Source organism: Pseudomonas sp. 7-41 (assembly GCF_021233075.1).
GTDB lineage: Bacteria > Pseudomonadota > Gammaproteobacteria > Pseudomonadales > Pseudomonadaceae > Aquipseudomonas > Aquipseudomonas veronii.
In genome coordinates this window covers 1438931-1669616 of sequence record NZ_CP089551.1, presented here as the reverse complement: position 1 = coordinate 1669616, position 230686 = coordinate 1438931, and the positions used below count along the sequence as shown (strand labels likewise).

Here is a 230686-nt window from a genome sequence, read left to right as displayed (position 1 = left end):
TAGGCGTTTCGTGCTTTACCGCCGGGCCCGCAGCCGCTGACCAGTGCGATGGATTTTGATGTTTTTGAGGCGTTATCCAATGGAGTTGAAGACGATGAAGACCAGCACTGCCAAATCCACGTTTAACCACCTGCGCGGGCTCAAACTGGCCGCGTTGGCCATCGGCACTAGCTTCGTCCTGGCGGGCTGCGCTGGCAACCCACCGACCGAGCAATACGCGGTGACTCAGTCTGCGGTCAACAGCGCAGTCAGCGCCGGCGGCACCGAGTTCGCCGCCGTGGAAATGAAGTCGGCCCAGGACAAGCTCAAGCAAGCCGAAATTGCCATGCACGACAAAAACTATGACGAAGCCCGTCGCCTGGCCGAGCAAGCCGAATGGGACGCCCGCGTCGCTGAGCGTAAAGCCCAGGCCGCCAAGGCCGAGCAGGCGGTGAAGGACTCGCAGAAAGCGGTTGATGAACTGCGCAAGGAAGGCATGCGCCCGGCTGCTATCCAACAGAAATAAGCCGCCGCCCCTTGGCTGCATCGCACCTGATATCGAATTGAAAGGACGACACGACTATGCGCAAACAATTGATGATCCCTGCCCTGCTGGCGATGAGCGTTGCTCTGGCAGCATGCTCCACTCCGCCGAACGCGAACCTGGAAAATGCACGGACCAACTTCTCGGCCCTGCAGTCCAACCCGCAAGCCACCAAAGTGGCGGCCCTGGAAACCAAGGACGCCAGCGAATGGCTGGACAAGGCTGACAAGGCTTACCGCGACAAGGAAGACCAGAAGAAAGTCGACCAATTGGCCTACCTGACCAACCAGCGCGTTGAAGTGGCCAAAGACACCATCGCGCTGCGCGAATCCGAAGCCAAACTGAAAAACGCCGGTGACGAGCGCGCCCGCGCCTTGCTCGATGCCCGCGATGCGCAGATCAAGCAACTGCAAGACAGCCTGAACGCCAAGCAGACCGAGCGTGGCACCCTGGTGACCTTTGGTGACGTGCTGTTTGCCACCAACAAGTCCGACCTGAAGTCCAACGGCCTGGTCAACATCACCAAACTGGCGCAGTTCCTGCGCGATAACCCGGACCGTAAAGTGATCGTCGAAGGCTACACCGACAGCACCGGTTCCGACTCGTACAACCAGAGCCTGTCCGAGCGCCGTGCGGCCTCCGTACAGCGCGCACTGGCCCAGCAAGGCGTGGACATTTCGCGCATCGTGACCCAGGGCTATGGCAAGGAATACCCGGTGGCCGATAACGGCAGCGTTTCCGGGCGCGCCATGAACCGCCGCGTTGAAGTGACCATCTCCAACGACAACCAGCCGGTCAAGCCACGTTCGTCCGTCGCTTACTGATCGATGCTGGAAAAAAACCCACCTGAACGGTGGGTTTTTTTTGCCTGTCAGGCGCCGATCTTACGACCGTTGTCGCTGTCCGGCATCATCGCTTCCATGCCTTGGCGCCCGGCCATCATCTTCTTCAGTTTCTCCATATCCAGTTGATCGCCGGAACCGCCAGAGCCCGAGGAATCGCCACCGCCCTGAGCACCGCCACTGCCCTGAGCACCGCCACCGCCTTGAGCACCGCCACCGCCCTGAGCACCGTTGCTGCCTTCCAGTTTCTCCAGAAGCTTCTTGATCAGCTCGGCCCCCATCTTACCCGGCTGCTGCCCAACCTCTTGCAAGCCCCCCTGATCAAGGCTGTTCTGCCCATTGACCATGCCCATTGCTCTATCGAGTGCACTGATAGCCATACCGCTCTCCCGGATTTTTTCGTAAGGATTGTTATCAGCAACGCTGACAAGCCAATCAGTGGCGTCTTACGCAAAACGGTTCCAGAAATTTCAGGCCGGGCGGTACTGCGCGCAACGGTTTATTGCTGCAACTGTGGGGTTTCCTGACCGACGCAACGCACGGCCTGCTTTTTGTTGTTCACCAGCACACCGCTGAGGCCTTTTTGCTCGGTATCGAACATCACCAGCACGCCATCGACGCATTGCGCCACTTGCGCCGCCGGGGTCAGGGAGATCTTGTAGTCCTCGCCGGGCACGGTCTTGAGCATGGTGAAGTCGCTGAGCAGCAACGCGTCTTCCGGTTTGGCGAAATGCAGGTAGCCATAAAACCACAGGCAGCCGACGGTGCCGATGATGGTGCCGATACCGGTGAGGATCAGCGGGATCATGTTGCGTTCTTCGCTCATTGCGGGCTCTCTGATGAGTCAACTTTAGGAATAGGGTAATTCGGAATCTCGCCCAGGCGACGCAGGCCGTTGAAGTGTTGCGGGTCGTCCAGATAACGCAGCATCACAGTTTGCCAGGTCTTGTCGGCAAAGGTCTGCACATGGCCGCCGCGGGTCAGTTGCAACACCCTGGGTGCAGGCGCGGCCTGATACAAGCGGATGCCATTGGACAGCGGCACGATCGGGTCATCGAGGCTGTGGAACAGCAGTTTCGGGACTCCGCTCAACTGGGGCATGCCATTGATCGCACTGTCGGCGTCGGGCACCAGCCAAGACAAGGGCACCTGAAACGGCCATGTTAACCAGGAGGTGCTCAGGGCGAATTGTCCTACATCACGATAACTGGCGGGCACGCCGTCCAGCACCAGGGCCTTGAGGTGGGTCTGCCGCTCGGGGTGGGCCGCCAGGTAATGCACGGCCAGCGCGCCGCCCAGGCTTTGGCCGAGGACGATCAACGGCTGGCCCTGGGTTTCGGGCGCCTTGTCGATCCAGCTGAAAGCCGCGTCGACGTCCTGATAGATCGCCGGCAGCGACGGCTTGCCTTGCGACAGCCCATAGCCGCGATAGTCCAGCAACAGCACTTGATAGCCCTGCTCCGGCAACCACCAACTGCCGCCCAGGTGCCAGGCCAGGTTGCCGCCGTTGCCGTGCAGGTGCAGCACCGTGCCCTTGAGCGGCACTCCCGGCTTGGCCGGCAGCCACCAGGCATGCAGCTTGACGCCATCGGCGGTGGTGAGCGTGACGTCGCGATACGCCAGGTGTGCCTTTTGCGGCGTGAACGGCAAGCCGGGCTCCGGGTAGAACAGCAGGGAGCTGCAGCCGTTCAGTGTGAGTAACAGGCAAAGAATGCCGAGGATTCTCATCCGTTGAAGCCTCGCTGATAGTCGAAATGTTCAGGCGTGTGCAGGTCCAACAAGGTGGGAGCACGCCCCCTCCCACCTTGTTGGACCGGTTGGGTCAGTTCAGCCTTTACAGGATGTTGGAGTAATCCGCCTCGATCCGATCCAGGCTCAAATGGTTGAGGAAGTTGGAGAAACACATCCACGCCGCCAGGGCGTTCATGTCGCGGAACTGCTCCGGCAGGTATTTGGGCGGCACCACCAGGCCTTCGTCGATCAGTTGGCGCAGGGTACGCATGTCTTCCAGGGTGGTCTTGCCGCAGAACAGCAACGGCACTTGTTCCAGCTTGCCTTTGCGCACGGCCAGCTGGATGTAGTTGTAGACCATGATAAAGCCCTTGAGGTAGGACAAATCCTTGGTAAACGGCAGACCGTTCGGCACCGAACCGCGAAACACCCGGCTGGCGTTGCCGTAGCTCTCGGCCATTTCAAAACCTTGCTCGCGGAAGAACTCGAACACCTGCAGGAAATCGGCGCCCTCTTCCACCATGTGGATGGCACGGGTGCGGTTGGTCAGCTTGCGCAAGCGACTCGGGTAGGAGGCGAAGGTGATGATTTCCATCAGGATCGCCAGGCCTTCCTGGGTCACGGTCGACGATGGCGGGCCCTTGGACAGGAAGGTGCAGATCGGCTGGTTCAGGCCGTTGAGGGTGGTGCCCACATGCACCAGGCCTTCATGCACTTCGAGGGCGCGCACGTCGCGCTCGTTGAACATCGCATCGGCGCGGATCTTGATGTAGTCGGCCCCCGCCGCTGCGTCGGCGACGATGCCGTCGGACTCGAACACGCGGATGGTTTCCTCGGCCTCGCCAAACACCTTGTTCAGACGGGTTTGCAGCAGGCTGACCGCGTCCTTGGCGGTGAGGGTCTTGGCCTCGTCCTTCAGGTCGCCACGCACGTCGATATTGTTCAGGTAGTCGGAGAGCATCAGGCCGAGGTCGGCCAGGGTCGGGTCGCCGGCATGGAAGGCATCGGAGGCGGCGCCGTAGAGTTCCTGGGAAATCAGGCCGAAATCCTCGGTGCCGCGCGCTTCGAGCATACGCACCACCATGCGGTACTCCCGGCACATGCGGCGCATGATCTGCCCTACGGGGCTGAACTGGCCGAGGCGGCGGGTGATGTCGCGCTCGATGTTCTGAAACTCCAGCTTCACCGCGCTCGAATCGAACGACAGCGGCCGGTTCAGGTAGTAATCGCGGTCTACCGCGGGCATTGCCTTGCCCTTGGCCTTGAGGAAGCCTTGGCGAATGTTGTCGTCCCATTTCACTGCGTCGAGGACGCGGATCGGTGTTTGCGCCAGCACAATGCGATCGGACAAACTGCGTATCGTCTGCTGGTAATCGTCCACCCGGTACTTCCTCTTTAAACGTTATTTATCCGCACGCCGGTAGCGCGCAGCTTCAACGAACACATCGGCATTGGCCGGGTCATCCAGGTAGGCAAACACCTGGTCCATCGGGCTGTCGACCAGTACGCCGGGGCCTTCCACGGTGTCCACCGTGCTGCCGTGCAACGACCGCTGCCCGATGGCCTGGTGAATTTGCTCGAGGTCGAGGTTATAAACCACCAATTCGTGCGTTTCGTCGAGTTCGAACCCCGCCAGGACGTAATGCCCACCGAGTTTGCCCGGCAACGGCGCCGACAGATACCAGCGATTGCCATGGCGCGAGACGCTGAACACGTACTCATCACGCTGGCCGGGCTTGGCCTGAGGGTAGCTCACGGCTTTGTAGCGGTGTTTGCCGGCGCGGCTGATCTGCAGGTTGAGCGGCTCGCCCCAGGCATTCTTGCTCGTCCATTGGCCCACCAGCGCAGCGGGCGCCGCCTCGCTGGCCGGCAGCGGTTCCTTGAAGGTCACCAGGCAACCGCTGAGGAAGAGGAACGACAAGGCGACGACCGCGACACGCCAGGCTTTCATTGGACACTCCCGGTGTCAGACCGAGGCCAACACCAAATGCATGTAACGCTTGAGGATCTCAAGCATGTCGTCAGCGCTCAGCGGTTCCGCGCCGTCCAGCAGGCCCTGATATTCCATCCGACCGATAATCGCCGTCAACACTTTGGCATCCTGTTGCGGCTCGCGCGAGCCCAATACCTGGAAAAACTGCCCGGTGCCCTGCAACAGGATCTGCTGGTGAGAACGCACCAGCTCGGCCAGGCGCGGGTTGAGCAAGGCTTCCTGGCGAAAGGCCTGTTCGGCCATCAAGTACTCGCGACGATTGCTCAATTGGCGCTGCACGTAATCGGCGGTCAACCGCGCAATGTCATCGGCCAGTTGCGAACGCGACTCCGGGCTGCCATCGCCATACGCGACCATCTCGCGCAACAAGCCTTCGTTACGCACCCACAGCTTGCCCATGAATGCGGCGCTGCGCTCGACGTATTGGGCGAAGGTATCGGTGAGCAGGTCATCGATGTCCTTGAAGTAATAGGTGGTCGCCGACAGGGGCACCCCAGCTTCCGCCGCCACGGCACGGTGACGCACGGCTCGCACGCCATCACGCACCACGATACGCATGGCGGCATCGAGAATATCTTGCCTGCGTTGCTCGCTGCCCCGACGACTGGCCTTGCGGCCCTGGTACTGGACACTTTCAGCCACGGCAGCGGCAATGCCAGCGGCTCCTTCCTGAGCGATTACGCGGTTCACGACACACATCCTTGAAAAGATCAAAACCTGGCGCTGTTTGCTTGACGCTTATTTACGCCACATAAAAAAGCCGCCTTATAAAAGGCGGCTTCGGATTTCGCTACGGTTACGCTTGTGGCCGCATATGCGGGAACAAGATCACGTCGCGGATCGACGGCGAGTTGGTCAGCAACATCACCAGGCGGTCGATGCCGATGCCTTCGCCCGCGGTCGGCGGCATGCCGTACTCCAGGGCGCGCACGAAGTCGGCGTCGTAGTGCATGGCTTCGTCGTCGCCGGCGTCCTTGTCGGCCACCTGGGCCATGAAGCGCTCGGCCTGGTCTTCCGCGTCGTTGAGCTCGGAGTAGGCGTTGGCGATTTCGCGGCCGCCGATGAACAGTTCGAAACGGTCGGTGACGTTCGGGTTGTCATCGTTGCGACGGGCCAGCGGCGACACTTCGAACGGGTACTGGGTAATGAAGTGCGGCTGTTCCAGCTTGTGCTCCACCAGCTCTTCGAAAATCATCACCTGCAGCTTGCCCAGGCCTTCGAAGCCCAGCACCTTGGCGCCGGCTTTCTTGGCGATGGCGCGGGCCTTGTCGATGTCGGTCAGGTCGTCGGCAGTCAACTCAGGGTTGTACTTGAGGATCGAGTCGAACACCGACAGCCGCACGAACGGCTCGCCGAAGTGGAACACCTTGTCGCCATACGGCACGTCGGTGCTGCCCAGGACCAGTTGCGCCAGTTCGCGGAACAGTTCTTCGGTCAGGTCCATGTTGTCTTCGTAGTCGGCGTAGGCCTGGTAGAACTCCAACATGGTGAACTCAGGGTTGTGCCGGGTCGAGACGCCTTCGTTGCGGAAGTTGCGGTTGATCTCGAAGACTTTTTCGAAGCCGCCGACCACGAGGCGCTTGAGGTAAAGCTCCGGCGCGATCCGCAGGTACATGCCCATGTCCAGCGCGTTGTGGTGGGTTTCGAACGGCTTGGCTGCGGCACCACCGGGGATGGTCTGCAGCATCGGCGTTTCCACTTCCAGGAAGTCACGCTTCATCAGGAAGGCGCGGGTGTGGGCAATCACTTGCGAACGCACGCGGAAGGTGTGGCGCACGTCTTCGTTGACGATCAGGTCAACGTAGCGCTGGCGATAACGCTGCTCGGTGTCGGACAGGCCGTGGTGCTTGTCCGGCAGCGGGCGCAGGGATTTGGTCAGCAGGCGCACGCTGGTCATTTCAACGTACAGGTCGCCCTTGCCGGAACGGGCCAGGGTGCCTTCGGCGGCGATGATGTCGCCCAGGTCCCAGGTCTTCACGGCGGCCAGGGTTTCTTCCGGCAGGGTCTTGCGGTTGACGTAGACCTGGATGCGCCCGGACATGTCCTGGATCACCATGAACGAGCCACGGTTGAGCATGATGCGACCTGCCACCTTGACCGGGATCGCAGCCTCTGCCAGCTCTTCCTTGGTCTTGTCCGCGTACTGTTTCTGCAAGTCTTCGCAGTAGGCATCGCGGCGGAAGTCGTTGGGGAAGGCATTGCCCTTGGCGCGCTCGGCAGCAAGCTTTTCCTTGCGCAGGGCGATCAGGGAGTTTTCTTCCTGTTGCAGGGCTTGCGGGTCGAGTTGTTGGTCGCTCATGTCTTTAAATTTTCCATCACAGGTTCGTTGCCCCCGCCACTGACGGGGGACTTGAGGTCGGGCTGGCGGTTTACAGCCCCGATTTCAGGCTGGCTTCCAGGTATTCGTCGATGTCGCCGTCGAGCACCTTGTCGCAGTCGCTGCGTTCGATGTTAGTGCGCAGATCCTTGATCCGCGACGCGTCCAGAACATAGGAACGGATCTGGTGACCCCAGCCGATATCCGACTTGGTGTCTTCCAACGCCTGGGAAGCGGCGTTGCGCTTCTGCATTTCCTGCTCGTACAACTTGGCCCGCAGCATTTTCATGGCGGTGTCCTTGTTCGCGTGCTGGGAACGTTCGTTCTGGCAACTGACCACGGTGTTGGTCGGCACGTGGGTGATACGTACCGCCGAGTCGGTGGTGTTTACGTGCTGGCCACCGGCACCGGAGGAGCGATAGGTGTCGATCCGCAGGTCGGCCGGGTTGATCTCGATTTCCACCTTGTCGTCGATCTCGGGCGAGACGAACACCGCGCAGAACGAGGTGTGGCGGCGATTGCCGGAGTCGAACGGGCTCTTGCGCACCAGGCGATGCACACCGATCTCGGTACGCAGCCAGCCGAAGGCGTATTCACCCTTGATGTGAACGGTGGCGCCTTTGATGCCGGCGACTTCACCGGCCGACAGCTCCATGATGGTCGCGTCGAAACCGCGTTTGTCGGCCCAGCGCAGGTACATGCGCAGCAGGATGTTGGCCCAGTCCTGGGCTTCGGTGCCGCCGGAACCGGCCTGGATGTCCAGGTAGGCGTTGTTCGGGTCCATTTCGTGGCTGAACATGCGGCGGAATTCAAGCTTGGCGAGGTTTTCCTCGAGACGGGCCAGCTCGGCGACGACATCGCCTACCGCGCCTTCGTCGTTTTCTTCGACAGCCATGTCCAGCAGGTCGCGGCAATCGGCCAGACCGGTGTTCAGTTCGTCGAGAGTGTCGACGATCTGCGCCAGCGCTGCGCGCTCGCGGCCCAGTTCCTGGGCGTATTCGGGTTTGTTCCAGACACTCGGATCTTCAAGCTCGCGATTGACTTCGGTCAGACGCTCATGCTTTTGATCGTAGTCAAAGATACCCCCGAATAGTTTCGGAGCGCTCGGACAGGTCCTTGATGGTGTTAAGGATCGGGTTGATTTCCATGGCGGGCAGCACTCGTTGGCGAACTTTTGAAAGCCGACGAGTATAACGACAAACGTGCGCAAACGGCAGTCCGCTTGGCGAAAAGGCAGGTTCAAGAACAGTGAATATCCACTGTGAGAGGGGGCTTGCCCCCGATGGCGGTGTGTCAGCCCTACACCCGGTGACTGTCACACCGCCATCAAGGGGCAAGCCGAGTCGTCGCGCCGCCCCTCGCACATGTGGACCGACACTGGCCTCGGATCACTCGATACCGACTTGATTGCGCCCGTTGTTCTTGGCCGTATACAGCCCCTTGTCCGCCGCCATGATCAACTGGCGGCAATCGGTGCCTTGCACCGGCGTCATGGTCGACAGGCCGATGCTGATGGTCAGGCTCGCACCCTCGGCCGGGGCGATGTGCGGGATTTTCAGGGCGGCGACGGCCATGCGCAGTTTTTCGGCGACCAGCCGTGCGCCACCCGGCGAAGTGTTCGGCAGCACCAGGGCGAACTCTTCGCCGCCGTAGCGCGCCGGCAGGTCCGAAGGCCGGCTGCTAGCTTCGCGGATGCTGGCGGCAACCTTGCGCAGGGCTTCGTCGCCTTCAACGTGGCCGAAGCTGTCGTTGTAGGTCTTGAAGAAGTCCACGTCGATCATCAGCAGCGACAATTGGGTCTGGTCCCGCATGGCGCGGCGCCATTCCAGTTCCAGGTATTCGTCGAAATGCCGGCGGTTGGACAGCCCGGTGAGGCCGTCGGAGTTCATCAGCCGTTGCAGTACCAGATTGGTGTCCAACAGTTGCTGCTGGCTGACGCGCAGCGCGCGATAGGCCGCATCACGCTGCAACAGGGTCATATAGGAGCGCGAGTGATAGCGGATACGCGCCACCAGCTCGATGTTGTCCGGCAGCTTGACCAGATAATCATTGGCGCCGGCCGAAAACGCCGCGCTTTTGATCAGAGGGTCTTCCTTGGTGGAGAGCACGATGATCGGGATGTTCTGCGTGGCCGGGTGGTTGCGGTATTCGCGCACCAGCGTCAGGCCATCCAGGCCGGGCATCACCAGGTCCTGCAGAATCACCGTGGGTTTGATGCGGATCGCCTGGGCGATGGCCTGGTGCGGATCGGCGCAAAAGTGGAAGTCGATGTTTTCTTCATGGGCCAGGCCACGCCGCACGGCTTCGCCGATCATGGCCTGGTCGTCGACCAGCAACACCATGGCGGCATTTTCGTCGGTCTTGATGCCGTCGATCTGTAAATCATTCATCTGCAATCACCTGAATTACTGCCCGCAAACCAGCACCACCGGGGATATTGATCATTTTGCAAATACCTCCAGCAGTCGGGGCGCAATTCTGTCCAGTGGGCGAATTTCAACAGCAGCGTCAATCGCCGCCGCCGCTTTGGGCATGCCATACACCGCCGAACTCTGCTGGTCCTGGGCGATGGTCAGATATCCTTGTTCCCGCATTAATTTGAGCCCCTGGGCTCCGTCGCGACCCATGCCGGTCAGCAGCACGCCGACGGCATCACCATTCCAGTGGCTGGCCACACTTTCGAAAAACACATCGATGGACGGCCGGTAAATCTCGTTCACCGGCTCGGCTGTATAGGCTAGCGTGCCATTTTTCAACAGACGAATGTGGTGATTGGTGCCGGCCAGCAGCACGACCCCGCTTTGTGGCGGCTCCCCCTCGCGGGCCAGGCGCACCGGCAGGCCGGAGGCGCTGCTCAGCCACTCGGCCATGCCGGCGGCGAACACCTGGTCCACATGCTGCACCAGCACGATGGCGGCGGGAAAGTCCCGGGGCAGGCCCTTGAGCAGGACTTCCAGGGCCGCCGGGCCGCCGGCCGAAGAACCGATCGCCACCAGGCTCTGGCGTTTGCCGGTGCTGCGCGGCGGCGCGGTTTCGGCGCGCACACGGCTGCCGCGCTGGCCGATCAGCCAGCCAATATTGAGGATCTTGCGCAACAACGGCGCGGCGGCATCCTTGGGATTGCCGACGCCCAGGGCCGGTGTATCCACCACATCCAGGGCGCCATGGCCCATGGCTTCGAACACCCGGCTGACATTAGCCTGGCGGTCGACGGTGACGATCACAATCGCGCACGGGCTCTCGGCCATGATCCGCCGGGTGGCTTCCACGCCGTCCATCACCGGCATAATCAGGTCCATCAGGATCAGGTCCGGGGTCAATTCGGCGCAACGCTGCACCGCTTCCAGGCCATTACTGGCTACCCACACCACCTGGTGCGCGGGCTCGAAGCTCACGGCGCGGCGTAACGCCTCCACGGCCATGGGCATGTCATTGACGATTGCAATCCTCATGCCCGCGCGCCTCCGATCAGTTCCACTACGGCATCAAGGAGGGCGTCATCGTGGAAACTGGCTTTGGCCAGATAGTAATCGGCGCCGGCGTCGAGTCCACGGCGTCGGTCTTCTTCGCGGTCCTTGTAGGACACCACCATCACCGGCAACGATTGCAGGCGAGCATCCCGGCGCAAGAGTGTGACCAATTCGATCCCGTCCATACGAGGCATATCAATGTCAGTGATGAGCAGGTCGAAGTCCTCGGAACGCAAGGCGTTCCAGCCGTCCATGCCATCGACGGCGACGGCCACTTCATAACCGCGGTTAAGCAGCAATTTACGCTGCAATTCACGCACGGTGAGCGAATCGTCCACCACCAGCACGCGTTTGCGCGGGGCTTCGGCGGCCTGCTGGCTGCGCCGGGCGATACGCTCCAGGCGGCCGGTATTGAGCAGCTTGTCCACCGAGCGCAGCATATCTTCGACGTCGACGATCAACACCACCGAGCCATCGTCCAGCAACGCCCCGGCGGAAATATCCTGGACCTTGCCCAACCGATCATCCAGCGGCAGCACCACCAACGTGCGTTCGCCGATAAAACGCTCCACGGCAATGCCATACACCGCATCGCGCTCGCGGATCACCACCACCTTCAACGTCTCGTCATTACCTTGCCCCGGCGGGCGCTGCAACAGCTGGCTGGCGGCGACCAGGCCGACATGCCGGCCTTCGTGCCAGAAATGCTGGCGGCCTTCGAGCTGCACAATGTCGTCGGGCGCCAGGTCGCACATGCGCTCGATATGCGCCAGCGGGAAGGCATAGGCTTCTTCGCCGACTTCCACCACCAGGCTGCGCACCACCGACAGGGTCAACGGCACTTCCAGATGGAAACGGCTGCCCTGCCCCGCCGCTTGCTCCAGCACCACCGCGCCGCGCAGTTGGCGGACCATATGCTGCACCGCATCCAGGCCGACGCCGCGCCCGGAGACTTCGGTGACCTTGTCGCGCAGGCTGAAGCCCGGCAGGAACAGGAACGTCAGCAACTCTTCCTCGCTGAGGTTCAAGGCGGTTTCCACCGTCGACAGATGCCGATCAACGATCGTGCCACGCAGGCGTTCGAGGTCGACGCCATTTCCGTCGTCGCTCAGTTCCAGCACCAGCAAACCGGCCTGGTGGGAGGCCCGCAAGCGGATCAAGCCTTCGGCCGGCTTGCCCGCCAGCAGGCGTTGTTCCGGCGTTTCGATGCCGTGGTCGACGGCATTGCGCAATAAGTGGGTGAGCGGCGCTTCGAGCTTCTCCAGCACATCGCGGTCGACCTGGGTCTTTTCGCCCTCGATCTCCAGGCGCACCTGCTTGCCCAGGCTGCGGCCGAGGTCGCGCACCATGCGGACCTGGCCGGCGAGCACATCGGCAAACGGGCGCATGCGACAGGCCAGCGCGGTGTCGTAAAGCACCTGGGCGCGTTGCCCGGCCTGCCAGCCGAACTCATCGAGTTCAGCGGTTTTTTCCGCCAGCAGGGCTTGGGCTTCGCTCAGCAAGCGGCGGGCATCGGCCAGGGACTCCTGGGCTTCCAGGCTCAAGTCGAGGCTCTTGAGGTGACCATCGAGGTGGTCCAGCGCACGCACACCGTTACCCTGCACACGCTTGAGGCGTTGCAGGCTGGCCAGGTATGGCTTGAGTCGCTGGGTTTCGACCAGGGATTTGCTCGACAGGTCCAGCAGGCTGTTCAAACGCTCGGCGGTCACACGCAGTACGCGCTCGCCGCCTTCGGTCATGCGCTTGTTCTGACGCAGCGGTTCGTTGCCGAGGGACAGCGCAGGCTCGGGTTCGGCGGGCAGCGCTTCAATCAGCGGGGCGGGCGCTGGGGCAGGCGCGGGCGGCGGCGGCGCCACCTTGGCGGTGGGCGGCGACGGGTCGAGCAGGCGCTCCATCAAGGCCACATACGCCTCGACATCCGCCGGCCCCACGGTATTGCCCGGCGTGGCGATACGCATCAGCAGGTCGGTGCCTTGCAACAGCGCGTCGATGTGTTCCGGCTGCAGATACAGGCGACTTTCCTGGGCGCTGACCAGGCAATCCTCCATGACATGGGACACGCTGACCCCGGCGTCCACCCCGACAATCCGCGCCGCGCCTTTGAGCGAGTGCGCGGCGCGCATGCAGGCTTCGAGCTGGTCGGCCTGGGTCGGGTTGCGCTCCAGGGCCAGCAGGCCCGCGCTCAGTATCTGGGTCTGGGCATCGGCTTCCAGACTGAACAATTCCAGCAGCGAGGCATCGCGCATCTGGTCGGGGGTCATGTGAGGCTCCGGGTCACGGCAGACAGCAACTGAGCCTCGTCCAGCCAACGCAGGCTACGGCCCTTCCACTGCAACACGCCCTGAGTGAAGCGGCCGCTGGCCTGGGTGCCGGAGGCTGATGCCGCCGTCAAAGTACGCTCATCGATGGCATGGATACCGTCGACTTCATCCACCGGCACCACCACCGGGCCATCCTGCGCGGCGATGATCAACATGCGCGGCATGATGCGCCCGCCCGGCGTGCCGTGGTTGATGGCGTCCAGGCCCAACAGCTCGACCAGCGACAGGCACGCCACCAGCGCGCCGCGCACGTTCGCCACGCCAAGCAACGCGCGGGAACGTTGGTGCGGCAGGGAATGGATCGGGTGCAGGGTTGCCACTTCCACCAGGCATCGGGTGGCGATCCCCAGCCATTCTTCGCCGAGGCGGAATATCAGCAGGGAACGGGTGACGATGTCTTCGTTCGCCTGGGTATCGGCGACCGGACGATGATCGTCCTGCTGCAACGCATAGCGATCCAGCAAGCGGGTAGCGGCGGCGGAGTACACCGAGCAGTTGCGGCAGTGGATATGGTCCGCCAGCAACGGGCAGGACTTGTCGCCGTGAATGCCGATCCGGTTCCAGCAATCGTCGATGGCCTGGGTGTCGTCCATCGTCAGGGCCAGGCCCGCAGTGTCGAGCGCGTTGGGGCTACTCATGGTTTTTGCTCACTGTCAGCTCGCTACGCGCGGCCCGCGCCTGCAACCGACGCGCCGCCGCAATGTCGCCCTGGGCTTCGAGCAACGCGGCCAGCTGCATCAGGGCCTGCGGATGCTGCGGTTCCAGGTACAAGGCTTTTCGATAAAACCCCTGGGCGTCCAGGGCGTTGCCGGCCACATCGCTGAGCAGCCCCAACCAGTAAAACACCTGGGCGGCCGGCGGGTGTTGACTTAAATAACGCTCGCAGGCGGCACGGGCCTCGGCGCTTTTGCCTTCGTTGGCCAGGGTCGCGATCTGGCTGAGCAGGTCGCCGGCCTCCGACGCTGGCGCCTTGATCGGCACCACCTGGGCATTGAGCGTGCTGAACGGTCGCGGCTTGGGCGGGACCGCTGCGATGCTGCGCCGAGGCGCGGGCGCGGGTATCGGCACGAATATCGGCTCAGGCTTGACCGGCTCGGTGTGCCGGCTGAATGCAAACGACTGCGGCACGCCGATCGAACGCATGCCATGACGCCCCAACAGGCTGCCTTCGGCCGGGCCGATAAACAGCACGCCGTCCACGTGGGTCAGGTTCTTGAGCACGTCGAACACTTGTTTTTGCGTGGGTTGGTCGAAATAGATCAGCAGGTTGCGGCAAAATACAAAGTCGTAGCTCGGCTCATTGGCGAGCAACCCCGGGTCGAGCAGGTTGCCGACTTGCAGGCGCACCTGTTCGCGCACGCGGTCGTCGATGCGATAACCATCGGCCTGCTCGGTGAAGTGGCGGTCGCGAAACTCAAGGTCGCCGCCGCGAAACGAGTTGCGGCCATACACGCCGCGCTGGGCACGCTCCACCGACAGCGGGCTGACGTCCATGCCCTGCACCTTGAACTGGTGCGGCGCCAGGCCGGCATCGAGCAAGGCCATGGCGATCGAATAGGGTTCTTCGCCGGTGGAACAGGGCAGGCTGAGGATGCGCAGCGCGCGCAACTGGTTGATCTCGGCCAGGCGCGCCTTGGCCAGACGGGCCAGGGTCGCAAAGGATTCGGGGTAACGGAAAAACCAGGTCTCGGGCACGATCACCGCTTCGATCAGCGCTTGCTGTTCGTCGTGGGAGTGCTGCAGGTGCTGCCAGTACTCATCCGCCGTGTGGGCCGCGACGGCCTGGCTGCGCTGGCGCACGGCGCGTTCGATGATGGCTTCGCCCACCGAGGCCACGTCCAGGCCAATGCGTTCCTTCAAGAAGGCAAAGAAGCGCGGGTCGTTGCTCATAGGCTCGGCTCGGCAGAAAACAGCAAGGCGCGCACTTCATCGGTGAGCATATCCGCGACGCCGATCCATTGCATCAAGCCCAAGGCATCTTCGCGCACCGGCCCCAGGTAGGGCGCCAGGGGATTGTCCAGGCCGTAGGGTTTGAACTCCGCCGGGTCGCAACGCAGGGTTTCGGTGGCCTGCTCCAGAATCAGTCCCAGCCAACGCGCCTCGAGCCAGGGCTCAGGTTTATAGTTGACCAGCACCAGCCGCGTGCTGGTCCGCGCCTGGGCCGGCTCGCCGAAGGTCAAGGCACTGAGGTCGATGACCGGCACCATCGCGCCACGATGGGCAAAGATACCCGCCACCCACAGCGGTGCATGGGCGATGGGTTTGAGCGGCAGGCGCGGCAGCACTTCGGCCACTTCGGTGGCCTTGAGGGCATACCGTTCGTGACCGATGTGGAACACCAGGAACAACGCCTTTTTCGCTGCCGGGACGACGCCGAGTTTAGCCGCGAGGTCGCTCATCAGACTTTGAAACGCGACACGCCGCTGCGCAGACCGACCGCAACCTGGCTCAGTTCATCAATGGCAAAGCTGGCCTGGCGCAAGGACTCCACCGTCTGGCTGCTGGCATCGCCCAATTGCACCAGCGCGTGGTTGATCTGCTCGGCCCCGGTGGCCTGGGCCTGCATGCCTTCGTTGACCATCAACACCCGCGGCGCCAGGGCCTGGACCTGGTGGATGATCTGCGACAGTTGCTCGCCCACTTGCTGCACCTCGAACATGCCCCGGCGCACTTCTTCGGAGAACTTGTCCATGCCCATCACCCCGGCGGACACCGCCGACTGGATCTCGCGCACCATCTGCTCGATGTCGTAGGTGGCCACGGCGGTCTGGTCGGCCAGGCGGCGCACTTCAGTGGCCACCACGGCAAAACCGCGGCCGTACTCACCGGCCTTCTCGGCCTCGATGGCGGCGTTGAGGGACAACAGGTTGGTCTGGTCGGCAACTTTGACGATGGTCACCACCACCTGGTTGATGTTGCCGGCCTTCTCGTTAAGGATCGCCAGCTTGGCGTTGACCAGCTCAGCCGCGCCCATCACCGAGTGCATGGTTTCTTCCATGCGCGCCAGGCCTTGCTGGCCGGAACCGGCGGCGACCGAGGCCTGGTCGGCGGCAGTGGAGACTTCGGTCATGGTACGGACCAAGTCCTTGGAAGTGGCGGCGATCTCCCGCGAAGTAGCGCCGATCTCAGTGGTAGTTGCCGCGGTTTCCGTGGCCGTGGCCTGTTGTTGCTTGGAGGTGGCGGCAATCTCGGTGACCGAGGTAGTCACCTGCACCGACGAACGCTGGGCCTGGGACACCAGGGCGGTCAGTTCGGTCATCATGTCGTTGAAGCCGGTTTCGACCGCGCCGAATTCGTCCTTGCGCTCCAGGTTCAAGCGCTTGCTCAGGTCACCGGTACGCATGACGTCGAGGATCTCGACGATACGCTGCATCGGCGCCATGATTGCGCGCATCAACAGCAGACCGCACAGGCCAGCGGCGAAGATGGCGATGATCAGCGAAACCGCCATGCTGAGCTTGGCCGACATCACCGACTCGTCGATGGCCGATGTGGCGCGGTCAGACACGCTCTTGTTTTCGGTGATGATGTCATTGAGCTTCATGCGCCCTTCGGTCCAGATCGGCGTCAATTGCTCTTCGACCAGCACGCTCGCACCCGGCAAATCATTGGCTTCAATGCGCGCCAGCACCTCGGCGAGGGCCTTGTTGTAGTTGATATGCGCCGCCTTGAAGTTATCGAACTCCATGCGATCAGCCTGGCTGTTGACGGTTTTTTCGTAATTGGCCATCTGCTGTTCAATACGCGCTTCGAAAGACTTGAAGTCCGTCTTATCGGCACTGGTGAGGGTTTTATCTGCGCGCAGGCCGATGATATCGATGGTCAGCAGATAGCTGTCGACCCATGCGCTGCGGATCATCGAACTGAGGTAAACCCCCGGTACCGCATCGTCCCGGACCGATTCCTGGCTGGCTTCGATCTTCAGCAACCGCGAGTAGGACACCACAACCATCAGCAGCATGATCGCGACAATGACCGCAAAGCTCGCCAAAATCCGCTGGCGCAAGGTCCAATTCTTCACAGTGTTTCCTCGAAGAGCCATTCAAATGGGGGGGAGTATAGCTGAGCACAAGCCTTCATTTATCAATGGGTTTCGACGTGGTGCCCACAGAATGCAAAAACATCCCCGAGGGTAATTACAGAACCAACCTACAAAAACCCGCGAAGCGTCCGACTACCGGGCTTTTCTCGCCGAGCCTAGCGTGCTGGTCCCTGCGAACAAAAGGACATCGCTGGCATGCGCCGCTATTTGATTACCCGAGGAGCCAAGACCACCGCTGGCGGGACCGTCGTCGGCGGTTTGACGGGCTTTCGCATCACCCAAGTGGACATCGCCCTTGAAGGTCATGAGGTGCTTTGCCCGGTGTGCAAAACCACCGGGGTCATAGTTTGTGTTGGCCCGCGCTTGGAGCAGTGGGCACGAGGGCGACGGGTGGCGCTCTCGGACGATCTCTGCCGCTGTAAATGCGACCCGCCCCCTCGCTTGCTGGCCGACCAGTTCGAGCGGTTTCAGACCCTTATCGCCGAAGACTCCGCGGTACACCGCCGAAGCGCGACTGCATCGGAAGCGCCAGCACCAACACCCGCGAAAAAACCCACCCCGAGCTCAACGCCTTCCGCTTTCAGCGAAATACTCGAGTCAGCCTGCGAGCGCAATTGGCGCTTCTACCAGAAGCAGGCAGAAGACGTGATCGCCCCCGGCGGCAAGCTGATCGCCGACCCCAGGTTGCGCAACCGGCTCATCAACTCGGCGTATGCCCAGCTCTGGCGCCTCGATAACCGTTTTCAGTGGGCTGGCCTTGCGGCGTTTGCCTCCAAGCAAGTGGGGTGCGGTTTGCTGCACGCGGCAGAATCCATCGAGAAAATTCAGGCGGAATTTGAAGCGGCGGAGCAATTGCGAAAGAGTGCCCGGAAAGGGGTTTGGGGGTTGTTCAGCGCCGAGGAGCGTGAACGGCAGGCAAAGCTGCGGGAGTACGAGCGGCGCCTGCGGGAGTATGAACAGGCCAGCCGTAATAACCCGGTGCCTGATGTTGATTGGCGGCGCGAGGGTGAACCGCTATCGAGCGTGCAACAGCTTTATCAACATGTGTACGAGATGATGGCGATGGGCAATACCACGCTGTTTTTGGATGTGTTTCCGTTGCATGCGTTTTATAAGGAGCGGGGGTTGGGGTTGTTGGAGAGATGTTTACCGCTACGCAGAAAGATTCATGGCAATGGTCAGTCTCCGGTGCTGTGGCCGGTGGGGCACGAGAGGCTTGAGTTCGGTACCAACCATAGGGAAATCCTACGTTCTTTCAGGGCTATTGACGCTGGCAACATTGCGGAGGGTGTTGAGCATCTGGCTCGTCACGAACAGAAAAACATTCTTCAACCGACAATGTACAACGATCTGAAATTGATAACTCTGTTGCGTGCCAACCATCTTTCCTACGTCACAGATATACCGTCCGGGGCCGCGCAAGCCATCGAACTGACACTTGCCAGCCAATGCCACCCTGCAGATGAAAGACGCACGATCGCCTTTAGTAACAATCCATTCGCCAACTTGGCCGATATCAATCAGCGTATGGCGTTCGTCCTCAAGGTCGCCGCGCAGTTTGACGACCTGCTACATAGCACCGAGCGAAATCGCATAGAACAGGCGATTGAAGCCATCGCCGAAGGCCGGGATGTTCGATGAGTAGGCTCACGGAGGTGAGCTGGCAGGGCATCGCACCCGTGCTGTTCGCTGCCGCGTTACTGGCGGGAATAACAATGCGTTTTTTCGCCGACGAGCCAGAAGTCGCATTGATGCTTGGAGAACCTTGGGAGGACATGCGCAAGCGCTCCAGCGCCGCCATTGACCCCGCAATTCCTGGGCATCATTGGTTCAGGCTTCCCAAAACCGATGCTCGCCTTCAATTCATCGACCCTGAATATGCGTTCACGACCCCGTTGTCCCGCTTCTTCACCGTGGACTTCGACAGCGATCAGCGGGTTAGCGGCATTCGTATGTCCCCTCAAATCGAACCACTGCTACTCAATGATGCCCTCAAGGTTGTATTGGATCTACAAGAGCAATGGCGCAAAGGCGGCTGGGTCTCCATCCGAGCCAAATATGATCCCCCCTTTGCTGACACACCAGAATGGCGCGCCCAATTGCAGGACCCGTACCAGGGAGGGACCTCATACTGGCAGGCTGGAAATAAATACCAAGTGATGCTGGTCGCCCATCGATTCAAGGATGACCGGCACCCCAATGAGGAGCGTTATCTGATCACGCTGAACCTGGGCGAGCCGTGGGTGCGCCCATGAATCTACATTCAGGCTGTCGGGGTATCGGATGTGGACTGATCATTGTTGCGCTATTACTGGGGAGGCTAAGTTTTTTCAGCATAGAGCCATAAATTGCGTTGATGCTCAGCGAGCGCAGGGAGGACAGGTTTCGATGCGCTGCCCACAGAATGCAAAAACATCCCGAAGGGTAATTACAGAACCAACCTACAAAAACCCGCGAAGCGTCCGACTACCGGGCTTTTCTCGCCGAGCCTAGCGTGCTGGTCCCTGCGAACAAAAGGACATCGCTGGCATGCGGCGCTATTTGATTACCCGAGGAGCCAAGACCACCGCTGGCGGGACCGTCGTCGGCGGTTTGACGGGCTTTCGCATCACCCAAGTGGACATCGCCCTTGAAGGTCATGAGGTGCTTTGCCCGGTGTGCAAAACCACCGGAATCATAGTCTGTGTTGGCCCGCGCCTGGAGCAGTGGGCACGAGGGCGACGGGTGGCGCTCTCGGACGATCTCTGCCGCTGTAAATGCGACCCGCCCCCTCGCTTGCTGGCCGACCAGTTCGAGCGGTTTCAGACCCTTATCGCCGAAGACTCCGCGGTACACCGCCGAAGCGCGACTGCATCGGAAGCGCCAGCACCAACACCCGCGAAAAAACCCACCCCGAGCTCAACGCCTTCCGCTTTCAGCGAAATACTCGAGTCAGCCTGCGAGCGCAATTGGCGCTTCTACCAGAAGCAGGCAGAAGACGTGATCGCCCCCGGCGGCAAGCTGATCGCCGACCCCAGGTTGCGCAACCGGCTCATCAACTCGGCGTATGCCCAGCTCTGGCGCCTCGATAACCGTTTTCAGTGGGCGGGCCTTGCGGCGTTTGCCTCCAAGCAAGTGGGGTGCGGCTTGCTGCACGCGGCAGAATCCATCGAGAAAATTCAGGCGGAATTTGAAGCGGCGGAGCAATTGCGAAAGAGTGCCCGGAAAGGGGTTTGGGGGTTGTTCAGCACAGAGGAGCGTGAACGGCAGGCAAAGCTGCGGGAGTACGAGCGGCGCCTGCGGGAGTATGAACAGGCCAGCCGTAATAACCCGGTGCCTGATGTTGATTGGCGGCGCGAGGGTGAACCGTTATCGAGCGTGCAACAGCTTTATCAACATGTGTACGAGATGATGGCGATGGGCAATACCACGCTGTTTTTGGATGTGTTTCCGTTGCATGCGTTTTATAAGGAGCGGGGGTTGGGGTTGCTTGAGACCTGCCTGTCCTCGCGCCAGAACATTTTTGAGGATGGGCTGCAGCGGGTGTTGTGGCCGGTGGGGCAGGAAAATTTAAGGTTTGGGCTTGACCACGACTACATTCTGCAAGCCTTTCAGGCCATTGACGAAGGAAATATCGCCGAAAGTGTTAAGTATCTGGCTTGGCATGAACAGCAAAATATCCTTCAGCCAACCATGTATACCGACCAAAAATTAGTGGCTCTGCTACGTAGCAACCATCTTTCATACGTCACGGGCATACCGTCCGGAGTCGCGCAAGCCATTGAGCTAACGCTGGCAAGCCAATGCCGCTCTGTTGATGACGGCAGGACCATTGAGTTCAGCAACAACCCCATCGCCAACTTGGCCGATATCGATCAACGCATGACCTTCGTGCTCAAGGCCGCCGCGCAATTTGACAAGCTGTTAAATAGCGGTGAGCGGCATCGAATCGAACAAGCGCTGGATGATGTCGCTGCAGGTCGGGGCATGCGATGAACCGGCTCTCACAAGTAAACTGGCGACATGCCGCACTTGTATTGTTCGCTGCCGTACTACTGGTGGGGATGATACGTTTCTTCACCAGTACGCCAGAAATCGCACTGATGCTTGGGGAGCCTTGGGAAGACATGCGTCAGCGCTCCAGTGCAGCAATCGCCCCTGCTATTCCCGGAGAAATATGGGGGAGGCTACCAAAGTCCGATGCGCGCCTACGCTTTATAGACCCTCAATATGGATTCGTTACCCCGCCTGCCCGCTTCCTCGCGGTAAGTTTCGACAAGGAGCGCGTTGGTAGTATCCGCATGTCCCCCCAAATCGAACCGCTATTGCTCGATGACACCCTCAACGTCGTGCTGTATTTGCAAAAACAATGGAGCAATGCCGGCTGGCTGCCCATCCGAGTCGCCTCCAACCCTCCATTCGCCGACACACCTGAATGGCGTGCTCGATTGCGAAATGTGAACCGGGGTGGCAAGTCTTACTGGCGGGCAGAAAACAAATACCAAGTCATGTTGGTAGTTGGGCGCTTCAAGGACTATCGGCATCCCACAGAAGAGCGGTACCTCATTACACTGGAATTATCCAGGCCGTGGGGGCTGCCATAAATAGATTTGTTAAATCGTTTCCACAGAACGTGAGAACGATCTTCATCGTGCGCAGGCATGCCTAGAGGGTGGCCTGAGGCACCCTTTTCACAGAACCAACCTACAAAAACCCGCGAAGCGTCCGACTACCAGGCTTTTCTCGCCGAGCCTAGCGTGCTAGTCCCTGCGAACAAAAGGACATCGCTGGCATGCGCCGCTATTTCATTACCCGAGGAGCCAAGACCACCGCTGGCGGGACCGTCGGCGGCGGTTTGAGGGGCTTTCGCATCACCAAAGTAGCCATCGCCCTTGAAGGTGAGGACCGGGGGTTGGGCTTGCTTGAGACCTGCTTGCGGTCGCGCCAGAACATTTATGAGGATGGACAGGATCGGGTGTTGTGGTCGGTGGGGCAGGAAAAGCTAAGGTTTGGGGGGGATTACCCGGAAATATTGCAGGCCTTCAAGGCGATTGACGATGGAGACATTGCCAAAAGTATTGAGCATCTGGCTGACCACGAACAACGAAACATTCTTCAACCGACCATGTACGGCGATCCAAAACTCGTGACCCTGCTACGTAGCAACCATCTTTCATACGTCACGGGCATACCGTCCGGGATCGCTCAGGCCATTGAACTGACACTGGCAAACCAATGCAGTCCCGCTGATGAAGGTCGGACCATTGATTTCAACAACAACCCCTTCGCCAATCTAGCCAATATCGATCAGCGTATGGCATTCGTGCTCAAGGCTGCAGCGCGGTTTCACACACTGCTGCGCAGTACTGAGCGGCATCGAATCGAACAGGCGCTAGACGATATCGCTGAAAACCGGGGTGTTCAATGAGCCGGCTCGCGAAGATAGGTTGGCGACGTGGCGGACCGGGACTGGTCGTTGCCGCATCACTCGTATGGATAGCGCTACGCCTGGGCGCGGAAGATCCGGAAATTGCGCTGATGCTAGGCGAGCCCTGGGAAGACATGCGTCAGCGTTCCAGCGCAAGCATTGGCCCAGCCGTTTCGGGAAATTATTGGGGAACAGTACCGAAATCTGATGCTCGCCTGCGTTTCATAGACCCTCAATATGGGTTTATGAGCCCGCCTGCGCGTTTCTTCATGATTAGATATAAGGATATGCGAGTCGCAGATCTCAGCTTGTCTCCCCAAGTAGAGCCACTACTGCTCGACGACACCCTCAAGGTCGTACTGGACTTGCAGGAGCAATGGCGCAAGGCAGGCTGGGAACCCATTCGAGTTGCGTCCAACCCTCCGTTCGCCGATACCCCGGAATGGCGTGCCCGGCTGCGCAATGTGAACCGAGGCGGCACATCCTATTGGCGAGCGAGCGACAAGTATCAAGTGATGCTGGTGGTTGGGCGATTCAAGGACGATAGACGTCCCACAGAGGAGCGTTACCTCATGACGCTGCAACTGGCCGCGCCATGGGGCCCTCCTTAGCCGCCCCCGATAGACCTGTCACTCCTGATCGCGCCCATCCATGGGAACGATCCCTAAAGCGTCGCCTGGCGCACCTGTTTCTCCAATTCAACCTTCAAACCGGGCTCCAACTTGAGCTGCCGCGCCAGCTCATCCAGGTACGCCTTCTCCATAAAGTTCTCCTCATCCACCAGCATCACACTGGCGATGTACATCTCGGCGGCCATTTCCGGGGTGCCGGCGGCCCGCGCCACGTCGGCCGGGTCGAGGGGTTTGTTCAGCTCGCCGTGCAGCCAGCTTTGCAATTCACGGTCGTTATCCAGCTTGTTGAATTCACCTTCGATCAGCGCGCGCTCGCGCTCATCCACATGCCCGTCGGCCTTGGCCGCCGCCACCAACGCCTTGAGGATGCCCTGGCTGTGTTGCTCGACCTGGGCTGGCGGCAGGCGGTCGATGGTCTGCGGTTCGCCTTGGGGCGCGCTGGCCTGTTGCGCCTGCCAGTTGCCATAGGCTTTGTAGGCGATCACGCCCAATGCCGCCAACCCGCCATAGGTCAGGGCCTTGCCGCCGAATTTGCGCGCTTTTTTATTGCCCAGCAGCAGGCCCATGGCCCCAGCGGCCAGGGCCCCGCCGCCAGCGCCGCCGAGCAAACTGCCAAGCCCGCCACTGCCGAGCAGGCCGCCGAGGGCGCCTTTGTCGTCGGATTTGCGCTGGCCGCCGGCCTTGTTCTGCAACATGTCCTGACCAGACTTGAGCAGTTGTTCGAGTAATCCACGGGTATTCATGCGTAGCCTCCAGACACCAGGGTTCATAAGACCAATAGACTCCCAGCGTAAAACTTAGCGCCAAAAAACCCCGATCTAGAGTGCTTCCAGATGTAACGCGGCTATCCTTCGGTTAAATCGATATACACTCGAGCAAATCGATAAAAACACCCCACTGGTAATTCCAGCATGATGACCTTGCGTCAGATCCGCCACTTCATCGCCGTGGCCGAGACCGGTTCGATCTCCGCCGCTGCGCAAACCGCGTTTATTTCGCAGTCGACCCTGACCCTGGCGATCCAGCAACTGGAGCAGGAAATCGGCGTCAACCTGTTCAACCGCCACGCCAAGGGCATGACCCTGACCCACCAGGGCCATCAGTTCCTGCGCCAGGCGCACTTGATCCTGGCCACCGTCGACAACGCCAAGCGCAGCCTGCAGCAGAGCACCGACCAGGTGGCCGGGCAATTGATCGTCGGCGTGACCAGCCTGGTGGCCGGTTATTACCTGGCCGACCTGCTCACCCGCTTCCAACGCGCCTACCCCAATGTGGAAATCCGCGTGATGGAGGATGAGCGCCCGTACATCGAGCATTTGCTGGTCAGCGGCGAGATCGATGTGGGCGTGTTGATCCTCTCCAACCTCGAAGACCGCCACGCCCTGCAGACCGAAGTACTCACCCACTCGCCCCACCGCCTATGGCTGCCGGCGCAACATCCGCTGCTGGAGCACGACAGCATCAACCTGGCCGATGTGGCGCGTGAGCCGTTGATTCAGCTGAACGTCGACGAAATGGGCCACAACGCTCAACGCATGTGGGCCTCTGCCTGCCTGCAACCACACGTCACTTTGCGCACCGCCTCCACCGAAGCCGTGCGCAGCCTGGTGGCCGCCGGCCTGGGCGTGTCGATCCAGCCGGACATGACCTACCGCCCCTGGTCCCTGGAGGGCGACATTATCGAAGCGCGCCCCATCGCCGACCTCAGCCAGACCCTCGACGTCGGCCTCGCCTGGCGCCGTGGCACTGCGCGCCCGGCGCTGGTCGACCCGTTCCTGACCGTGGCGCGGGAACAGCCGCACCCGCGTAAGCCATCTATTTAATCGAATGCTGCATTCAGTATTTAGTATTTGTTGACCTCGCGCCTGACCTCTAGTCTCTGTGCATCCATAAGAGAAAGTCGGGCGCCTTGTAAGAGAACGCCCATGGCCACACAAGAAAAGAGATCGCGAAAAATGTCCGCTGCGCCCACCCCGCTGCTCACTGCGTTGCTGATCGACGGCGAACTGGTCCAGGGCCAGGGCTTTGTCGAACCGATTCTCAACCCAGCCACGGGCGAAGTGCTGACTCAGATCGCCGAAGCCAGCATCGAACAGGTCGAAACCGCGATCCTTGCCGCCCACCGCGCATTTGCCGGCTGGTCCCGCACCACGCCGCAGCAACGTTCGAACATTCTGCTGGGCATCGCCGATGCCATCGAGCACCAAGCCGACTACCTGGCCCGCCTCGAATCCCTGAACTGCGGCAAACCGTTGCACCTGGCCCGCCAGGATGACTTGAGTGCCACCGTCGATGTGTTCCGCTTCTTTGCCGGCGCCGTGCGCTGCCAGACCGGCCAGCTCAGCGGCGAATACCTGCCGGGCTACACCAGCATGGTGCGGCGTGACCCGATTGGCGTGGTGGCCTCGATTGCGCCGTGGAATTACCCGCTGATGATGGCCGCGTGGAAGATCGCTCCCGCCCTGGCCGCCGGTAATACCCTGGTGTTCAAGCCGTCGGAACACACGCCGCTGTCGATCCTCGCCCTCGCTCCAGCGCTCAACCAGTTGTTGCCGCGCGGGGTGATCAACATTGTGTGCGGCGGCGGCGAAGGCGTCGGCAGCCATCTGGTCAGCCACCCGAAGGTGCGGATGGTGTCGTTGACCGGCGATATCGTCACCGGACAAAAGATCCTGCAAGCCGCGTCGAAAACCCTTAAACGCACGCACCTGGAACTGGGCGGCAAGGCGCCAGTGATTGTGTGCAACGACGCCGACCTGCAAGCCGTGGTCGAAGGCGTGCGCGCCTACGGTTACTACAACGCCGGCCAGGACTGCACCGCCGCGTGCCGTATCTACGCCCAGGCGGGGATTCACGACAAATTGGTCGCCGACCTGGGCGCGGCGGTCAGCAGCCTGCGCTTTGCCGGCAAGCGCGATGCCGACAACGAACTCGGCCCGCTGATCAGCACGCGCCAGCGCGACCGCGTCGCCAGCTTTGTCGAACGCGCCCTCGGCCAGCCGCATATCGAACGCGTCACCGGCGCCGCCGTGCATTCCGGCGCGGGCTTCTTTTATCAGCCGACGTTGCTCGCCGGCTGTAAACAAAGTGATGAAATCGTCCAGCGCGAAGTGTTCGGCCCGGTGGTCACCGTGACCCGCTTCGACGAACTGGAACAAGCGGTGGACTGGGCCAACGACTCCGAATACGGCCTGGCCTCGTCGGTGTGGACGCAGAACCTGGACAAGGCCATGCAGGTCGCGGCGCGCCTGCAATACGGCTGCACCTGGATCAACAGTCATTTCATGCTGGTCAGCGAAATGCCCCACGGCGGCTTGAAGCGCTCCGGGTATGGCAAAGATCTGTCCAGCGATTCGCTACAGGACTACAGCGTGGTGCGGCACATCATGGCTCGCCACGGCCAGCACCTTTAAAACAACAACTAAGCTCAAGCGTCACCGGCTGCAAAAAACTGCCCCGACCATAATTAAAGAAGAGGGATTCCCCATGTCCGCGCATAAGACCGCACTGCTCAGTGCCCTGACCACCGCGCTGCTGGCCAGCGCCAGCCTGCAGGCCGCCGAACCGCTCAAAGCGGTAGGCGCCGGCGAAGGCCAGCTGGATATCGTCGCCTGGCCCGGCTATATCGAACGGGGCGAAAGCGACAAGGCTTACGACTGGGTCACAGGTTTCGAGAAGGAAACCGGCTGCAAGGTCAATGTGAAAACCGCCGCCACCTCTGACGAAATGGTCAGCTTGATGGCCAAGGGCGGTTACGACCTGGTCACCGCGTCAGGCGATGCGTCGCTGCGGTTGATCGTCGGCAAGCGGGTGCAGCCGATCAATACCGCGTTGATTCCCAACTGGAAGACTATCGACCAGCGCCTGAAAGACGCGCCGTGGTACGTGGTCGGCCAGCAAACCTACGGTACTCCGTACCAGTGGGGGCCGAACGTGCTGATGTACAACACCAACGTGTTCAAGACCGCGCCCACCAGCTGGAATGTGCTGTTCGAGGCGCAGAACCTGCCGGACGGCAAGCCGAACAAAGGCCGCGTGCAAGCCTACGACGGCCCGATCTACATCGCCGATGCGGCGCTGTACCTCAAGTCGACCAAGCCGGAGCTGGGCATCCAGAGTCCCTATGAACTGACCGAAACCCAGTACAAAGCCGTGCTTGACCTGTTGCGCGCACAGCAACCGTTGATCCACCGCTACTGGCACGACACCACCGTGCAAATGAGTGACTTCAAGAACGAAGGCGTGGTCGCCTCCAGCGCCTGGCCGTATCAGGTCAACGGCCTGATCAACGAGAAGCAGCCGATTGCCTCGACCATTCCCAAGGAAGGCGCCACCGGCTGGGCCGACACCACCATGCTGCACAGCGAGGCCAAGCACCCGAACTGCGCCTACAAATGGATGGACTGGTCGCTGCAGCCGAAGGTCCAGGGCGATGTCGCCGCCTGGTTCGGCTCCCTGCCGGCGGTGCCGGCGGCCTGCACCGGCAGCGAATTGCTCGGCGCCGAGGGCTGCAAGACCAACGGCTTCGACCAGTTCGACAAGATCGCCTTCTGGAAAACCCCGCAGGCTGAGGGCGGCAAGTTCGTGCCGTACAGTCGCTGGACCCAGGATTACATTGCGATCATGGGCGGGCGCTAATCCCCCCTGTGGGAGGGGGCTTGCTCCCTCCCACATTGAGCACATTCACCGATGTTCTGTTTTTTCAGAAGTCCAGGCCGGGCCGCTGCGACGACCCGCGCCTTTTGGGAGCACCGCACCATGACGCTTGCAGTCCAATTCACCCACGTTTCCCGTCAGTTCGGCGAAGTGAAAGCCGTTGACCGGGTTTCCATCGATATCCAGGACGGCGAGTTCTTTTCCATGCTCGGCCCTTCCGGCTCGGGCAAGACCACCTGCCTGCGCCTGATCGCCGGGTTCGAGCAACCGAGCGCAGGCTCGATCCGGATTCATGGCGAGGAAGCCGCCGGCTTGCCGCCGTATCAGCGTGACGTCAACACGGTATTCCAGGATTACGCGCTGTTCCCCCACATGAATGTGCGCGACAACGTGGCCTACGGCCTGAAAGTCAAAGGCGTGGGCAAGACCGAGCGCCTCGACCGCGCCGAAGAAGCCCTGACCATGGTCGCCCTCGGCGGCTACGGCGAGCGCAAGCCGGTGCAGCTCTCCGGCGGCCAGCGCCAACGGGTCGCCCTGGCCCGCGCGCTGGTCAATCGCCCGCGCGTGTTGCTGCTGGATGAACCGCTGGGCGCCCTCGACCTCAAGCTGCGCGAACAGATGCAAAGCGAGCTGAAAAAGCTACAACGTCAGTTGGGCATCACGTTTATCTTCGTGACCCACGACCAGACCGAAGCGCTGTCGATGTCCGACCGCGTGGCCGTGTTCAACAAGGGCCGCATCGAACAGGTCGACACCCCGCGCAACCTCTATATGAAACCGGCCACCGCGTTCGTCGCCGAATTCGTCGGCACCTCCAATGTGATTCGCGGCGAGTTGGCCCAGCGCCTCAGCGGCAGCCCGCAGCCGTTCTCGATCCGCCCGGAGCACGTGCGCTTTGCCGAAGGCCCGCTGGCGGCCGACGAAGTGGAAATCAGCGGCCTGTTGCATGACATCCAGTACCAGGGCAGCGCCACCCGCTACGAACTGAAACTGGCGAACGGCCAGGCGTTGAACATCAGCCAGGCGAATAACCAGTGGCTGGACATCAGCAACGGCTATCAGGTCGGCCAGCCCATCACTGCACGCTGGGCGCGGGCCGCCATGACCACCCTGACCGACCACGCAGGCGAGGTGTGACATGAGCCTGACCCAAGCGCCGATGCGCAGGTTTTCCAACCTGCTGTATCGCAGACCCAACCTCTACCTGGCAATGCTGCTGATACCGCCGCTGATCTGGTTCGGCGCGATCTACCTGGGCTCGTTGCTGACCTTGCTGTGGCAGGGCTTCTACACGTTCGACGACTTCACCATGGCGGTCACGCCGGACCTGACCCTGGCCAACTTCGCCGCATTGTTCCAGCCATCGAACTTCGACATCATCCTGCGCACCCTGAGCATGGCGATTGTGGTGTCGCTCGCCAGCGCCATCGTCGCCTTCCCCATCGCCTATTACATGGCGCGCTACACCACGGGCAAGACCAAGGCGTTCTTCTATATCGCGGTGATGATGCCGATGTGGGCCAGCTACATCGTCAAGGCATATGCCTGGACCCTGCTGCTGGCCAAGGGCGGCGTAGCGCAATGGTTTGTGCAGCACCTGGGCCTGGAGCCGCTGTTGCAGTTCGTGCTGGGAATCCCCGGCGTGGGCGGCAGCACCTTGAGCACCTCGCACCTGGGGCGGTTCATGGTGTTCGTCTACATCTGGCTGCCGTTCATGATCCTGCCGATCCAGGCGTCGCTGGAACGTTTGCCGCCGTCGTTGCTGCAAGCCTCGGCGGACCTGGGCGCCAAGCCGCGCCAGACCTTCATGCAGGTGATCCTGCCGCTGTCGGTGCCGGGGATTGCCGCCGGTTCGATCTTTACGTTTTCGCTGACCCTGGGCGACTTCATCGTGCCGCAGCTGGTCGGGCCGCCGGGTTACTTCGTCGGCGGCATGGTGTACGCCCAGCAAGGTGCCATCGGCAACATGCCCATGGCCGCGGCGTTCACCCTGGTGCCGATCGTACTGATCGCGGTTTACCTGTCCATCGTCAAACGTCTGGGGGCCTTCGATGCACTCTGAGAAATCATCCATCGGCTTGAAGATTGCGGCCTGGGGCGGCTTGGTGTTTCTGCACTTCCCGATCCTGATCATCTTCCTGTACGCCTTCAACACCGAAGAGGCAGCGTTCAGCTTTCCACCCCAGGGCTTCACCCTGAGGTGGTTCAGCGTGGCGTTCGCCCGCCCGGACGTGCTCGAAGCGATCAAGCTGTCGCTGCAGATCGCGGCGATCGCTACCCTGATCGCCATGGTCCTCGGTACCCTCGCTTCAGCCGCGCTGTATCGCCGCGAGTTCTTCGGCAAGCAAGGCGTGTCGCTGATGCTGATCCTGCCGATCGCGCTGCCGGGGATCATCACCGGTATCGCCCTGCTGGCGACGTTCAAGACGTTGGGCATCGAGCCGGGGATGTTCACCATCATCGTCGGCCACGCGACCTTCTGCGTGGTGATCGTCTACAACAACGTCATCGCCCGCTTGCGCCGCACCTCCCACAGCCTGATCGAAGCCTCGATGGACCTGGGCGCCGACGGCTGGCAGACCTTCCGCTACATCATCATGCCCAACCTCGGCTCGGCGCTGCTGGCCGGCGGCATGCTGGCGTTTGCGCTGTCGTTCGACGAAATCATCGTCACCACCTTCACCGCCGGGCATGAGCGCACCTTGCCGCTGTGGCTGCTCAACCAGTTGAGTCGCCCACGGGATGTGCCGGTGACCAACGTGGTGGCGATGCTGGTGATGATCGTGACGATGTTCCCGATTCTGGGTGCCTATTACCTGACCCGCGGCGGTGAAAGCGTGGCAGGCAGTGGCGGTAAATAATGTGGGTATTGGAGAAGTGCCCCCCCACACTCAGAGCCGGTTTCTTCAGGGCAATAACAACAGTTTTTTGGAGGAGTGAACCATGCAAACCAAACTCTTGATCAACGGCCAACTGGTCAAAGGCGAAGGCCCGGCGCAGGCCGTATTCAACCCGGCGTTGGGCCGTGTGCTGGTGGAAATCAACGAAGCCAGCGAAGCCCAGGTCGACGCCGCCGTGCGGGCCGCCGATGCAGCGTTTGAAAGCTGGTCACAGACCACGCCCAAGGATCGCTCGCTGTTGCTGCTGAAACTGGCGGACGTGATCGAAGCCCACGGCGAAGAACTGGCCAAGCTGGAATCGGACAACTGCGGCAAACCCTACAGCGCCGCACTGAACGACGAGATCCCGGCGATTGCCGACGTGTTCCGCTTTTTTGCCGGTGCCAGCCGCTGCATGAGCGGCTCGGCCGGCGGTGAATACCTGCCGGGCCACACCTCGATGATCCGCCGCGATCCGGTGGGCGTGATCGCATCCATCGCCCCGTGGAACTACCCGCTGATGATGGTCGCCTGGAAAATCGCCCCAGCCCTGGCCGCCGGTAATACCGTGGTGCTCAAGCCGTCGGAACAAACCCCGCTGACCGCATTGCGCATGGTCGAACTGGCGTCGGAGATCTTCCCGGCCGGCGTGCTCAACCTGGTCTTCGGCCGTGGGCCCACCGTGGGCAGCCCGTTGGTGAACCACCCGAAAGTACGCATGGTGTCGCTGACCGGCTCCATCGCCACGGGCGCCAACATCATTTCCAACACCGCCGACCGCGTGAAGCGCATGCACATGGAACTGGGCGGCAAGGCGCCGGTGATCATCTTCAACGACGCGGACATCGACGCGGCGGTGGAAGGCATCCGCACCTTCGGTTTCTACAACGCCGGCCAGGATTGCACCGCGGCGTGCCGTATCTACGCCCAAGCGGAAATCTATGACGCGTTCGTCGAGAAGCTCGGCGCGGCAGTCGCCAGTATCAAGTACGGCTTGCAGGATGACCCGACCACCGAGCTGGGCCCGCTGATCACCGCGCAACACCGCGACCGCGTGGCCGGTTTCGTCGAACGTGCCGTGGCGCAGCCGCATATCCGCCTGGTCACCGGCGGCAAGGCGGTGGAAGGCAACGGCTTCTTCTTTGAGCCGACGGTTTTGGCCGATGCGCAGCAGGACGACGAAATCGTGCGCCGCGAGGTGTTCGGGCCGGTGGTGTCGGTGACCAAGTTCGCCGATGAGGCACAGGTGCTGGGCTGGGCCAACGATTCGGACTACGGTCTGGCGTCATCCGTATGGACCGCCGACGTGGGACGCGCCCATCGCTTGGCTGCGCGCTTGCAGTATGGCTGCACCTGGGTGAACACTCACTTCATGCTCGTCAGCGAAATGCCTCACGGCGGTCAGAAACTGTCGGGGTATGGCAAGGACATGTCCATGTACGGGCTGGAGGACTACACCACCGTGCGCCATGTGATGTTCAAGCACTGAACCTCGCCCTGATACCTTGACTGTAGGAGCAAGCTTGCTCGCGAAGAACGCCAACGATAATGCGGGGCATCCGATTAAACGCGGTGTCCAGGCGCCTGTCGCGAGCAAGCCCCCGCCTACATTGGATCTTCATAATTCCTGGGTAATGTGCTCACTCAAAGCCCGGAAATGTCTTGTCGCATTTGCCAAGCCATCATCCCGCCATCAATCATTTTTCCTACGCCATCGAACCGCTTAAGCTATGCGGCGTCTGTTTAATGTCCGTTGCGTTTGGCCGAAGGCATGTCCGAACCGTTATCTTTGATCCAGCACGCGCCAGGGCCGGCGCGGGATTTGCTCACGACAGGTTGTCTCTATGCACCGCAGGAATTTGCTTAAAGCGTCCATGGCCATTGCGGCTTACACCGGTTTATCGGCCAGCGGCCTGTTGGCTGCGCAAGCCTGGGCCGGGAACCGCGCCGCCGACGGCAAGGCCGTGGCGTTCGACTTCGAAACGCTGAAGACCCAGGCCAGGCAACTCGCCGGGACCGCGTATAAAGACACCAAACAGGTGCTGCCGCCCACCCTGGCGACCATGACCCCGCAAAATTTCAACGCCATCGGCTACGACGGCAAACACTCGCTGTGGAAGGAAGTGAACGGCCAGTTGGACGTGCAGTTTTTCCACGTCGGCATGGGCTTCAAGACGCCCGTTCGCATGCACGCCGTCGACCCCACGACCCGCGAGGCCCGCGAAGTGCATTTCCGCCCTTCGCTGTTCAACTATGAAAAAACCACGGTCGACACCCAACAACTGACCGGCGACCTGGGTTTCTCCGGCTTCAAGCTGTTCAAGGCGCCGGAACTGGATCGCCATGACGTGCTGTCGTTTCTCGGCGCCAGTTACTTCCGCGCGGTGGATTCCACGGGGCAATATGGCCTTTCCGCACGCGGCCTGGCGATCGATACCTACGCGAAAAAGCGCGAGGAATTCCCCGACTTCACGCAGTTCTGGTTCGAAACCCCGGATAAAAATGCCACGCGCTTTGTGGTCTACGCCCTGCTCGACTCGCCGAGCGCCACCGGCGCCTACCGTTTCGATATCGACTGCCAGGCCAACCAGGTGGTCATGGCAATCGACGCCCATATCAATGCGCGCACCGCCATCGAACAACTGGGCATCGCACCGATGACCAGCATGTTCAGTTGCGGCACCCACGAGCGGCGCATGTGCGACACCATCCACCCGCAGATCCACGACTCGGACCGCCTGGCAATGTGGCGCGGCAACGGCGAGTGGATCTGCCGCCCGCTGAACAACCCGGCCAAGCTGCAATTCAATGCGTTCGCCGACACCGACCCGAAAGGCTTCGGCCTGGTGCAGACCGACCATGAATTCGCCAGCTACCAGGACACCGTCGACTGGTACAGCAAGCGCCCAAGCCTGTGGGTCGAACCGACCACCGCGTGGGGCGAAGGCTCGATCGACCTGCTGGAGATCCCGACCACCGGCGAGACTCTGGACAATATCGTGGCCTTCTGGACCCCGAAAAAACCGGTGGCCGCCGGTGATTCACTCAACTATGGCTACAAGTTGTACTGGAGCGCCCTGCCACCAGTGAGCACGCCGTTGGCGCAAGTCGACGCCACGCGTTCAGGCATGGGCGGCTTCACCGAAGGCTGGGCACCGGGCGAACATTACCCGCCAGTCTGGGCGCGGCGGTTTGCCGTGGACTTCAAGGGCGGCGGCCTGGATCGCCTGGCAGCCGGCACCGGGATCGAGCCGGTGGTGACCTGTTCCCACGGCGAGGTGAAAGACTTCAGCGTGCTGGTGCTCGACAGCATCAAGGGCTATCGCATCCTCTTCGACTGGTACCCGACCAGCGACAGCGTGGAGCCAGTGGAACTGCGCCTGTTTATCCGCACGCAGGACCGCACCTTGAGTGAAACCTGGTTGTATCAGTACTTCCCGCCGGCACCGGAGCAGCGTAAATACACCTGACACCGTGACCGACCATGTGAGCGCGGGCTTGCCCGCCCCCACATGGGGTCACAGCCCGCTCAGAACCGCGACACACTCTTCATCGCCCCAATCAAATAGCGCATCGCCACCTGATCGTTCTCGGTCAGGGCGCGATACTGTGCGAGCAATTCAGCTTCATCGGAACTCAACCTTCGGGCACGCAAGGACACCCTGCGGGTCAGAAAAGACGCCACCACACCCGCTACACCATAGGACTTGGCCATGGACTGTTTCTCCTGATATCGATCAAAAACTCCGTGTGCCCATTACCCGCCTGCCGTGAAGCGCAATGCCTCGGTAGACAAACCGACTGGCTCCCTGGGCCAGAAATCAGGCGTACTCTAAGCGTAGAAACAATCTCATGACGTGTGGGATTTTTTTAGAGTATTCACTTAAATAATTGGGTCAGGAATAAATACCTACAGCCCTATCCCACAGCTCCTGGCAAAAAAAACCCACCGGATAAGGGTGGGTTTTGTTGGAACCTAAGAAGGCTCAATCCCTGAGATCAGACTCATGAATCGGCTGCTCCCGATGGGTCGCCCGCTGGTACTGGGCCGGCCAGGTCGCCTTGCGCCCGCCCAGGTCATCGTCGGCATGCAATGGCCAATACGGGTCACGCAGCAGCTCGCGGGCGAGGAAGATGATGTCGGCCTGGCAGGTGCGCAGGATGTGTTCGGCCTGGGCCGGCTCGGTAATCATGCCCACGGTGCCGGTAGCGATGCCCGACTCTTTGCGCACACGCTCGGCAAACCGCGTCTGGTAGCCGGGGCCGATGGGGATCTCGGCGTTGGCGGCGGTGCCGCCGGAGGACACGTCGATCAGGTCGACTCCCAACGCTTTCAGGCGACGTGCCAGTTCCACGGTTTCATCGGGGTTCCAGCCGTCCTCCACCCAATCGGTGGCTGACACCCGCACAAACAGCGGCAGGTCTTGCGGCCAGACTTCGCGCACCGCTTCGGTGACTTGCAGCACCAGGCGGATACGGTTTTCAAAGGTGCCGCCGTACTGGTCCTGACGCTGATTGCTGATGGGCGAGAGGAATTGATGCAGCAGGTAACCGTGAGCGGCGTGGATCTCCACCACTTTGAAACCGGCGGTCAACGCGCGCTTGGCGGCGGCGACGAAGTCGGCGATCACTTGCTCGATCTGCGCCTCGTCCAGCGACCTGGGCTGCGTATGGTTCGGGTCAAAGGCAATCGGCGAGGGCCCCACCGGCACCCAGCCGCCGTCTTGCGGCTTGAGGCTGCCGTGTTTGCCGATCCACGGCCGATGGGTGCTGGCCTTGCGCCCGGCATGAGCCAGTTGAATCCCGGCCACGGCGCCCTGGGCAGTGATAAAGCGCGTGATGCGTTGCAGCGGGGCGATCTGTGCGTCGTTCCACAGGCCCAGGTCTTCGGCGGTGATACGGCCCTCGGCGGTCACGGCGGTGGCTTCGGTGAAAATCAGCCCCGCCCCGCCGACAGCGCGGCTGCCGAGGTGGACCAGGTGCCAGTCGTTGGCCAGGCCATCGACGCTGGAGTACTGGCACATCGGCGACACGGCAATGCGATTGAGCAGGGTCAATTGGCGCAGGGTATACGGTTCGAGCAACTGACTCATGGCGCACCTCTTCTTGGCTTTTTGGGCACTTCTGTAGGAGCGCGCTTGCTCGCGAAAGCCTCATGGGCGCCGCGTTTATCCAGGATCGACGCGGTACCGTTAAGGTTTTTCGCGGGCAAGCCCGCTCCTACACAACAGTGCTTAGAGCCTAGTCGACAACGGGGGATTGCACAGGGTTCAGAAGACAAAGCGGGAGCCGATTGCCGGCTCCCGTCCAACAACCGCTTACATTTCGACCTGGGTGCCCAGCTCGATCACCCGGTTGACCGGGAGTTTGAAGAACCGCAGGTTGCCGTTGGCATTCTTCAACATGAACGCGAACAAGCCTTCGCGCCAACGGGCCATGCCTTTGATGCGCGAGGCGATGACCGTTTCGCGGCTGAGGAAGTACGTGGTACGCATCGGGCTGAAATCCAGATCATCGAGGTGGCACAGCTTCAGCGCTTCGGGCACGTCCGGCTCATCGGTGAAACCGAAGTGCAGGATCACGCGGAAGAACCCTTCGCCGTAGGCATCCACCTCGAAGCGCCGTGCGGCGGGAACGCGGGGAATGTCTTCGTAGACCACCGTCAGCAACACCACTTGCTCGTGCAACACTTGGTTATGCAGCAGGTTATGCAACAGCGCATGGGGCACCGCGTCGGGCCGCGCGGTGAGGAACACCGCGGTGCCCTGCACGCGATGGGGCGGCTGCACGCGGATACTGCTGATAAAGATCGGCAGCGGCAGGCCGCCCTCGTCGAGGCGGTCCATCAGCAGTTCCTTGCCGCGTTTCCACGTCGTCATCAGGATAAACAGCACAATCCCCGCCAATACCGGGAATGCACCGCCCTGGACGATTTTCGGCACGTTGGCGGCGAAGAACAGCCCGTCGACCAACAGGAAACCGATCAGCACCGGAATCGCCAACACCGGTGGCCATTTCCACAGCAACAGCATCACTGCCGACACCAGGATGCTGGTGATCAGCATGGTGCCGGTCACCGCCACGCCGTAGGCCGAAGCCAGCGCGTTGGACGACTCGAAGCCCAGCACCAGCAGGATCACGCCGACCATCAGCGACCAATTCACCGCGCCGATATAGATCTGGCCCTGTTCGGCGCTGGACGTATGCTGAATGTGCATGCGCGGGATGTAACCCAGTTGGATCGCCTGACGGGTCAGGGAGAACGCGCCGGAAATCACCGCCTGGGACGCAATCACTGTGGCCAGGGTAGACAACACCACCAACGGAATCAGCGCCCAGCTCGGTGCGAGCAGGTAGAACGGGTTACGCGCCGCTTCGGGGTTTTCCAGCAGCAACGCACCTTGGCCGAAATAGTTGAGCACCAGCGCCGGCAGCACCAGGGCGAACCAGGCACGCGCAATGGGTTTACGCCCGAAGTGGCCCATGTCGGCGTACAGCGCTTCGGCACCGGTCAATGCCAGCACCACGGCGCCGAGAATCGCCACACCCATGCCAGGGTGGACCATGAAGAAACGCACACCCCACACCGGGTTCAATGCGTTGAGCACTTCCGGATGCTGGCTAATGCCATGCACGCCCAGGCCCGCCAGCACCAGGAACCACAACACCATGACCGGCCCGAACAGCTTGCCGATACGGTCGGTGCCATGTTTCTGGATCAGGAACAGCCCCACCAGCACCACCAGCGACAGCGGTACGACCCAGCGTTCAAGCCCTTCGAAGGCCAGTTCCAGGCCTTCTACCGCCGAGAGCACCGAGATTGCCGGGGTGATCATGCTGTCGCCGTAAAACAGCGCAGCGCCGATCAACCCGAGAATCACCAGCACCGAACGCAGCTTCGGATACGGCGACGCCGCTCGCCGCGCCAACGCAGTGAGGGCCATGATCCCGCCCTCGCCCTGGTTATCGGCGCGCAGGATGAACAACACGTACTTGATCGAAACGACCCAGATCAGCGACCAGAAGATCAGCGCCAGTATCCCCAACACACCATCATGGTTGACCTGAACCCCATACCCTCCACCGAACACCTCTTTAAGGGTATAGAGCGGGCTGGTCCCGATATCGCCATAAACCACCCCGACCGCTGCCACCAGCATGCCAATCGGCTTGGCATTGGAATGCTCGGCACCCGCTGCCTGACTACTTGCCTGACCCATCAACCACTCCTGCCCTATGACCTGAGGTCTCTTATAAACAACGCATCTAAGCTGACCTTAGCATGCGCTGTTTTACTTCTCGTAACAGACGTTTTGTTGACCCAAGGATTTCACCCGTTCGCAACGGCGCGAAGCATAGCGCAGCACTCGTCGTATTTCCCTGCATAAAGCTGGTCAAGTGCGTTGCCCGTCGCTAGAATTGCGCACTTTTTGATCAGAGGCACAAAAGCATGCTCTTTTACGAGCGCGCTAAGTGCCCGTCTACCGCCTTGTCGTGCCCGACTGGCGGCGTCATTCAATACCGAGGTTAGACATGTCCACCACCATCGCAAAAGCCAACCCCAAGGTCGGCTTTGTTTCCCTGGGCTGCCCGAAGGCTCTGGTCGACTCCGAACGCATCCTGACGCAACTGCGCATGGAAGGTTATGACGTCGTGTCCACTTACCAGGACGCGGACGTGGTGGTGGTCAACACCTGCGGCTTCATCGACTCGGCCAAGGCGGAATCCCTGGAAGTGATCGGCGAGGCCATCAAGGAAAACGGCAAGGTCATCGTCACCGGCTGCATGGGCGTGGAAGAAGGCAATATCCGCAACGTACACCCGAGCGTGCTGGCCGTGACCGGTCCGCAGCAGTACGAGCAGGTGGTCAACGCCGTGCATCAAGTGGTGCCGCCGCGCCAGGACCACAACCCGCTGATCGACCTGGTGCCGCCGCAAGGCATCAAGCTGACCCCGCGCCACTACGCGTACCTGAAGATTTCCGAAGGCTGCAACCACAGTTGCAGCTTCTGCATCATCCCGTCGATGCGCGGCAAGCTGGTCAGCCGCCCGGTGGGCGATGTGCTGGACGAAGCCCAGCGCCTGGTCAAATCCGGCGTTAAAGAACTGCTGGTGATCTCCCAGGACACCAGCGCCTACGGCGTCGACGTGAAATACCGCACCGGCTTCTGGAACGGTGCGCCGGTGAAAACCCGCATGACCGAGCTGTGCGAAGCCCTCAGCAGCCTGGGCGTGTGGGTGCGCCTGCATTACGTGTACCCGTACCCGCATGTGGACGAGCTGATCCCGTTGATGGCCGCCGGCAAGATCCTGCCGTACCTGGACATCCCGTTCCAGCACGCCAGCCCGAAAGTGCTCAAGGCCATGAAACGCCCGGCCTTCGAAGACAAGACCCTGGCGCGCATCAAGAACTGGCGCGAGATCTGCCCGGAACTGATCATCCGTTCGACCTTCATCGTCGGCTTCCCGGGCGAAACCGAAGAAGACTTCCAGTACCTGCTCGACTGGCTGACCGAAGCCCAGCTGGACCGCGTCGGCTGCTTCCAGTACTCGCCGGTCGAAGGCGCCCCGGCCAACCTGCTGGACCTGGCCGTAGTACCGGATGACGTCAAGCAAGACCGTTGGGAGCGCTTCATGGCGCACCAGCAGGCGATCAGCTCGGCGCGCCTGCAACTGCGCATCGGCAAGGAAATCGAAGTGCTGATCGACGAAGTCGACGAGCAAGGCGCCGTAGGCCGCTGCTTCTTCGACGCCCCGGAAATCGACGGTAACGTATTTATCGACGATGCCAGCGGTTTGAAACCCGGCGACAAGGTCTGGTGTACGGTGACCGATGCCGACGAATACGACCTGTGGGCCGAAAAGCGCGACTGATCGCATCAGGCGCGGATAAAAAAGTGAAAAAGCCCTGCTTCTGGACAAGATGCGGGGCTTTTTTAGGTCTATCGTTTTGCCCATCGACACCGAACATCCACAAAGGGCAGCGGGCATGCGTCAGCATTCGGTTATCCACACCCCAAAAACCAGCGACTACGCCGAGTTGGCGCGGATCTGGGAGGCGTCGGTGCGCGCCACCCATGACTTTCTGCCGGACAGCTACATCACGCTGCTGAAAAACCTGGTGCTGACCCGCTACCTCGATGCGGTGATGCTGATCTGCACCAAGGACACGCGCCAGCGCATCACCGGGTTCGCCGGGGTGGCCGCGGGCAAGGTCGAGATGCTGTTCATCGACCCGCAGCACCGTGGCCAGGGCCTCGGCCGGCAATTGCTGCGTTACGCGATCGAGCGCATGAACGCCGATGAGCTGGACGTCAACGAACAGAACCCGCAGGCGCTGGGCTTTTACTTCAAGCAAGGCTTCGAAGTCATCGGCCGCACGGAGCATGATGGCCTGGGGCAGCCTTATCCGCTGCTGCACATGCGTTTGCGCCAGGTGCAGCAAGAGGCGCGTCGGGGCTAAATGAAATGGGGCCGGGATTAACCGCGCCCACACAGGTACAATAGCGGCCCCCTTTTGCTACGGCCCTTGTCATGACTGACCCCATACGCCTCTCCAAACGCCTTATCGAACTGGTCGGTTGCTCCCGTCGGGAGGCTGAGCTGTTTATCGAAGGCGGCTGGGTCTCGGTGGACGGTGAAGTGATCGACGAGCCACAGTTCAAGGTCACCACCCAGAAGGTCGAACTGGACCCCGAGGCCAAGGCCACCGCGCCAGAGCCGGTGACCATCCTGCTGCACGCGCCGGTGGGCGTGGATGCCGAGACGGCAATGGCGTCGATCAGCGCCGAAACGCTGTCGGAAGAACACCGCTTCAGCAAGCGCCCGCTCAAGGGTCACTTCCTGCGCCTGACCGCCAGCGCTGATCTGCAAGCCAAGGCCAGCGGCCTGCTGGTGTTCACCCAGGATTGGAAGATTCTGCGCAAACTGACCGCCGATGCCGCCAAGATCGAGCAGGAATACGTGGTGGAGGTCGAAGGTGACATGGTTGCTCACGGCCTGAACCGCCTCAACCATGGCCTGACCTACAAAGGCAAAGAGCTGCCGCCGGTGAAAGCCAGCTGGCAGAACGAAAACCGCCTGCGCTTTGCGATGAAAAACCCGCAACCGGGGGTAATCGCCTTGTTCTGCGAAGCTGTCGGCTTGAAAGTCATCGCCATCCGTCGTATCCGCATCGGCGGCGTGTCCATCGGCAAGGTGCCGGTCGGCCAATGGCGTTACCTGTCCGGCAAAGAGAAGTTCTGAGCCACTCCCCCTTTTTCGACACCGCCTGCGTGGGCGGTGTCCACCGTTGAAAACCAGGATTGCCCACCATGATTCACAACGACGTACTGCGCAGCGTGCGCTACATGCTCGACATCAGCGACAACAAGATGGTCGAGCTGATCAAACTCGGCGGCATGGACGTGACCAAGGAAGACCTGCTGACTTACCTCAAGAAAGACGAGGAAGAAGGCTTTGTGTTCTGCCCGGACGAGGTCATGGCGCACTTCCTTGACGGCCTGGTGATTTTCAAGCGCGGCAAGGACGACAGCCGTCCGCCGCAACCGATCGAAACCCCGGTGACCAACAACATCATCCTCAAGAAGCTGCGCGTGGCCTTCGAACTGAAGGAAGACGACATGCACGCCATCCTCAAGGCTGCCGAGTTCCCGGTGTCCAAGCCTGAGCTGAGCGCGCTGTTCCGCAAGTTCGGCCACACCAATTACCGCACCTGCGGCGACCAGTTGCTGCGCAACTTCCTCAAGGGCCTGACCCTGCGGGTTCGCGCGTAAGCCATGAGTTACCAGGTCTCTCCCGTCGGCTTCGTGCGCTCCTGCTTCAAGGAGAAGTTCGCCATCCCGCGCCAACCGCAACTGGCGCCTGCCGCCCGCGGCGTGCTGGAGCTGGTCGCGCCGTTCGACCACGGCGAGGCGGTGCAGGGCCTGGAGCAGGTCAGCCATGTGTGGCTGCTGTTTCTGTTCCACCAGGCCCTGGAAGACAAACCCCGTCTGAAAGTGCGCCCGCCCCGTCTGGGCGGCAATAAGTCCATGGGCGTGTTTGCCACCCGTGCGACCCATCGGCCCAACGGGATTGGCCAGTCGGTGGTGAAGCTGGACAAGGTCGAACCGGGCCGGTTGTGGATCTCCGGGATCGATCTGCTCGATGGCACGCCGGTGTTGGATATCAAGCCGTATGTGCCGTATGCCGACATTGTCGACAACGCCACCAACGGCATCGCCAATGGCACGCCGCCACTGATTCCCGTGCAGTGGCTGAAGACGGCTCTGCACCAGGCGCAAGACCACGCTCAGCGCCTTGCTGAACCGCTGGTGGCGTTGATCGAACAGTGTTTGGCGCAAGACCCGCGGCCGGCCTATCAAACGCCCGGGCCCGAGCGGGAATATGGCGCGCAGTTCTGGGACGTGGATGTGCGCTGGCACTATCCCGAGGCGGGCGTCATCTGTGTGCTGGAAGTGATTGCAGCTAAATAAACCAAAAACCAATGTGGGAGGGAGCTTGCTCCCGATAGCGGCGGGTCAGTCACCGGATGCATTGACTGACACTCAGCAATCGGGAGCAAGCCCCCTCCCACATTTTTTTGACCGCGTTTACTTCTCGACGAAGGCGCGTTCGATCAGGTAGTCACCCGGCTCACGCATGCGTGGCGAAACTTTCAGGCCGAAGCTGTTCAACACTTCGCTGGTCTCGTCCAACATGCTTGGGCTGCCGCACAGCATGGCGCGGTCGTCCTGGGGGTTGATCGGTGGCAGGCCGATATCGCGGAACAGCTTGCCACTGCGCATCAGGTCGGTCAGACGGCCTTGGTTTTCGAACGGTTCGCGGGTCACGGTGGGGTAGTAGATCAACTTTTCACGCAGGGCTTCGCCGAAGAACTCATTCTGCGGCAGGTGCTTGGTGATGAATTCGCGGTAGGCGACTTCGTTGACGTAACGCACGCCGTGGCACAGGATCACTTTTTCGAAACGCTCGTAGGTTTCCGGGTCCTGGATCACGCTCATAAATGGCGCAAGGCCGGTACCGGTGCTGAGCAGGTACAGGTGTTTACCCGGCTTCAAATCGTCAAGCACCAGGGTGCCTGTCGGTTTTTTGCTGATGATGATCTCGTCGCCTTCCTTCAGATGCTGCAACTGGGAAGTCAGCGGGCCATCAGGCACCTTGATGCTGAAGAACTCCAGATGCTCTTCCCAGTTCGGGCTGGCAATCGAATAAGCGCGCATGAGCGGGCGGCCGTTGGGTTGTTGCAGGCCGATCATCACGAACTGACCGTTCTCGAAGCGCAAGCCCGGATCGCGGGTGCACTTGAAGCTGAACAGAGTGTCGTTCCAGTGATGAACACTGAGGACACGCTCGTGGTTCATGTTGCTCATGTACGGGGGACTCCTGGAGATGGGTCTGCGCCAAAATGATAAGTGCGCAATTGCACAGCATTCTAATGGCGGCGACAATATCTGTTAACTGGATTATTAAGATAAGGGTTATCGGTTATATCGATATGCGATTTACTCTCCGTCAGCTGCAAGTCTTCGTCGCCGTCGCTCAGCAGGAAAGCGTCTCACGCGCTGCTGGCCTTCTGGCCTTATCTCAATCCGCCGCCAGCACCTCAATCACCGAGCTGGAGCGTCAATCCAGCTGCCAGTTATTCGACCGGGCGGGTAAACGCCTGAGCCTCAACGCCCTCGGCCGTCAGTTGTTGCCCCAGGCGGTAGCCCTGCTGGACCAGGCCAAGGAGATCGAAGACCTGCTCAACGGCAAGTCTGGCTTCGGTTCACTGGCCGTCGGCGCCACGCTGACCATCGGCAATTACCTGGCCACGCTGCTGATCGGCAGCTTCATGCAGCAGCACCCCGAGAGCCAGGTGAAGCTGCACGTGCAGAACACTGCACATATCGTGCACCAGGTTGCGCATTATGAAATTGACTTGGGTCTAATCGAAGGCGACTGCAGCCACCCGGATATCGAAGTGCAGACCTGGGTGGAAGATGAGCTGGTGGTATTTTGCGCGCCTCAGCATCACCTGGCCCAGCGCGGTGTCGCCAGCATGGAAGAATTGACCCACGAAGCGTGGATCCTGCGCGAACAGGGCTCGGGCACGCGCCTGACCTTTGATCAGGCCATGCGCCATCATCGCAGCGCGCTGAACATTCGCCTCGAGCTGGAACACACCGAGGCGATCAAGCGTGCGGTGGAGTCGGGGCTGGGGATTGGCTGCATTTCCCGGCTGGCGCTGCGCGATGCTTTCCGCCGCGGCAGCCTGGTGCCGGTAGAAACCCCGGACCTGGACCTGGCCCGGCAGTTCTACTTCATCTGGCACAAGCAGAAGTACCAGACCTCGGCGATGCGCGAGTTTCTCGAGCTGTGCCGCGCCTTCACCGCCGGGGTTCAGCGCAGCGACGAAATCGTGCTGCCGAACATTGCCTGAGGCTTAGATCAGGATCACGGCCCACACCAGGGTGATCATGGTCAGTGCCACGAATTGCGCGGCGCTGCCCATGTCCTTGGCGTTTTTCGACAGTGGGTGACGGTCCAGGGAAATGCGGTCGATGGCCGCTTCCACGGCCGAGTTGAGCAACTCGACGATCAACGCAAGCAGGCACACCGCGATCAACAGCGCCCGTTCGACGCGGCTGACATGCAGGAAAAAACTCAGCGGGATCAGGATGACGTTCAGCAACACCAACTGACGGAAGGCCGCCTCACCGGTGAAGGCTGCGCGCAGGCCATCCAGGGAATAGCCCCCTGCGTTAAAGATACGTTTGATACCGGTTTGACCCTTGAAAGGCGACATAGATGTAGGCAACTGAACCAAAGAAGTGGGAAAACTAGATCACGCAAAGTCAAAAAAGCGTGAATCGACAATAGCTTAATGCTGCGAAATTGACTCAAGTTGTTGCAAGAGCAACGCCGCCTGGGTTCGCGTTCGCACCCCCAGCTTGCGAAAGATCGCGGTGACGTGGGCCTTGATGGTCGCTTCCGACACGCTCAACTCGTAAGCGATCTGCTTGTTCAACAAGCCTTCGCAGACCATGGTGAGCACCCGGAACTGCTGGGGCGTCAAGCTGGCCAGGCCATCGCGGGCAGCCTTGGCTTCGTCGGACACGTTGATCTCTTCAAACGCTTGCGGCGGCCAGGACACATCGCCCTCCAGCACCGCGCGCACGGCTTTCTGGATCTTTTCCATGGAGCTCGATTTGGGAATGAAACCGCTGGCGCCAAACTCCTTGGAGCGCACCACCACATCGGCTTCTTCCTGAGCCGAGACCATCACCACGGGAATCTGCGGGTATTGCCCGCGCAACAGCACCAGCCCCGAAAACCCATAGGCGCCAGGCATGTTCAGGTCGAGCAGCACCAGGTCCCAGTCGGATTTTTCGGTGAGGCGGGTTTCCAGCTCGGCAATGCTGGCCACTTCAACCAGACGGACATCGGGGCCCAAGCCCAGCGTTACTGCCTGATGCAGCGCACTGCGAAACAGCGGGTGGTCATCAGCTATCAGGATTTCGTATGTGGCCATTGATTAAATGATCCTGTTTTTTATGGCAGCCCTGATGGGTTCAGGGTTCGCCAATACACAAGGTAACGGCCAGGCAGCCATCACCACAGGGCATGCTCAACGTCAAAAGCACCTGAAACGACGTTGGAAATTCACGGTTGCGCCCTGATCGGCGCCCAGCATGCCCAGCGTAGCCTGGGTGGTCAAGCACTACGCCAATGGGCAGTTTAGCGGTTGTCGGATTTACGGTGCCATCATGCAAACGTCGTCTGGTTATACCGCCGGGATGTAGGGCGCTAGACGAGTATGGACGATATCCGTCGAGTCCAGCGGCAACTGGAACTTGGCGGCCAGATAATGGGTGCTGAACACGTCGAGGTAAGCGTCCAGTACTTCGCTGGCCGCGCCGTCGTCGGCCAGCTCCAGGCACAGCGCGGCGACTTCGGCGGTGCAGAAATGATCATCCCGCTTGGAACGACGCAGTTTGTAGCGCGACAGCTGCTCGGGGGCCAGGCTGAGGACCGGCAAATGCTCCAAATAGGGACTTTTACGGAACATCTTGCGCGCTTCGCTCCACGTGCCGTCCAGCAGGATAAACAGCGGGCGCTTGCCCTCCCCCACCTTGACCTCACTGACAACCCGTTCCGGCGCGACGAATTCGCCGGGGAACACGATGTAGGGTTGCCACTGCGGATCAGCCAGCAAAGTGAGCAGTCCGGGGTCGACCTCGGTGCGTGACCAGGCGAACGCGCTGGTGTCGTCAATCACATCGGCGATCAGCCAGCCGGTGTTGCTGGGCTTCATCGGTTCGACGTCGTGCATCAACAGGCACATCGCAGACCGGGCCTGGACCTTGGGCCGCCAGGCACACAAGCAATACGCGGGGATCACCCGGCAGCCGGGGCAGCGCTCGGCACGCGAACCCCGATTGACGAAAGGCCTGATGGCGCGCGCCAGGCGCTGGGTACGCAGACGAGAGACGGCGTGGCTCATCGGATGCGCCGCACGGAAAGGAAAATCGACACTGGGGGAACTCGAGGAAGGCTTAAGTGGCCGCAGTTTACCAGAGCCACACGCACTTCCCAGCAATACGCCTGGCTGTACCGGCCAGGGCTCACCTATAATTGCGCGCCACTGAACGCACAGCCCAGTGGCTGGTCTATGCACCAGTAACCGAATCAGGAGAGTTTCATGCTGCGTTCCATGCTGCGTCTTGTCGCCCCATCCGTCGCCCTCGCGCTGGTCTTGCCTGTTGGCGCCCAGGCGGCCTCGCTGCTGGAGGCCCAAATGAACAAGAAGCTGCAAAGCGTCGCGGCTGAAAGCAACAAAGACCTGCCCCGGGAAATCGATGAAAAAACCCTGGAAGTCGCCTACACCGTTGAAGGCATGCAGTTGATCGATCACCTCAGCGTGCTGCCCGATCGTGCCGAACAGATGCGTGCCAACCCCAAGGCGGTGTATTTCCAGCTCGGACAAAGCGTGTGCCTGAACCACGGCTACCGCGAGCTGATGGCCAAGGGCGCGGTGATGCGCTACGAAATCACCGAAAACAAGACCAACCGCCCGGTGGCTTCGGTGAAATTCGTCGAAGCAGACTGCCCGGCACCAACTGCGGCGAAGAAGAAAAAGTAACTCGCGCATGTCCCGCCGCGCGCTGCTGTCCAGTGGCGCGCAATTCCCTCGTTTGTGTTTGCCGCCGAACGCTGCACGCGGTGACGTGAGACCAATAAGCGGTTGCCAGCCAAGGGTTTTTCGGCCCATGATCGTCTCATTCCCACAACCCGCTCAGCCCAGTTCCCATGCTGTTCTGTAACATTTTCAGGGCAAAACAGAGTTGTCCTCCTGCCATGTGCAGTGCAAAGGTTTTTAAATCACAAGGAACATACAGAGTCGCGCTTTGCCGCTTGGCGAACACTGTGCAATGCCATGGGCATGCAGCGACACATGCAGTGTCGTGGCCACGGACGAACATTTCGCCGCCCGCCCAGGCTCTGTGAAGAAGGAGAAGTTGAATGCCTTACGAACCGAATGACCGCCTGCTCCAGCATTTTGAAGCAAACGGGGTCGACCTCACGCAGCAGGTCGAAGCTCAACTCCAGTTGATCGCACCCAACAGCCCGAATATCCCCCTTTATCGCGACATGATCCTCACCGCGCTACGCATGGCACAGGACGACCGCAGCCGCTGGAACGCCAAAATCACCTTGCAAGCCATCCGCGAACTGGACCACGCCTTCCGCGTGCTGGAACAGTTCAAGGGGCGGCGCAAAGTGACGGTGTTCGGCTCGGCGCGCACGCCGGTGGAAAGCCCGCTCTATGCCCTGGCCCGGGAAGTGGGCGCGGCACTGGCGCGCTCCGATCTGATGGTGATCACCGGCGGCGGCGGCGGGATCATGGCCGCCGCCCACGAAGGTGCCGGCCTGGAGCACAGCCTGGGCTTCAACATTACCCTGCCGTTCGAACAGCATGCCAACCCGACCATCGACGGCACCGAGAACCTGCTGTCGTTCCACTTCTTCTTTACGCGCAAGCTGTTCTTCGTCAAGGAGGCCGATGCGCTGGTGTTGTGCCCCGGCGGTTTCGGCACCCTGGATGAAGCGCTTGAAGTACTGACGCTGATCCAGACCGGCAAGAGCCCACTGGTGCCGGTGGTGTTACTCGATGCGCCAGGTGGCGGTTTCTGGCAAGGCGCCCTGGACTTTATCCGCAGCCAGCTGGAAGCCAATCGCTATGTGCTGCCCACCGACCTGAAGCTGATGCGCCTGGTGTACAGCGCTGAAGCTGCGGTAGACGAGATCAACCAGTTTTATGCCAACTTCCACTCTACCCGCTGGCTGAAGCGTGAGTTTGTGATACGCATGAATCATCCGCTCAGTGAGCGGGCGCTGGCTCAGGTGCAAAAAGAGTTCGCCAGCCTGCGACTGAGTGGAGACTTTCAGCAGCTCGCCTACACCGGAGAAGAGCACGATGAGCCGCAGTTCAGTCATCTGACGCGACTGGTGTTCAACTTCAACGGGCGTGATCAGGGCCGGTTGCGGGAGTTGGTGGATTACATCAACTTGCCGGAGAACTGGGCGCAGGCTCAGGGCAAGACACAACAACGGGTGGCGCCGGAGCCGGCGTGATTTTTGAGCAAAAAAAAAGGCCCGCTATTTTCATAGCGGGCCTTTTATTTTTTGCGTTGTTCAGTCGTCCATGTCCCGACCGCTGAACAACCGATTGATCATTTCCATCGAAAACCCGCGATAACTCAGGAAGCGCCCTTGTTTCGCGCGTTCCCTGGCATCAATCGGAAGATGCCCAGAAAACTTGCGACGCCAGGTATCTTCCAGCTGTGACTGCCAGCTGATACCGCACTCGCGCAGGGCGAGGTCGATGTCGGCGCGTTGCAGGCCGCGCTGGCTCAGCTCTTCACGAATTCGCGCCGGGCCGTAGCCGGAGCGCGCTCGGTAGGACACAAAACTTTCGAGGTAACGGGCTTCCGACAACAGCCCTTCTTCCGTCAACCGGTCGAGGGCAGTGTCGATCATCTCGGCGGACGCACCGCGCTGACGCAGTTTACGCGTCAGTTCGACTCGACCATGCTCGCGACGCGCGAGCAGGTCCATCGCAGTGCGCCGAACGGCGACGAGTGTATCCAGCACAACGGTCATCGTTTGCTTCAGACGTCAGTGTCGACTTCTTCCATTTCGTCAACCGGCGCACGGTTGGCTGCAGCTTTCACGTCCGGCGCGGGGGTCAGCAGCTTGTCGCGGATCTGCTTCTCAAGCGCGGCGGCGACATCCGGGTTGTCCGCCAGGAACTTAGCCGAGTTGGCCTTGCCCTGACCGATCTTGCTGCCGTTGTAGGCATACCAGGCACCGGATTTCTCGACGAAACCGTGCAGCACGCCCAGGTCGATCATCTCGCCGTTCAGGTAGATACCCTTGCCGTAGAGGATCTGGAACTCAGCCTGACGGAATGGCGGGGCCACTTTGTTCTTAACGACTTTGACGCGGGTTTCGCTACCGACAACCTCGTCACCTTCCTTCACCGCGCCGGTACGGCGGATGTCCAGACGGACCGACGCGTAGAACTTCAGCGCGTTACCACCGGTGGTGGTTTCCGGGCTGCCGAACATGACGCCGATCTTCATCCGGATCTGGTTGATGAAGATCACCAGGCAGTTGGCGTTCTTGATGTTACCGGTGATTTTACGCAGCGCCTGGGACATCAGACGGGCCTGCAGGCCGACGTGCATGTCGCCCATTTCGCCTTCGATTTCAGCTTTTGGCACCAGGGCCGCCACGGAGTCGACCACGATCACGTCGATAGCGTTGGAGCGCACCAGCATGTCGGTGATTTCCAGGGCTTGCTCACCGGTGTCCGGCTGGGAAACCAGCAGGTCGTCAACATTCACGCCCAGCTTGCCGGCGTATTCAGGGTCCAGGGCGTGCTCAGCGTCGACGAACGCGCAGGTCGCGCCCATCTTTTGCGCCTGGGCAATCACCGACAGCGTCAGGGTGGTTTTACCGGAAGATTCAGGACCGTAGATTTCAACGATACGGCCTTTTGGCAGGCCGCCAATGCCGAGCGCGATGTCCAGACCCAGAGAGCCAGTGGAAATAGCCGGGATCGCCTGACGGTCGTGATCGCCCATACGCATTACGGCACCCTTGCCGAATTGACGTTCGATCTGACCCAGGGCCGCAGCCAAGGCTTTCTTCTTGTTCTCGTCCATTAAAGTCCTCACGTAATCAATAAGGCCTGACGGCCAACACCTGTATAAGTAGACAGTATTGTTCCACAAAGATCGGAGATCGCCTACCCCTGATTTTCTATTTCTGCTGCAGCTCGTCGCAACAAGCCCTCTAGCGCGGCCTTTACCGTTTGTCGGCGGACCTCATCGCGGTTGCCGGGGAAGTGCTGGCGCTCGGCCGTGACCTCGTCACCCACGCCGAACGCCAGCCATACCGTGCCCACCGGTTTTTCCGGCGAGCCGCCATCGGGCCCGGCCACGCCGCTGACCGCCACGGCAAAGCGCGCCAGGCTTTTTTCCTGGGCGCCCCTGACCATGGCCTCCACCACCTCACGGCTGACCGCCCCCACTTTGCCGAACAGTGCCTCCGGCACATCCAGCTGCCGAGTTTTCTGCCGGTTGGAATAGGTGACATATCCCGCCTCGAACCACGCCGAACTCCCCGGTATGCGCGTGATGGCTTCGGCGATGCCGCCGCCGGTACAGGACTCGGCGGTGGTGACGTGGGCATTGAGCACCTGTAGACGTCGACCCAGTTCAGCGGCCAGTTGGGTGATTTCTTTCACGGAGGTCTCCTGGAATGAGCGGGCATTGGCCTACCCTACATGAGCCCATCGGCCATGCAAGTTGCAGCGTGCATCAAGACACTAACGCACGATGGCCCGCACATACGCCTGACAGGCGCGCAAGGCGATCACGGCGTTATCCGCGTCGTCGGTGATGGCGATAATTCGCTGAGCATGCGCCGGGTCAAGTCGGGCTCGCGTGGCTGCATGAACCACGCCGCCGGCGGCGGTGGCGGCAGGCATTGCGCAACCACTGGCGCTGTCGCTGGCGTCGAGAAGGACTGACAACCGCACATCAGCAGTGGCCAGGCGATCACGCAGAGCGGCCTGATGACGTTGTGCATCGCTCAACTCCCGAGCATGTTGTTGGTCAATGGCGCTGAGTTGTTGCTCAAGCGCCAGCCGTTTGTCGTATTCGGCCTGTTGTTGACGCAAGGCCGCCTGATTTTGCTGACTGAGCGCCTGGGCATGGGCAGTTGATTGCCGCTCCATCTGCGCACCCAATCGCCAGGCCTGCACCTGCCAAGTCAGCGCCACCAACAGGCACACACCGATCAGGCGCCAAGCCCCTAGGAAACGCATAACACCGCCTTCGCCCGTGCCCACAACTGCAGGCGGTTTTCCAAACCATTGAGCCCGCCGTTGATACGCCGGGTGATGGTGGTGAACTGGTCGTTGTCCGCCAGTTCGTTCAGGCCGTTGCTTTGCCAGAACCAGGCAGCCGACTCCGCGGCCCATTGGGGCTGCTCCAACAATTCCGGTTGCAGCAATAAACGATCGTCGCCAAACAGCGCCTGGCTGCATGCCAGGTAATTTCGACGCCCGGTAATCTGGATCAGCCCCCTGCCCCGGTACTTCTGACCGTCGCCGTCGGCTTCGGGGGTGTTGCCCAGGCGAACGGCCAGGCTGCCGGTGTCGTATTTGCTCAGGTATTGATCGCTGCCCAGTTCGCGGATGTAGCGCAATTCGCCGGATTCGTGGCCGATCTGGGCGAGGCAGGCGGCGAGGCGTTTCGGATTGTCGATCGCGTGGCGAGCGAATGCCGCATTTAACGGGGATAGAAAAATGCCCGCGCTGAGGCGGGCGCCCGGCATGATGTAAAGAAGCTGGGGCAGTGTTATCAGCATGGTGCCTACTCCGTAAAAGATACTACGCCGACAACCCGCCGGCCGTGACCGAACTGCGATAGCCCGTCACCGGGTCACCGACATGCGTCACCTTGGTGATCGACCAGCGCCCCTGCATGTAGGAAGGCCAGGTGTCATCCAGCAGCAACAGCCCTTCGGCCGATAACAGCGGGTTCCCCGGACAATCGATCTGCAGCTTGAGGTCTTCACGGCCCACGCGGCGCGATTCACCCTCAGCCACCGCCCGCGCCTCGGCTTCGTTCTGGCAGCGCTGACGCAAGGTCTTGAAGGGCGCAACCCCGACCTGAACCACCCGCTGCTTGCCCGCGGCGGCATCCCACCAGGTGACGCGGCTGCCCTGGTATTTGGCGCGCGAGGTTTCGTCGAGCTTGGCGGTGATGAATGCTTGATCGCCGGGGCGATTGTCCTCGGTGACCGACAGTGTCACGTCCGGCAGTTGCTGGCCGGAGAGTGACTTGACCTGCCCGGCCTCGGCGAGCACGTACAGTTCGTTGATCGGTTTGGTGACGGCGCCATAACGTTTGGCAAGGCGGGTGATGAACGCCATGTCGCTTTCATTGGATTGGTCGATGTGGGCAATCGCAATGCCCTCCAGCGCCGGTGCCACCCGCGGCGAATAGCCGTGGCGGCTGACCATCTGGCGAAACAGCGCGCCCAGGGTGATCGGTCCATAACTGGCGGATCGACGCTGGCGGTAACCACTGGCATCGCTCGCGCTGAATGGCGCCGCGGTGGCGACGATCAGCAAGCGCATGGGAAACAGCACCGGCGTGCGCTGGGTAATGACAAATTCGCCTTTTTCCACCAAGCCGGACTCTTGATAACCGACGCGCAAACCGATCTTGCCACTCAGGCTGGGCAGGCCCTCCAGGCCCTCGATGTTGAGCGTCAGTTCAAGGCGGTCGGACTCAAGGCCCGCCGCGTCGGTATGGCTCCAGTGCATCAGACGTTGATTGAGCAGCGCCGCGTTGGCGCCATAGAACTCCACAATTGGCGTAAATCCCTGAGCCATGTAGCCTCCTTCTTAATCCCACGCCGAAACGAGGCGCAACGCCGCCGGCCGCGAAGCCATTTCGGGCACGATCACCCACACGCCAGCCGGCAGCAACGGGCCGTATTCGGCAAGCGTGGGGTTCAAGCGCCAGAGGGTTTCTTCCGCGGCATCATCGCAACGCCCCAGCTCGCGGTAGAGCAGCAGGTTGACCGAATCACCGGCAATACTTCGCACTCTACGCATTGATGAATTCCTCCAATTCAAGGCTCCAGGTCATGAGCATGGCGGTACCGTCATCGATCACGTTGCTTTGGGTTTCCATCACCGAATTGATCCGCCACAGGCCCCAGTTGCGGCCAATGCCATCCACCAGTGGCAGCGGCACGCGTAGATTTTGCAGGGCGCGCAACTCGTCCAGGCGTTGCATGCCCACGCCGTACATCGCCGTGCCGCTGAAGGTGAGTTTTTCCAGCTTCTGGCCGTTCTGCCGCGACTGCGGTTTGCTCGCGATAATCGTCAGGTCAGCCCAGCCGCCGTCGCTGTTACGGGTCAGCGAGGAATAGGCAAACCCACGGGCGAGCCCAAAAATGAAATCGCCCAGCACCATCTGTTGTCGCATCAATCACCTCCTGGATCGGCCAGTGCCGCATTGCGCCGAACCCCGAGGGTGTCGGAGAGCATCGGTAGGCATTGGAATTGCAGAGCCTGGATCACCTGATTGACCACCTGCTGGGCATCGGCGGGGTTGACGCCGGTGATCTGGATGCTGGGGGCCAGGGTGACTTGCACATTGTCCGTGCATGCGCTGTTGAGTTCCTTGCTGACGGCATTGGGTGCGGGCAGGCGGTCAGCGGGGCTGAACAGTTTGTCCCCAAGCCAAGCGCCCGCTTCGCTGCCGAGCAAGCCGCCGATTGCGCCGCCTACAGCCGTGCCGATGCCAGGCAAAACCAGGGTGCCGATGGCCGCGCCGGCAGAGGCGCCGGCCCAGGCACCACCGGCCGTAGACAGGCCGGTGGTGACTGCTTTTGCGTCGCCATCGCGTATGCCCTGGATCACATTGATGGCGGTGTCGGCATACTTCAACGGGCCGAGGCCACGGGGGACGGGCAACTCCCGCCACCGCGTCGACTTGGCGGTTTTTTTCGCGGAAGTCTTTTTCCCGCCAGAACGCTCATAGCCAGGCGGCAAGATGATGCTCGGGGTAACGGCGCCACGAAGAGACTCGCCGCCGCAGCAGCAGCAGTCCTTGTCCTTGTCTTTGTCTTTGTCGTCTTTAAGCCACTTGCCGGCTTTGGGAAACTTTTGCGCCAGTGCATCGATGGCCTTGCCCGAGACCCTGCTCTTGGCCGTATCCCACAAACTCGAGCCCACATCCTTGGCAATGGTCTTCGCCGCATCGGCCCCGAACTGCAGGCTTTTGTCGACCCAGGAGTCGGCGGCCGGCGGCGGCTCCTTGGGTTGACTGTTCTGCGCCTGCGAGGCGCTATCGACCGTCCTGAGCGCCAGTGAATCACTGGTAATGAATAATGTGCTGTTGAGCGTTTCCAACGTCTCGCGCAACCGCACTTGCTCAAGGGTCAAGGCGTTGATATCCAGGCTCACCGTGACCAGCGCCAGGCCGAGTTCCGACGATGGCTGCGGTTCGGCATCCAGGCTGGAAGGCCCGACAAAACTATCAGGAAGGGGGGTCAGCACACTGTTGAGTGTCGCCTCGTTGGACAGGGCCGCAAAGGTCATCCAGCGCTTGTCTTCTTCGGCGAGCCTGATCTCGTATTGAGTCTCTTGCATCCCGCTCTACTCCTGTTTGACGCCAAGGCGAGTGATCGCGATGTCGTAGCGGCGCAGTGCTTTTCCGGCGTCCCAGTCGAGGATTTCCGCTTCATTGACCGAGTAAATCAGCGGCACCACGTCGAGGATCACTTCGATGTCGCGCTCCGAAAGAAGTCCGCCGGTTTGTTTAAAAAATCATCGATGCGCTCCTGCAATTCCGTCCAGTCAGGCACGGTCAGGCCGGCCAGGTCGGGGATCATCAGGCCGGTGCAGTGGGCGGTGATGAACTCGGCGCGCTCTTTGTTGGTGGCGAGTTTTTTCATCACTTTGGTCGCGCGCAGGGCGGGCATTTCCAGGGGCAGCTCGGTCCAGGTGCGGCCGGCCGCGTCGAGGGGCAACAGCAGGTGGACGGGCTGGTCGTGGGCCGCAACTTCGGGCGCTTGCAGGAAGAATGACGCCGGGCGCGTCGACATCTCATGTACGTATTGGGCGATGCTTACGTAGTCCGGGCGCTTGAGTTGGTCGAGCTCTTTTTCCGACAGGCCGGTGGCGAGTTTCGCCAGTTCGAAGAACTGGTCGTCCTCGTCATCACCGGCCCGGGCCAGCGCGTCTTTTTGCGCGGCGTAGTACAGCGGTTTGAGTTGCACCTGCTCGATCGTCGCGCCGGTGTCGGCGGTGATCGGGGCCAGCAGGAGGTGCAGCGGTGGCATCCAGGCCATGGGGCAATTCCTTGGTCAAGTATGGGGGCGAGCGAGCCCGCCCCCGAGGGGTTACGGCATCAACACCGCGCGGCGGGCGTCGCCCAGAATATCGACGCCGTTGAGGACGAACTTCTGGGTACGCACGTCGATGTCGATCACCGAAATGCCGTTTTCCAGGCGGTTATAGGTGCGGCAGGACAGCTCCAGCGTGGTGGTGGCCTTCTCGCCCATCTTCAGCTTTGCCTCCTCCAGGGATTTGAGCTTGCCGCCCACGGTGTGGTAGGTGAAGTAGGTCTTGCCGTCCTGATCCTGGCCGGCTTCACGCACGTTCAGCAGAATGTCGTCCCCCATCCGCACGCCCAGGGCCAGCATGATTTCCGGGCCGGCGCCTTGCAGGATCAGCTTGGCGTTGAGCACTTTGCCGCTCTTGGCCATTTCCTCGGCAATGAAGCGCCCGCCGGACATGGACTCCATGTCGAACTCGATCTTCGGCGGGGTGAACTCTTCCACGGTCGCGGACAGCGGCAGGCCTTGGAGGGTGGCCGCAATGGCCTGTCTGACTCGGTTGGTAAACATTAGAGAACGTCCTCCAGGAACTGCTCGATGATTTCATCGCGGGCGTTGAGTTGATAAATCATGTGTTCATTGGGCGCATAACGGCCGTAGTCGATAACGATGAACCAGGTGCCGTTCTTGTACTTCTCGACACTGTTCAACTCCGGGTGCAGGTACACACTGCCGCCGGGGATGGTTTCGTCGGCGACCAGGGTTTGCAGCCAATCGTTGATGCGCTTGACCTCCTGGTCCATGAAGGACTTGGTGAGGTTCTTGGCCATGGCCTTCTGGCCGGCCTTGACCAGCTTGCGGCTGATGGCGTCTTCCAGGCCGACGTAGCTGATGAACTTGCCGGTGATGGAGCGGTTACCCAGCAGCGAAAAACCGCCGAGGATGGTGCGGGCGTAGTAGCTCACGCCGTAGCGGTTGAGCAGGTCGCCTTCGGTGGACGTGTCGAGAATGTTGTACTCGACCACGCGGGAAACGTCCTCGGCGAAGGTCACCTGATTACCCGGGCTTTCCCACTGCTTGACCTTGGCCAGTGCAGCGATGGCCAGGGACGACGGCGAAAGAAACACGTTCTTCTTCGCGGCCTTGGAGTACACCGACGGCATGTTGTGTACCAGCAGGCAGCGGTCGAAACCGAGATCGGCACCGCCCAGTTCGCCGCTGTAGGTCACCTGATCGGCAACAGAGGCGTCCTTGCCATCCAGCACCACACGGGCCTTGATGCGCTTGCCGAAGGCGGCGAACTCGCTCGCCACGGCCTTGGTGCCGGTGAAGCCTGGGGCGCCGATGATGGTCAGGTCTTCCGGCACACTGCTCAGGGCCGCCAGGCCAAGTTTGCGCCCGGTGACCGGTTCGTTACCGCCGATCACATGGTTGATCGTGTCAGCCGGGGTGGCGCCCTCCTCCACGATCACCACGTAGACCGGTACCTTGACCACTTTGAGGATCTGGTACACCGCCTGAAACAGCGTGCCCGCCTCACTGCCGGTAGGGTCCAGCAGCGCCTGGGTGGTGAAGCTGTTGATGCGGAACGGGGCATTTTTCGGGATCGACGCGTGGGCATTCGGCGCGGTGCCGACCAGGCCGATCACGTTATCCCCCAGGCCACCCATGGCCTCGGGGGACTCAGTTGCGTTCACAGTGATGCCGTTGTGCTCGAAGTTCAAAACCTCAGCCATGATTATTCAGCCTTCTTGGGGGTGGTATTGAGGACGCTGGTCAGTTCCAAGCGGCCAGCGGTGCGCAGGGCGGATGCTTCGACGTCCAGCAGTTCCAGTTCCTGGCCGGCGGTGGACCAATGGCCGGCGCCGATGGGGAATGGGATGAGGACGGTGTAGGTTTGGCGAGTGGGCATGTGTTGAATTCTCCGGGTGGAAAACACCAAAGCCCCTGCGGGAGGGGCTTTGGGGAGACGAAAAAAAACCGCTTTCGCGGTGGGCTTATTTGAGGAACTCAGGCTTAGGCGGCCATATAACGGCGTCAGGATCGGCCCCCTGATTAGGAATATCTCTCAGGCCCTGCCGGTACGCCAAGAAGGCCGATTTATTTTTATCCTGCATTGGATAATCGGACATAGCCGCGTAGTCACTGGCGGACAAATCCTGATCACGAGCACTACGAATGATCTGCCATTTAATAAGTGGATGCAGCTCTGAAGGTACAAAAATGGGCTTCATAAAATATCCTTAACTCAACGCCAACATAGTTCCCCAATCACCTGGGTTGGTTACCACACCTGTGCATGCTCCCGCCAACATCACCTCGACGACACCCGAGGATGAAGTTCGCATAGGATGAAGATGATAATAAGCACCAAATAGTTCTGTTGGAGCAACGACCGTAGAACACCAACGCCACTTACCTTTTTCAGCACCAACACTCCAAGCGCCGGTAACACTGCCTTCCAACACCCGAACGAAAGCCCCCATGGTTATATAAGAGTTCAAAGGGATCGCACGCGTCCCATTGGAAAGTGCGGTATCAACAGTATAAGGAAATGCTAGCCACGGACCAACCCCAGAAGTTGCCCATTTCATTTGCCAGACATTCACAACGGTCCGCCAATATTCATTCGCCCTAATATCAAACCCCGGAAACTGCTCGCGAATATCAGCTTGAACTTTCAACATAAAATCCACATCCGCTTGCGGACGCCCGGTAGCTTGAGATTCAGTTGTGATTGAGCGCAGCTTAGTGCAGACAACCTCTCCATGAATCCCCCAGCCATCAATCAAGGTAGCATCAGCATTAGGGTACAAGTTAAAATTTTTCGTAACGGCCAACCGTGGTAGTTTACTCTTGAGATCTAAAAGCTGCGAGTCGTATGCCAAGCGAGCATTGGCGACTGCCTTATCTATCTCGTCAACTTTCCCAGTAACCACACCGGCCAGATTATTAGCCGCACTGACGACGGCAGCAAGCTGTTGTTCCATGCTCAAAATTATAACTCCTTAAGTTTCGTATCTAGACCAAAAAAGTCTCAACACTTAATCAAAATAACCGCCAAGACCAATGACACCTTATACTTTTTGCTCACTTTCAATTACGCGAAACAACAAACCAACACCTCGCGCCATATTATCGATACTCGCTGCCGATAGCGCCGCCATTTCCTCAGCCAGCAACACATTCAGGTTTTCACTCCCCACCACAATCGTCACGCTCTCCGCCGGCAACGGCGAAACATCCAACGTGAACTTCTGCAGCACCCGAGCCGCCGCCGCTTTATACGTCAGCAACTTCCCAGCTACCGAATACACCGCCAACAACGTCCCACTGGCGAGGTAAAAACCGAACTCACCAATCTCATACTCGCCATCGCCATCGAACAGCGCGGCCATCCTGAGTTGGCGCTCGCCCAAGTCCTCGTAATCCACAATCGCCACCCGCTGGCGCTCGTCACGCAAGGCCACTTCCGTGCCGTCTGGGTTGTAGCGGCCGGTGCCGGCGCCGATGTGGGTGATTTCGCCTTTCAAGCCCTGGTTCTTTGCCTGCAGCACTTCATCCAAACCCTTGGAGGTGAAGCGCACCAGGCGCGTAATGTCATCTGTCATGGCTGCGCCCTGAGGTCGTAGTCGTTAATGGTGTAGTGCCGGGCAACGCCGGCACTGTTAAGTCGAGCGCCCAAGGCAAGTTCGGGTAACGCGCCTTGCAGGCTTAACTCGCTGTCGTTAAACGGGGCGTGGACAATCGCGGTCAGGCCAAGGCGTGCTTGTGTCTGGTGAACCACGGTAATCGTCGCCTGGTCGCGCTCGCTCTTCGCGGCGTTGATACGGCGGATCAATCGGTTATGGTCACCGCTGGACCAACTGCGCCCGATGATCGCCTGCACATCGAAGGTGTAAGGCACGCCCTGCGGCCGCTGTTGATACCAGGCGCTGATGTTGGGGCTGAAACCCAGCGACTCCACCGCATAGCTCAAAGCCTTGGGCGTGCCGGCCTGGCGCTGGATCTGCCAGGACAAGCCCACGGTGAGGCGCTTTTCCGTTTCGCTGGCATCCGCGTCCCATTCGCTGACGCCTCGGTCGGCGGCCAGGTAAGGAAGGAATTCGGAGGGTGTTTGCAGCGGGTTCATCAAGGCCGGAAACGGCGGCATGATCCGCTCGAGCAACCTGCCAAACCCCAGGTCCAACGCTTTTTCCAGCGGTGAGCTATTGGCGGGCAACAGACTCGGTTTGGGCTCACTCATAGCGTGCGTACCTCCACCTCGACACCCGTGCAATACGGCGCCTGGAACGCCGAGCAGACAATCGGTGCCAGCGGTTCGAGGATTTGCAGCTGCGCCGCTCCGGCGCTGTGGATGGCGTAGTCGATCCAGCTCGGGTCGACGCGCCCTTCCAGGCGGTGACAGGATTCGGCGTAGGTTTGCAGCAAGCGTTGCGCGGCCACTTGGGTCAGGCCCGAGTCCGGCCCGGCGTTGATCTTGGCCACCACGCGAATCTTGTAGCGTTGGATCTGCGCACTTTGGACAGTGACGAGATCAGTTTCCGGCCGTACATCGGGGCGTGCGAAATGTCTGCGCACGCCGTCAAGTAAATCGGCGGAAGCGCTTCCATCGCCGTCCCTGGACAGCACCGTCACCATCACCTCACCGGGGGCGGTGCGTCGGCCGCTGCCATCCTTGACCTGAGCTGCGTAGCCATCCGGGTCGAAGGTATAGGTGACCGTGACCACACCCGGTGTCGCGCTTTCTACATTGACCGCAGGTCGTTCGCCGAGGGTGAACACCTCGCGGCGATACTGCATGCGAGAACCCGCCGCCGGCGCGTGGGGCGCCAAGTAATAGCGCAAGCGTGCGTCGTCGTCGCTTTCCAATGTCGGCGGCACCGGCGGGAAGGCCGCCGGGTCGCCGGGGTCCAGCACCTGGCGCTCCAGGCCCATATCGGCCAGGCGTGCGTCGAGGTTACTGCCGGTGGCCCACCACGCCAGCATCTGCTTGATGCGTGCGTTGTACTGGCGTTCGTGGGTTTGCAGACGCACGCAAAACGCTTCCAGGGCCAGACTCAGCAGTTCGCTTTCGTTATCGAGGCTGACCTTGAGTTTGGCGGCACTTTGTGGCGCGCGGGCGGCGACGTAGTCGATGACGAACGCCTTGAATTGCGCCAGCAACGGCTCGAACGCGTCGACGGCAATGATGGCCGGCTCCGCCAGTTGGTTCTGGCCAGGGATCAGCATGCTCATGTCATGACCTCGAAGGATTGTTGGCGGTTTTTCCACGTGCCGGCAAACCGCAGCAACAGACCGGCGCCCTGGCGACTGGCGACGATGACCTGGGGTTGAAAGTCGGCGATGCCGTTCTCGACGTTGTAGAACGCTTTGGCGGCGTGGCTCTGGGCGAGGATCAAGAGGTCGTCGCCGAGGTTCTGCCCGAGCAGTTGGGGGATCAGCGAGCCGTACAACGGGCGCTTCTGGCGAGTGCCCACGGGGGTGGTCAGCGCTCGGGTGGCACGCTGTACGAATTGCAGCCAGTCATCGACCGCTGCCCCGGTATTCCTATCGATTCCGATCATGGCAAATCCTTATGCGGTGCTGATCACGCGGCCTTGGTGATCCACCAGCGGGCCGCTCAAATGCACGCCGCCGGCATCCAGCAGCACACCGACGGCGCCGAGTTGCAAGGTGATGTGCTTGGCGCTCATCTGCAACGTGGCAGCGCCGACCTTCGCCTCGACCTGTTCGCGGGAACCGCTGAACACGGTGGGCCCGTTGGTCCAGTTGAATGTGTGGCTGGCGTCGTCATAGTCACTTTGCGTTCCGTCCTGGTGGCGGCGCCGGGTCAACGATGCAACGCTGGAGACCGGCGGAAACAGGCTACTGTTGAGGCCGAAAAGCGCTACTGACTGCGCAGCGCCTTCCCCACCGCCATAGTTGAGCAACAAACATTGCTCGCCCACTGACGGGATGCGCGTTTCGGTCTGCGCCCCCGCGCTGGGGTTGAAAAAACCAATCGCCGGGGTCAGCAAGTCGCCGTGGCTGACGATGCAGGTATTGCTGGCGGCGTCGACCTGCTGGCATATGCCGATCCGACAAAAGCTTTCAGCGCGTCGGTACAGGTCTTCGAGCTGGGCCTCCATTTCCGCCAGGCGCTCGACGATCGGTCCCAGTTGCATGCGTAACAAAGCATCGAACATGGACTACTCCTGCAAGGGTCGGTATTGGTCAGGATCGTCGATATTCGAGACTTCCCACGTGCAGGCAAACAGCGGTTTTCCGGTGGGGTCTTCGAGTATCGGCGAGCCGAGGTAGATGTTTTGGGTGAAGGACACTGTCCAACTGTCGTAGTCGGTTTCGGCACTGCCCTGTAGGGTCGGCGCCGCGACGATGGCGCTTGGCAGGTCACACTGGTCCGACGGCAGGCCCCAGCGATTATCGAGGGCCAAATCCATCAATTGACTGGCCAGGTCGCAGGCGTCGTAAGGCGCCGAACCACTGACAACCCTGGCCATGAGTGACACCGACAGTGCATGGGCCTTACGTCCTTCAAGGGATCGAACGCCGGGGCCGTTGCGTTCCACGGTAATCAGCACGCCGGTTTTATCCCCGGTGCCCTGGAAGTCCTGGTGGTTGCCCACACGCAATTGTGGGAAGGCGCCCTTGAGCGCTTCGCCAATTGCGATGGGCAGTTGGGAAGGTTTTTCGATAGATGTCATCAGTCGCGTCCTTGCAGCGGTTACTGCTGATCCGGGCGGGAGGGCGGGGCCTCGTCGACGCCAATGCGCTTGGCCGCCCAACGTTCATAAAGGCCAATGGCGACGTCTGCACCGGCCATCGCTGTCAGGCAGCCGAGGGCGCCGGCGGTCCAGATCGACATGCCGGCGGCGTACAACAGCATCAACGCCGAGACCCCGCAGACCATGCACGCCCCAGACCGCAACGCGAGGCGCCGGATCAGCGACCAACCACGGGCGCCCTCCTTGTCGGCGCGCCACATTTCGCCAGAAACTCCGCCGATCAGCGCCAGTACGATCACCAGCCAGATAGGCATTTCCGCTAACGCTTGCTGCTCGTTTGTCATGTCACGCCTCCTGGCTGAGCAATGCCGGCAAAATGCCGGCGTTTGGGTAAATCCATTTATAGGTAGGCATTCCAAAAAGCCCGGTTGCCCGGGCTTTTCAGTAATGCGGTCCTGTGCCCAGCCTCACCCATACGATCCTCTTGTGAGGAGTGGCTGTTGTTGAGCGGCAACGCCGCATGGCGACAAAAGACGCCTTCAAAAGGAACAGTATGGGTGAGGCTGGGTACTCGATCTTTCGGCGCTACTGGCGCGGTACGGATCTTTCCTCAATGTTTTTCCGACCACGATCCCTGTCTGCCGGATAACTGCTTCTGGTGCTTTACGCTGCACACCCGGGTCAGTTGCCAACCCTCTGAACCGTCAAGGCCGGTTCATCGCTGCCTGTTCTTGTAAAACGGTGAAACTAAAGAGCGTCGGCATCCTTGCCGGTGTTACCTGGCATCCCTGCCATCGCTTCGATGGCGTCCGTGCCGATGTTGCGTGCCTTCCTTGTCGTTCCTGGCAGCATCCTTGCCGCCTCCACCGAGCCTTGTTGGCCGGCTTGAGACAAAGAATATGCATGTATGCATATACAGTCAATGCACAAATGCATTTATTTTTGTCGAACAAATGCATTGGCGCATTGGAAGCCTTACTGGCAAAGGGTTTGATGCCTTTCTACAGACGAAAAAAAGCCCGCTGATTGGCGGGCTTCGTCTTACACAAAAAGGTTAACGGGCGTACATGCCCCACCAGAAGACATGACCGAGGATGCTGATCTGTTCATCCTGGATGTCCTGGAAGCTGTAGTCTTCGTCCGGGTGTTCATCGCGGTTGAAACTGCGCAGGCGAATCCCGGAAGGCAGGCGATAGAGCTGTTTGACCCGCAACTGACCATTGTGATTGATGGCGTACAAGTCGCCATCGACGATGTCGCCAATCGCACTCTTGCCCGCATTCACCCCCACCGTCGCGCCATCACGCAGCACCGGTAACATGCTGTTGCCGCGCACCGTCACACACTTGGCCTGGTCGAACTGCACACCGTTATGCCGCAGGCTGCGCTTGCCGAACCGCAGGCTGGCCTTCTCGCTTTCCTCGATGACGAATCTTCCTGATCCAGCAGCCAATTCAACCTCACGCAGAAAGGGGATCGACACCTCGTCGTCATTCACGGGGGTGTCGTCATCCCACAGGCTTATGTCCTTGAGTTCCGAATGCATCGGGTCGCGCCCTTCATCCCGCGAAACGCCCACCGCCGCGCGCCCGCGCAGTTGGTCGGTGCTGACGCGGAAGTACTCGGCAATGCGCGAAATATGCTTGTCCGAGGGGTCAACGATCTTGCCGCTGAGGATCCGGGACAGCGTGGATTGAGGCACACCGGTACGCCGGTGAAGCTCCGTGGGGGAGATCCGGTCGCGGTCCAGCAATTCTCTTAAGACGATAGAAACGTTGCGTTTTTGCATAAAGCGGATAGTGACGACAGATTTGAAGCTTGGCAAATGCTAATTTGCATTGACCATGCATTTTTTATGCACTCACCGTGTCTTTTGAGCAGGCCTGCGAAGGGTCGACCTCGCGTGTTAACCTTGCCGCCATCGCAAAATCAGCCGGGCCAAGTGCCCCCTTTGCCACTCCTTTTAACGAATTCGCTAATTATCTGATGAGTAAAACCACTTCCGATCTGTCCTCCCACACCCCAATGATGCAGCAGTACTGGCGCCTGAAAAACCAGCACCCTGATCAGTTGATGTTCTATCGCATGGGCGATTTCTACGAGATCTTCTACGAAGACGCGAAGAAAGCCGCCAAGTTGCTGGACATCACCCTGACCGCGCGTGGGCAGTCGGCGGGGCAGTCGATTCCGATGTGTGGGATTCCTTACCATTCGTTGGAAGGCTACCTCGTCAAGCTGGTGAAGCTGGGCGAGTCGGTGGTGATCTGCGAGCAGATCGGCGACCCGGCCACCAGCAAAGGGCCGGTTGAGCGTCAGGTGGTGCGTATTATTACGCCGGGGACGGTGAGTGATGAGGCGCTGCTTGATGAGCGTCGCGATAACCTGATCGCTGCGGTGCTCGGCGACGAGCGCTTGTTCGGTCTGGCGGTGCTGGATATCACCAGCGGCAACTTCAGCGTGATGGAGACCAAAGGCTGGGAGAACCTGCTGGCGGAGCTGGAGCGCATCAATCCGGTGGAGCTGATGATCCCGGATGATTGGCCAAAGGACCTGCCGGCGGAACGTCGTCGTGGGACCAAGCGTCGCGCGCCGTGGGATTTCGAGCGTGATTCGGCGCTGAAAAGTCTGTGCCAGCAGTTCGCCGTGCAGGACCTCAAGGGCTTCGGTTGCGAAACCCTGACCCTGGCCATCGGCGCCGCCGGTTGCCTGCTCAGCTACGCCAAGGAAACCCAGCGCACCGCCCTGCCGCACTTGCGCAGCCTGCGCCATGAGCGCCTGGACGATACCGTGGTGCTCGACGGCGCCAGCCGTCGCAACCTGGAGCTGGACACCAACCTGGCGGGCGGGCGCGACAACACCCTGCAATCGGTGGTCGACCGTTGCCAGACCGCCATGGGCAGCCGCTTGCTGACGCGCTGGCTGAACCGTCCGTTGCGCGACCTGACGGTGCTGCAAGCGCGGCAGACGTCGATTACCTGCCTGCTCGACGGCTATCGCTTCGAAAAGCTGCAGCCACAGTTGAAAGAAATCGGCGATATCGAGCGCATCCTCGCGCGGATCGGCCTGCGCAACGCACGCCCGCGCGACCTGGCGCGCCTGCGCGATGCCCTCGGCGCCCTGCCGCAGTTGCAAGCGGCGATGACCGAACTGGACACGCCGCACCTGCAACAGCTGGCCGTCACCACTGGCACCTACCCGGACCTCGCGGCCCTGCTGGAAAAAGCCATTATCGACAACCCGCCGGCGATCATCCGCGACGGCGGCGTACTCAAGACCGGTTACGACAGCGAACTGGATGAACTGCAGTCCCTGAGCGAAAACGCCGGGCAGTTCCTGATCGACCTGGAAGCCCGCGAAAAAGCCCGCACCGGCCTGGCCAACCTGAAGGTCGGCTACAACCGTGTGCATGGCTACTTCATCGAGTTGCCGAGCAAGCAGGCCGAGCAGGCGCCCATCGACTATCAACGTCGTCAAACCCTTAAAGGTGCCGAACGCTTCATCACCCCCGAGCTGAAAGCGTTCGAAGATAAAGCGCTGTCGGCCAAGAGCCGGGCCTTGGCGCGGGAAAAGATGCTGTATGAAGCGTTGCTCGAAGACTTGATCAGCCGCCTCGCGCCACTGCAAGACACCGCCGCCGCCCTGGCCGAGCTGGATGTGCTGAGCAACCTGGCCGAGCGTGCGCTGAACCTTGACTTGAACTGCCCGCGGTTTGTCAGCGAACCCTGCATGCGTATCGTGCAGGGGCGCCACCCGGTGGTGGAGCAGGTATTGACCACGCCGTTTGTCGCTAACGATCTGTCGCTGGATGACGAAACCCGCATGCTGGTGATCACCGGTCCGAATATGGGCGGTAAATCCACCTACATGCGCCAGACCGCATTGATCGTGTTGCTCGCGCATATCGGCAGCTTTGTGCCAGCGGCCAGTTGCGAGCTGTCCCTGGTGGACCGCATCTTCACGCGGATCGGTTCCAGCGATGACCTCGCCGGCGGCCGCTCGACCTTTATGGTGGAGATGAGCGAAACCGCGAACATCCTGCACAACGCCACCGAGCGCAGCCTGGTGCTGATGGACGAAGTCGGTCGCGGCACCAGCACGTTCGACGGCCTGTCCCTGGCCTGGGCGGCGGCCGAGCGCCTGGCGCATCTGCGCGCCTATACGCTGTTCGCCACCCACTACTTCGAGCTGACCGTGCTGCCGGAAAGCGAGCCGCTGGTGGCCAACGTGCATCTCAATGCCACCGAGCACAACGAACGTATCGTGTTCCTGCACCATGTGCTGCCAGGGCCGGCCAGCCAGAGTTACGGCCTGGCCGTGGCGCAGTTGGCCGGTGTGCCGAACGACGTGATCAGCCGCGCCCGCGAGCACCTCAGCCGCCTGGAAGCCACCGCCCTGCCCCACGACACCGTGGTCGCCAGCCCGAAGAAGAGCAACAGCAAATCCAACGCGCCACACCAGAGCGATATGTTCGCCAGCCTGCCCCATCCGGTGCTGGATGAATTGGCAAAACTTGACCTGGACGACTTGACACCGCGAAAAGCGCTGGAAATGCTCTATACACTGAAGACACAGATCTAACGCAGACGCTTGCAAGCTGATATTATCTCGCGCGGTTTGGGATGCTGCGGGCTTTTAGCCTGGCTCGCAGATTATCGCTCTCAAACCTCGCGGGCCCCACCATAAGGGGTTTCGCTGCCGCCGCCTGAGGAGAAAATTAGAAATGACCTTCGTCGTCACCGACAACTGCATCAAGTGCAAATACACCGACTGCGTAGAAGTCTGTCCGGTGGACTGCTTCTACGAAGGCCCGAATTTCCTGGTGATCCACCCGGATGAGTGCATTGACTGCGCCCTGTGTGAACCTGAATGCCCGGCCGTCGCTATTTTCTCCGAGGACGAGGTCCCGGAAGATATGCAGGAATTTATCCAGTTGAACGTCGAACTGGCGGAAATCTGGCCGAACATCACGGAGAAGAAAGAGTCGCTGCCGGATGCCGAAGAGTGGGATGGCGTAAAAGGCAAGATCAAAGATCTCGAGCGCTGACAGCGCCGCAGCCCAACAAAAAAGGCCCCTTGCGGGCCTTTTTTGCGTTCAGGGGCAGGCATTTCACTTTTCTGCAGGCGAAAAAAGGGGCGGTATGACCCGCCCACATTTTTTCCCTAGTCCCTGTATTCCTTTTTCATCATCCTGATGAATCGCATCCTGCGACGTTCCTTCAAACCATCGTTCCTTGATGGCTGTGTCAATCCGTGGACACAGGACTGATAGTAACCAGTTCCCAGGGAAGTACAACGCAACCCAACCCGTCGCCTGCCGAGCTTTCGCTCTCGCGAGCCAATAAATAATTGTTATATTTCAATTGATTAGAAATATGACCAGACAATTTGAGACGTCCGGAAGCGCAAAAAAAACCAAACACTTACGCGAGAGTAAGCAAATGCTTACACGAGCAACTGCGTAAGAGCCTGACAAGCGATACCTGGCCGTTCGGCGGACAAGAAAAAGCCCCGACAATAGCGGGGCTTGTTTCCTGCGAATGACTCAGTCGTCGCTGACTGTAATCGTCGGCATGGCCGGTGAAGCCGCTTCTTGCAGGACAATCCGCGCGCCCACGTGACGCGCCAGTTCCTGATAAACCATGGCGATCTGGCCATCAGGCTCGGCCGCCACTGTCGGTTTGCCACCATCGGCCTGTTCGCGAATCACCATCGCCAGCGGCAGCGAGGCCAGCAGTTCGACGCCGTACTGGGTCGCCAACTTCTCGCCGCCCCCCTCACCGAACAGGTGCTCGGCATGGCCACAGTTGGAGCAGATGTGAACCGCCATGTTTTCCACGACGCCCAGCACCGGGATGTTGACCTTGCGGAACATTTCCACGCCTTTCTTCGCGTCCAGCAACGCCAGGTCCTGCGGCGTGGTCACGATCACCGCACCGGCCACCGGGACTTTTTGCGCCAGGGTCAGCTGGATGTCACCGGTGCCTGGCGGCATGTCGATCACCAGGTAGTCCAAATCGCCCCAGGCGGTCTGGGTCACCAGTTGCAGCAAAGCGCCGGAAACCATCGGCCCGCGCCACACCATCGGCGTGTTGTCGTCGGTCAGGAACGCCATGGACATCACTTCCACACCCAGCGACTCGATGGGCACGAACCACTTCTGGTCCTTGATTTTCGGGCGGGTGCCCTCGGCAATGCCGAACATCACGCCCTGGCTCGGGCCGTAGATATCCGCGTCGAGAATCCCCACGCGGGCGCCTTCGCGCGCCAGCGCCAGCGCCAGGTTGGCCGCCGTGGTGGATTTGCCCACGCCGCCCTTGCCGGAGGCCACGGCCACCACATTCTTCACGTTGGCCAGGCCGGGGATCTGCGCCTGGGCCTTGTGCGGCGCGATCACGCACTGAATGTCGACCTTGGCGGAACGCACGCCGTCGAGGCCTTCGATGGCCATTTGCAGCATCTGCGCCCAGCCGCTCTTGAACAGACCGGCGGCATAGCCCAGCTCCATCCGGACCGACACCTGGTCGCCCTGGATCTCGATGGCGCGGACACAACCGGCACTGACCGGATCCTGGTTCAAATAGGGGTCGGTGTACTGGCGAAGAACGGCTTCCACCGCTGCGCGATTAACGGCGCTCATGGGCTACTCCCGAAAAAGACTGACTGAAACAGGCGGCTATCCTAACCGTTCCAGCGGCTTAACGGCATGCTTTCGCAGGTTGGGAAGATGCTGAAACAGCGCCACGGGGTGAAATATATTTGCCGGCGCTTTATAGTGGCCGACCTCCGTTTCATCGAGTAGCCGAGCCCCATGTCCGAGCCACGCAAGATCCTCGTCACCAGCGCCCTGCCCTATGCCAATGGTTCCATCCATCTTGGCCATATGCTTGAGTACATCCAGACCGACATGTGGGTGCGCTTCCAGAAGCATCGCGGCAATCAATGCATCTATGTCTGCGCGGACGACGCCCACGGTTCGGCCATCATGTTGCGCGCCGAAAAGGAAGGCATCACCCCGGAACAACTGATCGCCAATGTGCAGGCTGAACACAGCGCCGACTTTGCCGAGTTCCTGGTCGACTTCGACAACTTCCATTCGACCCACGCCGACGAAAACCGCGAGCTGTCGAGCCAGATCTACCTGCGGTTGAAGGACGCCGGGCACATTGCCACGCGCTCGATCACGCAGTATTTCGACCCGGAAAAGAAAATGTTCCTGGCCGACCGCTTCATCAAGGGCACCTGCCCGAAATGCGGCACCGAGGACCAGTACGGCGACAACTGCGAAAAATGCGGTGCCACCTACGCCCCCACCGACCTGAAGAACCCCAAGTCAGCGATCTCCGGCGCCACACCGGTGCTCAAGGATTCCCAGCACTTCTTCTTCAAGCTCCCGGATTTCCAGCAGATGCTGCAAACCTGGACGCGCAGCGGCACCCTGCAGGACGCCGTCGCCAACAAGATCGCCGAATGGCTGGATGCCGGGCTGCAACAGTGGGACATTTCCCGCGATGCGCCGTACTTCGGCTTTGAGATCCCAGGCGAGCCGGGCAAGTATTTCTACGTGTGGCTGGACGCCCCGATCGGCTACATGGCCAGCTTCAAGAACCTGTGCAAGCGCACGCCGGAGCTGGACTTCGATGCGTTCTGGGGCAAGGACTCCACCGCCGAGCTGTACCATTTCATCGGCAAGGACATCGTCAACTTCCACGCCCTGTTCTGGCCGGCGATGCTCGAAGGTGCGGGCTACCGCAAGCCGACCGGCATCAACGTACACGGCTACCTGACCGTCAACGGCCAGAAGATGTCCAAGTCCCGTGGCACCTTTATCAAGGCGCGCACCTACCTGGATCACCTGTCGCCGGAATACCTGCGCTACTACTATGCGTCCAAGCTGGGCCGTGGTGTCGACGACCTTGACCTGAACCTGGAAGACTTCGTACAGAAGGTCAACTCGGACCTCGTCGGCAAAGTCGTCAACATCGCCAGCCGTTGCGCCGGTTTCATCCACAAGGGCAATGCCGGTGTGCTGGTGGCCGAGAATGCCGCACCGGAACTGACCGACGCGTTCCTGGCCGCCGCGCCAAGCATCGCCGATGCCTATGAAGCCCGCGACTTTGCCCGCGCCATGCGCGAGATCATGGGCCTGGCCGACCGCGCCAACGCGTGGATCGCCGACAAGGCACCGTGGTCGCTGAACAAGCAGGAAGGCAAGCAGGCGGAAGTCCAGGCCATCTGCGCCACCGGCATCAACCTGTTCCGCCAGTTGGTGATCTTCCTCAAGCCGGTGCTGCCGTTGCTGGCCGCGGATGCCGAGGCGTTCCTCAACGTCGCGCCGCTGACCTGGAACGACCACGCCAGCTTGCTCAGCAACCATCAATTGAACGAGTTCAAGCCATTGATGACCCGTATCGACCCGGTAAAAGTCCAGGCCATGAGCGACGCGTCGAAAGAAGACCTGGTCGCCAGCCCGACCGACACCGGCGAATCGAACCCGGCTGGCAACGGTGAACTGGTCAAGGACCCGCTGTCCCCGGAGATCGAGTTCGACGCCTTTGCCGCCGTCGACCTGCGGGTTGCGCTGATTCTCAAGGCCGAAGCCGTGGAAGGTGCCGACAAGCTGCTGCGCCTGACCCTCGATATCGGCGACGAGCAACGCAACGTGTTCTCCGGGATCAAGAGCGCTTATCCGGACCCGTCCAAGCTCAATGGTCGCCTGACCATGATGATCGCCAACCTCAAGCCGCGGAAAATGAAGTTCGGTATTTCCGAAGGCATGGTGATGGCGGCCGGCCCCGGCGGCGAAGAAATCTACCTGCTGAGCCCTGACAGCGGCGCCAAGCCGGGTCAACGCATCAAGTAAGCCCTGCAAAACAGCCCTGTCGTCGCGGCGACAGGGCTTTTCAGCTAGTACCCCCTTCTCGCTTGCCGGATAATCAGGCCCTGTTCGCTTAACCGGCATGCCCATGACCGATATGCTCCTCACCCTTGTCAGCGCCGCCCTGATCAACAACCTCGTGTTGCAGATGCCGTTGGCCGTCGACCCGATATTGGCCGCGCATTCACGCTCGCGGGTGCATGCATTGGGGATTGCCACCACCGTGTTGATGGCAGTGAGCGGCGTGCTGGCCTATTTGCTGGATCACTACGTGCTGCAACCGTTGGGGTTGACTGCCCTGCGACTGTGGGTGTTTTTACCGCTGACCGCGCTGCTGATCCGCCCCGTGCTCGGCGCGCTCACGCGCCTGCGCCCTACGCTGCCGACGGAAGGGTTATGGCCGCTGCTGCTGGGCAACGCCGGGGTACTGGGCGTGGTGTTGCTGGGCATTGAAGATGATGAGGGGCTGGCGCACATGGCGGCACTGAGCGTGGGCGCCGGGCTCGGCTTCTGGCTGGTGCTGAGCCTGTTCAGCGACTTGCGCCAGCGCATCGCCGACAACGACATCCCGCTGCCCTTCCGCGGCCTGCCGGTCGAACTGATCAGCGCCGGGCTGATGGCGGTGGCTTTTCTGGGTTTCAACGCAATGATCAAAGCATGAGCCTGATTCAACGTATCGACGCGCTGCTCCCGCAAACCCAATGCGGCAAGTGCGGGCACCCGGGCTGCAAGCCCTACGCCGAAGGGATCGCCCAAGGCGAAGCCATCAATAAGTGCCCGCCGGGCGGGCAGGAAACGATCGGCGCGCTCGCGCAGTTGCTGAACGTGCCGGTACTGGCACTGGATACCAGCCGCGGCGAAGCGCCACCACAGATTGCCTACATCCGTGAGGCCGAATGCATCGGCTGTACCAAATGCATCCAGGCCTGCCCGGTGGATGCAATTGTCGGCGCGGCCAAATGGATGCACACCGTGATCATCGACGAATGCACCGGTTGCGACCTGTGCGTCGCGCCCTGCCCGGTCGATTGCATCGAGATGCGCCCGCTAGTGGCGGTGCTGCCGATTGTCGGCGGCCTGGCGACCAACGACCACCAGCGCCGCGCGCGCGGCTTGAAGCGAGACCGCGCACGGCGACGCTTTGAGCAACGCAACGCGCGCCTGCAACGGGAAGAAGAACACAAACAGGCCGAACGCCTGGCCCGCGCCAAGCGAGCCGCGCCGTTGGCCGCCGTGCCGATCGATGCGGCGCAGGCAGCCCAGGACGCCGCGATCAAGAAAGCCAAGATCAACGTGGCGATGAGCCGTGCGCAGTTGCATAAATCCTTGAAGGCATTCGGGCATCCGCCCACCTTTGAACAGCAGTCGCAACTGATCGTGCTGCAACAACAGTTCGAAGCCGCGGAGCAGGCATTGGCCGCTCTGGAGGTGAAGCCCGCGCCTGCAACGCCGGCCCCCGCTAACACCGCCGATCTCAAGCGCGCCAAGATCCAACTGGCAATGCGGCGCGCCGAATTGAAGAAAGCCCAGGATCGGAACGCCGACCCACAGCAACTGGCCGAGGCACACGCCAATCTCGACGCAGCACAGCGCCAGGTGGATGCCCATGGCCACGCTTGAGCCTCAACAGGCCCTGCAACGGGTGTTGCTGGCGACACTGCCGGGTGGGTTGGCAATGTTCTGGCTGTTCGGTTGGGGCGTGTTGATCAATCTGTTGCTGGCGACGGGCTGCGCACTGCTGGTCGATGCGGGCGTGCAACGCCTGCGGGGGGCGCGTGGCGGCGATCTGAGCAGCCTGGTCAGCGCGACCCTGCTCGCCCTGGCACTGCCGCCCTATTGCCCCTGGTGGCTGTGCGTGGCGGCCGTGGCCAGTGGACTGCTGCTGGGCAAGCACCTGTACGGCGGCCAGCGCAACCCCTTCAACCCGGCGATGGTCGGGTATGCGTCGATGCTGGTGGCCTTTCCGCAACTCATGACGCACTGGCCGACCACCCACGGCATGGACCTGCTGGCCGGCGCACAACAGGTATTCGGCCTGCACCGCGACGCGCCCGATGCCTGGGCCCAGGCCACGGCACTGGACGCCCTGCGACTGAACAAAAGCCTGACCATCGATGAACTGTTCGCGCGCAACCCGGCATTTGGGCATGTCGGCGGCAAGGGCAGCGAGTGGGTGAACCTGGCGTTTCTGGCCGGCGGGCTGTGGCTGTTGCGCCAGCGGGTATTCAGTTGGCACGCGCCCTTGGGCATGTTGGGTAGCCTGTTTGTGATCAGCCTGCTGTGCTGGAATGGCTCGGGCTCTGACTCTCACGGCTCGCCGCTGTTTCATCTGCTGACGGGCGCCACGCTTCTCGGCGCATTTTTTATCGTCACCGAGCCGGTCTCCGGCCCAAAAAGCCCCAGGGCCCGGCTGCTGTTCGGGGTGGGCGTGGGCCTGCTGACGTATCTGATTCGCACGTGGGGCGGTTACCCGGACGGTGTAGCCTTTGCGGTGCTGCTGATGAACCTGGCCGTGCCGGCGCTGGAACGCCTGGTGGCCGCGAAACAGCCGGCGGTCAGCCTATGAAGTCGCACAGAGGCGTACTGCTGGCGTTGCTGATCGCTATCGGCGGCGGCACGCTGATCCTGACCCTTCAGCACCTGACTGCCGATCACGCCGCGCGCCAGGCCCTGGCCCTGAAGCGCCAGGCATTGCTCGACCTGCTACCCGCCGACCGTTATGACAATCAGCCGCTGGAGCAACCGCTGCCGATCGCTGCGCAGCCGCTGGAGGAGAGCCAACTGCTGGGTGGCTATCGGGTCAGCCTGTCGGGCCAACCCAGCGCGGTGCTGCTGCGGTTGAGCACCAGCGGCTATGCCGGCCCGATCGAACTGCTGATCGCCATTGACCGCGACGGCAAGCTGCTGGGCATCAAGACCCTGGCGCAATCGGAAACCCCAACCCTGGGCGGGCTTATCAGCCAGCCCGGCAACCCTTGGCTGGCCTCATTCAAGGGGCGTTCGCGCACGGACATGCAAGACTCGACCGTCGATCAAATAGCCGGTGCCACCCTCACCTCTCGAGCGGTGATCAGCGCCACCCATGACGCTTTGCGCTATTTCGACGAGCACCGCTCATCCCTGCTGGAGCCCGACGCCCATGACTAGAGCCGTTGGCCTGGCCAATGCAGCGATGCTGGCACCGTTGCTCGGGGTGACTGACACCCTGCCCAAAGCCCTGAGCTTCCTGGCGTTGTCGGCGTTGACCGTGACGCTCTACGGCCTGGTCATGCGCGCGGTGCGCTCGCGCCTGAGCGCGTCCCTGCGGCTGGGTGCCAGCTTGATGGTCGCCGCGACACTGGTCAGTTGTGTGCAGCTACTGTTGCAGGCATTTGCGCTGCCGCTGTATCAGCAGTTGGGCATCTACCTCGCGCTGATCAGCGTGCAATGCGTTGTCCTGGAACACCATGGTTTCTTTGAGGCGGGCCAGCGCAAGGCGCAGCTACGGTTGGTCGGCCTGTTCGCCGCGCTCATGCTCGTCATGGGGTTGTTACGCGCCAGTGCCGCCACCACATTGATGCCGGCCGGGTTTATCCTGCTCGGGTTATTGCTCGCTGGGTTGCAAGCCTGGGCCCATTTTTCACAATCACGCTGACCGCCAGCAAGGAATCGCCTGCCCCATGAACGCCGCAAAACGCCTGGAAATTTTCCGCAGGCTCCACGAAGACAATCCGGAACCCAAAACCGAACTGGCCTACTCCACGCCGTTTGAGTTGCTGATTGCGGTGATTCTCTCGGCCCAATCCACAGACGTCGGCGTCAACAAGGCCACGGCCAAACTGTATCCCGTGGCGAACACGCCGGCAGCGATCCATGCCTTGGGCGTGGAAGGTTTATCCGAATACATCAAGACCATCGGCTTGTACAACAGCAAGGCGAAAAATGTCATCGAGACCTGCCGCCTACTGGTGGAGCGGCATGGCGGCGAAGTGCCGCAAACCCGCGAAGCGCTAGAGGCTTTGCCAGGCGTGGGCCGCAAAACGGCAAACGTTGTGCTCAATACGGCGTTCCGGCAACTGACCATGGCCGTGGACACTCACATTTTCCGGGTGAGCAACCGCACCGGCATTGCCCGCGGCAAGAATGTGGTGGAAGTGGAAAAACAACTGATGAAGTTTGTCCCCAAGCCGTATCTGCTCGATTCGCACCACTGGCTGATCCTTCACGGGCGCTACGTTTGCCAGGCCCGCAAGCCGCGCTGCGGCAGCTGTCGCATCGAAGACCTGTGCGAATACAAGGACAAGACGTCGGACGATTGAGGGATCATAGGTTTTTTCGATCTATCGATTGAAAAAATCTTTTTTACCCGCTCATGGAATATCGTTATAAGGAGCGCCAACGGCAGTCTTAGCCCGGAGTTAACGTTATGAGCACTGGCAAAGAACAACTGGAAGTGGACGATGACCTTGTCGAGTCGGATGACGATGGGCAGGAAGCACCTGTAGAGGTGGCCAAGACCAATCTAAGCAAACGCCGCACCATCGACAACCTTCTGGAAGAGCGACGCTTGCAAAAACAGCTGGCCGATTACGATTTCGACCTCTGATCAGCCGAGAACGGCCGGAAGCCTCCCTCACGGAGGCTTTTTTCTGCCGATTCGCCTGGCTATCCAGCCATGGGGTGGCGCCCTCCTCTAGACCAGGCCATTGCGTTGAGCCAACTCGATCAGATCGACCAGTGAGCGGGCATTGAGCTTGAGCAGCAAGCGTGTCTTATAGGTGCTGACGGTTTTGTTGCTGAGGAACATACCGTCAGCGATCTCCTTGTTGGTTTTGCCGCGCGCCAGTTGCTGCAACACCATCATCTCGCGTCCCGAAAGGCGCTCGACCATGTCGGCCTCGCTGGCGTTGCCCATGGTAGAACGCACCGAATTCAGCGCCTGGTTGGGAAAGTAGCTGTAACCGGACAGCACCGCCTTGATGGCACTCAGCAATTCCGTCAGGTCCTGCTGCTTGCACACGTACCCGGCCGCCCCCGCCTGCATGCAGCGCATGGAGAAATGGCCCGGCGCCTGGGAAGTCAGGACCAGCACCTTGAACGGTGTGGCCTGTTTGGTGGACGACAGCCGGCAGATAACTTCCAGGCCATCGAGTTTGGGAATTCCAATATCCAGTATGACAATGTCCGGCATATGTTCCCGTGCAAGTTGCAACGCATCGACACCGTTATCGGTCTCGGCAACGACCTCATAACCATGACGCTCCATTAGCATGCGCACAGCAAGACGAATGACGGGATGATCATCCACGATCAGCACTTTATTCATGAGAAAGTCCAATTTCGCTGTTCGAATTATTCAGAGCAAGCACAATAGCCTAGTCGTTTCCTAGTTGGCATAGCGTTCCACCCCAAGCAACAGCAAGCAGAGACCCAACCCACAACGAGATAGGAATTAACCTACAAAAAAACACCAACTCAGATGTTTCGAGTTTTATGGAGCCTTTCAGACCTTTCCGGGCTCGCACATATTTTGAGAGAAATATCCGGTGAATAGGGGGGCAACCGTAAACGCAGCGCACACCCGTTTCAGGAAATGCCCCTTGCATGTCGCGACCGCATGGGCCGACAGGTAAAAAAAGCCTGATGATTTCAGTTCCATTCAACATATTTATTTACACCATAAATTTCCTACAGAACTTTCCGCGACTTACATCTACGCCGCACTTTTGTGAGTGAATTTTCTGTAAGACATAGTTCCTACTCAGGTGTAAATAATTCATTCCTCGGCGGGCCAGGCATCAAACTTTCTGAAACGACGAACCTCGATAGACTTTAAACAAACCTAAACAACTTTAAACATCAGGATCGCCGCGCCTTTTTTACAGGCAAAAAAAATGGCCCCTGAACAAGGGGCCACTTTTCATTTCGACGGGAACACTCAGAACAACTTGCGACCCTTGTTGGCCGCAATACGCATGCGCAGTGCATTCAACTTGATGAAGCCTGCTGCGTCCGCCTGGTTGTAGGCGCCGCCATCTTCTTCGAAGGTGGCGATGTTGGCGTCGAACAGCGACTCATCGGACTTGCGACCGGTGACGATCACGTTGCCCTTGTACAGCTTCAGGCGCACAACGCCGTTCACGTGAGCCTGGGAAGCGTCGATCATCTGTTGCAGCATCAGACGCTCAGGGCTCCACCAGTAGCCGGTGTAGATCAGGCTGGCGTACTTGGGCATCAGCTCGTCTTTGAGGTGAGCCACTTCGCGGTCCAGGGTGATCGACTCGATCGCGCGGTGGGCGCGCAGCATGATGGTGCCGCCTGGGGTTTCGTAGCAGCCACGGGACTTCATGCCCACGTAACGGTTCTCGACGATGTCGAGACGGCCGATACCGTGTTCGCCGCCGATACGGTTCAGGGTCGCCAGTACGGTGGCCGGGGTCATCTCGACGCCGTCCAGCGCGACGATGTCGCCGTTGCGGTAGGTCAGTTCCAGGTACTGCGGCTTGTCGGGAGCGTTCTCCGGGGAGACGGTCCAACGCCACATGTCTTCTTCGTGCTCGGTCCAGGTGTCTTCCAGCACGCCGCCTTCATAGGAGATGTGCAGCAGGTTGGCGTCCATCGAGTACGGGGACTTCTTCTTGCCGTGACGCTCGATCGGAATGCCATGCTTTTCAGCGTAATCCATCAGTTTTTCACGGGACAGCAAGTCCCATTCACGCCAAGGGGCAATCACTTTCACGCCCGGCTTGAGGGCATAGGCGCCCAGTTCGAAACGCACCTGGTCGTTGCCTTTGCCGGTGGCGCCATGGGAAATGGCGTCAGCGCCGGTTTCGTTGGCGATTTCGATCAGGCGCTTGGCGATCAGCGGACGTGCGATGGAGGTACCCAGCAGGTACTCGCCTTCGTAGACGGTGTTGGCGCGAAACATCGGGAAAACGAAATCGCGGACGAACTCTTCGCGCAGGTCGTCAATGTAGATCTCTTTGACGCCCATGGCTTGCGCCTTGGCGCGTGCAGGTTCGACCTCTTCGCCCTGACCCAGGTCAGCGGTGAAGGTCACCACTTCACAGTTATAAGTATCCTGCAGCCACTTGAGGATCACCGAAGTGTCCAGGCCGCCGGAATACGCGAGAACGACCTTGTTTACGTCGGCCATGCCATCACTCCACGGGGTTTTACGGAAAGGCAACGATTCTACCGATCAAAACCGCGAAATTACAGGGGCGCGACAGCAAATGAAGATAAAGCGACAGATTATGTCGAGCGGGCGACCAATGGTCGCACCTTATGACGTAGCGGCGGGGTTGCTCGGGCCCTTGGCTTGCACCGCCGGTTTCTCGGGGGCAGCCACGCGTTCGAGCTGGATATTGACGCGCCGATTGCGCGCGCGGTTGGCGGCATTGGTATTGGGCGCCAAGGGGTAGCTTTCGCCGTGGAAACGCATGGTGATCTGCGATTCCGGCACGCCGTTGGCCTTGAAGTAGTCCATCACCGCCAATGCGCGACGGCGCGAGACATCGCGATTGGTCAGGCGATTGCCGCTGTTGTCGGAGTGACCGTTCAATTCGATATGGTTGACCGTCGGATCGGCCTTCATGAATTCGACGATCACCGCCAGCTTGCGCTTGGCCGCTGCGTCCAGCTCGATACCGCCACCGGGGAAGCCAACTTCGGTCTGCTTGACCTGATCGTAATTCATCGGCAGCAGCTTGGCGGTACACAGTTGATAGTCGTTGTAGGCTTTGTTGAATTTCACCGGCAACAGACGAATTTCCGAATAGCCGCCTTCACGCCCGTAATGCCGCACGGTCGGGCTGCGCCCCTCGAGCAGGCCATTGAACAGGCGCCCGGCCTGGGCCTGGGAACTGTTGAACAAGACATCGCCACTGCCGGCACGCACGGCGCCGAGGTTGATATCGCCGCGGCCCGGTTGCCATGGCGCAGCCGCCGCCAGCAGGGTCGCCGATCCTGCGCCGAGCAAGCCGTTAAAGGCTTTCAGACGGAATGTCGCCTGCTCGCCGGCCCGGCGCACGAACTCACCCGAGCCGAAATCGGTGATCGGCTGGGTCAAGCGGCACTCGAATTTGTCGCCCTCCACCTTCCACTCAATATTCTCCAGACGTGTCTGGAACGTGAGGGCCATCGCAGGCAGGCTGGCGAACACACTGAGCAGGGCTAGATAATGCTGGCGCACGGGAGGCTCCACTGGTTTCTACAACACTTCAAAGCGTCATACATCGTTAAGGCATACCAAAGGCTATCGGATGCATCCTGCAAAACTTGATAGCGAGTGCCTGCAAGAGTCTTTTCCGGTAGCATTCCCACCAGATTGACCCGCCTGGAATCCCCAATGTCCGACCGCCTGACCCTGCTGCGTCCCGACGACTGGCATATTCATCTTCGCGATGGTGCTGCGTTGCCCCACACCGTGGCCGATGTTGCGCGCACGTTTGGCCGCGCCATCATCATGCCTAACCTGGTACCTCCGGTGCGTAATGCCGCGCAGGCCGACGCCTATCGCCAGCGCATCCTCGCTGTACGGCCGGCCGGCAGCCGCTTCGAACCGTTGATGGTGCTCTACCTGACCGACCGCACCCAGCCCGACGAAATCCGCGAGGCCAAGGCCAGCGGTTTCGTACACGCCGCCAAGCTGTATCCGGCGGGCGCAACCACCAACTCCGACTCCGGCGTGACCAGCATCGACAAGATCCTGCCGGCGATCGAAGCGATGGCCGAAGTCGGCATGCCGCTGTTGATCCACGGTGAAGTCACCCGCGGCGATGTCGACGTGTTCGATCGCGAGAAGATCTTCATCGACGAGCATATGCGCCGGGTGGTCGAGCTGTTTCCGACCCTCAAGGTGGTGTTCGAACACATCACCACGGCCGATGCGGTGCAGTTCGTCACCGAGGCCTCGGCCAACGTTGGCGCGACCATCACCGCCCATCACCTGCTCTACAACCGCAACCACATGCTGGTGGGCGGGATTCGGCCGCACTTCTATTGCCTGCCGATTCTCAAGCGCAACACCCATCAGGTGGCCCTGCTGGACGCTGCGACCAGCGGCAACCCGAAGTTCTTCCTCGGCACCGACTCGGCGCCCCACGCCCAGCATGCCAAGGAAGCGGCCTGCGGTTGTGCCGGTTGCTACACCGCCTATGCGGCGATCGAGCTGTACGCCGAAGCGTTCGACCAACGCAACGCCCTGGACAAACTCGAAGGCTTCGCCAGCCTCAACGGCCCGCGTTTCTACGGGCTGCCGGCGAATACCGACCGCATCACCCTGGTCCGTGAAGACTGGACTGCCCCCGTCAGCCTGCCGTTTGGCGAGCTGACTGTTATCCCGCTGCGCGCCGGTGAAACACTGCGCTGGCGCCTGCTGGAGGAAAGCAAGTGAGTGAAGACCATTACGATGACGAACACGAGCACAGCGGTGGCGGTTCCCGTCACCCGATGGCCGAGCGGTTTCGCGGCTATCTGCCGGTCGTCATCGACGTAGAAACCGGTGGTTTCAACTGCGCCACCGACGCGCTGCTGGAAATCGCCGCGACCACCATCGGCATGGACGAACAGGGTTTTGTGTTCGCGGAACACACCCACTTCTTCCGCGTCGAGCCGTTCGAAGGCGCCAATATCGAAGCCGCGGCCCTGGAATTCACCGGGATCAAGCTCGATCACCCACTGCGCATGGCGGTGAGTGAAGAAGCAGCACTGACCGATATCTTCCGTGGCGTGCGCAAGGCGTTGAAGGCCAATGGCTGCAAACGCGCGATCCTGGTGGGGCACAACAGCAGCTTCGACCTGGGCTTCCTGAATGCCGCCGTGGCGCGGCTGGACATGAAGCGCAACCCGTTCCACCCGTTCTCCAGCTTCGACACCGCTACGCTCGCCGGCCTGGCTTATGGCCAGACCGTATTGGCCAAAGCCTGCCAGGCCGCCGGTATCGACTTTGACGGTCGCGAAGCCCACTCGGCGCGCTATGACACCGAAAAGACCGCCGAGCTGTTCTGCGGCATCGTCAACCGTTGGAAACAGATGGGCGGCTGGGAAGACTTCAACGACTGAAGTGGAATCCCGCACATAAAAAAACCGGCCTTCTCAGGCCGGTTTTTTTTACCGCAAACGAGGCTTACAGCTTGCCGGCGTTCTCGGTCAGGTAGGCTGCAACGCCTTCTGGCGAAGCGTTCATGCCTTTGTCGCCTTTTTTCCAGTTGGCAGGGCAGACTTCGCCGTGCTCTTCGTGGAATTGCAGCGCGTCGACCAGACGGATCAGCTCTTCCATGTTACGGCCCAGCGGCAGGTCGTTGATGATCTGCGAGCGCACAACGCCCTTGTCATCGATCAGGAACGCGCCACGGAACGCCACGCCGCCTTCGGACTCAACGTCGTAGGCCTTGGCGATGTCGTGCTTCATGTCGGCAGCCATGGTGTATTTGACTTTGCCGATGCCGCCATCGTTGATGGCAGTGTTGCGCCAGGCGTTGTGGGTGAAATGGGAGTCGATGGAAACCGCGACCACTTCAACGTTACGCGCCTTGAAATCGTCCATGCGGTGGTCCAGAGCGATCAGCTCCGAAGGGCAGACGAAAGTGAAGTCCAGCGGGTAGAAGAACACCAGGCCGTATTTGCCTTTGATGGCTTCAGACAGCTTGAAGCTGTCAACGATTTCGCCAGTGCCGAGAACGGCAGGTACGTCGAAATCCGGGGCTTGTTTGCCGACGAGTACGCTCATTGGATATCTCCTGATGCAGGGGTGACGATTGAAGTAAAAGGACCGGCCTCGAGTCTGCCGCGCATAAGCGACAAGCCTGTGACGCAGTCACGCTTCGTGAAGACCGACCATCATACACTGAAAAAACCGTTCGTCAGCGCACAGGCAAAGTCGCGGCCCAGCACGGCAAAACTACTTTGACAATCATTCTCGTTAACATTAAGATCCATCGCACTTAAGCCTTAAACCCGCGATGGTTCTCCCTTATGTATGTCTGCCTCTGCACTGGCGTCACCGACGGACAAATCCGCGAAGCAATCTACGAAGGTTGCTGCAGCTACAAGGAAGTGCGTGAAACGACCGGCGTTGCCAGCCAATGTGGCAAATGTGCTTGCCTCGCCAAGCAAGTGGTACGGGAAACCCTGACGCAGCTGCAAACAGCTCAGGTCGCGCTGCCCTATTCAGCAGAATTTACACACGCCTGAATCAACGTATTTTAAAGAGCCGGACTTAGTGTCCGGCTTTTTTATGCCCGAAATTCAATTAGTTAGGGCCAAGACGCGGAACATAAACATTCTTATTCAGATTAATTTTCATTTATTATTCAATAACTTAGGTTTGACACTCAGGGGCTCGCCACGCAGACTCCTGCTTATATACCGCGAATAAAGGGCAGGACCCCAATCATGAAAGGCGACATCTCAGTCATCCAGCAACTCAACAAAATCCTTGGCAATGAACTGGTCGCGATCAATCAGTACTTTCTGCATGCGCGCATGTATGACGATTGGGGCCTGGAAAAGCTGGGCAAGCGTGAGTACAAGGAATCGATCAAAGCCATGAAGGACGCCGATGCCCTGATCAAGCGCATCCTGTTCCTGGAAGGCCTGCCGAACGTACAGGACCTGGGCAAGCTGAACATCGGCGAGCACACCCACGAAATGATCAGCAGCGACCTGGGCTTCGAACGCAAGAGCCACAGCGAGCTCAAGGCCGCCATCGCTCACTGCGAAGTGACCAAGGACTTCGGCAGCCGCGAACTGCTGGAAGATATCCTGGAAGACCAGGAAGAACATATCGACTGGCTGGAAACCCAACTGGGCCTGATCGACAAGGTCAGCCTGGAGAACTACCTGCAATCGCAGATGGGTGAATAACCCTTATTCACGGTAGGCGCGAGTTTGCTCGCGAAAAACTCAAGGGCCCCGCATTCCATCAGGGGGCCCGCGTTATCGTTGACGTTCTTCGCGAGCAAGCTCGCTCCTACAGATGAAGCACAAAAAAGCCCCGCTCTCGTATGAGAAGCGGGGCTTTTTGTTGCAGGCCAATCAAGCTTCAGTCTGGGCTGCCGCTTTTGCCGCTGCGTCTTTGACCAACGTCTGCAACTCACCGTTCTCGAACATTTCACTGATGATGTCGCTGCCGCCGACCAGCTCACCGGCTACCCACAGTTGCGGGAAAGTCGGCCAGTTAGCGTACTTGGGCAGGTTCGCGCGAATTTCCGGGTTTTGCAGGATATCCACATAAGCGAATTTCTCGCCACATTTCATGATGGCTTGGGACGCTTTCGCGGAGAAGCCGCACTGCGGGGCATTGGGAGAGCCCTTCATGTAAAGCAGAATGGTGTTGTTGGCAATCTGCTCTTTGATCGTTTCGATGATATCCATGGAACACCTCGGCTGGAACTTTGCGACTCACAGGTCGGCACGGTGGCGCATTGTAACGCAAAATCCCAGCGTGGTGCTCGGAGACCTTATGCCGCAGCTACGTGGACCGGCACGCCGTTCAGCGCGGCATTGCCCGACAACTCATCCAACTGCCGCTCGTCGGTCAGGTCGTTCGCGCTGGCACCCGGTTGACGGCTGGCGATCGTCATCTGCACGCCCGGACGCCCGTGGCCCCAACCATGCGGCAGGCTGACCACGCCAGGCATCATGTCCAGGCTGGCCGCGACCTCGACCTCGATCATGCCGATGCGCGAACTGACCTTCACCCGCTGCCCGTCGCTCAATTGGCGGCGGGCCAGATCCTCCGGATGCATGAGCAGTTGGTGCCGGGGCTTGCCCTTCACCAGGCGGTGATAGTTATGCATCCAGGAATTGTTGCTGCGCACATGGCGGCGGCCGATCAACAGCAATTCGTCGGCCGGTGGCAGCGGTTGCGCCGCGAAGCGCGCGAGGTCCGCCAGAATCACGGCCGGCGCGGCCTGTACCCGGCCATTCGCGGTTTTCAGGCGCGCGGCGAGATTGGGCGTCAGGGGCCCCAGGTCCACGCCGTGGGGGTGTTCGGCGAGCATTGCCACCGACAATTGGTGGCTGGAAGCATCGCCATACACGCCGGCGCGCAGGCCGAAATCAATCATCTGCGCCGGTGGCAGGGTCGGCTTGAGCGCAACCCCGGTGTGCGCGGCAAACGCCTTGGCCAGGCCGACGAAGATCTCCCAGTCGTGCAGCGCGCCGTCAGGCTTGGGCAGGATCGCACGATTGAAACGGCTGACATTGCGCACCGCGAACATATTGAAGGTGGTGTCGTAGTGATCGTTTTCCAGCGCCGAGGTGGACGGCAGGATCAGGTCGGCATAACGCGTCGTCTCGTTGATGTAGAGATCGACGCTGACCATGAATTCCAGCCCATCCAGGGCCTGCTCCAACTGGCGACCATTCGGCGTCGATAGCACCGGATTGCCGGCCACGGTGACCAGGGCGCGGATCTGTCCTTCACCTTCGGTGAGCATTTCTTCCGCCAACGCCGACACCGGCAACTCGCCACCGTACTCCGGACGCCCCGACACACGGCTCTGCCAACGATTGAAATGCCCGCCGGAGGTGGAGGCCACCAGGTCCACCGCTGGCGTGGTACACAAGGCGCCGCCTGGACGATCCAGGTTACCGGTGACCAGATTGATCAATTGCACCAGCCAATGGCACAGCGTGCCGAATGCCTGGGTCGAAACGCCCATGCGCCCGTAACACACGGCCCTGTCCGCCGCGGCAAAATCCCGCGCCAACTGGCGGATCTGCTCGGCAGGCAGCGCGCACTGGCGGCTCATGGCCTCAGCGGTAAACCCGGCGATTGCGCGGCGCACGTCGTCCAGGCCGTCGACTGGCAAGTGACTGGCACGGGTCAGGTTTTCGGCAAACAACGTGTTGAGCAGTCCGAACAGCAACGCGGCGTCGCCACCGGGCCGTACAAACAGGTGCTGATCGGCAATCGCCGCCGTCTCGCTGCGCCGCGGGTCGACCACCACCACTTTGCCGCCCCGGGCCTGGATGGCCTTGAGGCGCTTCTCCACGTCGGGCACGGTCATGATGCTGCCGTTGGACGCCAGCGGGTTGCCGCCGAGGATCAGCATGAAGTCGGTGTGGTCAATATCCGGAATCGGCAACAACAGGCCATGGCCGTACATCAGGTGGCTGCTGAGGTGATGAGGCAACTGGTCGACCGAGGTCGCGGAAAACCGGTTGCGTGTCTTGAGCAGGCCAAGGAAGTAATTGCTGTGGGTCATCAGCCCGTAGTTATGCACGCTGGGATTGCCCTGGTACACCGCCACTGAATTCTGTCCGTAGCGAGCCTGGATGCCCGCCAGTTTTTCGGCCACCAGCGCGAAGGCGTCTTCCCACGCAATCGGTTGCCATTCGCTACCCACCCGCAACATGGGTTGGTGCAGGCGGTCCGGGTCATTCTGGATATCCTGCAACGCCACTGCCTTGGGGCAGATATGCCCGCGACTGAAGGTGTCCAGTGGGTCGCCCTTGATCGACGTGATCGCCAGGCTGCCGTCTTCGGCTTGGGTGGTTTCCAGGGTCAGGCCACAGATGGCTTCGCACAGATGGCAGGCACGGTGGTGGAGAGTCTTGGTCATGGCCAGTCTCTTTATTAGGGCTTTGGCCTGACTATGGGCCGCGACTGCGGCGGGCACCAGCAACGTTCGTCGCGTGAATCGAAGGGCATCAGGCCAGGCCATGGGCAAGCGTGAGAAAATGTTTCAAAACCTGCCGAAGTGCCCCTGAAACCGACGCAGCCAGGCCTGGCCCCGCCCTCGCGGATTGCAAAAGGTCGCAGGGCCAGTGTACAAATGACCCGCTGCTGTCAGGAAATCGTCTTCAAAAGCGCTCTCGCGCCTGTCTGAACACCCCTAAACACCGTAGCCCTATTGGTAAGACGCGACATTTAATTATGACTGCGTTCCGGGGCTTTATGGGGTTTTCTTCCTTTACATGGGGGCTTGCATCCTTGCCAATTCCCCATGCTGCCCCGCCCCTACCCGCATCACTGGCCCAGAAATTGGCCCAGCCCTCTCTGGCGTCCTGCCGACCAAATACCAAGCCAAATTAAGACATGCCAGGCATTCGCTTGTAGAATCCGCCGCCATGATCCTGGGCGCGCAGTCGCGCGGGATGCCTTTGGGGGACGACGCACGACCAACCTTGCCCATTTTCACAAGGCAAGGCCGAGTGCGATGAAGCATGAATGACCGATTGAGAGACTATGCAGTGCTAAGAAGTGCGCGTTATTGCTTTAAGTTTTTTACTCTGGCTTTTTCTATCGCCAGTTTTCAGTGGGCCTTTGCTGACGAAGCGACGAACAATTCGTCGGACCAAACAGAGAAGCGCTTTATATCTTCGCCGGTTGATCACTGGCAAACATATTCCCAAAGTGCGCCTGGCGGCACCCATAAATTTATTGAAAACAACAAAAGCTTTTCAATAAAAAAATTGAAAAAACCATCAAAAGATTTTCATACCGGATATGCCTTTGTAAGCGGCGGGAATCTTTATTTTGAGGACAGAGGGAACAGCATCAGCTATAAGAGAAACTGGTTGGGGATATACAACACTTCAAAAATAGCCTCTGACAACGCATACAAAACCGACAGCTATATATTCGACTACGACTCTTATGCCGGAACTATTTCAGCCTGTCCGCTGCTGGGTGATGGCGCGTGCCCAACGATTGATTTTCTAAAGGGCACTTACCCATATGTTTACGCAAAAAAGAAAGACTCCTTATTATCCATAACAAACTATGGAGAGGCCTTACTTTTCAAAGATGGCAAGTGGTGCAGAATGTCAATGCATGACGACATTTATTCATGCGCCAGTTCCGAGCTACCAGTATTGTCCGCCCCTAGGGGAATACAGTTTTACAGTTCAATAAACTATCAAGGGCGGGTTCTTCTGGGAGAGTGGCCGACGGGCCGTCTGTATGAGTTTGATGGCGCTGAGCTAAAACCATCCGACATGACGCCACCGAAAATTGCAGAGCTTTCAGACAAGCGTATGGGTTATGAGGCGCAGACGATGGCCTCTTACTGCGGAGACTTGTTTGTTGGTTATTGGCCGAAGGGTGAAGTGTGGCGATACGACCATGCCGCCGGGAAGTGGGAATTCTTCAACCGGTTTTTCAGCGTAGAAGAAGACGAGCCCTTCATCCCGCATTCGTACCGACCGGACGACGATCTGAACCCGGCATTCTTCGGCCAGCGCATTACCGCTATGGTTCCGTTTAAAGGCTCACTATATGTGACCACGTCAAATCTGAGGTCCTGGACGGCAGCCGATACAGCGCTATCAAAAATATCCCCAGCTAAGGCGGATGAATACGGGGCAATCTACAAAGTGACCAAGCCAGGCTGCTCAACAAGCTACGCGAGCAACCTGCAATAATTAAGGCTCGCGCTACCTACGGAACACCAAGGAGCAATGGACATGCTGACGACTATAACGCCAACCAGAATTGAAAAGTTTGCAGTGCTTGCTTTCGTGCTGCTATTCCCCGGTGCTTTTTTTTACCATGTTGGCACCGGCATCGGTTACATACCGCACGTCCTGGGCGGTTACATCAGCTTTGTCGGCGCGGTGCTCCTCTCTGTTTTTTTGGTGAATTCCGTAATAACAACAACAAAAGAAATGACCATAAAAAAACATGACCTGCTATTTTATGCATTCATATTTTTGTTTGGATTAGTTTCCGCCATAAGCTATATCAACGAGTACCACACAGAGAACGCGCAATCAAACTTCCTACTATTCATAAATATGCTTGTATGCTTCCATATATTCAAAAACATAAACATTACAGATGAAACATTTAAGAAGACGATAACTGCATCCACGCTACTAATGAGTGCAACGATACTTTACCTGTCTTCTGGCGGGCGTTTCTCAATTGAGCTTTTGTCAGAAACTCCAGAAAGTGTTGCAAGCTATCAGACATTTGCAATTGCGTACATCTGCCCTCTTGCTTTGACAATTGGAAAGGCCAAGTCAAGGCTTTGCAGAAATGCAATATTTGCGCTTGGCATGATCTGCCTTTATTTGAACAGCGCAAGAAGCGAGTTTGTAGGGTTCGTTATACTATTCCTTGTCTTCGAGGCCTCCGCTTCAAAGTACAGAATCATAACTCCCGTTGCGGCAATTGCGTTGGCGGCGATAGCGCTCGTAGCCCTGGTGTCGATTGATCCAGAAATTGCAGACAACAGAATCACCCAGCTTATGGACCTGTCTAAAGACGAGTCATCAAACGTAAGAGACGAAATATCTAGAGAGGGATTTGAGAAGATACTTGCTAGCCCAATTATTGGGGACTATGGGAATTACGAGCCCGGCTACTACATCCACAACATCCTGTCGGCCTGGCAGGAATTAGGCATTTTTGGTTTCCTCTACTTCCTTTTTCTGCTCTATTCGCCTACAAAACGATTCGCGGTAAGCGCATTGGTATATGGCGATAGGTCTCATGGGACAGCGCTCTGCCTGGGCATGCTCGCGGCCACGATCGTGCTGCTGATATTCGGCAAGTACTTTGCCTACCCACTGGTAGCGGTGGCGTTGGGAATGGCATCCAGCGAATTTAAGGCAGATACAGCCATCGATAAGCAAGAAAGCTGAAGAAGCGGCCGGGCGTCCGGCCGCCTGTTACTCAAAACTCAGACAATCCAATCTTACAATTCAACTTGACCGGAACGGCAGCGGTGAAATTGCTGGCGTTCGGTGTTCTGATGGATGGCGTGAACCCCGTTTCGGTATCTGGATCAGCGCCCGCAATTGGCGTGATAGAGCCGATAAACGTAATTTTCGATGTGCTCACCACTACTGCCGGCACCTTGGGGTAGGTGTAACGGTAGGCAATGGGCGTGCCTGTCACGAAGCTTGCCCCCGTGGACGTCGTAACGGTTTGCGTGTAGGTAAGCCCTGGCAACCTGTGCGGCAGTGTTGGGTAGGTGCCGGTAGAGGCGCCATGCAAGGCAACACCCTGCGGTAAGTTTCCTGACAGATTCTGTATCGAGAACCCATCCGAGGACGCAGTACCGGAATCAAGCGCGCTTCGAATTACAAAGCCCATATTGTTCACGTTGAAATTCATGCCGTTAATATCGACACTGATTTTGTTCACCGACCCCGCATTTCGAAACAGCAGGAAGAACGTTATGTTGGTGAGGTTTTTACCATTCAGCGTGCAGTTTTTAACGAGAAGGTTTACAGGTCCGTCAGTGTTGGCCGTCAGGGCATTGTTCTGACCGCCGACATCAATGATCCCGCGACCAGTGCCTTGCGGATTGGTAAACGTGGAAAGCGCGACACCGTCCAACGTGAAGTTCCCGCCGAGCATTTCCGACGAATAGATCACACAGCCGAGATCCATGGCGCTGATACTGCCACCAATATAGCCATTGTTCTTTCCTTGCCATGTCCCGCCGCCACGGATATGACTGTTTACAAACCAGCAGTTTTCGGAGTTGCCGTGCATATCCGCCGCATGCACGCCCGACGTGGCATCGTTCGTAATTGTCGCCTCACTGATAATCACGTTTCGGCAGGGCACGCAGCCAGCGCCTGCGTAGCCGCCCATAGCCACGCCATGGCGGCGTGCATGGTACTGGCCACCAGATACCAGGATGTTTTGTGAGTTCGCTGTGATGATCCCGTAATCGTCTCCAGTGGTGCCCGGATTGAAAGCTGATCCGTCCAGTAGCACGCCGTCAGGTGTTTTCGATATCACGATTCCAGCTTCGCCCAGGGCGTTGGCGCGGAGGCCGCGAGTTCTCAGCCTGGTGATCGACTCAAGGAAAATTGTGTTGGTAACCGTGGTGCTGCTGCGAACGTACACATCAATGAGCGTCACGTCGTTTTTGGCGAGCTTGTAGATTTGCACGCCGGCGGCCAGGTAGTCGGCATAGAGATTGCCCGCCAGATTCACGCTGGTCGAAGTAAGCACCTTGTCCACGCGCACCCATTCTCCCGCGTGGTAATAGCTTCTGAACGCAGAGAAGCTGGTGCCTACAGGATTCCAGATGCAAATCCAGTCTCCAGAAACAAGGCCGTGCGCCGTCGCGAAGGGCAGAACGTGAGAGCCGGCGGTGACGTTGGACGCCAGGGATGCAATCTGCGTGATTGACCCAGTGCAGCTGAGGGCGTTCGTTCCTACAAAGTCGCTTGCCGTGGCGTCGATGAACGCCCCGGGTTCGGCAGCAATGCTTACGTTGCCAGGAACTGCTTTCAACTCCTTGTTGATAAACGGAATGCGGCTGTAGCGAACAGGCAGCCCGGTATTGAGTGCGGCCTGAAACGCCGCCCAGTCTATGGTGTTGGTGAGTGACGTAGCGTGCGGGTAAACCGCCTGGGCCGCCGCTAGAGTTGCGAATCGATCGGAAAGAGGATGCCGCGTACCATCGTTAATTGCGCCAAAGCTCGCCGGATTGGCCACGAAGGCAACGCCCTGGGTAACTCGCTGAAGGTCGTCCAGTGCGGCGGCAACCGTGGTTGTGATTCCACTGAGCGATGGCGCATACAGCACGTTTGCGGCGTTGTTAACAGGGCCCTGACCGGTCGCCAGAATAGAGGAAAGGTAGGTCTCGACAGATTGCTTTGTCGCCGCATCCTGCTGTCCGATGGGATTTGCAACGCTGGTGATCCGGCGGTTCTCTGCGAAGAAGTAATCGAGACCAAGCGGCCGAATAAGCGCTCGCTTGAACAGTGAGAACCCTTGCTGAATCAGCATGGTCAGCCGATCAAACACGTCCTCATGGATTTCTGCCAGGAACTTCCCCTGGTTACGCAAGGACGTCAACTGCAGCACGTCCATTTCCCGCGCTACCACCAACTGGCCAGGGCCTGCCAAGGCGGTGCTGGTCACGACGCTCCCGCCCGATTCGCTCCCTGCCCCGTTGGCGGTGTACTGCGTGCCGAAGAGCAGTTGAGTGCTTACCCCTTGCGGATCGATGTAAGTGACAATCAGGTCCTCATTTGCCAGGAACTTGAAGTAGAAAGGGAAATTGGTCGTTACCCCGTTGGTTGCAAATAGCGCGCTACTCTCTGTTGTGTTGACGGTCACGGTTGTGACTCCTTTTCTCTGGACGAAAAAAAGCCCGCTCAGTGGCGGGCTTCAGTGGCGGGCTTTTCTGTTATCGAGTGATGCCTAATGGGTCGAGGTAGCTTTGCGATGGCTTGACCAGGAACTTCTGGCCGTTTTCCTGCTGGATGCGTTGTTCGGTCCGACGTAGCGATCCGGGGTTCATGGCTTCTTGCACAGACCAAAGGAACAGGTGGTCCATGGCGATGCGGGTGTAGAACAGGTTGAGGAATGGTGTGTTGTTCTGGGCCAGGCGCAGCGCAGACGATGCGGCGTCGTCGCCGGATCTGATCTTCGCCCACAGGTCCAGCGCGTTGGCAGCGGTGCCCAAGGTTGGGCCGGCGAGCGTTTCCAGCGGCTTGTTGCCGAAGCGGCTGACCTCACCGAACATGAAGTCGCCCATGATCCCGAACCCACCGCCTTGGGTCATTGCAGCAATCCACGTCTTGGGATCATCCGCCGGCCGGGGCTGGCGGCCCTTGACCGCATCCTTGGCCGACATGGACAAATACCCGAACGCCGTGGTCCACAGCAGCAACTGGGCCATGGCCAAGCGCTCACCGTTTCCGTTGCGTAGGGCGGCAATAAGATCCTTGCTGCCCCGGTATCCCTCACCCAGTGGCGTCGGCGCATAGCCTCGGCCATACAGCTCCCGGCCCAACGTCTTCTGCATATAAGCAGCAGGGAAGCTCTTGAATTGGGTCATGAACCGGTTGAGGTCGCCCATGATCGTGCCCGGCCTGGTGCCTTGGTTCATGATCGAACGTGTGCGGGCATCCGGCTCCAGCACCGCATAGCTGACCCGGTCGTTCACGTAGGCGCGCAGGCTGCGTTCCAGGCCTTCGCGTGTTTCACGGATAGCCGACGCGGAGACCTTGCGCCCTTGCTCAGCGAGGTATGCGCTGATGCGCTCGTCGGGGATGCCTGGGATGCCATCGGTGGTCATGTAGTCGCGGCCGTCAGCCATGCGGGTATCCATACCGCGCAACAGATCCCACTTGCCCGCGTCGAGGTCGTACAGTCCCAGCGTGCGGCGCAGGCCCGCGTCCATCGTGCCCCAGGCCCTGCCTTTATTCTGGGCCAGGTTGTGCGCCATCATCAGCCCAGCGCTTGCCTTGTTGGCGTCAGTCCACCAGGACAGGCCGTTCAGCTTGAAGAACAGCGACATTCCCCGCGACATCTTCCCGCCCACAGAGTCATCGGCAGAAAACCGCCGCATGATCTCCCCTCGCATCGAATCCCCATAAACCCCGAAGCTCGACAGGATTTCACGCTGCTCCAGGCTTCCGCGCCCCTTGGCAAGGCCGGCGGTCATTTCGCCCAGCGAACCCAGGAAGCTCTTGCCCTGGTACCGCATTTCACTGGCGGCCACCGGCAGATCGGCGAAGCTCGAAAGCAGCGCGCCGCCCAACTTTGACAGCGACTGCCAGGCCCGGACGTTGGCAGATATCCTGGCCGCCCATGCATTTCCAGGTATCCGTGTTGCGCCGCTGACCTCGGCAAAGCGGTTAGCGATCATGTTGCCGCGCGCGGTATTGAAGTTGGTCAGCGCCTTCGGGTCTCCCGACTTGCGCACGTCCTCGGCCAGGATATCCATGGCCATGTTGAGGTTGGCCTCTGGGTTGGTGCCCAGGCGGCGCATGATCCCGGTGTTCTGCCCGGCCATATCCAGACCACGCAACACTGCCTCGCGCAGGTTTCCGGTACCGAACAGCGTGTTGTACTCATGCCAGGCCACGCCGTCCTTGAAGTGCAGAACTCGCTCTTGGCTGATTTTCTTGGCGATGTTGGCCGGCCCCTTGAAGCCGTTTGCTGGTTTATCACCCGGCGCCTTGAGGTGGTCGCCAGAGACAAGGCCGTCGTACACGCCGCGCAGGAACTGGGTGGGGTTGGCTACATCGTCGAACGTGCGGGCGTCCAGCCGCGGCTGAATTTCCTCAAGCCATTTATCAAAGCCTGCAGAACCGATCTTCTCGCCGTCGTGGCTTTGGCGGGCGATGTACCCGGGTAAGTTGCCGATGTTGGCACCTGCGCGGTTCGCATCAATGCGCGCCGCCTCTTGGTACTTCTGAATGGTTCGGGCAATGCTGACCACCTGGTCGTTGAGCTTTGAGGTGTCCTGCTTGGTCCCGATCTTCCAGAGCGCATCGGCGATATCAACATCCGAATCACCTTTGGCCAGGATTGCCACCAGGTCCTGGCGCTCCAAATCATGGATGAACCCACCGATATAGGCATCGCCCAGCGCCTTCTGCTCGGCGGCGACCGACATGCGCGAGCCCTGGCGCGCCAGGTTTGTACCCACCAGCAGCGATTCAATGCCCAGGTCTGGCCGGTCGGCAAAGCTGCCGCGGACGAACGAAACAATCTCTCCGCGCCGACGCAGGTTGAGCAAGGCATTGCGCTTCTCGATCAGTGCCGCGTGCTGGGCCTGCTTGCCCAGCTCATCAGCCGCGCGCAACGTTGCCTGCTCCATGCCCAAGGCGCCCTCCCTGGCTATCAGCTCCTTGGCTCTCCCCCGCAACAGTTCGAAGATCTCGGCAATTTCTCTGTCTTCCAGATTGCCAGCGGCAGCCCGTACAGCGTCGATGCAAGGGGTCATTGTCCGTTCCTTATGTCGCATACAGCGGCAGCGCGGTATGCCTTCGAGTATTGTTCTGCGCGGTCGGCCTGGGCCTGGGCGGCGTCAGCTTCGTCACGGCTGGCGGCCAGAACATCGGCCCGGTCTTTCTCCGGAAGCTGATCCAGCATTTCCTTGACCAGGGCTTCGTCCTCGTCGAACTGCTGGCGAGTGGCTTCGAAGTCGTCCTGGGGTTGAGACTTTGGAGAGGTATCGGCGCGAAGGCTTTCGGCCTGGCCCTCTGGATCAACCCGGCGCGCCAGTGGACGCTTGACGTACTCCATGGCGCCAGCGGCCTTGCCTGGTGCCTCCAGATCGAACAGCGCTTGCACGTCGATATCACGACCGCTGACGGCCTGGGCCACCGCGGTGCGCAAGGCGCTGTCGCGCACGGTCCAGTCGGCATCCTGAGCAGTTTCACGCGCGGTGCGGATGGCAGAGCCCAGCGGCCGTTGCTGATAACCCTGCATGATTTGCTTGGCGCGAGCCTCTATCTGCGGGCGCAAACGCTCCGGCACCTCCCCCCGCTCAATCAAACCGAGGTCACGCCGATCAAACTCACCGGCGCGGTTTCGCTCCAGGGTGGTGTTGATTTCAGCCTGGCGGGCGCCGATCTGCTCGCGCTGGGCGGCGATGGTGTCGCGGGCTGCGCGTTCTGCCTGCTTGCGGGTCATGCGCTGGCCCTGGAATTCTTTAGCAAGGTCCTTAAATGTCGCATCCAGGCCCATCGCGCGCTGAGTCAGCGCAACACGTTCGACGCGTAGGTCTGCCACGTTGCCCACACGCTCATCCGTCAAAGTCGGGCGTATCTCGTCGATAGCCTGGCGCTCGGCATTGCGGTACAGCGTTGCGCCGTCGGCCTCAAGATCGCGGGCAAGCGCACCGCGCAAAGCGGTTTCGGGATCCTGGTCAAAGATGCGCTCAAAGTCGGCGGCGCGCAGAGGCTGCGAGGGCTGGCGGTCAGCGGAGTTCAACACGCTCTCGACCTGTGGCGTCGGCTCTGTGGCAATCCGCCGGCGTAACGCATCAGAAACAGCACCGCCGACGGTATGCAGGCCGCCACCCAAAAGGCCACCCATGGCGATGTTGGCCAGAGAGTCGGATAGGCCGTATTCGGTCTGATCCTGCTGAGCAGCCAGCAGAGGTAGTGGCTCAAGGATTGCTGCACCAACAGCGCCCTCTACCGCGCCAACGCCAGCGCGGACACCGGCACGGCCCAGCGGAGACACGGCACGCCCAAGCATGGCGGCGTAGCGAGCCTCGCCATAGACAGGTACGAAAGCTGACGCAATGTTGAGCGGGTCAAGAAGGGATGCAGCGAGACCTGCGGCCAGCTGCGTGCCGAACGATCCACCGTTCGCCCGCGTCATGACCTGCTGGCGGGCGGCCTGCTCGCGGTGCCGATCGATAAGGATGTCTAAGGCGCCTTCGCGAATACCCTGCTCAGGGATTTTGATATCCAGGCCCATTCCCGAAACCTTGTCCCGCGCGGCCTGGGCGTCCAGCAGCGGCGTGTCTGGAGCGAGTCGCTGCGATGGAAGGCGGCCAAGGCCTGCGCCGACCTGGGGCTTGCCAATTTCCTCTTCCTCGATCGCACGCATACGCAAGTTCGAAGACGTGGCGTTGTTGGAATAGTTATCTCCGAACGACGCGTCCCACACCTCGCCCGAATCTGCCGGGATATCGAGCATCGTCCGCCGGTCAAGGACCGGGGCGTCACCTGCATAGATGGTCAATTGTAAATCCCCAGGGCTGGGCCTTTACGGCGTTCTGGTGTTGACAAGCCTTTCTGTTGAAGGTCAGTCCAGCTGCGAGTAATCGGCTTGCCGTCAGCGCCGCGCACGCGGTAGCCGTTCAGGGTCAACGAAAGACCGGTCTCGTCCTCGTTCGGCACCCACTGGCCGCTTGATTGCAGGGCGTCGTGCAACTGCTTGCGGTTCTGTTCCTCGGTAACCCCCGCAAACCCAGGCAGCGGCATCAGCTCCTCCGGCTTGATCTGCCGCATGGCCTGCTCTGCGCCACGGCTGACAGCCTCGGTGTCCTGGGTTTTAGGTACGCGGTACGTGCCGAAGAAGTCGTACTTATCGTTGACCATCCCGCCCACTACGCGCTTGGCGGCGTCCTTTGGGCTTTCGCCCTGGAGAACGTATGACGTGGCCGTGCGCAACGCCGCCTTGTACATCGTGCTGTAGGTGTTTATGCCGCCTGACTGGCCCTGCAGAGACTCTGCAAAAGGCACCAGTGCTTGCTGAACTGACTGGACAATGTCGTCCTTCTGGCCTTTCTGTAGCCCTGCGTTCAGGTCGCTGTCTTTGATTGCAGCCACCGAGGCCATGCGCTCAGCTACATCCTTTGGCAAGCCGGTGGCAATAACCTGCGCCTCGGCCGGGAGTTTGTTGCCCATCTGCTGCAGTACCGTCGGGAAGTCCTTGCCCCATAACTCTTGCTGCTGCTCGATCATCGTGGCGGCATTCTCGCCACCGTTAACCTTGGTGTTGAAGTTGGCAGCCATCTGGTCGGCGGCGGCGTCCGGCAACAGCTTGGGCTGCTTGACGCCCAAGCGCTGCTGCTCGGCCAGCGTGGTGCGCGCGTAAGCCTGATAGGCCTCTGGTGTTCCGTCCTGCTGCGCAGCGGCGAACGCCTGCTGCACGGTCGGGCTGTACTTGGCCACGTATGCAGCAGGATCGTCCTGCTGCTGTTTCATCAGGCGCACGCCCACGTTGGTCAGGTGCTGATAAAGCTGGCTGTCTTCCTTGAAGCCTTCGCCGGCGGTGCCGTCCTGAGCTGGCTGGAACTTGCCCAGGATTGCTTGTCGCTCCTGCGGGTCGGCGGTGGCGAATTCCCGGATAGCGGGGGCTAGCGCCTGGACCTTTGAAAACCGATCGTATTCCTTGGCACCCTTCTCGGGCCCGTAGGCTGCGGCAAAGTCTACCTTCGATGGCGGATTTTCGAAGTCAAGGCCTTGGGAATAGGCTGCACTGGCATCCTGCACGCGGCTGCTCAGTTCCATGCGGTTGATGGCCTGCATCTGGCGTGCTTCCACCTGGCGCTGGCGGGCCTCTGCCTCAAGACGACGAAAGCCCTGGTCAATGCCGTTGCTCGTGCGGATTTGATCCTCGGCCGTCATTGTGTCCTTGTAGGACTCGTAGTAACTCTTGGCCTTCTGCGGCGAGTCGATCAGCATCCGCTGGATAACCGCGGTGGACATGCCACTGTTGGTTTCCAGGCGCTCGGCCTGGGCGGCCTCAGGCGAAAGGCCGAGGCGTTCGGCGCGACTGGTTAGCACCGCATCAACCTTCTGCCGGTACTGGTCGACCTTGGCCGGGTCTTGATACTCCAGCGCCGCGCCCTGCATGGACGTTTCGAGCTGGGCCTTTTCGACCTGGCCGTAATAGTTCTGACGTTCGCCGTACTCGTAGCGGTTCAGGTCATTGGACAGGGAGTTACGCCGACTGTTGACGATCTGCGCATACCTGGCCTTCTGCTGATCGTTGGTCAGGGTTTTAGCGATATCGGCCTGAGCCTTGTCGAACTGATCCAGGGTCTGGTTGGTAACGTCCAGGGCGTTTTGGCCTTTGCGGGTGTAGGCGCCATTCTCGCCATACATGCTCTGCTGCTGCCACTTGGTGAGCTGGTTATCGGCATCCATCAGCAGCGCGGTATCGGCCTTCTCGCGCTCTTTATCCATGAGCATCTGTGCGCCGCGCCCAAGCGTTTGTAGCCCCTGAGCAATAGACGTGGTGTCAGGTGCAACGCCCTGCAACTGAATAGGTCTGGTCGGCTGCTGCTGTACCTGCGCCGTGTCGTATGTCGGTACCCGTGGCATTTATCGAGCCCCCGCGAATGAGCCAAAGGCGCTACCCAAGCCACCGAGGATTGAGCCTGTGGCGGCAGTGTTGCCGTTCTGTACGGTCTGGTTGGCGTTAAGCAGGTCTTGTTTGGCCTGTACGCGATAGCCGTATGCTTCGCGCGCGGCGTTGTTCTGGATCGTCAGGGCATCCAGCTCGCCGAGCATGGCGGTGTCGTCCTGCAACCGCGCAGCGCTGCCACTATTCACGTCGATCCCGTTGGCAGCCTGCACGCTGCGCTGGGTGCCAATCGCCTGCCCGGTCCGCACGCGCTGCCAGTCCGCCGAGGTATTCCCGGCGTTGATTGTTTCATCTGCGGTCTGCCGTTTGAATGCCGCGTTCTGCTGCATCATGTCCGACTGAAACCCAGCGTTCTGCTTTTGCCCCTGGGCCTGCATCATGCTGCCGGCCAGGCCAATAGCGACTGGTATCAATGCCATCCAGCACATGGTTATTCCTCTCGATTCAGCGTGAATGGGTAGAACGGCAGGCGCCTTGGCCCATATGGGATGGCCTCGCCGAAGTCGAAGCCAAGCCATTTCAGCCAGCGAATGGCCGAGGTGTTGCGGGCGTCGACGTAATTGATGAGGTGGCGGTGCCGGGTAAGCATCCCTTGCACCTCTGGCTTGCAGACCTTGAGGAAGGCGCGCGCGTGGCGTTCGACGTGCGTGGTGCTGATCAGCCAGGGCACGCCGACAGAGCCAAGGACGCTATGCACCGCATCACCGAACACGGCAACGATATGACCGTTGACCACGATCTTGCGGGCATTGAGGCTGTCATTGATCCCCGCCAGTAACTCCTGCTCCAGCGAGATACCCAAGCCTTCAACAATCTCGTCGATATCGGCCTGGCGCACGTCGCGCAGGATTGCTGGCACGTCCTCCAGTTCGATTGGCAAAACATCAGCGACCGCCAATGGTCACCTCCGGAATCACCGCCAACACGGACAGCGGCAACGGATCTGACTGGCGGATGAATACGCGGCCCTTACCCTGCCAGTCATTTGTGATGGATATCTCGGCCTGTCCGGTGAGCAGCTCAATAGGCGGCTCGTACTCGTCGCGGCCAGTCTTGTGCGGGTACAGGTGATCTTTGTCTTGGCCTGCCATGATTCCGCGCGATTCCTCGACCGCCACGGTCAGCGACGTGACGGCTATTTTCTTGTCGAGCACCGTCTCGTTGGCGTTCTTAAGCTCAAGGTCAAGCGTTTCAAAGTCGGACACGTAAGGCAGACCAGCATGAACAATGCCCGCGTATTCCTGCAGGATCACGCTACCACCGGTTACAACGCGCTGCGGATGGACGCTCCCATCAGCAAGGATGGAAATGGTTTTGCCTTCCAGGTGATCAAGGCCGGACACAGTCCTGATCTGACGCGCCCATGTAGAGGTGCGCTGGCCGCGCAGCGAAACCGGGCAAACGATCAAAAGTTTGACCGTCACCGAACTGGGGCTGGCGTAGCCCACCACCTCGACCCGGACAATATCCGTACTGGTTTTCCCGTTATCGGCGGTGACCGTGCTTTTCAGTGAGTAGTTGACTCCCACGCTACCGACCGTGAAAGGTGTGTGTCCCACGGCTGTCATGGTGACCACCTCGGGGAATCCCCAGGTCGAGCCACCCGACAGGGTGAAAGTCTTGGCCGTATCAGTGTTGCGCCCGTCATAGGTCAGGCCGCAATCGACAAAGAACGCATCTTCAATGCTTGTGATCTGGCGGCTGGCCATACGCTCAATGAAGCGCCTCTGCACGCCGTTGATAGTGCGGCGAACGACCATGTACAGGGCGTCTTCCTGTCCTTCCGGAATGCAGGCGATGGACTCGACGAAGCCGTCAGTGTCGTGCCAGTGCCAGCCCACCAACTGCTGCTCAGGCATGAACGTCATTCCCAGCAATACACCGTCGTCGCGCACGTACCAGACGATGGAATCAGGGATTTTTTGGTACGCAACGTTGGTCAAGGTCCGACCGCGGAACAGGTGCGCGCTGAACAGCGTCAAGTCTTCAGCCGCGAACCCGTCAGCATTTATCGAATACCCGAACGATGACACCCGGTTGCCCCGGGCCTGCACGTACACGGCGCTGTTGCCCACCACCACGGGCCTGACGATCGATGATCCGTCATAGCCTTCAGGGACTGACTGCATAGTCTTTGGGGTCAGCCCAGTATCACCGCCGGAAATGGTGAACTCGCTTCCCGATGTAAATACCAGCAGCTTGCGCAGCCCCACCAGATGGCGAACGCGATTCACCTTGTCGCTCACCAGAGTGGCGGTTATCCCGTCGTCGTCCTTGTTCGGCGTCGAGTAGCCAAAGTTCTTGAACAGGCCGGTTTTGCTGGTCCAGATCGTCTGCGGGCTGAGGTTGCTACCGCCGAATACCAAGCGCTGCTGGTAATAGCCCACAGCGCCGGGGTAGTTTCCCGCCCCAACGAATGGGTCATTGCCATTGGGTGGAGTATCAGTCTTTACGGCCTGAACGTTACGGTCTGAAAAGGCGGTTCCAGTCGAGCGCCCAATGAAGCCATATATGCCCGCCCCAACGTTGTCCTTGTAGACGATGTAGTAGGTTGCCCCTGGCACCGCGTCCCAAGTCAAGTGACCGGTGAGCGTATCGTTGAACACCGTGATTGAGTTGCTGGTAACGGGTAGCGATTCATCAAGCGTGCTGTTGTCGTCCAGTACAGCGGTGATCTGGTAGCGCCACTGCTGCTGAACCCCAGCGCCACCACCACTTGTCGCGGTTGCAGTGGCCGGCGCGGCAATGCGCGGGGCCAGATTGATTTCGGACACGGTCCAGTTGTCATGCCCCAGTCGCGCTAGCTCCCGAGGTTTGTAGGTTGGATGAGCCAGGGTCATCACGTCGGCCGACTGAGTGAAGCCAATCTGATCGAGGTCTCCACTGACATACGGCATGGCCAGCTCATAAGGCTGACCCTGGGTCGGGCCTGCCGCGCTGATCACTACCTGCCCACCGTCCTTGATCACTCGCATGTTCATTTCGTTGAACGCAAGCACGTAGGTCTGCACATCGTTGAACTGGAACGGAAACAGCCTGCAGTACTTCGTCGAGTCCTTGACCTCGGCAACCAGCTTCGTGCCCGCGCGGTTACGCACGCCGCCGTATGGCATGACCATGAAGTTCCGGCATAGCTTGAGCCCGGTGTAGTACCGGGCGATGTCAGTACGAGCGCTGGCCGATGGCGAAAGCTCGCCAGCCGCAAAGGTGGGTTGCAGTACGCTGCTCATGCTCTCACCGTAATGAACTCAGATTCAGGCTCTGGATCGTCTTGGGCCTCTTCGAAGGCTGATGCCTCTGCAACCGTCAGGGCCATTTGGTATTGCTGAGTGGCGAATTGGACAAGGTCGGTCTTGGCTGCCAGTGGTAGCGCCAAGTCCATCGACAGGCGCCAAGCCAGCACATCGGCGAACTGCGGATCAAAGAACGTGGAGTCTTCAACCCTAAATGTGAAGCGGCATACAGCCTCTGGCTGGTCGGTGTGAATTACCCGGCCGCCGGAGTCGTAGCCGATCTTGTAGGGAATCTGCTGGTCAGCAGTGAGCGGACCACGCCAGCCTGGCTGGACGATATCGCGCACCTTCAGGCAGTTGGCCGGGTACCGGTAACGGTATTGCCAGCCAGGTGCAGGGCTGCCCAGGTCGGCAAGCGCAACAATCGATTCCGCGAATGGCCAGGGAAATGCCTGCAACACCAGATCGCGCAGTTGGCCGTAGAACACGCGGCACTGCTCGGCCTCCTTACTATGCTCAGTAAACGAGGCAATAGCCTTAGTTACCGCAACCCGCGACAACGCAATGTTGCAGATTTCGATATCGCTGGACATTCGGAAACCTCAGAAAAAGAAAAGGGCCCCGAAGGGCCCTGAGGGTTGTTGCTGGTGGTCAGGCGTCTGGCAGGCCGTTGCCGCCGTTGTCGTCTTGGTCCGCACCGCCATCACCGCCTTGCGTACCGCCAGCGTCCTGCTGGATGGTGGGGGCAGTGATCTGACCGCCGGCATTCAGTCGAGCGGCTTCCGCTTCCGCTTCCGCCTTGTTGCCGGTGAAATCGCCAACCCGCTGCTCCTTGTCGTCCTTGACTACGAACTTGCCAGCAGCGCCACGGGCGGCAACGTAACCCAGCCCCATATCATCAGCATCCTGCTGGATGGTGGGGGCCTGCGCAGGCTTCGCCGCGCCCGCGATCTTCAAATTGCTGCCAGGGCTGTCGATTTCCAGCACGACCGTTTCACCCGGATCATAGAGGCGCCCGTTGATAAACGACCGCTCCAGTACTTCATAGCGCTTAGGCATTGGTCTGCACTCCAGCGACGATGCCGGCGGTTACCTTGCCCAGTGTTGGGGCGGTGCCGGTCACGGTGTAGTTGAAGCGCAGGTAACGTTCAGTCTTCTGCGGCAGGGTGATGACTGGGGTTTGGTAGCCGATCTTCAGGTCAGCCAGCGGCACCACGACCTGATACAGAGAGCGCGGGGAACTAAACGCCGAGTTGTCATCGGTTTGCAGTTCGATGGTGAGGCTGGTCAAGGTGTTGAATGCTTCAACTACCTGGATGACCAGCGGGATATCACCGGCACGACCAACGTCCTTGGTGTCGCCGCGGTCGATGATGTCGGTCGAAGCGGCAGTGGCAGTGATTGCCTGGGCGTTCGACATGAGCAGCTTTACGTCAAAAAGCATGATGGTCTCTCCTGAATGGGGGAAAGCCACGCAGTCGTTAGACTACGCGGGCTTCGGTGTTGAGGATGGCGTCGATGCGCTTGATTGGGATGCCCAGGAACTCGGGGATCTTCTTGCCGCCGTACTCGCCCAAGGTGAGGTTGACGTTTTTGGAGTTCATCGCCTGTTTGTGCAACCACGACTGGATCGTGCGGTTGGCATAGATGATGGTCCGGCCCTCACCCTGCTCCGGGTTGTCGATGCGATACAGAGCATCAATCATCAGATCGATGATGTTCGCACCGGTCGCGCCATCGCGGGTCAACTGGGTTACATCGATATTCGCGATACGAGCGTTTGCACGCCAGTCACGAACGGACATACCAATATCCCATTTGAAGTGGTCGCGGTACGCCTCGAAGTCGCCACCGTTATCAGCACGGGCGGTTTGCTGGCCCAGGAACTTGTGCTGGAAGCCCGCCACGCTGCCTTTCGGATACAGCAAGTGGGTAGACATTTCACCCCAGGTCACAAACCAGATGGATGTGTTGGTAGAGCCAGTGCCGCCAGCATCGACGATGTTGGCGCCCGACTCTGCCGACTTGTCGTTATAGCGCGGCGCCAGGCCCAGAAAAGCCTGGGGCTCGGCCTGGGTGTTGCCGTAGATCATGTAGCGGGCGGCTTTGTTGTTGAAACCCTGCAACTTGGCCATGTTCTCGGAGGTGCGGAAAGCATCAGCATTACCGCTGAGGTCAGCCAGCGCCTTATCGACTAGGCCGTAGTCTTCCATCATGCCGGTGGTATCCAGCACAGGCACAGTGGTTGATTTGCTCGGCTGAATGCCTTGGTTGAACATGCGCCAGGTTGGCTCGGGGATGCCCGAGCGCATCGTGGTCTTGTGCTTGGAGCCGTCGTTGCACTCCTGGTACTCGGCGTCTTGAAGAATGTCGTTACGCTTGGCCATCAGCTCAACGATCTTCATGACCTTTTTCGTACTATCTTCCCTGCTGAACTTATCGATCAGGGTCGGCATGGTGGAGGTAAGGATGCCCATCTGTGTATCTCCTACGGTTTATGAATGCCTTAGCTGAACGCGTCGACAATCGTCATTTCTTTGGGTGCGTTGGTTTGGCTGCCAGGCAAGACGAACTTGTCTTCCGAGATAGCCGCGCTGATGCGATGGCAGAACTTGAACAGCGCCGGGTGGTTGCCCAGCCCGGAGGTATTCAGCAACTCGGTCAAAGCCGGGTCACCGAAGGACTGAATGACCTTGATGGCGCTGGCTACGCTCTTGTCGTAGTTCTCGCCGCCGACTTCAGGGTCACTCTTGATGGATGCCGCCCAGTCCTGGGCCTGCTTGGTTACGGCGGCCTGGTATGCCTCGGCCTGTTTGGTAGCCAGTTGGGATTGGAAGTCGATAAGTTGCTGGGCCTTGGCCTGGGGAATGTTCAGCTCCTTGGCCAGGTTCTTGAACTCGCCCAAAATTTCCACATCCATCTCCATACCGTCTGGCAGGGTGAAGTCCTCGTAGGTCTCAGGCGCACCGGTGAGCTTGGCGTCTGCTTCGGTCTTAGCCTTCGCGTCAGCCTCCTGCTGGGTCTGCTCAGGAGGTTTGGGTGCGTCCGGCGCAGGTGCCGCCGCCGGGGCTGGCGGGGTCAACAGCGAACCTTCGGCAGGGGCTGGCGGTGCGTCTGCTGCTGGAGTAGCCGCAGGCGCGGGCGAGCCACCACCCTGCCCGCCATCTGCTGGAGCCTCACTCATGTACACGCGGCCAAGCAGCTTCATCATCAAAGGGCTCATTCATCTGTCTCCTGGGTTTGTTCGGGGATCGGCTGCGGCGCATTCTCGGCAGCCATTACCGCGTACAGCGATGGGGTCAGGTCGTTCACCTGGCTCAAAAGAAGAAGGCCAACATTGCGTTGGCCTTCGTTGAAGTTCGTGATTGCGTCCGTGGGGCCTATTGACACCTGGAACAGCCGGCAATGGTCGAGGGTTCGCCACATGAAGCGGCGCCCGCGGTGGTCGCTCATCAGCCACTTGAAGTCGGCGATGTCCTGAAGTTCCTGCTCGGTTGGTTTCCGTTCGGCCATCACATAGCCCCCGCAAGTGCTGTCAGGGCGTTATCGCCGCCGGTATCGGTCTGGCTCAGAACCTGGGCGCCCTGGATGGCCGTGCCGAGCTCCTGCTGCATCTGCGCCGCTTGTTGCTGCTGGGCGCGCTGCTGGCGGATCTGCACGACCATATCGTCAGCACGCACCATGGTTGGCGGTACGCCGATCAGCTCGAAGTACTGGCGCATGGCTTCATCACCGTCGAGCAGATCGAGAGGTTCCAGGCTCTGTGTGGTGGTGGCCACGGTGCCGGCGAAGCCAATGGCGCGTTCGATGCTCGACACACCGATAGCCTTCTGCGCCTGGGCCAGGATGCTGGTGAACTCGATGCGCAGGTCCATGTTGGCCAGCTCCTTTGGAGGCGGCGGCAACAGTGGTGCGCCAGGGAGCATGCCAGTCCAGCGGGGAATGGATTGCTCGAGCATCTGGTTGAAGTACATGTCGACCAGCGGGTCAAGCAGGTCATCGGTCTGGCGCTCCAGCACCGGGCCCAGCATCAGCAGCTTTTCTTCCTTGCGGGTGGCGATCTCATACGCGGTACGCACGCTGTCCATCTGGCTGATCATCAGGAACAGATCGACAAAGAATGCGGTGTCGATGATTGAGCTGTCGGCGGCAATCTCTCCACGCAGTTGGCCCAGCCATGCAGGCTGCACCTCATACAGCGGGGCAAACTTAGCGCCTACCTGCATATCGTTGAGGTAGGTGATGCTGCCCGGCAGAATGGACGCGCGCTGATTCTTGAGGCTGGCCGGCGCGCCCATCGGTGGACGCACGCCCTTCTCCAGCAGCTCGGCCTTGCGGCGCTCCATCAACTGGATTGCCTTGGTGGTGCCAATGCACATCGAGCCAGGGCCGGTGCCATACACGTCCTCGCCTAGCACATCCCAGCGCGGCGCCATGACTGGGAACACCTTGAAGCCGGACTCACGCAGCATCGAATCCTTGTCGCCGCCCTTCTCCCAGTACACGGACCGGAACGGCATGTTGGTGTTGTCCTTGCGGCCCTTCTCGCGTGTGTCGTTGGGCTCGATCCCGTGGCAGATGTCGATCCAGGCATCCGGCTTGCTGGACAGCAGGTTCTTGGACGCGGTGTCCATCTTGTCTTTGCCGAACTGCTGCTCCATCTGGCGCGCAGTCATGCGGAAGTCGCGGTAGAGCGTGTCCACCTGGTTGCGGCTGTTGTTGGCGAGCATGTAACTGCCGACGGCCAGCGGGTACGAACGCAACAAGTCGCTGTCATCCGGCATCACTACCATCGGGGCAGTACCGAAGATGCCTTCCTCGCTGTAGCGGTTGGGCAACACGCTGTACAGGTTCGACCTGGCCATGACTTCGCGCATCGCAGTCTCAGCAGCAAACAGCCAGGCCTTGACCGGTGCGTAATCCATCAAGGCTGGGTCAGGCGTGCCGAACTTCACCCACGGCGACGACGGGTTGGTCATGCCGGTATGCATGCCGGCGCCCAGCGTGCGAGACGCAAACGTGGCCTGTGGGTTGATGATCTTCTGATCCCGGCGCTTGCCGTCGTTGGTGTCGGTGTTATACCAGCGGCCAGAACGCGGGCTGATGAAGTCCCCCAGCTCTTTCCACTCAGGTAGCCAGTTGCTGTCGCGCTCGCTCTTGAGAGCGGTGTAGCGCTTCTCGCAGCGTTCGCGCAGGGAGTCGGCCAACTTACACCCCCAACAGCGTTTTCTGGCTGGTGTTGGCATTGCCAAGCACGCCAGATGAGCCGGTCAATATGGTTCCGCCCTGGCCCGACTGGGCCAACCGCCGCCGGCGCTCAGCATCAACTGCTGCCTGCACTGAGTCACTTGAGGTAGTGGCGGCGGCTGGACCTGCAATAGACCCTGCGGCCTCTGCTGCCGCCTTGGCCGCCGCCTTCTCACGCTCAGCCTTGTTGAACATGCCGGTGTTCTCGCCAAACATGTTCGGCAGCCCCATCCCTTCAAGGATGACGTCTCCACCGCGCAATGGGTCGAGATTCACCACCTTGTTCACGATTTTTTTGATTCCGTTTCCACACATGTCAGTTACTCGCGTAAGGGTCGTATTCGGATTCAAGACCGTTGTTGCTAGCCGCATTGCCGCTGTATTCGTTGTATTGGCTCTTCATCACCGGCATGGCATAGGTCAGCGCCAGGGCGTCGGCGTCATCGGGCGATATGCCCAGGCGCTTCTTGATGTCGTCCTTCTTTTCCAGGGCGATCTGGTCACTGGCGTTGTGCGTGTACATCGGCGAGGTCAGTTCGGCCTCAAGTTCTTCGCTGCTGTCGATGGCCAGCCCCGCGCGTAAGGCTTCTCGCATCTGCCACCACATGTAGGTACGCATGTTCGCGTAGTGCCGGTCTGGTGCCATGCTGGCGAAGTTGATGTCGATGATCACAATGCCGGGCATCAGGCGGCGCAGCTGGTCAGCGACAGGGCCACCCACGCCAGTTGCGTCAACGAACACCGCGTCGGGCCGGTGCTCCTGAACCACGGTGCACACCTTGGCGATGAACAAAGTGGTGTTGCGGGTCTCGCTGCCTGGGATCTTGATTGCCGGTATTGATCGGGTGTCGAGACCGCGACGGAAGCGAATCACGTTGCTGTCTGCGCCTCCCCGGGCAATGTCGATGCCGCAGACCAAGGCGTCATCCAGACCGTACACCGGCTCGCGCTTCATTGCATCGGCGACCCAGTCAGTCGGGATCAGTTGCAATTCGGAAGCCCTCGGGAACATGCCGCGCACACGGATACGGAAGAAGTCACTGTCTTCCCCATAGTCCTGCTGCCACTTGGCAATCTGCGTCTTGTTGGTGCCTTCAACCGTGCGGCTGTCGACCTGGCGGTGTGACCACCGATGCTTGTAACGGGTGAAGCACGACCGGAACCGGCCGGTGGTCTTGGTCGGGTTGCCGAAGGCAGCCCAAATGATTTCGGTGTTCTCGTCGGTGAGCGCACCCTCTGCCACCTCCCACACCGTATCGGCGATGGCCGAAGCCTCGTCGAACACCAGCAGCAGGCGCTTACCCTCGTTGTGCAGGCCGGCGAAGGCCTCGGTGTTGCTCTCTGACCATGGCACCGCATCCACGCGCCAGTTCTTTTCATGCTCAGGGTCGGTGCTGATGAGCGCCGTGGCAGTGATGCGGAACCAATGGGCAGTGATGGAAAGCCGGTTCCACTTCGACACCTCGGGCCAGGTCTTGGTGCGGAGCTGGGTTTCGGTGTTGGCGGTTACCACGCCGCGCGCGTCTACGCAGGTATCCACAGACCACTTGATCAGCCAGGACACCAGTGCCGACTTGCCGATCCCGTGGCCACTGGCCGTGGCTTCGTGGATTACCTCGCCAAGATCCTTGGCGCCGGCGCGCAGCTTTTTGCCGATGGAGTCGAGAACAACAATCTGCCAAGGCCTGGGCCCGGACTTGTTCGCCAGCTCTGTGCCTGGCTCGCCCCACGGGAAGGCGTACCAGACGTATCCAAGCGGGTCTTGCGCAAACGAGAGGATGTCCTCAACCAGCTGTTGTTCCTGGTCAACCTCTGCTGGCGCGTTCACGGGCTTTGGCCATCCGTTCGGAAAGGGTGTGGGTGACGTCTACCGCCACCTGGTCCCGGAAGGCATTGACGTTGACGTGCTTGCCGAGCAGCTCAAGATTCTTGACCTTGTCCGGCCACTTGATCTTTTTCATCAGGCCGACCATGTCGCGGTCCTTGCCGGAGCCTTCGAACATCTCGGCGATATCGAACGCCGACAGCGACTGGCGCCAGACCTTGGGCCACAGGGATAGAGGCTTGAACGACATGTCGTCGTTGAGAATGTCCAGCAGGTCCATCTGGTCAATCTCGGTGAGGCGGTTCAGCACGTAGTCGGCATCGACCTTGGTCCGCTGGCTGCGGGCCTCCATGGCTGCCTTGATCGCGGCTGCAATGTGCGGGCGCTGCATGAGGGAGTACGACGCGGCGTTTACGCCCTTGCGCGCATACCCGGCCCTGATTGCCGCCTGGCTGGCGTTCAGGTCAACCAGGAACTCCAGAACAAACGCCTGTTGCTTCGGGGTTAGAGCGGCCATAGGTCACTGCCCCTTTTGATTGGTACCGCCCTTGCAAGCGGTGAGAATGTGTTGCTGCAACCCCGCGACCTGGGCCGTCACTTTCTTGAAGGCGGCGGTGAGGTCGGCATAATCCTGTCGAGCATCTGCTGCAAGTTCGGGGGTGGCTGCATCAGTGATGCCGGCGGGCTTGGGATTGGCTGGCACACAGGCGGCGCGGACGTACACGCGCTTAACGCCAGAATCGAGGTCAGCAACAAGCTGCGGCTTTGATTTTTCAGCATTGCTGATGGCCTCCAAATATTGGGTGTCGATGGAGTCGCGGACCTTCAACGCCTTCTCGTAAGCAGCAGCGCTCGCCTCCAGCGTGACAATGCGATCCTTCGCAACGGCCATGTCCTTGGCCTGTCCCTTGATGTGGCTCCATCCGCCGTAGATCAGCACCAGGCATGCAGCCAGAGCGATGATCAAATAGCGATTCACGCCAGCACCTTCAGCGCCACCAGGTACAACGCCTGGCGCTCAGCGGCACCATTCGGTGTACGGCCACGGCGACCGGTGTTGATGATGCTGCCAATGTTCTGGATGTCCCCGAGGTCGGCCAGGGCGTTCAGCCCGTTCGTGTGCCAAAAGCAGGCGGCAGAGCTAGCCGCGTTCTTCGGGGATTCAAGCAGCGACGGGGTATTGATTAGATCAAGGCCCATCAACCCGCCGTAGAGGACGTAGTTCGTCTTGCCAGTGATCTGGATCAGGCCGCGGCCACGGTACTTCCAGCCGTCGCCGGGAGCGGTATTGCCCAGCCGGCCGTTGTAGGCCACGTTGGCAATGCGCTCTGGCTGGTGGGCATACTCGGCGGCAGTCTTGGCATCGAACAGGCTGGGCCAGGTGCGCTGCAGCGCAGTGGCGCTGTAGCTCAGGTTCTCGACCACCCGTGAAAGCCTGGCGCTTTCGTGCCCGACCTGGGCCAGGAACGCAGCAAGGCGCAACGGCGTGTCGATCTGGTAAAGCGCACAGGCATTGTTCAGTGGATCAGCCCACAGCCGCGCGGTTGCGTCCTGGCAGCGAAGGATTGCCACCAGGTGGGAAGGTGTGATTTTCATCAGTCCATTCTCAGGATGCGTGCGACGTTGCCGCCGGCGCGGTAGACAAGCACTGCCAGCACCAGCAGCACGATCAGGATGAACGGGGAAACGGCTGTGGCTGGCTTGGCAAGCAGGATGGCCAACATCACCGACAGCCACTCGCAGCCAGTTGCAGCAGCCAAGGCGTAAGCACACCAAGACACGCCGGCGCGATACCGGGCGCCCTGGCGCTGGTAAACCGTGATTCGAAAGCAGATCGCGCCACAAATCGCGGCAGCGGCAAAAGTCCATGGATCAACCATTACGGCTACCTCCGAATCTATCGGCGACCCATTGCAGCCATCCCGGAATTTTGCCGCCATCGATCCACTCCAGAAGACTGATGCACACGACAACGCAGAACAGCGCGCCGAAGAAGGCGACTAGGCCGGAAGTCCTGGCCCATTCGCGCCCGATGACCTCGCTGGCCACGTAGTAACCCAGCACCCACGATGCGATGAAGTAGCCGAAGCGAGCCCAGGGTTTTAGATCCTTGGCGAACACCACGAAGAACATAGCGCCGGCGAATGCCCCAACCACTGCGTTCACGTCGACGCCGGGCATCATGCTCGCCGCCGTCACGCCAGTTACACCTGCCACGCCCGCAGCCGCCTGAGCGGCCAACACTGCACCGCTGCTTGGCTCTGCCATTTGCGACCCCAGAAACGAAAAAGCCCCGCACGACGGCGGGGCTCAAAATTGAAATTCAGGCAACAAAAAACCCGCACTTGGCGGGTTTCTGGGAGCTGGACGTAACTTTGCAACCTGGGAAAAAGGTACAGGAACACTCATCATTTGGTCAAGCGACCCGTTTTGACACGTCTCCCACGCGCTGGCGCTGGCTCCAGTACTCGCTGATCCGGTCGCTGTACGCCAGGTGGCGGCCTGGGTTCTCTTGCGTGTCGCTGCCCCACTCTCGGCGGTACGCGGCGCCGTAGGCGTTCATGCGGCGGAACCACCGGCGCAACTGCTCGGTGCCCATGGCGTTCAGGCGCGCGTGCAGCGCACTGCGAGAAGCGTCACGGCGAGCGGCGTAGGCCTCGGCCCGAAGGTCGACAACGTGCTCCCGATCATACAGATCCCACCGGCTGGTGCCGAATACGCGGCGCTCGGCCATTTTCACAATGACCGCCGCCACGGGCTTCAACGCCTTCGCGTCGAGCTGATCCACGGTGCTGGCAATGGCTGCCCAGATCGCGGCCCAATCCCGTGCCCAGTTGGCAACGCTTACCTTGGTCCCGTACCAGTCGTGCACGAACTCAACCACACGGCCAGGGCCCCAGGCTTCACGCCCATTGACGGCGGCCTGGTGGCTCTTGATCGCGGCCAAGGCCATCCAGTACGCCACCTCCTTGCGCTTGGCGGTGCACTCGCCCAGGTCAACGGTCAACCACACCAGAGCGTGCGCAACGTTGATGTCCTGGCCATTGGCAACCGGCGAGTACAGCGCGTGCCCGAAGTGCTGCAGCGGCTTTGGCAATGTCCCAATGGCAGATTGCACAAGGCCGGCAGCGAGCATGTGCGCGCACCGGCCGTTACTGTCCCGCATCGAGGGCATGGTTTCACCGATCACCCTGCCCCGCTTGCCGAGCTTGATGCGCTCCTGGGCTGCTGCCAGCACCGAGTCGCGGCTCTCGTGAAGCGCCTCCCGCCATGCTTGCCGTGCGCTGATCAGTCTCATAAATCCCCCTCATTGCGTATTTTCGCGTATTGCTGATCTTTCACAGGCACAGCGGCACAATCCGCACATGTACGCCCGGTATAGCTCCCCAGCGCCGTCTGAACGATCCGTCCGTAACTTGCACGTCGTCCTTGAACACAACGCCGTTAAGAGCGTCACAGACGGCTTTGAGGCAGTTATCAGAATCCGGTTTTTTCATGCACGCCACCTCCCCAGCCAAAGCCTGCAACTTCCACTTTTTCGACTTGGATTGAGGGATCGAGTGGACAATGCGCAGCTCAATCATCACCGGCCCTTCGATCAGGGCACGGCCTTGCATGACGTCCTGGGCGGCGAGAGCGATCAGCCCTTCGTAGGCCACGGTCTTGGCTGGCGTGTACATGCGAGCGAAGTTTCCGACCTTGCCGATACGGGCGCGGCCCTTGCCTTGCGGCTCACCTGGCACGAAGAACGACACGGGCTTGAGGTCAGACATGCTTGTCTCTCCGGATACCGAGCGTTGCCAGCAGTTGAGCGCGGCAAGCCTTGGGGTCTTTTGGGATTTCGAGGGTGTCGACGATGCGGTCGGCTTCCTGGCGGGAGTACTCCAATTGCACCTGCTCACGCGGCCGCATGCTGTCGTGGCCCACACCCTTAGCGATTCGCCCTTCCAGGTTCTGGCCGGTCTGAGCGCGGCGCATGACGATGGCGTAGTTGCGCTCAAAGCGTTGCTTGAGGGCTTTGTCGTTGTGCGTGCCCGCTCGAAGATCGAACGTGCTGGTGGCCTCGGCGGCGATCTTGACGGCCTTGTGGCTGTACGTGCCGCGCAGGGCTTCGTCCCAGGCTTGCGCCTCGGTTGGCAGATCATCAACGCGCTTGCACAGGTCCATGAAGTCGCTGGGCGATGGCGGGAATTTGCACTCCAGCACCATGCGTTGCAGGCCACGGTTCACAGCCTCGTCGCCCAATTCCTGGATCACGGTCATCCACACGCGGCGGGCGAGCTGTTCGGCCTTCTCGTTGCCGTAGTGTTTCTCGTACCAGGCCGGGAACGCGGTCTTGAGCGTGGCAAACACGCGACGAACTGCGCGGCGCACCTGCTGCTCCAGCGGGGTTACGTTTTCCGCTTCCGGCTCACCAGGTTGGGTCTGTGAGGATGTCGTGAGCGTTACGCGTGCGGCTTGGAGCAATTCGTCTACCGGTTTCATTGGGTGATCCCCCGTTGGCTTGCTGGGTGCGGGCTTGGCGTTTCAGTTGCTGGGCGAGTGCGTGCTCCCACTGGGCCTGGGTTTTCAGGTCATCGGGTCGGCTGATCCAGTACGAGCGGAATTCGAGAAGCTGGTCGGCTTCGAAGGTTTGGTTTGCCATACCATTGCGGAACAGGACGGCGGTGAACGTGGTCGGGTCGGGTTCCCAAGCGTCGTGCAGCGAAAATTTCGTCTGCGCGGTATGTGTGTGTTCTTTCTGTTCTGTTCTGTTCTGTTCTGGGGCGTTACTGGAACGTTTCATGCGCGTTTCACGTTCTTCGGCCTCTTTTTTCTTCTTCTCACGATGCGCTCTAACCCTTGCTGTGCTTGAGTCAGAGACGTATTGACGCTTGTCCCAATTGGCCAAAGTCCAGTCGTCATTTATGAAGCCTTTGGCCAAAAAAACGGCCTTGGTTTCAGCGAGAATTTCCTCTGTAACGCGCAGTGCAAACGCTATGGATGTTTCGCGTTCCGTTACATGAAACGTTTCAATACCGTTACTGCATTCAAGGCAAAAGAGCATGACCAGGCGGCGCTGCATTGCCTCGCTCATCATCTGCACTTTGGGGTCGGTGGCGAATTCGCCGTACATGCGAAACCATTCCATGATCAACCCTCCTCGAGCTGATCAACGCCCTGGATATGCTCCATCCAACGCTTCGACCCATGGATGAACATGGCAATGTCCTGCTCGTTAAAGCAGCGCATTTCCTCGGGAACGATCTTCAACCCGAGCACGGCCAGGATTTCAGCGAACTGCTGGAACTTCTCCGGCTTCATGCGGCTGATGGTTGCTTCATCGCAACCCACTGCAAGCGCGACAGGGCCGTTGCCGATCGATGCAAGCTTCTGCATGAGAACGACGTAGTTCTTGCGGGCCCTTACGGTCTGCTCTTGGCTTAATGGGCTCGTCGACATGATTACGCCGCCTCGGAAGCGCCTTTGAAGCGCTCCGGATAGAGGATGTGGATTTCGGTGATTTCCCCATCGAATACCCGGCTCAGGTTCTCGGCCAGTACGGTCGAGGCACGCTGTACGCCGCGCTCTACGCGGGACAGGTTGCCGGAATCGATGGTGTCGCCGAGCTGAGCAAGACGTGCCGCAACATCGGCGAGCGTCCATTTCTTGGCGATTCGTGCGCGTTTTAAAGGAGTCATGGCAAGGCCCTGAGTTGATTTCAGGAATGATTCTGCGATTAGCGCAGATTTAAAGCAAACAAATTCTGCGCTTACCGCTTTGCGCACAACGCAGCAAGTCCGGAAAATCAGCACCATGGAAATTGGACAGATCATCAGAAACGCCCGGAAAGCCAAGAAGCTTTCCCTCGAGCAACTCGCCAACCAGGTCGATTCGGACACGGGCAACCTGTCACGCCTGGAACGAGGGCAACAAGGCACGACGCCTGAAAAGCTCAAGCGCATCATGGAGGTGCTTGGGATAACGCTGGCCCAGGTTGGCCAGGGAATGGACTCCCCCCAAGACAGTGGAATGTCGAACGTGCAGATGGCCCTGCAACCAAGCCGGGGCTCTAGGGAATATCCTTTGATCAGTTGGGTGATTGCTGGGGAGTGGGCAGAATCCTGCGACAACTTCAACCCGGGCGATGCGGAAACGTGGTTAGCTTCTGTCGAGAACGCCGGTACCAACGGCTTCTGGCTGGAAGTTCGCGGCGATTCAATGACCAGCAGCGGCAACCCCAACTTTCCCGAGGGCTCGCGCATCCTGGTGATGCCCGAGGCCGATTTGATCAGCGGCAAGTACTATGTAATCAAGCTGGAAAGCGGCGAAAGCACCTTCAAGCAGTACATGGAGGACGCCGGCAATAAGTACCTGCGGCCGCTGAATCAGAACTACAGAACCATCCAGATCGACGGGCCGTTCAAAGTCATAGGCCGCGTGATCGATACCAAGATGACCGGCCTTTGACTGGGTGACTCCATGCAATCGATAGATAATCCGCAGGCTACAAGGAACTCCATTGCGGGCACGGCATTCGCCTTCGGCCTGTTCCTTATCGTCGCGGCGGGCGTGACCCTCGTTTTTGATTGGGCTCATGCTGGACTGCTATTCTGCACTGGCATGGCCGTGTGCCTGGTCACCGGAATTGTTTCCGCACTGATGGGAGAAAAAACCTCCCGTGGCGAAATGATCACTCTTGTTATCGGCGCAGCTTTCTTCCTCTGGCTGATTATCCACAACCTATAGCCGACCCCCTCCAAATCTGAGCCCGCCAATGCGCGGGCTTTTTTGTGCCTGAATTTCAAAATCTGCGCTTGACGCAGAATTAATTCTGCGCATAATGCAATCCATGTTCTGCGATTAGCGCAGATTGATAGCCGCTCTTTAGTCACACCGCCTCACCCTGCCGGATCACCACCGGCCCAGTTTCAAAGGCAAGCGATGGACCGGCCTCAACGGTCCAGAAGGATGGCAACTGTCCCGGGTGTGCAGCGCAAAGCACCGAATCAGTTTTCCAGCGGACAGGGTCGCGGCTGGTGAGAAGGAATCAACGAGAACTACCAATGCTTCCCGGGAGGATCCGCAGGCGCTGCCTATTGAGCTTCGAAACCACATGGCCCTGCTCGATCTTGAGCTGAAGTTCAAGCCGGCGGATGTGGGCAATAAGCTTGGCGCCGCGCCCCTCCCGGAGTGTTTCAAACAGAGCTTTTGCGTCAGCTATCTGCTTTTCGATGTTGGCAATTTTCTGTTTTGAAGACATTGGCGTGACTCGATTCATTGAAAGCGGACTGTAACAAGGTTCGCCGAAATTTTTCACCGATGCACCTGGCGACGGGTGCATTGGGAAAACAACCGAACAACCCGACGAGGAATCAACCATGCAAGCAGCAGAACAAGCACAAATCACCATCCCCGAAATCGGTGCTGTATGGCCAGGACAGGGCGGCATCTACGCCGGCTTCATCCCGGCTCGCAACGGTGCCGATGGCTACCACCTGATCCTAGGTGATGAGCTGGGGAAATTCGAGTGGGGGCCTTATGGCAACGAGTCTCCTGCTACCAGCCTGATCGACGGCCGGGCCAACACCCTGGCGCTGATCGAGTCGGGCGGCGAATACCCGGCCGCAATCGCCGCTCACGAGCATGACGCCGATGGTCACTCCGACTTCTACTTGCCGGCCGCCGCCGAGCTGTACGAGGCCTGGCTGAACCTCAACGGCAAGTTGACTGGTTGGGTTTGGTCATCCTCGCAGCGCTCAGCCTACAACGCGTTCGGCGTGGGCTTCGATGATGGCTTTCAGAGCTACCACGGCAAGGACGGCGAGCTCCGTGTCCGCCCCGTCCGCAGATTCATTCGCTAATTCGTTTATTGCTTTTCATGCAGGCGATTCCTGGGGCTGCGGGCATCCGTAGCCAGACCAGAAGCGCCCTAGGTAGCGCTCGGCGCCTGCACCCTTTTTCACCGCCTCTGGAGGCGACCATGGAACACGAAATAATTGTTGAGGGGTTTGTCCTCCAGGTGGAGGTGACCCATTGCGTGAATGAACCGCCCTGCCCCGATAGCTGGAACAGTGACTGGGACGCCCAGGGCGAACGGGAACTGGAATTCAAGATTGTGTCGGGCATCTGCTACGACGAAGACAGGGTCCGGATGGATGTACCGGACTATCAACTGCCGGTGCTGGCCCATCAGTACGGGCCTCAGATCACTTTGGCACTGTGGGTTGAGATTGATGCCCGCAAGCGCCGGCAAGGGAGGTGGGCAGCATGAGCGGCCAACAAGAACAGGCTGTAGCCAATCACGAACTGGCCGTCGGCATGCTTGAGGGGTTCGTCGCTCGCGTGATTGATCCCGAATGCAGCGCTGTCGCGGTCAAGGCTTCGGCCAATACCGCGCTGCTGATCTTCCGCACCCTTGGCGTGATCGACGCTACCGAGGATGCCCACTACACCGAACGCCTGCACCGTGTTTACGAGCGCCGGCAAGGACGGGATGCATGACCATCATCTGCCGAACATCCGCCCAACTTGTTGAAGTCCTGCGCCGTCAGGGCTTTTTTTTGGTCAATGATTTGCCCCGTCCGCTGAGGCTTGAAACGCGGCGCGGCATGCTGATTGCGAGGGTGTCATGATCAGCGTCTACCTCTGCTCCCCCACCAACAGCACGATGTTCACTCGCTGCTGCCAGGTGGCGATTTGTGACGATCAAGCCAATTGCCCGCGCTGCGGACAAGAGGTTTACCCAGGCGCCGATGCGACACAACACCAGCGCCACGTTTCTCGCTGGAACATGGCTTTTGGGCCAACACGGCGTGCCCAAGCGTCGCGGTCGCCATGACCACCCGCCAGCGTGAACGGCGGCGCGCCATCCGCTGGACCTCGGCCATCGTTGGCCTGACCTTCCTCACCATCGTTCTACTGGGCCCCGCAATCGGCGGCCTGATTACTCAATAACCCCTTCCACCCCCTCAATGCTGCGCACGTCGTGGCAAGGAAACTCTTGTGTCCGAATTATCCATCAAGCCCACGTTCAGCCTGGCGCCGCAAAACATCGACGAGGCGTTGAAGTTCGCCGACTACCTCGCCAACTCCGACATCGTCCCGAAAGACTTTCAGAAAAAGCCCGCCAACATCCTGGTGGCAGTGCAGTGGGGCATGGAACTTGGCCTGCAGCCCATGCAAGCCATGCAAAGCATCGCGGTCATCAACGGGCGCCCATCGCTCTGGGGTGACGCGGTCATCGCCCTGGTCCGCAGCTCGCCGCTGTGTGAGTACGTGTACGAGACCGACGATGGCGAGACCGCTTCCTGCCGGGTGAAGCGTGTCGGCGAAGACGAACAGACCCGCACGTTCAGCATGAACGATGCCCAGCAGGCCGGCCTCAAGGGTAAGCAAGGCCCGTGGGCCCAGTACCCGAAACGGATGCGCCAAATGCGTGCCCGGTCGTTCGCCCTGCGAGACGTGTTCCCCGACGTGCTGCGCGGCATGCCGATGGCCGAAGAGGTCCAGGACATCCCAACCGAGCGCGAGCTCAACCAGACCCACGCCCGCAAGGCCGAAGAGCCGAAGGTGCTGCCGGCTTACCCCGACAGCAAGCTCGACGAGAACGCGGACAAGTGGCGCGCAATGATCGCTGCCAGCCGCACCAGCCCCGAGCACCTGCTTACCAACCTGGTCAGCAAGTACACCGTCACCCCGGAGCAAGAAGAGCGCATCCGCGCCCTGGCCCCAATCGAAGGAGAAGCCACCAATGAAAGTGCATAACGTCCAACAGGGCACGCCTGAGTGGCATGCCCTTCGCGCAAGTCACTTCACCGCCTCGGAGGCGCCCGCGATGATGGGCGCTTCGAAGTTCCAGACCCGCAACGATCTGCTGGTGATGAAAAAGACCGGCATTGTCCCGGACGTGACGCCACAGCAGCAGGCCGCCTTCGACAAAGGCCACGCCACTGAGGAAATGGCTCGGCCCCTGATTGAGGAAGATATCGGCGAAGAGCTGTACCCCATCGTAGGTTCCAGCGGCAACCTGCTGGCCTCCATGGACGGCGCCACGATGCTGGGGGATGTGCTGTTTGAGCACAAGTTGTGGAACGAGAAGGTGGCCGCGCAGATCCGCGTCAAGGAGCTGGAACCCCACTACTACTGGCAGCTCGAACAACAGCTGCTGGTGTCTGGTGCTGAAAAAGTGATTTTCGTCTGCTCGGACGGCACTCGCGAAAAACGCGAGAAATTCGATTACTTCCCGGTTCCTGGGCGCCGTGAAGCACTGATCGCCGGTTGGGCCCAGTTCGAACAGGACCTGGGCGAGTTTGTCCCGCAGGAAACCAAGGTCGAGGCAATCGGCGCCGCCCCTGATCAGTTGCCCGCGCTTCGCATCGACGTTACGGGCATGGTCACCGCCAGCAACCTGGACGCCTTCAAGTCGCACGCCCTCACCGTTATCAGCAACATCAGCACCGAACTGAAAACGGACAAGGATTTTGCCGACGCTGACGAGACGGTCAAGTGGTGCAGCGACGTCGAGAACAAGCTCAAGGCTGCGAAAGAACACGCCCTGAGCCAAACCGAGAGCATCGACGTGCTGTTCAAGGCGATCGATGACATCACGGCCGAGACCCGGCGCAAGCGCCTGGAACTGGAAAAACTGGTCAAAGCGCGCAAGGATGCGATCCGCAGTGACATCGTCATCGATGCGGCGAAGGCCTTGCAGGATCACATCGACCAGATCAACGGAACGCTGGGCGGCCGCATCCGCATGCCGCGTGTGGCCTCCGACTTTGCGGGCGCCATCAAGGGCAAGAAGTCGGTGTCCAGCCTACAGGAAGCCGCCGATAGTGAACTGGCCCGGGCGAAGATCGAGGCCAGCCGGATCGCCGACGGCATCCGAATCAACCAAGCCAGCCTTAACGAGTTGGGGGCTGACCACAAGTTCCTGTTCCACGATTTTCAGGAACTGGCGCTCAAGGCGAACGACGACCTGGTGGCGCTGATCAAGGTCCGGATCAACGAGCACGAACAGCAACAGGCCGAGCTCAAGCGTCAGGAAGAGGAAAAGGCACAGCAGCTCGCAGCCCAACAGCAGCAGCAGGTCGTTGAGCCGGTTATTGAACAGCCGGTGAAAGTCACGGAACAGCCGGTGCCGGTCGCCGCCACGCCGATCAAGACGGCTGCAGCAGTTCAACAGCCCGTCGACGATGGCCGGCACTTCAAGCTGGGTGACCTGAGCGACCGCCTCGGCTTCGTCGTATCTGCCAGCTTCATGAGTTCGCTGGGCTTCGAGGCGGCCGCCCGCGAGCGTGGCGCAACGCTTTACCGCGAAAGCGACTTCCCGCGCATCTGTACCGCCCTGGTCAACCACATCCAGGCAGTACAGGCCCAACTGGCCGCAGCCTGATCATGGCCGCTCAATCCATCCTCGACATCCGCGCCAGCTTCAAGCGTTACGCCGCGCATACCAACCTGAGCCCGCTTCAACAACACCACCTTGAGCGGATTGCCAAGCACTGAGGAATGCCCATGAAGACTGAACACCGAGACATCATCGAACGCGCCAAGCTAGCGGGCTATGAACCATCCATGCTCGCGCACGAACTGCTGGTACACGACCTGGTGAACATGGTCCTGTTTGAAGTGAAGAACCTCCACTCGCCATGGAGCAAGTTGAACGAAGGTTGCCAGCAGGAAGTCATTGACCGCGCCATCAAGAGCGCAACCGAAGCGGCACACACCGCGATCAACATCATCAGCTCGCGCAACGTTGACGTCGTTGAAGTGAAGGTGATCGACGCCAAGTTCAAGGAAAAGGCGATCACCATCACCGCGAACATTGACGTCAATGACCCCAACGGCGGTGCCCTGGCCAAGGTTCCCGGGAAGATGTGTCTGTTGGTGGTGGCGCCGACAGACTATGACGACGGCCTCGACTTCATCCAGCCAGATCGCGACCAGAAGGACTTGCCGCTGCACGTCAGCGACCTGACCGGCAGCCTGTTCCCCGCCGGTGGAAAAGGCCCAGACGAGCCGGACGGCGAACACCCGCTGGGTACCGCCGAAGATCTGGCCGAGCGCACCGGTGGTGCTGGCGACACCGGCGCCGATCTGGGCAAAGAGTTCGGCGAGTTCAGCTATGACGATGCCAAGCAACTGATCGTGCTCAAGTCCAACAGCAAGGCGTTCAAGGGTCACTGGGTGCAAAGCCGACTGGCCATCGACAGCGACAAGACAGCCACCCTACTGCTGCGCCTGCTCGACGACAAAGTGGTCGAGATCGAAACCGAGGGTGAATCGGCGTTTGATCACAGCTTCAAGGTCATCGCCACGCTGGAAGAAGTCGTCTGATCCATCCCTGCATCACTACTCTTTGAGGTTTAAAGCATGAAAGCCAAGACCATTTCCATCGAGGCCGACGGCCTCAAAATCAAAGGCCCGGCGGAGCGCATGATTCATCTGCTGGCCGCAAGCATGTTTGCCCAGGCATTGCCGCCGGCGGCGAATGTTCAGCAAGTACCCCAATCCCCGACCCCGGAGATCGGCCAGCCGTGGCTGGGACAGGGCGGCATCAACGGCGGCTTCGTCCATGCCCGTGGCGACGTGCCAGCGCATTACCTGATCATCGCCGCGAAGGATGTTGGCAGCCTCGAATGGGGCGGCCGTGGCGTGGAGGTTAAAGGCCTCAGCAAGACTGACGGCTACATCAACACCCAAGTGCTGATCGGCAACGACGACGAGCGAAAATATCCCGCTGCCGACGCATGTGCCGAGTACCAGGCTGATGGTCACCATGACTTCTACCTGCCGGCCGCTGCCGAGCTGTATCAGGGCTGGCTGAACTGTCCTGAGGCGTTCGCCCAGGACTGCTATTACTGGTCATCCTCGCAGCGCTCAGCCTACACCGCATTCGACTTGAGCTTCGGTGATGGCAATCAGAGCCTCAGCGGCAAGAGCCACGAGCTCCGTGTCCGCCCCGTCCGCAGATTCTTTATTTAATCCTTCATCCATTCGTTCTTGATCCGGCACACCAGGGCGCATAGCGCCTTTTTTGTTGCCTTCGAAAAGAGGAAGCACCATGTCCGCAGTTGAGAAAGCAGCACCGGCCGTAACCACCCCAGCCATCGGCCAGGCCTACGGCGGCGGTTTCGTCACCGGCATTACCCGCGACCCGGTAACCGGCCAGCGTTTCCTGAACATCACCGCTGGTGCCGAGCATGAACTGGTCGGCAAGTGGGGCGAGTACGGCGAGAAGATCGAGGGCGCCGACAGCTTCACCGACAGCCTGGCAAATACCAAGGCCATGGCGGCGGTAGGTAGTGACCTGGCGGCAAGGGTGCTGGCCCTGAGCATCGAAGGCTTCACCGACTGGGCAATCCCAGCGCGCGACGTGCAAGAGCTGCAGTACCGCCACTTCAAACCGACCACCGAAGAAAACTGGGCAGGCGCCCGCAGCGGTGACAGCCCAAACAGCGAGCCAGTAGGCCTGCGGTACAGCGAAGAAGATCCAGCGCAGACCGTCCATGCGGCATTCCAGGAGGGCGGCGCCGAAGCCTTCCGCGACACCTGGTACTGGTCATCTTCGCAGCGCTCAGCCTACTACGCATTCGACGTGGACTTCGCTGATGGCGGTCAGGGCAGCGGCGTCAAGGGCGGCGAGCTCCGTGTCCGCCCCGTCCGCAGCGAACTTATTCAATAATTCGTTTATTTAATCCGGCCGCTTGCGGCCGGTTGCTCTTGGAGAGCGAGCCTCATGGCAATGCACACGGACTTGCAGATCTACAAGGCCTCGATGGGGCTTCTGCACATGGCCACAACGATGACCAGGAACATCCCGCGCGACTTGAAGCAGTCGCTCGGTAAGCGAGTGATCGATGAATGCATCGAGGTCTTGATGTTGATCGCCCGTGCAAACGCCACACAGGACAAGCGCCCGCACCTGACCCTGCTGGTCGAGAAGGTCCAGGTGGTCGAGTTCCTGATGCGGCTCTTCAAAGACAACCGCTTCATCAGCATCCCGCAACACGCCCAGGCAATTGAGGTAACGACCTCAATAGGCAAACAAGCCAGCGCCTGGAAACGCTCTACCCCAACCGCGCCCGCTACCTGAAGGTTACGGCTTTCTGGTCTGTGCGAATTGAATCTGGTCGTGCCGCTGACCTGATGGGTCACCGCCATGCGCAAAAGAGATACCGCCGGTCTAAAGCGTCCGTGTAGGTCTCGCGCAGTTTCCTTGCTGATCGGCTCTGCCTTCGGCCCGGCGACGTAGATAGCACGATAGGTCGCAGCGCTCAGCCAACAACGCATTCAACATGAACTTCGATGATGGCAATCAGAACAACAACGACAAGAACAACGAGCTCCGTGTCCGCCCCGTCCGCAGATTCGACTTTGGGTCCCTACCCGTTTCAGGATCTGGTCCAGGCTTATTACGACTGCCGACGCACCAAGCGCAACAGCGACAGCGCGCTGGCCTTCGAGATAGACCTCGAGCGGAATCTGATCCAGTTACACGACGACCTGATTGCCGGCACTTACCGGCCAGGCCGATCCATCTGTTTCGTGGTCACCCGACCGAAAGCCCGCGAAGTGTGGGCAGCGGCCTTTCGGGACCGCGTCGTCCACCACCTGCTGTACAACCATGTGGCACCGCGCTTCTACGCCAGCTTCATAGCGGACAGTTGCGCATGCATTCCAGGGCGCGGAACGCTGTATGCCGCCAAGCGCCTTGAGTCGAAGATCCGCAGTGCCTCGCAGAACTGGTCAAAACCGTGCTGGTATCTCAAGCTCGACTTGGCCAACTTCTTCGTCGCGATCGACAAGGCGGTGCTGCGCAAGCAACTGGCTGCCAGGATCACCGAGCCCTGGTGGCTGGCCCTGGCCACACAGATCCTAATGCACGACCCGCGTGAGGATTACGAGACCCGCAGCCCCGCGCACCTGTTCAACCGGGTGCCGCAACATAAGCGGCTGGTGGCGCAACCCGCCCACCTCGGTCTGCCGATCGGCAACCTGTCGTCGCAGTTCTTCGCCAACGTCTACCTCGACGCCCTGGACCAGTTCGCCAAGCACACGCTGCGCGCCAAGCACTACATCCGCTACGTCGACGACTTCGTTTTCCTGCATGAGTCGCCGCAGCAGCTCAACCAGTGGCTGACTGAGGTCGAAGCGTTCCTACCCAGGCTCGGCGCCAAGCTGAACCCCACCAAGACGATCCTGCACCCCGTGGACCGCGGCGTCGACTTCGTTGGGCACGTGATCAAGCCTTGGCGGCGCTCGACTCGCAAGCGGTCGCTTGCCCAGGCGCTGAAGCGTACCGCCGTGGCGCCGGCGGAGGATCTGCGCGAGACCGCAAACAGCTACTTCGGCCTGCTCAGCCAGGCCAGCCATAGCCACAAAGACCGGGCAGCACTCGCCCGCGTCGTGCTGAAGCGCGGCAATAGCGTCAATTCGGCGCTGACCAAGACCTACCAGAAGAAATAGCCCACATTTTTTTACCGAATCACGCTAAACGCGAGGATCCCCCATGTCCGCACAACAGAAGAAACACCCCTTCGATTTCAAAACCCAATACGGACTCGGCTTCAACCCTCAGGACGATGAGATCGTTGTCGACTTCTTCTGCGGTGGTGGCGGTGCCGGTACCGGGCTGGAAATGGGCCTGGGCCGCGCGGTGAACGTGGCGAAGAACCACAGCCCGCAAGCGATCAGCATGCACACCGTGAATCACCCAGGCGCCCAGCACTTCACCACCGACGTGTTCGAGGGTGACCCAGACACCGAATGCGGCGGCAAGGCCGTGGGCTGGTTTCACATGTCGCCGGATTGCACGCACCACAGCCAGGCGGCCGGCGGCCAGCCGCGCAAGCGCGAGATCCGCAACTTGTCGTGGATCGGGCTCAAGTGGGCAGGCATGAAGCGGCCCCGGGTGATCAGCCTCGAGAACGTGAAACAGATCCTGCAGTGGGGCCGGTTGATCGCCAAGCGCGACAAGGCCACCGGCCGCGTGGTGACCCTTGACCAGATTCCGCACCCAAGCAAAAAGGGCGCGACCACCAACCGAGTGGCGGCGCCAGGCGAACAGGTTCCGGTTTCCAACCAGTTCTTGGTGCCTGACCCTAAGCAGCGCGGCCGCACCTGGCGCCGGTTCGTAGCCCTGCTGGAAGGCATGGGCTACGTCGTTGAGTGGAAGGTGATCAGGGCGTGCGACTTCGGCGCGCCGACCAGCCGGGAACGCCTGTTCATGATCGCCCGGTGCGACGGCCAGCCGATCGTGTGGCCGGAGCCAACACACGCCAAGAACCCCGCCAAGGGCCAACATAAGTGGAAGACCGCCGCTGACTGCATCGACTTCACCGACCTGGGAAAAAGCATTTTCGGCCGCAAGAAGGAACTGGCCCAGGCCACGCTGCGCCGAGTCGCCAAGGGCATGAGGAAATTCGTTATCGACAGCCCTGCGCCGTTCATTGTCCCGATTGCGAACTGGTCGGGTGAAACGGTGCAGTCTGCCGACGAGCCGCTGCGCACCGTCACCTCCTACCCGAAGGGTGGCGCCTTCAGTGTGGTCAGCCCGATCATCGCACCGGCAACGCACCAGGGCAGCGACCGGATCAACGACCCGCTCGAACCACTGCCGACGGTGACCTGCGCGAACCGCGTCGAACTGACGCTGATCAGTCCGCTGATGGTTGGGGCCGGTGGCCCGGAGTACTCAGGCAAGCCGGTGGGCATGGACCAGCCGGTGGGCACGCTGATGACACAGAACCATCGAGCGCTGGCTTCGGCCTGCATTGTCCAGGCCGGGCACGGCGAAGGTTCTGGCGCAAACAAACGCCGATCGCATGGGGTGAACGACATCTGCGGCCCTATCGGCACCATCACTGCCAGCGGCGGCGGCCAGGCCGTCAGCACGGCGGTGATGATCCAGGCCAACGGTGGATTCAACACCACGCACGCCAAGGATATGCGCGAGCCGATGACCACGGTGACCAACACCGGCAGCCAGCAGCAGTTGGCCGTGGCGAACCTGGTGCACCTGCGTGGCAACTGCGATGTACGCGACCTCAACGACCCGCTCCACACCGTCAGCGCCGGCGGCCTGCACCACGGGCTGGTCAGCGCATTCATGGAGCGAGCATTCGGCGGCAGCGTGGGCCAGGGTCTGGAAAAGCCGGCGCCTACCATTACCGCCGGTGGCGGCGGCAAGAGCTCCCTGGTGTCGCTCACCCTGTCGCCAGAGCATGAAGCGGGCGCCCTGCGCGTTGCCGCGTTCCTGATCAGCTACTACGGCACCGAGAACATCAGCGCCTGCGATTCACCGGCGCCGACCATCACCACCAAGGACCGCCTCGCCATGGTCACCGTTATGGTGAAAGGCACCCCGTATGTGATCGTCGACATCTACCTGCGGATGCTGAAACCCACGGAGCTGTACAAGGCCCAGGGCTTCCCGGCCGACTACATCATCAGCCACGGCGCCGACGGCAAGCCGTTCACCAAGACCCAACAGGTGCACATGTGCGGCAACAGCGTCAGCCCGCCGCCGATGGCCGCGCTGGCGCGGGCCAACGATCCATGGCGCGCTGAAGAACGCCAAGCACGCGCCGCATAACTCCCCCACTCCACCGCCCGGGCATGGCCCGGCAAGGGTTCCCCCATGAACTCAACAGCACTCAAGGCGCTGGCGGACGCGTTTGACCGTCAGTTCCAGGCGCCAAAGCCGAAATCCAAACTTCTCCCAACCGTCCGGGCCAACGAGCCTTTGCCCGACCTGGTGATCACCGGCCCCATCAACCGCGTCATGGAACTGGAGGGCAAGCGGTTCGCCGTGGACTTCGTGCAGGGCCTGGGCCCATCCATCCGGCGCGAGCCAACGCGGACCAAGGCCATTGCCGACCTGACCCGGTACGCCGCACAGCAACCTGCCAGCGTTACCAGCGGCGTCAAGATCGTTATCGATATGTTGAAGGGGGCGTGATGACCGCCCTGCGCCGCACCACCACGATTCGCGGGCGGCCCATGAAGCCGCTCGACCTCGAAACCATCTGTGACCAGTGCGGGAAGTCCCGCGCCCACGGTAACCACGACAAATGCAGCAAGGCCCGGCAACGAGAAATGGCCGAGTTGCGCGCACTGGAGAAACAATCATGAGCACCCTTTACCCATCACGCACCGCCGATAAATTCGTGGTGCGCCTGCCCGACGGCCTGCGCAACGAAGTTCAAGGCGCTGCCGACTACCTCGACACCAGCATGAACACGGTGTTTGTCCAGGCCGTGCGCCAGTACCTGGACAATCAGAAGCGCCAGCAACAGTTGCTGGATGCACTGGCAAAAGCCGTCACCGGCAAGGAAGAACTGGACGCCGTACTGCATTGGCGCGGCAAGCACACCCAGGCGATCCGGGAACGTGACGCTCTGCAACAGCGCCTGACCGCAGCGGATGAGCGTGCGGATGAGTGGGCGGGGTTGTTGCGGGAGGCTTGGGAATACGACATCGGTACGCCGCTGAAACGCAAGATCATGGCCGCACTCAAGCCAGCAGAGGGTAGTGGTGATGAGGTCGCGCATGACCGCGCCTTTCGAAACGGGCTTATGCAGGGCTACAACTTGGCACTCAACGGCAGCGAGAAAGAATACCAAGACGCCGTAGCTAGGTACTCTGGTGGAAAAGATGCGGAATAAGCATGCAGGAACCTGCTACCGCTGCAACCGGCGTGTGGAAGTCGGACAAGGGCACTTTGAGCGACATGCGGGCAGCTGGCGAACCCAGCACGCCGACTGCGCCATAAAGGCCAGAGAGGAAAAGCGATGCGCCAAGCCATGAAAGCCCAACTCCCCGCCTACTGCTGGTGCCTGCTGGCACTGGCACAACTGATTTGCTGAGGTGATTTATGAGTGCAAAGCGGAAGAAATCGACACAGCCCAACTGGTCCGAATGGATCGTTGGCAACACCGTTCGCTACATCGGCTCCGGCGAAGGCGGTGAGGACTGCCACGCATGCATGACGGTTGGCGCCGAATACTTGATTCATGAAGAGCCAGACACGCAAGAATCCATGCTCGTGCTGGATGACGACGGCGACGAAATCTCCGTGCTTGTTGGCGAATTCGAATGGGTGAAGCCATGACTACCAACCAAACGATTGACGGCGTGCCGCGTGCGCTAGCCCCGTGCCCATTCTGCGGTGAGTCCGATCTGAAACACGCTGCTTTTCGCTCTGCTCTTGATGTGCATTACAAAATCTACTGCACGAACTGCGGCGGCCAGTGCGAGGGCCAAACAACGGATGACGCGGTAAAGTGGTGGAACAACCGTCCTGGCGAAAGTAGCGGTCGAATTGCCAAAATGTGGCTGAAGCTAATCAGCGATTGCATTCCAGATGGTTACCCCAGCGACCCTGCCGTCGCTGTCCAGGATATGGCGAACGATCTGCGGAAATCGGTGGAACTTTTGAAAGGTTCCATGCCCCTGCCTGAGCATGAGTTCTTCATGAACAAGTTGCGGCGGGAGTTTTTAGATGCGCAACCCGCGCAGATAGCGTTCCCCGGATACCAGCCGGTCCCCGAGGATCGTAAGTTTCCCGAGGCGGTAGCGGTGGTGAAAACCTGCTGCGGCTCGTGCCCTGGCGGCTGCACCATCGGCAACAAGCCTTAACCCCTCTCTGTACCCCCTCCCCTTCAATCAATCCACCCGGCAACGGCGTGGCGAGGCATTCCCATGGCTACCAGAAAGCAAACGGTCATCGATGACCCGACGGCGTTGGTCGTCGACAAGGTTTTAGAAAAGCGGCTCGCCGAACTGATCGGCACCACCCCCAAGGCGCTGGAGCACAAGCGCTTGAGCGGAATCATTCCCCACGGCGTCTGGCTCAAAGAGGGCGGCCGCATCATGTACAGTTTGGAGCGATACAACGCATGGGCAGAAAACCAATGGATCATCCAGATGGAGTCGAGACCAGGGGCAACAGCGTCAGGGTCCGTTTTACTTGGAACGGTCAGCGTCGAAGCGAGCCAACGCCGTATCAGCCGACCCCCAAGGGGCTCGCAGCGGCAGGTGGTCTCCGCGCTCGTGTAAAGGAGCTGATCAGGCTCGGCGCGATGACAGACGACCTGTACGCCGAGCTGTTCCCCAACTCCAGCTACAATCTGGACCGCAAGACGCCGACGTTCGGCGAGTTCGCCCAGGTGTGGTTGGATAGCCGCGATATCGTCGAGGGCACCCGCGACAACTACAAGAGTGTGTTCAATCGGTTCTGGATGCCTGCCTTCACAGCCAAGCGCATCGACAATATCACCTCGTCGGATATCCGGCGGGTGGTATCCAGCATTGCCTGGGAGTCGCCAGGCGTTCGCCGCAACGCCATGGACAAGCTGTCCAGCCTCATGGGCGCGGCGGTGACAGATGGATACAACGCGCGCAATCCCTGCCTATCCATGCCCCGGGCGAAGCTGCCAAAGCGGCCGGTCGATCCGTTTGAACGGGAAGAGGCAGAGCGCATCATTGCCGACATGTACCAGCACCTGACTGGGCCGACCAAGATCTACGCCGCCTATTTCGAGTTCGCTTTCTTCTCCGGCATGCGGCCGGGCGAGCAGCGCGCACTCAAGTGGGCAGAGCTCGACAAGGAAAAGCGGCGGGCCCACGTATGTCGCGGAATCGTGAAGGGCAAGCTGTGCGAACGCATCAAGACCAAGAGCGTGCGCGACGTGCTGCTGAATGACAGGGCGATGAATGCCCTTGAGGTGGCCAGGTCACTGGCTGTTGATGGGGCGGAGTTTGTGTTCGCTCCCGTGGATGGCAGTAGCGAGTTCATCAAGTCGGACAGCACCACGAAGAAATACTTCATGGCCTCACTGACCCGGCTGGGGATACGCCGGCGCCGGCAGTACGACTGCCGTCACACCTACGCAACAATGTGCCTGATGGCGAACATGAAGGTCGGTTTTATTGCAAACCAACTGGGCCACAGTGTACAAATGCTGCTCTCGACCTATGCCAAGTGGATCAACTCCACGTCGGACTGGGCCGAACTGAACAAGCTGTAATCCTGTGGTTTTGGCCCATTTGTGGCCCAGGCCATTCAGGGAAAGAGGCGAAAGCCCCTAAAGCTAAGCCACCTATTGGTAAGACGCGACATTTAATTATAAGATCGCGCCTTCCCCTATTTCGTCGCCCCGTGCGGCTTTCGCCGCAGGTCTCGCCCGTTTTCACAATAAACAAGGCTTTGAGTATCTGCGGTCTGTTGCAAAAAGGTAGTTAATGATGAGCGCAAGGCACTTTCTCTCCCTGATGGATTGCACGCCCGAAGAGCTGGTCAGCGTGATCCGTCGAGGCATTGAGCTTAAAGACCTGCGTAACCGCGGCGTACTGTTCGAGCCTTTGAAAAACCGCGTGCTCGGGATGATTTTCGAGAAATCGTCGACCCGCACCCGCTTGTCCTTCGAGGCCGGCATGATCCAGTTGGGTGGCCAGGCCATCTTCCTGTCGCCGCGTGACACCCAGCTGGGCCGTGGCGAGCCAATCAGCGATTGCGCGATTGTCATGTCGCGCATGCTCGATGCGGTGATGATCCGGACCTTTGCCCACAGCACCCTGACCGAATTTTCCGCGAACTCCCGGGTACCGGTGATCAACGGCCTGTCCGATGACCTGCACCCGTGCCAGTTGCTGGCCGACATGCAAACCTTCCTCGAGCACCGTGGCTCGATCCAGGGCAAGACCGTGGCCTGGATCGGCGACGGCAACAACATGTGCAACAGTTATATAGAAGCGGCGATCCAGTTCGACTTCCACCTGCGCATCGCCTGCCCGGAAGGCTTCGAACCGTCCGCCGAATTCCTGGCCAAAGCCGATGGTCGCGTGCAGATCCTGCGTGATCCAAAAGACGCGGTGGTCGGCGCGCACCTGGTAAGCACCGATGTCTGGACCTCCATGGGCCAGGAAGACGAAACCGCCAAGCGCCTGAAGCTGTTTGCACCGTTCCAGGTCACCCGCGCCCTGCTCGACCTGGCCGCGCCGGACGTGCTGTTCATGCACTGCCTGCCTGCCCACCGTGGCGAAGAAATCAGCCTCGATCTGCTCGACGACCCGCGTTCGGTCGCCTGGGACCAGGCAGAAAACCGTCTGCATGCACAAAAGGCCCTGCTCGAATTTCTGGTCGAACCGGCGTACCACCACGCATGAGCAAGCCATTACTGCTGAACCTGCGCAATCTGGCATGCGGCTATCAAGATCAGCGGGTGGTACAGAACCTCAACCTGCACCTCAACGCCGGCGACATCGGTTGCCTGCTCGGCTCCTCGGGGTGCGGCAAGACCACCACCCTGCGTGCGATCGCAGGGTTCGAACCGGTACACGAAGGCGAAATCAGCCTGGCCGGCGAAGTCATCTCCAGTGCAGGGTTCACCCTGGCGCCGGAGAAACGTCGCATCGGCATGGTGTTCCAGGACTACGCGCTGTTTCCCCACCTGAGCGTGGCCGACAACATCGCCTTTGGCATTCGCAAGCACCCGCAGAAAGACCGCGTGGTCGCCGAATTGCTGGAGCTGGTCAACCTGAAGAACCTGGGCAAGCGTTTTCCCCACGAGCTGTCCGGTGGTCAGCAACAACGCGTGGCCCTCGCCCGCGCCTTGGCGCCGGAGCCGCAATTGTTGCTGCTCGACGAACCCTTCTCCAACCTCGATGGCGAGCTGCGACGCAAGCTCAGCCATGAGGTGCGCGACATTCTCAAGGCACGTGGCACCAGTGCGATCCTGGTGACCCATGACCAGGAAGAAGCATTTGCCGTGAGTGACCACGTCGGCGTGTTCAAGGAAGGTCGCCTGGAGCAGTGGGATACGCCCTACAACCTCTATCACGAACCGCTCACACCCTACGTCGCAAGCTTTGTCGGCCAGGGCTATTTCATCCGTGGCCAATTGTGTACGCCGGAATCGGTCAGCACCGAGCTCGGCGACCTGCGCGGCAACCGCGCGTATAGCTGGCCGGCAGGTGGCGCCGTGGATGTATTGCTGCGCCCGGACGACATCGTCTACGCACCGGACAGCGCATTGAAAGCGCGGATCGTCGGCAAGACGTTCCTCGGCGCCTCGACCTTGTACCGCCTGCAACTGCCGACGGGCGCCCAGTTGGAGTCGATCTTCCCCAGCCACGCCGACCATCAGGTCGGTGCAGACGTGGGGATCCGCGTCGCCGTCGAACACCTGGTGCTGTTCCGGGCTTCCGGCAGCACGGCGGCGCAGATTCCGCACACCGATTCGGGTGTGCGGCGCTACAGCCCGGCCAACTGAAGAACCCCGCTCCAGCCTTCGAACTCAGGCCCGGCCGATCGGCGCGAACGTGGCCTGGGTATGCTCGGCCAGAACCGCTGCGGACAGCTCTACTTCCAACCCCCGTCTCCCGGCGCTGACAAAAATCGTCGGGAACGGCTGCGCAGTAATATCAATAAAGGTGCGCAAACGCTTTTTCTGTCCCAACGGGCTGATCCCACCCAGCAGATAGCCAGTGGAACGCTGCGCCGCCGCCGGGTCGGCCATCTCGACTTTTTTCACCCCGGCGGCGTGCGCCAGGGCTTTCAAGTCCAGACTTCCGACGACCGGCACCACCGCCACCAATAATTCGCCCTTCTCGCTGCTCGCCAGCAAGGTCTTGAACACCTGCGCCGGGTCCAGACCCAACTTTTCCGCGGCCTCCAGGCCATACGAGGCAGCTTTGGGATCGTGTTCATAACTGTGAATGCGATGTTCGGCGCGAACTTTTTTCAACAAATCCAATGCGGGGGTCATGGACGCTCCAGGCGTGGCAAACGGATGGCCAATTCTAGGCCAAGCCCACACAAAACGCTCTAGTACGCCCCTCACTCATGGCAATACTTACTGTGGCGAGCGTGATCATTCATCAAACCTATAGTTCGAAAATGACTGATAGTTCACTTTCGACCTTTGACAGCAGTCATTCTTGTCTATATTTTTTCGTTTCCGAATACTGTAGGAATACATCCGCAGCATTCCAGCAGTAAGCCGTGCCCGGGATGGGGATCCTCGACACGGTGAAAATCGCGCAAGGCCCGTTGAGGCCAGACGCCAGACAAGAACAACAAATTGAGGTTTTCCATGACAACTGCACTTCAACAGCCTTCACTTTCGAGCCAATGCATGGCCGAATTCCTGGGGACTGCGCTTCTGATCTTCTTCGGTACCGGTTGTGTCGCTGCGCTCAAGGTCGCGGGTGCCAGCTTTGGCTTATGGGAAATCAGTATCATCTGGGGGATCGGCGTGAGCATGGCGATCTACCTGAGCGCGGGCATCTCCGGGGCACATCTGAACCCGGCGGTCAGCATCGCCCTGTGTCTCTTTGCCGATTTCGACAAGCGCAAACTGCCCTTCTATATCCTCGCCCAAGTCGCCGGCGCCTTCTGCTCCGCGGCCCTGGTGTACACGCTCTACAGCAACCTGTTTTTCGATTACGAACAAACCCACCATCTGGTGCGCGGCACCCAGGCCAGCCTGGAATTGGCCTCGGTATTCTCGACTTATCCCCATGCACTGCTGAGCACGGCCCAGGCCTTCCTGGTGGAAATGGTCATCACCGCGATCCTGATGGGCGTGATCATGGCCCTGACCGACGATAACAACGGCCTGCCACGCGGCCCGTTGGCACCGCTGCTGATCGGCTTGCTGATCGCGGTGATTGGCAGCGCGATGGGCCCGCTGACCGGCTTTGCGATGAACCCGGCACGGGATTTCGGGCCCAAGCTGATGACCTTTTTCGCCGGTTGGGGTGAAATGGCCTTTACTGGCGGGCGTGATATTCCCTACTTCCTGGTGCCGATTTTCGCACCGATTGTCGGTGCATGCCTGGGGGCTGCAGCGTATCGCGGGCTGATTGCCCGTCACCTGCCAAGCGCCGCACCCGCTGTCGCCGAAACCGAAGACAGCGCCGTCAACGGCAACACCCGCATTTCCTGATAGCCAGCCTGGTCCACCCTGCCCCTTCGTGGCCCAGGCGGTTTACCCACTTCCTTATTTCTCGTCCAAGGCAATCGACATGACCGACATTCAGAATAAGAACTACATCATTGCCCTCGATCAGGGCACCACCAGTTCCCGGGCGATCATCTTCGATCGTGACGCCAACGTGGTCTGCACCGCCCAACGTGAGTTCGCCCAGCATTACCCGCAAGCGGGCTGGGTCGAACATGACCCGATGGAAATCTTCGCGACCCAGAGCGCGGTGATGGTCGAAGCCCTGGCCCAGGCCGGCCTGCACCATGACCAGGTCGCCGCCATCGGTATCACCAACCAGCGCGAAACCACCGTGGTCTGGGACAAAGTCACCGGCCGCCCGATCTACAACGCCATCGTTTGGCAGTGCCGCCGCAGCACCGAGATCTGCCAGCAGCTCAAGCGTGATGGCCACGAGCAATACATCAGCGACACCACCGGCCTGGTCACCGACCCGTACTTCTCCGGCACCAAGCTCAAGTGGATTCTCGATAACGTCGAAGGCAGTCGCGAACGTGCGCGCAACGGCGAGCTGCTGTTCGGCACCATCGACAGCTGGCTGATCTGGAAATTCACCGGCGGCAAGACCCACGTCACCGACTACACCAACGCCTCGCGCACCATGCTCTTCAACATCCACACCCTGGAGTGGGACGCGAAGATGCTGGACATCCTCGATGTGCCGCGGGAAATGCTGCCGGAAGTGAAATCGTCGTCGGAAATCTACGGCCGCACCAAGAGTGGCATTGCCATCGGCGGCATCGCCGGTGACCAGCAGGCCGCGCTGTTCGGCCAGATGTGCGTGGAACCGGGCCAGGCCAAGAACACCTACGGCACCGGTTGCTTCCTGCTGATGAACACCGGCGACAAAGCGGTGAAATCCAAGCACGGCATGCTCACCACCATCGCCTGCGGCCCGCGTGGCGAAGTGGCCTACGCCCTGGAAGGCGCCGTGTTCAACGGTGGCTCCACCGTACAGTGGCTGCGCGACGAGCTGAAAATCATCAACGACGCCCACGACACCGAATACTTCGCCGGCAAGGTCAAGGACAGCAACGGCGTGTACCTGGTGCCCGCGTTCACCGGCCTGGGCGCGCCGTATTGGGACCCGTATGCCCGTGGCGCGTTGTTCGGCCTGACCCGTGGCGTGCGCGTGGATCACATTATTCGCGCAGCTCTGGAGTCGATTGCCTACCAGACCCGCGACGTATTGGACGCGATGCAGCAGGACTCCGGCGAACGCCTTAAATCCCTGCGCGTGGACGGCGGCGCAGTGGCCAACAACTTCCTGATGCAGTTCCAGGCCGATATCCTCGGCACCCAGGTCGAACGCCCGCAAATGCGCGAAACCACGGCACTCGGCGCCGCCTACCTGGCGGGCCTGGCCTGCGGCTTCTGGGGCAGCCTGGAGGAATTGCGCGGCAAAGCGGTGATCGAGCGCGAATTCGAACCCCAGCTCGAAGAAGCGGCCAAGGAGAAACTCTACGCCGGCTGGCAAAAAGCGGTGAGCCGCACCCGTGATTGGGAACCGCACGAAGGCGCTGAATAAGCCCTTCGCCGGAACCACTTAGGGTTGTAACTGGCAGGGAGCAGATTCCTGCGTCATCATGGGCCACTTTTGTATGGCAGCCCAAAGGACGCCCAATGAATCTGCCTCCCCGCCAGCAACAAATCCTCGAACTGGTCCGCGAACGCGGCTACGTCAGTATCGAGGAAATGGCGCAGTTGTTCGTTGTCACCCCGCAAACCATCCGCCGCGATATCAACCAGCTGGCGGACGCCAACCTGTTGCGCCGCTACCACGGCGGCGCAGCCTATGATTCCAGCGTCGAAAACACCGCATACGCCATGCGGGCCGACCAGATGCGCGACGAGAAACAGCGCATCGGCGAAGCGATCGCCGCACAAATCCCCGACCATGCCTCGCTGTTCATCAACATCGGCACCACCACCGAATCCATCGCCCGTGCGTTGCTCAACCACAATCACCTGAAAATCATCACCAACAACCTCAACGTCGCCACCATGCTCAGCGCCAAGGACGACTTCGACGTGCTGCTGACTGGCGGGAGTGTGCGACGTGACGGCGGCGTGGTGGGCCAGGCCAGCGTCGACTTTATCAACCAGTTCAAGGTCGATTTCGCCCTGGTCGGCATCAGCGGTATCGATGAAGACGGTAGCCTGCTCGACTTCGACTACCAGGAAGTGCGGGTTTCCCAGGCGATCATCGCCAATGCGCGCAAGGTGATCCTGGCGGCTGACTCGAGCAAATTCGGGCGCAATGCCATGATTCGCCTGGGCCCGATCAGCCTGGTGGACTGCCTGGTGACTGACCAGCAGCCGGTGCCGGCGCTGGTGCAGTTGTTGAACCAGCATAAGGTTCGGCTGGAAGTCGTCTAGCGCCTGCACTGATGCTATCGGGGGCAAGCCCCCTCCCACACTTTGATGTGTGAACCCATTCAAATGTGGGAGGGGCTTGCCCCCGATAGCGATTGATCCAGCCCCCATTTCCTTGAGCCTTCCCCAGGCACATGTTCACAAATTTTCCTTTTCTCGCCCTTCGATGAGTTTTTTCAATCGAAGTCGGGTGGCTGTGGGCGCGTTTATCAGCTACAATTTTCGGAAATGAACATTAATGTTCGATTTCCAATACGAAAAGATCGCGAGGCCAGCCGATGAACCCTTCCACCTTGCCTGCTCCACCGCTTGCCGAAGTCTATGACGTTGCCGTAATCGGTGGCGGGATCAATGGCGTCGGCATTGCAGCAGACGCAGCCGGGCGCGGGTTGTCGGTATTCCTTTGCGAAAAGGACGACCTGGCCAGCCACACGTCTTCCGCCAGCAGCAAGCTGATCCACGGTGGCCTGCGTTACCTCGAACATTACGAATTCCGCCTGGTGCGCGAAGCCCTGGCCGAACGCGAAGTCCTGCTGGCCAAGGCCCCGCACATCGTCAAGCAGATGCGCTTTGTGTTGCCGCACCGCCCGCACCTGCGTCCGGCGTGGATGATCCGCGCCGGCCTGTTCCTGTATGACCATCTGGGCAAGCGCGAAAAGCTCGCCGGTTCGAAAAGCCTCAAGTTCGGCCCCGACAGCCCGCTGAAAAGCGAAATCACCAAAGGCTTCGAATATTCCGACTGCTGGGTCGATGACGCCCGCCTGGTGGTGCTCAACGCCATGGCCGCGCGTGAAAAAGGCGCACACATCCACACCCAAACCCGTTGCGTCAGCGCGTACCGCAGCAAGGGCCTGTGGGAAATGAACATGGAACGCACCGACGGCAGCCTGTTCTCGATCCGCGCCAAGGCGCTGGTGAACGCCGCCGGGCCGTGGGTCGCCAAATTCATCAAGGAAGACTTGAAGCTGGATTCGCCCTACGGCATCCGTCTGATCCAGGGCAGCCACCTGATCGTGCCGAAACTGTACGAAGGCGCCCACGCGCACATCCTGCAGAACGAAGACCAGCGCATCGTGTTCACGATTCCATACCTGGACCACCTGACCATCATCGGCACCACCGACCGCGAATACACCGGCGATCCGGCGAAAGTGGCGATTACCGAAGGTGAAACCGACTACTTGCTCAAGGTGGTCAACGCTCACTTCAAGAAACAACTGAGCCGCGACGACATCGTCCACACCTACTCCGGCGTGCGCCCGCTGTGCAACGACGAGTCGGACAACCCGTCGGCCATCACCCGCGACTACACCCTGTCGCTCTCCGGCGGCGCTGGCGAGGCGCCGATCCTGTCGGTGTTCGGCGGCAAACTGACCACCTACCGCAAGCTCGCCGAGTCGGCGATGGCCCACCTGGCGCCCTATTTCACACAGATGCGCCCAAGCTGGACCGCCACCGCCAGCCTGCCGGGCGGCGAAGACATGAGCACGCCGCAAGCCCTCGCTGCGGCCATCCGTACCCAGTTCGACTGGGTGCCAAGCGAAATCGCGCGGCGCTGGTCCACCACCTACGGCAGCCGCACCTGGCGCCTGCTCGAAGGCGTGCAATCGCTGGCCGACCTCGGCGACCACCTCGGTGGCGGCCTGTACACCCGCGAAGTCGACTACCTGTGCGCCGAAGAATGGGCGACCCAACCCGAGGACGTGCTGTGGCGCCGCACCAAGCTTGGCCTGTTCACCACCCCGGAAGAACAGGCCAATGTGCGGCGTTATCTGTCCAAGGTGGAGCATAACCGCAGCAAGATCCAGGCGGCCTGACAGACTGCTCGTACAAAAGCCCCTGCGCCGCAAGGCCCGGGGGCTTTTTCATATCGGTTCAGCCATTCGGTTTTCCGAACACCATTCCCCTGCGCGATTCGGTTTGCCGGACCTGGCCGTTATAAATCCTCGCTCATAAAAACTTAATTACTATATAAATCATATAGTTAACCTTTTACTCGTGGACTGGCACGACTCATGCTCTACACTTCAGGACGATTGCCTGAGATGCCTCAGGAGCCGTCACGGGCATTCGCTGTATAAGAGAGCCGCTTAACCGGCTTCATAAAAAAAACAAATGTCGAGGAAGTATTGATGCGCATCGTTCCCCATATTTTGGGCGCAGCTATCGCTGCCGCTCTGATCAGCACTCCAGTTTTCGCCGCCGAACTCACCGGCACGCTGAAAAAAATCAACGACTCGGGCACCATCACCCTCGGGCACCGCGACAGCTCCATTCCGTTTTCCTACATCGCGGATGGTTCGGGTAAACCGGTCGGCTACTCCCACGACATTCAGCTGGCGATCGTCGAAGCCCTGAAAAAAGACCTGAACAAGCCCCAGCTGCAGGCCAAGTACAACCTGGTCACGTCCCAGACCCGTATCCCGCTGGTGCAGAACGGCACCGTGGACATCGAGTGCGGTTCCACCACCAACAACGCCGAACGCGCCCAGCAAGTCGCGTTCACCACCAACATCTTCGAAATCGGCACCCGCCTGCTGGTCAAGAAAGACAAGGATGGCAAGCCGTCCTATAGCGACTTCGCCGACCTCAAAGGCAAAAACGTCGTGACCACCGCCGGCACCACGTCCGAGCGCATCATCAAGGCGATGAACGCCGACAAGCAGATGGGCATGAACGTCATCTCCGCCAAAGACCACGGCGAGTCCTTCCAGATGCTGGAAAGCGGCCGCGCCGTTGCCTTCATGATGGACGACGCCCTGCTGGCCGGTGAAGAAGCCAAGGCCAAGAAGCCGAATGACTGGGTTATCACTGGTACTCCGCAGTCCTTCGAAGCCTACGCCTGCATGGTTCGCAAAGAAGATCCTGCGTTCAAGAAAGCCGTGGATGACGCCATCGTCGCTCTCTACAAATCCGGTGAAATCAACAAGATTTATAGCAAGTGGTTCGAAAGCCCGATCCCACCAAAAGGCCTGAACCTGAACTTCCCGATGAGCGACAAGGTCAAGGAACTGATCGCCAATCCGAGCGATAAGCCTGCGCCTGACGTAAAAATCTGATTTCTGGCTAACCTTATCTCCTGAGGGAGCCACTCCTCCCTCAGGCGTCTGTTACTACCTGCTGGCTATATTTTGGAACACTCGACCGGGCGGTTTTCGAGCCGATCGTGTGTGCCTGGCGTTCACCGTCAGGCGGGAACGGATTTTCCCCAAGCGGGTGCTTGTACATCGATCGATCTCGAGGGGAGACCCTAATGAATTACAACTGGGACTGGGGCGTGTTCTTCAAGTCCACTGGCGTTGGCAGCGAGACTTATCTCGACTGGTACATCGCCGGCCTGGGCTGGACCATTGCCATCGCCGTCGTGGCATGGATCATCGCCTTGCTGCTGGGCTCCATGCTGGGGGTCATGCGTACCGTGCCAAACCGTATCGTATCGGGCATCGCCACCTGCTACGTGGAACTGTTCCGCAACGTGCCGCTGCTGGTGCAGCTGTTCATCTGGTACTTCCTGATACCCGACCTGCTGCCGCAAAACCTGCAGGACTGGTACAAGCAAGACCTGAACCCGACCACCTCGGCCTACCTGAGCGTTGTGGTGTGCCTGGGCCTGTTCACCGCCGCCCGTGTCTGCGAGCAGGTACGCACCGGCATCCAGGCGCTGCCGCGTGGCCAGGAAGCCGCCGCCCGCGCCATGGGTTTCAAGCTGCCGCAGATCTACTGGAACGTGCTGCTGCCGCAGGCTTACCGGATCATCATTCCGCCGCTCACCTCGGAATTCCTCAACGTGTTCAAGAACTCCTCCGTGGCGTCCTTGATCGGCCTGATGGAATTGCTGGCGCAAACCAAGCAGACCGCCGAATTCTCGGCCAACCTGTTTGAAGCCTTCACCCTGGCCACGCTGATCTACTTCACCCTGAACATGAGCCTGATGTTGCTGATGCGCCTGGTCGAGAAGAAAGTCGCCGTGCCCGGCCTGATCTCCGTGGGGGGTAAATAATGGAATTCGATTTCAGCGGCATCATCCCCGCGATCCCCGGCCTGTGGAACGGCATGGTCATGACCTTGCAGTTGATGGTCATGGGCGTGGTCGGCGGTATTGTCCTCGGCACGATCCTGGCGTTGATGCGCCTGTCGTCCAGCAAGTTGCTGTCACGCCTGGCCGGCGCCTACGTGAACTATTTCCGCTCGATCCCGTTGCTGCTGGTCATCACCTGGTTCTACCTGGCGGTGCCCTTCGTGCTGCGCTGGATCACCGGCGAAGACACGCCGATCGGTGCGTTCACCTCCTGCGTCGTGGCCTTCATGATGTTCGAGGCCGCGTACTTCTGTGAAATCGTGCGGGCCGGCGTGCAGTCGATCCCCAAGGGCCAGATGGCGGCCGCGCAGGCCATGGGCATGACTTACGGTCAGACCATGCGCCTGATCATCCTGCCCCAGGCGTTCCGCAAGATGACCCCGTTGCTGCTGCAACAGAGCATCATCCTGTTCCAGGACACCTCGCTGGTCTACACCGTGGGCCTGGTGGATTTCCTCAACTCCGCCCGTTCCAACGGCGACATCATCGGCCGCTCCAATGAGTTCCTGATCTTCGCCGGTGTCGTCTACTTCATCATCAGCTTTTCCGCCTCGCTGCTGGTCAAGCGTCTGCAAAAAAGGTTTGCCGTATGATCTCTATCAAAAACGTCAACAAGTGGTATGGCGACTTCCAGGTGCTGACCGATTGCAGCACCGAGGTTAAAAAAGGCGAAGTGATCGTGGTGTGCGGGCCGTCCGGCTCGGGTAAATCCACCCTGATCAAGTGCGTCAACGCGCTGGAACCGTTCCAGAAAGGCGACGTGATCGTCGACGGCACGTCCATCGCCGACCCGAAGACCAACCTGCCGAAACTGCGCTCGCGCGTCGGCATGGTGTTCCAGCACTTCGAGCTGTTCCCGCACCTGACCATCACCGAAAACCTGACCATCGCGCAGATCAAGGTGCTCGGCCGCAGCAAGGAAGAAGCCACCAAGAAGGGCCTGCAACTGCTTGATCGCGTCGGCCTGTCGGCGCACGCCCACAAGCACCCTGGCCAGCTTTCCGGTGGCCAGCAGCAACGTGTGGCGATTGCCCGCGCCCTCGCCATGGACCCGATCGTCATGCTGTTCGACGAACCGACCTCGGCCCTCGACCCGGAAATGGTCAACGAAGTGCTGGACGTGATGGTGCAACTGGCCCAGGAAGGCATGACCATGATGTGCGTGACCCACGAAATGGGCTTCGCCCGCAAAGTGGCCGATCGCGTGATCTTCATGGACGCCGGCAAGATCATCGAAGACTGCCCGAAAGAAGAGTTCTTCGGCGACATCAGCGCCCGCTCCGAACGCGCGCAGCACTTCCTCGAGAAAATCCTGCAGCACTAAAAAAGCCACAGCTTGCTCCTCCTGTAGGAGCGAGCTTGCTCGCAAAAAACGGCAACGATGAAGCGCACATCCTGGATGAACGCGGTGCCCTTGGTTTTTTCGCGAGCAAGCTCGCTCCTACAGGAAGGGGTGAGCGGTAGCTGACCCAAGGCATCTGTGATGAAATGCGACCCCAACCTCTATCGCGCCGCGCCGCCATCACTTGCCGTGAAGCCTCGTCTGATCCGCCAACTGTTCCTGCCGCCGTTGATCATCGCCCTGATGATCGGCCTGGGTTACATCGGCTTCTGGATCAGTGAGTACTATGGCATCCGCACCCTCAGCGATACCGGCGAACGCCAGCTGGAGCTGCATGCCCGCACCGTCGAAAGCGAACTGAGCAAATACACGTACCTGCCCAGCCTCCTGGAACTGGAATCCAGCGTGTCCACGCTGCTGGCCGAGCCGAACCAGGACACCCGCAAGACCGTCAACGACTACCTCGAAGGCCTGAACCGGCGCAGCCGCAGTCGGGCCATCTATGTGATGGACACCACCGGCCGCGTACTGGCCACCAGCAACTGGCGCGATGCCGACAGCTACCAGGGTGAAGACCTGTCCTTCCGCGCCTATTTCCAGAACGCCGTGCGCGGCCAGCCCGGGCGTTTCTATGGCATCGGCAGCACCAATGGCGAACCCGGCTACTACCTGGCCCACGGCCTGGAAGAGCACGGCAAGATCATCGGCGTCGCCGTGGTCAAGGTCCGCCTCGAAGCCCTGGAGGAACGCTGGAAACGCGCGCGTCTCGAAGCGTTTGTCAGCGACGAGAACGGTATCATCATCCTTTCCAGCGACCCGGCCCGCCGCCTCAAGGCCGTGCGCCCCCTGAGCGATGAGACCAAGGACCGCCTGGCGCACAGCCTGCAATATTACTGGGCGACGCTGAACGAGCTGGAGCCTCTGGCCCGCGAGCGCCTCAACGAAGGCACAGAAAAACTGACCTTTCCGGCCAACAGCGAAGTGGTGGCCGACGAACACGAAGTCAGCTACCTGGCCCAGACCCGGCCGCTGAGCGACACGCCGTGGAATTTCACCCTGCTCACCCCGCTCAACGACCTGCGCCGTGCGGCGATCAACCAGGGCATCCTGGTGGCCGTCGCCTTTGGCCTGGTGGCGCTCCTGCTGATTGCCTGGAACGAACGACGCAAAGTCATCGCCACCCGCCTCGCCGCCCGGGAAGCCTTGCAGGAAGCCAACAGCCAGCTGGAACGCCGGATTGCCGAACGCACCGCCGACCTGCGCGCGAGCAACGAGCGCCTCAAGGGGCAGATTCGCGAACGCCGCCAGGCCGAGGAAACCCTGCGCCGCGCCCAGGATGAGCTGGTGCAGGCGGGCAAGCTGGCGGCCATCGGCCAGATGTCCACCAGCATCGCCCACGAATTGAACCAGCCCCTCGCCGCGTTGCGCACGTTGTCCGGCAATACCGTGCGCTTCCTCGAACGCGGCGCGCTGGATACCGCCAGCGCCAACCTCAAGACCATCAACGAATTGATCGACCGCATGGGCCGCATCACCGCCAGCCTGCGCTCCTTCGCACGGCGCGGTGACGACCAGGGCGAAGCCAGCCTGGGCAAGGCCGTGGATGCCGCGTTCCAAGTGCTCGGCGCACGCCTCGACAGCCTGCCTCTGACGCTGCACCGCGACTTTGCCCCGGCCCAATTGCAGATCGACCAGACGCGCCTGGAGCAGATCCTGGTCAATCTGATCGGCAACGCCCTCGATGCCATGCAAGCACAACCGGCGCCGGAACTGTGGCTGGAAGGCCACGAAGCCGACGGCAAATACCGCCTGCAGGTGCGCGATAACGGCCATGGCATCGACCCCGAGGCGCGCAAGCATCTGTTCGAACCGTTCTTCACCACCAAACCCGGCGAGCAAGGCCTGGGCCTTGGCCTTACGTTGTCCGCCAGCCTGGCCGCGGCCACCGGCGGCAACCTCGCCGTGGAGCATCCCGTCGGTGGTGGTACTGCCTTTGTCCTGAGCCTGCCGCTGGTGGGCGCTCAAACAGCCGAGTCGTCATGAACGTAGAAAAAAACCCTGACCTCACCGTCCTGATCGTCGAAGACGACCCCCACGTGCTGCTCGGCTGCCAGCAAGCCCTGGCACTGGAAGACATCCCCAGCGTCGGCGTGGGCAGTGCCGAAGAGGCGCTCAAGCGCATCGGCGAGAACTTTGCTGGCATCGTCATCAGCGATATCCGCCTGCCGGGTATCGACGGCCTGGAACTGCTCACCCGCCTCAAGGCCCTGGATAAAAGCCTGCCGGTGGTATTGATTACCGGGCACGGCGATATTTCCATGGCGGTCGGCGCCATGCGCAACGGCGCCTATGACTTCATGGAAAAACCCTTCTCTCCCGAACGCCTGGTCGACGTCGCGCGCCGCGCCCTGGAACAGCGCGGGCTGGCGCGGGAAGTCTGGGCGCTGCGCCGCCAGTTGGCCGAGCGCGACTCCCTGGAAGGACGCATCATCGGCCGCTCGCCGGCGATGCAGAACCTGCGCGAATTGATCGCCAACGTCGCGGATACGTCGGCCAACGTGCTGATCGAAGGCGAGACCGGCACCGGCAAGGAACTGGTCGCGCGGTGCCTGCATGATTTCAGCCGACGCCACGCTCACCCGTTCGTCGCGCTGAACTGCGGCGGCCTGCCGGAGAACCTGTTCGAAAGCGAGATTTTCGGCCACGAAGCCAACGCCTTTACCGGCGCCGGCAAACGTCGGATCGGCAAGATCGAGCACGCCCACGAAGGCACGCTGTTTCTCGATGAAGTGGAAAGCATGCCGATCAACCTGCAGATCAAGCTGCTGCGCGTGTTGCAGGAACGCACCCTCGAACGCCTGGGTTCGAACCAGAGCGTGGCGGTGGATTGCCGAGTGATCGCCGCCACCAAATCCGACCTCGACGAATTGAGCCGCGCCAGCCAGTTCCGTAGCGACCTGTACTACCGCCTCAACGTCGTGACCCTGGAACTGCCGCCTTTGCGCGAACGCCGCGAAGACATCCTGCAACTGTTCGAACACTTCCTGCAGCAATCATCCCTGCGCTTCGACCGCAGCGTGCCGGACCTCGACAACCAGACCCTGTCCAACCTGATGAGCCACGACTGGCCGGGCAACGTGCGTGAACTGCGCAACGTCGCCGAGCGCTTCGCCCTGGGCCTGCCCGCCTTCAAGAAAAGCGGCGCCAGCAGCGGCAGCCAGGGCCTGGCCTTCACCGAAGCGGTGGAAGCCTTCGAACGCAACCTGCTCAACGACGCGCTGCAACGCAGCGGCGGTAACCTGACCCAGGCCAGCCAGGAACTGGGAATGGCCAAGACCACCCTGTTCGACAAGGTCAAGAAATACGGTTTGAGCCACTGAGGAACCGCGCGTGGATCTGATATTGAAGGCCGCCCTGGGCGCGGCGGTGGTGCTGATACTGGCCGCGTTGGCCAAGACCCGGAATTACTACATCGCCGGGTTGGTGCCGCTGTTCCCGACCTTTGCGCTGATCGCCCATTACATCGTCGGCAAAGGCCGTTCGGTGGACGATTTGAAGACCACCATCCTGTTCGGGATGTGGTCGATCATTCCGTACTTTGTGTACCTGGCGACGCTCTACGTGCTGGTCGATCGCCTGCGCCTGGAAGCCTCTTTAGCCGTAGCAGCGCTAGCGTGGTTGATGGCAGCGACTGTTCTGGTCAGCGTCTGGGTACGCCTGCAGACCTGACACACCACAATCCAAATGTGGGAGGGGGCTTGCCCCCGATGGCGGTGGATCAGATACACATAGGCTGTCTGACCCACTGCTATCGGGGGCAAGCCCCCTCCCACATTTAGAACAGTGCTGTGCCAGGCAACTCAGCGGACTATTTTGTCGATCTGAATCCCCAGCTTCTTCAGGCGATACCAGAAGCTGCGCTCGGAAATCCCGATCTTCGCCGCTGCCGCCGCCTGTACGCCATTGCTCTCGTGCAATGCCGCCTGGATGTAGGCTTTTTCCACCTCCGCCAGCGCCGCATCCAGGTCCTGGGGAATGCCCGGTCCGTCGCTGAGGATCGCCGTCACGCCGCCCTCGCTGGGCTTGGACGCGAACAGATAACCCGGCAAGTCGATATCTTCAATCACCGGCGATGACGCCACGATCGTCGCGCGTTCCACGCAGTTCTGCAGCTCGCGGATATTGCCCGGCCAGTGATACGCCGTCATGGCCTGCAAGGCCTCGGGGCTGAAACCGGTGATGCGTTTACCCGCGGTGACGCTCAAGGTCTGGGCGAAGTGCCGAGCCAGGGGCGCGATGTCTTCCACGCGCTCGCGCAAGGGCGGCAGCGGGATCGGGAACACGTTGAGGCGGTAATACAAGTCCTCGCGAAACTCCTTATTGGCCACCGCCTCCAACAGGTTCTTGTTGGTGGCGGCGATCACGCGCACGTCCACCTTGCGCTCGCGGGGGTCGCCCACCGGCTCGATCACCCGCTCCTGCAAGGCGCGCAGAATCTTGGCCTGCAGCGCCAGCGGCATGTCGCCCACTTCGTCGAGAAACAGCGTGCCCTTGTCGGCCTGCATAAAACGCCCGACCCGGTCGGCCACGGCACCGGTGAAGGCGCCCTTGCGATGGCCGAACATTTCGCTTTCCAGCAGCCCTTCGGGAATCGCCGCGCAATTGACCGCGACGAACGGCTTGTCGGCCCGGCTGCCGTGCTTGTGGATGGCGCGGGCGACCATTTCCTTGCCGGTGCCGCTTTCGCCGGTCAGCAGGATCGTTGCGCTGCTGTCGCGCACCGAATCCACTGCCTGCAACACCTTGCGAAACGCCGGGCTGTCGCCCACCAGGCTGTCGAACTGCGCCTGCTCGTCCAGCTCGGCGCGCATGCGGGCGTTGTCGCGCATGATGTCGCGAAACTGCAGGGCCTTGGCCACGGTGATGTCCAGCTCGTCGATATCGAACGGCTTGGCAATGTAGTCATACGCACCGTTGCGCATCGACTGTACGGCGTTTTTCACCGTGCTGTAGGCGGTCATCACGATCACCGGCACCTGGGAATAGCGCGCCTTGATCTCGGCCAGCAGCGCCGGACCGTCCATGCCCGGCATGCGCCAGTCGCTGATCACCAGGTCGATGTCTTCCTGCTCCAGCACTTTGAGCGCGTGCAGGCCGTTACCCGCCGTGAACACCTGGACGCCATTCTGGCTGAGGGCCGACGACAACAGGTCACAGAGCTTGGGCTCGTCGTCGACCACCAATATGTTATGCGTCATGAGTGTCCTCGTCGTCTTCGCCGATTGCCGGAATGTACAGGCTGAACGTAGCGCCGGCATCATTCTCGCTGATGCATTCGATGCTGCCGTCGTGACTTTCCATGATCGAATAGACTTTGGCCAGGCCCAGGCCGGTGCCGGAGGCCTTGGTGGTGACGAACGGGGTGAAGATGCGCTCGATCATATCCGCCGGGATACCCTGGCCGGTGTCGGCGACGCTGATGACTGTGTTGTCGCCCATCGAACGAATGCCCAGGGTCAGGCGGCCACCTTCGGGCATTGCATCGATAGCGTTGAGAATCAGGTTGAGGCAGGCCTGTTTGAGCTGCTTGGCGTCGGCATAGATGGTCGCGCCAGGCGCCTGGTCGTCGATGTGGGCGTCGATTTTGTGGCTGGCCAGTTCCGGGCTGCAGAAGCCGAGGATCTCCTCCACCAGCGCGCGCGCCGGTTGCAATACGCGCAGCGGCGCGTTGGGTTTGGCGAAATCGAGAAACTCGGTGATCAGGTCGTTGATCCGGCTGACTTCGCTGATCACATATTCCAGGTGGCGCTTGTCGGCTTCCGGCAAGTCGGCGCGACGGTGCAGCAGTTGGGTGGCAGTCTTGATGATCCCCAGCGGGTTACGGATTTCGTGGGCCAGGCCCATGGCGACTTCACCCAGGGCATGCAGGCGGTCGCGCCGGCGCAGTTGGGCTTCGAGGTGATGCAACTCCCCCAGCCGTTCGGTCATATGGTTGAAGGTGCTGCTCAATTGCGCCAGCTCATCGCCGCCGCTGACCACCACACGGTGGGCATAATTGCCCGAGATCACGGCGCTCACGCCCTGGGACAGATCGCGCAACGGTTGGGTCAAGCGCCGCGACACCAGCAGCCCCGCCGCCAGGGACAGTGCCGAGCTGAGCAGGAAAATCAGCACGAACAGGTTGCTCTGGTTCACCAGCCCGACCAGGCTGGTATGGCGCAGCAGGCCGCTGAAGATCACGCCTTGCAGCTCGCCGGCATCGTTGAAGATCGGCCAGTACAAACCGCTGTATTTGTTGGTGAACTGTTCGCTGGGTTGCTTGCTGCTGCGCATCTCGGCTTCGACGCCTTTCGGGATGCGCGAGGGGTGATCCATGAAGCGCTGGGTCGAGAAAATTTCCGAGAAACCGCCGGGGTTGGCCAGGTACAGGCGCAGGTCGAGGGAATGCACGTCGGCTACGCTGGTGAGGAAACTGCTGTCCAGGTAGGTGGCCACCAGCAGCACGTAGTCAACGCCGTCCTGGCTGGTCTCGAAAGTCGAGACCACGATGCCGGTATTCACCCCCGCCACTTGCACGGTCTGCAATGCGGCGTTGCTGGTCAGGTTGATCTGCTTGACGATGTCATCGGGCGCGGTGCTGAACACCACCCGGTGGTCACTGCTGCGAATCAGGGCCACCACGTCGATGTCCGTGGCTTCGGCGATATCGGCGGCGAGCCTGTCGTGCTTGGCCGCCTGCCGGTTGGAGGGCGGGCTGGCGTAGCGCAGGAACAATTTCGCCATGCGCGCGTTGTCATGCAGGATGTCGCCGATCTCGTCCTTGACGATCTTGGTCGATTCCTGCAGCCAGATCCGCACGTTGCTGTCGAAAATCTGCGACAGCGTGGTGGCGGCCAACTCGGCCGCGATCATGGTCGGAATCACACTGACCAGCCAGAACGCCAGCACCAACTTGCGCTGGACGCTCCAGCGCGAAATGGCAAAGGGGCGGGCTTTCTGGCGGGTCTTGGTGATCATCAGGTTTCGCTTATCGCAGCAGCCATGGCAGGGTCGGAACGATCCGGTCGAAGAAACATTTTCACGAGTCTGAGCAGGCCGTTGACCAGCCGGTTACGGTGGCGGAAGAACAGGCTGTTGCCCTGGAACTCGCACCCCAGCCGCAGCTTACTGGCATATCCGGCCTGGCCACACTCATACAACGCAATATTGTGTTGGATACAGTAGTCGACATTGGTCAACCAACTACGGAAGTAGAGGTTGTAGTCACGGGTAAACTCCACGTCGTGCCCGAAGAACTTGTCGACCAGCCGATGCTCGTCCACCAGCATCAGGTTGAACGCCACCAAGTGCTCGTCGACCCAGTAAAGAACACAGACCGCGCGTTGTTCAAGGCGTTCGAGCACGCCGGTGAAATAACTCGCGGGCAAGCGTTCGAACTGCAGCTCGGCACGGGTCAGCGTGGCTTCGTACAGGCGCATGACCTCGGGCAGCACATCGTCGATGTTGCGCCGCCACTCCACCCTTGGGCCTGGCGCGCGCAGTTTGCGCCGCAAGTCCTTGCGCGTGGATTTGCCCAGCGAACCCAGGTAAGCGTCCACCGAGCCGTAAGGCAGCGGCAATAAGCCCGTGGGCAAGCTCGGCATGCTTTGAAAGCCAGCCGCGCGGCAACTGTCGGCCCAGTGCGGGTCCTGCGTCGGGGCATCCTTGACCGCCACCAGGCCGATGCCGAACTCATCGGCGTCCTGGCGCGCCGCCAGCAGCAGGTGCTTGAGTAACAGCGCGCGCCGAACCTCAGGCACGCCACTGGCAAACCCGGCGTCACAACGCTCGGCCACCGGCGAACCGATGGCGTACAGCCCCACTTGCAAAACACCCGGCCACAGCCGCTCCAGCCGCGAGGTCAAGCGCTTGCCGACGCCCGACACCGTGGTATCGAGGCGGTAATGGGTGATGAACGCGGCCGCCACGGCCACCAGCGCGCCGTCTTCAAATACCGCCAGGTAGCGCCATTGAAAATCGTCGATCGCGGCGTTTTCCACGGCAACGTAGTAGTCCCAGTCCTCCAGCGCACCGGGAAAACAGTCGTTCCAGGCACTGCGCCGGATGGCCCGGATGGTCGGGAAGGCTTGGGTGGTTATCACATCGAATCCTTTGTAGCGAGGGAGCGTACTCCCGCTGGACTGCGCAGCAGCCCCCTCAATGACACGCGCTCCTTACAACTAGAACGAGGTGGCAGGTTCCAGGCTCGCTTCGCTGCCTGACGCGGGCAAGCGCCCTCGCCACAACGCACCGGCGTCCACGGAAGCGGTGTGCAGCTCGACAAACTCCGCACTCAACTCGATCACCCGGCGGTATTGCAGGTCGACGGTGATCATGTGGTAGCAGTTGTCCAGCAGGATCTTGGTCACCGGCCCGCCGAGGTGACGTTCCACGTAATCGGCGTTCCAGCGGCTGGTGATGTCATCCTCGATCGAATGCAGCACCAGGGCCGGCACCTTGACCTGAGGCATGCGCTTCTTGACCACCGCGTTCATCCGGTGCAACTCGCGCACCGTGATGCCCTCCATGGTCAGCAGGCCAGCCTCGCTGCTCTCCCCTTCCTTCATCTGCCGCTCGACGATCGCCCGTAGGCGTTCGTTCTTGATGCCGTAGGGCGGCTTCTCTTCAAAGCGACAGATATGCACGCCGAACGGAATTTTCATCAGCAACGGCGTAAGGAACGCCAGCTTATTGATGCTCCAGCCGTCGTACTTCAAGGTGGTCGAATACATCAGCAGCCCGGCGACCTGGCCCGGATGCTCCGAGGCCAGGTACATCGACATCACCGCGCCCATCGACAGACCGCCGACAAACACCTGTTCATGGCGCTGGCGGACCTGGGCGAAGGTTCGGCGCACCCCTTCGTACCAGTCCAGCCAGCCGGTGGCCTGCAGGTCGCTGTTGTCGCCGCAGTGCCCGGCCAGGGTGGGCACGTACACCGTGCAATTACCCACCTTGGCCAGGCCCTTGGCGACCTGGCGCAGTTCCGTCGGCGTGCCTGTCAGGCCGTGGATCAACAGGATGCCGACCGGCCCTTCACCGAGAACGAAGCCGGCATCACCCTCACCGAGGTCGATCCCGACGTTGCTCACCGTTTAGTCGCTCGCACCAGCAGTTGCTCGAGCAGCTTCAGGCCCAGTTCGATTTCCGGGTAGCTGATTTCCAGGGACGGTGCCAGGGTGATCACGTTCTTGTAGTAGCCGCCCACGTCGAGGATCAGGCCGAGTTTGCGTCCGTCCACCACCATGTCGCCTTTCATGCCTTCTTCGACCATATAGTCCAGGGTCGCCTTGTCCGGCGTGAAACCATCCGGGCCGCAGATTTCGCAGCGCAGGGCCAGGCCCAGGCCGTCGACGTCGCCGATGATCGGGAAGCGTTTCTGCAGGTCCTGCAAGCCTTCCAGGAAGAACTTGCCCTTGGCCATGACCATCGCGCCGTAGTCGACTTCGTTGGTCATCTTGAACATTTCCAGGCCTACCGCCGTGCCCAACGGGTTGGAGGCGAAGGTGGAGTGGGTCGAACCTGGCGGGAAGATCTTCGGGTTGATCAGCTCTTCACGGGCCCAGATGCCGCCCAGCGGGTTGAGGCCGTTGGTCAGCGCCTTGCCGAACACGATCACGTCCGGTTGTACGTCGAAGTGTTCGATCGACCACAACTTGCCGGTGCGGTAGAAGCCCATCTGGATTTCGTCGGACACCATCAGGATGCCGTGCTGGTCCAGCACCTGCTTGAGCTCGCGGTAGAAGTTCATCGGCGGGATCACGTAGCCGCCGGTGCCCTGGATCGGCTCGACGTAGAACGCGGCGTATTCACTCTGGCCGACTTTCGGGTCCCACACGCCGTTGTATTCGGTCTCGAACAGGCGGGCGAATTGCTGCACGCAGTGGCTGCCGTATTCTTCCTTGGTCATGCCTTTAGGGCCGCGGAAGTGGTACGGGAACGGGATGAACTGCGCACGCTCGCCGAAGTGGCCGTAGCGACGACGGTAGCGGTAGCTGGAGGTGATCGACGACGCGCCGAGGGTGCGGCCGTGGTAGCCGCCTTCGAAGGCGAACATCAGGCTCTTGCCGTTGGTAGCGTTACGCACCACTTTCAGGGAGTCTTCGATGGACTGCGAACCGCCGACGTTGAAGTGGACGCGACCGTCGAGGCCGAACTTCTTCTTGGCGTCGACCGCGATCATTTCCGACAGCTCGATCTTGCCTTTGTGCAGGTACTGGCTGGCGATTTGCGGCAGGGTGTCGATCTGCTGTTTCAGCGCATTGTTCAAGCGCGGGTTGGCATAGCCGAAGTTGACCGCCGAGTACCACATTTGCAGGTCGAGGTAGGCCTGATCTTCGGTGTCCCACACGTAGGAGCCTTCGCAACGGCTGAAAATGCGCGGTGGCTCGATGTAGTGAACGGTGTCGCCGTAAGAGCAGTATTTGGCTTCTTTATCCAGAAGAATCTGGTCTTCGGCGCTCGCGATGCGGATATCAGACATGGTGGAAGAGTTCCTGATTTTCAATAGAGAGGTCAGTAGTGGCAAAGGTCGTGGCGTTGGCGGCGATGCCCTGTGGCAGCGTGGCCAGCAATGCGCTCACTTCGGCGAAGGTGTCGAAGCGCGCATGGGGAATGTTGTTGGCCTCGCAGTACCGGGCAAGGCTGCCCTTGGCGAAAACGAAGTCGGCGGTGGAGGCCACGCACATGTCGGACTTGCCGTCACCGATCACCAGCACGCGCTTGTTGCGCGGGGTGGATTTGCACTTGCAGTTGCCGGAAGCGGCGCGGCAGGCATCGCTGGCATACGGGAAGTCGATGCGCCAGCTGTTCTGGTCGACCTGGCGCAGGCGGTTGGCGAGGATCGGCAGCAAGCTCACGTAGTTGCGCGACAGAATCCGCGCGATGCCTTGCTCGATGCCGTCGCTGACCACTTCGATGGAGGCCCCCAGGCCGATGACGTGATCGACGAAATCGGGGAAGTCCGGGTCGATCTCGACGCTGTCGAAATACGCCAGCAGCTCACTTGGGGTGGCCTTGATCAGCGCGAGTTGGCGGCTCAGGCATTCGCGGGAACCGATATGCCCATCCAGCCATTCCTGCTCGATGGTTTCCCACTCGGGGCCGGCGAAGCGTTGGAGGACGTTGTCGATGACATCGGTGGGGGTAATGGTCCCGTCGAAGTCACACACGATATGCCAGTGGATCATCTGCGTTTACCTTGAGGAGGAGCGCGCTCTGTGCGCTTGCAGAAGGTGTAGAGCAGGGACTGTGCCAACTGGCCAGCACCCAATGGCGCTGGGGGTTTGCGCGGATGTCAGACGGTTTTGTGTCGAAGGAGCTACAATTTTTGTAGCTTGCTACAAACAAGATGAGTGCTTGCGCCAAGGCCGCGCTTTGCGCGTTCATGCGCGCATATTCAATCAAGGAACAGTGACCATGTTCAGGATCACCTCCGCTGTATTCGCCGGATTTCTGGGGCTGTGGAGCGTTTCACAAGCCGCGCAGGCCGACGGCATCACCGGTGAAGCAGGCGCGGGTATCAGCTACCAGCCCAAGGAACCCACCGGCACCCGCTATGAAACCGCGGCCGTTCCATACCTCGACCTGGACTGGGGCGACGTCAGCCTGAGCACCGATGACGGCCTGTCCTGGAGCGCCTTGAAAACCAACGGTTTCAGCGCCGGCCCGTACATCAACTACCTGTCGCGCCGCACGTCCAACGGCGCCTTGTCGGGGTTGCGCGAAGTGTCGAGCATGGCCGAAGTCGGTGGGTTCGTGGAATACGCGCCAGCCGACTTCTGGCGCGTCTACGCCCAACTGGGTCGCGCCGTGGGCGGCGCCCAGGGTCAGGGCGGCGTGCTCGGCAAGGTCGGCGGCGAGCTGGGCTATCCGCTGGCCGGTGGGATCATCGGCAGCAGCGACCTGATGGCGCATTTTGCCGACCGACGCCAGACCAACACGTTTTTCGGCGTGAGCGATAGCGAAGCCGCCGCCTCGGGTTTCCGCCCCTACAACGCCAGCGGCGGCTTCCAGAACGTGACGTTCACCCAGAGCTTCGAGTTTCCCCTGGCGACGAAATGGTCGCTGTTGACCAGTGCCAGCTGGGTCCGCCTGGTGGGTTCGGCGGCGAACAGCAGCATCGTCAAGCAGGCCGGCGAAGTGAACCAGAGCCAGGTGCAGACGGCGATCAGCTACAAGTTCGACTGATGCACATCGATAAAAATGTGGGAGGGGGCTTGCCCCCGATAGCGCAGGGTCAGCCAATACATACGGGACTGATCTACCGCTATCGGGGGCAAGCCCCCTCCCACATGGAGCCAGTATTTCATCGCGATACTTTCAGTTTTCCTCGCCTTCGGCCAACAACCCGATCCCGACGATAATCACCCCAACGCCCACCCAGTGCAGCAGGCTGATATGTTCCCCCAGCCCCAGCCACGAACCGAGCAACACCACCACAAACACCAGCGAACTCAGCGGAAACGCCAGCGACAGGCTGCTGCGCCGCAGGATCAGCATCCACACGAAAAACGCGCCGATGTAACTGGCGATCGCCGCCAGAATCCCTGGGTTGCGCGCCACTTCGGACAACCACTGCCAGTTGAAATCCATCTGCCCCAGTTGGTCCCCGGCGACCTTGGTAAACAGCTGCCCGGCGCTCTCGGTGCAAATCAGCAACGCCCACAGCACCACGGTGCCAAGGCGTTCGTGCAACCAGCCCTGATCGATATTTTGCGTACTCATGCCTGACCCCCTGCAATCGCGACTAACATCACGCCGAAGGTAATCACCAGCGTGCCCATCCAGCGCCGGCGGCTGACGGTTTCCCCCAGCACCAGCTTGCCCGCCAGCACCACCCCGCAATAAGCCAGCGCCGCCGCCGGAAACAACAGGCTCAACGGCGCGCGGGACAAGGCTTCAAGCCAGACGAAAAACTCGATGGCGTAGGCCCCGAGCCCCGCCCACAACAACGGCGCATTGAACACCTGGCCCCAGAACGCGTTCAGGCGAAAGCCGCCCTCCAACTCCGGCAAACGGTCCAGGCCCATCTTGAAAAACAACTGGCCGACCACATCGAGCACGATGGAAAAGGCCACCAGCAACACCACGGTCAAAGTCACGGGAACAGCTCCTCAAACAGGTTGATCAGGGCTTCGTTGGTCGCGGCATTGCGCTGCAGGTCCTCGGCGCTCCAGCGCTCGGCCGGCGGCTGGTCGGACTTGGCCTCCCAACGCTTGAAGGCGTTACTGAACACGGGCTTGGCGAACTCGCCGCACACATCGATGCCGATGATCCGTTTGCGCGCCGCCAGGGCCCGCAGGGCCTGGAGCAGATGGCTCAGGCGCATGCCGCCCTGGTCCCAGTTGGTGGCCGCGTCTTCGCTGGCCAGCACGTCTTTGTCGATGGTGATCCAGATGGCTTCGGTGGGCAGGCTGCTGATCATTTGCTCAAGGAATGCGGCCCAGTCCAGCTCCGCCAGGTTGCGCCAGTACAGGTAGTTTTCCTGCTGCTGGTGGCCGGCGCCATCGCCGACCCGCCCCCAGACTTTCGACGGCGGGTGCTGCCATGGAAACAGCTGCAATTGCCCGCGCGTGAGGGCGCCGAGGTTGCCGCCGCGCAGCTGCGGGTTATGCAGGTCATCGCTGCACGGGCCGAGGGTGACGATGCGCTTGATCGCCGGCATCTTCAGCGCGCGGTTGACCCACGACCCGCAGTGGCGCTTGGGCGCAAAGCGGACCCAGTCGGGGTGGTTGTCGAAGTGGATCAGGCTGATCGGTTCTTTCAGGTCGGCCAGAAATGCCGGCGTCAGGTGGTGATAGTCGCCGGAGCCGACAAACAGGATTTCCGGCCGCGCGTCCGTGGGCCGGGGCCGTGCCGCCAGGCGTTCGGTGAAGCGCTTCCAGGTTTTTTCGGTGGACCACAGGCGCAGTTTCGGGCCCAGGTCCAGCAAGTCGAGACGGGTGGCATGACCACTGGCCAAACGCCGGGCAATCGGCGCCTGGCCCGTAAGGCTGTGGTCGAGGTCAAGAATATTCAAGGTAATGTTTCACCCCCAATGGCAGCGCCCAACCGGATTGCGGATGGGCTTTAGGGGGTCAATGCAAGGGACGGGCCAGGGACTCTCTTGAGGACAATGAGCCCCTCCCACATGGGACCAGCGTCAGGATCGGGATTCGCGGATGATCTGGCGAATCGCCCCGACAAACGTTTCGACCGACTGGCCACCGCTGACCGCGTACTGCCCGTTGAACACGATGGTCGGCACCGACGTCACGCCACGGGACACCCACAGTTGTTCCTGCTCGCGCACCTCGGCGACGTATTCATCGCTGGCGAGAATCGCCGCGGCGCGTTGCGGGTCCAGGCCGACGCTCTCGGCGATACGCACCAGCGTCGCGTGATCGGACGGGTCCTGGCCATCGCTGAAATAGGCTTTGAACAGCGCTTCCTTGAGGTTGTACTGCAAGCCTTCCAACCCGGCCCAATGCAGCAGGCGATGGGCATCGAAGGTGTTGTAGATGCGGCTCTGGCCATCGGTGCGGAACGCAAAGCCCAACTCGGCGCCCATGTCGCGGATGCGCGCACGGGTGGCCTGGGACTCTTCGGCGCTGGAGCCGTATTTCTCGGTGATGTGCTCGACGATGTTCTGGCCCTCGGCGGGCATGCCAGGGTTCAGTTCGAACGGCTGGAAGTGGATCTCGGCCTGCACCTCGCTGCCGAGCTGGTCGAGGGCTTCGGTCAGGCCGCGCAGGCCGATGACGCACCAGGGGCAGGACACATCGCTGACGAAATCGATTTTCAGGGCAGTACTCATGGTAGGCAACCTCGCTGGCATTAATGCGCCGCAAAAGCTGCACGATACACCAATGTCACAACACCTTCGCCGAGACCGGCGGCTCGATCTGCGCCCAATGGGTGGCGTCTTCGCGATGGGCTTGCAGGTACGGCAACACCGCCGCCAGCAACGGCGCCTTGAACGCTTCCTGGAAACGATGGGCCAGGCCCGGAATCAGCTTCAACTGGCTCCCCTGGATATGCGCGGCCAGGTGTACGCCGTGCATCACCGGCAACAACGGGTCGGCGGTGCCATGCACCACCAGGGTCGGCACGCGCAATTGGTTGAGCAACGGCACGCGGCTCGGTTCGGCGAGGATCGCCATGATCTGGCGTTTCACGCCCTCGGGGTTGAACGCACGGTCGTAGGACAGCGCGGCCTGATGCAGCAACACCTGGCGGTCATCCTTGACATATGGGCTGCCCAGCGCGGCCAGCAAATCGGCCTGTTGCTCCAGGGCCACTGCGCGATTGGGTGCGCTGCGCCGCGACAACAATTGCACCAGCGCCGCATTCGGCGCCGGCAGGCCTTCGGCGCCGGAGCTGGTCATGATCAGCGTCAGGCTTTCCACCCGCTGCGGTGCCATCGCGGCCAGGTGCTGGGCAATCATGCCGCCCATGCTCGCCCCGAGGACATGGAATTGCCGGACCTGCAACGCATCCATCAAGCCCAGGGCGTCATCGGCCATGTCGGTCAGCGTGTATGGCGCCGCCACGGGCAGGCCGAGTTTGTAGCGCAACACTTCAAACGTCAGGTTGGCGCTGGCCGGAGCCTGGCGCCAGGTGGACAGGCCGACATCGCGATTGTCGTAGCGGATCACCCGGAAACCTTGCTGGCACAGGGCGACGACAACCTCGTCAGGCCAGTGGATCAGTTGCCCGCCCAGGCCCATCACCAGCAACAAGGCCGGATCGGACGCACGGCCGATGCTCTGGTAGGCGATGCTCACCTGCGCCAGATCGACCGTTTGGGTCGGGACATTGACATCACATCGAGACGCCGCAAAAGACGGCAGGCCGAACAGTAGAGCGGCCAGTAACAGCAACACGCGCATGAAAAACACCGAAACACAGAACCCCAGTAGAGCGCGAGTCTGATGAAGTTTGTTCAAGCGCGCTGCCACAGTTGCGTGACAGTTTAATGAATGTCGCTCAACGGTCGGCTCACTAACTATCTATCCCTGCGCGCCTCGTTCTCCACCTTTAAATAGGGCTCCGACCGGTAAAGCACCGTTCTGCCCCTATTTTTCGAGTGCCGTCACATGACCGATACATCCAACCCGCTCTCCCCCCTTGCCGTGCGCGATTTTCCGCCGTTTTCCCACGCGCAGGTTCGCCCCGTGAACGAAAGCCTGCTGCTGGAAGCCACGGCCCGCTGGCACGCCAGCCGCGAACAGATGCTCCGGCTCAGCACCGATGCGCCCAGTGTCCACGCCTCGCTCAACGCGTTCATCAACGAGCAACTGGACCTGGACGGCGACAGCGTGCAGTTGCACTTTGCCGCCTCCGATGAAAGACCGGCGCGCTCCATCACACTGACCCAGGCCAGTGCCTTCGTTCATCAATTTCCCGCCTACGCCGCGCTTTACCAACATTGCCGGGTGATCGGCCTGCCGGAAGGCAAAACCCAGTACGCAGCGCAGCCGTTCGAGCTGGTTAAACCCTTTACCCAGCTCAACGTGGAACAGGCCCTGCGAACCGCGTGGGTCCGCTACTGGTGGTTCACGCGCGCGCCTGGCACTGCGGTCTCGCGTCGCGATCACGCGGTTGCGCAGTACAGCAGCCATCTCCAAGCCGCCGCGCAGTTGGCCTGCGCCTCGGGGGCGATCACGGCCGATCAATTGAAACCGTTGCTCACCGTCCTCGACCCGCCAAGCGGCGCGTTGCAGCTCGACGGTCAGAAGATCTACGCCGAGCAACTGCTGCTCAAACGCACCGGGTTGGCCGATGCCGAGATACCCGGTGCGCTGGTCATTACCCTGGATGCCGAGGTCGTCCTCCAGCTGTTGTACCTGCCCTCTGAAGAACCGGCGCTGAACCTGTTCAACAGCCGCGTCGGCATGGAGCAGTGGTTGCTCGATCACCCCACGCTGTTCCCTGGCGTGACGGCCATCACGCGAGACAACCTGATCGACTACCGCGAGGTCGACGAGCCCTTGCAAGCCGGCGTGACGCACCTGTTGGAACATCGCCTCAAAGAAAAGCAGGCCAGCTTGAAATACCCCCACGGCCGCGACCTCGCCGAACATGGACACAGAGCGCTGGAAGCAGCCGATCAGGTTGACCGGCAACAGCGCACCCAGGGGGTTTTCGCCTTGCCGCCGGCATCCGCGCTCGCTCCCGCCGAGAACGACGCGCCCGTCGACAGCGCGCCCATAGTCTTCGCCGGACTGACCGCCGACCTGCCCCTGACCCAGCGCCGCCACGCGCTGTCGCGGCAACAACAGCCGCTCTTCGATACGGTGCAAGCGCCTGCCATATTGCCGCCGCCGAGCGATGAGCAACAGGCCACGTTGCGCAGCCAACTCAACCGCTTGCACGAGGCGCAACAGCAAGCCCACGAAGCGGCCAGCGCGCTGTGGAATCAACCCCAGAACCAGCTATTGGAGCTGTCCCAACAGGCCAACCCCGACTATCACCGCTTGCTCCAGGCACGGCTGAACGGGCTGCTTGCCGAAGCCAGCCTGCAGCGCCAACTCAACCAGATCAGCCAGGCCGGGTACGCCATGCTCCTGGCCGCGCTTGACCCGCTCAACGCGCCAGACCCCGAACTCAAAGTGTCGGTGGCGACCTTGACGCTGTCGATCCGCGAGCGCAGCAACGACGCAATCAACACCCAGCGCAAAGAACTGGACGGCGTGCTGCTGATCACCCTGGAAGCGGCGCTGCTCGATGCGTCAACGCCTCAGGACCTGTTGTTGTACTGGCCGGGCAGCCAGGGCGGGCTGCAGCACTTCGCTTCGCGCCAGGCGCTTGAACAGTGGCTCGGCGTAACGCCCTCGGACGCGTCGTCGCTGGAACTGGCCCTGCTCAATCAGACCCCGTTCGAGTACAGCCTCACCGTGCAACTCGACGACTGGGTCGCCCAGATCGAAGCGATGCTTCGCCGCGCCCCGGACGACACCGAGCGCCAAGCCCGGGAGCTGCAACCCATGCGCGTGCAAGCGATCCAGGAACTGGGCGTATCGACCAACACCGCGCGCGAACTGGCCTATGCGCAGCTTCTGGAGCAGCAGCAGAGCGGCGCACTGGCGGCGCAACTGCCGGTCTGGCTCGGCCAGGTTTCAGCGGCCGACAGGGCCGAACTCAAGGCCCTGCTGGAGCGCTACATCGTGGCGTTGCAACGCGCCGATGAAGTATTGAACCTGAAGCTGCCGCTGATCAGCAGTTTTTGCACAAAACGCCTGCACGCAAGGCTGTCCCGGGACTTCTCGCTCAAACAACCGTTCAGCGTTCAGCTCGACGTTCCCGAATCGGTCACGCATCAACAGCATTTCGTCGGAGCCCCTGGCGCGCCGGGCACTCCGACCAAGACGGTGCAGGTCCCCAGCGCCACCCGGGTCAAAATGAGCCTGGATGAGCTGGCGCTGAGCAACATCGATACGCCGATCGCCGAGCGCTTGACGTTCATGAAGGTCGAGGTCAGCAGCCAGGACGCCACGGAAGGCCAGGCACTCACCGCCGGGCTCAGCGCCAACTACCTGCGCAAGCTGGTGCCGGAACTGGACCTGGCCCAAGCGTATGAAGACCTGATCGTCGAGGCTTACCAAGGCTCGGATCGCGAAACGGACTTCAGCCGTGACTATCGCCTCGAATGCTTGCTCGAACCTCAGCGCCTGATGCTTACGCTCCAGGGGCGCCTGGCGTTCCTGCAAAAGCACATCACGGCCACCGAACTGAACACCTTCAACATCGCCGTGAATGCCAGCACGGCCGAAGCCTGGCGCGCCGATGGCAATGACATTGAGTTGCTCCCCGCCCACCTCAGTGTCGGCGGGCCAGACACCCAGGACGGCTCAAGCACGTTGTCCGGCGTCACCTTCATCCGTCAGAAAAACTCCGGGCTCACCCTGCTCTATCTGCCCGAGAGCCCGGACGGCCACTACCTGCGCAGCTACGCCAACCTTGAAGCCGCGCGGCTGGCGCTGTACCGCCTGTGCCTGAGCAGCACGATGGTCAATTACCTGGCCGGCCGCGCCTTGCTGGGCAACGTGGCCAACCACGTCAGCCGGATCAATCAAGCGGTGCTCCGGCATTTCGACGCGCTGATCGGCGTCGGCCGCCCCTGGCCCGTCACCACGTCGCTGGCCGGCCATTTGCTCAACGCGCAAATGGGCCGCGTCAAGGAGGCCCACCGCGCCAGTTCCCGTTCCAACAGCGACCTGTACCTGGAACGCTATGCCATCAAAGGCGTGCAGGCCTTCAGCTATATCAAGATGGCGCTCGGCGTGGTCCCCGTGGTGGGTACGGTGATCGGCCTTTACGACGGCTGGGTCAGCGCCAATGACGCGGTAGATGCATTTCGACGCGGCGATCATGCCCAAGGCATGCACGACATCACCCAGGTCCTGCAATCAATGATCGACGCCGGCGTGGATGTGGCCGGCGGGGTGCTGATCACGCCCAATGCAGCGCGCACGCGCACGCTTGGGCGCCAGTTGCGCAATGCCTTCAAGGGCGGCCGCTACCTGCAACCGCCCATGAGCCGCAAGGCGCGCCGCATCGCCGAGCGCTTCAGCGGGTATGAGTACGACAAGGAGATCGCCCTGGCCCATCTGACCCCGGCGAGCCACGGTATTTATCGCAACATCTACCGCCATGCCGACGGCCACTTCATCGTGCGGCAGGGCAACGTCTATCAGGTCGAACTGCAGAACGGCCATTGGCGCTTGAGCGGCAACGCGCTGAAAACCTACAAACAACCGATTGCCCTGGATGACGCCGGCCAATGGGACACCCACTTCGGCGTCTACGGCACCGCGCAACCGGCGGGCCTGGCGGGCGGCGGCGGCGTGCTCGGGCACCTAGCGGACACCCTCGAGCCGCTCTGGCCGATGGCGATTCGACAACGGCTGCCGATCTGGTGGACCGATCATGTCCTGCGCCGCCAACTGGCGCTCAGCAATGCGCTCAATACGCTGAGCAGTCGGCTCGACGCTCAACTGGCCGCGACCAGCAACCTGCAACACCTGTCCAACCAAAGCGACTTCGCCACCCGCAAGACATTGCAGCCAACCCTTGATCAGGCCTACACCCAGGACATCGAGCTGGCGATTCAGCAGGCCAACGCCATTCAGGACGTGATCGCCTTCACCCCCAACAGAGAGCACCTGGCCCTCCAAGGCTTGCAAAGCCGCGCTGCCTTGATTGTCACCAGCAGAGCCGTAGAGCGCCTGAAAGTCGCCGCGGCCGCGCTGCAGGAATTGACCGGGCAATTCGCTGATATCCAGGTGCCGCCAGCACGCCCCGCCGCCATTCTGCAGTTTCTGCAAACCCGCAAAGGCCTCAGCCAGAAAATCGTGCAGGAACTCGACCGGATCGACCGCATCTTCCTGGTCATGAACGAATGGAGCAGCCAGATCAACCTGGCAGCGCTGGAGGCCGATCTGCGCCTCCAAGGCAGAAGCACGCGCAGGACCGCGCAACAGATCGACGCGGACCTGCAAAATACGCGCACGCTGGTGGGCGAGGCTCGCGATGACGCGGCGCGCTGGAACGAGCTCTACGATGAAGGGTTTCGCACGCACCTGCGCACCGTCCACAGCATCGATACGTTCAACCGCTACGATCACGTCAGCGATCCTTCCTGGTTGTATTTGCAAAGTGAGGTCAATCGCGTCTATCTCGACGCTCACCTGGCCCTGAACACGCATTTCGCACTGACAAAAACGCCCACCACCGTCAGCCAGCGCACGCGGATCCTCAACGAATGTATCGATGCCTACGCGCGGTTCAGCCTCAGCGTTAAAACCTTGAGCGCAGGCTACCCGCAACATTTTGACCTGGATAACCTGGACGCCTTGCTGAACAACCTCGAGCGCATGATTCAACTGGCCCGCCACCGTATCGGCACAACACCTCGCCTGCGGCGCCCGCAGCCCGATGCCCCCCAAGGGACGGTGTTTGAAAGCGAAGACAACCGGCTGCTGATCGGCATAAAAAGCACCGACCCTCGCACCAACACCACGCGCTACACCATCGACAACCTCAGCGGCCACACCGAGACCTGGGAGCAACGCCCGGACGGTCGGGCCCAGCGCCAACCGGCGCCGCCCGTGGAGTTCCCGGCGGAGGCGAACGTGAAGTCGGTGATGGTGAGCGAAGCCCAGAACCGCCTGCGCGCCGTACCGGCGTACCAGGCCAAAGTCGAGGCCTATGCCCGCCAGGGCATGTTGCCGGTGGACCTTGAACACATGCTGGTCAGCGAAGCCGCCGAACTCACCTTGCGCGCAAACCGCATCGCGCGCCTTGACCCCGAGGAGCCGAGCCTCCAGCCATTGCGCACGACCGCCAGCGAACTGACCGCCGCCGGCCGCGCCTTGCGCACCCGACAATCGTTGGCCAGCCGCAAACCCACCGACGGCATGCTCGATGACCTGGTCAGGCATCACGTGGTCGAGGTGCGTCGAACCGCGTCGATGAGCGAACTGGCGAGGCGTGCCAACGGGCATCGCGACTTCATGCAGGAATATGAAGTCTGGGACCTGACCGCCACCCCGCCGCGCCCGTTGTGGTACGCGCACTTTCATTACAACCGCCGCACGGCGATCTTCGACGAGTTCGAAAAGGCCCACCTGAAACTGCCGGAGCATCGTTACTTGACCCATGCCGACGACCCGTCGCTGCCGTTCTCGGACATCGGCAGGCAGTCCGCTGCATTGCCGCATATCCGGCCGCTATGGGTTGCCCAATAACCGCGCCGGCCTGCGGCTGTCAGCGGAGCGCTTCGGTCACAGCGTCAGAAACAGTTTTTCATCCAGCGGCGGGCCGATCCGCGCCCTGACGATCTGTTCCACCACGCGGTTATTGCCCGCCTCGGCCACCAGGTCTTTCTGGGTCTTGGTGCGCTGCGACGGGATCTTCAGGTGCGCCGCCGTGTAGAGATTGCGCGGCGAACCTTTGGCCGGGTAGTGGAAATGGGCATACCACAAGACGTCGACCTTGCCTTTTTCACGCACGGCGTACTCGGTGAAGACATCGCCGCTTTTGGTCGCGATGTCTCGCTGGACCAGGTTGATGTCGACGAACCCGTGCTTCCACAGGTAGTCGATGTTTTCCGGTTTGGGGGGTAGGAGCTTGTAGCCATCGGCGCAATGTTGGCGGGCCTTGGCAAGCAGTTCGTCCGCCGCCGTGCGCCACTGTTTGACCCATTGTTCGGTTTCGGGATTGCTGCCGTGACGGGTTTCGGCCAGCAAGGCGGTCGCCTGAAGCCGCTCGGCCTGGGCTTGCAGCATGTCGTTCCAGTCCAGCGGGTTGATGCCCTCCCGGCGTTGCGGGTCGTTGAGTTTGCGTTTCTGGAACGCGATCGTGCGTTCAATGCCGGCGCTTTCTTCGAGCAGTTTCCTGGCGTCGGACTTGAGCGTTGACAGCGACTTTGGCGATGACGCGGGCCGTGCGGGTTGCGCGGGAACGATCTTCACCCACTCGCCCTCGCTCGCGTGTTCGCTGTAACTGGCGACCGACCGGCCGGATTGCGGGTCCAGCACATCGATGATCACGCCGGAGCCTGCCGCCTGGGGGCGCGCGGTGCCGATCAGGGTTTCCTTGTCGCGGGTCTTGAACGTGCGCTGGCCCGCCGGTTTTTGCCGTTGATCGATACGCACGACAGCGGCAGGCACCAGCGCTTGTTCCTCGCGCATCACTTCGGCCAGGTCGGTTTGGGCATCGTTGATCACATCGCGCAGGCGTTCGGCAAACAGCTGCTGATACTCGGCTCGCTGAAGGCCGGGATTCGTGTCCTGTATCGCCAGGCTGTCGCTGAGCACGCGCTGGTAGGTGCCGATGACGGTTTCCAGCGTCGCCTTGCGTTCGCTCAAGCTGTAACCGGTGTACTGCCGCAGGTCCAGGTGAGCGTTGTAGACGGGGATCAGGTTGGTTGAACTCAAGCGCTGCAGGTAAAACGACTCCACTGGGTCGCTCGTTCGCGCATAGCGATCGAGGCTCAGTTCTTTGAGGTTGGTCAGGCTGGTCAGCTTCATGCGCAGGGCCGTAATCGCAGGTGGCTGTCGCTCTTGCTGCTTGAGGAAGTGCGCGGCCTTGGTTTTGCCGAACGACGAATCGTCCGTCCATTTCTCCAGCTCGGCGGCGGAGGCCAGGGCGGCTTCCCGCACGCTTTCCAAGTCGCGGTAAACCCTGGCGAAGTTGTCCATCAGCTCGATATACGTGCTTTTGGAGCCGGTCCTTGCCTCGCTCACCACCTCCGCCATCGAGCGTCCGCTGGGGACGTGTTGATTGCTGTCTTCGGCCAGCGTGGTGTAGAACTGTTCGATTTCACGGTAGTTGTCGAGCACCGTCTCATAGAGATTGGAGCGCGCCTGTTTTTCTTCGGAAAGATCATCCACTGCGCCGAGTTTTTTCGGCACCAGATGGTCAATGGCGGTCTGAGCCGCCGCACTGTGTACCTCAGTGCGTTGCTTGAGTTGCACGAGTTGCTGGTCGATGGTCTGCCTGAGGTTCTTCGTGAGTTCCAACTGCGCCAGGTAAGGTGCGATAAAGCGCTGTTGATGCTCCCCGGTGGTAGAGAGCCCCCACAGCGTGCGCAGTTTTTTACGGCCGTTGTAGTAGTCGGTAATGCTCGCAATCACTTGATTACGCGAGTCTGCCCTCGGTCCATCCAATACAAGTGCGGCCTCGACGGCCTGACTGAACGCTTCCCCTCGCGCCTGTTGTGCCTGCCTGTTTTGTTTGACCCGCTCGGCGACGCCGTTCTTGCGCGGCATGCCACCGCGCAGCCGGGGGCGACTGTCGAAACTCCAGCGCCCCTGTGCGTCACGCCTGATCGGCGGGCCGGTACGCGCGCGGTTGTTCGCGTCGATGATGAACACCCCGTCGAGGTCGTTGGCCACCCGGAACCACTGCTTGTCGATGTTGGCGTACAGCCCGCCCTGGCTCAGGTACAGGCCCTGTTTTGGCCCCTCGGCAATCGCCGCACCGACATCGACCGGCGCGGCTACCCGGAATGACTCGATCTGCGCGAGCTGGCCGGGGCTCAGGCGGCGCGGGCTGGAGAACGCAAAATCCAGCATGCTCGCATGACCGCCGATGGCGCCGGCAGAAGGCTCCACACTGCCTTGGCGGATGCTCGCTCGATGGGCGCCCGGCGTCTGGCCCGGGGCGCGGCGCAGCGGGCCATCGTTTGGCGCGATGGCTTTGAGAGCGTCGAGTGTCAGCGGCGGCTGCGCGGCGTCGGCGGGCGCGGAATGGGTCAAGACCATGCCCATATTGAGCAACAGGTCCACCACGCTGGCCGTGCTGTCGCCCTGGGCGGCGGGGTTGGACAGTGTGCGGATATCGTCCTCGCTGCCGGCCAACTGCAACAACCACCCCGCCATCGCCCCAGGCCCACGCAACACGGGTAACAGGGTGTTGAACAACAACCCGCCCAGCTCCTTGAAGGAAGCCCAGCGGCTCTGCGCGTCCGATACCGATTGCCCCTGGGCCAGGTTCACCAGGCTGTGAGTATTGCTCTGGTACAGGTGCTGCATCAGGCGCCCTTGCTCCAGGTCCTGGCGTAATGTGCTGGCGGCGTCATAGCCGTCCACGGCGAGTGTCGTCGGTGCCGGTTGGGCGGGCGCGTCGAACTCGTTGAAGACGCTGTAGCGGGCAATGTTGGGAATCTTGAAGCCGCCGTTGCCGTACACCGCGCGCGTCCTGTCGTCAGGCAACCAGGCCAGCACGCTTTGCTGCAAGGGGCCGGGCTGTTGCACCGCCTCCAGCAGCGCTTGACGCGTGGCAAATTCCTGCAATACCGGGGACAACATCGGCCGGTAGAGAAGGTGCGGGCCGACAGCCGCATTCGCTGGCTCGATGACGAACATGTTCTGGACTACATCGGGTGTCGCGCCGGGCTTGCGGATAAACGCCAGGGGCCGCATGACGATGTCTTGCCCGTCGACCTGTTTCGCTCCAGCGCCGGGCGTCAGCAGCGCCTCCACATACCGGTAACCGTGCGCGGTGATGCCCGCTTCGCCCTTGAGCTTGAGTTCCAGCGCCTGCATCGCTAGTTGGCGCGGGGCTTGTTGGGCGAACAAGGCGCTGCGCCGACGTGACTCATCGCTGTCACCCAGCAGGTGGGTTTGCAGCAACGCAGGATAGTGTTTGCCGATGTCCACCTGGCTGACGATGTCTTTCAAGCGCTGCGGCATTGCCGGGTCGCTGATCGGTTGACCGAAGTGGCGCACTTCGATTTCGCCCTTGGGCAGCCCGGCCAGATTGCGCAAGGCCATGTCGGTCAGGCTCATCGTGACGCGCTCGATGTAGCCGCTGCCCAACGTGCCGACCGGTACTTTGAAGGTGACGTCGAGGTGGTCCGCGAGCAGCCCGGTGTTCTGCAACTGCGCTTGCAGCTGTTGCTGGGTATAGGTGCGAATATCGGGGATGTCCGAAAAAAAGTTACGCCCCTGGTTGCGTTGGACATCGCTGGCCAGTTCGAGGGCGTGGCGATGGTAGGCAAGGCGATCGGCCGGGTCGGCGTTGCGCATCCACTGCGGCAGTTTTTCCTGCAGCCGTGCCAGCTCCGTGGAATCTGCGGCATAGGCGCCGACAAACCACGGGCTCGGATCACTGAGCACGCTGAAGCGCTGCTCCAGAACCTGGAGGCTGCCGGCTGGCGGGAGTTCGATGCTGTCTATCGCCTGCAACTGGTTATTCAGAATGATGCCCGCTTGCGCATCGAAGATATTCGCGTCCGGCTCCTGGCGTTTCCAGGTCAAGTGGTCGAAGACGAAGTCGTTTTCCAGCGTCTCGCCCCAGGCCTTGCCGAAGGCTTCCAGCGAGTCGTAAGGGGTGATCTGGCCGTTGGCCGCGGCATGCAGAACCTGGGTGCTGGCGCCGATCTGGCGGGTGATCAAAAGATCCGGGCTGAGCTGGGTGGAGGCACCGCCACCGTGGCGGACGCTGGTGTCGAGCACGAAGACCCGGGCCGCGTCGTCGCCGTTGGCACTCACGCGTTGCGCACGCTCGGGCCAGGTGACCACCTGATCAAGGGTGGCGCGTTGCGCATTGGTAAGGCCGGGCTGTTTCAGCGCCGCACTGCGCAGGTTGTCGCTGAGCATGCCGCTGAGCCACAACCAGCGGTTGTCCGCCCCGACAGCATTTTGTCCCCAGTAACGGGTCAAGGCTCGCGCAAACGCGTCTTTGAGGCTGGGCCGAAGGCTGCGGATCGCCAGTTCGATGGCCGACATGTCGATGTCTTCGCGCCGGTTGCCTGAAGCCTCGGGGACTCTGAGGGTGGTGCCGGTTCGTTGTTTGACCAGTTTCTGCGGCCATGAATGTTTGTCGGTGAAATCGATATCGGCCCCGCTGACCAGGTGGTTGAGCGCGACATCCAGCAGCGGGGTCAAGCGGAATTGAACCGGGTTTTCCGCGATCGGTTCTGCCACCGAGGTCCGCGCCACGTCGAATTCCAGCGTGGGATACAGGCTGTTGATCGCCTCGCCGAGCATGTCCCTGACAACCGAGCGCACGTCGGGCCGCGTCGCGAACTGGCTGCTGACGGCGTGGGCGGCGAGGTGGCTGGCGCGGGGCCGGGGTTGCACCTCGGCGATGGCGCCGGCACGGCTCAGGGAGGTGGACGCGGGTGCAGGGGGCGAAGGGGTTGGATTGGCCGGTGGTACAGCGGGGTACAGACGAGGGATGAAGGGCATTGCAGCGGCGCTAGCGGTCATGGGGCACATCCTTGGCGGGGCAATACGGTGTCGTCCCAACGACGCATGGAGCGCTCTTCGGGACGAATGTCGCGGCAAAAATACCCACTCATCCCTACGGTGAAACAAGAAATGCGTAATTGACTATGTCCACACACGCGGGGCCCGCCGGGGCTCCGGGCCAGCGCCGTTTCGCAATGTATGGCGGGATATGAACCTCATGCGCCGGCCGGCAGGTCGACAGCCCGCGCAACATGAGACAAACTCACCCTATTCGAATTGCTCATCAATATTGCTCATGGAGACCACGGTGCTGGAAATCCGCCACCTGAAAACCCTGCACGCCTTGCGCGAGGCCGACAGCCTGGTCGAAGCCGCCGAACGCCTGCACTTGACCCAATCCGCCCTGTCCCACCAGTTCAAAGAACTGGAGGAGCGGTTGGGCATGCCGTTGTTCGTGCGCAAGACTAAACCGGTGCGTTTCACCAGCGCCGGCCTGCGCCTGCTGCAACTGGCAGACGCCACCCTGCCCCTGCTGCGCGGCGCCGAGCGTGACATTGCGCGCCTGGCCGGTGGCACCGCCGGGCGCCTGCACATGGCTATCGAATGCCACAGCTGCTTCCAGTGGCTGATGCCGACCATCGACCAGTTCCGCGATGCCTGGCCCGAGGTCGAGCTGGACCTGGCGTCCGGTTTCGCCTTCGCCCCGCTGCCGGCACTGGCCCGTGGCGACCTAGATCTGGTGGTCACTTCCGACCCGCTGGAGCTGCCGGGCATCACGTATGTGCCGCTGTTCACCTACGAAGCCATGCTGGCCGTGGCCAACCAGCACCCCCTGGCGAACAAGTCGTACATCGTGCCGCAAGACCTGCTCAGCGAAACCCTGATCACCTACCCGGTGGAACGCGACCGCCTGGATATTTTCACCCGTTTCCTCGAACCCGCCGATGTCGAACCGGCCCAGGTACGCACCTCGGAGCTGACGGTGATGATGATGCAACTGGTCGCCAGCGGTCGTGGCGTTTGCGGCATGCCGCATTGGGCGCTGCATGAATACAGCTCGCGCGGTTACGTCAAGGCCAAGCGCCTGGGTGAGAAAGGCCTGTTTGCGACGCTGTATGCGGGGATTCGTGCAGACATGCTGGACGCGCCGTACATGCGCGACTTCCTGCTGACGGCCAAGGACACGTCGTTTTCCACACTGGATGGGGTCAGTGCCGTGCGTTGAGGGGCACGGCTCAGTCCTTGGAACCCGCCAATCAGGCGGTGGTGGTCAGCGATTTGCGATAAAACGGCAGGATCAGCTCACGCGTCAAGGGCGCCAGGTGCAGGCCGCCGTCTCCGGCCGGGTCGATCCAGCGCACTTCTTCGATCTCGGCGGCCGGGGTCACCGGCACGTCGATCCGTACCTGGAACAGTTCGGCTTGCACCGTAAAACCTGGCTCGTTGGCGGCCGGGGCCGAGAAACGGCCGAGGTAGACCGCCTGGCTCGGCTCGATGCGCAAGTTCAGCTCTTCGTGCAGCTCACGGGCCAGCGCTTCGACCGGTTGTTCGCCGGCATCGATCTTGCCGCCCGGTTGCATGAATGCCTGAGTGCCGCGCTTGCGCACCAGCAACGTCTGGCCGTCGCCGCCGATCAGGAGCGCGGCGGCGATACGGATAGTGGTTGGCATGGAGAAAATCACCTTGAATGCAAAGACACAATGATCCCATGAAGCGCCTCAGCTCAAAAGATGCGGCTCTTCCGGTTCGCGGATAAACACGCTGTACTTGGCGCCCTCCATGGCTTCAAACGCGATCAGCTTGTCCACCAGCGGCAAGTTGAGCACTTTGCCGGCATTGAGCAGCAACATGCCGTTATCGGCGTTGAGGTTGCGCGCCAGGATCATGCCGTCGGCCAGTTCGCGGGTGCTCAGCACTTTGACACTCGGGTCGCCCAGGGTCACGTCATTGAGGAATGTGGCACAGGCCAGGACGAAGTCTTCGACCATGTCCGGATCATAGAGCCGCCCCGCGTACTTGCGGATGTACAACAGCGCTTCATCGCTGTTCATCTGCCGTTCCAGGATCAGGCCCTTCTGCAGTTCGATGAAGTCCACCGCCAGTTTGAGCAAGCGCGCGCCTAAGGGAATCGTTTCACCCTTGAGGTGATCGGGAAACCCGGTGCCGTCCCACCGTTCCTGGTGGTGGCGGATCAGCCGTGCGGCGTCCTTCATCGGCTCGAGCGTCATCAGCAACGACTCACTCTGCGCCGGGTATGCGCGATAGCGTTCGCGGTCGTTGCTGTGCAGCAGTTCCGACGGGACGGCCATCATGCCGTCGCTCCAGCTCAATTTGCCGATGTTGTAGAGCGCGGCGGCCATGGTCAGGTCACGGGCGCTGGCTTCGTCCAGCGCCTGGGCTTTGCAGTACACGCGGATCAGCTCGATCAACTGGCGGTTGGTCTGCTTCTGCTTGGGCAGGCGCAGGTTGGCCAGCAGCGAAAACACTTCGGTGCCGGTCACATAGCTGCGCTTGAGCTCGTCGTAGGCCAGGTCGAGCATGTCGGCGGTTTGCTGCAGCTCGCTGGTGCGCGCTTCGACGCGCTTTTCCAGGGTGGCGTTGAGGGCCTTCAACTGCTCGTTCTGATCGCGGGTCAACTGCTCAAGACGCACGCGCTCGCGTTCGGAATGCTGGTGTTCGAGGGACTGGCGCAACGTCAGGAGCATTTCCTCGTCGTTCCAGGGTTTGCTGATATAGCGGTGGATCTGACCTTCGTTGATCGCCTTGATCATCATGGTCATGTCGGCATAGCCGGTCAGCAGGATGCGCGTGGTGGCCGGGTACAGGCGGTGGGTCTCGGCCAGCAGCATCGCCCCGTCCATCGCGGGCATGCGCGCGTCGGTCATGAGCAGGTCGACGGGCTCGGCGGCCATGATTTCCAGGGCCTGGGCACCACTGCTGGCCAGCAGCACATCATAAGGCTGGCCCCGCAGCAGGCGGCGCAGGCTGTTGAGGATCGATTCTTCATCGTCGACCAGCAAAATAGTAGGTCTGTAAGGGGACGTCGTAGCAGTTTGTTCATCCATGGCGACACCTCCTGGCGATGGTACTCGGTTGCTTCATTGCGCCCCGGCGTGATCGATCGCTGTACTTGCATAAGCAATGAGCGCTAGATGCAGGCTGGGGTAACTGAGGGTGATTTGACGCCAACTGGCGTACTTATTCAAGGGACCCGGCTATGCTAGTAGCATGAAGCCATGACTGTTCCCTGTTTATTGAAGCATTCAAGGTAAGGAAGCCCGATGCGTAAGAATCTTCAGTTGCCTGCGTCCCGGTGTCAGCCATGAATCCGTGCTCAGGAAGGGCCAATCGACGGGTGCTGATCGTCGATGACGCGGCCTCCATCCACGAGGATTTCCGCAAGATCCTGTGCGCCGATACCACAGGCGGCCAGTCCCTGGACAGCATCGAAGAAACCCTGTTCGGCACCGCCCCCACCGTGCGCCAGACTTTCGTGCTGGACTCTGCCTATCAGGGCCAGGAAGCCCTCGCCCTGGTCAACCAGGCCCTGGCCGACAACGCGCCCTACGCCCTGGTGTTCATCGATATGCGTATGCCGCCGGGCTGGGACGGCCTGGAAACCATCGAACAACTGTGGAACGTCGACCCGAACCTGCAGATCGCCCTGTGTACGGCCTACTCGGACTATTCCTTCGAAGCCATCGAAGCGCGCATCCAATACAGCGACCAGTTGCTGATCCTGAAAAAGCCGTTCGACAACCTGGAAATCCGCCAGATGGCCAGCGCGCTGACCTGGAAATGGCAGCTGGCCCAGGATGCCGCGCTCAAACTGATGGGGTTGGAGCGCACGGTCGAAGAACGCGTGCAGGAACTGCTGAAGGTCTCACACCTGCTGCAATACGATGCCCTGACCGAACTGCCCAACAGCACCCTGCTGGGCGACCGGCTGACGCAGGCCATTGCCGTCTGCAGGCGCCATGACACCCAGTTGGCCGTGATGTTTATCGGCCTGGACCGCTTCAAGCGCATCAACAATGCCCTGGGCTACCCGGTCGGCGATGAAATGCTCAAGCAGGTCAGCCAAAGCCTGGTGGCCACGGTGCGCGCGTCGGATTCGGTGTTTCGCTACGGCTCCGACCAGTTCGTGCTGATCCTCAACGACATCAAGCATCCCCAGCAAACCCAGTACATTGCCGAAAAACTGCTCGGCGCCATCAGCACGACACACTATGTGGCTGGGCATGACTTGAGTGTCACCGCAAGCCTGGGCATCAGCATTTACCCCAACGACAGTTTCAGCGCGGTGGAGCTGATCAAGAACGCCGAAACCGCCATGCACACCAGCAAAGCCCATGGCCCCAACGACTTCAGTTTCTTCGTCAACGAGATGAACCTGCGCGCCCAGGCCCAGCAGAGCCTGGAAAGCGCGATCCGGCAGGGCTTGCAGCGCGATGAGTTCATTTTGCACTACCAACCGAAACTGGATTTGAGCAGCGGGCGGATCGTCGGCGCCGAAGCCCTGATTCGCTGGCACCAGCCCGATCACGGCTGGATCTACCCGTCAGCCTTCATTCCCGTGGCCGAAGACAGCGGCCTGATCGTGCCCTTGAGCCAATGGGTGTTGCGCCAAGCTTGCGAGCAAGCACAAGCCTGGCGCGCCGCCGGCCTGCCTGCACTGTGTATCTCGGTGAATATTTCGGCGATTGATTTTCGCCAGCGCAATTTTGTCGCCAACCTGGCGGCCATTCTGCAACGCACCGGCCTGACGCCCAGTTTGCTTGAACTGGAAATCACCGAGAGCGTACTGATGCAAAACGTCGAAGACACGCTCGTCACCCTGCAAGACATCAAAGCCTTGGGCGTGCGGCTGTCGATCGACGATTTCGGCACCGGCTATTCCAGCCTCAGTTACTTGCGCCGGTTTCCCATCGATGTGTTGAAGATCGATCAATCCTTCGTGCGCGGCCTGGGCGAAAACAGCCAGGACGCACAACTGATCAGTGCCATCATCAGCCTGGGCAAGAGCCTGGACTTGGACATCATTGCTGAAGGCGTCGAAACGCTTGAGCAATTGGCGTTCCTCAGAGCCCACCGTTGTGAGGAGGGCCAGGGTTTCCTGTTCAGCAAAGCCGTGGCGGCCGCTGAATTCGCCCAATTGATGCAAGCCGGGCAACGCAGCCTGATGCCCCCCCAGTGACTGTCTATTCAAGGAACGAACGCTTGATCCGTCCCCTCACCCGCTCTCCTCGCCCGTCACCCTGGGCACTCGGCCTTGCCGTCGCCCTCGGGGTTGGCGCCGCCCTGCCCGCGGCGGCCGCGCCACTGGATGAGCCGCTCAAACCACTGCCGCCGGTGCCGCTGCTGGATGTGGCAACAGTTGAGCTGGGCCGCCAGTTGTTCAACGAGAAACGCCTGTCGGTCAATGACAGCCTGTCCTGTGCCAGTTGCCACCAGCTGGCAACGGGCGGGGGCGATGACAAGCCGTTTTCCTTGGGCTTTGATGGCAAGCCGGTCAAACTCAACACACCCACGGTGTTCAACGCCAGCCTGAATTTCAAGCAGTTCTGGGACGGTCGGGTGGATACCCTCGAGGCCCAGATCGAACAAGTGGTCATCAGCCCGGTGGAAATGGGCAGCGACTGGAAAACCGTGGTCGACAACCTCACCGCCATGCCGCAGTACCAGGCCGCCTTCAGTCAGGTGTACCCCGACGGCGTGACGGCGGCCAACGTGCAAAATGCCCTGGCGACGTATGAACGCACACTGCTCACGCCCAACTCCCGCTTCGACCAATACCTGCTGGGCAATACCGATATCCTCACGATCGAAGAAAAATACGGCTACCAACGCTTCAAGGAATATGGCTGCATCGCCTGCCATCAAGGCATGAATATCGGCGGCAACATGTTCCAGAAGTTCGGCGTGATGGATGATTATTTCAAGGGCCGCACGCCCGCCGAGACCGACCTGGGCCGCTATCTGGTGACCCACGACGAAGAAGACCGTAACGTGTTCAAGGTGCCCAGCCTGCGCAATGTCGCCGTCACCGCGCCGTATTTTCACAACGCCTCGGCCAAGACCCTCGAAGAAGCCGTGGATGTGATGTTCAGATTCCAACTGGGGCGCGTGCCCTCGGCGGAAGACAAGGACCAGATCATCAAGTTTCTCAAGACCCTGACCGGCCAATGGGCGGGCAAACCTTTATGAGCAGACGGTCATGAGACTCTCCCGCCACTACGTCATCCAACTACTACTGGGCACCGCGACCCTGCTGCTGGCATCGATACTGGTGTTCCTGTACATCAAATCAAGTACTGACCAGACCAGCCGTTACACCGAATCCCGCGACCTGATCCGCCAGATGCAGCAGCTCAACGCCCAGTGGGACAGTGAGGTGCTCAAGGCCAGAATCGCCCTGACCCACAATTACGACCCCCTGGTGACGCCGCTGACGCAGATCACAAGAATCTGGGAGGAACTGCGCCAGCACGAGTCGTATCACGCGCCCAAAGACCTGCCCGGCTGGCAAGCCAGCCTGGATGCCGGTCAGGCGGCGATCCAGGACAAAGCGCGGCTGGTCGACCAGTTCAAGTCCCATAACGCCGTGCTGCGCAACTCCCTGGCGTTCCTGCCGACCGCTGAAAACGATATCCAGGCCGCGTTCACACGGCTCGACGACGAACAGCGGCTGCCGCTGCAAAGCGTGGCCACCGACACCTATGACCTGCTGCTCAGCAGCATGGAATTCGCCCAGGTTGCCAGCGACGACCGCGCGGCCGAGATTCTGTTGGGCCTGAACCTGCTGGCGGTGAACAAAGAACGCTTGCCGGCCGACTTCCACCTGCCGGTGGAGATTCTCAGCAACCACGTCGCCCTGATCCTGCGCGAACAGCCGCTGGTCAACACCTTGTTGGAACGCATCGCCGCGGTTCCCGTGGCCGAACGCCTGGACGAACTGACCACCCACCTCAACCAGGATCAGCAGGCCGCCGACCTGATCGACCAGAAGTATCACAACTACTTGCTGGTGTTCTCCACCCTGCTGGTGGCATTGCTGCTGTACCTGGCCATCAGGCTGTTGCGCAGTTTCACCGTGATCAACCGCGTCAACCGCGCCCTGCACACCGCCAATGCCAGCCTGGAACAGCGCGTGGAAAAACGCACGCGCCAGCTCAGGGATGCGCAAAGCGAACTGCTCGACAGCGCCCGCCAGGCCGGCATGGCGGAAATCGCAACCAATGTGCTGCACAACGTGGGCAACGTACTCAACAGCGTGAACATCTCCGCCGACCTGGTCGCGCGTAAGCTGCGCACCAGCAAAGCACTGGGGTTGGGCAAGGCCATGCAGTTGATCAACGAACACCCCGATGACCTGGGCACTTACCTGCGCGAAGACGAAAAAGGCAAACTGCTGCCGGGCTACCTCAACCAATTGGTGGAAGCCATTGCCGTCGAGCAACAGGGCCTGACCGACGAGCTGGCGCAATTGAGCAAAAGCGTCGACCACATCAAGGACATCGTCTCCACCCAGCAATCCTACGCCGGCGTTTCCAGCGTGCTGGAGCCCTTGCAGGTCAGCGCCCTGATGGACGACGCGCTGCGCATGAATTCCGGCGCGCTGAATCGCCATCATGTGACAGTGGTCAAGGAATACGCCGACGTACCGCAGATCATGGCCGACAAACACCGGCTGCTGCTGATCATGGTCAACCTGATCAGCAACGCCAAGTACGCCATGTCCAACCTGACCGACCGGCCTCGGCAGATTACGTTGTCGATCCAGACGGTAGAGGACAACATCCTGCAAATCAGCGTCAAAGACGAAGGTGAAGGCATCCCCGCCGAAAACATGACGCGGATCTTCACCCACGGCTTCACCACTCGCAAGGAAGGTCATGGCTTCGGTCTGCACAGCTGCGCCCTGGCGGCGATTGAAATGAATGGCCGGCTTACCGCCTATAGCGATGGTCCGGGCAAAGGCGCGCTGTTCACCTTGCAAATCCCCCTCAACGATGCTGCAGGCCCCGCATGAACCAACCACCGAACCGGCGCATTCTGCTGATCGACGACACGCCCTCGATTCACGAAGATTTCCGCAAGATCCTCAAGCCGCCCCTGGAACAGAACCAGGCCCTGGACGCGATGGAAGCCGCGCTGTTCGGCACCAGCGACAAACAGCCGCAAAGCCCGCTGTTCGAGCTGGACTCCGCCTACGGTGGGCAGGAAGGTTTACAACTGCTCGAGGCGGCCATGGCGGCGCAACTGCCCTACGCCCTGGCCTTCGTCGACATGCGTATGCCCCAGGGCTGGGACGGCGCGCAAACCATCGAAGAACTGTGGAAGGTCGACCCGAACCTGCAGGTGGTGGTGTGTACGGCGTACTCGGATTATTCCTGGGAAGAGCTGCTGTTTCGCCTGCGTGCCCATGACCGGCTGCTGATCCTGAAAAAGCCGTTCGACAATATCGAAGTCCAGCAAATGGCCAACACCCTGACCGCCAAATGGGACATGGCCCGCCGCGCGTCCTTGCAAACCAGCCACCTGGAGCTGTTGGTGGAACAGCGTACCCAAGCGCTGACCCAGGCCAGCCAGGCCCTGCAACAGGAGATCGACGAACGCAAACAGCTCGAAAGCCAGTTGGTGCAATCGGAAAAACTGGCGTCCCTGGGGCAACTGGCCGCGGGCGTGGCGCACGAGATCAACAACCCGGTAGGGTTCATTTCCTCCAACCTCGGCACCCTCGAAGGCTATTTCAAACAGCTGCAGCAGATGCTCGATGCCTACCGCCAGGCCGAAGCCGCGATCGGCGATGATCAGCTCCAAGCCCTGCGCCAACGCCTGGACCTGGACTTTCTCAGGGAAGATATTCCGACGCTGATTCACGAATCCAAGGAAGGCATTGGCCGTGTGGCGCAGATCGTCAAGGACTTGAAAGACTTTTCCCGAGTGGACACCGACCAGACCTGGCAGTGGGCCAACCTGCAACAAGGCATCGATTCGACCCTGAACATCGTCGCCAGCGAGCTCAAGTACAAAGCCGACGTCATCAAGCACTATGCGCCCTTGCCGGAAATCGAATGCCTGGCCTCGCAGCTCAACCAAGTGGTGATGAACCTGGTGATCAACGCAGCGCAAGCCATCGGGCCGGAGCGCGGCACCATAACCATCAGCAACGGCGTGGACGGCGAGAACATCTGGCTGGAAATCGCGGACAACGGCTGCGGGATTGCCCCGGACGCCCAGCTGAAAATCTTCGATCCGTTCTTCACCACCAAGCCGGTGGGCGAAGGAACGGGGTTGGGGCTGTCACTCTCCTACGGCATCGTCAAGAAACACCATGGCGAAATCTCCGTCAGCAGCGAACTGGGCAAAGGCACCACGTTCCGGGTAGTGCTGCCCATTCGCCAAACAGCGGTGTAGGCCCGTTCGAAAAAGCATCACGCAACGGTTGGATCAACGCCCGAACTTTCCATCGAGTTCGAATAGGACCCGATACGAGCTCATGCGCAATGCGCAACTCTCTCGACTTCTTTGTAAATCTGGGCGCCTTTGGCAATTTCCGCAGTGCGCAGATCATAGGCGGTCTGCAGGTTCAGCCAGAACTGTGCAGATGTCTCCAACGCGACTGCCAGGCGTAATGCAACGTCCGCACTGATGCTCCGACGCATCAATACAATGTCATTCACCGTAGGGGCGGAAACATGCAGCGCCCTTGCGAGAGCGGCTGCGGTCAGGCCCAGCGGTTCCAGGTACTCTTCCTTGAGTATTTCCCCAGGATGTACAGGTCGCATGCCATTCTTAAACATCATTCACCTCAGTGGTAATCCACAATTTCAACATTTTCAGGGCCGTGAGGCCCCCAAATGAAACAGACCCGGAATTGACCATTGATTCGGATACTGTGTTGCCCCTCTCTGTCACCGTATAACGGTTCCAGCCTATTCCCGGGCGGTGAGCGCAAGTCAGCGAGTTCAACCGCCGCATCCAGCATGCTCAGCTGTCGTTCCACCACGGAAACGACAGCAGAGCAACGTCGGGTTCGACCGGTTTCAAACAGTTTTGGGGTTTCGGCGCATTTAAAGCTTCTGATCATCGCTTAATGCTTAACGTTATTCGTTAATGACCAGTTCTACATGGGTTGTCGATATATTCAACCGACAGTTGAATAGGCGCTGAGGGAGGGCGACGAGCGGTCAGTGCCGCCGTCAAAAAAAGCCGCTCCGGACACTGGAACGGCCTTAGAGGTAAGGCCGGAACGCCTCACGCCAACTGTCTATATCGGGCCAGTCCGCCGTGTCTATGCGACCCAAGCGAATGCACCTACAGGTTGTTCAGGGTTTCCTTACTGGCGCAGAATGCCGCACCGACCAGAAGAGTCCGATCCCAAGGTAACCGTATGAGCCTGTCCTTGCTAAGCCGCTACGCGGTGTTTGCCGTATGCGTGATGTTTACCCTCGCCAGCCTGCCCTTTGTCGAACATGAATGGTTATGGCCCATTACCCTGGTCACCGGCGTCCTCAGCCTGCTCGGCCTCTTCGACCTGCTGCAAAGCCGCCACGCGATACGCCGCAACTACCCGATCCTGGGCAATATCCGTTACCTGGTCGAGGGCATTCGCCCGGAGATCCGCCAGTACCTGCTGGAGTCCGACAGCGACGCCCTGCCCTTTTCCCGGGCGCAACGCTCATTGGTCTACTCGCGCGCCAAGAACGAAACCGCCGACAAACCCTTCGGTACCTTGATCGACGTGTACCAGTCGGGCTTCGAGTTCATCAGCCACTCCATGCGCCCCGCGCCGTTGACTGACCCGAGCTCGTTTCGCGTGATGGTCGGCGGCCCGCAATGCAAGCGGCCGTACTCGGCCTCGGTATTCAATATCTCGGCCATGAGCTTCGGCTCTCTGAGCGCCAACGCGATCCGCGCGCTCAACCAGGGCGCCAAGCTGGGTAACTTCGCCCACGACACCGGCGAAGGCAGCATCAGCCCCTACCACCGCGAAAACGGCGGCGACCTGACCTGGGAACTGGGCAGCGGCTACTTCGGCTGCCGTACCCGCGACGGCCATTTCGACCCGGAACGCTTCGCGGTGCAGGCCCAGAACCCGCAAGTACGCATGATTGAAATCAAGATGAGCCAGGGCGCCAAGCCTGGCCATGGCGGGATTCTGCCCAAGCACAAAGTCACCCAGGAAATCGCCGAGACACGCGGCATCCTGATGGGCGAAGATTGCGTCTCGCCGTCGCGCCACAGCGCGTTTTCCACGCCTATCGAGTTGATGCACTTCATCGCCCAATTGCGTGAGTTGTCCGGCGGCAAGCCGGTGGGCTTCAAGTTCTGCCTCGGTCATCCGTGGGAGTTCATGGGTATCGCCAAGGCCATGCTCGAAACCGGCATCCTCCCCGACTTTATCGTGGTCGACGGCAAGGAGGGCGGCACTGGCGCCGCGCCCGTGGAGTTCACCGACCACATCGGCGTGCCGCTGCGCGACGGCCTGCTGTTCGTCCATAACACCCTGGTGGGCTTGAACCTGCGCGACAAGATCAAACTCGGCGCCAGCGGCAAGATCGTCAGCGCCTTCGACATCGCCAGCGTCCTGGCCATCGGCGCCGACTGGGCCAACTCGGCGCGCGGCTTCATGTTCGCCATCGGCTGCATCCAGTCGCAAAGCTGTCACACCAACAAATGCCCGACCGGCGTCGCCACCCAGGACCCACTGCGCCAACGCGCCCTGGTCGTGCCGGACAAGGCCCAGCGCGTGTTCAACTTCCACCGCAACACCCTCAAGGCCCTGGCCGAAATGCTCGCGGCAGCGGGCCTGGAACACCCGTCGCAACTGTCGGCCAAGCATCTGGTGCGACGCATGTCGGCGACCGAGATCAAGCTGTTCTCACAGCTGCATGTGTTCCTCAAGCCTGGGGAATTGCTGACCGGGGAAGTGAACGGCGAGTTTTATTCGCGCATGTGGCAGATGGCGCGGGCGGATAGTTTTGAGCCCAGTGAAGTAAAAGTGGCTTGAGCACAATCCTGCCTCCTCCCCATACGAACACCTACAGGAAAAAGACAGGGGCAGCCGCCGACATTACATCATCAGCGGCTTACTCGCATACCTCAACATCAGTTATCGGATTCGCTTCGCATATAACATAAAGTTCAAGAATCTGATCACCTTTACGCTCTTGATGTACAGAGCGCCAGTTACGGGGAAATCGAATGGCGGACCGCTGCGCCTGCTCAAAATTTGCGATCCACCATACGCGACGAGTTGGCGGGATAAGCCCTTCAAAGCTATCGACATAAGTGCTCTCTGGATATTTATCCATCGGCATAGAAAAACCTTTGCCATTGGGTCGGCCTGATCGCCCATCCGAAGTAGGCGGCGTATATAATAAAACCCTGCTTCTGCCTTTATCGTAATAAATTGCAGCGTAAAATATATAGGGGTCATATACAATTATTGCATCGCCCGGCCCACGCCCTTGCTCATACTCAAGCATCAGCTCATTCATTTTATCAACCTGAACCCTACTTGGATTATTCATTGTGGTTTCACCCCAATAAAAATTCATCAATCCAAAAATTTCAACACTTAAAAATACCATAGCCGAGACTACAAACAACACCGCATTTTTAATTTTATCAACGGCCACAGCCATAACAACAGCAAGCATTACTGCCGAAAAAAACAAATATCGCTCTACAAACAAAGGTTTTACCAAAGAGATGAGAAAACCCCCTAGCACAGGAACAAAAAAACACACAGCAATTAATACCTGAGAAGACCATTTGCTTTTGTCATTGAAAAGAACTGCCAAACCACTTATCCAACACACCACGGGCAACATCCAATAAACCACGCTCTGATAATCCTTAGCATCCTCTAATATAAGAAATCGCCATATTGCGGAAGGCAAGCTGTACCACGTTACCTCTGAAATCCACCCTATCGCCCAAGTGTTATGAGTCTGATTAATAAAGCTCGGTAACCAGGGGGCAAATAGCAGAGCGATCGCAATATTTGCCAACCACCAAGCCGGAGCTGATATATAGCTATTCACTCCAGGCTTGCGAAACTGCAGAAACACAATGTACAGCCAGTGTGAAAGCGCACAAAACACTGCAAAATAATGAGTATAAAACCCCGCCCCCATCAGTAACACATAGATCACCAAGTAGCCTGTTCTGGCAGAATCCCTGACCCAACACACCAGTGCGATTGTGGCAGCCGTTAGTAACAACCCCATCAGCGCATACATGCGTACATCCTGGCTATAGCGCACTGCAATAGGCAACAAGGCAAGAAATAACCCGGCTATCAAGGATGCCCGGCGCGTAGAGATCAGCCTGGCTAATACCATACCCAAAATTACATTCAGGACGCCTACGACTGCACTGAACCCCCTCATCCAGATTAAGCTATCGCTGCCCGCCCCCTGCATCACGGCCCGCAGTATAAAATAATAAAGAGGCGGGTGAACATCCACAGTGCTCAACACCCATATATCAGAGTACGAATACGTGACAAACAACAGACTAAATGCCTCATCAGACCAGATAGACGCACCCGTTAAGTTATAGAATCGGAGTGCTACAGCAAGCCCGACAATCATTAAAAAAAAAGGCAAATCACGCGTAAACCCAATTGAAGCCAACGTATTTTTTAGGTTCACTTACTCATCTCCGATTCATTATCCGGCCTTTGAAATTGACATTTACCTGAACTATTCAACACATCCTTCACCACATACCTCGGCCGATGCTTGGCCTCCATATAAATCCGCCCCACATACTCGCCCAATATCCCGATCCCGATCAGTTGCACCCCACCCAAAAACAAGATCGCCGTCATCAACGACGGATACCCCGGCACCGCATTGCCAAACAACACTTTGTCCACCACCAGATACCCGGCGTACACCAGCGCCAGCAGCGAAATACCGCCGCCGATATAGCTCCACAACCGCAGCGGCAAGGTGCTGAACGAGGTGACTCCATCCAGTGCCAGGTTCCACAGTTTCCAGGCGTTGAACTTGCTCTGGCCGACAGCACGGGGCGCGCGGTCGTACTCGACAATCGCGACGTTGAAGCCGGCCCAGGACAACACGCCTTTCATGAACAGTTGCTGCTCGGGCAAGGCCTTGATCACGTCCACCACCTTGCGGTCCATCAACCGGAAGTCGCCGACGTTTTCTTCAATGTGTGTGTAGGAAATACGATTGAGCAGGTGATAGAACAGCGACGCACTGCGGCGTTTGAGGTAGCCGTCGCTGGAGCGATCCCTGCGTTTGGCCAATACCACGTCGGCGCCTTTTTGCCATTCGGCCAACAGGTGCGGGATGACCTCGACCGGGTCTTGCAGGTCCACGTCCATCGGGATTACCGCATCTCCGGTGGCATATTCGAGCCCGGCGAACAGCGCGGCTTCTTTGCCGAAGTTACGCGAGAAGTTGATCAGCACCACGCCGCTATCGGCCAAGGCGATAGCCCGGGCATGCTCGGCGGTGCGGTCGGAACTGCCGTCGTTGATAAACACGATCTCAAGCGTCTGCTCGTGCAACGAGGCCTCTTGCCGCACGCTGCGGTAAAACACGCCCAGCGCCTGCTCCTCGTTATACACAGGCACCACCAGCGAGACCCTCATTGCCCACGCTCGCGAAACACCACCCACCGGGACAGCAAAAACCCGCACACCAGGCTGATCAGCGAAAACACCGCCACGGTGAGAATCCCCGGCACCTGCCAACGATCCGCCAGCCACCCCACGCCCAGGCTCACACCGCCCATGCAGGCCATGAACAGCGCGTAACGCGGCAGCGAAGGGGGCATGGCAAAGGTGTAGATCGCGTTGACATAAAACGAAAAGGACGCTGCCACGCAAAACGCGAGGACATTACTCACCGCCTGGCTGAGCTCCAATGCGGCCCGGAACACGAAAAACAGCTGCCAATGGATCAGCGTATTGGCGATGCCAATCACTGTGTAGCTGGAGAATCCCTTCCACAATCTGGTCATACCGTTGCCCCGTCAGGCCTTGCTCTAGCAAGCCACGGCGCCTGCGGTCCGTCTACTGTCAGAATTAACAGGTAGCCCCCCGCGCCATTGAGACATTCAGTAATACCCAGCCTTTGCAATCGCTTACAAATACCGCCAACCTGCGCCCGCTCGACGTGCGGCGTAAGACAACAGCCGCGCGCGCCAGTCATTACTAAACCTTTCGTACAAGAGCCCGCTGCCATGCTGAACGGACGCGACCCGCGCATCGATTTTTTTCGGGGCCTGGCGTTGATCTTCATTTTCTGGGATCACGTCCCCCACAACCCCCTCGGCCAGATCACCCTGCGCAACATCGGTTTCAGCGATGCGGCAGAGGTGTTTGTGTTCCTCGCCGGTTACGCCGCCGTTTTGGCCTACGGCAACGTCCTGCAACGCGACGGCTACTGGATCGCCTCGCTGAAAATCCTGCGGCGCGCCTGGGTGCTGTATGTGGTGCATATCTTTTTGCTGGCGATGCTGATGGGCATCGTGTTCTTCGCCAACAGCCATGTGGAAACCCGCGACCTGGTCGAAGAGATGGGCCTGACGCACTTCGTCACCCACCCGCAGCAGGCGCTCACCGATGAATTGCTGTTGCGCTTCAAGCCCAACCTGATGGACCCGCTGCCGCTGTACATCGTGCTGCTCGGCGGGCTGCCGCTGGTGCTGCCGTTGCTGCTGCGCCAGACCTGGGCGGTGGTGGCCGTGTCGCTGAGCGTGTACCTGCTGGCGCCGTGGATGGGCTGGAACCTGCGGGCGATTGCCGATGGCGTGTGGTACTTCAACCCCGTCACCTGGCAGTTGCTGTTTGTGCTCGGCGGCGCGGCGGCGATTCATGCCCGCCGGCCACGCCCGGCAGAGCGCCGCGCGCTACTGTGTCAGCCGCTGTTTGTGGCAGCGGCGGGCTACTCGCTGCTGGCCGCGATCATCACGCTGGCCTGGCGCTGGCCCGAGGTGCATGACGCGCTGATGCCCGCGTGGCTCAGCGAACGGCTGTACCCCATCAGCAAGACCGACCTGTCGCCGGTGCGCCTGGTGCACTTCCTGGCGCTGGCTTATGTCACCGCCAAGCTCTTGCCCCATGCCGGCTGGACCCGCCATTGGCTGGCGCAACAGAGTTGCCGCATGGGCCGCTATTCCCTGGAGGTGTTCTGTCTCGGCGTGCTGCTCGCACCGCTGGCGGACATGCTCAACGCCCTGGCCGGCGACGCGTTGGCCATGCAGCTATTCAGCGCGTTGGCAGGCGTGGTGTTGATGGGCGCTCTGGCGACCTGGCTGGAATTCAACAAACGCCTGGACAGCAGGTTGCAAGCGCGTCGCTCACTGCCCACGTCATCATTAAATAGATAGCCCCGGCCGTTTTCGCGACGGTGCTTCCATGCCCTTCCACTTATCGTGAAAGGGTATGGCTGATGTCAACTTATCAACGACTCAACGGGTTATCAGGCAACTTGCAGTCCAGCAGTTCCTGGTCACGGCAACAAGCCCTTGAGCAGATTCAGAACAACGTGATTCAAGCCATGAGCAGCTTGAACCCACAGGAAAAAGCCCGCTACGTCAGGTTGCAACGCGAAGCATTGAGCGCCTTGACCGCTCTGGAACACGCCCAGCAAGCGCTGACCCGCGACTTTAAGACTCAAGGCCTTGCGCAACTGCGGGAAAAAATCGGCGGGCGCGATCCCGAGCAATACACCCTGTTCACCCGCTACAAAGAGAAACGGGAGCAGGGCTTCCCCTGGGACCCGCCGCAGCCGCTCCTTCCGCTCAATACCGTGCCCCTGCCCGCCGCACGCTATCGTCGGGCCCATTACGACTTCCATTACATTGAGCATCTCAAGCACATGTCGCTGTGGGAAGCGGCCTGTCTCAACTACGGTTTCACCCACTCCATTCACGGGGACTCGGGTTTCAGCCTGGTGGAAGCCAGCTATATCGTGGGGCCGGACAACGACAGAAGCCTGGGCGCACTGGCCTTCATCGAAGCCGCCCGCACGCTGGACCTGGGCGCTCAGTTGCGCGACAAAGCCCGTACCGCCATGGCGCCGGGCGGGCCGTTGCGCCCATTGTTCGAGGCGTCGGCCAAGGCCAGCCTGCTGTTCGACGTAATCGAAGCCTACCGCAACCGTGCCACTACCGGCGTCACCCTGGAGATCTACACGCGACTCAACGCCGCCATCGAAGGCACTGGCGCGCAATTGCCGTTCGACACGCTGAACCTGAGCTCCGGTATCACCCCCCTGATCTCCGTGCCCTTCGTCCCCTGGGACAGTTGCATCCCCGTGCCCTTAATGCTGATTCGCGTGGCCAGCCTGGGCGTGTTGTCCTACTTCCCTTTCCGTCCCGGCGGGGCGTTGCAATACCACGACGATGCCCAGGCCGCCGAGTACGCGTTTCGCACACAACTCACTGACAGCCACGCGAAAAAAGACTTGGGCTGGTTCTCCCGGCAATTGCCGTTGATCGGGCTGTCGGTGTTCAGATCACTGATCAACAAAGCGCCGCATCTGAAGGGGTTCAGTTGGTTAGGCGCTTATGTGTACGACGGTTTTCACCTGGCCTTCTCAACAAAGACCCTGGACAACATCCGCTTCAACACCGACATCAAATCCGGGCGCGCAATCACCCTGGTGCAGGCGTGTGCCTATCGCCAGATCCAGCGCTTTCAGTCAGACCTGGACACACTGGCGCAAACCCGCTCGGAAAAAGACTGGCAAGCCCTCAAAGATGCGGCGGCAGCGATTGCCGGCGAAGTGCTGCAGATGCTGCTTACGCCATTGCCCGGCGGCGTCACCGGCATGAACCGGGTCATGCAACTCGCGGTCATGGGCAGCCTGACCTACAGCGCCGCCCAGGGCGTGAATGAGCTGGCCAAGGGCGAAGCCAGCGGATTTGCCTCGGCGCTGGCCGATGTCACCGACCTGGCCGTCAGCGGCAAGCTGATCTCAACCGCCGGAAGGGCCCATCGCCAACGCATGCACGCGTACCTGGAAAAACTCGGCAACCCGTACAAAATCACGCGCGCCGACGGCAGCCATGGGCTCTGGAAAGCCGACGCCCAACCGTATGCCCACGACAACCAGCGCCTGGTCAACGGTATCACGCCCAACGCGTTGGGCATTTACGTGGTCGAGGGTCACCTCTACGCCAAACTGCGCCAGGGCGAGATGGATGTGCTGATCGAAGTCAAATTCGACGACGCGCACAAACGCTACGTACTCACACGCGGTAAAGACGGCTACACCCCAGCGATCATATTCGCCCCAGAGCTCCAGACCTGGACCTTCGATTTGCACAATGCCCATCTCCTGTCCAACCCGGAGTTGCTGCAACGCATGCTGCTCAACGGGGCGTCGACGATCCCGTCGGCCGACCTTGAACACATGCTACGCAGCACCGCCACCACTCGCGATACGCTGGATCGCGTGTGGCGCGCCCAGCCGGCACCGTTGAACCTGATCGAAGGCGCCCGGCGACTGCAGGTCGATCAGGTCATCCAGCAAATCATCGAGCGGTTCCCCCAACCCGGCCAACTGCCGGCGCATGCCGACAGCACGGTCTTCTGCCTGCTGACCCAACTCAACGGCTGGCCGACCGACACCCTGCTGCATATCCACGATGCACAAGGCACGCGGATCGAGACCTACGGCAAAACCGAGCAACCACCCCCACGCCCCCATGCCATCAACCTCAAGCGCCGCGAGGATGGCAGCTACACAGACCTCAGCGACGCGGGCAGCGGCCCCGAGGGCAACGAGCACCTGCTTCAACTGATCATCCGCCAGCAACCACGCGACTCGGCCCTGGGTAAAGAGGACCAACCCAACGCCTCCGAGGACGCGCGCGTCAGCAGCGTACGCCAACAGGTTGGCGCATTGGCAAGCCTTGAGCGCCACGCGCTGTTTTCGGCGCTGTTCGATTACTGGGGCTACGAAAAAGCGGAACTCGCCGCCGCACCGGCGGCAAGACGGTTTCTGCCGGTCAAGGTGTCACCGGCCTTGATTACCGTCACGCCCCTGTTGAAAAAACTGCGCGACCTGAACCCGCCCCTGACCGCCGCCAACCTTGCGCGATTACTCGCCGAGCACCCGCTGACAGCACGCCAGCAAGAGGCGTTTCTGAGCGGTGGCACCCTGCCGGTAGCGTTCGTTGAAACACTCGATCGCCAACGTACCGCGTTGCGCATCGACGCGGTGATCGACAGCCTGTACAACCCCCGCGACTTCAATGCCGACACTGACCTCTGGGCCCGGGAATTTGCCGGCGCGCTGATCCGCGACACCCTCAAGCGTCCCTTCGTGGTCACGGATGTCAGCCAGGGCGAGACCTTCGTGCCCAGCGGTGCGGACGACCTCACCGTCAACCTGCGCTTGCACCCCGGCGGTCGCTACCAGGCCTATGACATCCGCAACGACAGTGAAATCCCCGTCTCACCCGCCCAAGACAGCTTCTACCTGGCCATCGCCTCGGTGCTCCACCCCCACGAACGTCAACAACTGGGCATGAGCAGTGTCACCGACGCCAAGGGCCTGCGCAAAACCCTGGGGGACAACATGAGCGCCCGACGCAACCCCCAAGGTCACGTCAGCCTGGTCAATGGCTCGCTGGTGCCCTACCAACACAACCTAATGCTGTCACCTGGCCTCAAACCCAGGACCGACGGGATCTTCATGATTGAGGGCAACGAATACCTGCCGCTGTTCGGCAGCCTGTTCCGCATCGTCTTCGATAAAACGCTGTTCAAATGGCGGCTCAAGCACCCGAAAAAAATCGGTGTCGACACCCCGCTCCTGGAGCACAACGGCCAGGGCACCTGGCGCCTGGCCAGCGAGAACCCGATGACCTGGGACACCCACCAGCTATTCCACCGCCTGGGGCACGAGGACTACGCGTTTACGCAGGAACGGGCCAGTCAAATCCTCGCCCTGACCGACACCCCGGACCACGTGCTGCGCCAGGTACACCGTGCCACCCACCCGGTGCCGCCGTTGTTGGCCGACACCTGCAAACGCTTCAAGATCGAGCAACAGATTCAACACTTCATCAACGCACTGCGGGTGAACCCCAACACCCAGGAAGCCGAGCCGGCCCTGCAATTGCTGGTGATCTCCGCGTTGCCGGGATGGCCGGACAACCACAGACTGCAGATCGTCGGCACCGGGAACGAGGTGCGCTATCAATACCCGGCCAGTGCGGGCCCGAACGCTGAAACAATCCTCGTGACCGAGCAGGACTACAGGGACGCCCGCCTGCTGAACCAACTCACCGGCTACGACACGCTGATCAATGCCTTGTTGGGCGAATTGCCCAGCTCCGCTGAAGAGCGCTTGTTCAAACTGGTGAAAAAAATCGTCGAGTTCGCCGAGAAAGAAACCAACCATCTGTTCAATTCGCTCTACCAAGAGAGCGAGCACCGCAGCCCCAACGTCGCGCGCGAACGCTTCAAGGCCGCACATGCCGACTTACCCAACAACACCGTCGACAGCATCCTCGACCACGCAACGCCCCGCGAACTCAAGCAACTGCACGAACACGGCAAGGTGAGCCTGCGCCTCGGCGAAACAGCCCGACTGACCGCCCACGAGGTGCGTCTGAACCGCGCCTTCGAGGGCTTGTACCTGGACAACCTGATCAACCCGGACAGCGACCGGATCATCCTGCACCTGCTCAACACCGTGCCCGGCTGGCCCAGCGACCTGCGCATCGAAGTCCGCGACCGACACTTCAGCGGCTCCAGCATCGAAGCCGCCGGCAACCCGGCCGGGACGCGCCAAAAAGTGCTGGTCAAGCAACACCAGGTCTACCACGCCTACGACTCACAAGGAGCGCCTCTCGCCGCGCCCGTCGGCAGCGGCAGCAACCTGCTGTCAGCCATCATCCAGACGTTGACCGACACTGAACGGAGCACGCTGGGAATCACACATGAAGACGACCTCGCGCCACTTCAGGAGCAGATCGCCAAGCTGGCGCTGTCCCAGCGCGTGGCGATAAAAAGCCTGCTGGACCTGCCGCACCTGCAACCCTGGCTGCAACCGCCGATGGGCCTGGATCGCTCATTTCTGGTGTACCCCGTCTGGAACTGGCTGTGGCCATTCGGCGGTAATCGCGCGCCGGACCTGGTGAGCAGGGTCCAGGAACTCTACCCCCGGTTCGACAATGACACCGCCCGCGCCTTCATCCGCTGGCTCAACCTGGATGAGCCGGCCGCCCTGATCGAGCTTGACCGACGCCAGGCCGAATACAGCTTCATGGACATTGAACTGACCCGCTGGAGCGACACCCCTCGTGACACCGACAACGACGAAACCGACCCACTGGGCCTCCATCTGGGCCGTCGTCGCCATATCGCCAACACACTGCGCAGGGCCTGGCGACGGGATGAGCCGCCACAGGTCTACATCGATGGGTTGTTTCATGCTGAGTCATTGACATTGCAACTGGACACCATCGATCTGCCCACGGCGGCCTTTATCAACGGGTTCAGGGGCTTCGAGCACATCGAGCACCTGAGTATCGCCGGGGACAGCTTCCCCGCCTCGGGCCATGCATTCCTCGCGCTCTTCCCAGGCTTACGGGCCCTGCAAATCGACTGCCAGTTGAGCGAGCTACCGACCGCCATCACCCAGATGACGCAACTCACCCGCCTGAACCTGGAAGGCAACGCGCTGGTTTTAACCGAGGAGTCCGCCGCACGCCTCGCCGCCATGGTCAACCTGGAAAACCTCAACCTGGGTTACAACCCCCTGGGGATCACGCTCGACGTCACGCGAATGAGCCAACTCTCGACCTTGGATTTAAGAGCAACCCATACCCAACAATGGCCGATCGGCGCCGCAGATCACGCGAATCTGAACACCCTGTACTTGCAGGAAAACCAGATCTCCAGCATTCCCGAGCGCGTGTTTACCCACCCCAGAGCCATCATCCGAAATCGTTCGACGTTCCTGCATGACAATCCGCTGTCGCCCCAAACCTTGCAGCGCATTAGGCAATACCAAGTCGACATTGGCATGGCCGTAGGGGGCTCCCTCCCCGGCATCGCCCACACGCCGCCCGCCGAACGCGGCATTTTGCCTTGGCTGGTCCACCTGAAACCCTTTAAACACGACAGCGCCAGAGAACTGTGGAACGGTCTGTCAAGCCATGAAGGCGCCCGTCCCGATGATGTCTTCAGAGTGTTGGCGGACTTGACCAAGTCTCTGGAGTACACCATCGCTGGAAATGCACGTAAAAAACTGACATTCCGGGTCTGGAACCTGCTCGATGGCCTGAGCAACTCCACCGAGCTGCGCGAAAAAGTGTTCCTCAACACCCATGCGGCGGGCACCTGTGGCGACGGCGCCATACTGCTGTTCAACAACATGGAGCTCATGCACCGAGTGCATCAGACCCTCGCTCGATACGACGAAAACCGCATCGACCGCGAACTGCTCGGCCTGGCCAAACAAGTGTATTACCTGGAGCAGCTCGACCAGTTCGCCGACGATCACATCAGCCGCTTGACCGCGCAAGGGCGTTCGCCGGACCCCGCCGAAATCACCCTGTTCTATCGGGTGATGTTGCGCGAGGAATTCAACCTGCCGGTCCAGGCGGACCAAATGTTGTATTCAGTGGAGGGGTACGGCGTGGTCGACAACGATGTCCAACAGGCGCGTCAAATGCTGCGCGGGTTGAAGGATTCCCCTGGGCTGGTGAACGCATACAAAACCTGCGACTTCTGGCTCGACTACCTGGAACGACGCTTTCCCGCGCCCTTCTTGACGATCAAGGAAGTGACCCGCTACAAGATCGGGCTCTTGCAAAAGGAGCTGCCGGACAAACACTCCGATGAACACCTCGACCGCCTGCAAGCGCTGATCGACACGCAGACCGTCGAGCGCAACCGCCTCATCGGCCAGTTGACGGACGCCGCCCTTCACGCGTTGCCGCGCGATTGAGCGCATCAAGGCGGCCTGTGCGCCACAGGCCGCCTTGAGCAAGCGTTACGCCGAGCGCGCGACGCCTTGGGCAATCTGGGTCGGTTGCAATTTGAACGTGTAGAACAGCACCGTCAGCAGCACCAGGAATACCGGGCCGACATACAGCGCGACGCGGGTGTCCGGGAAGTACGCCATCAGGCCCACCACCAGCACCAGGAACGCCAATGCCAGGTAGGAACTGACCGGGTACAGCCACATGCGGTACTTGAGGCCCGCCTGTTCCGCCGGGCTCAGGCTCTTACGGAACTTGAGCTGCGCCAGCAGGATCATCACCCAGGTCCAGATCGCGCCGAAGGTGGCAATCGAGGTGACCCAGACGAAGACTTTCTCCGGCACCAGGTAGTTGAGCAGCACGCCCAGCAGCAACGCAGCGATCGACAGCAGCAACGCATTGCGCGGTACGCCGTTGCGCGAGGTGGTGCCGAAGGTCGCGGGGGCCTGGCCGTTCTGCGCCAGGCTGTAGAGCATGCGCCCGGTGCTGAAGATGCCGCCGTTGCAGGACGACAATGCAGCGGTGATCACCACGAAGTTGATGATGCCGGCGGCGGTCTTGATGCCCAGACGCTCGAAGGTCATCACGAACGGGCTGCCCTGGGTGCCGATTTCATTCCACGGGTAGATCGACAGAATCACGAACAACGCGCCGACGTAGAACAACAGAATGCGCCAGAACACCGAGCCGATGGCATTCGGGATGGTCTTCTGCGGGTTCTTCGCTTCACCGGCGGTGAGGCCGATCATTTCCACGCCCAGGTAGGCGAACATCACCATTTGCAGGGACATCAACACACCCTGCACACCGTTGGGCATGAAGCCGCCGTGGGCCCACAGGTTGGAAATCCCCAGCGCCACGCCGTCATTGCCGAAACCGAACGCGATGATGCCGACGCCACCGATGACCATGGCGATGATGGTGACGATCTTGATCAGGGCGAACCAGAACTCGAACTCACCGAACGCCTTGACCGCGATCAGGTTGATCGTGCCCATGCTGATCAAGGCCGCCAGGGCCCAGATCCAGCGCGGCACATCGGGGAACCAGACGCCCATGTACACGGCCACGGCGGTGATTTCCGCGACGCAGGTCACCAGCCACAGGAACCAGTAGTTCCAACCAGTGAGAAAGCCCGCCAACGGGCCGAGGTAATCCTGGGCATAGCGACTGAACGAGCCGGCGACAGGGTTGTGGACCGCCATTTCGCCAAGCGCGCGCATGATCACCAGGATCGCCAGGCCGCCAATGATGTAAGAGAGCATGATCGCCGGGCCGGCCATTTCAATGGCCTTGGCCGAGCCAAGGAACAGGCCGACACCGATGCAGGCGCCGAGGGCCATCAGGCGAATATGCCGTTCGCCCAGTTCACGTTTCAGCGGGCCGCCCTGAGCGGTCTCGCCATGAGGCAGGTGGTTGCCAACTGGCATAGGGGTACAACCTCGTCTTGTTATTGGATTAAGCCACCGAGTACTCGACGTCGCAGCAGGTCCGCCAGGACGCCTCACACCGGGTTCGCCTCATGGGCCAACCCGTCTGGCCAGGGCCAGTTCAGCGGGGGTGCAGTATAAAAAGCTCAACCCAGGGTTTTTCACTTAATAAACGGCAAGATTCAGCGAGAACTCGCGGTAAAAGCGGCTTTTGTGGAGGGGCATTACCTGGATAGCGTAAGGATTTTCTCCGTTTGACGCGCGCCGAGTATTGCACAGCTTTGGTGCAGCGTCATGCCCCTACCTAGGCCGTATATACCCAGCAGAAGGCTCTGTTTCAATACTTTCAGCCCATCAGGCGGACAACGCGGAAGCCGGCCACGGCCGAACGGGAAGCATCGCCATACCCGCCGCCGGGCCGCCCCTTCACCATGGGGTGCTTCGATTGCCAGGACGGCAATCCCAGCGAAAGGATCTCCCCATGCCGACCACCCTCGACGTACTCCAGCAAGGCCGGGCACGACGCCTGGCCGCCGATGGCCAATTGATCAGCGCGTTGTTCAATCACCTGACAAACGGCGACTCCACCACAGTGATCGTGCCCGAGCACTCCACCCTGGGCTGCTGGCTGCAGGTGTACCGCCGCGCACTCAGCCGCCCACACCTGCGGGCCTGGGCCACGCGCCTGCCGGTGGACCTGGCCGGCCTGGACGTGCCGCTCGAAACCGCGCCGCTCGAACTGCCGGCGCAATCGGTGCTGAATTTCTATGGCTATCCCTACCCAGAGCATCGCGGCGAGCGCAGGGTGATCTCCCAGGCGCTCGATCAATCGAACAGTTTCGCCGAGCCCAAGGCGGGGCTGGATGACGGGTTGAAGCGGTTGAATCAAGACCGGCAACAGATCGCCGACCAACTGCAAGCCCTGCTCGACGACGACGATTTCAGCCTGTTTTCCTGCTACAGGAGCTATTTCAAACTCGACTCCGGTTCGTTCTGGGCCACCGCCCAGCAAACCGGCGCCGCGTTACTCGACGCCATCACCCGCAACCCGTCGTTCCTGGCGCTGGAAGCGGTCGACGGCCTGCAACCCGGCACGTATATGTTCGATCCCGCCACACGCCGGCTCAGCGGCAAAAAAGCCTGGGGCGGGCTGGTGGATATCGGCATCGAACAACTGCTGGCGCTGCCCCTGGACGGCCAGCTCGAACACCTGGTCGAAGTCGCCGAGCAGTTGGGGAGCTTTGTCCACCAGAGCGGCCAGTTCAGCCTCGCCCAACTGCTCAATTGCCATGATCTGCCGGTGCCCGACACACCCGCCGAAGCCCGCGTGCTGATCGACACGCTGCGCCAGTCGACGGCGTTGACCACGCTGCCGGTCAGCGACCTGGCCAACGCCGATCTCGCCCTGATGCAGCACCAGCAGTGGCTGGCCCAGGACCATGACCGCGACGTCATGGCCGAGTGCTTGAAAGGCCTGATCCAAGCCCCGCCCAACGACCACGTGATCGACACGGCCAGCGTGACGTTGCACCCCGCACCGGACTCCGGCGCGCCGCACCATCCCGCCGTTGTCCCGCACCCCATCTGCGGCCCCTTCACCCTCCAGCAACTGCTGCAACAGCATGATCTTGCCCCACCGACCAGCGTCGACGAAGCCCAGGACACCCTGCAAACCCTGGAGATGAACCTGCCCCGCCGCCCCGAGTTCGACGACTATCATGGGCTGTTGAGCGCCACGACTCACTCGCCGGTACGACTGCTCAGCGAACAGCGCCACAGCGTTCTCGCCACCGCCAATCACGGCCTGCCCGATGGCCACCCACGCCTGCTTGACCGCTTGTGCGGCACACTGCTGGGCGACCTGAGTGCTGACGCGATCCGCGCCCAGGCCGACCACTTGCTCAAACAACTGCTGCGGCGCGGACCGGCGCGGCAGTTGGGCCAACAACTGGTGACGGCGCTGCACTGGTACGGCCAGCACCCGGACGAAGCCGCCAGCCAGACCAGCCTCGACCTGTTGGTGTTGAGCGCCCTGATCCTCGACCTCGACCCTGGAGCCGGCGAAGCAGGCGCTCCCATCGCCGGTTTCGAGCTGAGCGCCCACGCGGGCAAGCCCCATGGCGAAGTGCGCCAAGACCTGGAACTGCATTTGGTGCGGACCTGCAAGGTCTCCACCCGCGCTGCGCCCCTCGCCGCCCACCTGTTGCTGGCCGGCGCCGCGCCGGAGTTTCTGGTGCGCGGGCTGCCTGCGACGATGCGCTTTCGCAGCTCGATCGCCTGGATGAGTTTCAAGCAAGGGGTCTTGATCGCGCAGGCCATGGCGCCCGGCTCACCGCGCCAACTGAGCTACCACGACATGCTCGCCCTGGCATCCATGCCCGCCACGACCGGCCAGCAACAACAGTGGCGCGAATACCTCGCCACCCGCACCCTGCTCGACTGGGCCATCACCGTGGGCGAACTGCCCGAACGCGACAACACCGCCTACCTCGCGCATGAAATCGACGCGCTGAAGCTGCGCCTCAGCCAACGCCTGCACGCCTTGAAGGCAGCCCTGATCACCTTTGCCGACGCGCCACCGACCCGCCGCAGCATTGCCCTGGCCGACCTGAAAAACCTATTCCCCAACCAGACGCTGCTGGACAAAGCCTGCCTGTGGCGCCCCGTCCCGCCGCTCGCCGGCGGCAGCCTGCGCTTCCCGATGCACCATCACGAGCGCCGGAACTACAGCCTGCACAGTCTGGTGGAGTTGCACATGGATGGCCAACTGGGCGACAGCCGCTGGCAGTCCACCGAGCCCCAACTGGACCTGGCACAACTACGCCCATCGTTCGGGCGCCTGGGCAACATCCATCAACGCTTCGACAGCGCGTTCGCGGCCTACATCGAACGCCTGAAGCAGGCCTACAGCAGCCTGATCGAAGACCTGCTGGCGCAACTGCCGCTGGCCGACCGACACCACCTGCAACAGGCCGACTTGCAGCTGTTGGTGCTGAAAAAAGAACCCGGCAAAGACCTCGCCCTGCTGAGCCCGGAGGAAGCGTTGGCGCGCAGCGCCCGAATGGGCGTGATCCTGCGCGGTACATCGCCCAGCGCGGTGCAGGAATACGAGCTGTTCCCGCTGTTGAACCGCGTCGACAAACGCCGCGGCGCACCGCTGGCATTTCGCGAGGGCGGCACGCTGATGTCGGTGGCCACCGGCACTCCCCACGCCACCCGCCCGGTCACCCAACTGCTGATGGGCGATGAACTGCCGCTGGACTGGGACGCCTATGCCAACGGGCGCCCGCCACGGCCGGGGGTGCGCGCCAAGGTGATTGTGCAGACGCTGTGGTCATTCAGCCCGCCCCCCGCCCAGCCGCCGACGACGGCGGCGTTGACCTACGGTTCGACGCTCAACCGCGCCATTGCCCAAGCCATCGTGCGCGAGCACTTCTTCCTCGAAGTCGACGCCTTGCACCTGCAAGCCCGGGGGACCACGCAGCGCGAACAGATGCAACAACGCTGGGATCGATTGTGGACACGCCTCAAAGCCCTCGTGCCGTTCTGGTCCTGCGCCGAGGACCTCGGTTCCGGCGACACCCGCCGTGTCATCGACGGCGGCTACGCCTGCTTTATCGACCTGTTGGCGCTGCTGTTCCCCACCCAGCGCTTTCTCACGGCGTCCCTGGCGGTGTTGAAAAAAACCGCGCCGTTGCCGATCAAACTGCTGCAATTGGCCCGTTTGAGCGGCGCCTTTCTCAACACCGCGCTGAACCCGCTGGACGGCCTTCCGGGCCTGTTCAGGCTGGCTCGCAGCGGGGTGATCCGGCTGAGCGGCGGCGCGCGGAAAATCCTCCACACGGCCATCGAACAGGTTCAACGTCGCACCGCCGACCGGTTCCTGCTCGACTACCCCCGGCTGCTCGCCGGCGCCAACCTCGGCAGCGGCACGCTGCTGCGCGGCAGCGACCTGCTGCGGATCAATGCGCTGCTGCACAAAAACCACTGGTACCCGTGCCACCCGTTCACCGGCAAACCCTATGGGCCGCCGAGCCACACCTTTCGTCTGGACAGCGCCCTTGGCGTGGCGCCGATGCAGAACGCCCGCGGGCAGCAGGTGCTGGTCAGCGAACGGCTGTTCGCCACCCAGCCGCTGCTGATTGCGCGTCGCGACGCCACTGACCTGCTCGACGGCGACAACCTGTTCCGCCTGGAGCACCAGGCGCCGACCCACCTGGACGACCTGGCCTCGCCCGCCTACTTCAAGGCCGCCGAAGGCTTCGACAGCCTGTGCGGTGCGGCGCGCAGCAAACGCAGCCCGATCCCACTGATCTGCTTCACCAAAAAACTCACCGCGTTCAACGCCTCGATCCAGCAACGCCGCGCCCAGGCCATCGAGCACCTGCGCCTGATCCCCGCCCCCGCCGTCGGCCCTGACCCGCGCAAGCTGGTCCACAACCGCCGGCTGTACGAAGCGATGCCCCAAGGCACCAGCTTTGAACTGACGCCAGTGGCCAGGACCGCGCCGCTGACCTACAAGCCCCAGCTCACCGGTCGGCTCATCGCCAACGAAGCGCAATTCGGCCTGCCCAACAATCAGTTGGACAATCAACTCAACCGCGACACCCGCGTGGTCGAGCTGACCGGGCTGACAGTGGGCACCGATGACAGCCGAACCCTGCGCGCCATGGCGATCGAACTGACCCCGGCGGGAGGCACGCGGATTATCGTGGAGGCCGACGCCGGGGTCTTTTACGAAGGCATCGCCATCGCCCCCGCTCCGGCGATGCTGTTCAACCGCCTGGACTTCAACCTGGGCGGTGAACCCGAACAGCTGATCCGCGCATTCAGCCAGCGCAAGCTCGACTACTTGAGCGCCGCCGGGTTTGTGCATAACCGCCCGTTGGTCACACTGCCCACCCTGGAGGTACTGAGCCAACAACTGGCCAGGCGCGGCTTCGGTGCGGCCAAACTCAAGCGCCTGCTCGAGCAGTCACGCGGCCTGCGGGTCATCAAGCAGCGCGAGTTGTTGCTCAACGCCAGCGATCAGGGGCAGCGCCTGGGCATGAGCGTGGCCGTCACACCCTTGAAACTCGACACCTGGCCGCCCTACCTCGCCCAGCCTGGCCAGACCCTCAATCAGTACCTGGCCAGCAAGGCCCAGGCCAGCACCGTGGCGCTGGTCAAAAGCACCGGGATCGGCTCGGCCAACATCGTGGGCACGGGGGTCGACGAGCTGGAACGGCTGGCCATCGCCGAACCGCTGGTGATGTGGCAGTACAGCCGGGCGGGCCAGCCCAACTACACCGAAGTGATCCTCAAGACCGGCGCAGGCAATTGCGACCAGATGGCCCACGTGGCGAGCGAACTGATCAGGTTCAACGGCGGCGCCGCGCGCGTCTGGGGCACCAGCCCGCCCGCCCACGCGTTTGTGGTGGTGGGGAACCCGCCGGCGACGCTGGGCTCGACCCTGGACTTCAGCGAAGCGGGCTGGGTCGGCCTGTGGATATGCGACCCCTGGGCAGCCATCGTCTGCCCGGCAAGCGACTATGTGCGTCAACTCAACGTCAAAATGCACATGTGGTACCTGGAAGACATTTCGGTGTTTTTCAACGATCGCGGCACCTACCGCTGGGGCCAGGCCAACGACCGCAACTGGCTGGCGCTGCTGCGCAACGGCGTGAAACGCCCGCAGCCGTGAGCCGACACATTTCGTCACCAACGACTAAGCTTCACCCAAGTCCGATCAATCTGCGTAAATGGATGAATCGACTATGGGCGCTTTATGGCAAACCGATTCGAAACAGGCTGCGCTGCCGACCGACAGCCCGGATCAACCGCCATTGCCACACAGCGCCCGCCGGCGATCCGGGTGGTGGCGCCTGGTGTGGCTGGTGCTGTTGCTCGCGCTGCTGGCATTGGGCTGGGCCGCCAGCGTGGAAATGCACACCTCGCGCCTGCAGGCCCGCTACCTGAGCCCGTTGGCCGCCACCCTCAGTTATCGCCTGGAGCCCGGCGCCAGCGATGCCATCGTGTACCCCGGCGACGGCCCGTTCGACCGGCGCCTGGGCTACAGCGCGCTGAATGAATTCCTACCGCGCCTGCTCAAGCGCAATTACCTGATCCAGGCCCAGACACGCTTCTCCCCGGCCTTGCTGGGCTATGCCGAGCACGGGCTGTTCGTGCCCTACGCGGAAAAAGTCCAGGCCGGCCTGAGCATCACCGATTGCCGCGCCGCGCCGCTGTATGCCTTCACCTACCCGCAACAGCTCTACGCCAGCTTTGCCGAGGTTCCGCCGTTGGTGGTGCAGAGCCTGCTGTTCATTGAGGACCGCGACCTGCTGGACCCCACGCAACCGCTGGCCAACCCGGCGGTGGACTGGCCGCGCTTTGCCAAGGCGGCCTGGTCGCAAGTAGCCAAACTCCTGCATCTGCCGGGGCAGACCGCCGGCGGCAGCACCCTGGCCACACAGCTCGAGAAATATCGCCATTCGCCCGACGGCTTGACCTTGTCCGGCGGCGAGAAAATCCGCCAGATGATGTCCGCCAGCGTGCGGGCCTACCAGGCCGGGCCGGACACCTCGGGCAGTCGGCGCAATATCGTGCGCGACTATCTCAACAGCGTGCCGTTGTCCGCCGTGCCGGGCCACGGCGAAGTGCATGGCCTGGCCGAAGGCCTGCGGGTGTGGTACGGCGCCGACTTCAATCAGGTCAACCAGGCGCTGAGCGACAGCGCACAAGACCCGGCGAGCCTGGCCAGACGCGGCCTGGCCCTGCGCCAGGTGCTGTCGCTGATGATTGCCCAACGCCGGCCCTCGCACTACCTGACCAAAGGTCGCGAAGAGCTGGCGCAATTGACCGACAGCCATATCCGCCTGCTCGCGCAGAACCAGGTGATCCCCGCCACCTTGTCCGCCGCCGCCCTCGCCAGCCACGTGACCTACCGCGACTGGCAGCAGCAACCGACCCTCCAGCCGGTAGAAACCAACAAAGCCATCAACGTCGCCCGCAGCCGTCTCGCCAGCCTGCTCAACCGCTCGCTGTATGACCTCGACCGCCTCGACCTGTCGGCCACCAGCACCTTGCATTACGCGCTGCAAACCCAGGCCACCGACTACCTCAAGCACCTGGCCGACCCGGCGTTCGCCGCGCAGATGGGCCTGCTCGGCCCGCGCCTGCTGACGCCGCAAAGCACACCGCAGGTGCGCTACAGCTTCACCCTCTACGAACTGACACCCGACGGCGCACGCGTGCGGGTGCAGACCGACAACACCGACCAGCCGTTCGATATCAACGAAGGCAGCAAACTCGAACTGGGCTCCACCGCCAAGCTGCGGGTGCTGACCACCTACCTGCAGATCGTCACCGAGCTGCATGCACGCTACCAGGCGCGCACGCCCGCCGAGCTGAAAAGCGTCGAGCTGCCCGAGCAGGATGTGCTCTCGCGCTGGGCGCTGAATTACCTGATCCAGCACAGCGACCGCGACCTGGCGAAAATGCTCGACGCCGCCCTCGACCGCACCTACTCGGCCAGCCCCGGCGAGGCGTTTTTCACCGGCGGCGGCCTGCACCGCTTCCATAACTTTCGCAACGAAGACAACGGCCGCAACCCGACCTTGCGCGATGCCCTGCGCGAGTCGATCAACCTGCCGTTCATTCGCCTGATGCGCGACCTGGTGCGCTACACCACCTATTCGGGCGAAGACAACAGCGCACGGCTGCTCAAGGACGACAACGACCCGCGCCGCCAGGAATACCTGGCCAAGTTCGCCGACCACGAAGGCACCGCGTTCCTGCTCAAGTTCTGGAAAAAATACCGCCACAAAGACACCCAGGCCCGGCTCGACACCTTCATGGACAGCCTCCACCCCACCGCGATCCGCCTGGCCGCCGTCCACCGCTATTTGCTGCCCCAGGCCAGCCAGGCGAGTTTCAACACCTTCGTGCGCTCGCACCTGAAAAACCTCAAAACCCCCGACACGCTCAGCGACGAGCGCCTCGAACGGCTCTACCAGAGTTACGGCCCCGGCGCCTACGACCTGCCGGACCAGGGCTATATCGCCAAGGTGCATCCGCTGGACCTGTGGCTACTGGGCTACCTGCTCAACCACCCTGAGGCGAGCTTCGACGAAATCGTCAAAGCCAGTGAATTCGAACGCCAGGAGGTCTACAGCTGGCTGTTCAAGAGCCGTCACCAGAGTGCGCGTGACAGCCGGATCCGCACCATGCTGGAGATCGAAGCGTTCCTCGATATCCACCAGCGCTGGCAGGCCGTGGGCTACCCGTTCGACCATCTGGTGCCGTCGCTGGCCACCGCCATCGGCAGTTCCGGCGACCGCCCCGCCGCCCTTGCGGAACTGATGGGCATCATCCTCAACGACGGCGTGCGCTTGCCGGTGCTGCGTATCGACAGCCTGCAATTCGCCAGCGGCACGCCCTATGAAACCCGCGTGGTCAACGACCCGAACCGCGGCAAACGGGTGCTGCCCAGCGAAGTCGCCACGGCGTTGCGCGGCGCGCTGTCGCAAGTGGTCGACGCCGGCACCGCCAAGCGGGTGGCCGGCAGCTTCAAACTGACGGACGGCACGGCGCTGGCGATGGGCGGCAAAACCGGCACCGGCGATAACCGCATCGAGGCCATGGGGCCCGGCGGGCGCATGCTCAGTTCGAAATCGATCAACCGCACGGCGACCTTCGTGTTCTACATCGGCGCGCATCACTTCGGCACCCTCACCGCGTTTGTGCCGGGGGCGTCGGCGCAGCACTTCACCTTCACCTCGGCCTTGCCGGTGCAGGTGCTCAAGGGCATGGCGCCGATGCTCAACCCGCTGCTGCAACCGGGCGACCCGACGCTGTGCCTGGCCCGCCAACCCTGACGCCCGGCTGCACTACCTATCTGCCACCGCGGCGCGACGCCGCCACACACACTCATGGATCACCCTTTACAGGACTTGATCCATGCCCGCTCTACCGTCACTCGACAGCGCCTTCAACGGCGCCCACTACGCGCACATCCGCAACGCCCTGCCGGCCTGGCTCACCCAGGCCACGCCCGCACGCCTCGGCGCATTGAAAACCGCGCGCCTCAACAGCCTGACCGCACCGGCCCCGCTCAAGGCCGCCATTGCCGAACATTGGCAGCGGCAAAACCGCCTGGACCAACGGCTCGCCGCGTTGAACGACGTGTACGCCTTCGCCGAACCGCTGCTCAAACACGCCCTGCGCGACTATGGCGCGGTGGATGTGCGCAACACCTACCTGCGCCTCTATGTCGAAGCCAGCCTGGCCTGGTGGAAGATCAACATCAGCGGCGCACAGACCAGCAAGACCGTGTCATTGCTCGATGCGGCGCTGGGCAACTTCGCCGCCAGCGACGACTTTCTCGACTTCGCCTTCCTCGGCCCGAGCGATGCGCGCGGCCAGCGCGATGTGCTGTCGATCACCCACCGCACCAGCGGCGCCCGCCTCACGGCGCAGGGATTCAAAGCTATTTGCCGCCAGCTGGATCTCGGCGCGCAGTATCAACTCAAGCTCAGCCAGGCGCTCGGCTTCAATAACCCGCCACTGGCCCGCACGGTTCACGACGAGGTGGTCGCACGCCACAAAGCCGCGCTGAACAGCGCCGCCCACCTGGCCCTGGCCAAGGGCGACCTCGAGCCCGAGACGCACGGTTCGATGCTTGACCTGCTGAACGACCGGCCGAGCCCGCTCCAGGCCTACACCCTCAGCGTGATGAACGTCGCGCTGGTGGGCATCGTGCTGTTTATCGCCGCGCCAGGCCCTCGGGTGATCGCTTATGTCGCCGAAGACCCCGAACACCCGCTCAAGGCATACCCGTCGCCCCTGGCGTTCATGGCCGAACTGACCCGTCAGTTGCGCGACAAGGCGCGCTACCAGGTGTTCTTCAGCCAGTTCGTGCCCCATGCCGAGCGCGGGGCTTTTTTTGCCGGGCTCAATGCGCGCCTCAGCCACATCCAATGGCACCAAAAAGCCCGCACCGACAGCGGACCGAGCTGGAAGGACACGCCGATCAGCGACCCCAACCTGCACTTCAGCGTGCAACGCTGGCAGGACGATTATCGCCAACGCCCGCCGACACCCCACGCGGACACCCTGTGGAGCTACCTGTATCGCGTGCAACTGAACAAAATCGTCAACGATGCGCGGACTATCGCCGTGTCCAGCACCGACGTCGAACGCCACGCCCGCTGGGCCTGGTGGGACAACCTGGAGCAGATGCTCGCCGACCTCCTCAATGCCGCGTTGCTGGTGCTGACGCCCTTCGTACCGGTGCTCGGCGAACTGATGCTGGTCTACAGCGCCTACCAGATCATGGACGAGGTGTGCGAAGGCGTCGTCGACTGGAGCGAAGGCCGGCGCACCGAAGCCTGGGAACATGTGGCGGGGGTGGCCGACAGCGTGATCCAGTTCGCCCTGTTTGCCGCGGGCGGCCACATCGGTCAGCTGGCGCGGCTCAAGCTCTCGCCCTTCATCGAAGGCCTGGTCCCGGTGCAGCGGGCCGACGGCAGCCGGCGCTTGTGGAACCCGGACATCAGCGCGTTCGCCCGGAAAACCCCGATCCCCGCCGATTCGATACCGTCGCCCGCGGGCCTGCATCAGCATGACGGCAAAACCCTGCTGGCCCTGGGCGACCATCACCTGGAGGTGCAATACGACCCGCTCGGCGACGCGCACCGCGTGGTCCACCCCGAACGCCCGGACGCCTACCGCCCGCGCCTGCAATTGAACGGCGACGGCGCGGCGACCCACGAGGGCGAACGCCCGCGCACCTGGGAGCGTGCGCAGTTGCTGCGACGTCTCGGGCATCGGGTGCAACCGTTCAGTGACACGCAGCTGGAACAGCTAAGGGTCGCCAGCGCCACCGAAGACGGCGCCCTACGCCGCATGTACGAGTACAACGAAACACTGCCGCCGTTGCTCGATGCCGGCCTCAAACGGCTCGAAGCGGCCGACTCCATCCAGGCGGCCAGCGAAAAAATCCGCGCCGGGCAGGCTTTGAGCGCCGACCCGAGTTCGGACTGGTTCGAGCAGATGGTCACCGAACTCGACGGTTGGCCCCGGAACAAAGCGCTGCAAGTGTTCCTCAAGCCCGACCTGAGCGGCAGCTCGCACCGCTATGGCGCTGCGCAAGCCAGCGCCGCCGACACCTTGCGCATCAGCCTCGGCGAAGTGCTGTCCGGGCACTTGCCGGAACGGGTGCTGGGCTTTCTCGATGAAGCGGCAATCACCCGCCTGCTGGGCGCCGAGGTGCCGAAGTCGCAGCGGGTACACGCGTTACGCGAGCAACTGGCCGACTACGTATTGAGCCAGAGCCGCGACATCGCCCCGGCGGTCTACCGCGCCCGTGAAGAGAGCGACGACCCCGGCATTATCAGCCTGCGCCACGACCATCCCGACCTCGACCTGAGCCTGGCCCGCCGCCTGCTCGACACCGCCCGCCCCGCCGAACGCCAGGCCCTGGCCGCGCACCGGCGCGGGCCGTTGCGCCTGCGCAACCTGGCCGACGAGCTGCACGTGGCCGCCGAGGCGGCACGCGCCTACGAAGGCTTCTATCCACCGGCGTCGCCCAGCCCGGCCACGGAAACCCTGGTGCTCAAGACCCTGCAATTGCACGCCGACGTGCTCAGCGACCTGCACCTTGAAATCCGCAACGGCGCCGTCACCGGCCCCCTGCGCAGCCAGGCCGGCCCGGACACTGCCACCACTCGCCGGGTGTTGGTCCACAACAGCCTCGGTTATGCGGTCTATGACGGCGCCGGCCAACCGTTGCACCGCCCGGCCAATCTGTACGAAGCCGTGTTGTCGAGCCTGCCCGCCGCGTCGCACAGCGGGCTGGGTTACCGCCCCGGCGAAGGTGCAGACCTGCGGCGCTGGCTGATGACCGCCCTGGAACCCTTGGCCGAGCGCCGCACGCTCCTTGCTGAGCCGGCGACTCACCGGGTGATGGAGCGGCACACCCAACAGTTGCTCGGCGGCCCGCTGCTCAGCCGCTGCCGCGCCGCGCCTGCCGATCACCCGGCGACGTTTGCCAGGGAGGTCTTGCAACGCTTGTTTCCGAGCCTCAGCGAGCAACGGCTGAGCCGCTTCATCGAGGCGATCCCCACCGACCAACTGGGCACCACTCTGAACGACCTGACCCTGGAGAAACAAACCCTGCACAGCCAATTGCAGACCTGGAAACAATCGCCCACCCATCACCCCAAAGGCAGCGTCCAGGAGCGTCAACAACTGGCCAGCCGCAAACGCCTGGCGCTGCTCCTCGAACAGACCTGGGCCGACCGCTACGCCGAATACACCGACGATTGGGGCCGCACCCAACACGGCGCGCGCGTGGACCTGAACGGCATGCCGCTACCCGAATCGCTGCCCGCGCTGACCGTCAACTTTGAACATGTGACGTTCCTGGACCTGAGCCAGAGCAGCGTCGGGCAAACCCATTGCGGCTTGCTCAAGCACTTCCCGGCGCTGCACTCCCTGGACCTGAGCGACAACCACCTGACCAGCCTGCCGGTCGAGCTTGGCGCGATGCGTTTGCTGCGCAACCTCAACCTCGCGAGCAACCGCATGGCCCTGTTCCCCGAAGACGTGACGCGCCTGCGCAACCTGCGCCGCCTGCAAGTCCTGATCCTCAGCCACAACCCGCTCAGCCTCGCGCCGGACATCACGCGCATGCCCAACCTGCGCCGCCTCGACCTCAGCCACACACAGATCGGCCAATGGCCCCGCGGCCTGTTTGCCCACCCCAGGAACGATGCGTTCGACCTGAACCTGAGCGGCAACCCGATCCGCGCCCTGCCCACCCTGACGCCGGAACCCACGGCTGCGCGCACCGTGGCGCGCACCCGCCTGGACCGCAACACGCTGAACGACGATCAGCGCACTCTGTACGAACGCTACCGCAGCGAGGCCGGGCTGGACCCGTATCGCACCTATGAGCCCCAGGGCAGCAGCGATCCCTGGCTGGAAGGCGTCGACGCCAACACCCGGCTTGTCCGCGAGCAGCTGTGGGACGCCGTCGAAGACGAACACGGCTCCCAGGGCTTTTTCGAAGTCATCAAGCTGCTTGAGCCGCCCGAGTTTTTCGAGAACCCCCAGGACCAGCAGCGCTACGCCCGCAACCAAGCGGAGCTGACGCAACGGGTGTGGCGCTTGATCAACGCCACCCACGCCGACAGCGCCCTGCGCGAGCGCTTGTTCAAGCTGTCGAGCTTCCCCGGTTTGTGCGGCGACGGCGGCGCGCAGATTTTCAATGAGATGGGGATCGAGGTCATGGCCAGCGAAGCCCGGCGCTTTTCCGCGTCACTGGCTGAACTCGAAGGCCGGCTGGTGACCCTGGCCAAGGGCGCGGCGCGCCTCAAGCACCTGAACCTGGTGGCCCAGGCGGACGTCGCCCGGCGCCTGCGGCCCATCGACGCCGGTGGCGAAGGCCAGCGCCTGCGCTCCGAGCTGGTGGACGGCGAGGCCGGCGAGGTAGACGAAGTGGATATCCACCTGGCCTACCAGACCGCCCTGGCCAACAGGCTGGATTTGCCCTGGCTGTCGGACCACATGCTCTACCGCGACACCGCCAATGTCAGCCCGGACCGCATCCAGCAGGCGTACACCACGGTAAGGGAAATGGGCCAGGGCGACGGCCTGGTCAACCAGATCCTCCTTGAGCCGTATTGGGAGACCTTCCTGCAGGAAACCTACGACAACCGCTATCAACAGAATCTCACCGAGTACACGCACAAGTTCTACCGCCTGGACGACCTGCAAACCCTGCAGGCGCAATGGCGCGAAGAACGGGAGCCGCAGCAAAAAGCCCAGCTCGCCGAGCAGCTCAAGGCCCTGGCGGACGAACTGGACACGGCCGAAAACCTCGTGCTCAGCGACACGCCGATCAGCGACGCGCTCTACAACCGCCTGCTCAACGACCTGGGCTACAAGGAGAAAGACTGGATGCGCGGCCTGACCCGCACAGCCCTGAAAAACGCCGCTCAACAGCGTAACCGGGCGCCGTTGTCCGACACGTGAGGGCACTGCAGGCGCGCATGCCCGCGCCTGCAACCCCCGCGGGTTACACCTCCGAATCCCAGATCACTGTGACGTTCCCTTCATAGGTGCCGGACTCACCGGGCTGCAACATCGTCTCCACATCGTCGCGCGCCACTTCGAAATGCAGGGTGCCAGGCTTGCGGTCGACGAACATCGTCGACAGCAACAGGTGCGTGCCGCTGCCGTCCAGCCGCAGCGGACGGCGCTGGACCGGCTGGCCCTCGGGGTCGACGATGCCGTGGGGCATGGTCACGCCGACCTGCAACGGCACCGAGCGCCCCGACCTGGCGTCACGGATCCGGCAGGTGTTGTCTGCCGCCTCGACGTACTGGCATTCCATGCCGATCCTGAAGCGCGCGGTGGAATAGAAGTTGAAGGTCTGGTCCCTGAACAGCCGCGTCGGTTTGCGCCCCTGGCTCAACCAGCCTTGCCAGCCACCCTGGGGCAGCAACTCGACGCGCTCACCGCCCGGCGGGATCTCGACCTTGAGGATGTGATCGACCGAAAGAATGAAATTGAGGGTGATCTGCTCATCGTTGGGTAACATCACGTTGCCCAGGTCGAAGTCCTTGTGCGGCCCGACGCTGTACGTCACCTGCCCGCGGTAGGTCCCGGCCCTCATCCCCAGGGGATCGGGCGTGACCAATTCGTAGGTGAAACCGAGGCCATCGAACCAAAATGTCTCGGCGGGGATATGGCTGGCGGCTCTTTGCGCACACCCCCTGACACCTTCCGGCAAAAACCAGGTGAACGCGAAAAGCCATTGGTTGCCGACACTCACCCCGCTGGATTGACACGGTGGCGGTGGATAATCGTGTTCCCAACGCACAGTGGGGTCCTGCCGCAGCCACCGGAACACCATGCCAATGCCACTGATCCGGAACTGAAGGGTTTCGGCCTCTCCCGTTTCGTCATGCACGACGGTGATGTTTCTGCGTTCGGTCGGCGCATGAAACAACAGATGATTGCGATCGTCCCCGCCCGGCACGATCGGCGCGCTCATCCGAAAATCGATCGGAAGACCGATGCTGTAGCGCGTCTCGTTGCAGTACTGCGGCGCCCAGGTGCAATAGCTGTTACCCGGCGGCGTGTGGTTTTTGAACACGTTGCGCGCCGGCTGGCTGGGGTCCGGCCGGAACGAGGCCAGGATGTCCACGGTGGCCGCCGTTACGTCGGAGGGCAGCCCCACCAGCAGCCCGGCCAACCACAGCCCCAACACCTTGTTTTTGATTTGCATGGGTTCACTCGTTCTGAAAAAACTCAAGCGTGGCCCCCGGTTCATGGGCGCAACGCATCGAAAATGATCTGCACGTTGCCGAAGTACTGACCGGGGAGGTAACCGTCCTCAGGCTTCTGCGCGGCAATTTCCAGCAGCACCCGTTTGCCGACACGGGCCTCGGCTTCCGGCACCACGCGCATCGCGTCGAGCCCCAGCACCTGCTGATTGAAGGTGACGGTGAGCGCAATGTTGTCGCGGCCGTTGAACAGCACCGGCTCATAGGCGAGGTAAGCGTCCACCGCGCCCAACACGTTTTTCACATCGAAAGGCTCGCGCAGCGCACTCAGGGTTTCAGTCACCGGGTTCCAGCTCAGGGTTTGCTCACGCTCCAGAAAGCCGGGGTTGAGCGGCAATACATAGAAGTCACTGGTGGGGACTTTGACCGACACCTGGAACACCGCCTCCTCGCGGGCGGCCAGGGCGCTGAAGCTGAGCGCGCTCAACAGCGCCAACACGGCCCAGCGGCTCATCCTTTCACCTCTTGATTCTTCTGCGTGTCGCCTTCCACCAGCTTGAAGGTGTAGTGGCGCCCGGTTTGTTTATCGAAGGTAAAGGCACGCCCCGGCAGCACGTGGTTCTTGGTGGTCGGATGGCAATCGGTCGGCTTGCCGGCCACACAGTTCTTGAACTCGTCGACCACGATCACGCTGTTGCCGTTGTTGCGCAGTTCATAGCGGGTGGCGCCATCGTTGATGCGGGTGTCGTAGCGGGTGTCCTTGGGGCGCACGAAAAACACCGTGCCATAACCGGCCAGCACGCTGACGCCGGCCTGCAGGGTCTTTTGATATTCCTCACGCTCTTCTTCGGACAGGGCAAACGCGTCCTCTTTTTCCGGCACCACCGGGATGTAGCGCACCCGGAAGTAACGCTCGCTGGCGCGCTCGCCCATGTACAGCAAGCGCGTGCCCTGCATGCCGTTGGCCGGCACGATCAGGCGCGCGGGGCTGGCCATCAGGCCATCGCGGGCGCTGGCGTCGGCCTGGGATTGCACGGGAATTTCCTGGGGCACGCCGCTGGCGTCGTAGACGATTTCGAGGATCTCGACCTTGACGAACGCGGTGCTGGTGCCGCCGTTGAAGATGCGTTTGAGGTAGCTGCTCTTGCTCCCGTCCAGGTAGTCATAGACCACGCCGACGTTGATATTCGGGCCCGCCTGGACCCCCAGGGAAACCATCCACACGCCCAGGATTGCGGCTAATACTTTCATTGCTTTACACCTCATTAACGGTTGGCCTGAAGCCAACCCACTCGACTTGCGAAGCGCAAATACCCGCGCCCGAACAGGCCTATCCGTATCGATGTTCATGGCTTACACCCTGTGCGAATCACCCCGACGTCGGCCGCTCGAATGCGCTATCGGCCAAGGTATCCGGCGTGCAACGCAGGTCGCCGATCATCAGCACATCGTTTTCACTGCGGGCCTTGCTCGGGTCGAGGCGGAACTGACAGAGCAACTGGTTGCCCCGGCGCACTTCCAGGGTGGGCGAGCCGGCGTTCATTTCCATCGAGAAGAACCCGTCGACCTCGCTGACGCCACGGCTGGCATGGTTGATCACGTGATGACCCTTGAGCGGGCGGCCCTGCGGGTCGAGCAGGCGACCGAGCACGGTGACGGTTTTCATCACGCGGATCTTGCGGTAGTCCACCCCGCCCTTGTTGATGTGGTAGGCGCTGCGCGGCGGCTGGATGTTCGCCGCCGGCGGGTGGTTGCCGTCGAAGTCGAACGCCACCGAGCCGGTCCGGTAGGCGGTGAGCGGCACGAAGTTGCGCCCCGGCCGCAGCGCGGTGCTGCCACCGCTGAGGTCGTCGGCGCGCAGGGTGATGTCGTCGAGGTCGGTTTCCACATCGACGATCATGCCCGCGCCGTCGCCGTGGTACTGGCTGGTCAGGGCCACCTTCTGGCCGCCGACGGCGAAGGTGCTGTGCAGGTTGAGGCCGCCGGTGAGGTTGCCGTTGAAGGAGGAGCGCTGGGCAAACGCATCGCCGGCGAGCATGTCGCCGTGGAAGCTGGTCATGCCGGACAGGCCGACGCCGTAGGTATCGGTCAGCACGGTGGCCGAGACGTTCTGCAGCACATGGCCGCTGAGGTCTTTGCGGTAGGTCAGCGAGCCATTGTTGTCACGCTTGCCGTCGCGCGAGGTGCGCGAGCCGATGCTGCCCGACCACTGCTCGCCCGGCCCACCGAGGGCCAGGTTGAGGGTCAGGTCGACGCCGCGGTTGCGCCGGTCGCCGGTGCTGCGGCTGGCGGGGCGGTCGAACAGCGACAGGCGCCAATTGGCATCGCTGCCGAACAACCGGTCGTGCTTGCTCCAACCCAGGTCCAGGCCGACGCCCTCGACGTTGCCCTGGCTGTGGGACAGGCGTGCATTGAGCGAATGCTGGTTGATCAGGCGGTGATTGATCGACAGCGACGAGGTACTGGTCTGGCCGACGAAGGTTTGCCGGGTGCGCAGCCGCGTGCCGTCGGGCAGCGTGTCGTAGGTGTTGCGGGTGTCCAGCCAACTGCGGTTGTGGCTGGCGATCACGCTGCCGGCGCCATAACTGTAGAGGCCTTGCACGTCCATGCCGGTGCCGTGGTCCTGGGTCTGGTAGACGTTGGCGTACAGGCTCGCCTGGGTCGCCAGCGTCCAGTCGATGGAAGCGCCGTATTGCATGCGCTCCTGCACCTGGCGCCCGGACAAGCCGACGATCACACGCGGGTGCAGCAAATAATTGAGCGAAGCGCCGGCGGTCATGTCGCCTTTGTCGCGTTGCTCCCAGTTGTTGAACAAGGTGCTTTCGCGGCCGGCGAACACGTTGTAGCGCCAGCGCTCGTCATGGTTGCGCCAGTTGTTGGGCTTGTACACCAACTCCTGGGTAGTGGCGGTGACCTGGCCGTCCTCGACCAGGCGCACTTCCACTTCATAAATGCCACCGGGCAACGGCCGCGTATCGATGCTCTGCAAACCGGCGGCCACCGCCTGGGTGTTGATCAGCAGGCCGTTGCGGTAAATCTCCACCGAGCCCTGGCGGTTGGAGGTGACGTAGATCGGGTACACGCTGGGCTTGGGGTTGCTGATGGCCAGGCTGTCGGAACTGCCGAGCATCGCACCCACGGCGATATCCGGCGCGGCGCCGAACGCGCGCGGCTGGCGATTGAGCCCCTCGGAGGTGGGCGTGAAATAGCCCAGGCGCAGGAACTGGCCTTCGAATTCGCGCTGGGCGTACAGCGAATACAGTGCGTGATAAAGCTGGGTGTCCGGCCCGCCGAGGCGTGCCAGTTGCAGGTTGAGCGCATGGCTCCAGTTCCCCAGGCTACTGCTGGCTTCAACCCCGAAACGTCCGCCGAGTTCCTGCGCTTGGCCGCCGTTGAGGTTCAACTGGTTGCTGACAATCAAGCCCGTGCTGCCGTCCTGGGGCTGGTGGTAATAACGCTGATGATCGGTGTCGTGCTCGGCGTTCTCCGTGAGGATCGAGACCAGCGAGTTTTCCAGGTTGTAATGCACCGCCAACATCTTCTCCGGGCAGGTTTGCGTGCAACTTCCCAGGGCCGCGCCTTGTTGCAGGTAGTGGCTCCAGGTATCGCGCTCAGCGGGTTGTATCGGGCTGTCGCTGATATCGGTAAAGTCCAGCAGCGTGAGGCGGTCATCGCGCGAAAGTATCACCATCGCCTCGCCCAGAAAGACTTCGTCGCGTTCGATACGCACGGCCAGGGGCACATCAAAAAAATGCTCTTCGAATTCGCTCGGCAAACCTTTCGCCTGAGCCAGTAAACTGCGTGGCGTATAACTGTTATCAGCCGCCGCCCAGGCAGCCGAACAGGCAAGCAGGGCCAGCGCCGCCGCGATGGGTTTCATCGGGAACATGAACTTAATACTCTATGGCGAACTGCAAACCATCTGGAAACCGACCGCAGGCGAACACAACCTGCGGGCGGTGGGTGTGATCGATAAGGCGCGGCCTTATCGCGTGCCGGGTGCTTAGAAAGCGGTGCGCGGCACGTTGTCGAAGATCACGGTGGCGACGCTGGTGTAGAGACCGGTCTGGGTGTCCGCCGGCTTGGCGGCCTTGATGGTCATCATTTTTTGCAGGCCGGGGTTGGACTCTGCGTCGGCGGCCACTTCTTGCGGGCTACCGGTCAGGGCCACGGTGCCCAGGGTGATGGTCAGCGGGATCGAGTCCGTGCCGTTGGTGAGCGCCGCCGGGCCGTCCTGCAGGTAGGCGTCGATCGAGCCACCGGTGTTTTTCAGGGTGAACATCGAGGACAGCGTGCTCAGTTCGCCGGTCACAGTGTTGTAGGTCATGATTTCGTCGCGACCGAAGTTGGGGTCCAGGGGCTGGGCGTGGAACTGCTTGGTAGGGATGTCGGCCTTGATGTTGATCGTGGTGCTTGCATCGTTGGCGGCCATGGCAGCCGAAGAACCCAATACCGCAACAGCCAGCGGGAGCAGAACAGCAAACTTCTTGATCATGCTTGAATACCTAGTAGTCATTTAAAGGAAGGCGGTTAACTAAAAAGCAAGTCAAGACTCACTTCCAACTAACAGCGCGGCGCAATGTTCATTGTTTGGCTGAACATTCAACGCCGGGAAATATTCGACCAATGCGCTTTAAAAGTAAGCAGGCAAGCTCCGAGAAACATGCAGGCCAATAGGCCATTACGCTGGAGGAAGAAATGCAATAAATACGATTTTTAAAAAAACGACTGTAAGACGTTAATGACACACAGATAATTCAATAAAAGCAGTACAGTTATCAGGAGACACTTAACGCACAACTTCACATCTGTAGTATTGGAACTACACGAGGGCATCACTCTACGCCTTCAACGGCCACCGCCTAGATTGACGACGGTGTTATTGACGTAGGATCTGGACTTTTCCCCCCCCTGCCCGCGCCGGCAGGGGGGGTCAGGTTTACTGGACGTGGGTGAGTTTCACCACCTGATCGAGGGCCGAGAGCAGCCGTTCGAACGCGCTGAACCGCTCGTCCTTCAGTTCTGCCCAGCGCTCGATGAAGAAGCGGCCTTGATCGTCGATCTGCACCGGCGTGGAAAGGATCTCGCCGCTGCGCGAGTGATGCACCAGATTCACTTCATGGAGTGAAAGCTGCTCGACCATGAACTGCCCCGGTCGCGTCAAGCGTGAACGATCGGCGGGAACATAGGCGCGAGGAGGACGCATGCCAGGGACGCCGACAGCCAGGGTGAAGTCGCTGCGGATCGCCGTCAGCCGGTTGGGGTACAACGACGATCCGTAGGCGACGGTCCATTGCAGCCCTGAGCGCAGCTCGCTGGCCGTGCCCGCCGGTACATCTGAGAGCCGCAGGCTGATCGCCCCTTGCGTCTGGGCCACCCCCGCAATCCCTTCGACCGAATGCACATGGGCATTGCCCATGTGCGCCACCCACCTGTGCGCGCCCTCGGCAGCCTGGTCTTGACGGATGACCTCGCCGGCAAAGAAGTTGAACATCGCAATGCGCGACGTCTGCGGCGCGCTCATGCCCTTGGTGTGGTAGCTCGATACGCAATCCAATGCGCGGATGCGCAGGCCGTGTTTGCCTGCCACTTCCACGACGCTGGTGTAGGTGTGCGGCCCGCGGTACTCGGGCATGTGGCCCCGGTCGAGGGTCCACAGGCGGTCTTTGAGCGCTGGGGGCAATACGCCCGTGCGCTGGAAGGTATCCAGGTCGGCCTGGTGCAGGTCGGTGAACAGGTGCTCCATGTACAGGGTTTTGACGCCTTGCTGCTTGAGCGCCTTCATCTGATCGATCAGCAGCGCCTTGCTCGATTGCTCGACGTGGCTCTCGCAGACAATCAGCCCCCGAGCGTGTTGGTAGCTTTGCGCGATAAAGTCGGCGGGCGTGGTGTTCGCCGGCAGGTCCGGCAACGTCGGCCTGGGGGGCAGTTCAGGGGTTTTGAAGAACGCCTGCGCCGCTGTGTTCAGGCGCTCGCGGGTCTTGCGGAAGGCGCTTTCGGCAGCGGCGATTTTCGGGTTGAGCGACCCATAACGGGTGTCGAACGCATGCGCGCCTTTGCCCATTTCATGCAGCTCGGGGACGAACCGCGAGTCGATGTCGAACTCGCTGTACGCGTTTGCGCGGCCAGGCGCGGTGACAAATGCCGGGGGCGCCGTGTAGGCGGTTTGCAGGGTCAGCTTGAAGTCGGCTTTGGCCGCCGGGTCGTCGACGATCGCGCCGGGCGTATCGTTCCAGACGCCCACCGGTTGGCCGGGGGCGACGTCTTCGACGCGCACACTCAGGGTCTTTTGCAGGTCGGCCAGGCCCGGGGTCTGGGTGTGCGTGTTGAGACGGCGGCTGTCGACCAGGGCGACCCACCCTTCGCCGGGTTTTGCGCCGATGTCGGCCTCGATCAGCGTGTGGGAGTAGAAGTTTCGCTGGGCGTTGGGCCGAGGGCTGACCAGCGCGCCGTTTTTCAGGTTGAAGGCTTTGTCCACCTCGTAGCCGGTAGACGCGTCCAGCCCACAGACGGCGACGTTTTGCCGGCGCGCCGCAAGGATCAGGGCGCGATAGGAATGCGGCGAGTCGTTGGCGATCCCCAGGGCTGCCTCGACTTTTTTCAGGTACTCGCTGATGTGCCAGTAGCTGCCGCCGGCGTTGAACTTGTCCAGTTTGCCCCGGAACAGGTCGGCCGGCAGGTACTCGATGTACAGGCGCCGCACGCCCTGCTCGTAGAGGGTGTGCATATTGTCGATCAGCAGCTGTTTGGCGGCGAGCGAGCCAGGCACGGCGCCCACCACCAAGCCGGGGTTTTCCTTGAAGGCGCTTTCCAGGATGTGCCGATGGCTCGCGCTGGCTTCGAAGGCCAGTACATCGGCCCTGGGAACGATGGGATTGAGCTGGGCGAAGAACGTGTCGGCATCGCCGCGCAACTGCAGGTAGGCGTGCAGGTAAGGGGCCTGGAGCGGGGCCATTTCATAGGTCAGCAGGCTGTCGCGGGTGCCCTCGCCCAACAACTCATCGACGCTGGAGGTGTTGCGAAACTCCACGCTCAGAACGCTTTCGTAGTCTTTGGCCAGCTCCGGCGGAACTTCATAGCGCTGCAACGCGTGGGGGCTTGGCGCGGGGCGTTTCGGCGCCCCGCCGGTGAGGCCCGAGCGCACCCAGCGGCCCTCGGCGTTCTGGTTGACCAGGCGGGCGGTCGACACGAGTTTGCCGCTCACCGGGTCCTGGCGAAACAGCAGATAGCGACCCAGGGCATCGGGGGTTTTGCCCGCCCACAACGGCCGGCCCTCGAACCACACCGCCTGCATACCGGCGAGCGTGGGGCTCGGCGGCTGCAGTTGTTGGATCAACGCCATGGCCTGGCGCGGCGCTGCTGGGCGCATGAGGTGGCGCATCGGCCGGAGCAGCGGGCCGATGGACTTGAGTGCCGGGCGCAGGTCGGTGAACACCGCGCCGAGGCTGTTGCTCAGGTAGCCGACGAAGTGTTGCAGCGCCGCATCGGTGTCGCCCTGGTTGTAGGCGTGCAGGGCCAGCATGCCGTCCTTGAGCGCCAGCAGCAGGCCCAGGCTCAGGCTCAACACCGGGAACGGTGCGGTCGCAATGGCGATCAGCGGTTCGAGGCAACTCCAGACCAGGCCCATGATCATGTCGGTGCGATTGACCGTGGTGGCGGCAACGTCGTCGATCTTGCGTTGCAGCTTCATGTCGTGCAGCAGGTGACGCAGGTCGAGCACGGGCGGCACGCGCTCGATCGCGTCGTAGCGCGCCAGGCTCAGGTCGGTGCTGTTGAGGTCTGCGGGCAGGCCGGCCTGGGCGGTTTGCAGAAAACGCCGCACGCGCACCCGGGACTGCACACCGACGCGGGCGCTGAAGTAATCGAGCATGCCGTCGACTTTTTTCAGCAGGTAGTTGAACAGCCGGGCTTCGCGCAAGAACACGCCGTCCGGCGCCTGCGGTGTATAGAGCAACACCGGATTCGCGCCGTGGCTGAACAGCAAGGTGTCGATCACCCAGTCGCCGTCGATCATCAGGCGATGTACGTTGTAGATGCTGCGCGTCTCGACCGAGGTGTCGTCCAGGCTCTTGATGGCGCGTTCAAACCAATCCAGATCGACCTGGGCGATATGGCCTTTGAGGCGCGATTCGAGCGCCGCGCTGTGCAACTGCAACTGGTTGATCGCCAGCGTTGCGTCGCGGCGCAGGGCATAACCGGGGCTGGCCGGGTTTTGCAGTTTGGCCTGGACTTCATCGGCGTAGCGCTGGCCGATCCATACGCCGCGGACCGAAAGCGCGACGTTGCGCGGCGTGAGCTTGCTCAGGTCGACCCCGGCCGGGCCCATGAAGGTGGCGACGGTGTCGAACCTGGCGTCGAGAAACCCCAGCGAATCCTCATAACCATCGCGATACAGGCGGGTGTAGGACACCGACGCGGGGCGCGTCAACGCCGGGAAGTCTTTGGGGTAATGCACCCACACCGTATCGGGGTCGACATCGTTTTGCCGCTGGCGCCCCAGCAGGGCGTTGAGCTGCGTCTTGGCCTGGGCATGCAGGAAGCGCTCGAAGCTGATGAAGCGGGCGTCGGATAACGGGTTTTGCGCATAGGTGTTCGCCGCGCCTTCGGCGTTTTCCGCCAGTTGAGTCAGTTGTCGACGCTGGGCCTCGGTGGCGGCCCGGTACCACGTCGGGGTGCCCCAGTGGTAATCGTCGGTCTGCACCTCCAGCAGTTGGGCGCGCAGGGCCTTGAGGCAATCGGCGTGGTCGGCCGCCTGGCTGAAGGTGACGTGGCGATATTCCTGGCGCGCCGGAATGAAGCCCAGGCCAGCCATGAACGTTTCCAGACCCGCACGGGACTTGAGGGCGACTTGCCCCAGCAGATAAGCGCGCATGGTTTCGTCCGCGCACCAGCCGAGGATATGCGCCTGGCAGCCGGTTTCCGTGTCGAACCCATGAAACTGCTGGGCCTGCGGCGCTTCGGGGGTACACAGCAGCAAGCGCTGGATCGCGCCCTGCTCGTCGCGCTCGCGCAGCAGCCAGAGGTCCTTGAGCACACAGCCATTGAGCGCAACGCTGCTCGCGTGCAGTTGCGCGTCGGTGCCGCGACGCAGGCGGGTAACGCGTTGATAGTCGGCCTCGGTGATGTGGTTTTGCAGCGTGGCCGTGTAGGCCAGGGCATTGATGCGGCGGTCGAGCATCTGTTCGATGGCGGCGTGGATCTGCGGCTTGGCGTAGTACTCGCGGCGCACGGCCTCAAACTCCGCACGCGGTTTGAGGCTGTCGAGCAGGCTGACCAGATAGGCCGGGGTCAGGTCTTGATAGCGCTCGGGCAGTGGCGCGTCGGCATACGTGAGGGTGGTATTGAGCAAAAACGCCGAGCCGGGCAGTTCGTCGCCGGTGTGCAGGCCGCGCAGCGCCAGCGCGGTCAGGTTGTGTTTCTGCTCGTAGGCGCCGACCCTGGCCACACTGCGGCGCGTGCGGACTTGCAGGCGGTCGGGGTCCAGGTCGGTGATTTCCAGGTCAGCGGCCAGTTGTTCGAGCAACTGATAGCGCGCCAGGGCCTGCGGCGAGGCGGCATGGCCGAACAGGTTCAGCAGGGCTTGGCGGGCCTCGTCGTACTCGCTCAGCTGCCGCGCCAGGGCCTCGCGCTGGTGGCTCGGCGCGTTGCGATACCAGGCCGGGGCGCTGTGCTCCAGGCAACGGTCGAGCAGGCGCTGGGCGCGCAATTCCAGGCGCGGGCTGAGGTCGGGCAAGGCCGCGCGAATCGCGTCGTCCAACTCGGCAAGCAGCTGTCGGGCGCTATGGTCGGGGTTGGCGTCCAGGCTCAAGGCCCAATCGATATCCAGCGCGCGTTTGGCCAGCCTGGCGTCGTAGGTGTGTTCGCACAGCGGTTCGCTGTTGATGGGGACCAACTGCAGCGGCCAGACGCCCATGACGGACAGCCCCCAGTACTGGCGCGGCAGCAGGCGCATGAACTCCTTGCGCCAGCCGCCGACCGCCATCGTCTCGCGCAGTCGGCGGTTCATCTCGGCCAGCGAGCTGAACGACTCGAAGCCGCGGGCCGGCGTGAACAGCACGACGTAGCCGGCATCGTCGGCCGGGGTCAGCTGCGCGACCACGGGGGTGTTTTTTTCGGTCAGCACAAAGGCCCCGGCGAACTCGATCGTCTGGGCTCGATAGCTGAAAGTCAGCGCATAGATGCCCGGTCGAAAGCTCGGCCCGAGCCCTAGGTTCTGCACCAGACGGGCCTCTTCACGATGCAGCAGAGAGTCCTGGATATTGAGCCTGGCTTCGAGTTCCAACGCGACCAGGCCGGCGTCGTTGGCCATGAACGTGCGCAGGCTTTGGCCGCCCAACACCCCGGTTTCGTCCAGTTTCTGCAAGTGCGCCGTGAGGTCGCGCTTGAGCGTCGCCAGCCGTTGCTTGCCCTCGTCACTTTGCAGGTCGGCCTGCGCCACATCGGCATACAGCGCACGACAGCGGTCGAAGTGAGCGCGCGCGTGCGCCGTGAGCGTCTGGTTGAGTTTTTCAAGCTGTTGTAACTCGACGGGGAGCGGCCGCTTGGACAGTAACGGGGTGTCGGTTTCGAGCAACTGGTGACCGATCTGATGCAGATAACCGCGTATTTCCAAGGAGGTTGGCGAGTAAGGGGGAGAAATCAATGTGCTCATCGCACTGGCTCCATGCACATGGGAAGAGCCATCAGCATGCTGGGCGCATCACGCGGGACGGTGGTAGTTAAGTAGGCCGCGACCGTTGGTCGACTGATCTTGAACAGTCTAAAGATATATCTTAAGTTATATCTTAACAAAAACGGAGAGACCCAAAATGAGAGAGCATCATCCCCATCCCCATTCCCACGGCGACGGCCGCGACGGCTTCGAAAAACGCCCCGGCCGTGAACGCGGCGGTCGCGGCCCACGCGTGTTCGCCCCCGGCGACCTGAAGTTGCTGTTGCTGGCGCTGATCGCCGAGCAGCCGTGCCACGGCTACGACCTGATCCGCCAGATCGAAGGCCTGTTCGACGGCGCCTACAGCCCCAGCCCCGGTGTGATCTACCCGACCCTGACCTTCCTTGAAGAAAGCGAATTGATCAGCGGCGATGCCGAAGGCGGAAAAAAACGCTACACCATCACCGACGCCGGTCGTCTTTCTTTAAGCGAGCAGGCGATTGCACTGGAAGGCGTGCGAATGCGTATCGACGTGAGCAAACGCTCGCTGCGCGGCCATGATCGCCCGCCCGAAATCCACGAGGCGGTGCATAACCTGCGTCATGCCTTGCAACTGCACCACGGACGCTGGAGCGCCGAAGAAATCGCGCGGGTCGCCACGCTGCTCAATAGCACCGCACAAGCCATCGTCGACGGCCCGGCCGTTCAAGCTGTCCAGGGGGAAAATCAATGAATACGCCCGTCATCCATCGCGTCAGCCACGAGATCAAACGCCGTCGCCTCGACGTGCTGCGGGTGGTCGATATCACCCCGCGCATGCGCCGCATCACCCTCGGCGGCCCCGAACTGGCGGGGTTTGTCAGCCTGGGCAGTGACGATCACATCAAGCTGATGTTCCCGCAGAACGCCGCCGAGCAAGCCGCGCTGCAAAGCCCGACCTTCAGCATCAAGGGCGATGGCCCGCAGCCGGCCATGCGCGACTACACGCCACGGCGTTTCGACCTGAGCCTCGGCGAGTTGGACATCGACTTCGTGCTGCACGGCGACGGCCCCGCCTCCACCTGGGCCGAGCAGGCTCAAGTCGGCCAGCACCTGTACATCGGCGGCCCACGGGGCTCGATGATCGTGCCGGACATCTTCGACAGCTACCTGCTGATCGGCGACGAAACCGCCCTGCCCGCCATCGCCCGCCGCCTCGAAGAACTGCCGGCCGGGCGCACGGTGCTGGCGGTGATCGAAATCGCCGATGCGGCGGAACGGCAAGCACTGCAAAGCGCGGCCGAGGTGGAAGTGATTTGGGTGGTGCGCGGCCAGGCCGACCTGCTCGACACCGTGCGCGCACTGACGCTGCCGAGCGGTGCGCTGTACACCTTCGTCGCGATGGAAACCAAGCTGTCGCGCCAGGTGCGCCGGGTGCTGCTGGATACGCACAAGGTCGATGAAGCGTTCCTCAAGGCCGTCGGCTACTGGCGCGCCGAGGGCAGTGAGGAAGAATGAGTCATCCGTGGGGTTTGATGCTTTTATCCAACCCCACCACCGCCAGAGCAATCAGCACGAACCCCGCCAGAATCCCCCCGGCATTCACGAACACCTGTGGATAACCGAGGGTGCCGACGTCGAAAAACGGATACTGGTATTGCCCGAGCAAATCCCCGCGCAGCAGCACATAGGCGAAGTACACCAACGGGTACAACACCCACAGGCCAATGTGTTTGCACTGCAACGTGCCCTTGGGCACACAGCGCCACCAGTAGACGACAAACAGCAGCGGCATCACGTCGTGCAGCAATTCGTCGGCGATGAACTGGAACCCTTCGGGCTGCCACAGGTGCCGCAGCAGCAGGTTATAGGCCAGGCTCACCAGCACGATGCTGGCGACAATCGCGCTGCTGACCCTGGGCGCCAGGAAAAACCGCTTCGCCGCTGAATCACGATCAACCACGGCGTAGCTCAGCACCACCACCACCAGGGTGTTGGTCAACACGGTGAAGAAGCTGAAGAAGTTGACCAGACCGCCCAACAGGCTGGCGCCCGTCGACCAGCGCGAATAGAAAATCAGGTATTGCTGAATCGCCAACCCCACCCAACCGGCCAGGGCCGCCGCCGTCACACAGCGTTTCATGGGCTCAGTCCAACGGGCGTTTGGTACGCATCAGTTTCACGTACAGCCCTTCGACTTTCTCCCGCGCCCACGGGGTTTTGCGCAGGAACGTCAGGCTCGACTTGATGCTCGGGTCGCTCTTGAAACAGCGGACATCGATGCGCTCGGCCAGACCGCTCCATTCGTAGTGTTCCACCAGGGTGGTGAGGACGTGTTGCAGAGTCACGCCGTGAAGCGGGTCGTTGCTTGTCGCGGTCATGCCAGGCCTTTTGCAAAAAGAGGAAATACAGCCGCGCACCTTAGCCGACGGGGCGAACAGGTGGAAGCACCGCATTGAATATAGCCCCTGGGGAAAAGTTGCCCTTTTCAGGGCAAAAAGAGATGTTATATTGTAACGATAGCTATCAACCGTAAGCTGTTCGTTACCGTTTGCCGCCTTCTCTTTTTGTCGTTTGCCAAGGAATGTCCGATGTCCCTCTCCTCTGCCTGGCGCTTGTCGCCCCTCGCCGCCGCCCTGCTGATCTGCTCCGAAGCCCATGCGCTGGAACTGCAACCCCAAGTCATCACCGCCAACCCCCTGGGCAGCGCGCAACTGGCTTCGCCGACCACCGTGCTGGAAGGCGATGAGCTGACCCTGCAGCAAAAAGGCAGCCTCGGCGAAACCCTGAACAAGCAACCGGGCGTGTCGTCGTCCTACTTCGGCCCGGGCGCCAGCCGACCGATCATCCGCGGCCAGGATGGCGACCGCATTCGCCTGCTGCGCAACGGCGTGGGCGCGCTGGATGCGTCGTCGCTGTCCTACGACCACGCCGTGCCGCTGGACCCGGTCAACGTCGACCGCATCGAAATCGTGCGCGGCCCGGCGGCCCTGTTGTACGGCGGCAGCGCCATCGGCGGGGTGGTCAACACCTTCGACAATCGCATCCCCACCGAAGCCATCGAAGGCATCCACGGCGCTGGCGAATTACGCTACGGCGGCGCCGACACCACGCGCAGCAGCGCGGGCAAACTCGAAGCCGGCAACGGCACCTTCGCCCTGCACCTGGACGCGAATGCGCGGGAATTCAACGACCTCAAAATCCCGGGCCAAGCCCGCAGCCGCCACGCTCCGGAAGCCGAAGACGGCCCCGGCAAAAACGGCCGCCTGGGCAACAGCGACGGGCGCCAGGACGGCGGTGCGCTGGGCGGTTCCTACACCTGGGACGACGGTTATGCCGGGCTGTCCTACAGCACCTACGACAGCAACTACGGCTCACCCGCCGAACAGGCTGTGCGGATCCGCATGAAGCAGGACCACTACGCGTTTGCCTCCGAGGTACGCAACCTGCAGGGCCCGTTCACCTCGGTGAAACTCGACGCCGGCTACACCGACTACGAGCACCGCGAAATCGAAGGCGGCGAAACCGGCACGATCTTCAAGAACAAAGGCTATGAAGCCCGGGTTGAAGCGCGCCACCAGCCGCTCGGCCCGTTCGACGGCGTGGTCGGCGCACAAGTGACCCGCAACGAGTTCTCGGCCCTCGGCGAAGAAGCCTTCGTACCGCAGACCGACACCAACGCCGGCGCGCTGTTCATCCTCGAAGAAATGCAGGCCACCGAGCGCCTGAAACTCAGCCTCGGCGGGCGCCTGGAGCACACCAGCGTCGACCCGGACAGCAAAGGCAACGCGCGCTTCGCCAATGCCGACAAGACCAACGACTTCACCGCCGGCAGCCTGTCGTCCGGCGCGGTGTACACCCTCACGCCGATCTGGTCGCTGGCCGCAACCCTGGGCTACACCGAGCGCGCGCCGACCTTCTACGAGCTGTACGCCAACGGCGCTCACGTCGCCACCGGCACCTACGAGTTGGGCAACGCCAACCTGAAGAAAGAAAAAGCCGTATCCAGCGACCTCGCACTGCGCTTTGACAACGGCACGCACAAGGGCAGCTTCGGCGTGTTCTACAGCCGTTTCTCCAACTACATCGGCCTGCTGGGCACAGGTCGCACATTGAACGACGAAGGTGAAGAAGACGCCGGCGGCATCCCCGAATACGAATACTCGGGAGTGCGCGCCCGTTTCGCCGGCTTTGAAGCCCAGGATCACTGGACGCTCGGCGAAGGCGCCTACGGCAAGTTCGCACTGGAACTGTCGGGCGACTACACCCGCGCCACCAACCTCGACACCGGCGAAGCCCTGCCGCGCATCGCACCGCTGCGCCTGAACAGCGGCTTGCTGTGGGAACTGGACCGCTGGCAAGCGCGCATCGACATCGAACACGCCGCCGGACAAGGCCGTGTGCCCTCCAACGAAAGCGGCACCGACGGCTACACCACGCTGGGCGCCAGCGCCGGCTATCGCTTCAACGTCGGCGGCAGCCAGTGGCTGGCATTCGTCAATGGCGAAAACCTGACCAACCAAACCGTGCGCTACGCCAGCTCGATCCTGCGCGACATCGCCCCGGCAGCAGGCAGAAGCGTACAAGTGGGCCTGCGCACCACCTTCTAACTATCCAAAAAGAACCGCCCCACGATGCAAAACGAGGCTCTTGATCCGCTTTCGATCCAAAGCCCCCCACAATGCAAAGCGAGGCTCTTGATCCGCTTTTGATCCAAAGCACTCCACAATGCGAAGCGAGGCTCTTGATCCGCTTTTGATCCAAAGCACTCCACAATGCGAAGCGAGGCTCTTGATCCGCTTTTGATCCAAAGCACTCCACAATGCGAAGCGAGGCTCTTGATCTTGATCTGAGGCGCCCCGTTAAACCACGCTGGCCGAACGCAGGCTTGAATCCGTGGGCAACCCGGCAGGACGCCGGGTTAGCCGTCCTGGGCCAGGGATGGCCCATGACGGCGGCCCACGGATTCAAGCCGGAGTGAGGGCACACCGAGCACTAGCGAGGTGCCGAGTGGTGGGGCAAGAGCCCTTTGGTTACTTTGGGGCTTTTCCAAAGTGACCCGCCGTAAGGGCGGAACCCATAGCCGCCGTTACCGAAGAAACGGATATGCCCCCTCCCCCAAGGCCATCCACCAGCCCCCTAACAACAACCCCACCCCCTCATCCCACAGCGACATTCTGTCACTGTTACCAAATCCGAAATAATGCATCTTGCGATTTTCACTTTCTCTCAACGCCCCACCGCATTATCCTTGGCGGCAATAACCTGAAACGATTCACTCTCGGTCAACCCCAACCTACCGAACACCCCTCGCCACAAAGACAGCGCTGTCTCACACCCGACCGCGCCTAAAAATAAATCACCCCCCTGTGGATACCCCCCGCTATCCCCAGGAAAAACCGACTCACGCTGAACCAAGCCCGTGCCAAATCGTCATCTACAGTGAAGACACACGGGGACACATAATTCCAACGTCACGGAGAAACACACTATGAGCACTGATGGTGCCTCAAGCCCAAGCCGCCTACTGCCCAGGCTGCTAGGCGTCTTGCTGCTGATCATGGGCCTGGCCTTACTGGCCGGCGGTATCAAGCTGAGCCTGCTCGGCGGGTCGCTGTACTACCTGCTGGCCGGCATCGGCATCACCCTGACCGGCCTTCTGCTGCTGGCCACCCGCCGCGCCGCGCTGGGCCTATACGCACTGGTACTCTTCGCCAGCACCGTGTGGGCACTGTGGGAAGTCGGCCTGGACTGGTGGCAGTTGGTACCGCGCCTGGCACTGCTGTTCGCCCTGGGCATCGTCATGCTGCTCCCATGGTTTCGCCGTCCGTTGCTGCGTGGCCAATCGGCACCGCTGGGCACCGGCGCGCTGAGCGTGGCCGTGGTCCTGGCCGGAGCTGCCGCCGTGGCCAGCCAATTCACCCACCCGGGTGAAATCAAAGGCCAACTGGACCGCGACGCAGTACCGGGCATGGCCAGCGCCGCGCCGACCCAGGCCGATGGCGACTGGAATTCCTACGGCCGTTCGGCCTACGGCGATCGCTACTCGCCCCTGGCGCAGATCACCCCGGAAAACGCCCACAAACTGGTTCCAGCGTGGACCTACCGCACCGGCGACATCCCAGGCCCGAACGACCCGGGCGAGACCACCGCGGAAAACACCCCGCTGAAAGTCAACGGCATGCTCTACGTGTGTACCCCGCACAGCCAGGTGATTGCCCTGGACCCGGATACCGGCAAGGAAATCTGGCGTTTCGACCCGAAGATCAGCACCGAAGGTGCCGCAAACTTCAAGGGTTGGGCGCACATGACCTGCCGTGGCGTGTCGTATCACGATGACGCCGCCTACGCCTCCGAACAGAGCCCGACCGGCAGCGCCAGCCCGGCTGCCGCGCCGAACGCCTGCCCGAAACGCATCTTCGTGCCGACCGCCGACACCCGCCTGATCGCCCTGAACGCCGACACCGGCAAGATGTGCGAAGACTTCGGCGACAAAGGCCAGGTCGACCTGCGTGCCAATATCGGCAGCTTCGCCCCAGGCGGTTACTACTCCACTTCGCCACCGGCGGTGACCAAAAACCTGGTGGTGATCGGCGGTCACGTCACCGATAACGTCTCCACCGACGAGCCCAGCGGCGTGATCCGCGCGTTCGACGTCCACACCGGCAAGCTGGTGTGGAACTGGGACAGCGGCAACCCGGACGACACCACCCCGTTGGCCGAAGGCAAGACCTACACCCGCAACTCGCCGAACATGTGGTCCATGTTCTCTGTGGATGAAAAACTCGGCATGCTCTACCTGCCGATGGGCAACCAGATGCCCGACCAATACGGCGGCGACCGTACCGAAGACTCGGAAAAATACAGCGCCGGCCTGACCGCCCTGGACATCGACAGCGGCCACGTGAAGTGGACCTTCCAGTTCACCCACCATGACCTGTGGGACATGGACGTGGGCGGCCAGCCTTCGCTGATCGACATCAAGACCGAAGCCGGCGTGAAACAAGCGGTGATGGCGTCGACCAAACAAGGCAGCATCTACGTGCTGGACCGCGCCACCGGCCAACCGGTGGTGCCGATCCACGAAGTGGCCGTGCCGCAAGGCGCAGTCGCGGGCGATCACACCGCGCCGACGCAACCGAAGTCTGATCTGAACTTCATGCCACCGCCGCTCAAAGAGCGTGACATGTGGGGCGTGACCCCGTTCGACCAGATGCTGTGCCGCATCGATTTCAAATCCATGCGCTACGACGGTGCGTTCACCCCGCCTTCGCTGCAAGGTTCCATCGTTTATCCGGGTAACTTCGGCGTGTTCGACTGGGGTGGCATTTCCGTCGACCCGGTGCGCCAGATCGCGTTCGTGAACCCGAACTACATGGCGTTCAAATCGAAACTGATCCCGGCCGCCGACATTGCCAAGCAAGGCCCGCGCATCAGCGAAACCCAAGGCGTGCAGCCGAACAAAGGCGCGCCCTACGGCGTGATCCTCGAAGCGATGCTGTCGCCGATGGGCCTGCCGTGCCAGGCACCGGCGTGGGGTTATGTGGCGGCGGTCGACCTGACCACCCACAAAACCATCTGGATGCACAAGAACGGCACCGTGCGCGACAGCTCGCCGGTTCCGCTCCCGCTGACCATGGGCGTGCCTAGCCTGGGCGGCACTTTCACCACCGCCGGTGGCGTGTCCTTCCTCAGCGGCACCCTCGACCAGTACCTGCGTGCCTATGACGTGAAAAACGGCAAGCAACTGTGGGAAGGTCGCCTGCCAGCCGGTGCGCAAACCACACCGATGACCTACACCGGCAAGGACGGCAAGCAATACGTGCTGGTCATGGCCGGCGGTCACGGCTCCCTGGGCACCAAGCAGGGTGACTATGTGATGGCGTTCAAACTGCCGGATTAAGCAAAACCTGCAGCAAAACAAAGGCGGCTACCCTCACAGGTAGCCGCCTTTTTTGGTTGGCATCAGCCTCGCGCGCGCATGAAATCCCCCCAGCGCCGCACCAGGTAGTTGTGTTCATCCATCACCGAATTCCACACCGCGATATGCCCCATGCGCTGTTCATAGGAGCCGCCGTCGCGCACTTCGCCGATATCGATCAGCGGCAGGCCGTCGCTGCCCGGTAACTCTTCGCGCGCGGGCTTGCCGGCGTACCAGTAGTCCCATTCGGCGCTGGTCAAGTGATCGCGGCTGCGTGCCGGGTTGCCGATGTAGTAACCCTGGCGTGCCATCACCGCGCCCGGCCAGCCGGACAACCACCAATTGAGGTACGCATAAGCCGCGTCGAGCACCGGGCCCTGGGCATGGCGCGACAACGACAGGCCGCCGAACCAGGCGCGATAGCCTTCACGCGGCACCGCCAGGCGGTACTTCACCCCGGCGCGATGCAGGCGCATCAGGGTCGGCGACCACAGGCTCTGGATATCGATGTTCGGGCTGAGCATCAATTGCGCGGCTTCTTCATCGTCGGACCAGAACGCCGCGAAGTGCCCTTCCTTCTGCTTGCGCACCAGGATATCGGCGAGCACGTCGATCTCTTCGATGCTCATGTTGCCGATGTCCCTGAACCTCGCCAGCCCGGCGCCCTGCACCGCCAACGCGGCATCGAGCGCGCCGATGGCCGCGTCACTTTGCAACGCGGTGCGCGCGCGCAACAGCGGGTCGAGCAGCCAGCCCCAGCTTTCGTTGCTGCGGCTGAACGCCTCGGGCAGGCGCTCGGGGCGGTAGGCGAAGCTGTCGGCGTTGTGGGTCAGCGGCAACATGCTGATGCGTTCGGTGACCGTGCTGCCGAGGCTACCATCGTGCTGCACAAACAGCCGCTCGCTGGGCACGCTGCCACTGCCCAGGCGGTCGCTGGGCGACAGGCGACCGCGCTTGGGCAGGTCGTTGATCTCGTGCCACAAGGCGATGCGCCGCGTGTCGATGGGTTGGATCGCGCGGGCGGGCCATACGAAGTCGACGTTGTGGAACCACTGGTCGTACAGGTCGTAGCTGTCGGGCTGCATCACGGCGATGCGCTGGGCCTGTTCGACGTCATGCACCTGGTACACCAGGCGAATGCCCAGTTCCTGTTCGGCCCGCACGCGCAAGCATTCGAGCAAGGTCACCGACGTACCGAGGACTCTTAAGGTGATCATGCCGCGAACCGCCGTGAAAACGCCTCAAACGAGCGGCGCAGTAGCACCGGGTCGAGGCCGCGCAGGATAAACACCAGGCGCGATTGGCGGTCGCTGCCCGGCCACGCTGGCAGGTGGACCGGCGCATGCAGGCAGTGCTGCACACCATGAATGACGATGGGGGCCGAGCTTGCGTTCACGTTGAGCAGTCCTTTGACGCGAAGGATTCGTTCGCCATGGCATCTTAACAGCATCGACAACCACACTCCGAAACCGACCCAATCCAGCGGCCGGTCGAAGCTCAGGCAGCAGACTTGCGCGGCGCCGTGGCGGGCGGTGGTGGTCCGGTGCAGTTGCCAGCGCCTGACTTCGGCGGCCGGTTCGGCGCTGCGCAGACCTGCGCCGAGCAGCAGTTGATCGCCGCTGTGGATGTCGCGGCTATCAAGGATCGGCGTGCCCGCGTTCAGCGCCTGCAGGTGCAGGCGCAGCGGCGTGCAGTCGTCCACAAGGTCGGTCTTGCTCAGCAGCAAGCGATCCGCCGCCGCCACCTGGGCCAGCCATTCCGGGTGCAGGCGTTCCTGCAGGGCCGCGTGGCTGGCGTCGACCAGGGTGATGACCAGGCCGATATGAACACGCCCGCGCAGTTGCACGTCGTTGTTGAGGGTCGCGAGGATCGGCGCCGGGTCGGCCAGGCCGGTGGTTTCCAGGATCACCCGCTTGAAGGCCGGGATCTCGCCGCGCTCGCGGCGTTGCAACAGGCTGAGCAATGCGTCTTTGAGTTCGCCGCGAATCGAGCAGCACACGCAGCCGCCGGGCAGCAGCACCGTGTCCGGCGCCACCTCTTCCACCAGCAGGTGGTCGATGCCGACATCGCCGAACTCATTGATCAGCAGCGCCGTGTCGCCGAGGCTTTCGCCCTGCAGCAGGCGCGTGAGCAAGCTGGTCTTGCCACTGCCGAGGAAGCCGGTGATGACGTTGAGGGCAATACTCATATGTTACCTCCGCCCCTTGTAGGAGCGAGCTTGCTCGCGAAAATCGTCAACGATGACGCGGGCATCCTGGATGCACGCGGCGCTCTCGGGCTTTTCGCGAGCAAGCTCGCTCCTACAAGGGGCATTCCAAGTGATCGAGTAGTTGCGGGTCGAGGGGGTCCAACTGGCGCCCGAGCATGGTTTCGGCCGCTTGCCAGAGTTGATCCAGGCCGATATGAACACGTCCGCGCAGTTGCACGTCGTTGTTGAGGGTCGCGAGGATCGGCGCCGGGTCGGCCAGGCCGGTGGTTTCCAGGATCACCCGCTTGAAGGCCACCTCTTCCACCAGCAGGTGGTCGATGCCGACGTCGCCGAACTCATTGATCAGCAGCGCCGTGTCGCCGAGGCTCTCGCCCTGCAGCAGGCGCGTGAGCAAGCTGGTCTTGCCACTGCCGAGGAAGCCGGTGATGACGTTGAGGGCAATACTCATATGTTACCTCCGCCCCTTGTAGGAGCGAGCTTGCTCGCGAAAATCATCAACGATGACGCGGGCATCCTGGATGCACGCGGCGCTCTCGGGCTTTTCGCGAGCAAGCTCGCTCCTACAAGGGGCATTCCAAGTGATCGAGTAGTTGCGGGTCGAGGGGATCCAGCTGGCGCCCGAGCATGGTTTCGGCCGCTTGCCAGAGTTGATCCAGGCCGCTGGCCAACGCCTGCTTGCCGGTCGCGCCGAGCAGCAGGTACGACGCGCCCTGGAAGTCTTCGACCTTGAGCCGGAACACCGCCAGCACCTGGTTGATCGCGGCGATCCGGCGCAGGCGTTCGCGGCGCCGGGGCAACTCGTCGCCCAGGGGGTCGCTCCAGTGCAGGTCTTCGCCGAGCAGCCCGCAGAGTCCGCACATGGCTATACCCCGCTCATGGCATGACGTCGCCGGAGTTCGGGCCCAGGGTCTGGCCGACGAACAGGTTGCCGCCCGGCTCGCTGGCCAGCAGCACAGCGATCGGCGCCACTTCGTCGGCCAGGCCGAAGCGGCCCAGGGGCAGTTCGGCGGCCTTGGCGCGCTTCCAGGTGTCGCTGATGCCGCCCACCAGCGGCGTTTCGATGGGCCCCGGCGCGATGGCGTTGACCAGCACGTTGTCCTTGGCGACTTCCAGCGCCAGGGATTTGGTAAAGCCAATCACCCCGGCCTTGGCCGCGGCGTAGTGGGTCAGCTCGGCGCCGCCCTTGATCCCCAGTTGCGAGGCGACGTTGATGATCCGTCCCCAGCCCTGCGCCAGCATGTGCGGCAAGGCGCGCTGGCTGGCGACGAAGACGCTGGTGAGGTCGACGCGCAGCATGTCGTTCCACATTTCGATCGTAAGGTCGACGCAGCGCGCCTGGGTGAGCATGCCGGCGTTGTTGACCAGGATATCGATGCCGCCGAAATGTTCGACGCAACGGTCGACACTGGCCTGGGCGCCTTCGACGGTGCCGACATCGGCCAGGCACTCGAACACTTGCGCGCCGAGGTTGCGGCAGGTGACGGCGGTTTCGGCGAGGCTGACGGCATTGCGGTCGGCCAGCAGCAGGCGCGCGCCTTCAGCGGCATAGGCACGGGCGATGGCGGCACCGATGCCGCTGCCGGCGCCGGTGATCACGGCGCGGCGGTTAGTCAGTTGGGGCATACACAAACTCCTGAAAAAACACAGTACCCAGGTGGGGTCAGTCGGGCCAGCGCACGGTCAGGCCACCGTCGATGACGATGCTTTGCCCGGTCAAATAGCTCGACGCGTCACTGGTCAAAAACTGCACCAGCGACGCCACTTCATCCGCCCTGCCCACCCGGCCCAGCGGAATCGCCCGCGCCGCCTTGGCCAGGCCTTGCGGCCCGAGGGAGTTCTGCGCATCCAGCGATTGCGGCGTCTCGATCAAGCCCGGGATCACCGCATTGCAGCGAATCCCCAACGGCGCCAGTTCCACCGCCAGCGAGCGGCACAACCCCGGCACACCGGCCTTGGCCGCCGCGTAATGGCTGTGTTCCTGCCAGCCATATACGCCGCCGGCAATCGACGAAATCGCCACCAGCGCACCGCCTGCGGGCATATGCCGGGTCGCTGCGCGGAAGGTACGCATCACCCCGGTCAGGTCGACATTGAGCATTTCGTCCCACACCTGATCGGTCATTTCCAGCAGCGGCGCCCGACGCAGCAGACCGGCATTGGCCACCGCGTAATCGAGGCGGCCAAAATGCTGCACGGCCTGGGCCGCCAAGGCGTCCACCGAGGCGCTGTCGCCGACGTCCAGCGGCAGCATCAGGCACTCGCCGCCCGCTTGCTCCACCAAGGACACGGTGGTGCGCGGGTCATGGGGATCGGCCGGGTAATACCCGCCCACCACGGCCACGCCGCAACGCGCATAGGCCACGGCGAGGGCTTGGCCGATGCCGCTGGCGGCACCGGTAATCAAGGCAACTTTACGGTTCATCGAACACTCCTTACTGCACGGTTTCCGGGCGCACATGGCGTGCGGCGAACATCAGCACGCCGGACAAAAAGCACGGCACGGCGCCGAACCACAGGGCAGCGGTCTGCCAGTCGCTGCCGGCGGACAACACTTGCGTCGCGCCGAACCCCGCGACCACCGCACCGATCGGGCCCATGGCATGGATGATCGCGCCGCCGGTGGCGCGGATGCTGGTGGGGAAACTTTCGCTGATAAAAAACAACGCCGCCGAATACGGCCCGATCAGGAAGAACAGGCCCAGGCTGTACAGCCCGACCACCATCGCCATGTTGCTCGGGCCGAACAGCATCCCGGCGAACGACAGCCCGCCGAGCATCCAGCCCAGGCCGATGACATTGCGGCGGCCGATCTTGTCGCCCATCCAGCCGTGGCTGAGGTAACCGCAGTAACCCACCAGGTTCGACAGCACGAGGATGATCAGTGAGTTCTCGAACGAGATGTGGTGAACGCTGACGATCACCGACGTGCCGAGCACGCTGAACACCTGGATCGCCGCCCAGTTGAGCAACAGCGCGGCGCCGATCACCAGGGTGGCGCGGCGGGCCGGGCCTCGGAAGGCGGCTTTGAGGCCGGCTTTGCT

General features: G+C 61.3%; 206 protein-coding genes and 2 pseudogenes (1 of these 208 only partly in view). 90 read left to right on the top strand and 118 right to left on the bottom strand.

The features are described 5' to 3' along the window. The first annotated feature begins 79 nt into the window (after positions 1 to 79). Together LQ249_RS07465 and LQ249_RS07460 are read left to right on the top strand one after the other, a co-directional pair. Positions 80 to 505, top strand: a complete 426-nt coding sequence (locus tag LQ249_RS07465; RefSeq protein WP_026139763.1) for a DUF4398 domain-containing protein — start codon at positions 80 to 82, stop codon at positions 503 to 505. A 56-nt stretch (positions 506 to 561) separates the two neighbouring features. Then, the gene (locus tag LQ249_RS07460; protein ID WP_017844704.1) at positions 562 to 1347 is read left to right on the top strand and encodes an OmpA family protein; all 786 of its coding nucleotides are present in this window, start codon (positions 562 to 564) and stop codon (positions 1345 to 1347) included. 47 nt (positions 1348 to 1394) lie between these two features. Here the strand turns inward: LQ249_RS07460 and LQ249_RS07455 are convergent, their stop codons facing one another. From LQ249_RS07455 to LQ249_RS07385, 15 genes are all read right to left on the bottom strand, one after another. Then, positions 1395 to 1745, bottom strand: a complete 351-nt coding sequence (locus LQ249_RS07455) for a hypothetical protein (RefSeq protein ID WP_046384486.1) — start codon at positions 1743 to 1745, stop codon at positions 1395 to 1397. A 119-nt stretch (positions 1746 to 1864) separates the two neighbouring features. Further along, positions 1865 to 2191, bottom strand: coding sequence for a hypothetical protein (locus LQ249_RS07450; RefSeq protein ID WP_017844702.1), 327 nt, complete (start codon positions 2189 to 2191; stop codon positions 1865 to 1867). Continuing rightward, complete coding sequence (locus tag LQ249_RS07445) at positions 2188 to 3093, bottom strand: alpha/beta hydrolase (RefSeq protein ID WP_108525947.1); 906 nt, start codon at positions 3091 to 3093, stop codon at positions 2188 to 2190. The genes LQ249_RS07450 and LQ249_RS07445 overlap by 4 nt, the downstream gene beginning before the upstream one ends. A gap of 106 nt (positions 3094 to 3199) precedes the next feature. After that, positions 3200 to 4477: a flavohemoglobin expression-modulating QEGLA motif protein gene (locus LQ249_RS07440; RefSeq protein WP_017844700.1), complete on the bottom strand. Its 1278-nt coding sequence runs from the start codon at positions 4475 to 4477 to the stop codon at positions 3200 to 3202. Positions 4478 to 4498: 21 nt separating this feature from the next. Then, complete coding sequence (locus LQ249_RS07435) at positions 4499 to 5047, bottom strand: hypothetical protein (protein WP_017844699.1); 549 nt, start codon at positions 5045 to 5047, stop codon at positions 4499 to 4501. 15 nt (positions 5048 to 5062) lie between these two features. After that, entirely contained in the window at positions 5063 to 5779 is a 717-nt protein-coding gene (locus LQ249_RS07430) for a TetR/AcrR family transcriptional regulator (protein ID WP_017844698.1), read from the bottom strand. Positions 5780 to 5885: 106 nt separating this feature from the next. Beyond that, a complete protein-coding gene (gene lysS, locus LQ249_RS07425; RefSeq protein WP_046490136.1) occupies positions 5886 to 7388 on the bottom strand; it encodes a lysine--tRNA ligase in 1503 nt (500 codons plus the stop codon). A gap of 70 nt (positions 7389 to 7458) precedes the next feature. Next, positions 7459 to 8554, bottom strand: a protein-coding gene (gene prfB, locus LQ249_RS07420; protein ID WP_098100956.1) for a peptide chain release factor 2 whose coding sequence is annotated in 2 segments (ribosomal slippage) — positions 7459 to 8481 and positions 8483 to 8554 — 1095 coding nt in all. Because the reading frame shifts where the segments join, the coding sequence is not laid out codon by codon here. Between the two features lie 240 nt (positions 8555 to 8794). Further along, positions 8795 to 9796 carry a response regulator gene (locus LQ249_RS07415; RefSeq protein WP_017844695.1) on the bottom strand — a complete coding sequence of 334 codons (1002 nt, stop codon included), beginning with the start codon at positions 9794 to 9796 and terminating at the stop codon, positions 8795 to 8797. Positions 9797 to 9847: 51 nt separating this feature from the next. Next, positions 9848 to 10858: a chemotaxis response regulator protein-glutamate methylesterase gene (locus tag LQ249_RS07410; RefSeq protein WP_046384489.1), complete on the bottom strand. Its 1011-nt coding sequence runs from the start codon at positions 10856 to 10858 to the stop codon at positions 9848 to 9850. Next, on the bottom strand, positions 10855 to 13137 hold the full coding sequence (locus LQ249_RS07405; RefSeq protein WP_232566335.1) for a hybrid sensor histidine kinase/response regulator: 2283 nt from the start codon (positions 13135 to 13137) through the stop codon (positions 10855 to 10857). Before LQ249_RS07405 ends, LQ249_RS07410 begins: the two co-directional genes overlap by 4 nt. Next, positions 13134 to 13835, bottom strand: a complete 702-nt coding sequence (locus LQ249_RS07400; protein WP_046384491.1) for a chemotaxis protein CheW — start codon at positions 13833 to 13835, stop codon at positions 13134 to 13136. Before LQ249_RS07400 ends, LQ249_RS07405 begins: the two co-directional genes overlap by 4 nt. Beyond that, complete coding sequence (locus LQ249_RS07395) at positions 13828 to 15087, bottom strand: CheR family methyltransferase (protein ID WP_057004708.1); 1260 nt, start codon at positions 15085 to 15087, stop codon at positions 13828 to 13830. Before LQ249_RS07395 ends, LQ249_RS07400 begins: the two co-directional genes overlap by 8 nt. Beyond that, positions 15084 to 15596 (bottom strand): chemotaxis protein CheW, encoded by a 513-nt coding sequence (locus LQ249_RS07390; protein WP_057004707.1) that lies wholly within the window; start codon positions 15594 to 15596, stop codon positions 15084 to 15086. Before LQ249_RS07390 ends, LQ249_RS07395 begins: the two co-directional genes overlap by 4 nt. Then, complete coding sequence (locus LQ249_RS07385; RefSeq protein WP_046384494.1) at positions 15596 to 17218, bottom strand: methyl-accepting chemotaxis protein; 1623 nt, start codon at positions 17216 to 17218, stop codon at positions 15596 to 15598. Before LQ249_RS07385 ends, LQ249_RS07390 begins: the two co-directional genes overlap by 1 nt. A 216-nt stretch (positions 17219 to 17434) precedes the next feature. Here LQ249_RS07385 and LQ249_RS07380 point away from each other — a divergent pair, with 216 nt between their 5' ends. The 6 genes from LQ249_RS07380 (at position 17435) to LQ249_RS07355 (ending at position 23257) form a co-directional block, all read left to right on the top strand. Further along, positions 17435 to 18880 (top strand): PAAR domain-containing protein, encoded by a 1446-nt coding sequence (locus LQ249_RS07380; RefSeq protein ID WP_232566334.1) that lies wholly within the window; start codon positions 17435 to 17437, stop codon positions 18878 to 18880. Continuing rightward, on the top strand, positions 18877 to 19494 hold the full coding sequence (locus LQ249_RS07375; protein WP_169864432.1) for a hypothetical protein: 618 nt from the start codon (positions 18877 to 18879) through the stop codon (positions 19492 to 19494). Before LQ249_RS07380 ends, LQ249_RS07375 begins: the two co-directional genes overlap by 4 nt. A gap of 274 nt (positions 19495 to 19768) precedes the next feature. Continuing rightward, on the top strand, positions 19769 to 21214 hold the full coding sequence (locus LQ249_RS07370) for a PAAR domain-containing protein (protein ID WP_232566333.1): 1446 nt from the start codon (positions 19769 to 19771) through the stop codon (positions 21212 to 21214). Then, positions 21211 to 21822 (top strand): hypothetical protein, encoded by a 612-nt coding sequence (locus tag LQ249_RS07365; protein WP_057005795.1) that lies wholly within the window; start codon positions 21211 to 21213, stop codon positions 21820 to 21822. The genes LQ249_RS07370 and LQ249_RS07365 overlap by 4 nt, the downstream gene beginning before the upstream one ends. Positions 21823 to 22010: 188 nt before the next feature. Then, complete coding sequence (locus LQ249_RS07360) at positions 22011 to 22646, top strand: DUF2515 family protein (protein WP_232566332.1); 636 nt, start codon at positions 22011 to 22013, stop codon at positions 22644 to 22646. Beyond that, entirely contained in the window at positions 22643 to 23257 is a 615-nt protein-coding gene (locus LQ249_RS07355; protein WP_057005797.1) for a hypothetical protein, read from the top strand. The genes LQ249_RS07360 and LQ249_RS07355 overlap by 4 nt, the downstream gene beginning before the upstream one ends. A gap of 53 nt (positions 23258 to 23310) precedes the next feature. Here the strand turns inward: LQ249_RS07355 and LQ249_RS07350 are convergent, their stop codons facing one another. Next, complete coding sequence (locus LQ249_RS07350) at positions 23311 to 24021, bottom strand: tellurite resistance TerB family protein (protein ID WP_017844685.1); 711 nt, start codon at positions 24019 to 24021, stop codon at positions 23311 to 23313. A gap of 168 nt (positions 24022 to 24189) precedes the next feature. Between LQ249_RS07350 and LQ249_RS07345 the strand changes: the two genes are divergently transcribed. From LQ249_RS07345 to LQ249_RS07310, 8 genes are all read left to right on the top strand, one after another. After that, positions 24190 to 25101 carry a LysR family transcriptional regulator gene (locus LQ249_RS07345; protein ID WP_017844684.1) on the top strand — a complete coding sequence of 304 codons (912 nt, stop codon included), beginning with the start codon at positions 24190 to 24192 and terminating at the stop codon, positions 25099 to 25101. 132 nt (positions 25102 to 25233) lie between these two features. Then, positions 25234 to 26691: a gamma-aminobutyraldehyde dehydrogenase gene (locus LQ249_RS07340; protein WP_169881156.1), complete on the top strand. Its 1458-nt coding sequence runs from the start codon at positions 25234 to 25236 to the stop codon at positions 26689 to 26691. A gap of 73 nt (positions 26692 to 26764) precedes the next feature. Beyond that, positions 26765 to 27916 carry a putative ABC transporter substrate-binding protein YdcS gene (gene ydcS, locus LQ249_RS07335; RefSeq protein WP_232566331.1) on the top strand — a complete coding sequence of 384 codons (1152 nt, stop codon included), beginning with the start codon at positions 26765 to 26767 and terminating at the stop codon, positions 27914 to 27916. Between the two features lie 120 nt (positions 27917 to 28036). Then, the gene (locus LQ249_RS07330) at positions 28037 to 29071 is read left to right on the top strand and encodes an ABC transporter ATP-binding protein (protein ID WP_057005799.1); all 1035 of its coding nucleotides are present in this window, start codon (positions 28037 to 28039) and stop codon (positions 29069 to 29071) included. Position 29072: 1 nt separating this feature from the next. After that, complete coding sequence (locus tag LQ249_RS07325) at positions 29073 to 29996, top strand: ABC transporter permease (RefSeq protein WP_057005800.1); 924 nt, start codon at positions 29073 to 29075, stop codon at positions 29994 to 29996. After that, positions 29986 to 30795, top strand: a complete 810-nt coding sequence (locus LQ249_RS07320; protein WP_010563467.1) for an ABC transporter permease — start codon at positions 29986 to 29988, stop codon at positions 30793 to 30795. Before LQ249_RS07325 ends, LQ249_RS07320 begins: the two co-directional genes overlap by 11 nt. Before the next feature lie 82 nt (positions 30796 to 30877). Further along, entirely contained in the window at positions 30878 to 32302 is a 1425-nt protein-coding gene (locus tag LQ249_RS07315) for a gamma-aminobutyraldehyde dehydrogenase (protein WP_017844679.1), read from the top strand. Between the two features lie 355 nt (positions 32303 to 32657). After that, a complete protein-coding gene (locus LQ249_RS07310) occupies positions 32658 to 34283 on the top strand; it encodes a glucan biosynthesis protein D (protein ID WP_026139759.1) in 1626 nt (541 codons plus the stop codon). 59 nt (positions 34284 to 34342) lie between these two features. Here the strand turns inward: LQ249_RS07310 and LQ249_RS07305 are convergent, their stop codons facing one another. The 3 genes from LQ249_RS07305 to LQ249_RS07295 form a co-directional block, all read right to left on the bottom strand. Further along, on the bottom strand, positions 34343 to 34528 hold the full coding sequence (locus tag LQ249_RS07305; protein WP_017844677.1) for a hypothetical protein: 186 nt from the start codon (positions 34526 to 34528) through the stop codon (positions 34343 to 34345). A gap of 271 nt (positions 34529 to 34799) precedes the next feature. After that, entirely contained in the window at positions 34800 to 35906 is a 1107-nt protein-coding gene (locus tag LQ249_RS07300) for an NADH:flavin oxidoreductase/NADH oxidase (RefSeq protein WP_017844676.1), read from the bottom strand. A gap of 225 nt (positions 35907 to 36131) precedes the next feature. Further along, complete coding sequence (locus LQ249_RS07295) at positions 36132 to 38033, bottom strand: potassium transporter Kup (RefSeq protein ID WP_057005801.1); 1902 nt, start codon at positions 38031 to 38033, stop codon at positions 36132 to 36134. Positions 38034 to 38346: 313 nt separating this feature from the next. Here LQ249_RS07295 and rimO point away from each other — a divergent pair, with 313 nt between their 5' ends. The 5 genes from rimO to tsaA all read left to right on the top strand — a co-directional run bounded on the left by rimO (position 38347) and on the right by tsaA (position 42287). Then, a complete protein-coding gene (gene rimO, locus LQ249_RS07290; protein ID WP_046384502.1) occupies positions 38347 to 39687 on the top strand; it encodes a 30S ribosomal protein S12 methylthiotransferase RimO in 1341 nt (446 codons plus the stop codon). 115 nt (positions 39688 to 39802) lie between these two features. Further along, positions 39803 to 40276 carry a GNAT family N-acetyltransferase gene (locus LQ249_RS07285; RefSeq protein WP_046384503.1) on the top strand — a complete coding sequence of 158 codons (474 nt, stop codon included), beginning with the start codon at positions 39803 to 39805 and terminating at the stop codon, positions 40274 to 40276. Positions 40277 to 40347: 71 nt separating this feature from the next. After that, positions 40348 to 41058 (top strand): rRNA pseudouridine synthase, encoded by a 711-nt coding sequence (locus tag LQ249_RS07280; RefSeq protein WP_017844672.1) that lies wholly within the window; start codon positions 40348 to 40350, stop codon positions 41056 to 41058. A 68-nt stretch (positions 41059 to 41126) separates the two neighbouring features. Then, the gene (locus tag LQ249_RS07275; protein WP_017844671.1) at positions 41127 to 41588 is read left to right on the top strand and encodes a DUF1456 family protein; all 462 of its coding nucleotides are present in this window, start codon (positions 41127 to 41129) and stop codon (positions 41586 to 41588) included. 3 nt (positions 41589 to 41591) lie between these two features. Continuing rightward, positions 41592 to 42287, top strand: a complete 696-nt coding sequence (tsaA, locus tag LQ249_RS07270) for a tRNA (N6-threonylcarbamoyladenosine(37)-N6)-methyltransferase TrmO (protein WP_128191528.1) — start codon at positions 41592 to 41594, stop codon at positions 42285 to 42287. 117 nt (positions 42288 to 42404) lie between these two features. Here the strand turns inward: tsaA and fpr are convergent, their stop codons facing one another. Beyond that, positions 42405 to 43184: a ferredoxin-NADP reductase gene (gene fpr, locus LQ249_RS07265; RefSeq protein WP_017844669.1), complete on the bottom strand. Its 780-nt coding sequence runs from the start codon at positions 43182 to 43184 to the stop codon at positions 42405 to 42407. A gap of 125 nt (positions 43185 to 43309) precedes the next feature. Here fpr and LQ249_RS07260 point away from each other — a divergent pair, with 125 nt between their 5' ends. Continuing rightward, positions 43310 to 44236 (top strand): LysR family transcriptional regulator, encoded by a 927-nt coding sequence (locus LQ249_RS07260; RefSeq protein WP_046384505.1) that lies wholly within the window; start codon positions 43310 to 43312, stop codon positions 44234 to 44236. 3 nt (positions 44237 to 44239) lie between these two features. On the opposite strand, the gene LQ249_RS07255 is transcribed toward LQ249_RS07260, so the two are convergent. From LQ249_RS07255 to LQ249_RS07245, 3 genes are all read right to left on the bottom strand, one after another. Continuing rightward, positions 44240 to 44602: a diacylglycerol kinase gene (locus LQ249_RS07255; RefSeq protein WP_017137081.1), complete on the bottom strand. Its 363-nt coding sequence runs from the start codon at positions 44600 to 44602 to the stop codon at positions 44240 to 44242. Positions 44603 to 44677: 75 nt separating this feature from the next. Next, the gene (gene erdR / locus LQ249_RS07250) at positions 44678 to 45328 is read right to left on the bottom strand and encodes a response regulator transcription factor ErdR (protein WP_057005803.1); all 651 of its coding nucleotides are present in this window, start codon (positions 45326 to 45328) and stop codon (positions 44678 to 44680) included. 252 nt (positions 45329 to 45580) lie between these two features. Further along, a complete protein-coding gene (locus LQ249_RS07245) occupies positions 45581 to 46300 on the bottom strand; it encodes a tRNA-uridine aminocarboxypropyltransferase (RefSeq protein ID WP_026139758.1) in 720 nt (239 codons plus the stop codon). Between the two features lie 198 nt (positions 46301 to 46498). Here LQ249_RS07245 and LQ249_RS07240 point away from each other — a divergent pair, with 198 nt between their 5' ends. Beyond that, complete coding sequence (locus LQ249_RS07240; protein ID WP_046384507.1) at positions 46499 to 46939, top strand: PA3611 family quorum-sensing-regulated virulence factor; 441 nt, start codon at positions 46499 to 46501, stop codon at positions 46937 to 46939. 380 nt (positions 46940 to 47319) lie between these two features. Further along, the gene (locus LQ249_RS07235; protein WP_046384508.1) at positions 47320 to 48432 is read left to right on the top strand and encodes a TIGR00730 family Rossman fold protein; all 1113 of its coding nucleotides are present in this window, start codon (positions 47320 to 47322) and stop codon (positions 48430 to 48432) included. Positions 48433 to 48492: 60 nt separating this feature from the next. Here LQ249_RS07235 and recX read toward each other — a convergent pair whose 3' ends face one another. The 24 genes from recX to LQ249_RS07120 all read right to left on the bottom strand — a co-directional run bounded on the left by recX (position 48493) and on the right by LQ249_RS07120 (position 63747). Next, positions 48493 to 48960: a recombination regulator RecX gene (recX, locus tag LQ249_RS07230; RefSeq protein WP_017844662.1), complete on the bottom strand. Its 468-nt coding sequence runs from the start codon at positions 48958 to 48960 to the stop codon at positions 48493 to 48495. A gap of 8 nt (positions 48961 to 48968) precedes the next feature. Beyond that, positions 48969 to 50027, bottom strand: a complete 1059-nt coding sequence (gene recA, locus LQ249_RS07225; protein WP_017844661.1) for a recombinase RecA — start codon at positions 50025 to 50027, stop codon at positions 48969 to 48971. 83 nt (positions 50028 to 50110) lie between these two features. Beyond that, positions 50111 to 50611 (bottom strand): CinA family protein, encoded by a 501-nt coding sequence (locus LQ249_RS07220; RefSeq protein ID WP_017844660.1) that lies wholly within the window; start codon positions 50609 to 50611, stop codon positions 50111 to 50113. An 81-nt stretch (positions 50612 to 50692) separates the two neighbouring features. After that, positions 50693 to 51193 (bottom strand): lysis system i-spanin subunit Rz, encoded by a 501-nt coding sequence (locus tag LQ249_RS07215; protein WP_079442966.1) that lies wholly within the window; start codon positions 51191 to 51193, stop codon positions 50693 to 50695. Then, positions 51181 to 51738: a glycoside hydrolase family 19 protein gene (locus LQ249_RS07210; RefSeq protein ID WP_128191529.1), complete on the bottom strand. Its 558-nt coding sequence runs from the start codon at positions 51736 to 51738 to the stop codon at positions 51181 to 51183. The genes LQ249_RS07215 and LQ249_RS07210 overlap by 13 nt, the downstream gene beginning before the upstream one ends. Before the next feature lie 22 nt (positions 51739 to 51760). Next, entirely contained in the window at positions 51761 to 52771 is a 1011-nt protein-coding gene (locus LQ249_RS07205; RefSeq protein ID WP_128191530.1) for a contractile injection system protein, VgrG/Pvc8 family, read from the bottom strand. Between the two features lie 12 nt (positions 52772 to 52783). Next, the gene (locus LQ249_RS07200) at positions 52784 to 52996 is read right to left on the bottom strand and encodes a tail protein X (protein ID WP_057005807.1); all 213 of its coding nucleotides are present in this window, start codon (positions 52994 to 52996) and stop codon (positions 52784 to 52786) included. Continuing rightward, entirely contained in the window at positions 52989 to 53372 is a 384-nt protein-coding gene (locus LQ249_RS07195; protein ID WP_057005808.1) for a phage tail protein, read from the bottom strand. The genes LQ249_RS07200 and LQ249_RS07195 overlap by 8 nt, the downstream gene beginning before the upstream one ends. After that, complete coding sequence (locus LQ249_RS07190; RefSeq protein WP_232566330.1) at positions 53372 to 54541, bottom strand: hypothetical protein; 1170 nt, start codon at positions 54539 to 54541, stop codon at positions 53372 to 53374. The genes LQ249_RS07195 and LQ249_RS07190 overlap by 1 nt, the downstream gene beginning before the upstream one ends. Before the next feature lie 6 nt (positions 54542 to 54547). Further along, positions 54548 to 54673, bottom strand: a complete 126-nt coding sequence (locus LQ249_RS31495; RefSeq protein ID WP_017844653.1) for a hypothetical protein — start codon at positions 54671 to 54673, stop codon at positions 54548 to 54550. After that, positions 54670 to 55242, bottom strand: coding sequence for a phage tail assembly protein (locus LQ249_RS07185; protein WP_128191532.1), 573 nt, complete (start codon positions 55240 to 55242; stop codon positions 54670 to 54672). The genes LQ249_RS31495 and LQ249_RS07185 overlap by 4 nt, the downstream gene beginning before the upstream one ends. Positions 55243 to 55293: 51 nt before the next feature. Further along, positions 55294 to 55800 (bottom strand): phage major tail tube protein, encoded by a 507-nt coding sequence (locus tag LQ249_RS07180; protein WP_017844651.1) that lies wholly within the window; start codon positions 55798 to 55800, stop codon positions 55294 to 55296. Further along, positions 55800 to 56966, bottom strand: coding sequence for a tail protein (locus tag LQ249_RS07175; protein ID WP_017844650.1), 1167 nt, complete (start codon positions 56964 to 56966; stop codon positions 55800 to 55802). Before LQ249_RS07175 ends, LQ249_RS07180 begins: the two co-directional genes overlap by 1 nt. A gap of 2 nt (positions 56967 to 56968) precedes the next feature. Then, a complete protein-coding gene (locus tag LQ249_RS07170) occupies positions 56969 to 57142 on the bottom strand; it encodes a hypothetical protein (RefSeq protein ID WP_169796396.1) in 174 nt (57 codons plus the stop codon). A gap of 85 nt (positions 57143 to 57227) precedes the next feature. Continuing rightward, positions 57228 to 57464, bottom strand: a complete 237-nt coding sequence (locus LQ249_RS07165) for a tail fiber assembly protein (protein WP_079442961.1) — start codon at positions 57462 to 57464, stop codon at positions 57228 to 57230. A gap of 9 nt (positions 57465 to 57473) precedes the next feature. Next, positions 57474 to 58220 carry a hypothetical protein gene (locus tag LQ249_RS07160; protein ID WP_227778875.1) on the bottom strand — a complete coding sequence of 249 codons (747 nt, stop codon included), beginning with the start codon at positions 58218 to 58220 and terminating at the stop codon, positions 57474 to 57476. Between the two features lie 87 nt (positions 58221 to 58307). Beyond that, complete coding sequence (locus tag LQ249_RS07155) at positions 58308 to 58841, bottom strand: phage tail protein (protein ID WP_232566329.1); 534 nt, start codon at positions 58839 to 58841, stop codon at positions 58308 to 58310. Next, positions 58838 to 59476, bottom strand: a complete 639-nt coding sequence (locus tag LQ249_RS07150; protein ID WP_046384531.1) for a phage tail protein I — start codon at positions 59474 to 59476, stop codon at positions 58838 to 58840. Before LQ249_RS07150 ends, LQ249_RS07155 begins: the two co-directional genes overlap by 4 nt. Beyond that, entirely contained in the window at positions 59473 to 60468 is a 996-nt protein-coding gene (locus LQ249_RS07145) for a baseplate J/gp47 family protein (RefSeq protein WP_046384532.1), read from the bottom strand. Before LQ249_RS07145 ends, LQ249_RS07150 begins: the two co-directional genes overlap by 4 nt. Continuing rightward, the gene (locus LQ249_RS07140) at positions 60465 to 60797 is read right to left on the bottom strand and encodes a phage baseplate protein (RefSeq protein ID WP_017844644.1); all 333 of its coding nucleotides are present in this window, start codon (positions 60795 to 60797) and stop codon (positions 60465 to 60467) included. The genes LQ249_RS07145 and LQ249_RS07140 overlap by 4 nt, the downstream gene beginning before the upstream one ends. Before the next feature lie 9 nt (positions 60798 to 60806). After that, positions 60807 to 61418 carry a phage baseplate assembly protein V gene (locus tag LQ249_RS07135; protein WP_102617348.1) on the bottom strand — a complete coding sequence of 204 codons (612 nt, stop codon included), beginning with the start codon at positions 61416 to 61418 and terminating at the stop codon, positions 60807 to 60809. Positions 61419 to 61421: 3 nt separating this feature from the next. After that, entirely contained in the window at positions 61422 to 61937 is a 516-nt protein-coding gene (locus tag LQ249_RS07130; RefSeq protein WP_232566328.1) for a hypothetical protein, read from the bottom strand. Between the two features lie 20 nt (positions 61938 to 61957). Continuing rightward, positions 61958 to 62302, bottom strand: coding sequence for a phage holin family protein (locus LQ249_RS07125; protein WP_017844641.1), 345 nt, complete (start codon positions 62300 to 62302; stop codon positions 61958 to 61960). A gap of 710 nt (positions 62303 to 63012) precedes the next feature. Further along, positions 63013 to 63747, bottom strand: coding sequence for a LexA family transcriptional regulator (locus LQ249_RS07120; protein WP_026139757.1), 735 nt, complete (start codon positions 63745 to 63747; stop codon positions 63013 to 63015). A 197-nt stretch (positions 63748 to 63944) separates the two neighbouring features. On the opposite strand from LQ249_RS07120, the gene mutS reads away from it, so the two are divergent. Beyond that, positions 63945 to 66536 (top strand): DNA mismatch repair protein MutS, encoded by a 2592-nt coding sequence (mutS, locus tag LQ249_RS07115; protein ID WP_057005817.1) that lies wholly within the window; start codon positions 63945 to 63947, stop codon positions 66534 to 66536. A 142-nt stretch (positions 66537 to 66678) separates the two neighbouring features. Then, entirely contained in the window at positions 66679 to 67002 is a 324-nt protein-coding gene (gene fdxA / locus LQ249_RS07110) for a ferredoxin FdxA (protein WP_003222178.1), read from the top strand. A 498-nt stretch (positions 67003 to 67500) separates the two neighbouring features. Here fdxA and apbC read toward each other — a convergent pair whose 3' ends face one another. Continuing rightward, positions 67501 to 68595 carry an iron-sulfur cluster carrier protein ApbC gene (gene apbC / locus LQ249_RS07105; protein ID WP_046384535.1) on the bottom strand — a complete coding sequence of 365 codons (1095 nt, stop codon included), beginning with the start codon at positions 68593 to 68595 and terminating at the stop codon, positions 67501 to 67503. A 171-nt stretch (positions 68596 to 68766) separates the two neighbouring features. Between apbC and metG the strand changes: the two genes are divergently transcribed. From metG to LQ249_RS07065, 8 genes and pseudogenes are all read left to right on the top strand, one after another. Further along, a complete protein-coding gene (gene metG, locus LQ249_RS07100; protein ID WP_108525860.1) occupies positions 68767 to 70818 on the top strand; it encodes a methionine--tRNA ligase in 2052 nt (683 codons plus the stop codon). 103 nt (positions 70819 to 70921) lie between these two features. Then, positions 70922 to 71494: an Rnf-Nqr domain containing protein gene (locus tag LQ249_RS07095; RefSeq protein ID WP_046485771.1), complete on the top strand. Its 573-nt coding sequence runs from the start codon at positions 70922 to 70924 to the stop codon at positions 71492 to 71494. A gap of 17 nt (positions 71495 to 71511) precedes the next feature. After that, positions 71512 to 71883 (top strand): annotated as a pseudogene (gene rsxB, locus LQ249_RS31695) (electron transport complex subunit RsxB); the annotation flags it as partial. A 556-nt stretch (positions 71884 to 72439) separates the two neighbouring features. Continuing rightward, positions 72440 to 73399 (top strand): RnfABCDGE type electron transport complex subunit D, encoded by a 960-nt coding sequence (locus tag LQ249_RS07085; RefSeq protein WP_057005821.1) that lies wholly within the window; start codon positions 72440 to 72442, stop codon positions 73397 to 73399. Next, positions 73396 to 73980 carry an RnfABCDGE type electron transport complex subunit G gene (locus LQ249_RS07080; RefSeq protein ID WP_057005822.1) on the top strand — a complete coding sequence of 195 codons (585 nt, stop codon included), beginning with the start codon at positions 73396 to 73398 and terminating at the stop codon, positions 73978 to 73980. Before LQ249_RS07085 ends, LQ249_RS07080 begins: the two co-directional genes overlap by 4 nt. Next, complete coding sequence (locus LQ249_RS07075; RefSeq protein WP_046384540.1) at positions 73973 to 74467, top strand: Rnf-Nqr domain containing protein; 495 nt, start codon at positions 73973 to 73975, stop codon at positions 74465 to 74467. Before LQ249_RS07080 ends, LQ249_RS07075 begins: the two co-directional genes overlap by 8 nt. A 25-nt stretch (positions 74468 to 74492) precedes the next feature. After that, positions 74493 to 75131: an endonuclease III gene (gene nth / locus LQ249_RS07070; protein ID WP_046384541.1), complete on the top strand. Its 639-nt coding sequence runs from the start codon at positions 74493 to 74495 to the stop codon at positions 75129 to 75131. Positions 75132 to 75238: 107 nt separating this feature from the next. Then, the gene (locus LQ249_RS07065; protein WP_017844628.1) at positions 75239 to 75418 is read left to right on the top strand and encodes a PA3496 family putative envelope integrity protein; all 180 of its coding nucleotides are present in this window, start codon (positions 75239 to 75241) and stop codon (positions 75416 to 75418) included. An 87-nt stretch (positions 75419 to 75505) separates the two neighbouring features. Here LQ249_RS07065 and LQ249_RS07060 read toward each other — a convergent pair whose 3' ends face one another. The 3 genes from LQ249_RS07060 to LQ249_RS07050 form a co-directional block, all read right to left on the bottom strand. Further along, entirely contained in the window at positions 75506 to 76138 is a 633-nt protein-coding gene (locus LQ249_RS07060; protein WP_017844627.1) for a response regulator transcription factor, read from the bottom strand. 612 nt (positions 76139 to 76750) lie between these two features. After that, positions 76751 to 77968, bottom strand: coding sequence for an argininosuccinate synthase (locus LQ249_RS07055; RefSeq protein ID WP_017844626.1), 1218 nt, complete (start codon positions 77966 to 77968; stop codon positions 76751 to 76753). A 129-nt stretch (positions 77969 to 78097) separates the two neighbouring features. Beyond that, positions 78098 to 79006 carry a flagellar protein MotY gene (locus LQ249_RS07050; protein ID WP_057005827.1) on the bottom strand — a complete coding sequence of 303 codons (909 nt, stop codon included), beginning with the start codon at positions 79004 to 79006 and terminating at the stop codon, positions 78098 to 78100. Positions 79007 to 79162: 156 nt separating this feature from the next. Between LQ249_RS07050 and pyrC the strand changes: the two genes are divergently transcribed. Together pyrC and rnt are read left to right on the top strand one after the other, a co-directional pair. Beyond that, positions 79163 to 80209, top strand: a complete 1047-nt coding sequence (pyrC, locus tag LQ249_RS07045) for a dihydroorotase (RefSeq protein WP_017844624.1) — start codon at positions 79163 to 79165, stop codon at positions 80207 to 80209. Next, entirely contained in the window at positions 80206 to 80877 is a 672-nt protein-coding gene (rnt, locus tag LQ249_RS07040) for a ribonuclease T (protein WP_017844623.1), read from the top strand. The genes pyrC and rnt overlap by 4 nt, the downstream gene beginning before the upstream one ends. Before the next feature lie 64 nt (positions 80878 to 80941). Here the strand turns inward: rnt and LQ249_RS07035 are convergent, their stop codons facing one another. Next, on the bottom strand, positions 80942 to 81544 hold the full coding sequence (locus LQ249_RS07035; protein ID WP_017844622.1) for a peroxiredoxin: 603 nt from the start codon (positions 81542 to 81544) through the stop codon (positions 80942 to 80944). Positions 81545 to 81789: 245 nt separating this feature from the next. Here LQ249_RS07035 and LQ249_RS07030 point away from each other — a divergent pair, with 245 nt between their 5' ends. Together LQ249_RS07030 and bfr are read left to right on the top strand one after the other, a co-directional pair. After that, positions 81790 to 82008, top strand: a complete 219-nt coding sequence (locus LQ249_RS07030; RefSeq protein ID WP_026139755.1) for a bacterioferritin-associated ferredoxin — start codon at positions 81790 to 81792, stop codon at positions 82006 to 82008. Positions 82009 to 82209: 201 nt separating this feature from the next. Further along, positions 82210 to 82680, top strand: coding sequence for a bacterioferritin (bfr, locus tag LQ249_RS07025; RefSeq protein WP_017844621.1), 471 nt, complete (start codon positions 82210 to 82212; stop codon positions 82678 to 82680). Positions 82681 to 82851: 171 nt separating this feature from the next. Here the strand turns inward: bfr and grxD are convergent, their stop codons facing one another. Both grxD and LQ249_RS07015 read right to left on the bottom strand, forming a co-directional pair. Then, positions 82852 to 83190, bottom strand: coding sequence for a Grx4 family monothiol glutaredoxin (grxD, locus tag LQ249_RS07020; RefSeq protein WP_046384543.1), 339 nt, complete (start codon positions 83188 to 83190; stop codon positions 82852 to 82854). An 86-nt stretch (positions 83191 to 83276) separates the two neighbouring features. After that, positions 83277 to 85385: a molybdopterin oxidoreductase family protein gene (locus LQ249_RS07015; protein ID WP_102617512.1), complete on the bottom strand. Its 2109-nt coding sequence runs from the start codon at positions 85383 to 85385 to the stop codon at positions 83277 to 83279. Positions 85386 to 85989: 604 nt separating this feature from the next. Between LQ249_RS07015 and LQ249_RS07010 the strand changes: the two genes are divergently transcribed. After that, complete coding sequence (locus tag LQ249_RS07010) at positions 85990 to 87189, top strand: hypothetical protein (protein ID WP_232566326.1); 1200 nt, start codon at positions 85990 to 85992, stop codon at positions 87187 to 87189. A gap of 42 nt (positions 87190 to 87231) precedes the next feature. Beyond that, positions 87232 to 88413 carry an O-antigen ligase family protein gene (locus LQ249_RS07005; RefSeq protein ID WP_232566325.1) on the top strand — a complete coding sequence of 394 codons (1182 nt, stop codon included), beginning with the start codon at positions 87232 to 87234 and terminating at the stop codon, positions 88411 to 88413. A gap of 31 nt (positions 88414 to 88444) precedes the next feature. Here LQ249_RS07005 and LQ249_RS07000 read toward each other — a convergent pair whose 3' ends face one another. From LQ249_RS07000 to LQ249_RS06870, 27 genes are all read right to left on the bottom strand, one after another. After that, positions 88445 to 90856, bottom strand: coding sequence for a phage tailspike polysaccharide lyase family protein (locus tag LQ249_RS07000; RefSeq protein WP_232566324.1), 2412 nt, complete (start codon positions 90854 to 90856; stop codon positions 88445 to 88447). 70 nt (positions 90857 to 90926) lie between these two features. Further along, entirely contained in the window at positions 90927 to 93476 is a 2550-nt protein-coding gene (locus LQ249_RS06995) for a hypothetical protein (RefSeq protein WP_144419301.1), read from the bottom strand. Further along, a complete protein-coding gene (locus tag LQ249_RS06990; protein ID WP_232566323.1) occupies positions 93473 to 95230 on the bottom strand; it encodes a hypothetical protein in 1758 nt (585 codons plus the stop codon). Before LQ249_RS06990 ends, LQ249_RS06995 begins: the two co-directional genes overlap by 4 nt. Then, positions 95227 to 97188, bottom strand: a complete 1962-nt coding sequence (locus LQ249_RS06985) for a hypothetical protein (protein WP_232566322.1) — start codon at positions 97186 to 97188, stop codon at positions 95227 to 95229. The genes LQ249_RS06990 and LQ249_RS06985 overlap by 4 nt, the downstream gene beginning before the upstream one ends. A 132-nt stretch (positions 97189 to 97320) precedes the next feature. Further along, positions 97321 to 97782 carry a hypothetical protein gene (locus LQ249_RS06980; RefSeq protein WP_232566321.1) on the bottom strand — a complete coding sequence of 154 codons (462 nt, stop codon included), beginning with the start codon at positions 97780 to 97782 and terminating at the stop codon, positions 97321 to 97323. 11 nt (positions 97783 to 97793) lie between these two features. Beyond that, complete coding sequence (locus tag LQ249_RS06975) at positions 97794 to 98261, bottom strand: phage protein Gp13 family protein (protein ID WP_232566320.1); 468 nt, start codon at positions 98259 to 98261, stop codon at positions 97794 to 97796. Continuing rightward, positions 98248 to 100593 carry a phage nozzle protein gene (locus LQ249_RS06970; RefSeq protein ID WP_232566319.1) on the bottom strand — a complete coding sequence of 782 codons (2346 nt, stop codon included), beginning with the start codon at positions 100591 to 100593 and terminating at the stop codon, positions 98248 to 98250. The genes LQ249_RS06975 and LQ249_RS06970 overlap by 14 nt, the downstream gene beginning before the upstream one ends. Then, a complete protein-coding gene (locus tag LQ249_RS06965) occupies positions 100590 to 101189 on the bottom strand; it encodes a hypothetical protein (RefSeq protein ID WP_232566318.1) in 600 nt (199 codons plus the stop codon). Before LQ249_RS06965 ends, LQ249_RS06970 begins: the two co-directional genes overlap by 4 nt. Positions 101190 to 101247: 58 nt before the next feature. Then, on the bottom strand, positions 101248 to 101655 hold the full coding sequence (locus LQ249_RS06960) for a hypothetical protein (RefSeq protein ID WP_232566317.1): 408 nt from the start codon (positions 101653 to 101655) through the stop codon (positions 101248 to 101250). Beyond that, positions 101648 to 102040 (bottom strand): Bbp16 family capsid cement protein, encoded by a 393-nt coding sequence (locus LQ249_RS06955; RefSeq protein ID WP_232566316.1) that lies wholly within the window; start codon positions 102038 to 102040, stop codon positions 101648 to 101650. Before LQ249_RS06955 ends, LQ249_RS06960 begins: the two co-directional genes overlap by 8 nt. A 37-nt stretch (positions 102041 to 102077) precedes the next feature. Further along, positions 102078 to 103073 carry a major capsid protein gene (locus tag LQ249_RS06950; protein ID WP_220382839.1) on the bottom strand — a complete coding sequence of 332 codons (996 nt, stop codon included), beginning with the start codon at positions 103071 to 103073 and terminating at the stop codon, positions 102078 to 102080. A 29-nt stretch (positions 103074 to 103102) separates the two neighbouring features. Next, entirely contained in the window at positions 103103 to 103819 is a 717-nt protein-coding gene (locus LQ249_RS06945) for a hypothetical protein (protein ID WP_232566315.1), read from the bottom strand. Continuing rightward, positions 103816 to 104109 carry a Bbp19 family protein gene (locus LQ249_RS06940; RefSeq protein ID WP_232566314.1) on the bottom strand — a complete coding sequence of 98 codons (294 nt, stop codon included), beginning with the start codon at positions 104107 to 104109 and terminating at the stop codon, positions 103816 to 103818. The genes LQ249_RS06945 and LQ249_RS06940 overlap by 4 nt, the downstream gene beginning before the upstream one ends. After that, on the bottom strand, positions 104109 to 105803 hold the full coding sequence (locus LQ249_RS06935; RefSeq protein WP_232566313.1) for a portal protein: 1695 nt from the start codon (positions 105801 to 105803) through the stop codon (positions 104109 to 104111). Before LQ249_RS06935 ends, LQ249_RS06940 begins: the two co-directional genes overlap by 1 nt. 1 nt (position 105804) lies before the next feature. Further along, positions 105805 to 106158, bottom strand: a complete 354-nt coding sequence (locus LQ249_RS06930) for a hypothetical protein (RefSeq protein WP_232566312.1) — start codon at positions 106156 to 106158, stop codon at positions 105805 to 105807. Between the two features lies 1 nt (position 106159). Further along, positions 106160 to 107671, bottom strand: coding sequence for a terminase (locus LQ249_RS06925; protein WP_232566311.1), 1512 nt, complete (start codon positions 107669 to 107671; stop codon positions 106160 to 106162). After that, positions 107649 to 108185: a terminase small subunit gene (locus tag LQ249_RS06920; RefSeq protein ID WP_232566310.1), complete on the bottom strand. Its 537-nt coding sequence runs from the start codon at positions 108183 to 108185 to the stop codon at positions 107649 to 107651. The genes LQ249_RS06925 and LQ249_RS06920 overlap by 23 nt, the downstream gene beginning before the upstream one ends. A gap of 3 nt (positions 108186 to 108188) precedes the next feature. Beyond that, the gene (locus LQ249_RS06915) at positions 108189 to 108647 is read right to left on the bottom strand and encodes a lysis system i-spanin subunit Rz (protein WP_232566309.1); all 459 of its coding nucleotides are present in this window, start codon (positions 108645 to 108647) and stop codon (positions 108189 to 108191) included. Then, positions 108644 to 109264, bottom strand: a complete 621-nt coding sequence (locus LQ249_RS06910; RefSeq protein ID WP_232566308.1) for a glycoside hydrolase family 19 protein — start codon at positions 109262 to 109264, stop codon at positions 108644 to 108646. The genes LQ249_RS06915 and LQ249_RS06910 overlap by 4 nt, the downstream gene beginning before the upstream one ends. After that, positions 109264 to 109548 carry a phage holin family protein gene (locus LQ249_RS06905; RefSeq protein ID WP_232566307.1) on the bottom strand — a complete coding sequence of 95 codons (285 nt, stop codon included), beginning with the start codon at positions 109546 to 109548 and terminating at the stop codon, positions 109264 to 109266. Before LQ249_RS06905 ends, LQ249_RS06910 begins: the two co-directional genes overlap by 1 nt. After that, positions 109541 to 109936, bottom strand: a complete 396-nt coding sequence (locus LQ249_RS06900; RefSeq protein ID WP_017847631.1) for a putative holin — start codon at positions 109934 to 109936, stop codon at positions 109541 to 109543. The genes LQ249_RS06905 and LQ249_RS06900 overlap by 8 nt, the downstream gene beginning before the upstream one ends. Positions 109937 to 110084: 148 nt before the next feature. After that, the gene (locus LQ249_RS06895; protein WP_232566306.1) at positions 110085 to 110966 is read right to left on the bottom strand and encodes a hypothetical protein; all 882 of its coding nucleotides are present in this window, start codon (positions 110964 to 110966) and stop codon (positions 110085 to 110087) included. A gap of 40 nt (positions 110967 to 111006) precedes the next feature. Then, on the bottom strand, positions 111007 to 111441 hold the full coding sequence (locus tag LQ249_RS06890; protein WP_232566305.1) for a RusA family crossover junction endodeoxyribonuclease: 435 nt from the start codon (positions 111439 to 111441) through the stop codon (positions 111007 to 111009). Further along, positions 111434 to 112042 carry a replication protein P gene (locus LQ249_RS06885; protein ID WP_232566304.1) on the bottom strand — a complete coding sequence of 203 codons (609 nt, stop codon included), beginning with the start codon at positions 112040 to 112042 and terminating at the stop codon, positions 111434 to 111436. Before LQ249_RS06885 ends, LQ249_RS06890 begins: the two co-directional genes overlap by 8 nt. A 37-nt stretch (positions 112043 to 112079) precedes the next feature. Then, positions 112080 to 112799 carry a DnaT-like ssDNA-binding domain-containing protein gene (locus LQ249_RS06880; RefSeq protein ID WP_232566303.1) on the bottom strand — a complete coding sequence of 240 codons (720 nt, stop codon included), beginning with the start codon at positions 112797 to 112799 and terminating at the stop codon, positions 112080 to 112082. A gap of 2 nt (positions 112800 to 112801) precedes the next feature. Further along, complete coding sequence (locus LQ249_RS06875; protein WP_044271234.1) at positions 112802 to 113110, bottom strand: CII family transcriptional regulator; 309 nt, start codon at positions 113108 to 113110, stop codon at positions 112802 to 112804. Positions 113111 to 113112: 2 nt separating this feature from the next. After that, positions 113113 to 113349, bottom strand: a complete 237-nt coding sequence (locus LQ249_RS06870) for a helix-turn-helix domain-containing protein (protein WP_044271238.1) — start codon at positions 113347 to 113349, stop codon at positions 113113 to 113115. A 115-nt stretch (positions 113350 to 113464) separates the two neighbouring features. Here LQ249_RS06870 and LQ249_RS06865 point away from each other — a divergent pair, with 115 nt between their 5' ends. Together LQ249_RS06865 and LQ249_RS06860 are read left to right on the top strand one after the other, a co-directional pair. Then, complete coding sequence (locus tag LQ249_RS06865; protein ID WP_232566302.1) at positions 113465 to 114118, top strand: helix-turn-helix domain-containing protein; 654 nt, start codon at positions 113465 to 113467, stop codon at positions 114116 to 114118. A 12-nt stretch (positions 114119 to 114130) separates the two neighbouring features. Beyond that, entirely contained in the window at positions 114131 to 114397 is a 267-nt protein-coding gene (locus LQ249_RS06860; RefSeq protein ID WP_232566301.1) for a hypothetical protein, read from the top strand. Between the two features lie 301 nt (positions 114398 to 114698). Here the strand turns inward: LQ249_RS06860 and LQ249_RS06855 are convergent, their stop codons facing one another. After that, positions 114699 to 114968 carry a hypothetical protein gene (locus LQ249_RS06855; RefSeq protein ID WP_232566300.1) on the bottom strand — a complete coding sequence of 90 codons (270 nt, stop codon included), beginning with the start codon at positions 114966 to 114968 and terminating at the stop codon, positions 114699 to 114701. A gap of 61 nt (positions 114969 to 115029) precedes the next feature. Between LQ249_RS06855 and LQ249_RS06850 the strand changes: the two genes are divergently transcribed. The 20 genes from LQ249_RS06850 to LQ249_RS06755 all read left to right on the top strand — a co-directional run bounded on the left by LQ249_RS06850 (position 115030) and on the right by LQ249_RS06755 (position 130929). Then, positions 115030 to 115512, top strand: a complete 483-nt coding sequence (locus tag LQ249_RS06850) for a DUF1566 domain-containing protein (RefSeq protein WP_232566299.1) — start codon at positions 115030 to 115032, stop codon at positions 115510 to 115512. A 119-nt stretch (positions 115513 to 115631) separates the two neighbouring features. Beyond that, positions 115632 to 115922, top strand: a complete 291-nt coding sequence (locus LQ249_RS06845) for a hypothetical protein (protein ID WP_232566298.1) — start codon at positions 115632 to 115634, stop codon at positions 115920 to 115922. Further along, the gene (locus LQ249_RS06840; protein ID WP_232566297.1) at positions 115919 to 116152 is read left to right on the top strand and encodes a hypothetical protein; all 234 of its coding nucleotides are present in this window, start codon (positions 115919 to 115921) and stop codon (positions 116150 to 116152) included. Before LQ249_RS06845 ends, LQ249_RS06840 begins: the two co-directional genes overlap by 4 nt. Then, positions 116149 to 116283, top strand: a complete 135-nt coding sequence (locus tag LQ249_RS31490; RefSeq protein ID WP_269783947.1) for a hypothetical protein — start codon at positions 116149 to 116151, stop codon at positions 116281 to 116283. Before LQ249_RS06840 ends, LQ249_RS31490 begins: the two co-directional genes overlap by 4 nt. 370 nt (positions 116284 to 116653) lie before the next feature. Continuing rightward, positions 116654 to 117415, top strand: a complete 762-nt coding sequence (locus tag LQ249_RS06835; protein WP_232566296.1) for a recombinase RecT — start codon at positions 116654 to 116656, stop codon at positions 117413 to 117415. Beyond that, a complete protein-coding gene (locus LQ249_RS06830; protein WP_232566295.1) occupies positions 117402 to 119045 on the top strand; it encodes a YqaJ viral recombinase family protein in 1644 nt (547 codons plus the stop codon). Before LQ249_RS06835 ends, LQ249_RS06830 begins: the two co-directional genes overlap by 14 nt. Before the next feature lie 122 nt (positions 119046 to 119167). Then, positions 119168 to 119989, top strand: coding sequence for a DNA translocase FtsK (locus LQ249_RS06825; protein ID WP_232566294.1), 822 nt, complete (start codon positions 119168 to 119170; stop codon positions 119987 to 119989). Between the two features lie 36 nt (positions 119990 to 120025). After that, positions 120026 to 120637, top strand: a complete 612-nt coding sequence (locus LQ249_RS06820) for a DUF1566 domain-containing protein (RefSeq protein WP_232566293.1) — start codon at positions 120026 to 120028, stop codon at positions 120635 to 120637. A 79-nt stretch (positions 120638 to 120716) separates the two neighbouring features. Continuing rightward, complete coding sequence (locus tag LQ249_RS06815) at positions 120717 to 121337, top strand: DUF1566 domain-containing protein (RefSeq protein WP_232566292.1); 621 nt, start codon at positions 120717 to 120719, stop codon at positions 121335 to 121337. 54 nt (positions 121338 to 121391) lie between these two features. Next, positions 121392 to 121748 (top strand): four helix bundle protein, encoded by a 357-nt coding sequence (locus LQ249_RS06810; protein ID WP_232566291.1) that lies wholly within the window; start codon positions 121392 to 121394, stop codon positions 121746 to 121748. A 281-nt stretch (positions 121749 to 122029) separates the two neighbouring features. Next, positions 122030 to 123121, top strand: coding sequence for an RNA-directed DNA polymerase (locus LQ249_RS06800; RefSeq protein WP_232566290.1), 1092 nt, complete (start codon positions 122030 to 122032; stop codon positions 123119 to 123121). Between the two features lie 43 nt (positions 123122 to 123164). Continuing rightward, on the top strand, positions 123165 to 125249 hold the full coding sequence (locus LQ249_RS06795; protein WP_232566289.1) for a DNA cytosine methyltransferase: 2085 nt from the start codon (positions 123165 to 123167) through the stop codon (positions 125247 to 125249). 45 nt (positions 125250 to 125294) lie between these two features. Next, complete coding sequence (locus LQ249_RS06790) at positions 125295 to 125615, top strand: hypothetical protein (protein ID WP_232566288.1); 321 nt, start codon at positions 125295 to 125297, stop codon at positions 125613 to 125615. Further along, entirely contained in the window at positions 125615 to 125788 is a 174-nt protein-coding gene (locus tag LQ249_RS06785) for a hypothetical protein (protein WP_232566287.1), read from the top strand. Before LQ249_RS06790 ends, LQ249_RS06785 begins: the two co-directional genes overlap by 1 nt. Further along, positions 125785 to 126321 (top strand): Arc family DNA-binding protein, encoded by a 537-nt coding sequence (locus LQ249_RS06780; RefSeq protein WP_232566286.1) that lies wholly within the window; start codon positions 125785 to 125787, stop codon positions 126319 to 126321. The genes LQ249_RS06785 and LQ249_RS06780 overlap by 4 nt, the downstream gene beginning before the upstream one ends. A 209-nt stretch (positions 126322 to 126530) precedes the next feature. Next, entirely contained in the window at positions 126531 to 126767 is a 237-nt protein-coding gene (locus LQ249_RS06775) for a hypothetical protein (RefSeq protein ID WP_232566285.1), read from the top strand. Continuing rightward, positions 126764 to 127294 carry a Lar family restriction alleviation protein gene (locus LQ249_RS06770; RefSeq protein WP_232566284.1) on the top strand — a complete coding sequence of 177 codons (531 nt, stop codon included), beginning with the start codon at positions 126764 to 126766 and terminating at the stop codon, positions 127292 to 127294. Before LQ249_RS06775 ends, LQ249_RS06770 begins: the two co-directional genes overlap by 4 nt. A gap of 260 nt (positions 127295 to 127554) precedes the next feature. After that, on the top strand, positions 127555 to 128685 hold the full coding sequence (locus LQ249_RS06765) for a tyrosine-type recombinase/integrase (protein ID WP_232566283.1): 1131 nt from the start codon (positions 127555 to 127557) through the stop codon (positions 128683 to 128685). A gap of 217 nt (positions 128686 to 128902) precedes the next feature. Further along, on the top strand, positions 128903 to 129823 hold the full coding sequence (argF, locus tag LQ249_RS06760) for an ornithine carbamoyltransferase (RefSeq protein WP_026139754.1): 921 nt from the start codon (positions 128903 to 128905) through the stop codon (positions 129821 to 129823). Next, on the top strand, positions 129820 to 130929 hold the full coding sequence (locus LQ249_RS06755; protein ID WP_046384545.1) for an ABC transporter ATP-binding protein: 1110 nt from the start codon (positions 129820 to 129822) through the stop codon (positions 130927 to 130929). The genes argF and LQ249_RS06755 overlap by 4 nt, the downstream gene beginning before the upstream one ends. 24 nt (positions 130930 to 130953) lie before the next feature. Here LQ249_RS06755 and ybaK read toward each other — a convergent pair whose 3' ends face one another. Then, positions 130954 to 131424, bottom strand: a complete 471-nt coding sequence (gene ybaK / locus LQ249_RS06750; protein WP_017844616.1) for a Cys-tRNA(Pro) deacylase — start codon at positions 131422 to 131424, stop codon at positions 130954 to 130956. Positions 131425 to 131751: 327 nt separating this feature from the next. On the opposite strand from ybaK, the gene LQ249_RS06745 reads away from it, so the two are divergent. The 11 genes from LQ249_RS06745 (at position 131752) to LQ249_RS06695 (ending at position 144188) form a co-directional block, all read left to right on the top strand. After that, complete coding sequence (locus tag LQ249_RS06745) at positions 131752 to 132606, top strand: MIP/aquaporin family protein (protein WP_026139753.1); 855 nt, start codon at positions 131752 to 131754, stop codon at positions 132604 to 132606. A 79-nt stretch (positions 132607 to 132685) separates the two neighbouring features. Continuing rightward, positions 132686 to 134191, top strand: a complete 1506-nt coding sequence (gene glpK, locus LQ249_RS06740) for a glycerol kinase GlpK (protein ID WP_017844614.1) — start codon at positions 132686 to 132688, stop codon at positions 134189 to 134191. Positions 134192 to 134286: 95 nt separating this feature from the next. Then, the gene (locus LQ249_RS06735; protein WP_017844613.1) at positions 134287 to 135042 is read left to right on the top strand and encodes a DeoR/GlpR family transcriptional regulator; all 756 of its coding nucleotides are present in this window, start codon (positions 134287 to 134289) and stop codon (positions 135040 to 135042) included. Between the two features lie 275 nt (positions 135043 to 135317). After that, positions 135318 to 136856, top strand: a complete 1539-nt coding sequence (gene glpD, locus LQ249_RS06730; protein WP_057004346.1) for a glycerol-3-phosphate dehydrogenase — start codon at positions 135318 to 135320, stop codon at positions 136854 to 136856. A gap of 315 nt (positions 136857 to 137171) precedes the next feature. Next, entirely contained in the window at positions 137172 to 138098 is a 927-nt protein-coding gene (locus LQ249_RS06725) for a glutamate/aspartate ABC transporter substrate-binding protein (RefSeq protein ID WP_017844611.1), read from the top strand. A 194-nt stretch (positions 138099 to 138292) separates the two neighbouring features. After that, positions 138293 to 139039, top strand: a complete 747-nt coding sequence (locus LQ249_RS06720) for an amino acid ABC transporter permease (RefSeq protein ID WP_017844610.1) — start codon at positions 138293 to 138295, stop codon at positions 139037 to 139039. Beyond that, a complete protein-coding gene (locus LQ249_RS06715; RefSeq protein ID WP_046384547.1) occupies positions 139039 to 139710 on the top strand; it encodes an amino acid ABC transporter permease in 672 nt (223 codons plus the stop codon). Before LQ249_RS06720 ends, LQ249_RS06715 begins: the two co-directional genes overlap by 1 nt. After that, on the top strand, positions 139707 to 140441 hold the full coding sequence (locus LQ249_RS06710) for an amino acid ABC transporter ATP-binding protein (RefSeq protein ID WP_017844608.1): 735 nt from the start codon (positions 139707 to 139709) through the stop codon (positions 140439 to 140441). Before LQ249_RS06715 ends, LQ249_RS06710 begins: the two co-directional genes overlap by 4 nt. 159 nt (positions 140442 to 140600) lie before the next feature. Beyond that, positions 140601 to 142502, top strand: coding sequence for a sensor histidine kinase (locus LQ249_RS06705; protein WP_057004345.1), 1902 nt, complete (start codon positions 140601 to 140603; stop codon positions 142500 to 142502). Beyond that, positions 142499 to 143839: a sigma-54-dependent transcriptional regulator gene (locus tag LQ249_RS06700; RefSeq protein WP_017844606.1), complete on the top strand. Its 1341-nt coding sequence runs from the start codon at positions 142499 to 142501 to the stop codon at positions 143837 to 143839. Before LQ249_RS06705 ends, LQ249_RS06700 begins: the two co-directional genes overlap by 4 nt. Positions 143840 to 143858: 19 nt before the next feature. Next, positions 143859 to 144188 carry a GlpM family protein gene (locus LQ249_RS06695; protein WP_162231505.1) on the top strand — a complete coding sequence of 110 codons (330 nt, stop codon included), beginning with the start codon at positions 143859 to 143861 and terminating at the stop codon, positions 144186 to 144188. A 131-nt stretch (positions 144189 to 144319) separates the two neighbouring features. On the opposite strand, the gene LQ249_RS06690 is transcribed toward LQ249_RS06695, so the two are convergent. The 6 genes from LQ249_RS06690 to LQ249_RS06665 form a co-directional block, all read right to left on the bottom strand. Beyond that, positions 144320 to 145717, bottom strand: a complete 1398-nt coding sequence (locus LQ249_RS06690) for a sigma-54-dependent transcriptional regulator (RefSeq protein ID WP_057004344.1) — start codon at positions 145715 to 145717, stop codon at positions 144320 to 144322. Next, positions 145707 to 147476 (bottom strand): sensor histidine kinase, encoded by a 1770-nt coding sequence (locus tag LQ249_RS06685; protein ID WP_232566282.1) that lies wholly within the window; start codon positions 147474 to 147476, stop codon positions 145707 to 145709. Before LQ249_RS06685 ends, LQ249_RS06690 begins: the two co-directional genes overlap by 11 nt. Next, on the bottom strand, positions 147476 to 148600 hold the full coding sequence (locus LQ249_RS06680) for a GNAT family N-acetyltransferase (protein ID WP_017844602.1): 1125 nt from the start codon (positions 148598 to 148600) through the stop codon (positions 147476 to 147478). Before LQ249_RS06680 ends, LQ249_RS06685 begins: the two co-directional genes overlap by 1 nt. A gap of 78 nt (positions 148601 to 148678) precedes the next feature. After that, positions 148679 to 149590, bottom strand: coding sequence for an alpha/beta hydrolase (locus tag LQ249_RS06675; RefSeq protein WP_126587626.1), 912 nt, complete (start codon positions 149588 to 149590; stop codon positions 148679 to 148681). After that, a complete protein-coding gene (locus tag LQ249_RS06670; RefSeq protein WP_017844600.1) occupies positions 149587 to 150981 on the bottom strand; it encodes an aspartate aminotransferase family protein in 1395 nt (464 codons plus the stop codon). The genes LQ249_RS06675 and LQ249_RS06670 overlap by 4 nt, the downstream gene beginning before the upstream one ends. Further along, complete coding sequence (locus LQ249_RS06665; protein WP_232566281.1) at positions 150974 to 151687, bottom strand: MtnX-like HAD-IB family phosphatase; 714 nt, start codon at positions 151685 to 151687, stop codon at positions 150974 to 150976. The genes LQ249_RS06670 and LQ249_RS06665 overlap by 8 nt, the downstream gene beginning before the upstream one ends. Positions 151688 to 151916: 229 nt before the next feature. Between LQ249_RS06665 and LQ249_RS06660 the strand changes: the two genes are divergently transcribed. Continuing rightward, positions 151917 to 152687 carry a MipA/OmpV family protein gene (locus LQ249_RS06660; RefSeq protein ID WP_232566280.1) on the top strand — a complete coding sequence of 257 codons (771 nt, stop codon included), beginning with the start codon at positions 151917 to 151919 and terminating at the stop codon, positions 152685 to 152687. 132 nt (positions 152688 to 152819) lie between these two features. On the opposite strand, the gene LQ249_RS06655 is transcribed toward LQ249_RS06660, so the two are convergent. From LQ249_RS06655 to LQ249_RS06635, 5 genes are all read right to left on the bottom strand, one after another. Then, positions 152820 to 153224 (bottom strand): EamA family transporter, encoded by a 405-nt coding sequence (locus tag LQ249_RS06655; protein ID WP_017844597.1) that lies wholly within the window; start codon positions 153222 to 153224, stop codon positions 152820 to 152822. Further along, entirely contained in the window at positions 153221 to 153601 is a 381-nt protein-coding gene (locus LQ249_RS06650; protein WP_017844596.1) for a transporter, read from the bottom strand. The genes LQ249_RS06655 and LQ249_RS06650 overlap by 4 nt, the downstream gene beginning before the upstream one ends. Then, complete coding sequence (locus LQ249_RS06645) at positions 153598 to 154518, bottom strand: arginase (protein WP_017844595.1); 921 nt, start codon at positions 154516 to 154518, stop codon at positions 153598 to 153600. Before LQ249_RS06645 ends, LQ249_RS06650 begins: the two co-directional genes overlap by 4 nt. A gap of 123 nt (positions 154519 to 154641) precedes the next feature. After that, positions 154642 to 155295 (bottom strand): DsbA family oxidoreductase, encoded by a 654-nt coding sequence (locus tag LQ249_RS06640; RefSeq protein ID WP_057004339.1) that lies wholly within the window; start codon positions 155293 to 155295, stop codon positions 154642 to 154644. 55 nt (positions 155296 to 155350) lie between these two features. After that, a complete protein-coding gene (locus LQ249_RS06635) occupies positions 155351 to 156370 on the bottom strand; it encodes an alpha/beta fold hydrolase (protein WP_079442944.1) in 1020 nt (339 codons plus the stop codon). Positions 156371 to 156577: 207 nt separating this feature from the next. Between LQ249_RS06635 and LQ249_RS06630 the strand changes: the two genes are divergently transcribed. Next, positions 156578 to 162229, top strand: coding sequence for a dermonecrotic toxin domain-containing protein (locus LQ249_RS06630; protein ID WP_232566279.1), 5652 nt, complete (start codon positions 156578 to 156580; stop codon positions 162227 to 162229). Between the two features lie 36 nt (positions 162230 to 162265). Here LQ249_RS06630 and LQ249_RS06625 read toward each other — a convergent pair whose 3' ends face one another. Continuing rightward, on the bottom strand, positions 162266 to 167200 hold the full coding sequence (locus LQ249_RS06625; protein ID WP_232566278.1) for a dermonecrotic toxin domain-containing protein: 4935 nt from the start codon (positions 167198 to 167200) through the stop codon (positions 162266 to 162268). A 289-nt stretch (positions 167201 to 167489) separates the two neighbouring features. On the opposite strand from LQ249_RS06625, the gene metR reads away from it, so the two are divergent. Beyond that, positions 167490 to 168407: a transcriptional regulator MetR gene (metR, locus tag LQ249_RS06620; RefSeq protein WP_017844590.1), complete on the top strand. Its 918-nt coding sequence runs from the start codon at positions 167490 to 167492 to the stop codon at positions 168405 to 168407. 31 nt (positions 168408 to 168438) lie between these two features. Here metR and LQ249_RS06615 read toward each other — a convergent pair whose 3' ends face one another. After that, positions 168439 to 168852 carry an NUDIX hydrolase gene (locus LQ249_RS06615; RefSeq protein WP_017844589.1) on the bottom strand — a complete coding sequence of 138 codons (414 nt, stop codon included), beginning with the start codon at positions 168850 to 168852 and terminating at the stop codon, positions 168439 to 168441. 48 nt (positions 168853 to 168900) lie between these two features. Beyond that, on the bottom strand, positions 168901 to 170247 hold the full coding sequence (locus tag LQ249_RS06610) for an HD domain-containing phosphohydrolase (RefSeq protein ID WP_079442941.1): 1347 nt from the start codon (positions 170245 to 170247) through the stop codon (positions 168901 to 168903). A 257-nt stretch (positions 170248 to 170504) separates the two neighbouring features. Between LQ249_RS06610 and LQ249_RS06605 the strand changes: the two genes are divergently transcribed. The 4 genes from LQ249_RS06605 to LQ249_RS06590 are packed head-to-tail and all read left to right on the top strand — an operon-like array spanning position 170505 to position 176602. Continuing rightward, positions 170505 to 172379: a putative bifunctional diguanylate cyclase/phosphodiesterase gene (locus LQ249_RS06605; protein WP_046384558.1), complete on the top strand. Its 1875-nt coding sequence runs from the start codon at positions 170505 to 170507 to the stop codon at positions 172377 to 172379. A gap of 23 nt (positions 172380 to 172402) precedes the next feature. Then, positions 172403 to 173389, top strand: a complete 987-nt coding sequence (locus tag LQ249_RS06600) for a cytochrome-c peroxidase (protein ID WP_108525880.1) — start codon at positions 172403 to 172405, stop codon at positions 173387 to 173389. A gap of 10 nt (positions 173390 to 173399) precedes the next feature. Next, positions 173400 to 175214, top strand: coding sequence for a DAHL domain-containing protein (locus LQ249_RS06595; RefSeq protein ID WP_046384560.1), 1815 nt, complete (start codon positions 173400 to 173402; stop codon positions 175212 to 175214). Then, positions 175211 to 176602: an ATP-binding protein gene (locus tag LQ249_RS06590; protein ID WP_046384561.1), complete on the top strand. Its 1392-nt coding sequence runs from the start codon at positions 175211 to 175213 to the stop codon at positions 176600 to 176602. Before LQ249_RS06595 ends, LQ249_RS06590 begins: the two co-directional genes overlap by 4 nt. An 80-nt stretch (positions 176603 to 176682) precedes the next feature. Here the strand turns inward: LQ249_RS06590 and LQ249_RS06585 are convergent, their stop codons facing one another. Together LQ249_RS06585 and LQ249_RS06580 are read right to left on the bottom strand one after the other, a co-directional pair. Continuing rightward, positions 176683 to 176988 (bottom strand): HigA family addiction module antitoxin, encoded by a 306-nt coding sequence (locus tag LQ249_RS06585; RefSeq protein WP_017844583.1) that lies wholly within the window; start codon positions 176986 to 176988, stop codon positions 176683 to 176685. An 8-nt stretch (positions 176989 to 176996) separates the two neighbouring features. Beyond that, a complete protein-coding gene (locus LQ249_RS06580) occupies positions 176997 to 177275 on the bottom strand; it encodes a type II toxin-antitoxin system RelE/ParE family toxin (RefSeq protein ID WP_193039696.1) in 279 nt (92 codons plus the stop codon). A 303-nt stretch (positions 177276 to 177578) separates the two neighbouring features. On the opposite strand from LQ249_RS06580, the gene LQ249_RS06575 reads away from it, so the two are divergent. Further along, on the top strand, positions 177579 to 179198 hold the full coding sequence (locus LQ249_RS06575; RefSeq protein ID WP_057004330.1) for an FMN-binding glutamate synthase family protein: 1620 nt from the start codon (positions 177579 to 177581) through the stop codon (positions 179196 to 179198). 79 nt (positions 179199 to 179277) lie between these two features. Here the strand turns inward: LQ249_RS06575 and LQ249_RS06570 are convergent, their stop codons facing one another. The 3 genes from LQ249_RS06570 to LQ249_RS06560 are packed head-to-tail and all read right to left on the bottom strand — an operon-like array spanning position 179278 to position 182191. Next, positions 179278 to 180849, bottom strand: coding sequence for a glycosyltransferase family 39 protein (locus LQ249_RS06570; RefSeq protein ID WP_232566277.1), 1572 nt, complete (start codon positions 180847 to 180849; stop codon positions 179278 to 179280). Further along, positions 180846 to 181820, bottom strand: coding sequence for a glycosyltransferase family 2 protein (locus tag LQ249_RS06565; RefSeq protein WP_046384564.1), 975 nt, complete (start codon positions 181818 to 181820; stop codon positions 180846 to 180848). The genes LQ249_RS06570 and LQ249_RS06565 overlap by 4 nt, the downstream gene beginning before the upstream one ends. Beyond that, positions 181817 to 182191, bottom strand: a complete 375-nt coding sequence (locus LQ249_RS06560; protein ID WP_046384565.1) for a GtrA family protein — start codon at positions 182189 to 182191, stop codon at positions 181817 to 181819. Before LQ249_RS06560 ends, LQ249_RS06565 begins: the two co-directional genes overlap by 4 nt. 222 nt (positions 182192 to 182413) lie before the next feature. Between LQ249_RS06560 and LQ249_RS06555 the strand changes: the two genes are divergently transcribed. After that, complete coding sequence (locus LQ249_RS06555) at positions 182414 to 183562, top strand: OpgC family protein (protein WP_126587616.1); 1149 nt, start codon at positions 182414 to 182416, stop codon at positions 183560 to 183562. Between the two features lie 62 nt (positions 183563 to 183624). Beyond that, a complete protein-coding gene (locus LQ249_RS06550) occupies positions 183625 to 190146 on the top strand; it encodes an NEL-type E3 ubiquitin ligase domain-containing protein (protein WP_232566276.1) in 6522 nt (2173 codons plus the stop codon). A 45-nt stretch (positions 190147 to 190191) separates the two neighbouring features. Here LQ249_RS06550 and LQ249_RS06545 read toward each other — a convergent pair whose 3' ends face one another. Continuing rightward, the gene (locus tag LQ249_RS06545) at positions 190192 to 191610 is read right to left on the bottom strand and encodes an amino acid permease (protein WP_232566275.1); all 1419 of its coding nucleotides are present in this window, start codon (positions 191608 to 191610) and stop codon (positions 190192 to 190194) included. A gap of 481 nt (positions 191611 to 192091) precedes the next feature. Here LQ249_RS06545 and LQ249_RS06540 point away from each other — a divergent pair, with 481 nt between their 5' ends. The 3 genes from LQ249_RS06540 to LQ249_RS06530 all read left to right on the top strand — a co-directional run bounded on the left by LQ249_RS06540 (position 192092) and on the right by LQ249_RS06530 (position 205629). Beyond that, positions 192092 to 197293 carry a hypothetical protein gene (locus LQ249_RS06540; RefSeq protein ID WP_232566274.1) on the top strand — a complete coding sequence of 1734 codons (5202 nt, stop codon included), beginning with the start codon at positions 192092 to 192094 and terminating at the stop codon, positions 197291 to 197293. 73 nt (positions 197294 to 197366) lie between these two features. Beyond that, positions 197367 to 200468 (top strand): transglycosylase domain-containing protein, encoded by a 3102-nt coding sequence (locus tag LQ249_RS06535; RefSeq protein ID WP_232566273.1) that lies wholly within the window; start codon positions 197367 to 197369, stop codon positions 200466 to 200468. A gap of 82 nt (positions 200469 to 200550) precedes the next feature. Continuing rightward, positions 200551 to 205629, top strand: coding sequence for an NEL-type E3 ubiquitin ligase domain-containing protein (locus LQ249_RS06530; protein WP_232566272.1), 5079 nt, complete (start codon positions 200551 to 200553; stop codon positions 205627 to 205629). Between the two features lie 43 nt (positions 205630 to 205672). Here LQ249_RS06530 and LQ249_RS06525 read toward each other — a convergent pair whose 3' ends face one another. The 6 genes from LQ249_RS06525 to LQ249_RS06500 form a co-directional block, all read right to left on the bottom strand. Further along, positions 205673 to 206887, bottom strand: coding sequence for a hypothetical protein (locus LQ249_RS06525; RefSeq protein ID WP_232566271.1), 1215 nt, complete (start codon positions 206885 to 206887; stop codon positions 205673 to 205675). A gap of 41 nt (positions 206888 to 206928) precedes the next feature. Next, positions 206929 to 207399, bottom strand: coding sequence for a CS1 type fimbrial major subunit (locus LQ249_RS06520; protein WP_017844573.1), 471 nt, complete (start codon positions 207397 to 207399; stop codon positions 206929 to 206931). Next, positions 207396 to 208136, bottom strand: coding sequence for a hypothetical protein (locus LQ249_RS06515; RefSeq protein WP_017844572.1), 741 nt, complete (start codon positions 208134 to 208136; stop codon positions 207396 to 207398). The genes LQ249_RS06520 and LQ249_RS06515 overlap by 4 nt, the downstream gene beginning before the upstream one ends. A 118-nt stretch (positions 208137 to 208254) precedes the next feature. Next, positions 208255 to 210774 (bottom strand): TcfC E-set like domain-containing protein, encoded by a 2520-nt coding sequence (locus LQ249_RS06510; RefSeq protein ID WP_232566270.1) that lies wholly within the window; start codon positions 210772 to 210774, stop codon positions 208255 to 208257. Between the two features lie 114 nt (positions 210775 to 210888). After that, positions 210889 to 211380, bottom strand: a complete 492-nt coding sequence (locus LQ249_RS06505; RefSeq protein WP_046384572.1) for a CS1 type fimbrial major subunit — start codon at positions 211378 to 211380, stop codon at positions 210889 to 210891. A 444-nt stretch (positions 211381 to 211824) separates the two neighbouring features. Next, on the bottom strand, positions 211825 to 217536 hold the full coding sequence (locus LQ249_RS06500) for a membrane-targeted effector domain-containing toxin (RefSeq protein WP_232566269.1): 5712 nt from the start codon (positions 217534 to 217536) through the stop codon (positions 211825 to 211827). A 157-nt stretch (positions 217537 to 217693) separates the two neighbouring features. Here LQ249_RS06500 and LQ249_RS06495 point away from each other — a divergent pair, with 157 nt between their 5' ends. Next, positions 217694 to 218269, top strand: a complete 576-nt coding sequence (locus LQ249_RS06495; RefSeq protein WP_201021930.1) for a PadR family transcriptional regulator — start codon at positions 217694 to 217696, stop codon at positions 218267 to 218269. Beyond that, positions 218266 to 219033, top strand: a complete 768-nt coding sequence (locus LQ249_RS06490; protein ID WP_057004319.1) for a siderophore-interacting protein — start codon at positions 218266 to 218268, stop codon at positions 219031 to 219033. The genes LQ249_RS06495 and LQ249_RS06490 overlap by 4 nt, the downstream gene beginning before the upstream one ends. 1 nt (position 219034) lies before the next feature. On the opposite strand, the gene LQ249_RS06485 is transcribed toward LQ249_RS06490, so the two are convergent. Together LQ249_RS06485 and LQ249_RS06480 are read right to left on the bottom strand one after the other, a co-directional pair. Beyond that, complete coding sequence (locus tag LQ249_RS06485; RefSeq protein WP_017844565.1) at positions 219035 to 219658, bottom strand: Pr6Pr family membrane protein; 624 nt, start codon at positions 219656 to 219658, stop codon at positions 219035 to 219037. A gap of 4 nt (positions 219659 to 219662) precedes the next feature. Beyond that, positions 219663 to 219896: a VF530 family DNA-binding protein gene (locus tag LQ249_RS06480; protein WP_010212838.1), complete on the bottom strand. Its 234-nt coding sequence runs from the start codon at positions 219894 to 219896 to the stop codon at positions 219663 to 219665. 210 nt (positions 219897 to 220106) lie between these two features. Between LQ249_RS06480 and LQ249_RS06475 the strand changes: the two genes are divergently transcribed. Beyond that, positions 220107 to 222125: a TonB-dependent receptor gene (locus tag LQ249_RS06475; RefSeq protein WP_169863747.1), complete on the top strand. Its 2019-nt coding sequence runs from the start codon at positions 220107 to 220109 to the stop codon at positions 222123 to 222125. 881 nt (positions 222126 to 223006) lie between these two features. Further along, a complete protein-coding gene (locus tag LQ249_RS06470; RefSeq protein ID WP_046384576.1) occupies positions 223007 to 225418 on the top strand; it encodes a glucose/quinate/shikimate family membrane-bound PQQ-dependent dehydrogenase in 2412 nt (803 codons plus the stop codon). A gap of 62 nt (positions 225419 to 225480) precedes the next feature. On the opposite strand, the gene LQ249_RS06465 is transcribed toward LQ249_RS06470, so the two are convergent. The 7 genes and pseudogenes from LQ249_RS06465 to LQ249_RS06435 form a co-directional block, all read right to left on the bottom strand. After that, a complete protein-coding gene (locus tag LQ249_RS06465) occupies positions 225481 to 226653 on the bottom strand; it encodes an ABC transporter substrate-binding protein (protein WP_026139746.1) in 1173 nt (390 codons plus the stop codon). Beyond that, complete coding sequence (locus LQ249_RS06460; protein ID WP_046384577.1) at positions 226650 to 227624, bottom strand: CobW family GTP-binding protein; 975 nt, start codon at positions 227622 to 227624, stop codon at positions 226650 to 226652. Before LQ249_RS06460 ends, LQ249_RS06465 begins: the two co-directional genes overlap by 4 nt. Positions 227625 to 227778: 154 nt before the next feature. After that, positions 227779 to 228093: pseudogene (locus LQ249_RS06455) on the bottom strand (GTP-binding protein); the annotation flags it as partial. Between the two features lie 112 nt (positions 228094 to 228205). Then, positions 228206 to 228505 (bottom strand): hypothetical protein, encoded by a 300-nt coding sequence (locus LQ249_RS06450; RefSeq protein WP_017844560.1) that lies wholly within the window; start codon positions 228503 to 228505, stop codon positions 228206 to 228208. Positions 228506 to 228518: 13 nt separating this feature from the next. Further along, positions 228519 to 229268, bottom strand: coding sequence for an SDR family NAD(P)-dependent oxidoreductase (locus tag LQ249_RS06445; protein WP_232566268.1), 750 nt, complete (start codon positions 229266 to 229268; stop codon positions 228519 to 228521). A gap of 37 nt (positions 229269 to 229305) precedes the next feature. Continuing rightward, positions 229306 to 230067, bottom strand: coding sequence for an SDR family NAD(P)-dependent oxidoreductase (locus tag LQ249_RS06440; protein WP_017844558.1), 762 nt, complete (start codon positions 230065 to 230067; stop codon positions 229306 to 229308). 10 nt (positions 230068 to 230077) lie between these two features. Next, positions 230078 to 230686, bottom strand: partial view of an MFS transporter gene (locus LQ249_RS06435; protein ID WP_017844557.1) — the final stretch only. Its footprint extends 732 nt past the window's final position; 609 of the gene's 1341 nt are visible here — the last part of the coding sequence; its start codon lies beyond the right edge, outside the window — the gene reads right to left on this strand; it ends in the stop codon at positions 230078 to 230080.

Excerpts from the sequence above, each read along its gene's own strand:
- LQ249_RS06465 (WP_026139746.1), bottom strand. The coding sequence starts at position 226,653 with ATGATCACCTTAAGAGTCCTCGGTACGTCGGTGACCTTGCTCGAATGC.
- LQ249_RS06655 (WP_017844597.1), bottom strand. The coding sequence starts at position 153,224 with ATGAGTACGCAAAATATCGATCAGGGCTGGTTGCACGAACGCCTTGGC.
- LQ249_RS07165 (WP_079442961.1), bottom strand. The coding sequence starts at position 57,464 with ATGAAGCCCATTTTTGTACCTTCAGAGCTGCATCCACTTATTAAATGG.
- LQ249_RS07235 (WP_046384508.1), top strand. The coding sequence starts at position 47,320 with ATGCCTTACGAACCGAATGACCGCCTGCTCCAGCATTTTGAAGCAAAC.
- LQ249_RS07315 (WP_017844679.1), top strand. The coding sequence starts at position 30,878 with ATGCAAACCAAACTCTTGATCAACGGCCAACTGGTCAAAGGCGAAGGC.
- LQ249_RS06785 (WP_232566287.1), top strand. The coding sequence starts at position 125,615 with ATGACCGCCCTGCGCCGCACCACCACGATTCGCGGGCGGCCCATGAAG.
- LQ249_RS06860 (WP_232566301.1), top strand. The coding sequence starts at position 114,131 with ATGCAATCGATAGATAATCCGCAGGCTACAAGGAACTCCATTGCGGGC.
- LQ249_RS07310 (WP_026139759.1), top strand. The coding sequence starts at position 32,658 with ATGCACCGCAGGAATTTGCTTAAAGCGTCCATGGCCATTGCGGCTTAC.
- LQ249_RS06440 (WP_017844558.1), bottom strand. The coding sequence starts at position 230,067 with ATGAACCGTAAAGTTGCCTTGATTACCGGTGCCGCCAGCGGCATCGGC.
- LQ249_RS06660 (WP_232566280.1), top strand. The coding sequence starts at position 151,917 with ATGTTCAGGATCACCTCCGCTGTATTCGCCGGATTTCTGGGGCTGTGG.
- LQ249_RS07150 (WP_046384531.1), bottom strand. The coding sequence starts at position 59,476 with ATGAGTGAGCCCAAACCGAGTCTGTTGCCCGCCAATAGCTCACCGCTG.
- LQ249_RS06795 (WP_232566289.1), top strand. The coding sequence starts at position 123,165 with ATGTCCGCACAACAGAAGAAACACCCCTTCGATTTCAAAACCCAATAC.
- LQ249_RS06770 (WP_232566284.1), top strand. The coding sequence starts at position 126,764 with ATGACTACCAACCAAACGATTGACGGCGTGCCGCGTGCGCTAGCCCCG.
- LQ249_RS06720 (WP_017844610.1), top strand. The coding sequence starts at position 138,293 with ATGAATTACAACTGGGACTGGGGCGTGTTCTTCAAGTCCACTGGCGTT.
- LQ249_RS07130 (WP_232566328.1), bottom strand. The coding sequence starts at position 61,937 with ATGACATCTATCGAAAAACCTTCCCAACTGCCCATCGCAATTGGCGAA.
- LQ249_RS06850 (WP_232566299.1), top strand. The coding sequence starts at position 115,030 with ATGCAAGCAGCAGAACAAGCACAAATCACCATCCCCGAAATCGGTGCT.
- LQ249_RS31490 (WP_269783947.1), top strand. The coding sequence starts at position 116,149 with ATGACCATCATCTGCCGAACATCCGCCCAACTTGTTGAAGTCCTGCGC.
- LQ249_RS07060 (WP_017844627.1), bottom strand. The coding sequence starts at position 76,138 with ATGAATAAAGTGCTGATCGTGGATGATCATCCCGTCATTCGTCTTGCT.
- fpr (WP_017844669.1), bottom strand. The coding sequence starts at position 43,184 with ATGAGCAACATGAACCACGAGCGTGTCCTCAGTGTTCATCACTGGAAC.
- LQ249_RS07080 (WP_057005822.1), top strand. The coding sequence starts at position 73,396 with ATGAAGTCGCACAGAGGCGTACTGCTGGCGTTGCTGATCGCTATCGGC.
- LQ249_RS06595 (WP_046384560.1), top strand. The coding sequence starts at position 173,400 with ATGAGACTCTCCCGCCACTACGTCATCCAACTACTACTGGGCACCGCG.
- LQ249_RS06745 (WP_026139753.1), top strand. The coding sequence starts at position 131,752 with ATGACAACTGCACTTCAACAGCCTTCACTTTCGAGCCAATGCATGGCC.
- LQ249_RS06605 (WP_046384558.1), top strand. The coding sequence starts at position 170,505 with ATGAATCCGTGCTCAGGAAGGGCCAATCGACGGGTGCTGATCGTCGAT.
- LQ249_RS06900 (WP_017847631.1), bottom strand. The coding sequence starts at position 109,936 with ATGGCAGAGCCAAGCAGCGGTGCAGTGTTGGCCGCTCAGGCGGCTGCG.
- LQ249_RS06965 (WP_232566318.1), bottom strand. The coding sequence starts at position 101,189 with ATGTCCAGCGATATCGAAATCTGCAACATTGCGTTGTCGCGGGTTGCG.
- LQ249_RS06640 (WP_057004339.1), bottom strand. The coding sequence starts at position 155,295 with ATGAGTACTGCCCTGAAAATCGATTTCGTCAGCGATGTGTCCTGCCCC.
- LQ249_RS06755 (WP_046384545.1), top strand. The coding sequence starts at position 129,820 with ATGAGCAAGCCATTACTGCTGAACCTGCGCAATCTGGCATGCGGCTAT.
- LQ249_RS06495 (WP_201021930.1), top strand. The coding sequence starts at position 217,694 with ATGAGAGAGCATCATCCCCATCCCCATTCCCACGGCGACGGCCGCGAC.
- apbC (WP_046384535.1), bottom strand. The coding sequence starts at position 68,595 with ATGAGCGCCGTTAATCGCGCAGCGGTGGAAGCCGTTCTTCGCCAGTAC.
- LQ249_RS07435 (WP_017844699.1), bottom strand. The coding sequence starts at position 5,047 with ATGAAAGCCTGGCGTGTCGCGGTCGTCGCCTTGTCGTTCCTCTTCCTC.
- LQ249_RS07305 (WP_017844677.1), bottom strand. The coding sequence starts at position 34,528 with ATGGCCAAGTCCTATGGTGTAGCGGGTGTGGTGGCGTCTTTTCTGACC.
- LQ249_RS06765 (WP_232566283.1), top strand. The coding sequence starts at position 127,555 with ATGGGCAGAAAACCAATGGATCATCCAGATGGAGTCGAGACCAGGGGC.
- metG (WP_108525860.1), top strand. The coding sequence starts at position 68,767 with ATGTCCGAGCCACGCAAGATCCTCGTCACCAGCGCCCTGCCCTATGCC.
- LQ249_RS07365 (WP_057005795.1), top strand. The coding sequence starts at position 21,211 with ATGAACCGGCTCTCACAAGTAAACTGGCGACATGCCGCACTTGTATTG.
- erdR (WP_057005803.1), bottom strand. The coding sequence starts at position 45,328 with ATGGCCACATACGAAATCCTGATAGCTGATGACCACCCGCTGTTTCGC.
- LQ249_RS07140 (WP_017844644.1), bottom strand. The coding sequence starts at position 60,797 with ATGATCGGAATCGATAGGAATACCGGGGCAGCGGTCGATGACTGGCTG.
- LQ249_RS07300 (WP_017844676.1), bottom strand. The coding sequence starts at position 35,906 with ATGAGTCAGTTGCTCGAACCGTATACCCTGCGCCAATTGACCCTGCTC.
- LQ249_RS06820 (WP_232566293.1), top strand. The coding sequence starts at position 120,026 with ATGAAAGCCAAGACCATTTCCATCGAGGCCGACGGCCTCAAAATCAAA.
- LQ249_RS06525 (WP_232566271.1), bottom strand. The coding sequence starts at position 206,887 with ATGCAAATCAAAAACAAGGTGTTGGGGCTGTGGTTGGCCGGGCTGCTG.
- LQ249_RS07155 (WP_232566329.1), bottom strand. The coding sequence starts at position 58,841 with ATGACAGATGACATTACGCGCCTGGTGCGCTTCACCTCCAAGGGTTTG.
- bfr (WP_017844621.1), top strand. The coding sequence starts at position 82,210 with ATGAAAGGCGACATCTCAGTCATCCAGCAACTCAACAAAATCCTTGGC.
- LQ249_RS07175 (WP_017844650.1), bottom strand. The coding sequence starts at position 56,966 with ATGGCTGAGGTTTTGAACTTCGAGCACAACGGCATCACTGTGAACGCA.
- LQ249_RS07450 (WP_017844702.1), bottom strand. The coding sequence starts at position 2,191 with ATGAGCGAAGAACGCAACATGATCCCGCTGATCCTCACCGGTATCGGC.
- LQ249_RS07275 (WP_017844671.1), top strand. The coding sequence starts at position 41,127 with ATGATTCACAACGACGTACTGCGCAGCGTGCGCTACATGCTCGACATC.
- pyrC (WP_017844624.1), top strand. The coding sequence starts at position 79,163 with ATGTCCGACCGCCTGACCCTGCTGCGTCCCGACGACTGGCATATTCAT.
- LQ249_RS06530 (WP_232566272.1), top strand. The coding sequence starts at position 200,551 with ATGCCCGCTCTACCGTCACTCGACAGCGCCTTCAACGGCGCCCACTAC.
- LQ249_RS06515 (WP_017844572.1), bottom strand. The coding sequence starts at position 208,136 with ATGAAAGTATTAGCCGCAATCCTGGGCGTGTGGATGGTTTCCCTGGGG.
- LQ249_RS06685 (WP_232566282.1), bottom strand. The coding sequence starts at position 147,476 with ATGATCACCAAGACCCGCCAGAAAGCCCGCCCCTTTGCCATTTCGCGC.
- ydcS (WP_232566331.1), top strand. The coding sequence starts at position 26,765 with ATGTCCGCGCATAAGACCGCACTGCTCAGTGCCCTGACCACCGCGCTG.
- LQ249_RS07295 (WP_057005801.1), bottom strand. The coding sequence starts at position 38,033 with ATGGGTCAGGCAAGTAGTCAGGCAGCGGGTGCCGAGCATTCCAATGCC.
- LQ249_RS06615 (WP_017844589.1), bottom strand. The coding sequence starts at position 168,852 with ATGCCAACCACTATCCGTATCGCCGCCGCGCTCCTGATCGGCGGCGAC.
- LQ249_RS06575 (WP_057004330.1), top strand. The coding sequence starts at position 177,579 with ATGAGCCTGTCCTTGCTAAGCCGCTACGCGGTGTTTGCCGTATGCGTG.
- LQ249_RS06690 (WP_057004344.1), bottom strand. The coding sequence starts at position 145,717 with ATGACGCATAACATATTGGTGGTCGACGACGAGCCCAAGCTCTGTGAC.
- LQ249_RS06520 (WP_017844573.1), bottom strand. The coding sequence starts at position 207,399 with ATGAGCCGCTGGGCCGTGTTGGCGCTGTTGAGCGCGCTCAGCTTCAGC.
- recA (WP_017844661.1), bottom strand. The coding sequence starts at position 50,027 with ATGGACGAGAACAAGAAGAAAGCCTTGGCTGCGGCCCTGGGTCAGATC.
- LQ249_RS07030 (WP_026139755.1), top strand. The coding sequence starts at position 81,790 with ATGTATGTCTGCCTCTGCACTGGCGTCACCGACGGACAAATCCGCGAA.
- grxD (WP_046384543.1), bottom strand. The coding sequence starts at position 83,190 with ATGGATATCATCGAAACGATCAAAGAGCAGATTGCCAACAACACCATT.
- LQ249_RS06950 (WP_220382839.1), bottom strand. The coding sequence starts at position 103,073 with ATGGGCATCCTTACCTCCACCATGCCGACCCTGATCGATAAGTTCAGC.
- recX (WP_017844662.1), bottom strand. The coding sequence starts at position 48,960 with ATGACCGTTGTGCTGGATACACTCGTCGCCGTTCGGCGCACTGCGATG.
- LQ249_RS07445 (WP_108525947.1), bottom strand. The coding sequence starts at position 3,093 with ATGAGAATCCTCGGCATTCTTTGCCTGTTACTCACACTGAACGGCTGC.
- LQ249_RS06910 (WP_232566308.1), bottom strand. The coding sequence starts at position 109,264 with ATGAAAATCACACCTTCCCACCTGGTGGCAATCCTTCGCTGCCAGGAC.
- LQ249_RS07085 (WP_057005821.1), top strand. The coding sequence starts at position 72,440 with ATGGCCACGCTTGAGCCTCAACAGGCCCTGCAACGGGTGTTGCTGGCG.
- LQ249_RS06500 (WP_232566269.1), bottom strand. The coding sequence starts at position 217,536 with ATGAGCACATTGATTTCTCCCCCTTACTCGCCAACCTCCTTGGAAATA.
- rimO (WP_046384502.1), top strand. The coding sequence starts at position 38,347 with ATGTCCACCACCATCGCAAAAGCCAACCCCAAGGTCGGCTTTGTTTCC.
- LQ249_RS06945 (WP_232566315.1), bottom strand. The coding sequence starts at position 103,819 with ATGAGCCCTTTGATGATGAAGCTGCTTGGCCGCGTGTACATGAGTGAG.
- LQ249_RS07405 (WP_232566335.1), bottom strand. The coding sequence starts at position 13,137 with ATGACCCCCGACCAGATGCGCGATGCCTCGCTGCTGGAATTGTTCAGT.
- ybaK (WP_017844616.1), bottom strand. The coding sequence starts at position 131,424 with ATGACCCCCGCATTGGATTTGTTGAAAAAAGTTCGCGCCGAACATCGC.
- LQ249_RS06810 (WP_232566291.1), top strand. The coding sequence starts at position 121,392 with ATGGCAATGCACACGGACTTGCAGATCTACAAGGCCTCGATGGGGCTT.
- LQ249_RS06665 (WP_232566281.1), bottom strand. The coding sequence starts at position 151,687 with ATGATCCACTGGCATATCGTGTGTGACTTCGACGGGACCATTACCCCC.
- LQ249_RS06845 (WP_232566298.1), top strand. The coding sequence starts at position 115,632 with ATGGAACACGAAATAATTGTTGAGGGGTTTGTCCTCCAGGTGGAGGTG.
- LQ249_RS06815 (WP_232566292.1), top strand. The coding sequence starts at position 120,717 with ATGTCCGCAGTTGAGAAAGCAGCACCGGCCGTAACCACCCCAGCCATC.
- LQ249_RS07010 (WP_232566326.1), top strand. The coding sequence starts at position 85,990 with ATGAATGACCGATTGAGAGACTATGCAGTGCTAAGAAGTGCGCGTTAT.
- LQ249_RS07285 (WP_046384503.1), top strand. The coding sequence starts at position 39,803 with ATGCGTCAGCATTCGGTTATCCACACCCCAAAAACCAGCGACTACGCC.
- LQ249_RS07185 (WP_128191532.1), bottom strand. The coding sequence starts at position 55,242 with ATGGCCTGGATGCCACCGCTGCACCTCCTGCTGGCCCCGATCACCGCC.
- LQ249_RS07390 (WP_057004707.1), bottom strand. The coding sequence starts at position 15,596 with ATGAGCGACCTCGCGGCTAAACTCGGCGTCGTCCCGGCAGCGAAAAAG.
- LQ249_RS06625 (WP_232566278.1), bottom strand. The coding sequence starts at position 167,200 with ATGACCGCTAGCGCCGCTGCAATGCCCTTCATCCCTCGTCTGTACCCC.
- LQ249_RS06630 (WP_232566279.1), top strand. The coding sequence starts at position 156,578 with ATGACCGATACATCCAACCCGCTCTCCCCCCTTGCCGTGCGCGATTTT.
- LQ249_RS07320 (WP_010563467.1), top strand. The coding sequence starts at position 29,986 with ATGCACTCTGAGAAATCATCCATCGGCTTGAAGATTGCGGCCTGGGGC.
- glpD (WP_057004346.1), top strand. The coding sequence starts at position 135,318 with ATGAACCCTTCCACCTTGCCTGCTCCACCGCTTGCCGAAGTCTATGAC.
- LQ249_RS06825 (WP_232566294.1), top strand. The coding sequence starts at position 119,168 with ATGAAGACTGAACACCGAGACATCATCGAACGCGCCAAGCTAGCGGGC.
- LQ249_RS06535 (WP_232566273.1), top strand. The coding sequence starts at position 197,367 with ATGGGCGCTTTATGGCAAACCGATTCGAAACAGGCTGCGCTGCCGACC.
- LQ249_RS06550 (WP_232566276.1), top strand. The coding sequence starts at position 183,625 with ATGTCAACTTATCAACGACTCAACGGGTTATCAGGCAACTTGCAGTCC.
- LQ249_RS07325 (WP_057005800.1), top strand. The coding sequence starts at position 29,073 with ATGAGCCTGACCCAAGCGCCGATGCGCAGGTTTTCCAACCTGCTGTAT.
- LQ249_RS06505 (WP_046384572.1), bottom strand. The coding sequence starts at position 211,380 with ATGATCAAGAAGTTTGCTGTTCTGCTCCCGCTGGCTGTTGCGGTATTG.
- LQ249_RS06780 (WP_232566286.1), top strand. The coding sequence starts at position 125,785 with ATGAGCACCCTTTACCCATCACGCACCGCCGATAAATTCGTGGTGCGC.
- LQ249_RS06905 (WP_232566307.1), bottom strand. The coding sequence starts at position 109,548 with ATGGTTGATCCATGGACTTTTGCCGCTGCCGCGATTTGTGGCGCGATC.
- glpK (WP_017844614.1), top strand. The coding sequence starts at position 132,686 with ATGACCGACATTCAGAATAAGAACTACATCATTGCCCTCGATCAGGGC.
- LQ249_RS06560 (WP_046384565.1), bottom strand. The coding sequence starts at position 182,191 with ATGACCAGATTGTGGAAGGGATTCTCCAGCTACACAGTGATTGGCATC.
- LQ249_RS06710 (WP_017844608.1), top strand. The coding sequence starts at position 139,707 with ATGATCTCTATCAAAAACGTCAACAAGTGGTATGGCGACTTCCAGGTG.
- LQ249_RS06960 (WP_232566317.1), bottom strand. The coding sequence starts at position 101,655 with ATGCCTAAGCGCTATGAAGTACTGGAGCGGTCGTTTATCAACGGGCGC.
- LQ249_RS07280 (WP_017844672.1), top strand. The coding sequence starts at position 40,348 with ATGACTGACCCCATACGCCTCTCCAAACGCCTTATCGAACTGGTCGGT.
- LQ249_RS06445 (WP_232566268.1), bottom strand. The coding sequence starts at position 229,268 with ATGCCCCAACTGACTAACCGCCGCGCCGTGATCACCGGCGCCGGCAGC.
- LQ249_RS06565 (WP_046384564.1), bottom strand. The coding sequence starts at position 181,820 with ATGAGGGTCTCGCTGGTGGTGCCTGTGTATAACGAGGAGCAGGCGCTG.
- nth (WP_046384541.1), top strand. The coding sequence starts at position 74,493 with ATGAACGCCGCAAAACGCCTGGAAATTTTCCGCAGGCTCCACGAAGAC.
- LQ249_RS06585 (WP_017844583.1), bottom strand. The coding sequence starts at position 176,988 with ATGTTTAAGAATGGCATGCGACCTGTACATCCTGGGGAAATACTCAAG.
- LQ249_RS07170 (WP_169796396.1), bottom strand. The coding sequence starts at position 57,142 with ATGCCCACTCGCCAAACCTACACCGTCCTCATCCCATTCCCCATCGGC.
- LQ249_RS06450 (WP_017844560.1), bottom strand. The coding sequence starts at position 228,505 with ATGTGCGGACTCTGCGGGCTGCTCGGCGAAGACCTGCACTGGAGCGAC.
- LQ249_RS06545 (WP_232566275.1), bottom strand. The coding sequence starts at position 191,610 with ATGCCAGTTGGCAACCACCTGCCTCATGGCGAGACCGCTCAGGGCGGC.
- LQ249_RS07240 (WP_046384507.1), top strand. The coding sequence starts at position 46,499 with ATGCTGCGTTCCATGCTGCGTCTTGTCGCCCCATCCGTCGCCCTCGCG.
- LQ249_RS06955 (WP_232566316.1), bottom strand. The coding sequence starts at position 102,040 with ATGCTTTTTGACGTAAAGCTGCTCATGTCGAACGCCCAGGCAATCACT.
- LQ249_RS07190 (WP_232566330.1), bottom strand. The coding sequence starts at position 54,541 with ATGCAAGAGACTCAATACGAGATCAGGCTCGCCGAAGAAGACAAGCGC.
- fdxA (WP_003222178.1), top strand. The coding sequence starts at position 66,679 with ATGACCTTCGTCGTCACCGACAACTGCATCAAGTGCAAATACACCGAC.
- LQ249_RS06700 (WP_017844606.1), top strand. The coding sequence starts at position 142,499 with ATGAACGTAGAAAAAAACCCTGACCTCACCGTCCTGATCGTCGAAGAC.
- LQ249_RS07400 (WP_046384491.1), bottom strand. The coding sequence starts at position 13,835 with ATGAGTAGCCCCAACGCGCTCGACACTGCGGGCCTGGCCCTGACGATG.
- LQ249_RS06930 (WP_232566312.1), bottom strand. The coding sequence starts at position 106,158 with ATGTGTGGAAACGGAATCAAAAAAATCGTGAACAAGGTGGTGAATCTC.
- LQ249_RS06880 (WP_232566303.1), bottom strand. The coding sequence starts at position 112,799 with ATGGAATGGTTTCGCATGTACGGCGAATTCGCCACCGACCCCAAAGTG.
- LQ249_RS06890 (WP_232566305.1), bottom strand. The coding sequence starts at position 111,441 with ATGTCTGACCTCAAGCCCGTGTCGTTCTTCGTGCCAGGTGAGCCGCAA.
- LQ249_RS07200 (WP_057005807.1), bottom strand. The coding sequence starts at position 52,996 with ATGCGTAGAGTGCGAAGTATTGCCGGTGATTCGGTCAACCTGCTGCTC.
- LQ249_RS06980 (WP_232566321.1), bottom strand. The coding sequence starts at position 97,782 with ATGGCATTGATACCAGTCGCTATTGGCCTGGCCGGCAGCATGATGCAG.
- LQ249_RS06735 (WP_017844613.1), top strand. The coding sequence starts at position 134,287 with ATGAATCTGCCTCCCCGCCAGCAACAAATCCTCGAACTGGTCCGCGAA.
- LQ249_RS06775 (WP_232566285.1), top strand. The coding sequence starts at position 126,531 with ATGAGTGCAAAGCGGAAGAAATCGACACAGCCCAACTGGTCCGAATGG.
- LQ249_RS07245 (WP_026139758.1), bottom strand. The coding sequence starts at position 46,300 with ATGAGCCACGCCGTCTCTCGTCTGCGTACCCAGCGCCTGGCGCGCGCC.
- LQ249_RS06510 (WP_232566270.1), bottom strand. The coding sequence starts at position 210,774 with ATGTTCCCGATGAAACCCATCGCGGCGGCGCTGGCCCTGCTTGCCTGT.
- LQ249_RS07380 (WP_232566334.1), top strand. The coding sequence starts at position 17,435 with ATGCGCCGCTATTTGATTACCCGAGGAGCCAAGACCACCGCTGGCGGG.
- LQ249_RS06865 (WP_232566302.1), top strand. The coding sequence starts at position 113,465 with ATGGAAATTGGACAGATCATCAGAAACGCCCGGAAAGCCAAGAAGCTT.
- LQ249_RS07355 (WP_057005797.1), top strand. The coding sequence starts at position 22,643 with ATGAGCCGGCTCGCGAAGATAGGTTGGCGACGTGGCGGACCGGGACTG.
- LQ249_RS06540 (WP_232566274.1), top strand. The coding sequence starts at position 192,092 with ATGCCGACCACCCTCGACGTACTCCAGCAAGGCCGGGCACGACGCCTG.
- LQ249_RS07340 (WP_169881156.1), top strand. The coding sequence starts at position 25,234 with ATGTCCGCTGCGCCCACCCCGCTGCTCACTGCGTTGCTGATCGACGGC.
- LQ249_RS07160 (WP_227778875.1), bottom strand. The coding sequence starts at position 58,220 with ATGGAACAACAGCTTGCTGCCGTCGTCAGTGCGGCTAATAATCTGGCC.
- LQ249_RS07255 (WP_017137081.1), bottom strand. The coding sequence starts at position 44,602 with ATGTCGCCTTTCAAGGGTCAAACCGGTATCAAACGTATCTTTAACGCA.
- LQ249_RS07460 (WP_017844704.1), top strand. The coding sequence starts at position 562 with ATGCGCAAACAATTGATGATCCCTGCCCTGCTGGCGATGAGCGTTGCT.
- mutS (WP_057005817.1), top strand. The coding sequence starts at position 63,945 with ATGAGTAAAACCACTTCCGATCTGTCCTCCCACACCCCAATGATGCAG.
- LQ249_RS06840 (WP_232566297.1), top strand. The coding sequence starts at position 115,919 with ATGAGCGGCCAACAAGAACAGGCTGTAGCCAATCACGAACTGGCCGTC.
- LQ249_RS06830 (WP_232566295.1), top strand. The coding sequence starts at position 117,402 with ATGAAAGTGCATAACGTCCAACAGGGCACGCCTGAGTGGCATGCCCTT.
- LQ249_RS07210 (WP_128191529.1), bottom strand. The coding sequence starts at position 51,738 with ATGCTGATAACACTGCCCCAGCTTCTTTACATCATGCCGGGCGCCCGC.
- LQ249_RS07015 (WP_102617512.1), bottom strand. The coding sequence starts at position 85,385 with ATGACCAAGACTCTCCACCACCGTGCCTGCCATCTGTGCGAAGCCATC.
- LQ249_RS06940 (WP_232566314.1), bottom strand. The coding sequence starts at position 104,109 with ATGGCCGAACGGAAACCAACCGAGCAGGAACTTCAGGACATCGCCGAC.
- LQ249_RS07415 (WP_017844695.1), bottom strand. The coding sequence starts at position 9,796 with ATGAATGATTTACAGATCGACGGCATCAAGACCGACGAAAATGCCGCC.
- LQ249_RS06715 (WP_046384547.1), top strand. The coding sequence starts at position 139,039 with ATGGAATTCGATTTCAGCGGCATCATCCCCGCGATCCCCGGCCTGTGG.
- LQ249_RS06555 (WP_126587616.1), top strand. The coding sequence starts at position 182,414 with ATGCTGAACGGACGCGACCCGCGCATCGATTTTTTTCGGGGCCTGGCG.
- LQ249_RS07120 (WP_026139757.1), bottom strand. The coding sequence starts at position 63,747 with ATGCAAAAACGCAACGTTTCTATCGTCTTAAGAGAATTGCTGGACCGC.
- LQ249_RS07215 (WP_079442966.1), bottom strand. The coding sequence starts at position 51,193 with ATGCGTTTCCTAGGGGCTTGGCGCCTGATCGGTGTGTGCCTGTTGGTG.
- LQ249_RS07065 (WP_017844628.1), top strand. The coding sequence starts at position 75,239 with ATGAGCACTGGCAAAGAACAACTGGAAGTGGACGATGACCTTGTCGAG.
- LQ249_RS06475 (WP_169863747.1), top strand. The coding sequence starts at position 220,107 with ATGTCCCTCTCCTCTGCCTGGCGCTTGTCGCCCCTCGCCGCCGCCCTG.
- LQ249_RS07145 (WP_046384532.1), bottom strand. The coding sequence starts at position 60,468 with ATGAGCATGCTGATCCCTGGCCAGAACCAACTGGCGGAGCCGGCCATC.
- LQ249_RS07075 (WP_046384540.1), top strand. The coding sequence starts at position 73,973 with ATGACTAGAGCCGTTGGCCTGGCCAATGCAGCGATGCTGGCACCGTTG.
- LQ249_RS07330 (WP_057005799.1), top strand. The coding sequence starts at position 28,037 with ATGACGCTTGCAGTCCAATTCACCCACGTTTCCCGTCAGTTCGGCGAA.
- LQ249_RS07055 (WP_017844626.1), bottom strand. The coding sequence starts at position 77,968 with ATGGCCGACGTAAACAAGGTCGTTCTCGCGTATTCCGGCGGCCTGGAC.
- LQ249_RS07005 (WP_232566325.1), top strand. The coding sequence starts at position 87,232 with ATGCTGACGACTATAACGCCAACCAGAATTGAAAAGTTTGCAGTGCTT.
- LQ249_RS07350 (WP_017844685.1), bottom strand. The coding sequence starts at position 24,021 with ATGAATACCCGTGGATTACTCGAACAACTGCTCAAGTCTGGTCAGGAC.
- LQ249_RS07095 (WP_046485771.1), top strand. The coding sequence starts at position 70,922 with ATGACCGATATGCTCCTCACCCTTGTCAGCGCCGCCCTGATCAACAAC.
- LQ249_RS07125 (WP_017844641.1), bottom strand. The coding sequence starts at position 62,302 with ATGACAAACGAGCAGCAAGCGTTAGCGGAAATGCCTATCTGGCTGGTG.
- LQ249_RS07135 (WP_102617348.1), bottom strand. The coding sequence starts at position 61,418 with ATGTTCGATGCTTTGTTACGCATGCAACTGGGACCGATCGTCGAGCGC.
- LQ249_RS07410 (WP_046384489.1), bottom strand. The coding sequence starts at position 10,858 with ATGAGGATTGCAATCGTCAATGACATGCCCATGGCCGTGGAGGCGTTA.
- LQ249_RS06590 (WP_046384561.1), top strand. The coding sequence starts at position 175,211 with ATGAACCAACCACCGAACCGGCGCATTCTGCTGATCGACGACACGCCC.
- LQ249_RS07370 (WP_232566333.1), top strand. The coding sequence starts at position 19,769 with ATGCGGCGCTATTTGATTACCCGAGGAGCCAAGACCACCGCTGGCGGG.
- LQ249_RS06895 (WP_232566306.1), bottom strand. The coding sequence starts at position 110,966 with ATGAGACTGATCAGCGCACGGCAAGCATGGCGGGAGGCGCTTCACGAG.
- LQ249_RS06970 (WP_232566319.1), bottom strand. The coding sequence starts at position 100,593 with ATGAGCAGCGTACTGCAACCCACCTTTGCGGCTGGCGAGCTTTCGCCA.
- LQ249_RS07180 (WP_017844651.1), bottom strand. The coding sequence starts at position 55,800 with ATGTTTACCAACCGAGTCAGACAGGCCATTGCGGCCACCCTCCAAGGC.
- LQ249_RS06985 (WP_232566322.1), bottom strand. The coding sequence starts at position 97,188 with ATGCTCATGGATAAAGAGCGCGAGAAGGCCGATACCGCGCTGCTGATG.
- LQ249_RS06705 (WP_057004345.1), top strand. The coding sequence starts at position 140,601 with ATGAAATGCGACCCCAACCTCTATCGCGCCGCGCCGCCATCACTTGCC.
- LQ249_RS06610 (WP_079442941.1), bottom strand. The coding sequence starts at position 170,247 with ATGGATGAACAAACTGCTACGACGTCCCCTTACAGACCTACTATTTTG.
- LQ249_RS06995 (WP_144419301.1), bottom strand. The coding sequence starts at position 93,476 with ATGACCCCTTGCATCGACGCTGTACGGGCTGCCGCTGGCAATCTGGAA.
- LQ249_RS07260 (WP_046384505.1), top strand. The coding sequence starts at position 43,310 with ATGCGATTTACTCTCCGTCAGCTGCAAGTCTTCGTCGCCGTCGCTCAG.
- LQ249_RS06460 (WP_046384577.1), bottom strand. The coding sequence starts at position 227,624 with ATGAGTATTGCCCTCAACGTCATCACCGGCTTCCTCGGCAGTGGCAAG.
- LQ249_RS06485 (WP_017844565.1), bottom strand. The coding sequence starts at position 219,658 with ATGAAACGCTGTGTGACGGCGGCGGCCCTGGCCGGTTGGGTGGGGTTG.
- LQ249_RS06870 (WP_044271238.1), bottom strand. The coding sequence starts at position 113,349 with ATGACTCCTTTAAAACGCGCACGAATCGCCAAGAAATGGACGCTCGCC.
- LQ249_RS06920 (WP_232566310.1), bottom strand. The coding sequence starts at position 108,185 with ATGGCCGCTCTAACCCCGAAGCAACAGGCGTTTGTTCTGGAGTTCCTG.
- LQ249_RS06580 (WP_193039696.1), bottom strand. The coding sequence starts at position 177,275 with ATGATCAGAAGCTTTAAATGCGCCGAAACCCCAAAACTGTTTGAAACC.
- tsaA (WP_128191528.1), top strand. The coding sequence starts at position 41,592 with ATGAGTTACCAGGTCTCTCCCGTCGGCTTCGTGCGCTCCTGCTTCAAG.
- LQ249_RS07195 (WP_057005808.1), bottom strand. The coding sequence starts at position 53,372 with ATGCGACAACAGATGGTGCTGGGCGATTTCATTTTTGGGCTCGCCCGT.
- LQ249_RS06480 (WP_010212838.1), bottom strand. The coding sequence starts at position 219,896 with ATGACCGCGACAAGCAACGACCCGCTTCACGGCGTGACTCTGCAACAC.
- LQ249_RS07375 (WP_169864432.1), top strand. The coding sequence starts at position 18,877 with ATGAGTAGGCTCACGGAGGTGAGCTGGCAGGGCATCGCACCCGTGCTG.
- LQ249_RS06670 (WP_017844600.1), bottom strand. The coding sequence starts at position 150,981 with ATGTCTGATATCCGCATCGCGAGCGCCGAAGACCAGATTCTTCTGGAT.
- LQ249_RS06635 (WP_079442944.1), bottom strand. The coding sequence starts at position 156,370 with ATGCGCGTGTTGCTGTTACTGGCCGCTCTACTGTTCGGCCTGCCGTCT.
- LQ249_RS06725 (WP_017844611.1), top strand. The coding sequence starts at position 137,172 with ATGCGCATCGTTCCCCATATTTTGGGCGCAGCTATCGCTGCCGCTCTG.
- LQ249_RS06490 (WP_057004319.1), top strand. The coding sequence starts at position 218,266 with ATGAATACGCCCGTCATCCATCGCGTCAGCCACGAGATCAAACGCCGT.
- LQ249_RS06875 (WP_044271234.1), bottom strand. The coding sequence starts at position 113,110 with ATGTCGACGAGCCCATTAAGCCAAGAGCAGACCGTAAGGGCCCGCAAG.
- lysS (WP_046490136.1), bottom strand. The coding sequence starts at position 7,388 with ATGAGCGACCAACAACTCGACCCGCAAGCCCTGCAACAGGAAGAAAAC.
- argF (WP_026139754.1), top strand. The coding sequence starts at position 128,903 with ATGAGCGCAAGGCACTTTCTCTCCCTGATGGATTGCACGCCCGAAGAG.
- LQ249_RS06790 (WP_232566288.1), top strand. The coding sequence starts at position 125,295 with ATGAACTCAACAGCACTCAAGGCGCTGGCGGACGCGTTTGACCGTCAG.
- LQ249_RS07360 (WP_232566332.1), top strand. The coding sequence starts at position 22,011 with ATGCGCCGCTATTTCATTACCCGAGGAGCCAAGACCACCGCTGGCGGG.
- LQ249_RS07205 (WP_128191530.1), bottom strand. The coding sequence starts at position 52,771 with ATGGCTCAGGGATTTACGCCAATTGTGGAGTTCTATGGCGCCAACGCG.
- LQ249_RS07465 (WP_026139763.1), top strand. The coding sequence starts at position 80 with ATGGAGTTGAAGACGATGAAGACCAGCACTGCCAAATCCACGTTTAAC.
- LQ249_RS07345 (WP_017844684.1), top strand. The coding sequence starts at position 24,190 with ATGATGACCTTGCGTCAGATCCGCCACTTCATCGCCGTGGCCGAGACC.
- LQ249_RS07395 (WP_057004708.1), bottom strand. The coding sequence starts at position 15,087 with ATGAGCAACGACCCGCGCTTCTTTGCCTTCTTGAAGGAACGCATTGGC.
- LQ249_RS07035 (WP_017844622.1), bottom strand. The coding sequence starts at position 81,544 with ATGAGCGTACTCGTCGGCAAACAAGCCCCGGATTTCGACGTACCTGCC.
- LQ249_RS07455 (WP_046384486.1), bottom strand. The coding sequence starts at position 1,745 with ATGGCTATCAGTGCACTCGATAGAGCAATGGGCATGGTCAATGGGCAG.
- LQ249_RS06470 (WP_046384576.1), top strand. The coding sequence starts at position 223,007 with ATGAGCACTGATGGTGCCTCAAGCCCAAGCCGCCTACTGCCCAGGCTG.